195 protein-coding genes and 2 pseudogenes (2 of these 197 running past the window's edge) are annotated in these 230,686 nt (G+C 42.5%); 108 read left to right on the top strand and 89 right to left on the bottom strand.

Features of this window, described 5'->3' with window-relative positions:
- Together L1271_RS06620 and L1271_RS06615 are read right to left on the bottom strand one after the other, a co-directional pair.
- Positions 1–872, bottom strand: the beginning of a protein-coding gene (locus tag L1271_RS06620) for a TonB-dependent receptor domain-containing protein (protein ID WP_235367422.1). Its footprint begins 1,519 nt before the window's first position; only the first 872 of its 2,391 coding nucleotides appear in the window; the start codon lies at positions 870–872; its stop codon lies off the left edge, out of view.
- Positions 873–1,055: 183 nt separating this feature from the next.
- Positions 1,056–2,282, bottom strand: coding sequence for an MFS transporter (locus tag L1271_RS06615; protein WP_235367402.1), 1,227 nt, complete (start codon positions 2,280–2,282; stop codon positions 1,056–1,058).
- A gap of 186 nt (positions 2,283–2,468) precedes the next feature.
- Here L1271_RS06615 and gtfA point away from each other — a divergent pair, with 186 nt between their 5' ends.
- The 4 genes from gtfA to arsJ all read left to right on the top strand — a co-directional run bounded on the left by gtfA (position 2,469) and on the right by arsJ (position 7,126).
- Positions 2,469–3,938, top strand: a complete 1,470-nt coding sequence (gene gtfA, locus L1271_RS06610) for a sucrose phosphorylase (protein ID WP_235367401.1) — start codon at positions 2,469–2,471, stop codon at positions 3,936–3,938.
- A gap of 182 nt (positions 3,939–4,120) precedes the next feature.
- On the top strand, positions 4,121–4,882 hold the full coding sequence (locus L1271_RS06605; protein ID WP_235367400.1) for a metalloregulator ArsR/SmtB family transcription factor: 762 nt from the start codon (positions 4,121–4,123) through the stop codon (positions 4,880–4,882).
- A gap of 21 nt (positions 4,883–4,903) precedes the next feature.
- Positions 4,904–5,914: an ArsJ-associated glyceraldehyde-3-phosphate dehydrogenase gene (locus tag L1271_RS06600; protein WP_069019406.1), complete on the top strand. Its 1,011-nt coding sequence runs from the start codon at positions 4,904–4,906 to the stop codon at positions 5,912–5,914.
- Between the two features lie 6 nt (positions 5,915–5,920).
- On the top strand, positions 5,921–7,126 hold the full coding sequence (gene arsJ / locus L1271_RS06595; protein ID WP_235367399.1) for an organoarsenical effux MFS transporter ArsJ: 1,206 nt from the start codon (positions 5,921–5,923) through the stop codon (positions 7,124–7,126).
- Between the two features lie 14 nt (positions 7,127–7,140).
- Here the strand turns inward: arsJ and L1271_RS06590 are convergent, their stop codons facing one another.
- Positions 7,141–8,172, bottom strand: coding sequence for a LacI family DNA-binding transcriptional regulator (locus tag L1271_RS06590; RefSeq protein WP_235367398.1), 1,032 nt, complete (start codon positions 8,170–8,172; stop codon positions 7,141–7,143).
- Between the two features lie 170 nt (positions 8,173–8,342).
- Between L1271_RS06590 and L1271_RS06585 the strand changes: the two genes are divergently transcribed.
- The 7 genes from L1271_RS06585 (at position 8,343) to L1271_RS06555 (ending at position 15,808) form a co-directional block, all read left to right on the top strand.
- Positions 8,343–8,570 (top strand): FeoA family protein, encoded by a 228-nt coding sequence (locus L1271_RS06585; protein ID WP_010605304.1) that lies wholly within the window; start codon positions 8,343–8,345, stop codon positions 8,568–8,570.
- A gap of 18 nt (positions 8,571–8,588) precedes the next feature.
- On the top strand, positions 8,589–10,673 hold the full coding sequence (gene feoB, locus L1271_RS06580; RefSeq protein WP_235367397.1) for a ferrous iron transport protein B: 2,085 nt from the start codon (positions 8,589–8,591) through the stop codon (positions 10,671–10,673).
- A gap of 265 nt (positions 10,674–10,938) precedes the next feature.
- A complete protein-coding gene (locus tag L1271_RS06575; protein WP_235367396.1) occupies positions 10,939–11,367 on the top strand; it encodes a GNAT family N-acetyltransferase in 429 nt (142 codons plus the stop codon).
- A 105-nt stretch (positions 11,368–11,472) separates the two neighbouring features.
- Entirely contained in the window at positions 11,473–13,326 is a 1,854-nt protein-coding gene (locus L1271_RS06570) for a monovalent cation:proton antiporter-2 (CPA2) family protein (RefSeq protein WP_102057975.1), read from the top strand.
- Positions 13,327–13,351: 25 nt separating this feature from the next.
- The gene (locus L1271_RS06565) at positions 13,352–14,251 is read left to right on the top strand and encodes a LysR family transcriptional regulator (protein WP_235367395.1); all 900 of its coding nucleotides are present in this window, start codon (positions 13,352–13,354) and stop codon (positions 14,249–14,251) included.
- Between the two features lie 83 nt (positions 14,252–14,334).
- Positions 14,335–15,024 (top strand): pirin family protein, encoded by a 690-nt coding sequence (locus tag L1271_RS06560; protein ID WP_235367394.1) that lies wholly within the window; start codon positions 14,335–14,337, stop codon positions 15,022–15,024.
- A 46-nt stretch (positions 15,025–15,070) separates the two neighbouring features.
- Positions 15,071–15,808, top strand: a complete 738-nt coding sequence (locus L1271_RS06555; protein ID WP_235367393.1) for a sulfite exporter TauE/SafE family protein — start codon at positions 15,071–15,073, stop codon at positions 15,806–15,808.
- A gap of 62 nt (positions 15,809–15,870) precedes the next feature.
- On the opposite strand, the gene L1271_RS06550 is transcribed toward L1271_RS06555, so the two are convergent.
- A complete protein-coding gene (locus L1271_RS06550) occupies positions 15,871–16,305 on the bottom strand; it encodes a hemerythrin domain-containing protein (RefSeq protein WP_045990043.1) in 435 nt (144 codons plus the stop codon).
- Positions 16,306–16,587: 282 nt separating this feature from the next.
- Entirely contained in the window at positions 16,588–17,115 is a 528-nt protein-coding gene (locus L1271_RS06545; protein ID WP_102057981.1) for a hypothetical protein, read from the bottom strand.
- 537 nt (positions 17,116–17,652) lie between these two features.
- Between L1271_RS06545 and L1271_RS06540 the strand changes: the two genes are divergently transcribed.
- From L1271_RS06540 to L1271_RS06505, 8 genes are all read left to right on the top strand, one after another.
- Positions 17,653–19,836 carry a M4 family metallopeptidase gene (locus tag L1271_RS06540; protein ID WP_235367392.1) on the top strand — a complete coding sequence of 728 codons (2,184 nt, stop codon included), beginning with the start codon at positions 17,653–17,655 and terminating at the stop codon, positions 19,834–19,836.
- A gap of 137 nt (positions 19,837–19,973) precedes the next feature.
- Positions 19,974–21,803 (top strand): M28 family metallopeptidase, encoded by a 1,830-nt coding sequence (locus L1271_RS06535; protein WP_235367391.1) that lies wholly within the window; start codon positions 19,974–19,976, stop codon positions 21,801–21,803.
- 140 nt (positions 21,804–21,943) lie between these two features.
- Positions 21,944–23,665: a sensor histidine kinase gene (locus L1271_RS06530; protein WP_235367390.1), complete on the top strand. Its 1,722-nt coding sequence runs from the start codon at positions 21,944–21,946 to the stop codon at positions 23,663–23,665.
- The gene (locus tag L1271_RS06525; RefSeq protein WP_235367389.1) at positions 23,658–25,013 is read left to right on the top strand and encodes a sigma-54-dependent transcriptional regulator; all 1,356 of its coding nucleotides are present in this window, start codon (positions 23,658–23,660) and stop codon (positions 25,011–25,013) included. The genes L1271_RS06530 and L1271_RS06525 overlap by 8 nt, the downstream gene beginning before the upstream one ends.
- Before the next feature lie 161 nt (positions 25,014–25,174).
- Positions 25,175–26,125: a porin gene (locus tag L1271_RS06520; RefSeq protein ID WP_235367388.1), complete on the top strand. Its 951-nt coding sequence runs from the start codon at positions 25,175–25,177 to the stop codon at positions 26,123–26,125.
- A 12-nt stretch (positions 26,126–26,137) separates the two neighbouring features.
- Complete coding sequence (locus L1271_RS06515) at positions 26,138–27,586, top strand: SLC13 family permease (RefSeq protein WP_010605318.1); 1,449 nt, start codon at positions 26,138–26,140, stop codon at positions 27,584–27,586.
- A gap of 307 nt (positions 27,587–27,893) precedes the next feature.
- Positions 27,894–29,297 carry a coniferyl aldehyde dehydrogenase gene (locus L1271_RS06510; RefSeq protein WP_235367387.1) on the top strand — a complete coding sequence of 468 codons (1,404 nt, stop codon included), beginning with the start codon at positions 27,894–27,896 and terminating at the stop codon, positions 29,295–29,297.
- Positions 29,298–29,500: 203 nt separating this feature from the next.
- Positions 29,501–29,875 (top strand): glyoxalase/bleomycin resistance/dioxygenase family protein, encoded by a 375-nt coding sequence (locus L1271_RS06505; RefSeq protein ID WP_010605320.1) that lies wholly within the window; start codon positions 29,501–29,503, stop codon positions 29,873–29,875.
- Between the two features lie 178 nt (positions 29,876–30,053).
- Here L1271_RS06505 and L1271_RS06500 read toward each other — a convergent pair whose 3' ends face one another.
- Both L1271_RS06500 and L1271_RS06495 read right to left on the bottom strand, forming a co-directional pair.
- Entirely contained in the window at positions 30,054–30,224 is a 171-nt protein-coding gene (locus tag L1271_RS06500) for a DUF2986 domain-containing protein (RefSeq protein WP_010605321.1), read from the bottom strand.
- A 186-nt stretch (positions 30,225–30,410) separates the two neighbouring features.
- Positions 30,411–31,136, bottom strand: a complete 726-nt coding sequence (locus tag L1271_RS06495; protein WP_102057990.1) for a tetratricopeptide repeat protein — start codon at positions 31,134–31,136, stop codon at positions 30,411–30,413.
- A gap of 140 nt (positions 31,137–31,276) precedes the next feature.
- Between L1271_RS06495 and L1271_RS06490 the strand changes: the two genes are divergently transcribed.
- Positions 31,277–32,062: a DUF6279 family lipoprotein gene (locus L1271_RS06490; RefSeq protein WP_174169281.1), complete on the top strand. Its 786-nt coding sequence runs from the start codon at positions 31,277–31,279 to the stop codon at positions 32,060–32,062.
- Positions 32,063–32,068: 6 nt separating this feature from the next.
- Here L1271_RS06490 and L1271_RS06485 read toward each other — a convergent pair whose 3' ends face one another.
- The 3 genes from L1271_RS06485 to L1271_RS06475 are packed head-to-tail and all read right to left on the bottom strand — an operon-like array spanning position 32,069 to position 33,825.
- Complete coding sequence (locus tag L1271_RS06485) at positions 32,069–32,710, bottom strand: flavin reductase family protein (protein ID WP_235367386.1); 642 nt, start codon at positions 32,708–32,710, stop codon at positions 32,069–32,071.
- Between the two features lie 7 nt (positions 32,711–32,717).
- Positions 32,718–33,443, bottom strand: a complete 726-nt coding sequence (locus L1271_RS06480; RefSeq protein ID WP_010605325.1) for an SDR family NAD(P)-dependent oxidoreductase — start codon at positions 33,441–33,443, stop codon at positions 32,718–32,720.
- Positions 33,436–33,825, bottom strand: coding sequence for a thiol-disulfide oxidoreductase DCC family protein (locus tag L1271_RS06475; RefSeq protein WP_268831027.1), 390 nt, complete (start codon positions 33,823–33,825; stop codon positions 33,436–33,438). The genes L1271_RS06480 and L1271_RS06475 overlap by 8 nt, the downstream gene beginning before the upstream one ends.
- A 125-nt stretch (positions 33,826–33,950) precedes the next feature.
- On the opposite strand from L1271_RS06475, the gene ppc reads away from it, so the two are divergent.
- The 3 genes from ppc (at position 33,951) to cdd (ending at position 38,078) form a co-directional block, all read left to right on the top strand.
- On the top strand, positions 33,951–36,584 hold the full coding sequence (gene ppc, locus L1271_RS06470; RefSeq protein ID WP_206471938.1) for a phosphoenolpyruvate carboxylase: 2,634 nt from the start codon (positions 33,951–33,953) through the stop codon (positions 36,582–36,584).
- 215 nt (positions 36,585–36,799) lie between these two features.
- Positions 36,800–37,168 (top strand): hypothetical protein, encoded by a 369-nt coding sequence (locus tag L1271_RS06465; protein ID WP_010605328.1) that lies wholly within the window; start codon positions 36,800–36,802, stop codon positions 37,166–37,168.
- A gap of 43 nt (positions 37,169–37,211) precedes the next feature.
- Positions 37,212–38,078 carry a cytidine deaminase gene (gene cdd / locus L1271_RS06460; RefSeq protein WP_235367384.1) on the top strand — a complete coding sequence of 289 codons (867 nt, stop codon included), beginning with the start codon at positions 37,212–37,214 and terminating at the stop codon, positions 38,076–38,078.
- A gap of 26 nt (positions 38,079–38,104) precedes the next feature.
- Here cdd and udp read toward each other — a convergent pair whose 3' ends face one another.
- On the bottom strand, positions 38,105–38,863 hold the full coding sequence (gene udp / locus L1271_RS06455) for a uridine phosphorylase (RefSeq protein ID WP_010605330.1): 759 nt from the start codon (positions 38,861–38,863) through the stop codon (positions 38,105–38,107).
- A gap of 378 nt (positions 38,864–39,241) precedes the next feature.
- Between udp and L1271_RS06450 the strand changes: the two genes are divergently transcribed.
- The 3 genes from L1271_RS06450 (at position 39,242) to L1271_RS06440 (ending at position 42,326) form a co-directional block, all read left to right on the top strand.
- Positions 39,242–40,021, top strand: a complete 780-nt coding sequence (locus L1271_RS06450; RefSeq protein ID WP_010605331.1) for a DUF2189 domain-containing protein — start codon at positions 39,242–39,244, stop codon at positions 40,019–40,021.
- 296 nt (positions 40,022–40,317) lie between these two features.
- Positions 40,318–41,430, top strand: coding sequence for an arginase family protein (locus L1271_RS06445; protein ID WP_235367383.1), 1,113 nt, complete (start codon positions 40,318–40,320; stop codon positions 41,428–41,430).
- Between the two features lie 185 nt (positions 41,431–41,615).
- On the top strand, positions 41,616–42,326 hold the full coding sequence (locus L1271_RS06440) for a transporter substrate-binding domain-containing protein (RefSeq protein ID WP_235367382.1): 711 nt from the start codon (positions 41,616–41,618) through the stop codon (positions 42,324–42,326).
- Positions 42,327–42,342: 16 nt separating this feature from the next.
- On the opposite strand, the gene L1271_RS06435 is transcribed toward L1271_RS06440, so the two are convergent.
- Both L1271_RS06435 and L1271_RS06430 read right to left on the bottom strand, forming a co-directional pair.
- The gene (locus L1271_RS06435) at positions 42,343–42,585 is read right to left on the bottom strand and encodes a VF530 family DNA-binding protein (RefSeq protein WP_235367381.1); all 243 of its coding nucleotides are present in this window, start codon (positions 42,583–42,585) and stop codon (positions 42,343–42,345) included.
- Positions 42,586–42,617: 32 nt separating this feature from the next.
- Positions 42,618–42,899, bottom strand: coding sequence for a DUF1496 domain-containing protein (locus L1271_RS06430; protein WP_010605335.1), 282 nt, complete (start codon positions 42,897–42,899; stop codon positions 42,618–42,620).
- 60 nt (positions 42,900–42,959) lie between these two features.
- Between L1271_RS06430 and L1271_RS06425 the strand changes: the two genes are divergently transcribed.
- Positions 42,960–43,190, top strand: a complete 231-nt coding sequence (locus L1271_RS06425) for a TIGR02647 family protein (protein WP_235367380.1) — start codon at positions 42,960–42,962, stop codon at positions 43,188–43,190.
- Positions 43,191–43,264: 74 nt separating this feature from the next.
- Here L1271_RS06425 and maiA read toward each other — a convergent pair whose 3' ends face one another.
- Positions 43,265–43,891, bottom strand: a complete 627-nt coding sequence (gene maiA, locus L1271_RS06420; RefSeq protein WP_235367421.1) for a maleylacetoacetate isomerase — start codon at positions 43,889–43,891, stop codon at positions 43,265–43,267.
- An 8-nt stretch (positions 43,892–43,899) separates the two neighbouring features.
- Positions 43,900–45,195, bottom strand: a complete 1,296-nt coding sequence (gene hmgA, locus L1271_RS06415) for a homogentisate 1,2-dioxygenase (protein ID WP_235367379.1) — start codon at positions 45,193–45,195, stop codon at positions 43,900–43,902.
- A gap of 112 nt (positions 45,196–45,307) precedes the next feature.
- Between hmgA and L1271_RS06410 the strand changes: the two genes are divergently transcribed.
- Entirely contained in the window at positions 45,308–45,778 is a 471-nt protein-coding gene (locus L1271_RS06410; protein ID WP_235367378.1) for a MarR family winged helix-turn-helix transcriptional regulator, read from the top strand.
- Between the two features lie 57 nt (positions 45,779–45,835).
- On the opposite strand, the gene L1271_RS06405 is transcribed toward L1271_RS06410, so the two are convergent.
- The 3 genes from L1271_RS06405 to L1271_RS06395 all read right to left on the bottom strand — a co-directional run bounded on the left by L1271_RS06405 (position 45,836) and on the right by L1271_RS06395 (position 53,331).
- On the bottom strand, positions 45,836–49,114 hold the full coding sequence (locus L1271_RS06405; RefSeq protein ID WP_010605339.1) for a TonB-dependent receptor: 3,279 nt from the start codon (positions 49,112–49,114) through the stop codon (positions 45,836–45,838).
- 197 nt (positions 49,115–49,311) lie between these two features.
- Positions 49,312–52,434 (bottom strand): TonB-dependent receptor, encoded by a 3,123-nt coding sequence (locus L1271_RS06400; RefSeq protein ID WP_206471941.1) that lies wholly within the window; start codon positions 52,432–52,434, stop codon positions 49,312–49,314.
- A 36-nt stretch (positions 52,435–52,470) separates the two neighbouring features.
- Positions 52,471–53,331 carry a S1/P1 nuclease gene (locus L1271_RS06395; RefSeq protein WP_010605341.1) on the bottom strand — a complete coding sequence of 287 codons (861 nt, stop codon included), beginning with the start codon at positions 53,329–53,331 and terminating at the stop codon, positions 52,471–52,473.
- 378 nt (positions 53,332–53,709) lie between these two features.
- On the opposite strand from L1271_RS06395, the gene L1271_RS06390 reads away from it, so the two are divergent.
- Complete coding sequence (locus L1271_RS06390; protein ID WP_010605342.1) at positions 53,710–54,447, top strand: PhnD/SsuA/transferrin family substrate-binding protein; 738 nt, start codon at positions 53,710–53,712, stop codon at positions 54,445–54,447.
- Positions 54,437–55,363 (top strand): hypothetical protein, encoded by a 927-nt coding sequence (locus L1271_RS06385; protein ID WP_102058000.1) that lies wholly within the window; start codon positions 54,437–54,439, stop codon positions 55,361–55,363. The genes L1271_RS06390 and L1271_RS06385 overlap by 11 nt, the downstream gene beginning before the upstream one ends.
- Before the next feature lie 50 nt (positions 55,364–55,413).
- On the opposite strand, the gene ushA is transcribed toward L1271_RS06385, so the two are convergent.
- The 3 genes from ushA to L1271_RS06370 all read right to left on the bottom strand — a co-directional run bounded on the left by ushA (position 55,414) and on the right by L1271_RS06370 (position 57,783).
- A complete protein-coding gene (gene ushA, locus L1271_RS06380; protein ID WP_235367377.1) occupies positions 55,414–57,003 on the bottom strand; it encodes a bifunctional UDP-sugar hydrolase/5'-nucleotidase UshA in 1,590 nt (529 codons plus the stop codon).
- Between the two features lie 63 nt (positions 57,004–57,066).
- Positions 57,067–57,258, bottom strand: coding sequence for a hypothetical protein (locus tag L1271_RS06375; protein WP_010605345.1), 192 nt, complete (start codon positions 57,256–57,258; stop codon positions 57,067–57,069).
- A 102-nt stretch (positions 57,259–57,360) separates the two neighbouring features.
- On the bottom strand, positions 57,361–57,783 hold the full coding sequence (locus L1271_RS06370; RefSeq protein WP_211865679.1) for an MAPEG family protein: 423 nt from the start codon (positions 57,781–57,783) through the stop codon (positions 57,361–57,363).
- Positions 57,784–57,900: 117 nt separating this feature from the next.
- Between L1271_RS06370 and L1271_RS06365 the strand changes: the two genes are divergently transcribed.
- Together L1271_RS06365 and L1271_RS06360 are read left to right on the top strand one after the other, a co-directional pair.
- Complete coding sequence (locus tag L1271_RS06365; RefSeq protein ID WP_235367376.1) at positions 57,901–60,786, top strand: insulinase family protein; 2,886 nt, start codon at positions 57,901–57,903, stop codon at positions 60,784–60,786.
- A 118-nt stretch (positions 60,787–60,904) separates the two neighbouring features.
- Entirely contained in the window at positions 60,905–61,414 is a 510-nt protein-coding gene (locus L1271_RS06360; RefSeq protein ID WP_102058002.1) for a GNAT family N-acetyltransferase, read from the top strand.
- On the opposite strand, the gene L1271_RS06355 is transcribed toward L1271_RS06360, so the two are convergent.
- From L1271_RS06355 to L1271_RS06340, 4 genes are read right to left on the bottom strand one after another with little or no spacing between them, the layout of a single operon-like run.
- The gene (locus L1271_RS06355; RefSeq protein WP_102058003.1) at positions 61,409–61,987 is read right to left on the bottom strand and encodes a PqiC family protein; all 579 of its coding nucleotides are present in this window, start codon (positions 61,985–61,987) and stop codon (positions 61,409–61,411) included. The two genes, L1271_RS06360 and L1271_RS06355, sit on opposite strands and share 6 nt — an antisense overlap.
- Positions 61,988–63,643, bottom strand: coding sequence for an intermembrane transport protein PqiB (gene pqiB, locus L1271_RS06350; RefSeq protein ID WP_102058004.1), 1,656 nt, complete (start codon positions 63,641–63,643; stop codon positions 61,988–61,990). It lies immediately after the preceding gene.
- Positions 63,640–64,833: a PqiA/YebS family transporter subunit gene (locus L1271_RS06345; protein WP_010605351.1), complete on the bottom strand. Its 1,194-nt coding sequence runs from the start codon at positions 64,831–64,833 to the stop codon at positions 63,640–63,642. Before L1271_RS06345 ends, pqiB begins: the two co-directional genes overlap by 4 nt.
- Positions 64,834–64,893: 60 nt before the next feature.
- On the bottom strand, positions 64,894–65,688 hold the full coding sequence (locus L1271_RS06340) for an acyl-CoA thioesterase (RefSeq protein ID WP_010605352.1): 795 nt from the start codon (positions 65,686–65,688) through the stop codon (positions 64,894–64,896).
- Positions 65,689–65,950: 262 nt separating this feature from the next.
- On the opposite strand from L1271_RS06340, the gene dnaK reads away from it, so the two are divergent.
- From dnaK to L1271_RS06310, 6 genes are all read left to right on the top strand, one after another.
- Positions 65,951–67,873, top strand: coding sequence for a molecular chaperone DnaK (gene dnaK / locus L1271_RS06335; RefSeq protein WP_102058005.1), 1,923 nt, complete (start codon positions 65,951–65,953; stop codon positions 67,871–67,873).
- Between the two features lie 153 nt (positions 67,874–68,026).
- Positions 68,027–69,163: a molecular chaperone DnaJ gene (gene dnaJ / locus L1271_RS06330; RefSeq protein WP_102058006.1), complete on the top strand. Its 1,137-nt coding sequence runs from the start codon at positions 68,027–68,029 to the stop codon at positions 69,161–69,163.
- A 138-nt stretch (positions 69,164–69,301) separates the two neighbouring features.
- The gene (ybaK, locus tag L1271_RS06325) at positions 69,302–69,760 is read left to right on the top strand and encodes a Cys-tRNA(Pro) deacylase (protein WP_102058007.1); all 459 of its coding nucleotides are present in this window, start codon (positions 69,302–69,304) and stop codon (positions 69,758–69,760) included.
- Between the two features lie 277 nt (positions 69,761–70,037).
- On the top strand, positions 70,038–72,293 hold the full coding sequence (locus L1271_RS06320; RefSeq protein ID WP_138521350.1) for an acyl-CoA dehydrogenase: 2,256 nt from the start codon (positions 70,038–70,040) through the stop codon (positions 72,291–72,293).
- A 449-nt stretch (positions 72,294–72,742) separates the two neighbouring features.
- A complete protein-coding gene (locus tag L1271_RS06315; protein ID WP_235367375.1) occupies positions 72,743–73,681 on the top strand; it encodes a phosphotransferase in 939 nt (312 codons plus the stop codon).
- Positions 73,682–73,684: 3 nt separating this feature from the next.
- Positions 73,685–74,515, top strand: a complete 831-nt coding sequence (locus L1271_RS06310; protein WP_235367374.1) for an EamA family transporter — start codon at positions 73,685–73,687, stop codon at positions 74,513–74,515.
- Between the two features lie 26 nt (positions 74,516–74,541).
- Here L1271_RS06310 and L1271_RS06305 read toward each other — a convergent pair whose 3' ends face one another.
- Both L1271_RS06305 and L1271_RS06300 read right to left on the bottom strand, forming a co-directional pair.
- Positions 74,542–76,185, bottom strand: a complete 1,644-nt coding sequence (locus tag L1271_RS06305; protein ID WP_235367373.1) for a S8 family serine peptidase — start codon at positions 76,183–76,185, stop codon at positions 74,542–74,544.
- Between the two features lie 142 nt (positions 76,186–76,327).
- On the bottom strand, positions 76,328–77,389 hold the full coding sequence (locus L1271_RS06300) for an ABC transporter substrate-binding protein (protein ID WP_235367372.1): 1,062 nt from the start codon (positions 77,387–77,389) through the stop codon (positions 76,328–76,330).
- Between the two features lie 189 nt (positions 77,390–77,578).
- On the opposite strand from L1271_RS06300, the gene L1271_RS06295 reads away from it, so the two are divergent.
- From L1271_RS06295 to L1271_RS06280, 4 genes are all read left to right on the top strand, one after another.
- A complete protein-coding gene (locus L1271_RS06295; RefSeq protein ID WP_235367371.1) occupies positions 77,579–77,971 on the top strand; it encodes a cytochrome b562 in 393 nt (130 codons plus the stop codon).
- Positions 77,972–78,252: 281 nt separating this feature from the next.
- The gene (locus L1271_RS06290; protein ID WP_235367370.1) at positions 78,253–79,701 is read left to right on the top strand and encodes a basic secretory protein-like protein; all 1,449 of its coding nucleotides are present in this window, start codon (positions 78,253–78,255) and stop codon (positions 79,699–79,701) included.
- A 195-nt stretch (positions 79,702–79,896) separates the two neighbouring features.
- Positions 79,897–82,725, top strand: a complete 2,829-nt coding sequence (locus tag L1271_RS06285; protein ID WP_235367369.1) for a TonB-dependent receptor domain-containing protein — start codon at positions 79,897–79,899, stop codon at positions 82,723–82,725.
- 17 nt (positions 82,726–82,742) lie between these two features.
- A complete protein-coding gene (locus L1271_RS06280; RefSeq protein ID WP_235367368.1) occupies positions 82,743–84,818 on the top strand; it encodes a basic secretory protein-like protein in 2,076 nt (691 codons plus the stop codon).
- A 55-nt stretch (positions 84,819–84,873) separates the two neighbouring features.
- On the opposite strand, the gene ykgO is transcribed toward L1271_RS06280, so the two are convergent.
- Positions 84,874–85,014 carry a type B 50S ribosomal protein L36 gene (gene ykgO, locus L1271_RS06275; RefSeq protein ID WP_010373066.1) on the bottom strand — a complete coding sequence of 47 codons (141 nt, stop codon included), beginning with the start codon at positions 85,012–85,014 and terminating at the stop codon, positions 84,874–84,876.
- 5 nt (positions 85,015–85,019) lie between these two features.
- Entirely contained in the window at positions 85,020–85,277 is a 258-nt protein-coding gene (locus L1271_RS06270) for a type B 50S ribosomal protein L31 (RefSeq protein ID WP_010373063.1), read from the bottom strand.
- Between the two features lie 457 nt (positions 85,278–85,734).
- On the opposite strand from L1271_RS06270, the gene L1271_RS06265 reads away from it, so the two are divergent.
- Positions 85,735–85,989: a hypothetical protein gene (locus tag L1271_RS06265; protein WP_010373062.1), complete on the top strand. Its 255-nt coding sequence runs from the start codon at positions 85,735–85,737 to the stop codon at positions 85,987–85,989.
- Between the two features lie 46 nt (positions 85,990–86,035).
- Here the strand turns inward: L1271_RS06265 and L1271_RS06260 are convergent, their stop codons facing one another.
- Positions 86,036–86,689 carry a DUF6058 family natural product biosynthesis protein gene (locus L1271_RS06260; protein ID WP_029215798.1) on the bottom strand — a complete coding sequence of 218 codons (654 nt, stop codon included), beginning with the start codon at positions 86,687–86,689 and terminating at the stop codon, positions 86,036–86,038.
- Positions 86,690–86,863: 174 nt separating this feature from the next.
- Between L1271_RS06260 and L1271_RS06255 the strand changes: the two genes are divergently transcribed.
- The 5 genes from L1271_RS06255 to L1271_RS06235 all read left to right on the top strand — a co-directional run bounded on the left by L1271_RS06255 (position 86,864) and on the right by L1271_RS06235 (position 93,613).
- On the top strand, positions 86,864–87,778 hold the full coding sequence (locus L1271_RS06255) for a dihydrodipicolinate synthase family protein (RefSeq protein ID WP_235367367.1): 915 nt from the start codon (positions 86,864–86,866) through the stop codon (positions 87,776–87,778).
- A gap of 55 nt (positions 87,779–87,833) precedes the next feature.
- Positions 87,834–89,117, top strand: a complete 1,284-nt coding sequence (locus L1271_RS06250; RefSeq protein ID WP_235367366.1) for a DEAD/DEAH box helicase — start codon at positions 87,834–87,836, stop codon at positions 89,115–89,117.
- Positions 89,118–89,362: 245 nt separating this feature from the next.
- Positions 89,363–90,259: a helix-turn-helix domain-containing protein gene (locus tag L1271_RS06245; protein ID WP_235367365.1), complete on the top strand. Its 897-nt coding sequence runs from the start codon at positions 89,363–89,365 to the stop codon at positions 90,257–90,259.
- Positions 90,260–90,390: 131 nt separating this feature from the next.
- Positions 90,391–92,178 carry a TPR end-of-group domain-containing protein gene (locus tag L1271_RS06240; RefSeq protein WP_235367364.1) on the top strand — a complete coding sequence of 596 codons (1,788 nt, stop codon included), beginning with the start codon at positions 90,391–90,393 and terminating at the stop codon, positions 92,176–92,178.
- Positions 92,179–92,416: 238 nt separating this feature from the next.
- Positions 92,417–93,613: an alpha/beta hydrolase-fold protein gene (locus L1271_RS06235; protein ID WP_235367363.1), complete on the top strand. Its 1,197-nt coding sequence runs from the start codon at positions 92,417–92,419 to the stop codon at positions 93,611–93,613.
- Positions 93,614–93,681: 68 nt separating this feature from the next.
- On the opposite strand, the gene L1271_RS06230 is transcribed toward L1271_RS06235, so the two are convergent.
- The 3 genes from L1271_RS06230 to zapE all read right to left on the bottom strand — a co-directional run bounded on the left by L1271_RS06230 (position 93,682) and on the right by zapE (position 95,824).
- Positions 93,682–94,113 (bottom strand): nuclear transport factor 2 family protein, encoded by a 432-nt coding sequence (locus tag L1271_RS06230; protein WP_235367362.1) that lies wholly within the window; start codon positions 94,111–94,113, stop codon positions 93,682–93,684.
- Between the two features lie 26 nt (positions 94,114–94,139).
- A complete protein-coding gene (locus L1271_RS06225; RefSeq protein ID WP_235367361.1) occupies positions 94,140–94,634 on the bottom strand; it encodes a hypothetical protein in 495 nt (164 codons plus the stop codon).
- Positions 94,635–94,741: 107 nt separating this feature from the next.
- Positions 94,742–95,824, bottom strand: coding sequence for a cell division protein ZapE (gene zapE, locus L1271_RS06220; RefSeq protein ID WP_235367360.1), 1,083 nt, complete (start codon positions 95,822–95,824; stop codon positions 94,742–94,744).
- Positions 95,825–95,877: 53 nt separating this feature from the next.
- Between zapE and L1271_RS06215 the strand changes: the two genes are divergently transcribed.
- The 3 genes from L1271_RS06215 to L1271_RS06205 all read left to right on the top strand — a co-directional run bounded on the left by L1271_RS06215 (position 95,878) and on the right by L1271_RS06205 (position 97,620).
- The gene (locus L1271_RS06215; RefSeq protein ID WP_235367359.1) at positions 95,878–96,477 is read left to right on the top strand and encodes a Crp/Fnr family transcriptional regulator; all 600 of its coding nucleotides are present in this window, start codon (positions 95,878–95,880) and stop codon (positions 96,475–96,477) included.
- A gap of 61 nt (positions 96,478–96,538) precedes the next feature.
- Positions 96,539–97,174: a nitroreductase family protein gene (locus tag L1271_RS06210; protein WP_102058611.1), complete on the top strand. Its 636-nt coding sequence runs from the start codon at positions 96,539–96,541 to the stop codon at positions 97,172–97,174.
- 2 nt (positions 97,175–97,176) lie between these two features.
- Positions 97,177–97,620: a DMT family transporter gene (locus L1271_RS06205; protein ID WP_010605376.1), complete on the top strand. Its 444-nt coding sequence runs from the start codon at positions 97,177–97,179 to the stop codon at positions 97,618–97,620.
- 2 nt (positions 97,621–97,622) lie between these two features.
- Here L1271_RS06205 and L1271_RS06200 read toward each other — a convergent pair whose 3' ends face one another.
- The 6 genes from L1271_RS06200 to L1271_RS06175 all read right to left on the bottom strand — a co-directional run bounded on the left by L1271_RS06200 (position 97,623) and on the right by L1271_RS06175 (position 102,833).
- Entirely contained in the window at positions 97,623–98,240 is a 618-nt protein-coding gene (locus L1271_RS06200; RefSeq protein ID WP_206471958.1) for a glutathione S-transferase family protein, read from the bottom strand.
- A 222-nt stretch (positions 98,241–98,462) separates the two neighbouring features.
- A complete protein-coding gene (locus tag L1271_RS06195) occupies positions 98,463–100,067 on the bottom strand; it encodes an AbgT family transporter (protein ID WP_235367358.1) in 1,605 nt (534 codons plus the stop codon).
- 125 nt (positions 100,068–100,192) lie between these two features.
- Complete coding sequence (locus L1271_RS06190) at positions 100,193–101,671, bottom strand: FAD-binding domain-containing protein (RefSeq protein ID WP_235367357.1); 1,479 nt, start codon at positions 101,669–101,671, stop codon at positions 100,193–100,195.
- Positions 101,664–101,993, bottom strand: a complete 330-nt coding sequence (locus L1271_RS06185; RefSeq protein WP_010605380.1) for a hypothetical protein — start codon at positions 101,991–101,993, stop codon at positions 101,664–101,666. The genes L1271_RS06190 and L1271_RS06185 overlap by 8 nt, the downstream gene beginning before the upstream one ends.
- Positions 101,986–102,249 (bottom strand): DUF3081 family protein, encoded by a 264-nt coding sequence (locus tag L1271_RS06180; RefSeq protein WP_010373027.1) that lies wholly within the window; start codon positions 102,247–102,249, stop codon positions 101,986–101,988. The genes L1271_RS06185 and L1271_RS06180 overlap by 8 nt, the downstream gene beginning before the upstream one ends.
- A gap of 44 nt (positions 102,250–102,293) precedes the next feature.
- Entirely contained in the window at positions 102,294–102,833 is a 540-nt protein-coding gene (locus L1271_RS06175) for an isochorismatase family protein (RefSeq protein WP_235367356.1), read from the bottom strand.
- A 103-nt stretch (positions 102,834–102,936) separates the two neighbouring features.
- On the opposite strand from L1271_RS06175, the gene L1271_RS06170 reads away from it, so the two are divergent.
- Entirely contained in the window at positions 102,937–103,890 is a 954-nt protein-coding gene (locus L1271_RS06170; RefSeq protein WP_235367355.1) for a ribonuclease Z, read from the top strand.
- On the opposite strand, the gene L1271_RS06165 is transcribed toward L1271_RS06170, so the two are convergent.
- The 3 genes from L1271_RS06165 to L1271_RS06155 all read right to left on the bottom strand — a co-directional run bounded on the left by L1271_RS06165 (position 103,887) and on the right by L1271_RS06155 (position 106,951).
- Positions 103,887–105,200, bottom strand: a complete 1,314-nt coding sequence (locus L1271_RS06165; RefSeq protein ID WP_235367354.1) for a DUF2252 family protein — start codon at positions 105,198–105,200, stop codon at positions 103,887–103,889. The genes L1271_RS06170 and L1271_RS06165 overlap by 4 nt on opposite strands.
- A 3-nt stretch (positions 105,201–105,203) precedes the next feature.
- Positions 105,204–106,034, bottom strand: a complete 831-nt coding sequence (locus L1271_RS06160) for a polyphosphate kinase 2 family protein (RefSeq protein ID WP_174169242.1) — start codon at positions 106,032–106,034, stop codon at positions 105,204–105,206.
- Between the two features lie 452 nt (positions 106,035–106,486).
- Complete coding sequence (locus L1271_RS06155; protein ID WP_235367353.1) at positions 106,487–106,951, bottom strand: SUMF1/EgtB/PvdO family nonheme iron enzyme; 465 nt, start codon at positions 106,949–106,951, stop codon at positions 106,487–106,489.
- A 228-nt stretch (positions 106,952–107,179) separates the two neighbouring features.
- Here L1271_RS06155 and L1271_RS06150 point away from each other — a divergent pair, with 228 nt between their 5' ends.
- Positions 107,180–107,722 carry a cysteine hydrolase family protein gene (locus L1271_RS06150; RefSeq protein WP_235367352.1) on the top strand — a complete coding sequence of 181 codons (543 nt, stop codon included), beginning with the start codon at positions 107,180–107,182 and terminating at the stop codon, positions 107,720–107,722.
- A 161-nt stretch (positions 107,723–107,883) separates the two neighbouring features.
- Here L1271_RS06150 and L1271_RS06145 read toward each other — a convergent pair whose 3' ends face one another.
- Positions 107,884–108,243: a hypothetical protein gene (locus L1271_RS06145; RefSeq protein WP_235367351.1), complete on the bottom strand. Its 360-nt coding sequence runs from the start codon at positions 108,241–108,243 to the stop codon at positions 107,884–107,886.
- A gap of 226 nt (positions 108,244–108,469) precedes the next feature.
- Between L1271_RS06145 and L1271_RS06140 the strand changes: the two genes are divergently transcribed.
- A complete protein-coding gene (locus L1271_RS06140) occupies positions 108,470–109,360 on the top strand; it encodes a hypothetical protein (RefSeq protein ID WP_235367350.1) in 891 nt (296 codons plus the stop codon).
- 242 nt (positions 109,361–109,602) lie between these two features.
- On the opposite strand, the gene L1271_RS06135 is transcribed toward L1271_RS06140, so the two are convergent.
- The 3 genes from L1271_RS06135 to L1271_RS06125 all read right to left on the bottom strand — a co-directional run bounded on the left by L1271_RS06135 (position 109,603) and on the right by L1271_RS06125 (position 112,744).
- Entirely contained in the window at positions 109,603–110,406 is an 804-nt protein-coding gene (locus L1271_RS06135; protein WP_010373001.1) for a DUF1338 domain-containing protein, read from the bottom strand.
- 76 nt (positions 110,407–110,482) lie between these two features.
- Entirely contained in the window at positions 110,483–111,508 is a 1,026-nt protein-coding gene (astA, locus tag L1271_RS06130; RefSeq protein WP_010605388.1) for an arginine N-succinyltransferase, read from the bottom strand.
- Between the two features lie 30 nt (positions 111,509–111,538).
- Positions 111,539–112,744 (bottom strand): aspartate aminotransferase family protein, encoded by a 1,206-nt coding sequence (locus L1271_RS06125; protein WP_039495146.1) that lies wholly within the window; start codon positions 112,742–112,744, stop codon positions 111,539–111,541.
- 184 nt (positions 112,745–112,928) lie between these two features.
- On the opposite strand from L1271_RS06125, the gene L1271_RS06120 reads away from it, so the two are divergent.
- Positions 112,929–113,357, top strand: coding sequence for an Lrp/AsnC family transcriptional regulator (locus L1271_RS06120; RefSeq protein WP_010372995.1), 429 nt, complete (start codon positions 112,929–112,931; stop codon positions 113,355–113,357).
- Positions 113,358–113,493: 136 nt separating this feature from the next.
- Here the strand turns inward: L1271_RS06120 and L1271_RS06115 are convergent, their stop codons facing one another.
- Positions 113,494–115,395, bottom strand: a complete 1,902-nt coding sequence (locus L1271_RS06115; RefSeq protein ID WP_235367349.1) for a putative bifunctional diguanylate cyclase/phosphodiesterase — start codon at positions 115,393–115,395, stop codon at positions 113,494–113,496.
- 556 nt (positions 115,396–115,951) lie between these two features.
- Here L1271_RS06115 and L1271_RS06110 point away from each other — a divergent pair.
- The 11 genes from L1271_RS06110 to rluF all read left to right on the top strand — a co-directional run bounded on the left by L1271_RS06110 (position 115,952) and on the right by rluF (position 132,542).
- On the top strand, positions 115,952–116,251 hold the full coding sequence (locus tag L1271_RS06110) for an isoamylase early set domain-containing protein (RefSeq protein WP_010372991.1): 300 nt from the start codon (positions 115,952–115,954) through the stop codon (positions 116,249–116,251).
- A gap of 8 nt (positions 116,252–116,259) precedes the next feature.
- Positions 116,260–118,239: a 4-alpha-glucanotransferase gene (malQ, locus tag L1271_RS06105; protein ID WP_235367348.1), complete on the top strand. Its 1,980-nt coding sequence runs from the start codon at positions 116,260–116,262 to the stop codon at positions 118,237–118,239.
- Positions 118,240–120,480, top strand: a complete 2,241-nt coding sequence (glgB, locus tag L1271_RS06100) for a 1,4-alpha-glucan branching protein GlgB (RefSeq protein WP_235367347.1) — start codon at positions 118,240–118,242, stop codon at positions 120,478–120,480.
- Positions 120,474–122,525 (top strand): glycogen debranching protein GlgX, encoded by a 2,052-nt coding sequence (glgX, locus tag L1271_RS06095; protein ID WP_235367346.1) that lies wholly within the window; start codon positions 120,474–120,476, stop codon positions 122,523–122,525. Before glgB ends, glgX begins: the two co-directional genes overlap by 7 nt.
- The gene (locus L1271_RS06090; RefSeq protein ID WP_102058041.1) at positions 122,518–125,001 is read left to right on the top strand and encodes a glycogen/starch/alpha-glucan phosphorylase; all 2,484 of its coding nucleotides are present in this window, start codon (positions 122,518–122,520) and stop codon (positions 124,999–125,001) included. Before glgX ends, L1271_RS06090 begins: the two co-directional genes overlap by 8 nt.
- A gap of 32 nt (positions 125,002–125,033) precedes the next feature.
- Entirely contained in the window at positions 125,034–126,308 is a 1,275-nt protein-coding gene (gene glgC, locus L1271_RS06085; RefSeq protein ID WP_010372983.1) for a glucose-1-phosphate adenylyltransferase, read from the top strand.
- 16 nt (positions 126,309–126,324) lie between these two features.
- Complete coding sequence (locus L1271_RS06080) at positions 126,325–127,860, top strand: glycogen synthase (RefSeq protein WP_235367345.1); 1,536 nt, start codon at positions 126,325–126,327, stop codon at positions 127,858–127,860.
- A gap of 258 nt (positions 127,861–128,118) precedes the next feature.
- Positions 128,119–129,336 carry an EAL and HDOD domain-containing protein gene (locus tag L1271_RS06075; RefSeq protein ID WP_010605397.1) on the top strand — a complete coding sequence of 406 codons (1,218 nt, stop codon included), beginning with the start codon at positions 128,119–128,121 and terminating at the stop codon, positions 129,334–129,336.
- Positions 129,336–130,433 carry a DUF418 domain-containing protein gene (locus tag L1271_RS06070; RefSeq protein WP_235367344.1) on the top strand — a complete coding sequence of 366 codons (1,098 nt, stop codon included), beginning with the start codon at positions 129,336–129,338 and terminating at the stop codon, positions 130,431–130,433. The genes L1271_RS06075 and L1271_RS06070 overlap by 1 nt, the downstream gene beginning before the upstream one ends.
- Positions 130,426–131,499 carry an ABC transporter substrate-binding protein gene (locus L1271_RS06065; protein ID WP_102058044.1) on the top strand — a complete coding sequence of 358 codons (1,074 nt, stop codon included), beginning with the start codon at positions 130,426–130,428 and terminating at the stop codon, positions 131,497–131,499. The genes L1271_RS06070 and L1271_RS06065 overlap by 8 nt, the downstream gene beginning before the upstream one ends.
- 65 nt (positions 131,500–131,564) lie before the next feature.
- On the top strand, positions 131,565–132,542 hold the full coding sequence (gene rluF, locus L1271_RS06060) for a 23S rRNA pseudouridine(2604) synthase RluF (protein WP_235367343.1): 978 nt from the start codon (positions 131,565–131,567) through the stop codon (positions 132,540–132,542).
- Between the two features lie 125 nt (positions 132,543–132,667).
- On the opposite strand, the gene minE is transcribed toward rluF, so the two are convergent.
- Genes minE through minC form a run of 3 tightly spaced genes read right to left on the bottom strand, consistent with a single transcriptional unit; the run spans position 132,668 to position 134,449 of the window.
- Complete coding sequence (gene minE / locus L1271_RS06055) at positions 132,668–132,928, bottom strand: cell division topological specificity factor MinE (protein ID WP_010372964.1); 261 nt, start codon at positions 132,926–132,928, stop codon at positions 132,668–132,670.
- A 1-nt stretch (position 132,929) separates the two neighbouring features.
- Positions 132,930–133,739, bottom strand: a complete 810-nt coding sequence (minD, locus tag L1271_RS06050; RefSeq protein WP_010372960.1) for a septum site-determining protein MinD — start codon at positions 133,737–133,739, stop codon at positions 132,930–132,932.
- 5 nt (positions 133,740–133,744) lie between these two features.
- Complete coding sequence (gene minC, locus L1271_RS06045) at positions 133,745–134,449, bottom strand: septum site-determining protein MinC (protein WP_010372958.1); 705 nt, start codon at positions 134,447–134,449, stop codon at positions 133,745–133,747.
- Positions 134,450–134,584: 135 nt separating this feature from the next.
- On the opposite strand from minC, the gene L1271_RS06040 reads away from it, so the two are divergent.
- Positions 134,585–134,866: a YcgL domain-containing protein gene (locus L1271_RS06040; RefSeq protein WP_010605401.1), complete on the top strand. Its 282-nt coding sequence runs from the start codon at positions 134,585–134,587 to the stop codon at positions 134,864–134,866.
- Positions 134,863–135,879, top strand: a complete 1,017-nt coding sequence (locus L1271_RS06035) for a lytic murein transglycosylase (protein WP_010605402.1) — start codon at positions 134,863–134,865, stop codon at positions 135,877–135,879. The genes L1271_RS06040 and L1271_RS06035 overlap by 4 nt, the downstream gene beginning before the upstream one ends.
- A 195-nt stretch (positions 135,880–136,074) precedes the next feature.
- On the opposite strand, the gene L1271_RS06030 is transcribed toward L1271_RS06035, so the two are convergent.
- Genes L1271_RS06030 through L1271_RS06020 form a run of 3 tightly spaced genes read right to left on the bottom strand, consistent with a single transcriptional unit; the run spans position 136,075 to position 138,973 of the window.
- The gene (locus L1271_RS06030; RefSeq protein ID WP_010372949.1) at positions 136,075–137,073 is read right to left on the bottom strand and encodes a cytochrome d ubiquinol oxidase subunit II; all 999 of its coding nucleotides are present in this window, start codon (positions 137,071–137,073) and stop codon (positions 136,075–136,077) included.
- On the bottom strand, positions 137,066–138,412 hold the full coding sequence (locus L1271_RS06025; protein ID WP_039495168.1) for a cytochrome ubiquinol oxidase subunit I: 1,347 nt from the start codon (positions 138,410–138,412) through the stop codon (positions 137,066–137,068). Before L1271_RS06025 ends, L1271_RS06030 begins: the two co-directional genes overlap by 8 nt.
- A 15-nt stretch (positions 138,413–138,427) precedes the next feature.
- A complete protein-coding gene (locus L1271_RS06020; protein ID WP_010605404.1) occupies positions 138,428–138,973 on the bottom strand; it encodes a GbsR/MarR family transcriptional regulator in 546 nt (181 codons plus the stop codon).
- Positions 138,974–139,222: 249 nt separating this feature from the next.
- Between L1271_RS06020 and L1271_RS06015 the strand changes: the two genes are divergently transcribed.
- The 4 genes from L1271_RS06015 (at position 139,223) to L1271_RS06000 (ending at position 146,690) form a co-directional block, all read left to right on the top strand.
- A complete protein-coding gene (locus L1271_RS06015; RefSeq protein WP_010605405.1) occupies positions 139,223–140,407 on the top strand; it encodes an alkaline phosphatase family protein in 1,185 nt (394 codons plus the stop codon).
- Between the two features lie 475 nt (positions 140,408–140,882).
- Positions 140,883–142,472, top strand: a complete 1,590-nt coding sequence (locus tag L1271_RS06010; protein ID WP_102058046.1) for a sensor domain-containing diguanylate cyclase — start codon at positions 140,883–140,885, stop codon at positions 142,470–142,472.
- Positions 142,473–142,565: 93 nt separating this feature from the next.
- Entirely contained in the window at positions 142,566–143,969 is a 1,404-nt protein-coding gene (locus L1271_RS06005) for a YfcC family protein (protein ID WP_235367342.1), read from the top strand.
- 174 nt (positions 143,970–144,143) lie between these two features.
- Positions 144,144–146,690 (top strand): putative bifunctional diguanylate cyclase/phosphodiesterase, encoded by a 2,547-nt coding sequence (locus tag L1271_RS06000; protein ID WP_235367341.1) that lies wholly within the window; start codon positions 144,144–144,146, stop codon positions 146,688–146,690.
- A 55-nt stretch (positions 146,691–146,745) separates the two neighbouring features.
- Here L1271_RS06000 and hemH read toward each other — a convergent pair whose 3' ends face one another.
- Positions 146,746–147,765 (bottom strand): ferrochelatase, encoded by a 1,020-nt coding sequence (hemH, locus tag L1271_RS05995; protein ID WP_235367340.1) that lies wholly within the window; start codon positions 147,763–147,765, stop codon positions 146,746–146,748.
- A 236-nt stretch (positions 147,766–148,001) separates the two neighbouring features.
- Here hemH and L1271_RS05990 point away from each other — a divergent pair, with 236 nt between their 5' ends.
- A complete protein-coding gene (locus L1271_RS05990; protein ID WP_174169224.1) occupies positions 148,002–149,555 on the top strand; it encodes a methyl-accepting chemotaxis protein in 1,554 nt (517 codons plus the stop codon).
- An 871-nt stretch (positions 149,556–150,426) separates the two neighbouring features.
- The gene (locus tag L1271_RS05985) at positions 150,427–150,627 is read left to right on the top strand and encodes a hypothetical protein (RefSeq protein WP_102058051.1); all 201 of its coding nucleotides are present in this window, start codon (positions 150,427–150,429) and stop codon (positions 150,625–150,627) included.
- A gap of 310 nt (positions 150,628–150,937) precedes the next feature.
- Here L1271_RS05985 and L1271_RS05980 read toward each other — a convergent pair whose 3' ends face one another.
- The 4 genes from L1271_RS05980 to L1271_RS05965 all read right to left on the bottom strand — a co-directional run bounded on the left by L1271_RS05980 (position 150,938) and on the right by L1271_RS05965 (position 155,827).
- Positions 150,938–152,146, bottom strand: coding sequence for a tyrosine-type recombinase/integrase (locus L1271_RS05980; protein WP_102058052.1), 1,209 nt, complete (start codon positions 152,144–152,146; stop codon positions 150,938–150,940).
- A gap of 194 nt (positions 152,147–152,340) precedes the next feature.
- Entirely contained in the window at positions 152,341–153,573 is a 1,233-nt protein-coding gene (locus L1271_RS05975) for a DUF642 domain-containing protein (RefSeq protein ID WP_102058054.1), read from the bottom strand.
- A 253-nt stretch (positions 153,574–153,826) separates the two neighbouring features.
- Positions 153,827–154,849: a substrate-binding domain-containing protein gene (locus L1271_RS05970; protein ID WP_235367339.1), complete on the bottom strand. Its 1,023-nt coding sequence runs from the start codon at positions 154,847–154,849 to the stop codon at positions 153,827–153,829.
- 90 nt (positions 154,850–154,939) lie between these two features.
- Positions 154,940–155,827: a LysR family transcriptional regulator gene (locus L1271_RS05965; RefSeq protein WP_235367338.1), complete on the bottom strand. Its 888-nt coding sequence runs from the start codon at positions 155,825–155,827 to the stop codon at positions 154,940–154,942.
- A 758-nt stretch (positions 155,828–156,585) separates the two neighbouring features.
- Between L1271_RS05965 and L1271_RS05960 the strand changes: the two genes are divergently transcribed.
- Both L1271_RS05960 and L1271_RS05955 read left to right on the top strand, forming a co-directional pair.
- Positions 156,586–157,809 (top strand): alpha-xenorhabdolysin family binary toxin subunit A, encoded by a 1,224-nt coding sequence (locus L1271_RS05960; RefSeq protein WP_235367337.1) that lies wholly within the window; start codon positions 156,586–156,588, stop codon positions 157,807–157,809.
- Positions 157,810–157,898: 89 nt separating this feature from the next.
- Positions 157,899–160,247, top strand: a complete 2,349-nt coding sequence (locus L1271_RS05955; protein ID WP_235367336.1) for a hypothetical protein — start codon at positions 157,899–157,901, stop codon at positions 160,245–160,247.
- Positions 160,248–160,734: 487 nt separating this feature from the next.
- On the opposite strand, the gene L1271_RS05950 is transcribed toward L1271_RS05955, so the two are convergent.
- Positions 160,735–161,919, bottom strand: coding sequence for an MFS transporter (locus L1271_RS05950; RefSeq protein ID WP_235367335.1), 1,185 nt, complete (start codon positions 161,917–161,919; stop codon positions 160,735–160,737).
- Between the two features lie 114 nt (positions 161,920–162,033).
- Between L1271_RS05950 and L1271_RS05945 the strand changes: the two genes are divergently transcribed.
- The 4 genes and pseudogenes from L1271_RS05945 (at position 162,034) to L1271_RS05930 (ending at position 167,315) form a co-directional block, all read left to right on the top strand.
- Positions 162,034–162,921 carry a LysR substrate-binding domain-containing protein gene (locus tag L1271_RS05945; protein WP_235367334.1) on the top strand — a complete coding sequence of 296 codons (888 nt, stop codon included), beginning with the start codon at positions 162,034–162,036 and terminating at the stop codon, positions 162,919–162,921.
- Positions 162,922–163,023: 102 nt separating this feature from the next.
- A pseudogene (locus tag L1271_RS05940) lies at positions 163,024–164,169 on the top strand (alkene reductase).
- A 209-nt stretch (positions 164,170–164,378) separates the two neighbouring features.
- The gene (locus L1271_RS05935) at positions 164,379–166,274 is read left to right on the top strand and encodes an alpha/beta hydrolase family protein (protein ID WP_235367333.1); all 1,896 of its coding nucleotides are present in this window, start codon (positions 164,379–164,381) and stop codon (positions 166,272–166,274) included.
- Between the two features lie 96 nt (positions 166,275–166,370).
- Positions 166,371–167,315, top strand: coding sequence for a hypothetical protein (locus tag L1271_RS05930; RefSeq protein ID WP_235367332.1), 945 nt, complete (start codon positions 166,371–166,373; stop codon positions 167,313–167,315).
- A gap of 62 nt (positions 167,316–167,377) precedes the next feature.
- Here L1271_RS05930 and L1271_RS05925 read toward each other — a convergent pair.
- Positions 167,378–167,965 (bottom strand): annotated as a pseudogene (locus L1271_RS05925) (alkaline phosphatase D family protein); the annotation flags it as partial.
- 119 nt (positions 167,966–168,084) lie between these two features.
- A complete protein-coding gene (locus tag L1271_RS05920) occupies positions 168,085–169,008 on the bottom strand; it encodes a sensor domain-containing diguanylate cyclase (protein WP_235367331.1) in 924 nt (307 codons plus the stop codon).
- Positions 169,009–169,211: 203 nt separating this feature from the next.
- On the opposite strand from L1271_RS05920, the gene L1271_RS05915 reads away from it, so the two are divergent.
- From L1271_RS05915 to L1271_RS05905, 3 genes are all read left to right on the top strand, one after another.
- Complete coding sequence (locus L1271_RS05915; RefSeq protein WP_235367330.1) at positions 169,212–170,387, top strand: efflux RND transporter periplasmic adaptor subunit; 1,176 nt, start codon at positions 169,212–169,214, stop codon at positions 170,385–170,387.
- 2 nt (positions 170,388–170,389) lie between these two features.
- Positions 170,390–173,572: an efflux RND transporter permease subunit gene (locus tag L1271_RS05910; protein ID WP_235367325.1), complete on the top strand. Its 3,183-nt coding sequence runs from the start codon at positions 170,390–170,392 to the stop codon at positions 173,570–173,572.
- 139 nt (positions 173,573–173,711) lie between these two features.
- A complete protein-coding gene (locus tag L1271_RS05905; protein ID WP_235367323.1) occupies positions 173,712–174,080 on the top strand; it encodes an MliC family protein in 369 nt (122 codons plus the stop codon).
- Positions 174,081–174,132: 52 nt separating this feature from the next.
- On the opposite strand, the gene L1271_RS05900 is transcribed toward L1271_RS05905, so the two are convergent.
- The 18 genes from L1271_RS05900 to L1271_RS05815 form a co-directional block, all read right to left on the bottom strand.
- The gene (locus tag L1271_RS05900; RefSeq protein WP_235367320.1) at positions 174,133–174,561 is read right to left on the bottom strand and encodes a hypothetical protein; all 429 of its coding nucleotides are present in this window, start codon (positions 174,559–174,561) and stop codon (positions 174,133–174,135) included.
- A gap of 101 nt (positions 174,562–174,662) precedes the next feature.
- On the bottom strand, positions 174,663–175,574 hold the full coding sequence (gene secF, locus L1271_RS05895) for a protein translocase subunit SecF (protein WP_235367318.1): 912 nt from the start codon (positions 175,572–175,574) through the stop codon (positions 174,663–174,665).
- 1 nt (position 175,575) lies between these two features.
- Complete coding sequence (gene secD, locus L1271_RS05890) at positions 175,576–177,408, bottom strand: protein translocase subunit SecD (protein ID WP_174169206.1); 1,833 nt, start codon at positions 177,406–177,408, stop codon at positions 175,576–175,578.
- 117 nt (positions 177,409–177,525) lie between these two features.
- Entirely contained in the window at positions 177,526–178,002 is a 477-nt protein-coding gene (locus L1271_RS05885) for a hypothetical protein (RefSeq protein WP_235367316.1), read from the bottom strand.
- A gap of 144 nt (positions 178,003–178,146) precedes the next feature.
- Positions 178,147–178,422, bottom strand: coding sequence for an HU family DNA-binding protein (locus L1271_RS05880; RefSeq protein WP_010377204.1), 276 nt, complete (start codon positions 178,420–178,422; stop codon positions 178,147–178,149).
- Positions 178,423–178,576: 154 nt separating this feature from the next.
- A complete protein-coding gene (locus L1271_RS05875; protein ID WP_235367314.1) occupies positions 178,577–179,101 on the bottom strand; it encodes a DUF2878 domain-containing protein in 525 nt (174 codons plus the stop codon).
- Positions 179,073–180,335 carry an SAM-dependent methyltransferase gene (locus tag L1271_RS05870; protein WP_235367312.1) on the bottom strand — a complete coding sequence of 421 codons (1,263 nt, stop codon included), beginning with the start codon at positions 180,333–180,335 and terminating at the stop codon, positions 179,073–179,075. Before L1271_RS05870 ends, L1271_RS05875 begins: the two co-directional genes overlap by 29 nt.
- 1 nt (position 180,336) lies before the next feature.
- Positions 180,337–181,068 carry a DUF1365 domain-containing protein gene (locus L1271_RS05865; protein ID WP_235367309.1) on the bottom strand — a complete coding sequence of 244 codons (732 nt, stop codon included), beginning with the start codon at positions 181,066–181,068 and terminating at the stop codon, positions 180,337–180,339.
- Positions 181,065–182,318: an NAD(P)/FAD-dependent oxidoreductase gene (locus L1271_RS05860; RefSeq protein ID WP_235367307.1), complete on the bottom strand. Its 1,254-nt coding sequence runs from the start codon at positions 182,316–182,318 to the stop codon at positions 181,065–181,067. Before L1271_RS05860 ends, L1271_RS05865 begins: the two co-directional genes overlap by 4 nt.
- The gene (locus tag L1271_RS05855; RefSeq protein ID WP_235367305.1) at positions 182,311–183,027 is read right to left on the bottom strand and encodes an SDR family NAD(P)-dependent oxidoreductase; all 717 of its coding nucleotides are present in this window, start codon (positions 183,025–183,027) and stop codon (positions 182,311–182,313) included. The genes L1271_RS05860 and L1271_RS05855 overlap by 8 nt, the downstream gene beginning before the upstream one ends.
- Positions 183,024–183,449: a nuclear transport factor 2 family protein gene (locus L1271_RS05850; RefSeq protein ID WP_235367300.1), complete on the bottom strand. Its 426-nt coding sequence runs from the start codon at positions 183,447–183,449 to the stop codon at positions 183,024–183,026. The genes L1271_RS05855 and L1271_RS05850 overlap by 4 nt, the downstream gene beginning before the upstream one ends.
- A gap of 6 nt (positions 183,450–183,455) precedes the next feature.
- Positions 183,456–184,835 carry a deoxyribodipyrimidine photo-lyase gene (phrB, locus tag L1271_RS05845; RefSeq protein ID WP_235367297.1) on the bottom strand — a complete coding sequence of 460 codons (1,380 nt, stop codon included), beginning with the start codon at positions 184,833–184,835 and terminating at the stop codon, positions 183,456–183,458.
- 2 nt (positions 184,836–184,837) lie between these two features.
- Positions 184,838–185,797 (bottom strand): YbgA family protein, encoded by a 960-nt coding sequence (locus tag L1271_RS05840; RefSeq protein ID WP_235367289.1) that lies wholly within the window; start codon positions 185,795–185,797, stop codon positions 184,838–184,840.
- 15 nt (positions 185,798–185,812) lie between these two features.
- On the bottom strand, positions 185,813–186,463 hold the full coding sequence (locus tag L1271_RS05835) for a ChrR family anti-sigma-E factor (RefSeq protein ID WP_174169198.1): 651 nt from the start codon (positions 186,461–186,463) through the stop codon (positions 185,813–185,815).
- On the bottom strand, positions 186,460–187,080 hold the full coding sequence (locus tag L1271_RS05830; RefSeq protein ID WP_039495233.1) for a sigma-70 family RNA polymerase sigma factor: 621 nt from the start codon (positions 187,078–187,080) through the stop codon (positions 186,460–186,462). The genes L1271_RS05835 and L1271_RS05830 overlap by 4 nt, the downstream gene beginning before the upstream one ends.
- Positions 187,081–187,140: 60 nt before the next feature.
- Positions 187,141–187,713 carry an LON peptidase substrate-binding domain-containing protein gene (locus L1271_RS05825; protein ID WP_235367286.1) on the bottom strand — a complete coding sequence of 191 codons (573 nt, stop codon included), beginning with the start codon at positions 187,711–187,713 and terminating at the stop codon, positions 187,141–187,143.
- 80 nt (positions 187,714–187,793) lie between these two features.
- Complete coding sequence (locus L1271_RS05820) at positions 187,794–188,114, bottom strand: MGMT family protein (protein WP_102058080.1); 321 nt, start codon at positions 188,112–188,114, stop codon at positions 187,794–187,796.
- Complete coding sequence (locus tag L1271_RS05815; protein ID WP_010605459.1) at positions 188,080–188,994, bottom strand: LysR family transcriptional regulator; 915 nt, start codon at positions 188,992–188,994, stop codon at positions 188,080–188,082. Before L1271_RS05815 ends, L1271_RS05820 begins: the two co-directional genes overlap by 35 nt.
- Before the next feature lie 100 nt (positions 188,995–189,094).
- On the opposite strand from L1271_RS05815, the gene L1271_RS05810 reads away from it, so the two are divergent.
- On the top strand, positions 189,095–190,174 hold the full coding sequence (locus tag L1271_RS05810; RefSeq protein ID WP_010605460.1) for an efflux RND transporter periplasmic adaptor subunit: 1,080 nt from the start codon (positions 189,095–189,097) through the stop codon (positions 190,172–190,174).
- Between the two features lies 1 nt (position 190,175).
- Positions 190,176–193,241: an efflux RND transporter permease subunit gene (locus tag L1271_RS05805; RefSeq protein ID WP_235367277.1), complete on the top strand. Its 3,066-nt coding sequence runs from the start codon at positions 190,176–190,178 to the stop codon at positions 193,239–193,241.
- An 83-nt stretch (positions 193,242–193,324) separates the two neighbouring features.
- Here the strand turns inward: L1271_RS05805 and rnd are convergent, their stop codons facing one another.
- The 3 genes from rnd to L1271_RS05790 form a co-directional block, all read right to left on the bottom strand.
- Positions 193,325–194,455 (bottom strand): ribonuclease D, encoded by a 1,131-nt coding sequence (rnd, locus tag L1271_RS05800; RefSeq protein WP_102058084.1) that lies wholly within the window; start codon positions 194,453–194,455, stop codon positions 193,325–193,327.
- 77 nt (positions 194,456–194,532) lie between these two features.
- The gene (gene fadD / locus L1271_RS05795; protein ID WP_010605463.1) at positions 194,533–196,185 is read right to left on the bottom strand and encodes a long-chain-fatty-acid--CoA ligase FadD; all 1,653 of its coding nucleotides are present in this window, start codon (positions 196,183–196,185) and stop codon (positions 194,533–194,535) included.
- Positions 196,186–196,377: 192 nt separating this feature from the next.
- Complete coding sequence (locus tag L1271_RS05790; RefSeq protein ID WP_102058085.1) at positions 196,378–197,250, bottom strand: alpha/beta fold hydrolase; 873 nt, start codon at positions 197,248–197,250, stop codon at positions 196,378–196,380.
- Between the two features lie 187 nt (positions 197,251–197,437).
- Between L1271_RS05790 and L1271_RS05785 the strand changes: the two genes are divergently transcribed.
- Positions 197,438–198,730: an alkaline phosphatase gene (locus L1271_RS05785; RefSeq protein ID WP_235367259.1), complete on the top strand. Its 1,293-nt coding sequence runs from the start codon at positions 197,438–197,440 to the stop codon at positions 198,728–198,730.
- A gap of 240 nt (positions 198,731–198,970) precedes the next feature.
- On the opposite strand, the gene L1271_RS05780 is transcribed toward L1271_RS05785, so the two are convergent.
- The 5 genes from L1271_RS05780 to L1271_RS05760 form a co-directional block, all read right to left on the bottom strand.
- Complete coding sequence (locus L1271_RS05780; protein ID WP_235367258.1) at positions 198,971–199,267, bottom strand: hypothetical protein; 297 nt, start codon at positions 199,265–199,267, stop codon at positions 198,971–198,973.
- A gap of 44 nt (positions 199,268–199,311) precedes the next feature.
- Complete coding sequence (gene tsaB / locus L1271_RS05775; RefSeq protein ID WP_102058088.1) at positions 199,312–199,998, bottom strand: tRNA (adenosine(37)-N6)-threonylcarbamoyltransferase complex dimerization subunit type 1 TsaB; 687 nt, start codon at positions 199,996–199,998, stop codon at positions 199,312–199,314.
- On the bottom strand, positions 199,988–201,826 hold the full coding sequence (locus L1271_RS05770) for an ATP-dependent DNA helicase (RefSeq protein ID WP_235367256.1): 1,839 nt from the start codon (positions 201,824–201,826) through the stop codon (positions 199,988–199,990). Before L1271_RS05770 ends, tsaB begins: the two co-directional genes overlap by 11 nt.
- A gap of 547 nt (positions 201,827–202,373) precedes the next feature.
- Positions 202,374–202,925, bottom strand: a complete 552-nt coding sequence (locus tag L1271_RS05765) for an inclusion body family protein (RefSeq protein WP_102058090.1) — start codon at positions 202,923–202,925, stop codon at positions 202,374–202,376.
- Between the two features lie 387 nt (positions 202,926–203,312).
- On the bottom strand, positions 203,313–203,558 hold the full coding sequence (locus tag L1271_RS05760) for a hypothetical protein (protein WP_010605471.1): 246 nt from the start codon (positions 203,556–203,558) through the stop codon (positions 203,313–203,315).
- A gap of 336 nt (positions 203,559–203,894) precedes the next feature.
- Here L1271_RS05760 and hisG point away from each other — a divergent pair, with 336 nt between their 5' ends.
- The 12 genes from hisG (at position 203,895) to L1271_RS05700 (ending at position 214,435) form a co-directional block, all read left to right on the top strand.
- Entirely contained in the window at positions 203,895–204,794 is a 900-nt protein-coding gene (gene hisG, locus L1271_RS05755) for an ATP phosphoribosyltransferase (protein WP_102058091.1), read from the top strand.
- Between the two features lie 4 nt (positions 204,795–204,798).
- On the top strand, positions 204,799–206,094 hold the full coding sequence (gene hisD, locus L1271_RS05750) for a histidinol dehydrogenase (protein WP_235367254.1): 1,296 nt from the start codon (positions 204,799–204,801) through the stop codon (positions 206,092–206,094).
- Positions 206,087–207,154 carry a histidinol-phosphate transaminase gene (gene hisC / locus L1271_RS05745; protein WP_102058093.1) on the top strand — a complete coding sequence of 356 codons (1,068 nt, stop codon included), beginning with the start codon at positions 206,087–206,089 and terminating at the stop codon, positions 207,152–207,154. The genes hisD and hisC overlap by 8 nt, the downstream gene beginning before the upstream one ends.
- A complete protein-coding gene (hisB, locus tag L1271_RS05740; RefSeq protein WP_235367252.1) occupies positions 207,151–208,212 on the top strand; it encodes a bifunctional histidinol-phosphatase/imidazoleglycerol-phosphate dehydratase HisB in 1,062 nt (353 codons plus the stop codon). The genes hisC and hisB overlap by 4 nt, the downstream gene beginning before the upstream one ends.
- On the top strand, positions 208,209–208,799 hold the full coding sequence (gene hisH, locus L1271_RS05735; RefSeq protein WP_235367251.1) for an imidazole glycerol phosphate synthase subunit HisH: 591 nt from the start codon (positions 208,209–208,211) through the stop codon (positions 208,797–208,799). Before hisB ends, hisH begins: the two co-directional genes overlap by 4 nt.
- 11 nt (positions 208,800–208,810) lie before the next feature.
- A complete protein-coding gene (locus L1271_RS05730) occupies positions 208,811–209,545 on the top strand; it encodes a 1-(5-phosphoribosyl)-5-[(5-phosphoribosylamino)methylideneamino] imidazole-4-carboxamide isomerase (RefSeq protein WP_211865532.1) in 735 nt (244 codons plus the stop codon).
- Positions 209,527–210,300: an imidazole glycerol phosphate synthase subunit HisF gene (gene hisF, locus L1271_RS05725; RefSeq protein ID WP_235367249.1), complete on the top strand. Its 774-nt coding sequence runs from the start codon at positions 209,527–209,529 to the stop codon at positions 210,298–210,300. Before L1271_RS05730 ends, hisF begins: the two co-directional genes overlap by 19 nt.
- Positions 210,297–210,908: a bifunctional phosphoribosyl-AMP cyclohydrolase/phosphoribosyl-ATP diphosphatase HisIE gene (gene hisIE, locus L1271_RS05720; RefSeq protein WP_174169182.1), complete on the top strand. Its 612-nt coding sequence runs from the start codon at positions 210,297–210,299 to the stop codon at positions 210,906–210,908. Before hisF ends, hisIE begins: the two co-directional genes overlap by 4 nt.
- A gap of 219 nt (positions 210,909–211,127) precedes the next feature.
- A complete protein-coding gene (locus tag L1271_RS05715) occupies positions 211,128–211,628 on the top strand; it encodes a hypothetical protein (RefSeq protein ID WP_235367247.1) in 501 nt (166 codons plus the stop codon).
- 393 nt (positions 211,629–212,021) lie between these two features.
- Positions 212,022–212,813 carry a dermatopontin-like protein gene (locus L1271_RS05710; protein WP_010605481.1) on the top strand — a complete coding sequence of 264 codons (792 nt, stop codon included), beginning with the start codon at positions 212,022–212,024 and terminating at the stop codon, positions 212,811–212,813.
- A gap of 116 nt (positions 212,814–212,929) precedes the next feature.
- On the top strand, positions 212,930–213,691 hold the full coding sequence (locus L1271_RS05705) for a glycosyltransferase family 25 protein (RefSeq protein ID WP_235367245.1): 762 nt from the start codon (positions 212,930–212,932) through the stop codon (positions 213,689–213,691).
- Positions 213,692–213,886: 195 nt separating this feature from the next.
- Positions 213,887–214,435, top strand: coding sequence for a YkvA family protein (locus tag L1271_RS05700; protein WP_010605483.1), 549 nt, complete (start codon positions 213,887–213,889; stop codon positions 214,433–214,435).
- Between the two features lie 87 nt (positions 214,436–214,522).
- On the opposite strand, the gene L1271_RS05695 is transcribed toward L1271_RS05700, so the two are convergent.
- Positions 214,523–216,301, bottom strand: a complete 1,779-nt coding sequence (locus L1271_RS05695; protein ID WP_235367243.1) for a M61 family metallopeptidase — start codon at positions 216,299–216,301, stop codon at positions 214,523–214,525.
- 178 nt (positions 216,302–216,479) lie between these two features.
- Between L1271_RS05695 and L1271_RS05690 the strand changes: the two genes are divergently transcribed.
- The 6 genes from L1271_RS05690 to L1271_RS05665 all read left to right on the top strand — a co-directional run bounded on the left by L1271_RS05690 (position 216,480) and on the right by L1271_RS05665 (position 223,821).
- Positions 216,480–218,012, top strand: coding sequence for a GGDEF domain-containing protein (locus L1271_RS05690; RefSeq protein WP_235367241.1), 1,533 nt, complete (start codon positions 216,480–216,482; stop codon positions 218,010–218,012).
- 103 nt (positions 218,013–218,115) lie between these two features.
- Positions 218,116–219,459, top strand: coding sequence for a nucleotide 5'-monophosphate nucleosidase PpnN (ppnN, locus tag L1271_RS05685; RefSeq protein ID WP_010605486.1), 1,344 nt, complete (start codon positions 218,116–218,118; stop codon positions 219,457–219,459).
- A gap of 5 nt (positions 219,460–219,464) precedes the next feature.
- Complete coding sequence (xni, locus tag L1271_RS05680; protein ID WP_211865513.1) at positions 219,465–220,235, top strand: flap endonuclease Xni; 771 nt, start codon at positions 219,465–219,467, stop codon at positions 220,233–220,235.
- Positions 220,236–220,374: 139 nt separating this feature from the next.
- The gene (locus L1271_RS05675; protein ID WP_010605488.1) at positions 220,375–220,758 is read left to right on the top strand and encodes a DUF3192 domain-containing protein; all 384 of its coding nucleotides are present in this window, start codon (positions 220,375–220,377) and stop codon (positions 220,756–220,758) included.
- A 167-nt stretch (positions 220,759–220,925) separates the two neighbouring features.
- The gene (locus tag L1271_RS05670; protein WP_235367234.1) at positions 220,926–222,617 is read left to right on the top strand and encodes a hypothetical protein; all 1,692 of its coding nucleotides are present in this window, start codon (positions 220,926–220,928) and stop codon (positions 222,615–222,617) included.
- Positions 222,618–222,813: 196 nt separating this feature from the next.
- A complete protein-coding gene (locus L1271_RS05665) occupies positions 222,814–223,821 on the top strand; it encodes an isocitrate dehydrogenase (RefSeq protein WP_010377116.1) in 1,008 nt (335 codons plus the stop codon).
- 34 nt (positions 223,822–223,855) lie between these two features.
- On the opposite strand, the gene L1271_RS05660 is transcribed toward L1271_RS05665, so the two are convergent.
- A complete protein-coding gene (locus L1271_RS05660; RefSeq protein WP_235367232.1) occupies positions 223,856–226,828 on the bottom strand; it encodes an immune inhibitor A domain-containing protein in 2,973 nt (990 codons plus the stop codon).
- Between the two features lie 366 nt (positions 226,829–227,194).
- Here L1271_RS05660 and L1271_RS05655 point away from each other — a divergent pair, with 366 nt between their 5' ends.
- The 4 genes from L1271_RS05655 to L1271_RS05640 all read left to right on the top strand — a co-directional run.
- Positions 227,195–228,916 carry an acetolactate synthase 3 large subunit gene (locus L1271_RS05655; RefSeq protein ID WP_010605491.1) on the top strand — a complete coding sequence of 574 codons (1,722 nt, stop codon included), beginning with the start codon at positions 227,195–227,197 and terminating at the stop codon, positions 228,914–228,916.
- Positions 228,916–229,413, top strand: coding sequence for an acetolactate synthase small subunit (ilvN, locus tag L1271_RS05650; RefSeq protein ID WP_235367224.1), 498 nt, complete (start codon positions 228,916–228,918; stop codon positions 229,411–229,413). The genes L1271_RS05655 and ilvN overlap by 1 nt, the downstream gene beginning before the upstream one ends.
- A 155-nt stretch (positions 229,414–229,568) precedes the next feature.
- Positions 229,569–230,069 (top strand): DUF4240 domain-containing protein, encoded by a 501-nt coding sequence (locus L1271_RS05645; protein WP_010605492.1) that lies wholly within the window; start codon positions 229,569–229,571, stop codon positions 230,067–230,069.
- Positions 230,070–230,275: 206 nt separating this feature from the next.
- Positions 230,276–230,686, top strand: the start of a protein-coding gene (locus L1271_RS05640; RefSeq protein ID WP_235367214.1) for an FG-GAP repeat protein. The gene runs 813 nt beyond the window's last position; the window shows 411 of its 1,224 coding nt (coding positions 1–411); the start codon lies at positions 230,276–230,278; its stop codon lies beyond the right edge, outside the window.

Here is a 230,686-nt window from a genome sequence, read left to right as displayed (position 1 = left end):
CCTAAGCCTTGCGTGGCGGTGAAATAAACAGAGTGAGGTGTATCTGACAGTACATCAAAGCCGCTGATGGAGTCGCCATTAGAATACATTGGCATAGGAAGGTAGCCTGCTGTTTTATCATCAAGGTGTTTTATATACAAACGAACGTAGCCACTTTCAAATTCCTTGGTGATATTGGCTTTGAGTTGGCCGCCTTTATTTGCGGTATAGCCGGTGTCACGTGGGCCTTCACCTTGACGCACAAAGCCACCAATATGAAATTTTATGTCGTCACTTAAATAACTCCCATACTCAAAATCAGTTCTAAACTCGTCATAATCTAAACCAAACGTGGTGGCAACACTGCCTGACTCATTTTCACCCGTTTTTGAAATCAAGTTGATAATGCCTCCGGGAGCGTCGCTGGCGGCAGTCGAAGCCGAGCCACCACGAATAGACTCGATTGACTCCACGGTATTATCAAGGCGCATAAAAATATCGGCGTTACCAAAAGCAATGTCACCAAACTGCAAAATAGGCAAGCCATCTTCTTGTAACTGCAAAAATTTAGCGCCACCGGATGCGACAGGAAGACCACGTACAGCGATATTTGCATTACCTTCACCACCGGTTGATTCAGACCTTACACCAGGAATTAGTTTGAATGCTTCAGCGGTAGTTCTGGGGGTTGCAACAGAGATTTGTTCCAGTCCTATGCTGCTAACAGAAACACTCGATGCCATAATGGTTGTTCGCTTTGGTACACCCGTTACGACTATTTTCTCGAAGCCATCGGCAGGCGTAGTGTGTGCTTTTTCTTCAGCGGCCGCCGAGTGAGAGATTGCAAGCGTGAGTGCGCTGAGTGTAAATAGGGTGGTTTTGATTGTTGTCATCATTTGCCTCTTGTTATCGTTGTCAAACTCGTGCGGTCTATTAAAAATAAACTTAATCGATTAAGTTTATTTTTAGCACAATTTAATTTGGTTGCAATTAAAAATTAATCAATAATTCAAACAAAATTTTAATGCTTTGGTTTTTATGAATTTTAACCCGCGAAAAATTTGTGGTTGGAGGGGTTACACTCGCTGCAACTTAGCGTTTTTGCTCAATAGTAAGCGGGCAGGGTCCTTTAACCAGTTGTACAGCATGGCCGCAAAGAGTAAAAATGCAAACCCGTTCGCAAGTACAAAGCCATAGCTAACATGGCCAAAGTAATCGCTCACCATACCCATCAGAAGTGGTGCTAGCGCAGCAGAAAGTGCGGTGAAGAACAACATCACACCAGCAACAGAGCCATGCTGAGCTTTGTCAAAACAAGAGATCCCTTTTGAGTTTAATGTTGGGTAAATCATAGACATAAATAAACCACTTAGCGGGAGCGTATAGATAGCGGCATTAACACCATAAAGATAAGTCAAAAAATAGCATACAAATATAGCAAAGCTCAGCGCTAGCATTACGCTTTGCCAACGGTACTTAGCGAGTAACCATACAGCCATAAAGCGACCTACTGCACGTAAAATAAAAAAGATGGTGAGGGCATAAGTTGCAAGCCAAGTTAAATCACCTTGGTAATCCTGTAATAAAGTGGGCATCCAGACATAAATTGCGACTTCAGTTGCAACGTAGAGTGCTATGGCGAGGGAAAAGCCAAGTGCATATTTGTTCTTGAGCATCGCTGCTGTGTGTGAGAGGCCCGCATTGTTTTGTGCATGAGCGGTATTAAACTTGGGAAACTCAGTGCTTAAAGTCACGATACTGAGTATTAAGCACAGCCCACCAGCAAGCACATAAAGATAGGTCCAACTCACCCCCTGTATCAATAGATAACTGACAATTGCAGGGCCAATTATCGCGCCGATGGCAAAGAAGCCTTCGACTTTATTCATGGTTTGAGTATGTTCTTGTGCGCCGTCAGAAATGTCGCCTAGAAGAGCGAGGGCCCCTGTTTTAAATAGGCCAATGGCTAATCCAATCACACATAAAAGCATTAAAAACATGGTGAAAGTTTCACCCAGTGCGAACAAGAAACATGCGGATGAAAATAGCATGAGGCCAATTAACACCGTGAGCTTACGACCTATTTTATCTGCCAAAAATCCTAAACATAAGCCGCTAAAGGCAATTAAAATCATTGGCGCATAGTGAAAGGCGCTGGCTTGGGTCATGCTAAGTTGATATTCGCTGATCAGTGTTGGAATGATCACGCCAACGGCGTCTGATGTCATCGCAAACATCAAAAACATCATATAAGTTAACCAGCGCAATGTGTTGAGCTGAGTGTGATTCGACTTGCTGCTCATTGTTCACCTCTTGAAGGGCTTTGTTATGTAGCTGGTCTACTTCTTTACATAAGACTGAGTGTAATACTAATCTGCATTAAGCGAATTATTTTTAGTAGAACGCTACGATAAAACTTGATTATTGTTTGTTCATGATTAAAGATATAACTTAATCGATTAAGTCTCAACTTTTTTAATGAGTAAATTATGAAAAACCAAGTTCAGTTGATCACGTATGCTGACCGCCTGTCTGGCGGCGGCCTTGCACAATTAAATACGTTACTAACGGGCCCGTTAGCTGGACTATTTGGTGGTGTCCACATTTTGCCTTTTTACTATCCAATTGATGGTAGTGACGCAGGTTTCGACCCGATTGACCATGCCAAAGTCGACGAGCGATTGGGCGATTGGCAACATATTAAGTTGATTGCCGAGCACTATGAGGTAATGGCAGATCTTATCGTTAACCATGTGTCAGGAGAGTCAGCAGAATTTGCAGATGTGTTGGCTCATGGCCAAGAGTCACAGTTTTGGTCGATGTTTTTAAAAGAAGAAGATGTCTTTCCTGATGGCATCACGCAAGTGCAAGCGCAAGCAATTTATCGTCCGAGGCCTGGAAGTTGCTTTTCTAAAAAGGTGTTAGCGAGTGGCGAAGTTGTAGATTTTTGGACCACTTTTACTGATAACCAAATTGATATTAATGTTGAGTCAGAAGCGGGGCGCGCTTATTTAGAAAAAGTCTTAACATTGTTTGCAGACAGTGGAGTGAAAATTATTCGACTAGATGCCGCAGGATATGCAATCAAACGCGCAAATACCAGCTGTTTTATGACTGATGAGGCCTTTGCTTTTATCAATCAATTATCTAAGCGCGCCAATGAACTTGGCATGGAAACCATTGCCGAAATTCACAGTTATTACAAAACTCAAGTAGAGGTTGCCAGCAAAGTCGACCGTGTTTATGATTTTGCGCTCCCTCCGCTTATTTTACACAGTTTATTCAATAAAGATTTTTCGGCTTTAGCCAAGTGGTTGGACATTGCGCCGCGTAATTGTCTAACGGTGCTGGATACTCATGACGGAATTGGCATTATTGACGCAGGGCCTGAAGGGGATAAACCAGGGTTACTCGATGCCAATCAAATTGATGCTTTGGTTGAGCAGATCCATAGCAACAGTAATGGTCAAAGCCGCAAGGCAACCGGCGCTGCAGCGAGCAATGTCGACTTGTATCAAGTCAATTGCAGTTATTATGAAGCCTTAGGGAAGCATGATTTTTATTATTTAGTAGCAAGAGCAGTTCAGTTCTTTTGCCCTGGAGTACCACAAGTTTATTACGGTGGTCTATTGGCGATGGAAAATGACATGGCGCTCCTTGAAAAAAGTAATGTTGGGCGCGATATCAACCGCCCTTATTTGGATGTAGTGATGGTGGAAGCTGCACTCGATAAACCTGTCGTGAAGGGTCTGCAAACTCTAATTAAACTGCGTAATACTTGCTGCGCATTTGATGGCAATTTTGCAGTAACATGCCAAGGCTCAAATCTGGTTATAACTTGGGAGGGCAATAATGCCAAAGCGGAGTTGCGAGTTGATCTCGCAAAAGATGAAGCCATGATTAAAACTTCTGAAAACGCAACAGAGCAGAGCTATAACATTCAATCGCTGCTTTTCTAACCATAGCGAGGAGCCAAAGTTGCGCGTAGAAAGCTGGCTTTAAGTTCCTCAACATCGATTATCCTTGGTAGCGGCTCGCAATCTTAGTTGAGCTGCTATGTATAGATAAATATCAACAAAGCGTAATTGACATAGCGGATTATCTATATAACAATAAAGTTATATAATTAATTTGTTATGTAATGATGAAGATACTTTTTCTTTGTTCTGGAAACTCAACGCGGTCAATTTTAGCGCAGGCGCTAACTAACTTTCATGGCGGTTCGGATGTTCATGCCTATAGTGCAGGCACTAAGCCGAGCACCGTGAATGCGACTACGCTTTCAATGCTACGCCGTTTAGGGATTAATACGGACAATCTGTACAGTAAACACCTCAATGAGTATAAGGACGAACACTTTGATGTGGTGGTAACCTTATGCTCTGAAGTGCAATCTGAATGCGAAGGTAAACTGCAAGGAGAACATGTCCTTGCGTGGGATATTGCGAGTCCAGCTGAGCGAAATCGCAATAATGCTTATGAGCAAACCTTGTTCGACATCAATGAACAAGTTATTTCCCTACTACGCGAAGGTAAGCCACAACATACGCTACTTACACCCTTGCAATTTTATAAATCCTTAGCGGATGAGATCCGCTTAAAAACGCTTGCCATGTTGATGGTGGAAGGTGAGCTATGTGTTTGCGAGCTAATGGCTGCGCTTGAACAAGATAGCCAACCCAAGGTGTCACGGCATTTGGCGCAGCTAAAGAAGGCTGGAATTCTATGTGATCGCAAGCAAAAACAATGGGTATTTTATTCTATAAACCCAACGCTACCGCTATGGATGAAGGCGGTGATAAACGCCACGGTTATGCATCAACCAGATTATATAAAAGCTGAGTTAGAGAGGCTAAATGCGATGGGCGAACGGCCAACACGCATGGCAACTTGCTGTAACTAATAATTAGATTTTGGAGTTCTTATGACAATTAAAGTAGGGATCAATGGTTTTGGTCGAATGGGGCGTTTGGCGCTTCGCGCTAGCTTTGACTGGCCTGAAATCGAGTTTGTACAAATTAACGATCCTGCGGGCAATGCAGAAACCCTAGCACACTTGCTAGAGTTTGATTCTGTCCATGGTAAATGGCATCACAGTGTGTCTTTTCAAGATGAACAGATCCAAATAGGTGAAACAGTGTTGTCGGTGACTCAAAACAAAGAGATTGCGCAAACCGACTGGTCTCAATGTGACGTCGTGATCGAAGCATCCGGCAAAATGAAAACCAAAGCTTTGCTGCAACAGTATTTAGATCAAGGCGTTAAGCGTGTTGTTGTTACGGCACCGGTAAAAGAAGAAGGAGTATTGAATATTGTGATGGGAGTGAATGACCATCTATACGACGATATGCCCCACCAAATCGTTACGGCCGCTTCTTGTACCACAAATTGCTTAGCGCCCGTGGTAAAAGTCCTGCAACAAAATATCGGCATAAAGCACGGTTCGATGACGACTATTCATGACATAACCAATACGCAAACCATTTTGGATGCGCCACATAAGGATTTACGCCGCGCGCGGGCCTGTGGCATGAGTTTAATTCCGACAACAACAGGTTCAGCGACTGCTATTACCCATATCTTTCCAGAATTAAAAGGTAAGCTAAATGGTCACGCTGTTCGTGTTCCGTTGGCGAATGCTTCATTAACAGACTGCGTGTTCGAGGTCGAGCGGCCAACTACAGTGGAAGAGATTAACCACTGGATGGCGCAAGCTGCTGCTACTGAGCTTAACGGAATTTTAGGTTATGAATCAAGACCACTAGTTTCTATTGACTATAAAACGGATCCTCGCTCTAGTATCGTCGATGCGCTATCTACAATGGTAGTTAATGGTACTCAGGTTAAGTTGTACGTGTGGTATGACAACGAGTGGGGCTATGCAAATCGTACCGCGGAATTAGTACGTAAAGTCGGATTGTCGTTAGGCGAATAAGATATCATGCAGCTGCGCAATATACCTCAAGATATCAAGCAGTACCTCATTGTGACAGGCAACTATTGGGCGTTTACCTTAACGGATGGTGCGCTCAGAATGTTGGTGGTGCTTTACTTTCATCAATTGGGTTATAACCCGCTTGAAATTGCCATGCTATTTCTCTTCTATGAAATTTTTGGTGTTGTCACCAATTTAATTGGAGGATGGCTTGGCGCACGCATTGGCTTAAACCGCACCATGAATATTGGGTTAGGCATACAAATAGTGGCATTATTGATGTTGGTTGTACCAGCGCACTTGCTCACCGTGCCTTATGTTATGGCAGCACAGGCGCTCTCAGGTATTGCCAAAGATCTCAATAAAATGAGTGCCAAAAGTGCGATAAAGGCCATCGTAAAATCGGGTGAAGAAGGGACCTTGTTTAAGTGGGTGGCAATACTTACCGGCTCAAAGAATGCGCTAAAAGGCGTCGGATTTTTTCTTGGTGGGTTGTTGCTTACCTTACTTGGCTTTACTGGTGCGATGTGGTTGATGGCAATCATGTTGCTATTAGTGTGGTTGTTTAGCCTTATTAGCTTAAAAAGCGATTTAGGCAAGGCTAAAAGCAAACCCAAATTTAGCGATGTATTTTCAAAAAGCCGAGCAATTAATATGCTGTCAGCCGCGCGATTGTTTTTATTTGCCGCACGGGATGTTTGGTTTGTGGTTGCGCTTCCTGTCTTTTTATCGCAGCAGTTCGGTTGGGATCATTGGTGGGTTGGTGGTTTTATGGCTACTTGGGTTATCGGTTATGGCATCGTGCAATCAACAACACCTAGATTTATTCGTCGTGATACGTTTGCATCAACACCAAGTAAAGTCAGCGGATGGGCGTTGTATTTAGCGGTTATTCCGCTGTTGATTGCAATCTCACTTCAAGCGCAGCTCTGGACAAGCTTAGCTGTAGTAGGTGGGCTTTTACTCTTTGGTATTGTGTTTGCTATCAATTCATCCCTTCACAGCTATCTTATTGTGAGTTTGGCCGATAGTGATGGAGTGTCACTTGATGTGGGCTTCTATTATATGGCGAACGCTATCGGGCGATTACTCGGTACTGTGCTATCAGGTTGGATCTTTTTGGAGTATGGTTTGGTGGCTTGTTTAGTGGTATCAAGTGTGATGTTGTTGTTGGCAGGGATCATTTCCTGCAGATTACCCAGGCGAGTCTAATTGATAGGGGGCAATTAACAGCTCTGCCCCATTTTTAAGGTATAGCCAAGCATTACTTTATCATCGCTTTTATTTAAGAAGAGTTTGGCTGCTTCTCGGCCTTTTTCTTCACTATTTTGATGAATGGTAGTTAAGCTGGGACTAAAGCGTAGTGCTTCATCAACGCCATCAAAACCAACGACTTTAAGATCCTGCGGTATCTTTACACCAAGTTTTTTGGCTTCTCTTAACAGCGGTAGTGCAATTAAGTCACTCATACACAGCACGGTATTAGGCCTTGGTGAGAGGTTAAGTAGTTCTTTTGCGGCGATATTTGCAAACCTTTCGCTGCTTTCAGGAATATTCCACACTCTGTCTTCGCCAAGTGTTAACCCACGCTCTTCAATGGCTTTGAGATATCCGCTATAACGCTGATGCGCAATAGAGGTCTCTATGTCTGTTAGGTTCTGCTCGTATACGCGGCATAGCAAATCAGTGTCTAATAATCTCAAACCAAAAATAGCAACATCACTATTGTCGTTTAATGCTTTACTCGCTACATCAAAGGCGGCTTGTCGGTTGTCGATATTAATACTGGCATGTGCGGGCAAATCAAAGTCAACCGTCACAACCTGTTTGCTAACATTCGCAAGATGCTCAATTAACTTGGGATTGCGCGGGCGGCCATAACAAATTAAGCCGTCGACGAAATCGACAATGTCTCCGACATTATCTGCGGTGCCTGAGAACAAGAGTAGGTTAATATGCTGAGCTTCTAAAACGCTTGCAACTCCTCGCATAAAGCTACTTGCAACGGGATCTGATACCATATATTCAACGCTATCGGGTAGTACCAGCGCGACAATGTTAAACGAGCCCTTACGCAGCGATTGGGCTGCCTTGTTAGGTCCAAAATAACCCAATTCTTTACAGGCTTTTAGGATTTCTTCTCGTTTGGATTTAGAGAGTTGATCTGGTCTGTTAAAAGCATTCGATACAGTTGCATTTGACACACCTAATTCCGCCGCAATGCTTTTGAGCGTCCATTTTTTTTTGTCGTTACTCATTGGCAGGACCCCTTAATACAGTCAGGCATATGGCAATGGTTTAGTTCATCTTAACTAGTAAACACCTTAAATAACAAGCAATAATAGATTATTGTCGCAATCTAGTTTAAAGAAAATAGTCAATGAGGTATGATGCGCCATACTTTTATTGCAAATTGTTCTCATAATCAATGACATTAGATAAACTTTCCAAAAATAGCGCAGCGACCATCACTTCTCTTACCCATCCAGATACTGCGTTACTGAGTCGAATAATGGCACTTGGAATTATTCCTGGTGAGCAAATAGAAGTCATTAACGTCGCCCCACTTGGATGCCCGATGCAAGTGAAAATTGGTGACACCTTTGTGAGTGTGCGTAAGGCCGACGCACAGTTCGTTGAAATTGAAGTTTTATAAGTTATTAAGGGCTCACGTATGAAAATTGCGTTAGTGGGCAACCCGAACTGCGGGAAAACCACATTATTTAACCGCCTGACCGGCTCTAAACAAAAAGTAGGGAATTGGCCAGGGGTAACTGTCGAGAAAAAATTCGGCTATTTTGCTTTAGAAAACACAAACGTAGAATTGGTAGATTTGCCCGGCTTATATAGCATGGAGCAAATTGAGCCAAGCCAAGATGAGCAAATCGCGTGTGACTTCCTAAAGCAAAATGAAGCTGACGTCATCATTAACATCGTGGATGCCGCAAACTTACAGCGAAATCTAGTATTAACTTCCCAGCTGAAAGAATTAGGCAAACCTATTCTCGTTGTTGCAAATATGGTTGATGTCGCAACACAGCGTGGGAGAACGTTAGATTTAAAAAGACTCTCTGAACAGTTAGGGTTACCTGTAGTGCCATTCCACGGTGCTAAAGGTACAGGGCAAGAAGCGTTGTTGGAACAACTCGCACAGATCACTCGTTTTCCAAAAGCACCTGAGACGGCAAACACCGAGAGTGCCAGCAGCGATCCCCTCGAAAAAGCGGTTGCTCGTCACCAAGCAGTGAAAAAATTGGCTGATGGCGTAAGTATCATTACGCCAAAACGTGCAGATACGACAGAAACGCTTGATAAAATCGTGCTCAACCGCTGGCTTGGTGTACCTATTTTCTTAGCCATGATGTATTTAATGTTTACCATTGCGGTTAATGTTGGTGCTGTATTTATCGACTTTTTTGACATCGCCGTGGGCGCCTTACTTATCGATGGTGTAAAAATCTTGCTGGCAGATATTGGCGCACCTCAATGGCTAGGTGTGTTATTGGCTGATGGTTTTGGTGCGGGTATTCAATTAGTGGCGACCTTCATCCCTGTTATTGCGGTGCTGTATCTGTGCTTATCTATTTTGGAAGACAGTGGTTATCTTTCTCGGGCCGCGTTTGTTATTGACCGTTTGATGTCATCCATTGGTCTACCGGGCAATGCTTTTGTACCTTTGATCGTTGGATTCGGCTGTAATGTGCCTGCGGTTATGGCGTCAAGAACGATGGGTCGAGAGTCCGATAGATTACTGACGATTATTATGGCGCCATTTATGTCCTGCGGCGCACGTTTGACGGTATATGCGTTATTTGCAGCGGCTTTCTTTCCAACGAACGGAGCCAATGTTGTTTTTGGTCTGTATTTGCTTGGCATATTGGTTGCGGTAGGTTCTGGCTTTTTATTTAGAAAGCAAGTATTCAAAACGCAAAAATTACCCTCATTTACCGAGATGCCAGCGTATCATATGCCAATTTGGCGCAATATATTCATTACCACTTGGCAGCGTCTGAGCGGCTTTATCAAACGTGCTGGCAAAACAATTGTTATGGTAGTTATTTTACTCAGTGCATTAAACTCGATTGGTACCGACGGTTCGTTTGGCAATGAGAATACAGATAAGTCACTTTTGGCGAAGGCTGCACAAGTGGTCACGCCAATCTTTGAGCCAATAGGGTTAAAAGAGGAAAACTGGCCTGCTACGGTTGGTGTTGTGACTGGTATGTTTGCCAAAGAAGCCATCGTCGGTACTTTAGATGCGCTTTATACCGGTGCCGAAGAAGAAGGTGGAGAGTTTTCATTATTGGCTTCGTTAAAAGAAGCGTTGATGACCATAGTAGACAATAGTAAAGATCTTATCGCAAACCTTGGTGATCCACTAGGACTTAACGAATTAGAGTCAGGCGCTGAAAGTGGCACTGCGCTACTTACGGCAATGGCAGCGAAATTTAATGGTCAAATCGGTGCATTTAGTTATCTTGTCTTTATCTTACTCTATACTCCTTGTGTAGCGGTATTAGGTGCAATTAAGCGTGAATCTGGCGGTAAGTGGATGTGGCTTGTTATTGGCTGGACGACCTCAATTGCTTATATCATGGCGACTTTAGTTTACCAAGCTAGTCAGTTAAGTACCTCGCCGACGAGTGCTTCACTTTGGATTGTAGCGATGTTGTTGTTTGGATTTGCGTGGTGGAAAGGGTTATCCCGACTTGGCAATAAACTTAACCAACCGCCAACCTATCAGATAAACTTAGGTTAGTTATTCAAAAGTTTGGTTAATTACGGCGCTTAGAGCGCCGTTTTTTATTTTTTGGTATCAAGCAAAAAAAAGCAGTGTTAACTGAGTCAACACTGCCAACAACTCTAAATCAATCAAGGGGAGTCTTCGAAAAGGAGATTACGCCGCTTTATTGACGGAAGGGTGACGCAATAATGAAAGATTTATGACTGTGAAAATTTCACTTTGCTTCTTGCTAAAAATCGCTTAATTTTTAGCTCTATTCTTGCTGCTAACCGGGACAATAATGATAACCACTGATACTCCTCTAATTTTGCGCCATCTTGATACTATCCATGCGCTGATCTCTAATTCTTATTGGGCAAAACAAATGCCTAAAGCATTGCTAGAAAAGGCCATTCAAAATAGTCTGAGCTTCATGTATTTGGATGATAAAGGCGAGTTTCAGGGCTTTTGTCGCGTGATAACTGACTATGCTACCTTTGCCTATCTTGCCGACGTGATAGTTGAGGATAGTGCCAGAGGTAAAGGGGTAGGCAAAGCGATTGTTCAAGCCGTGGTTGAACATCCAGAGCTACAAGGCTTAAGGCGTTTTATGCTGGCAACTTTTGATGCGCATACTCTATATGAAAAATTCGGCTTTGCAGCGGTGCCAGATCCGAGCATTTTGATGCAGATCTGCTACCCCACTATATATTCGGATTTACAAGATTAATTGCAGGATTTCGGTCATTTATATTTTGTTTTTTAGAACGAAGACTGGATAAATGCACTTACCCTGAACATAATAAAGACGATAACAATAACAGGTGTCTTTATTATGTTACTGCTCGCGACTATCTATTTGGCTGCTGCGATATTGGCGGTGCCAATCGCTAAACGGCTAGGGCTTGGCTCTGTGCTTGGATACTTATTGGCAGGGATCCTAATTGGTCCTCACCTTCTTCATCTTGTGGGGGAGCAAACGGACGTCATGCACTTTGCCGAGTTTGGTGTAGTGATGATGCTATTCTTAGTCGGGCTTGAGTTACAGCCCAAAAGGCTCTGGACGATGCGCCGCTCTATAGTTGGTCTCGGTGGCTTACAAGTGGTTATAACAACAGCTGTACTCTATTTCGCGATTGATTTAGCGCTTGGTTTTTTGTGGCAGCAATCATTAGCCATCGCGTTAATGTTGGCACTGTCTTCTACCGCCATTGCACTGCAAACCTTAAATGAAAAAGGCTTAATTAAACAATCTGGCGGTCAAAATGCGTTTTCGGTGTTGTTATTTCAAGATATAGCCGTGATCCCCATTCTCGCTATTATGCCGTTGTTAGCATTTAGTGATTTGGCTGTGAGTGATGGCCACGGCAATTTATTACACGCTTTTCCGACTTATCTCCAAGTGATTATCTCTGTTTTTGTCATTTTGGCTATTATCGCTGCTGGGCATTATGTTGCCGCGCCGTTATTTAGGTATATTGCCAGCACTCGAATGCGCGAACTATTTACCGTGGTGGCGCTATTTATCGTTATCGCAACCGCGTTATTGATGCAAAGCATCGGTTTATCCCCTGCGCTCGGAACATTTCTCGCGGGTGTTGTTCTCGCGGAAAGTGAATTTCGCCATGAATTAGAAGCCGATATCGAACCGTTTAAAGGGTTACTACTTGGCCTCTTTTTCATGACAGTAGGCGCATCAATCGACTTTTCCTTATTGGCACAAAAATGGTTATTTATTTTAGCGTCAGTGGTGCTATTAATGGGGTTAAAGGCGGTTATTTTATATTTGTTGGCAACGGCGTTTTCACTGCATAAGCGAGCGACATGGTTATTTACCGCAGCCCTGTGTCAAGGCGGTGAGTTCGCGTTTGTACTCCTTTCGGTTACTGGCAGTTTAGCAATCTTAACTCCAGATCAAGTCGCGTTAGTTACACTGGTTGTTGCGGTATCTATGCTCGGATCGCCCCTCATTTTTATTCTTTATGACAAAATAGTTGAACGCCAGGCCAATACTCCTCAAGAACAAGATAGCTTAGAGACGATGGAAGCGACACAAAACGTTATTGTGGTCGGCTACGGGCGTTTTGGCCAAGTGATAGGGCGTTTGCTTCATGCACAGGGTTATCATTTATCGATTTTGGATCACAGCCCAAGCCAAATTGAATTACTCCGTCGCTTTGGCAATCAAGTGTTTTATGGCGATGGTGCTCGATTAGATTTACTCGAAGCCGCAGGGGCTCACGAGGCGCAAATGCTGGTCGTGGCGATTGATGAGCCAGATAAAACCCTCGAAATCGTCAGGTTGGCGCAGCAACATTTCCCTAACCTAAAACTTGTAGTTCGTGCGACCGACCGTCGCCATGCCTACCAACTGATAAAATTGGGTGTCACTGCGTTTGAGCGAGAAACCTTTGTCTCTGCTGTGAAGTTAGGTGAACAGGCGCTCAAGTTATTGGGCCATAGTGAAGAAGATGTCGCACGAGCGGGTTACCTCTTTACCAAACACGATGTTGAATCTATGCATATGCTCGCCGATGTGTGGGGAGACGATGAAAGCTATGGTATTGCGATCCGTCAGCGTATGGCTGACCTCAAACAGGTGTTGCAGGCGGACGAAAAAGCGCAAGAAGATCTTAATACCTGCCATGGTGAAGATTGTGAAAATAAACCATCAACCATTGAACAATAACGCATAAATATTAGGTTAAATCAGTATGTTGAGAGTGACATTAGAACAGTGGCGAATGTTTAGAGCCGTTGTTGAATATGGTGGTTTTAATCAAGCTGCCAAAGAAGTGCATAAAAGCCAGTCAAGTATCCACACTGCGGTCCATAAAATTGAGGAATGCCTTGGTGTTAAGCTTTTTAGAGTCGAAGGGCGAAGAACCCTGTTAACCGAAGCGGGTGAAATGATGCTGCGCCGTGCCAATTATCTCTTGGAAGAAGCGGCAAAAGTGGAAGCGGTAGGGCAGACGCTGGGCGAGGGAGTTGAGAGTCAATTGCGCATTGCGGTCGATGAAATTTTCCCACAGCAGGTACTCTATAAGGTGCTAGAAAATACATCTGCACAATACCCTTTATTGCGTGTCGAGTTGGTCGAGTCAGTATTAACAGGCGCATCAGAACTTTTACAAAATACCGACGTAGATATCGCCATTTCTCCGGTTACTTTACAAGACGGGTTCAGTGAAGAGTTGTGCCAAATCGAGTTTGTTGCAGTGGCAAATCCCAATCACGCATTACATCAATTTGGTCGCGCGCTTACATTCGAAGACTTAAAATCCCATCGTCAAATCGTAGTGAGAGACTCTGCAATCTCGCGTAAAAAAGATGAAGGTTGGTTGGGGGCGCATCAACGTTGGACGGTGAGCCATATGACGACCTCGATAGATATGATAGCGCAAGGCTTAGGATTTGCTTGGTTACCTATTCCGGCTATTAAAACGCAACTAGACTCTGGCGTCTTGAAACCACTACCACTTTCGCAACATAGTCAGCGTAAAGCACAGCTTCATCTTATTTTTAAAGATGGTGACAGGCTTGGGCCCGCCGCGCGCGCTTTTATTGGTGAGTTAAGATATCAGTGCATGCAGCTAGAAGGTTCTGTTGAGTAGAATGGTTGATATTAAATTATCAAATTTTATTCGTTTCAAACAGGCAATAGACTAAGGTCATCAACATGCGTTTGGAGCGAAACATGCGATATATTCGAAAAGCACAAGATAGAGGTAAAGCAGATTTTGGCTGGTTGCAAAGCCAACATAGTTTCTCATTTGGTCGATATTATGATCCCGCCCACATGGGATTTGGTAATCTTAGGGTGATCAATGATGACACAGTACTTGGTGGTCATGGCTTTGATACTCATGGTCACCGAGATATGGAAATTATTTCCTATGTCATTGACGGTGAATTAGCACATCAAGATAGTATGGGTAATCAGTTTACTGTGGCGGCAGGTGAAGTTCAGAGAATGAGCGCCGGTGGTGGCATTCTTCATTCAGAATATAATGCTTCAAAGACAGCGCCTGCCCATTTTTTACAAATTTGGATAGAGCCAAAGCTTAAAGGCATAACGCCGAGTTATGAACAAATTCAAATTAAACAAAGTAGTGCACTTACGCCGATTGTTACGCCTACAGGCGCACAGGGCACTCTGAGTATCAATGCAGAAGCTGAAATACACCGCTTGCAGCTACATCAAGGTCAACAGATTGAGCTGAATGCGCACGCGCAAAAAGCCTATTTGCACATTGTTGGCGGCGAAGCGACGCTCGATGGTGAGGCATTTCAGCAAGGAGATGGCATCGGTCTGATTGCTGATGACAACATGCAGGTTACGGCATTAACAGATGTTGAAGCGCTGTGGTTTTTATTACTTAACTAAGCAAATTGGTATTAAATTCAGCGCCTAAAATTAAAGGAATTGAAGAATGACAGAACCAATTCAACTTGCAGTAATTGCCCTTGTCGTTCTGCTAAGTGGTATTTCAAAGTCTGGCTTTGCAGGCGCGTTAGGGGCGTTTTCTGTTCCAATTTTGATGATGGTGTTGAATCCAAGAGACGCCATTGCGTTGATGCTTCCGCTACTTATCGTCGCGGATGTTTTTAGCCTGAAGAGCTATTGGCGCTTATGGAATGTGTCAGAATTAAAGCGGTTATTGCCAGGTACGCTAGTCGGGATAGCTTTAGCAACGCTTTTTCTTCAAGGCGTCAGTGAATTTTGGCTGACGGTTGTGATTGCAGCGATGAGTATAGTATTTGCGCTTAAAAGCTTACTGATTAAAAATACACCTGAAAGTGTTGGGCACTTGAGACTACTGGCCGCGAGCACCTCTACCGCGGCAGGTATCTCCACGACCTTAATTCATGCTGGCGGCCCACCACTCATGGTGTATTTTAACGCTCGAAAATTGGAGCCAACGGCTTATATCGCGACGGTTGCAGTACTATTTGCACTGATGAATGTGATTAAGTTGGCGACCTTCTCCGCAACTGGGTTGTTACAGTGGCAACATGTGCTGCTTGCTATCTGTTTTACACCTTTAGCGTTGCTTGGTAATAGGCTCGGTGTGCACCTAGCGAAACGCTTACCTAAAAAGCAATTTTTGCTGGTGATGAATGGACTACTGCTCATGCTTGGACTGGTATTAATTGGTAAATTGTTGTGACTGTGTAGGCTTACCAACATGCAGCAAAGTAAATGCCCACAACATGTTGTGGGCATAGAAAACTATAACTGTTCTTCCATCTCTTTTTGATACTCATCTGCAAGTTGCGACTTTTCACTTTTATCAAGTACTTTACCCGCTCGCTGGAAAAACGCTTGCTCTTCGTCAGCCAAGTGGTGCTCAACTTTGTCTTTGAGTTTTTTCAATTTAGTTAGCCAACTAGGGTCGGAAAACTCCGTATTATCCAGTGCCTCAATTAACTCATCAATCTCATGATGCTCCGCGATACCGTGGCGAGAGTCTTCGATCGTCATATCGCTTTCCATTAATGGGGCGTAAAAGTATCTTTCTTCTGCGATGGCATGTGCCTCTAACGCGTCTTTCAACTCTTTATAGTACTTTTCGCGGACCTTTGAATCACCAGACGTTTCTGCCAACATGTTCAATAGGGCGCGTTGATGATCATGATCTTGCTTTATTGCATTAAAAATTTCCATGTAGATTACCTCTTATTCTAGGGCCTGTTGACCTTTCAAGTTTGTTTTTGCAGCAGTTTGATTGGTATTTATACAAGGCAGAGCCTGCGTAGCATAGTTATTCTATGTAAGTTAGGCGATAACACAGTAGAAATTCCAATCAAGCGCTGCCGTTTGGGTTCGCCTGAGTGCGCTTTGTTCATTGTTGCTCAACTTTTGCCTAGATTACTAGGCGGCAAGTCGAGCGTCGCGATCAAAACACACTCAGGAGAACAAAAATCAAACAGCAAAGGTCAACAGGCCCTAGTTTAAAACGTCTGCTTTGGTGCTGTTTTTAAAAAACGACATGAGTTTGCTACGGTGCGCCTCATTATTCGTTTTAATGATAAGCAGCCACTTGCCCTCTGCGATTTTATTCATCACCGCCTGATTAAACGCATCTTTGTCTGGACGCAAAGAAATAAGGCCCGAAGCAAATAGCCCTAAAAATAAGCCGGGGCTTAGTAAAGCGATAAACGTTAAATAAGGATTAGCTTGAGTGAAAGCCGGTCCATAACTTACCAATAGTCCCGCGATGAGAAAGCCTAATATCACCCCCATGCTGCCAAGGTACAAATGCCAATTAAGCATGTTTTTGGCAAGGCGACTTTCGCTTTTAGGCTCAAGTTTTTTGTCGGCATCTTTGTCATACGGATTAACCAGTTCTAGATGCTCATGTTGAACAAGGTGGCTGTTTAACAATTCATTTTGCAATTTTTCTGCGGCTGCTTTCCCTGTTAGAACGGCCCCAACTCTATGATCTGTGTAGGATAATATTTCAAAAGTATCCATTACTCCTCCTAATTTCGTTGCAGCTTGTAATTATTCAAACTGCAAGTGTTATACCGGGAGAGTAAGATTTCTAAGATATTGAATTTTATTAATAATTTTAGATTTCAGATGTTGTGGGGTTGAACAAATGAAGCACAAGGCAGAAAGAATTACCGAGTAGTTACTACATGTTTTGATACAACATAATGATTATAAAGTTAGTTTAGGGAAGAAACTGGCATATTTACTCATATTGTATCAAAAAATTTACAAAGGTATGTTTTGTTACTTAATTCAAGATATTAAGTGTGGGTCTATTTTTTAAACAAATGCATGAAAGCATTGCATAAATATTTAAAGTAAATTAAATATTATTAAAATGTTAACTTTGGGGTTTATTTATTTGAATTGCTGCCTAGTCTAATAAGGCGTGGCGAGTGCTAATGGGCTTGCCATGTCTTCTGCAGTTGAAGGAGAAAACAGTCACATTTCATCTAATGTTTTTTGTTAAGCAGTGATGAAAAGGACAATAAAACAACAATACTAGGAGTGTAATTCGTGAAATTATCTACAGTAACTATGGCTACGGCGTGTGCGATTGCGTTTACTTCGCTCAGTGCTCAAGCTGCAACAAAACAATACTTAAACCAGCAAGCTGACATGAATACTATGCTTAAGTCAGCTTCTCAAACAGTGTTGAGTACACAACCAGAAGTGCTGATTGGTTTGGAAAGCGCGAGCCAACTAAAGGAGCTTAAAAGCTTCAATAGTAAAAAAGGTGAAGTAACTAAGCGTTTTCAACAAATGTACCAAGGATTACCAGTGATTGGTGATTCGGTCATTTTAACGTTTGACGATGCCGGTGCGCTTAAAAAAGCTCACGGTGCGGCGGTTTATAACATCGCGGCTGACATCGGTTCGGTAAAACCCAAGCTAAATGCCAAAATGGCATTGAATCAGTTTGAAAAGCAATCGCTTAGTGCAGACAAAAAGCTTAAAAAACATAATGAAAAATCTCGCCTAGCGATCTGGCTTGATGGCAATTCAACGGCACGTTTAGTCTATGAAGTCACTTTTGTTACTTATGGTGATGAGCCTAAACGCCCATATTTGATCATTGATGCAAACACAGGCGAAGTGTTAGAAAGCTTCAATAACTTGCAGCATGCAGATGCGATAGGCCCTGGTGGTAACCAAAAGACTGGTCGTTACCAATATGGTACTGATTATGGTCATCTAGACGTTGCACAGTCAGGCAATACTTGTACCATGACGAATGCGAACGTTAAGACAATTAACTTAAATCACGGTAGCAGCGGCTCGACTGCACATAGCTTTACGTGCCCAGAAAATACAGTTAAAGAAATTAACGGTGCATACTCACCGCTGAACGACGCCCATTATTTTGGCAATGTAGTATTTAATATGTACAACGATTGGCTCGGCACTGCGCCATTGTCGTTCCAGCTTAAAATGCGCGTTCATTATAGCAGTAATTATGAAAACGCGTTCTGGGATGGCAGCGCGATGACTTTTGGCGATGGTGCGAATACATTCTATCCGTTGGTAAGCCTTGATGTATCTGCTCACGAAGTGAGTCATGGTTTCACTGAGCAAAACTCAGGTCTAGTATACCGTTATAAATCAGGTGGCTTGAACGAAGCGTTTTCTGATATGGCTGGTGAGGCTGCTGAATTTTATATGAAAGGCAGCAATGACTGGTTAGTTGGCCAAGACATCTTCAAAGGCAGTGGCGCATTGCGTTATATGAATGACCCAACGCAAGACGGCCGCTCAATCGATCACCAGTCTAACTATACGTCTAGCATGGACGTTCACCACACTTCAGGGGTGTTCAACAAAGCCTTCTACAATCTGGCAACTACAGCGGGTTGGGATACGAAAAAAGCCTTTATCGTAATGGCAAAAGCTAACCAAATGTATTGGACTGCGAACACCGATTGGGATACTGCAGGTAACGGTGTAATGGATGCGGCATGTGACCTAGGTTATGAACCTGGTGATGTACAAGCTGCGTTAGCAGCGGTTGGCGTTAATTCTAACTTAAGCACAGGTAGTAGCTGTGACACTAACCCACCACCACCTCCTGGTGGCGATGAAGAGTTAACGAACGGTCAGCCTCGTACTGGGATAAGTGGCGCGGCAAAAGAGCAAATGTTTTTTACCCTTGATGTGCCAGCTGATGCGACTAGCCTAAACTTCACCACTTCTGGTGGTAGCGGTGATGCGGACCTTTATGTCAAGTATGGTTCTCGTCCGACGTTAAACACTTATGATTGTAATAGCACAACGTCTACAAGTAACGAAAGCTGCGACATTAATAACATTCAAGCAGGTAAGTACTACGTGATGGTTGAAGCATGGAATCAGATTTCGGGCGTGACTTTGACTGGTACATACAGCTCAACGGGTGGAACTCAACCAATTGATCGCACTGAGTCTAATATCAGTGTTGCATCTGGCAGTTGGGCACGTTTCACACAAGATCTAAATGCTAGCTACAGCAATCTTGAAGTGAGTATTTCTGGTGGTTCAGGTGACGCGGATCTATACGTAAACTTTGGTTCTCAATCAACAACGTCGAGCTATCAGTGTCGCCCTTATAAAAACGGTAACAACGAGACCTGTACGATTACAAACCCACAACAAGGTACTTGGTATATTGATTTACGTGGCTATAGCGCAGCAAGCGGTGTAACACTGAATATCAAAGCGAACTAAGTAAAAGTTTAAAGGGAGCGCAAGCTCCCTTTTTATTAGGCCCCAAAAAAATCATAAATTTACCTCATTTGAATAATCCTTTTATTTTGCTCAGCGCTTAAATCATGTTGTTATTCAAATGAGTTGAGGATACAACAATGAAATTAACTACACCTATGCTACTGAGCATTGCCTGTTTGAGTGGCTTTTCTGAAGCGTCAGAAGAGGTTTGGGTGACGATGGATGCGAAGTCTAGTCAGCATTTCCAAGTCCATAATTCTATTCGCGGTACTCACTTTGAGCAGCTTTCTTTACCGAACAGTGAAGTCAAAGCGTTAAAAGTACCTGCAAACTTACATTCACACCTGAGTGCATTTATGCACGACGAATATCACCGCTGTGGTGGCTTTGTCGCCCATGACTCCTTAGAGCAGGCGCAAAGCTATCTTGCACAGTTAGAAAGCGTAAACCCAAGTGCGACGCTGGTTAACTACAGCATTGATAACCCCGCGCGGGTTAACAGCTTAATCTCAAAAGTCAGTACGGTGAACTTAGACAGCAGTGTCAATTCGCTAACCAGTTTTTATAACCGCTATTATACCTCGCAAACGGGTGTTGATGCCGCTGCATGGGTCAAGCAAACATGGAGCGATATTGCAGCAAGTCGCTCAGATATTAGTGTTGAATATTTTAGCCACTCTTGGGCTCAGTCTTCAGTGATTGTCACCATTCCAGGTAGCGAACTGAGCGATGAAATCGTTATTATCGGCGGGCACCTTGATTCAATTAACCAATCTAACTCGAGTGGGCTTGCGCCGGGTGCGGATGATAATGCCTCAGGGATCGCTGTGCTTACTGAAGCGCTAAGCGCTATTGTTGAAGATGGTTATCAGCCTCAGCGGACAATCCAAATCATGGGCTTTGCGGCAGAGGAAGTTGGGCTTCGAGGTTCTAAAGCTATCGCGCAGTCTTACAGCTCTCAGGGAAAAAACGTAGTCGGTATGACACAATTTGATATGACTGGCCGCAATGGCAGTAGTGCGGATATTGTGATGATGACAGACTATACAAACAGCGCACAGAATCAGTTCTTAGGCCAATTAATTGAAACTTATTTGCCAAACCTTAGCTATGCCTATGACCAATGTGGCTATGGCTGCTCCGACCATGCATCTTGGTATCAGCAAGGGTTCCCAGCTTCTATGCCATTTGAATCAAGAATGTCTGAGATCAACAGAAAAATTCATACCACCAACGATACTGAATTTGATTCAACACATGCACAAAAATTTGCAAAACTCGCGCTGGCGTTTGTTGCTGAGCTTGGTAAAAATGCGGGTGATACACCTCCGCCACAACCAAACAATAAGCTTGAAAACGGCGTGGCTAAAACGGGGATTTCTGGCGCTTCTAAAAGCCAGCAGTTTTTCACCATGGAAGTACCACAAGGTGCAACTAATTTAAGTTTTACCACCTCAGGTGGTACTGGTGACGCCGATCTCTACGTTCGCTATGGCTCCAAACCTACTTTGGATACTCATGACTGCAAGAGCACTAACTCGTCTAGTAACGAGCAATGCAATATTTCCGCTGTGCAAACTGGTACGTATTACGTGATGGTAGAGGCATGGAACGCGATTTCGGGGGTCAGTTTGGTAGGACAGTACGATACCTCAAGTGGCAATACGCCTATTGACGAAACTATCAATAATATTTCTGTCGCCAGCGGACAGTGGCAGTATTTTAGTCAAGCACTAACCGCGGGATACCAAACCCTGACAATTACGACGTCGGGAGGCACGGGAGATGCGGATCTTTATGTTAATTTTGGCACGCAACCAAATACCAGCACCTACCAATGTCGGCCATACAAAAATGGCAATAATGAGGTATGTACCATCTCCAATCCTCAGGCTGGCACTTGGCATATCGGCCTGCAAGGCTACCAAGCAGCGAGTAATGTAACGCTAAGTATTAGCGCGAATTAATACGTGTTTAAAATTAAGACCGGGGATATAACCTTGCTTATCTCCGGTCTTGGTGCTTAGTGATACATTGATTTAGAGAGATTTGATTTAATTGATATTCTGCTTCTGATAGACTCAATGAGTTCAATTAGGAGTTGCGTGTGTCACATAAGTTCTCAGTTAAGATATTAATTTATCTTTTATTATTATTTTGTGGGCTGTGGGCAAGTTATTTGTTCAATGTGGCACAGGATGAGGAAAATGTCCTTGGTCAGACTAAAACCAACCTAGAAAAGTTCAATAGTTATATCCAGACTGAATTTACTCGTTATCAAGCTATCCAAACGCAATTGAGCCTAAGCAATTTGGTGCAATCAGGCTTACAGCAAGCAACCGCTATTAACTCCAATGAACTGGACAGATACCTTCAGGACATTCAAATATCCAGTGGTGCGTCAGACGTTTACCTGCTAGACCTCAGTGGAACTGTGATTGCGAGCAGCAACTGGTATTTACCGCATAGCTATAAAGGCAGCAATTTTGCCTTTCGCCCCTATTTTTACGAAACAATCAAGGGCAATGAGCATGTCTCTTTTGCGCTCGGTTTACGTTCCAAAACCCGTGGTTTCTATTTTGCTAAGTCTGTCTATAAAGACGGCTCGCTTGTGGGCGTGGTGGTGATGAAGGTTAACGCCAGTAAATTTGAATCAGATAAAGCCCAGCTTGATACGGGAACTGATAGCCATTTCTTAATTGTGGATGACAATCATATTGTACTGGCATCTGATGTTGAGCAGTGGCGGTTAGCATCATTAGGGGAACTGTCCCCAGCAAAGCGCAAAGAAATTGAATCCTCAAGACAGTTTGAAAACGAATCCCTATTCCCTATCGATTGGCGTGTGCTTTCACCAACCAGAGTGAAAACGTCATCTCATGGCAGCGACGCGCTGATGCAAAAGAGGCCGCTTAACAAGCAATACACTCTTTATTTGCTACATGAAGTTGCGCCTATCAAAGCGGCACAGTGGCCGCGGCTTGGGGTAACCGCACTGGTATTGATTTTACTCTTTGTCGTTGTCGAGTACACGTTGAGTAAACTGACAGGATACAGACAACTGCTTTTCAGTCAGCGGAGTTTAGAGGCTGAGGTTGCCAGCCGCAAGCAAGCGCTTGAGCAGGCACAAGACGCACTGATTCGCGCTGCCAAGTTGGCAACCATAGGGCAGCTCAGCGCCAGCATTAACCATGAAATCAATCAACCACTTAGTGCCATGAGTGCGTATGTCGCCAGCGCCAAACGGTTGGCTCAAAAGGGAGACGTAAGCAAAGTAGTCGAAAATATGGTCCTGATCCAATCTTTGATCACTCGAGTGCATAAAATCGTGGCGCAGCTAAAATCATTTAGTCAGCATCATGATAATAAGATGCTGGTGGCCAACCTTAAACACTCTGTAGATAACGCCTTAGTTATAGTTGGGCCTGAACTCAAACGCTACGGTGTAGCAATTCAAAGTGAGGGGCTTGCGTGCAATATCTGGGTTGACCCATTTAAGTTTGAGCAAGTACTGGTGAATATTATTAGCAACGCGTGCCAAGCCATTGTTGAGCAAGATGATAAATGTATTTATATTCGCGCCGTGGAGCATGAAGGTAAGATCCAGCTGTCTATTATTGACTCGGGCGAAGGGATAAAACAGCACGCTTTATCTAACATATTTGAACCGTTTTACACCACTAAATCAGGTAATGGCTTGGGCTTGGGGTTATCCATTTCAAAGCAAATCATTGAATCGTTTCATGGCAAACTCAGCGCCCATAACCATCCGCAAGGTGGTGCCGAGTTTTTAATTAGTTTACACACAAAGAATCCGCAACATGACTGAAGAGAAAACCCTGTTAATCATCGATGATGAACAAAGTATACGAGATGCACTAAAGCAACTATTTGAAATAGAAGGGTACTCAGTGCAGTGTTTTTCCAGTGCAACGCCTGCATTAAAAAAACTTTCTCGTCAGTTTAGCGGTGTTGTGCTTTGCGATATCAATATGCCCGAGGTCAATGGTATTCAATTTTTAGAGCAGGTGATGCAGTTTGATTCTGAGTTACCTGTGGTATTTCTAACCGGCTTTGCGGATGTTGAAGTGGCGGTAAAAGCCATCCAAAAAGGGGCTTACGACTTTTTTGAAAAGCCTGTGTCAGAGCCGCTACTTGACTGCATAGAAAGGGCGCTTGATAAACGCCGGTTGGTGATGGAAAACCGAGAGCTAAAAGCGCAAGTCAAGAAAAAGTCTGCGCCGGGGGTGCGGATCTTAGGTGAGACAAAACAAATGCAGCAAATGCTGCACTTGCTTGATGCTGTGATTGATACCCCAGCTGACGTATTGATTGAAGGTGAAACCGGTACAGGAAAGGAATTGGTGGCGCGATACTTACACGACCATAGCGAGCGCTCAAACCATAACTTCGTCGCCATCAATTGCGGTGCGATTCCAGAAGAGCTGATTGAAAGTGAATTATTTGGTGCCAAAAGCGGAGCATTTACGGGTGCTAAAGAGTCTCGCGAGGGAAAATTTTCTTTTGCCCAAGGTGGCACGGTTTTTTTGGATGAAATCGAAGCCATGTCTGCGGCTTTACAAGTGAAGCTGCTGCGCGTTTTAGAAGAGAGAAGTGTGACGCCAGTTGGTAGCAACACTGCGATAGCACTGGACATTAGAGTGGTTGCGGCGACGAAAGTGGATTTACAAACCTTAGTCGCACAGGGTAAATTTCGCTCGGATTTATTTTATCGACTTAACCTCGTCAAAGTGATGATCCCGTCACTTCGTTCCAGAAAAGCTGATATTCCGCTGCTATATAAACACTTTAGCTCCATTGCCGCTGCTCGCTTTCATAAACCTATGCAACCAATTAGCCCTGAATTAGAGGCGCAGTTACTGGCACAAGACTGGCCTGGGAACGTGCGAGAGCTGAGAAACCACGCCGAGCGCCATATTTTACTCGGTGGTGCGATGACTACGAGTAACATGCAAAGCAATTTGTCTGACGAAACGTTGAGTTTGGCTGAGAAGGTGAGCTACTACGAGCAATCGCTAATTGAAGAAGCGCTGGCACAAAGCCAAGGCAGCATAAAAGATGCGATGAATTTGCTAAAAGTGCCGAGAAAAACCTTGTACGACAAGATGAACAAGTATGGTTTAAATCGCACTATGTTCACCAATGATGATGGGTGAATTTAGTGACACATTATAGATTTAAGTGTGTGGAAATCCGCACATTTTAGCTGGTGTTAATCTTAGATTTTTATTTATCCATCTGATTTATATTAAAAAATAAACTCTGGTCTCAGAATTGCGTTGTCTTAAGCGACAATAATCAAAAAATGAGACAAGTTATGACAGCAAGTAAATCTTTAGTGGCGTTGGCAGTTGCCAGTGCAACGCTATCAGCCTCTGCGTTAGCCGCAGACTACAGCATTTATGGTAAAGCAGAAGTTCAAATTGCCAACACAGACAAAGGTGTGATGCGTTATACCAAAGAGGGCACACAAATTGACGCACCATTTTCAAGAATTGGTGTAAAAGGCACTCACGGCTTATCAAGCGATCTAAAACTCGTCTACAAATATGAAGTACAAGTTAAAGGTTTTGAACACGACGATACCACTGAGCCATTTTCAGCAAGAAACACCTATGTTGGCCTTGAAGGTAAATTTGGTACGGTTTTAGTGGGCAGAAACGACACGCGTTTTAAGTTTAGTGAAGGGAAAATCGATCAATTTAACGAAACCCAAAGTGATATTGCCCAAGTGCTAGCAGGCCAAGACAGAGTTGGTGATTCAATTACCTATTCTTCACCTAAATGGAACGACTTTTCTTTTTCTCTGACCTACACACCTAAAGACGACGCGAGCAACGACGAAACCGGGTTTGCAGCTACCGCAATTTATGGTGACCGAGCATTAAAAAATAAAGATTACTATGTTGCTCTGAGTCATACCGACAGTATTGGTAATTTGGTAGCTACGCGTATCGCGTTGGCTTACAAATGGCAAAAGCTACAACTTGGTGCCATCATCCAAGACAGCGAAAATCTAGCGAAAGACAAATCAGGTAATGGCTATGTGCTAAGCGCAAGTTACCAACTCGACGATAATTGGCGTCCGAAGCTACAGTTTGCCAAAGACTCAAGCGGATTACGCCACAATGAAGATGCGACTCAGTGGACGCTAGGTACAGACTATATTTTTGATAAACAAACTAACTTGTATGTGATGGCAACGCAGCTCGACCTTGAAACACAAGACGATTCTAGCATCGCTGTTGGCTTAAAATATAAGTTTTAAAGGTTCAAGATAATGACAGAAGAGAATAAAAAAACGATAAAAACGCAGCTGTTTCTGTGGCTTGGTCCCTTGGTAATGTTACTGATTTGTTTGGTTGAACCACCATCGGGCATGTCGGTTGAGGCTTGGAGAACCGCAGGCTTAGCGTTTTGGCTAGCTTCTTGGTGGATAACCGAAGCTGTGCCTATTCCGGCAGCTTCGTTATTACCCTTGGTTATTTCGCCTTTGGTCGGGATTGCATCTATTAAAGCTGTTGCTGCACCGTTTGCGCATCCTTTGATTTATCTATTTCTGGGTGGGTTTTTGCTCTCAATCGCCATGGAAAGGTGGGGGTTGCATAAACGCATCGCGCTGAATACCATGTTGTTCGCTGGCACTAAACCGAGCATACAGATCTTAGCGATGATGGGCGTGACAGCATTTTTATCTATGTGGATGTCAAACACGGCAACGGCTGTCATGATGTTACCGATTGCACTTTCGGTTATTCACTTGGTAAAAGAGCAGGGTGGAGATAGCCAAAGCTTTGCTAAAGCGCTATTACTTTCTATCGCTTATGGTGCCAGTATTGGAGGTATTGCAACTTTAATTGGTACGCCACCAAATGCGTTAATGGCTGCTTACTTATCCGACAGTTATCAAATTGAGATTGGTTTTGCCACTTGGATGATGATTGGTGTGCCTTTGTCTTTGGTGATGCTGGCATTTGCTTGGTTCTGGTTGACCAAAGTGACTTACAAGGTTGATAAAGAAGAAATCAATGTTGATACTAAGTCGTTATTTACTTCCCAATTAAAAGCACTCGGTGAAATGTCTCGTGCGGAGAAAGGGGTTTTTGCGGTATTTATTTTAGCGGCAGTATGTTGGATCTTTAGACCGCTAATTGGTGATGTTACGGGTCTTAAATTGTCAGATACTGGCATTGCAATTGCCGCTGCACTGTTACTATTTGTTCTTCCTGCTAAGTCGGGAAGTGACGAACGTATTTTAGATTGGGAAAGCGCTGCTAAGGTGCCTTGGGGGATTTTGCTATTATTTGGCGGTGGTTTATCGCTCGCGGCACAGATCAAATCTTCAGGACTTGCCGATTACATCGCTAACTTACTTGCGGGCGCGGATGCCATGGGCTTAGTGCTTGGCGTGCTAGTTGTTGCAGCGCTTATTACGTTCTTAACGGAAATTACCAGCAATACCGCAACGGCTGCAGGCTTTTTACCTTTACTTGGACCTGTCGCTGAATCAATCACGGGCTCTCCTTTAGCTTGGGTTATCCCTGCAGCAATCGCGGCCAGTTGCGCCTTTATGATGCCTGTCGCAACACCACCAAATGCCATCGTATTTGGCTCGGGTGAGATTAAAATTAAAGACATGATCCGAGCAGGGTTTGTTTTGAACTTAGTCGCAATTGGGTTAATTACAATCGTTACCTTGACTTTGGCAAGGAGCATACTAGGGTTTTAAAGTTGCCATTCTCCACAGGCTGTGTCCATCGAAAGGCAACTCGGTCATACGCAGCCTGCCTCTATAGTAATACCAATTGTGTTAACTCTCCAACCTATTTGAAGGGCAAAATACCATATTAGCGTCGTTAAAAATTTCTCATTTAGAACAACTAAATAGCAAAATTTTTGCCTAGCTACTAAAGCTATTTTTCCGCTTCAAAATAGTTCATTTACTTAATACAATTGGTATAATACCTAGCTTTTTGAAGATAGACCCGTTGTTTTTTCCTTGCTATATTCGAATTAGACATTAGCAGGACCTGATAATGATTGAAGATAATACCAGCACTCTAATAGCCACATATACTCAGTTAAAAAGTCGCTTTAACCAAGAACCTTACCCAGCGCTTGAAAAGCGCTTACGTTTACTAGCGGAAATAAAAGCACGTATATTGCAACGGCAAGATCAATTAGTCGAGGCGGCGGATCAGGACTTTGGTACTCGGAGTCGATTCGATACTGTGATTGCAGACATCATGCCTTGCATTAATTCGATTGATTATATCGCTAAGCACCTGCGCAAATGGAGCAAAGTGCAGCATCGTTCACCCGGTGCGCAGTGGCTACCATCTAAGGCGAAAATTGAGATTGTGCCAAAAGGAGTCGTGGGCGTGATAGCCCCGTGGAATTATCCAATTCAGTTGGCGATTGTCCCCGTGATTACCGCCCTCGCCGCTGGAAACAAAGTCATGCTCAAGTTGAGCGAGTTCACTCCCAATGTGAATGCGGTGATAAGAGCCATTTTTAAAGGATTGGATAATGAAGTGTGCGTCATTGAAGGTGGACCTGATATTGCCACGACTTTTACTGAGCAGCCATTTGATCACTTGCTATTTACAGGTTCAACAGCAGTTGGCAAAAAGGTGATGGCGGCGGCGGCTAAAAATCTCACGCCGGTCACCCTAGAGTTAGGGGGGAAATCACCTGTTATTGTGCTTGATGACGCTGATATCAGCGCCGCTGCGATGAGCGTGTTAATGGGTAAGCTCTCTAATTCAGGTCAAATCTGTGTTGCACCAGATTATGTGTTAGTGCACGAAGAAAAATACGACGCATTTATTGCTGAGCTGGAACAGCACTACGAAAAAACATATAAAACAAAAGTAGGTGTAAAAAACCAAACTTCAATTATTAACGACAGACAATTTCAGCGCTTAAATGACATTATTATTGATGCCAAAAGTAAAGGCGCAAATGTATGGCAAGCTGAGCCGGCATGCGACAATCGTCAGCTCCCTCTGCATATCATTACCCAGGTCAACAAAAGCATGAGGGTGATGCAAGAGGAGTTATTTGGAACGATTTTGCCGATACTAAAAATATCCGACTTAAATGATGCGATTAACTACATTAGAGAAGACACCACACCGCTTGCGAGTTATTTGTTTACGCAATCTCAGGTTGCTATGAATAAAGTGTCAAAGGAGCTCGCAACGGGGACTCTAGCGATCAACGAAACCATAGTGCACGTGGTTGTTGAGTCTTTACCCTTTGGTGGCCTAGGTCACTCTGGTATGGGTCAATATCATGGCGAAGAAGGCTTTTATACCTTTAGCCACAAAAAGCCCATTCTCCAATCCAATAATACTAAATGGCGCAACAAGATGTTGCTTAGCCATTCGAAGCTGCTTACAAAGCCTTTAGAGTGGCTATTTTTGAGGAGAAAGTAGCGTTAATGTGTTGAGCGAAGCGCCATTACATATTGAGATCCAATGTACTTGAAATAAGACTTAGCCTGAAATATCACTGGTTATTTTTATGGGACTTCACAATATCGACAGATAAAAAGCTGATGCTAGAGAGAGTGCTGGCTCAGCCCAATATTCAGGCTAACACGATACAGGATGACAGTTTCAGTCAGGAAGGAGTTCACATGAATACTAAGGTTAAGTTCACAGCTGGTCGTAATATCGCCATGAAGCTGCCGCCTCATCAGTACGAGGCAACGCTTCAGTTCTACCGCGATGTCATTGGCCTCAAAGAAATAACAGAGCATGCTCCATCGGTTGGTTTTGAGTTTGGCTCCAATAATCTCTGGCTCGACAGCGTACCTGGTATCAGCCAAGCCGAAACATGGCTCGAGATTGTTACCAATGATATTGCAGCAGCGTCAGAGCACCTCAAAGCTGCTGGCGTCGTACGCTGTGATGAAATCGAGCCGTTACCTGAAGGATTTCAGGCATTCTGGGTGTCCAGCCCTGCATCGATTATCCACCTTGTTTGCAAAGACTCAGAGTCATGGAAATAGTAACACCTAACACGTGTGAATTTTCACTGTTCAAACCAGCAAATCAATTTTAATTTGAGAGCAGAGATCCTCACCTAACGTTGGAGGATTGATTGAGGTAGGCAACAATGCAGAATCATAGTTAAAAAGTGCTTGAAATTAAAATAGTTAATGACGAGCTGACACAAAACTGGGGCTATTAATGCTCGTTGTTTTCGCTATCTAATTCCTCACTTTCTTGCTGTTGGGCTGCGATTTTCTCACGCTCAGCTTTTGAAATATAACGAGGTTTGTTGCTTTTGTGGAGTTTAGCATTAGCACGTTTGTCTTTTTTCTTTAAGGTTTCGTAAATTTTCTTTTTGCGATTCATTTTCACAGCTCATTATGAATGAAGTGCTAGTTTACCTTAGTGTTAGCGGGTTCAACAATGATAAAAAGATTGCCGTGGTTAATAATGAGCATGACTTTTACCTAGGTGTGATGGTACTAGCTCAATCTCTTAGTAAGGAAAAATAATAAGGGCCTCACATGAGACCTTTATTATTTACCACTTTACTTACTTTGTACGTGTTTCTGCCACGTATTTACCGGCTTGAATTCGCTCGTAAATACTATTTGCGAGCTCTTTCGCTTGCTCGATTTGTGAAGGGGAAAGCTGTTTTTCGTCGAGTACTCGGCTCTTTGTGGCTTCAGCATAACCATTAAATTCGGCTAACGTGTTCCATACGTACGAGCGTTCAATATTTTTCTCGACTCCTAAGCCCTGAAAATACATGAGTGCTAAATTAAACATGGCTAAGGTGTAGTTGTTTGCGGCGGCTTTTTCATACCAGTTAAGTGCGTGGCGGTAACTTTGTGGTACACCGTCACCGTTTGCATACATTAGCGCTACGTTAAATTGCGCGGCTGGCATGTTTTTGTTTGCCGCTCTGGTCATTAGCTCAACGTATTTTGAGCGGTCCTTTTTAACGCCGCGACCTTCGTCATACATGACTGCTAGCGCAAACATTGCGTCGGCTTCACCAAGTTTTACGGCCTGTTGAAATAACTCTGCAGCTTTGCGTTGATTTTTAACGACACCATAGCCGCCTTCATACATTACACCGAGTTGATAAATGCCTGGGGCGTAGTTCATTTCAGCTAAATAATTGAATTCTTGTAGTGCTTCTTCGAACCTGCCAGCATTGAGTGCATCTATGCCTTCTTCCAATCCAGCTGTTGCCAAAGGTGCTTGGCTTAAAAGTGCAATGGCGATACATGTTTTTGAAATCCTGCCTAACATCATAGACCTCCTTAAGGTAGCTATGCTAACTATGTTGTTAGTTATTCTAATGCCAGAAACACAGATTTACAAAATACAAATCTAAAATGGCAGATACTGCGTTAATATAAGGTAATAAAAACAAAAATTGAGGCTATGGGATGAAGAAATTAATAGCACTGGCGCTATGTTTACTGTGTTTGGCTGGATGTAGTCAAAGATTGGCCTATAACAACTTAGGATGGTTAGCGAGTTATTATATTTCCGATTATGTTGAGCTGACGGATGAGCAAGAGGAAAAGCTTGAGGCTGATGTAGAATCTTTGGTTGCGTGGCATCGACAGTCAGAGCTACCAAAATACAAATCTCATATCCAATCACTGTTGAAGCACTGGCAAACCATGACAGAGAGTGACATGGTGCATATGGTGTATACCACAAGGAACTATTGGTATTCCGTCGTTGAAGCCGTATATCCCAAGTTAGAAACACACCTAAATTCGCTTAACCGTGAACAGCGAGAAATGCTGATAGCCAACATAGAAAAAGAAATGTTGGACGATGACTGGGAGGAAGGAGACCAATTTAACCGCTACGAGCGTTGGCTTGGTGATTTGAGTGATAAACAAAAGGAGCTTATTAACGAATATTACGAGCAAGGCGAGTTTGCGCGTCAGGTTTGGCGTGCACATGAACAAAGACGATTTAGCCAGTTTAAACAAGCCATGATACTGAGCGGAGTCGAGCAGGTTTCACCTGAGCTGTTGCAGCAAGCGATAGTTACTACACCCACAGCGCTGCCTGAGCGCATCCTAGATATTCAAGCAAGGCGAATAAAAGAGTATGCAAATCTCGCTGTGAAACTAAAAGGCACCATGAGCGACAAACAAAAGAAGCACTTTAAGGAAGAGCTCGAAGAATTACTTGAGCTCTTGGAATCATTGTAGAGATACCTAGCCAAGTAATTTAATTCTGGTTGGCTTGTTTGGTTTAGCATACTCCAAGCGATTAATACGCTTGGTACTGTGATAGCCGTCTAAACTGGAAATCGCGACACAGTCGAGCGCCTCTATATCGATATAGCCGTCCTCGAGTAGAGCGTTTTCTTCAATGTGAAGAGACTCAATTTCGCCTATTACCAGCTCGGTATCGTTGAGCTTGATGATTTGGTGATCTTTGAGGCTAAGCCCGTATTTTAGTCTGCTTTCCTTGACGAATGGAGCAGGAAAAGCATTTAAATACTCGGCGGTTAAACCTGTTTCCTCAAATTCAGATTGATTCTTTTCATATCTGGCTGAGGTTTGATGGGCTGTCATATAAATTTGAACATTAACTTGATTAATGGTGTATTTTTCAGTCGCTAAGATATTTTCCAATGTGTGCCTAGGTACGCTATGAGGCCTAAAAATCACACCCACGAGCGCCGGGCTGGCACCGAGGTGGAAAACGGAGCTGACGATAGACAAGTTTTCTTGACCTGTCTCATCAACTGTTCCAATTAAGTTAGCGCTTTTGAAACCCGACAGTGAATTTATCATCAATGCGCGATAACGCTCGTCTAAGGTTTTAATATCGTTACTTGAGAAGTGTTTCATGATGTGTTCACCATTCAATTAATTTATTTTGCCAGTCAACATAGCTCACCGTACCATCAGGATGGCTGTTTGCGATGATACCGCTAAGTTGATGTGCTACAAATTCCGGCGTAAAGAGTTTTTCGTCCGGGACATTGGCTTGAAAAGGTTTTGAAAGTGGCGTGTCGGTAGTACCTGGATGGAACAAAATGAGCTTAATGTTTTTTGCTCGACGCGCAAGCTCGACTGCTGCGGTTTTAAACATCATATTAAGCGCAGCCTTTGAGCTGCGGTAGCTGTACCAGCCGCCCATCTGGTTGTCACTGATGCTTCCAATACGGGCAGAGAGTGCTGTAACTACGCATGACTGCTTACCTTTTAAGACTGGCAATAAAGCTTGTAACCAAAGCATGGGGATCATGGTATTGATATTAAACAGCGCCATGCTGTATTCAAGATCAATGTCCTCAAGCTTTTTCTCTGGGAATGTATCAAACTCGTCATGGAGTAAGCCATTAAAAATGGTGACGCTTTTAATCGTTAACTCTTGCTCGAGAATACGGCTCGCAACTTGTTGAATTTGTGCTTTAGAATAATCACACTGAAAATGCAGGTTATTGGCATGTGAAGCCGCTTTAGCTTGCCTAGACACCGTGATCATTTTTACGTCGGGATTTTGTTCGGTTTGCGCTTGTATAAAGGCATCAGCGATCGCTGAACTTGCACCAATCACTATGATGGCGAAGTTAGTCACGATTGCAATCTCCACTATTTTGTATACTGCATTGATTTGGGACCAGAAGTTTAGAAATTTTCATTCTGTGCCTTGCAAAAAACAGGTAAACGCCGTCTGCAATTGTTCGGATGATGGGTAATCTTAATAATTTGATCCAGCGATGTTTGCCAACTTGACTCCAAGCCGCTGCGGTAACATCTAGTCCTAAAATAAGCTTACCTTGGTTATCATAACCATGGAGCTTTGCCATAGCCGCTTCATGCTCTATCTCAGGAAACTCGCTCGAGAAGCGATCATCATGAATATTCACAAAATCAATTTTATTGTGTTGATCGAAACGTTTAAGTTCATTCATTTCCCCTACACATAGCGGACAGTTACCATCGTAAAATACAATCATTCGCTCACTCGAATAATACTTATCTTTGTCATGTTATTACGTTAACGTCTTGAAAATAGATCGTTCGCAAATCAATTTATTCTCGGTATAGTGGAGTTAGAGTATCTTTTCATCAAGGAGATTGTATGACTGAGCAATACGCAAGCCTACGTAGTAATGTGAGCCTTTTGGGGCAGATGTTAGGGCAAATTATTCAACAAGCGCAGGGTCAAGAAACATTAGACAAAGTTGAAGAAATTAGACACCTAGCAAAATCCTCTAGAAGCGGTAATGATTCAGATAGGCAAGCGCTGATTGACACCTTACGTAGCCTAAGCGATGAAGCGCTACTTCCCGTTGCTCGCTCATTTAATCATTTCTTAAACCTGGCGAATGTCGCAGAACAATTCCACACCATTTCAAAATCAGGCTCTCCAGACGGCGTGATGATCGAAGTCGATAAGGCGCTTGATGAATTGCAAAGTAAAGTTGATGCTGGTGCGCTGACACTAAACGAAGTTGCAGATGTAATAAGCAAACTAAAAATCGATTTGGTGCTAACCGCTCACCCGACGGAAGTAACACGCAGAACCATCATCAATAAACACGTTGAGCTGAGCGAATGTTTAAAAGTGCTTGAGGTGACCTCAGGTGAGGACCCTGTCTACGATGAGGTCATTGACCGCATTGAGCAGTTGATCTCACAAGCGTGGCACACAAGCGATATTAGAGAAAAGCGACCTACGCCGCTGGATGAAGCAAAGTGGGGATTCGCGGTTATTGAAAATAGTCTTTGGGAAGCCGTGCCTAAGTTTGTTCGGTATTTCAACGCCCAAGTGAAAACGCGATTAAACTTACAACTACCAGCCAATTTTAGTCCGATTCAACTCACTTCTTGGATGGGGGGCGATAGAGACGGCAACCCGTTTGTTACTTCTCATGTGACGCAATCTGTGCTTGATCACGGCCGCTGGATGGCGCTTGATTTATATCGTCGAGATCTAGAAATTTTGGGCGCAGAACTCTCTATGAGTAATGCATCCGAAAGCTTTATAGCGCGAGCGGACGGCAGTAATGAACCTTATCGTTATGTACTAAAGCAAGTACGCGCTGAGGTAGAAGAAACCATTGCAGCATTGGAATATAAAATCAAAGGCACGCCCTCTCATTATCAGGACAAGATTAAACAGGTATCACAGATAAGAGAGCCACTAGAGGCGTGTTATCGCTCGCTGGTTGATTGTCGCATGGCTAATATTGCCGACGGTTTGTTGTTAGATGTATTAAGGCGAATTGACTGTTTTGGCGTGTCTTTATGTAAGTTAGATATTCGCCAAGATTCCGCCAGACATACCGAAGTGTTTTCTGAATTAACACGCTATTTGGGTCTTGGTGATTATGCTCAGTGGCAAGAAGCAGACAAGCAAGCTTTCTTATTAACCGAGCTAAGCTCGAGACGACCGTTACTGCCACGTCATTGGCAACCTTCTTCCAATGTCCAAGAGGTGCTAGAGACATTTGCAACGATTGCGGATCAAGACCAAAACGCACTCGGCATTTACATTATCTCGATGGCGCAAAGTGCCTCTGATATTCTTGCTGTGCATTTATTACTCCAAGAAAGCGGGTGTAAATTCAACTTACCGGTAGCCCCGCTATTTGAAACACTGGATGATTTAAACAATGCGCAATCAGTGATCAGCGGGTTATTTGAGAACACTTGGTATAAAGGCACGATTGGTGCCAAGCAATATGTCATGATCGGCTATTCCGACTCTGCAAAAGACGCAGGGATGATGGCGGCAGGATGGGCGCAGTATGATGCAATGGAAAAGCTGGTTAACCTTGCTGATGCGAAGGGCGTTGAGCTGGTCCTTTTCCATGGCCGTGGAGGTACGATTGGTCGAGGGGGGGCGCCTGCTGCACAAGCGCTGAGATCTCAGCCTCCTGGTTCGCTAAAAAGTGGCTTGCGAGTGACCGAGCAAGGCGAAATGATCCGCTTTAAATTTGGTTTACCTAAAGTCGCGATGCAAAGTCTATCTATTTATACCAGTGCGATTTTACAAAGTAATTTGTTGCCGCCCCCTCGACCCGAACCTAAATGGGTAGAGGTTATGGAGACGATTAGTGAAGCTTCCTGCAAAAAGTATCGCAGTATTGTTCGAGAGAACCCTGAGTTTGTGCCTTACTTTAGAATGGCAACGCCAGAACAAGAGCTGTCTAAATTACCGCTAGGCTCGAGGCCTTCTAAACGAAATCCAAACGGCGGAGTAGAGAGTTTGAGGGCTATTCCATGGATTTTCGCATGGAGTCAAAACCGCTTGATGTTGCCTGCTTGGCTAGGGGCGAAAGAAGGTCTTGAAGCTGCCGTAGAAACGTTTGGTAAAGATATGCTGCAAGAAATGAGCGCAAAGTGGCCATTTTTTAGAACCCGTTTAGAAATGCTCGAAATGGTATTCTGTAAAGCCGACCTTTGGCTCAGCGAGATGTATGATGCAAGTTTAGTTAGTGACGAGTATATAGGCCTAGGGGATGAGTTAAGAGACAACTTACAACAGGCCATCGAGCTTATTCGCGGCCTTGCGCCAGAGTCGTCGCTGTTGTCACAGCAACCTTGGATCAAAGAATCGATCGGGCTGAGAAATCCGTATACTGATCCTCTAAACTTGTTACAAATAGAACTGTTAAAGCGTGTGCGTGAAGAAACCAATCACGATTTGGAACTGGCACTTATGATCACGATGACAGGGATTGCGGCGGGGATGCGCAACACGGGTTAGTGCAACAATTTGAATAATCTATTTTTGTAAAATTTTACATTTACAAGCATAATAGCTACAAAACCAATTCCAATGGATTGGTTTTTTTATTTTGATTGGTTTTTTATTAGTATATTTATTGACAGTAATTCTCATTGATTTAAAATGCGCGGCTGGTTTTACCAGTCGTTTTATTTGTTTTATTCAAGAATTGTCGGTTGATAGGTCTACGATACATGCACAAAATATCTACTAGCGTCACATTTGATGAGTGTAATGATCTGATTATGATGAAGATCAGAGGAATTGCGAATGCAAACGATGTGGTCTCGGCATACGAGAAAGCCAATCTATACGCAAAAAAGCATAATAGTAGCAAAGTATTAGTAGATGTGAGTGAACTTGAACACCGCTTCGCCGCAATTGATATTGTGAACATAATGCCAAAAGTTGCGCACAATATTGGCAATTTACATATTGCACGCGTCGTTGGTTTTGAAGGTTATATGCATGATCTTTTTCTACAGAAAATTAAGCGTTTTAATATCAGCGCTGAAAACTTTGAGTGTTTTAAATCTGCAAGAGAATGGTTGAGTCGGCTGTAACTCTTGCGTAAACTATCCTGCCATAGATAAACATGACAACAATATGGCAAAGATAGAACCATCAATAAAAAGTGCGTTAACGCAATACGCCATCGCCCATCGTGGAATATTTAGTTATTCCCAATTAGTACAATATCAAAACCGCTTTCACTTATCTCGCTCTGAGCTTGAGGCAGCATTACTTGAAGTTGCAGCTGAGTTTGCTACGCCTCCTATTTCACAATTTTATGTTGGTGCCATTGCTTGGGATGATAAATCGCAACAAGCGTTTTTAGGCGCGAATTTAGAATTTTCGCATCAAGCGCTTTCTTTGGTTGTTCATGCCGAGCAAGCGGCAATTAACAATGCGTGGTTAAATGGTGCCACGGAAATCTCTAAAATGACGATCAATGCCGCGCCTTGCGGATTTTGTCGTCAATTTATGAATGAGCTAAGCACCGCTAAGGAGCTTGAAATTTTATTGCCGACAGGCAGAACCTCGTTGTGTGATTTGCTGCCGACTTCGTTTGGTCCGGACGATCTGGGCAACAGTGAAAAACTCTTTTCTCAAGTGCAACATCTTGCTGCGAATGAAACATCGCCTGCATCAATCAGTGCGGCGCTTTATCAGCATTATCTGCGCGCTTATTGCCCCTACACACACAACCAAAGTGCGGTGGAAATTAAACTAGACACTGGTGAGTGCTTTTATGGGCGTTATGCTGAAAATGCGGCTTATAACCCAAGCTTATCGCCATTACAAAGTGCACTAAGTCAATTAGCTATGTCGGGTAAAGTATTATCTGAGGTAAATGTCGTAGAGATCACTTTGCTAGAAAAGCAGGGCAGTGCTAATCAGCTGCAAGTAAGCTTAGCGGTTTTAAAGGCATACAATGCCGAGCATTTGCTTACACATATAGAGATTGAGTAACCGCTCAATCTCTACGTTTACTGCTACTACTTCGAAAGTAACAGTTCAGCTGCTTTTAAAACTGCAGTGACAGCTTTCTTTTCAACAGCTTGATGGTCGACATTAGGAATTTCTTGGCGTGTTCTGTTTACCAATACGCCTGCAAGACAAGCTGCCTTCAATCCAAGTGCTGCACACATGGTAAATAACGTCGCAGATTCCATCTCATAGTTCATCACATTAAGCTTTTGCCATTCTGCACACGAACCTTGATACGCTTTTCTGACGTAGCCTGAGTATGTGTCGTAACGTTCTTGCCCTGGGTAGAAAGTATCGCTAGACGCAGTGATCCCAACATGGTGAGTAATACCCAACGATTCACAGGCTTGTACCATTGCTGAAGTGGTATGAAAATCAGACACAGCAGGAAACTCGATAGGCGCAAAATGCTGGCTAGCGCCATCTAAACGCACTGATGCCGTGCTCACCAAAATATCACCTTCATCGATATGTGGTTGAATGGCACCAGTCGTACCTATGCGTAAAAAGGTAGTGATACCAAGCTGTGCTAATTCTTCAACGGCGATTGACGTAGATGGGCCGCCTATACCAGTTGAGCAAATTACCACAGGACTTTCATTTAAAAAGCCAAGGTAAATATGAAATTCGCGAGTTTGTGCTAAGCAGACTGGAGAGTCGAGATATTCAGAAATGCGTTTTGAGCGCTCGGGATCACCCGGAACAATTGCTAGTGAAGCGCCTTGTAGGTCGGCTTTCGTAAGACCTAAGTGAAATACCTTTTCCATAGTAAACCTTAGTTATAATTAAAGCGTAATGTTTATAGTTAACGCCTATCAAGTACAGGACAGATGTCCTATTTAAGTGTGGCGTGTTTAAATTATACCAATCGTATTAAGTAAATGAGCTATTTTGAAGCGGGAAATAATATTAGTAGCACCGCTCTCGCGTCCTGCTACCGCTTTGGCAACTAAATCCATATAGGCAAGGCAAAAATTTTGCTATTTAGTTGTTCTAAATAAGAAATTTTTAACGAAGCTTGTATGATATTTTACCCGTTAAATTGGTTAGAGAATTAACGCAGTTGGTATTATAGCTCAGGATAGCTTGCGGGATTGTCGATGTTCCACTAAACCTTAACATGAGAGCAACAATGAGGAATGGTTATGCCTGCTACACATTCTATAAATAAAGATAACGAATTTGCGCGTTGCTTTGAATGCAACAAAGTTCCAACCTTGGCACCGTTTCACTGGCTTGCATTAGCATTTAAAGATATTGCGAATGCACCATTACTTAGCCTAGTGTATGGACTTATTTTTACCCTAATACCTGCGTTTATCATGTGGTTAGTGTACCAATCGGGTACCCACTTGGTAATTCTGCCTGCCGCTGTCGCCTTTGCGCTTATTGGACCTGCTTTCGCAGCTGGCTTGTATGATGTTGCGTGGGAGTTGGAAAAGGGCCATAAACCAACGTTAACGCATAGTCTTAAATCAATGTTTCGTAATCCCGCTGGCGAGTGGGGTTTTGCGGTGTTACTGATGGTCATTATGATTGTTTGGATGCGCTTAGCGGCGCTTATCCATGCATTATATCCAAATGTTCCGAATCCTACGTTTGAACAGCTTTCGGCATTTTTAGCACTCGGCTCGATAGTGGGAGGCATTTTATTGGTGTGTGTATTTGCAATCTCAGCGTTTACGCCACAAATAATGATGGAGCGCCGAGTGGATATTATGACTGCGGTAATAAGCTCAATGCATGCTGTGAAAGAAAATGTCGGCGCTATGGTGGTATGGTGTGGGATCTTAGTGTTCTTGGTGATGCTTGGGTTTGCAACTGGAACGGCTGGGTTTATCGTTATTATGCCGCTGCTAGCGTACGCAAGTTGGCATGGCTATATCGCTGTAATTAAAACAAAAGTGCCACGCCACTACGAATAACTAAACACCCTCTATGAATAAACAACCGTAGCATCAATGAGCATTGTTGGTACTGCGGTTGACTTCTTATTTGAACCTGTTATATGTGCTGCAACAACGACCTAATGAACAGTCAATGTCTTTCGAAAACGAAGTTAGAGATCAAGAAAGTCTTTTGATTTATAAGGATTTTTATTTTTAATTTGTCGTTTTTACTCATTTTAAGCCAATCGTATTTTGAGTGTTTCGCAATATATAAAGCGCAATAGGGAAGATTTTTCTGGGTCGCATGATTATGCATATAAGAGGGGATAGCGATGTCTGAGAGCAAAAAACAATTCCATAAAAAACTTGAGCACTGTTTATGCCCACCGGGAGATGGTGTGTTTACAGTAAACACAGCGAAAGAAAGAAAAGACGCGCTAAGACAAAAGCTATATGGACAAACAGAAGGAGTCGATACTTTATGGAAAGCGTCACTGGAGAAATTGGGCGAAAGTGAACATAAAGCGGCAATTCTTGGGATCAGTTCAGATTGTGGCGGTGGTATTTTACGCGGCGCCAACTGGGGCCCGTTATTTTTGCGTTCGACATTAATAGAGCAACAGCCGCAAACGAGCGCGTTTGACCTTGGCGATGTGCGTGTTATTCCACATTTACTACACGACAAATATTTAAACGAGAGCACGATCAGTAACTGTCAAAAGGCACTTTATGCTGACCCTGAGAGCGAATATTACGTGTCACCATTATCTATTACAGAAGATGTGTGCGATGGCTTTTACGAAAATTACCCAAATAAAGGTGTGTTCGGTATTGGTGGTGACCACTCAATCAGCTACCCGTTAACAAAAGCGTATCTTAAAGCAAAGCGTGCTCGTGGTGTAAAAACAGCGATTATCCATTTTGATGCTCACACGGATTTACTTGTTGAGCGCTTAGGTATCGATTTATGCTTCGGCTCTTGGTGTACGCATATCCTAGAGTTTTTACCTGCACCCCATCACTTAGTGCAATTTGGGATCCGCTCTAGTGGCAAACCCAAACCTCATTGGGAGTCTACATTCGGCGTTAAGCAGCATTGGGCTCATGAGATCAGAGAACGTGGTGCACAAGTGATAGTTGATGAGGTTATTGCGCAGTTAAAGGCTGATGATGTTGAAGAGCTTTATGTCAGCTTCGATATTGACGCACTTGATGAAGAGTTTGCTTCTGCAACGGGCACTCCAGAGGCAGGCGGTATGACTCCAGACGAAGCGATGTTAATTCTACAAGCTCTGCGTGGTGAGTTTAAAATCACAGGTGCAGACATGATGGAAATAGCCCCATTTACCGACAGCTCTCTTGTTGGACAAACGAGCTCAGAAACCACGCTTAAAGAAGGCGCTAAGCTGAGTGCGTTTTTAATTGATGCTATCAACAATAGCTAAAGCAACTAAATAACTAAACAGCACTGTGATAGGCGGAGGCATCTTTGTCTATCACTCATTCACTTCAATAAGTTACCCATCTGTTGTGGTTCACCCGCATTCACAAGCAGCTATTCTATCTCTTTAAAAATTGCTCAACCTTTAAGTTAAGACTATATTATTCAAGTAGCTATGGGGAGAGTTTCATGAAGGGTGCATACTCTTTTGGTCTTTGTATTTTACTGATGAGTTTCAGTGCGCTTGCCTATACGCTAAATATTGTCACTGAGAACTTTCCTGACTTCCAATACCTTAATGAAAAAGGGGAGCTAATTGGGCGTTCAGCGGATAAAGTTAGGGCAGTGCTTGATGACTCTGGCGTTGATTACACCATCAACGTACTTTCATGGCCTGCAGCCTATAATGCCGCATTAAGAAAAGAAGATACCTGTGTGTTTTCAACAGCCAGAAATACCATTCGCGAAAATGAGTTTACTTGGGTATTTCCCATTGATACGTTTACCACCTCTTTTTATGCGCTACGTGAAAGCAAAATCAAGCTGAATAAATTAGAAGATGCGCAAGCCTATCGAACAGCGGTGATCCGAGACAATTTTAGCCACCAATTTTTAATGGAACATGGTTTTCAAGAAGGAAAGCAGCTAATCCTGATTAATTCTTTTGATAAGGTTTTTGAGCTACTCAAGACGCGCAAAGACTTTGTTGATTTGGTGATATTAAGCGATGCCCAGTTTAGGTTTCGAAGTGCAAAAGAGCAAACGGCTCAATTACTTGAGCCGGTATATACATTAGATCAGTTTAATACGTCTCTTTATCTAGCCTGTAATAAAAATGTTCCCAAGCATATTCTTGATAAGCTTCAGGAGACTTACAACGTGCTTTATGTAGCCAAATAAACTTAGAGAAAACGGGTTATTTTTTTATATCAGGCCACTGAAAGCCGTGGAAGGTATCTAGATACAGTTGCTCCACTTTGCTTCTTGCCCAAGGTGTGCGACGCAAAAACTTGAGACTAGATTTAACGCTTGGATTATCTTTGAAGCAGTTGATATCTACGGCGGCTGCCATTTCTTTCCAGCCTAGCTGCTGTTCAAGTTTTACAATAATTTCTTCTAACTTGATACCGTGAAGGGGGTTATTTGCTTGGGTTGTCATCTTCTACTTCTATATAACTTTAGATATTACGCCTAGTTTACCCTAATTTTATCCGAAATTTCAGGTCTAATTGGTGCCCCAGACGCGTCAGCCTTTACCCACACAAGTTTGCCATTGTCTTCGTTGTACTTTTTCGTTGCACAGACAAACAGCATGTCAAACTGTAGCAATAGTGCGCCTTCGCTATATGACTTTCCTTCATACCAACAGACTTGCTTTGGTATTTCTCCATATAACCTCAAATCAGCGGGCGTTGTAGCCAAAACAGGCAGTGAGATCAAATTAACAGTGATTAAACAAATTAAAAACTTCATCAAATTTGGTTTTTTGAACTAGAGTGTTAAATGACTATAGAAGAATAAGGAAAAATGACAATGGCATTAGACCAAAAAATGTTGGATGAGTTGACCTTACTAGCTAGATTTCCAAGACATAGTTTGCATCAGGGGATAAAAATTCATAGCAGTGCGCCTGAAGGTATACAAGGTGCCGCGATGCGGCTATTTGAAAAAGGGGTCATTGACAGCCCCGATGGGGGTTATTTGACTGATCTTGGTCACGACCTTATTGGCCATTTTGATCATGTCTATAGCGCGTTGAAATAACAAACGTTCGTTTGATTGAAAGAGTGATATGCTTAGCATGTCACTCTTTTTAATTGGCCTATTGTTTACTAGCCTTATTGTGCGTCTAATTGATTTTCAGGCGCCGCATCAGAAAACGCATCAAGCGTATTACAATATTCGTACACTCGACTGATCTTAGGAAATTCAGTCATATCTACTTTAAAGCGCAGGGCATTAAACACTTGTGGTACTAAACAAACATCCGCAAGTGTGGGCTCCGTGCCAAAGCAAAATTGACCGTCGCCTATCATAGGCTCGAGCTTTTTAAAGCCTTCGATAACCCAATGGCGATACCACTCATTTTTTTGCTCATCAGATGCACCTAGCTCACTTGAGAGATATTTAAGTACACGCAAGTTATCGATAGGGTGGATATCACAGGCGATGGCGTAGCAAAAGTTTCTTACCTGCGCTTTTTGCCAAGGATCTTGTGGTAGCAATGCTTGGCCTGTTTGGGTTTCTTCTAGCCACTCTAATATCGCTAAAGATTGTGCAAGAACGCCATGCTCAGTTTCAAGCGCCGGTAGCAATCCTTGACCATTTTTACTTAAATATGCCTCGCCGTTTTGCTCCGATTTAAGCAAGTTTACAGGGACTAATTCATGCTCTAATCCTTTAAGATTTAAAGCAATACGCACACGGTAGGCTGCAGATGAGCGAAAATAAGTATAGAGTTTCAACATAATCTTTATGCTCCTTTAAAGTACTTTTTAATGCCTTTCCAGCAATCAGCATAGTTAGGCTGACGTGCTTTGCCTTCTAAAGCATACTTAGTTGGAGAGATAATGTAACGTGACTCAAACATAAACGCGAGTGTGTTTTCATAGCGCTGTGGTGCAAGCTCTGCGTTGCTCGCCTTTTCAAATACATCAGCTTCTGGCCCATGAGGAGACATACAGTTGTGTAGACTCATGCCGCCTGGCACAAAACCATGTTCTTTGGCGTCGTATACCCCTTCAATTAAGCCCATAAACTCACTCATGATATTACGGTGATAATAAGGCGGACGGAATGTATTTTCTGCCACCATCCAGCGCGGTGGGAAGATCACAAAGTCTACGTTTGCAACACCAGGTGTGCCTGATGGAGAAGTCAGTACAGTAAAGATTGACGGATCTGGATGATCAAAGCTTACGGTGTTCATTACGTTAAATCGTGCTAAATCATATTTGTATGGGGCGCTATTACCTGTCCATGCAACCACATCAAGTGGTGAGTGGCCAATCTCACAGCGGAACAAATTACCATTAAACTTTGCAACGAGTTCAAAATCGCCTTCTTTGTCCTCAAAGGCGGCAACCGGGTATTGAAAGTCACGTTCGTTGGTATAGCCATTTGCACCAACAGGGCCTCGCTCAGGCAATATATAAGGGTGTCCGTAGTTTTCACAAATATAACCACGCACCGTATCGCTTAAAAGCTCTACACTGAATTTGATACCTCGAGGGATAACGGCAATCTCACCTGGTTTAATTGCGAGTTTTCCGCACTCTGTGTGTAAAATGAGTTCGCCTTGCTGTGGGACGAATAACAGCTCGCCATCCGCATTATAGAAGTAGCGACCTTCCATTGATGCGTTAGCAACATACACATGAATACCAATCCCGCTTTGGCCATTGGCACTGCCGTTAGCTGCCATCGTTACTAAGCCATCGATAAAGTCTGTTTTTTCGTGTGGTATATCGATAGGGTTCCAGCGCAACATGGAAGGGGGGGTAACGGCTTCAGTTATTGGTGCCGTGCGTAATAGGCCATTATCCATCGCTTCATATTCACCTTGTAAAACAGAAGGGCGAATACGGTAGAACCAATTTCTACGATTATCAGCACGAGGCGCTGTAAAAGCGGTGGTGTTATATTGCTCCGCATAAAGGTCGTATTTTACTTTTTGCGGTGAAAACTGACCAATAGGCAAAGCGCCCGGCAGTGCTTCACTTTCAAATTGATTACCAAATCCAGTTAAATATTGAAGTTCTTGGCTCATGTGTCTCGACTCCTTTGTGTTTTATAGTAAGATACTCTCATGTGAGAGTATTTTCAATGTTTGTCATCTAGTCGCTCTGTAAAGTAATAGTGACAGTTGGGAGTGTGAAATAATGTCTAAAAATAATGGAAAGCTGCTGAATATAAACGATTTTTTGCCGTATCAGCTCGTTTCACTGTCAACAAAAGTGAGCAATGACTTTGCGCACGTCTACGAACAAAAGGGGGAATTAACGCAGCCACAATGGCGAGTATTATCTCACGCAATACAGACGGAGGGGCTTACTGCAAAGCACATATGCGAATTGGCAAGCATGGATAAATCAACCGTCTCAAGAGCAATTAAGCAGTTACAAGACAGAGAGTTGATCGAGATGTTAGTGAGTCCAAGTGATAAACGTGCAAAAACTATTGCGGTGACAGAGCAAGGAAGAGTGCTTTATCAAGCATTAACGCCGCTTGCATTGGCATGGGAAGCTGAGTTACTTAGTTGTTTTAGCGATGAGCAGAAAGAAAATTTTATTGGGCTGTTAATGACGCTTCAAAATAGACTAGCAAACTGTGATACCAGCAATGCTGATTAATGAAAAAAGACCAACGATCGTTGGCCTTTGGGAGATTATCTAATTACGTGTTAGATATTAGAATGTGTAACGAATACCAATTTTAGCTTGCCATGCTGACGCGCCTTTATCGATAGTCGAGTAATTGCGAACATCAGCACCGTTGTAGCGTGGCTCGATGATTAGCTTGCCATCGTCATCTAAACCGCCGAAGTCATAAACGGCTTGGTCAGAGTAACTTAGCTTCTTCTCTACACCCCAGTCACTATTAAGTAGGTTAGCGAAGTTTTCGATCATAAAGTAAAGTTCGCCTTTATGCTCTTTATAGAAACCTGGGATTTCTTGTTTAAAGCTAACATCCATAGTGGTAACCCAAGGCTGAGTTCCCGTATTGCGGTCTAATAGTTGTCCACGCTCAGTTATGCCTGCACGGTTAAGCAAGGCTTCTAGCTGATTCCAAGATAAATCTGACTGTTCCCAGTTTACATTCGCATCATCAGGACCTGATGGGATGTACGCTAGGTATGCAGATGTACCTGCAAAGTCACGGGTATCTCCCAAGTCATAATCATTGTATGAACCCATTGTGTAGCTAAATGGACGGCCAGATCTACGTTCAAAGAACACGTTAAACTTCGACGCATAACCGTCAAAGAATTCAGTAGTGTAGCGCAAGTTAATCTTGAAGCTATGTTCTACTTCGTAGTGACCACGACCTACTAGGTCAACATTACGGCTGTGCGTAGTTGCGTGTTTGTAGTTACCATCTGCTTGAGAAGCACTACCAGGTGATACATCTTCAACATCTTGATTCGTGTAACTTGCAGAAACGTAAAGACCGTTATCCCACTCTTTAGCAATTGCGGTGCTTAAAATAATAGAACGTGCGTCTTCATCAGCATTGGTCATCATGATGTCATAGTTATCTCTAAGCTCACCAGAGTACTTGTTATCATAGATGATTCGACCAGTTGCAGAGCGCACGATGTTACCGTTTTCATCAAGCTTTGGCGTAATAGAAGTGTTATGCCATACCGCTTCGTCTTGCTTGTTGTGGTAAGCAAGTTCAGCTGTCCACTTGAAGCCGTCACCTAGCAGTTCAGAATCAAATTCGTATTCAAACCCAACCTGTGCACGAATGCTTGATGGTAGCTTGAAGTTAGGATCCGTATAAGCTGTGCTGCCAGCACCTTGCTGTAAAGAATCTTGAATTTGCTGAGGCACGCGAGTGAAATCAACTTGATCTACGCCTGCAAAGTAATTATTGATAGCGTCTTGTGTCGCATCAACTTGCGTTAAGCCGTCTTTTTGGAATGGGTTGTTAAACCAAACATTTGGAATACCGCCGTGGAAGCGACCAACACCACCATTAATTGTTAATGACTCAGTAGCATAGTATTTAAAGCCAATACGAGGTAGAACGATATCAGCACCATCCAAGTTTTCCTGGTTCGTATAACCATAAGTTTCTTGGAAAGCAGTATTTAATGTAGGCTTGTCACTTGAAGATAAACGCTCATAACGAAGGCCCGCCGTCACTTCAAGGTCATCTGTTAGATAAAACTTATCTTCAACGTAAAGCGCAAGTTGCTCACGCGTTGCATCATAAGCTAAGTCATTGACATCATTAGTATAAGCATTGGCGTAAGAAAATTGGTAGTCATCGTATCTATTTAAAAATAATTTCTTATTTTCAAAGTCTTCAATGCTACCAAACGTCCAACTACCCATCGAACCTTCGCCAAATAGGTTGTAAAGACGTTTGCTCTCATATTGACCACCAAAGTTAATCTCATGGTCGCCCATTAGATAAGTTGCATCAAGTGTAAACGCAAATGTTTCGGTTTCTGATTCATTGGCATGACGATAGATGTTACGGCCAAATTGGAAACCAGCACCACGACCATCGTTTAAGTAAACTTCAATAGTACCTAAATCTGAGTTGGTTACACTGTCATTGGTTACATTTTTATACGCAAGGCCTATCTCTGTAGAGAATTCATCTGACCAGTCTGAGTATAACTTGGCGGCAAAGTTATCGAACTTAGTCGTATAAGTATAACGACTTGAAGCCATAGATATAGTTTCACCACCTGTAGCGAATTCTTTCTCATCCTCTTCATCCTGCCATTGGTAAGTAAAGTCAGCACGATGTAGATCGGAAATGTTCCAGCTAAGCTTAATTAGGACACTATCACTAGTATCTTCAGGGTCACCACCGAATTCATCTTCGATACCATATACATTATTTAGTACAGAAATAAAGCGGTTATAGTCAGATTCACTAACGTCAAACTCATTTGCGGTGCCAGAACCATCAAAACCGTAGTCCAAGTCCATCTCTTGTTTCCAAGAGTTATAGTTAACAAAGTAGAATAACTTGTCTTTGATAATCGCGCCACCGGTACTAAAGCCTAAACGCTTTTCGGTAATGATAGGATCTGTGCTTGCCACTTCGAAAGTCTTGTGACCATCTTCATCAAGAATATTTGAGCCAGCACGGTGGATTACATTACCATCAGCGTCTTTAACATCTTCTTTATATTTGGCGTCGGAAATATTATCTAACTTACCTGCAAGGCTTGGTGTACTTGTCTCATAGAAGCCTGTGAAAGTATATTCATTAGAGCCGGACTTAGTAACCGCATTGATTGTACCACCACCAAAGTTACCTTTTTTAGCAGAAAAAGGTGATGTATCAACTGAGATCTGCTCAATTGCATCAAGTGCCACAGGTGGTTGTGCTGTTGGGTAACCGCCAAAGTTGAGGCCAAAGTCATCATTTTGGCCGATACCGTCAACGGTTAAGCCATTCGTTCTCGGGTTATTACCCGCAATCGTGAGTTCACCATTTCCATTGATGCTGGCAAGCGGATTTAAGCGCGCAATGTCTTTGATGTCATTATTGAAACTAGGTGCATTTTCAATGGTATCAGCACCAAATACGCTGCTTGAACCACCAGCTTGTTGTACCAGTTTATAGCCTGTAACTTCAATTTTTTCGATTTGCTGTAATGGTTGAAGTTGATTATTGATACGGTGAGTGTCGCCTAACTCAAGATAGATATTGTCAAGTTGGGCATCTGAATATTTGTCAGAGTCAAGTACTACTCTGTAAGGTCCGCCAACGCGAAGACCTTTTGCGATGAAAGCACCAGATTCATTAGTAGTGAATGTGCTTATAGTACCAGTTGGTTCGTGAATAACTGTAACTTTAACATTTGCAGCTGCTTCACCGGTTGGGGTGGTGATCTTACCGCGCATTGCAGACGATGTATCTGCAGCGTATGCGCTGACTGATACCCCAAGAGCTAATGCAAGTGCGCCGGCCACTCTAGTTAAGCGAACGTTTTTCATTGTTTCATTTCCCGTGTAAGTAGATTATGAGAGTCAGATTTTTAGATGTGTTTAAACAGCATCTAGTACTCCTGTTCTCTAACTATGTTGATTAATTTATAAAGCACAATCATCTGCTGGTTTACGACGTAGCACGGCTAGCTTCTATAGAAGGTAGCCGTGTCGTAAAAGTGATAAATTCAACCAAGACTTATCATCTAGAAGTTATATTTAACGCCAAAACGGATTTCATATAACGATGGTTTAATTTCAAAGTCAGTGCCTGAAGGGTTGTTGAACTTCTCAAACACATATTGACCGTTGTCATTAATAGATGCTGTCACTGCGTTTTGCATTGAGGTACCACGCTCTAAAGTGCCCCAGTCATCGTTAAGTAGATTGCCAACATTCTTTATTACGAAGAATGCAGAACCTTTATGTCCATCAGCAAAGCCGCCAAACTCTTGTTCAACTTTTAAATCGAAAGTAACAAACCATTCGCCGTCTTGCGAATTACGGTCTTGGATCTGCCCACGTGTTAGGCCTTCCTGAGCGACCCATTTGTCGAATGCCTTTTTATCAAATGGAATTACTTCGCCAGTTACTTTGTCTTCAAATGAGCCATATTCAACACGAGCGTCATCAGCTGTTGGTACATAAAGCAAATCACGCTTCTCATCAGCGTAACCAAACATACCCGTGTTATCAAACGTGTATGAATAAGGGTTTGTCATACTTGCCTGTCCGAATAGGCTAAAGCGAGTTTCTAAGCCATCAAATAGTTCAGTTTTATACGATAGAGACATTGTTGCGCGATGTGGTACTTCGTAATCTGAAGTCGCGACTTCTGGGTTTTGCGGATCCGCAGTTGCTATTCTGTGATAGTTCGAAAACGCGACAGAGCTACCCATTGGATGCACATCTTTTGCAACAGTGTATGCATAAGAAAGTGCTAAATCTATACCATTATCAAATGACTTGTTCATGCCGAAAGATAGAACATGGCTATAACCATCATCACCGGACACATTGGTTAGCATTAAGTCTGATTCGCGAGAATGAAGATTATCGTTGTAAATTGGACGGCCATCGGGTGCAGTTTCATCAGATGCCAATGTGATATTCTTGATAACTGCTGAATCTTGTTTATCTGTGTATAAGTAGTCAACACTGAATACATAATCAGATTCAGTAACATAAGTTGCACCTAGTGAAAGCTTCCACTCTGAAGGAATTTCAAAATCAGGGTCAGTTACGTTAGTACTATCATCAGCTCCACCCGCAGAGATAGTATCGTATAATTCTTTAGGAATATCGAAACCAGCTTTACCGTCGCCAACGAACGCAATTGCATTTGGGCCTAGCAACTGGAGGTTTTTCTTGTCTGTTTGGATGTTACGAATACCATCGTTTGAATAGCTGTTTGAGATCCATACATTTGGGTTACCACCAGAGTAAAGGCCTATACCACCACGCAATTCTAGCTGGTCATTGTAAGTCCAGTTAACACCTAAACGCGGTTGTAATAGGTCAACGCCATCCAGATTTTGTTGGTTTGAAAAACCAAAGCGCTGTTCAAAGTTTGGATTATAAGCTGGTACGTCATCACTGGTATACCAGTCATAACGAACGCCTGCCGTGATTGTCATATCGTAATCGATAAAGTCGAACTTATCTTGGAAGTACAACGTATTTAGTGCGTACTTAAATTCACCAGCTGCATCTTCAGGATTATGTGATGAAGCATTGCCATAGTAAACGCGCGCAATGCCATTACTGAGATCTTCAATGCTGCTAAAGCGATATTCACCTTCGTTGTGTTGCACGAACATATTGAATACGTCGAGTTCTTCACGTTCATATCCAAAATATAGCTCATGCTCATCAAGGTAATAGGTACCTGCAAGTTTCAGAGAAAGGTTATCGTACTTTAATTTGTTTGCTTGACGAGAGTCGTCCGGACCTAAGTAAACAGTGACATCATCAACATTTACTTGAAACTCGCCAAAACCAGATGCTTGATCTAGTGATAATTGACTGTTATCAAGCTCTGAATAACCAATACGGACTTCGGTCGAAAACACATCGCTCCAATCCGAATAGATTGAAGTAACAAAAGAGTTGAGCTCTGCGCCACGTTCATAGAAGTGGTTCGATAAAGATAGCCTGTCAGAACCAGAATCAGATTGAGACAAAGAAAAGCCATCGTTATAGTTATATACGAAGCTTGCACGATGATCGTCGTTGATGTTCCAGTCTAGTTTTACTAATAGTTTTTCATCTTCTACAGGCATACTTGGGATCATACCGCCTGCATCATAACCATATTTTTCTTGCGTTATTGCAGTAATACGGTCAATGCTCGCCTGACTGATTTTTCCATTTGCAAATGGTGTGTATTCGAAGATCTCTGATCCTTCCAACTTTTCATAGCTGGTAAATAGGAACAGAGAGTCTTTAATCAGCGGTAGGCCAACGTTAAAACCGTAGCGTTTCTCGTCATAATCGCCGATATTTTGCTTTTGACCATCAATTTTATCACCAGATAGCGAATCACTGGTATAGTCAAAAAATAGACCGCCCGTTAATGTATTTGTACCTGATTTTGTTACGGCATTGATGTTACACGAAGTAAAGCCACCGTATTGAACATCGAATGGGGCAAGTTCTACAGCAACTTGATCAATAGAATCAAAAGAAAAAGGCATCCGCTCAGTTGGGTAACCATTGCTATTTAAGCCAAAGTTATCGTTCATTCGCATACCATCAACAGTTAAGCTGTTGAACCGAGGGTTACCTCCCGCACATAAAATAGCGCCTGAACTGCTTTCGTCTACGTAGATTCGAGGGTCAGTACGTACAATATCTTTCAAATCGCGGTTAATTGCAGGCTTATTTTGTAATTCAGCCAGAGAAAAGTGAGATGCGGGGCCTGTTCCACCAGACTGTGCAGTTAAAGGACGGCCAGTTACCACTATTTGCTCAATGTCTTGTAGTGATTGCAGTTGAACTGAAACTGGGTATGTTTTACCTAAAGATAAATAAACATCATCAACTCTAGTATCTTCAAATTTATCAGAGTCAATTATAATTTGGTATGGGCCACCAACGCGAAGGCCTTTTGCAGAGAATACACCGCTTTCATTCACTGTGGCTGTTTTTACGGAGCCTGAAGGGGTATGAATAATTGTTATTTTTGTACCAGCAGCAGGATTACCCATAGGACCTACTACTTGACCTTTTAAGCTAGAAGCTGTGTCGTTTGCGTGTGCAAAGCCGCTTGCAGCTAAACTTGCTGCAATAGCAAGAGACAGCGAAGTTTTGCGTAAAAGAGTATTCATTTTGTTGTTTCCCGTATATTTCAGAACTTACTAAAGTTATTTTATATTCGCAGTATTAGAAGTCTTTTTTAATGCTTCTTTTAATGGCTGCGAGTCCTTATCGAAAATTTGGTTTAATAGGCCGGCTAATCTAATGCCACCTTGTTGCAGCCTAAATTTAACTGTTGGCATATATTTATAAATGTAACCGTAACTTATTTCAGTTTCATTGCTGTTATAAACTTTTTCAGCAATATTATTTGACTCAAGCAACCAATCTGCTGGCGAGCTATCTAAGTATTCAGCAATTATTTCATTATTTGTGGTTTGAATAAAACGTGTAAATTCTGTAAATGAAAGATTTTCATTTTCGATTAATTTGGTGTCCCAAGTGCTGTGTAAGTTTGAATCACTGCCAAAAAACTTTACTTTAATCATGTTACCACCACGGTCTTTACCGCGACCTGCGTGAAATGGTTGGTGGCTGTCACCTACAAGGTGAACTAGGAAACGAAATGCAAAACGCTTTTCATCGATTGACTTAGATTCTGACTTCAGTGTATTGATGGAGTAGTAGATACCGTCTAGGATGTGTTTTACTTTTTCTTTGTCATTCAAATCGGCATGAACATGCTCGTGCATTGCCTTTGGGTTGTCGATATTGATGTAATGCCACTTTGAAGATTGTTTACGCCAAAATGTGCTTGGATCCGAACGCATTTCATCTGCCCAAGTTGAAATCTCAGCCAGAGAATCACCTTCTAATAACGGTTGAATCGCAACGCGAGTCTGATCGGTTAAATGCGCCTCCGCCAATTCGCCAATGATCCTATGACCATTTTGACCCCAGGCATGTGCACTTGACGTCGTTATAGTCATCCCTACAGCGAAAAGTAATGACAAGCTTTTACGTAACATTTGTATCTCTTGTAGAAAAGGGAACAATCTTCCCAACCGAAAAGTGAGGCCAATTGTCCGTATTTTTCAACAAAATAAAAGGACTCAATAAGATTCATAATTTCCTGTCAATAAAGTAATAAATTCATGGTGTTATGATTTATTAGTAAAATTACCTATTGCAATGAGTAAAGAAAATTGATCTAATAGCGGTCAAGAAAGGATAGGTTATTCCAATTAGTGATACATAGTAACATTTTGACTAGTAAATCAACAATTGTATCTTTGTTGTTTATAAGCGCATTATTGTGCTGGATTTTAGGGGCTCGATTAATATCGGCAAAGCCTCTTATTCTTGATCCCGTTGTCCAGTACTCAAATACTTGCAAAACGCGTTCAGTGTCCAATATCAACACTTTAAAAATACATGTTCCGATTAAAAGTCTCGCGTTAGACGTTTTAGTTAGAGCGTGTGAAGATGAAGTGGTCACTAGACAATATGGGCAGGTGAAAGTGTATTGGGGAGGAAGCCTCGCTGAGCAAATAGAGTTTTTAGCTAAGGGAATTGCCGATCTTATTTTAACAAAAGACAATATCATGTCGGCTTTGATGGCTGAATCAACGCATAGTTATAAGCCTGTTATAGGGTACCCGGCTTATTCCGCCTTTTTTATCTCAAACACAGAAAAACCCAAATTATCTAAATCTTATTTCTTAGATAAAAAAATAGGCTTACTAGACTATCCAACAAGTCGCTCTGGTCACATATTACCAAAAAGTGCGTTTAAAGAGTTAGATATCGATATTAATGCGCTCGATATTACCTATTTAAGCTCGCATCAAGCGCTCCGCGATCGTCTAGCTGCTGGTGAAGTTGATATTATTGCCTCCTATTGGTCCGAAGAAGACGAGTTGCGGTTTTCGAAGAATTACATTACGCCAATTGCAAATAATGTTAGCGGCAGTAAATGGTATTTAAAGATGAACAACAATAACACTGATCTTGCTTGTGCAATGCAGGGAATTATTAACCAAGTCGCTCAATTAAGAACATCGAGTTACTTTGATAAGGTAGATCGATACTGGCAATGTGAAGCCTCACCTTATGGCTTTATCGGAGAAGCAGATGGACGTTAGCCAGCGCAATATATCCGTTTTTATTGCTTTGGCGTTATTGTTTAGCGGCATTTTCTACATTTCTCAAAGTATTGAAACTAAGCGGGTTTTGAAGCAACAAAAAGAAGCGGTTGCGCTTCGCGTTGCTATTGATATGAATCGTTTACCTGTCGCAGATCCTTTTCTACATTATGCAGGTAATGAAACTGAGTTAAGAGAATATATAAACTCACTCAATGCTGCGTTAGGCGCTCAAGGTGCCCGTTTAACTGTTCTTGACATTAATACGTCTGGGGCAGGTGAAGGTGAAAAAAGTGAAGTGCTAACATTGTCTGCGCCACACAGAAATTTCTATGTAGCGGTGTCATTAGACGACTCCAAACCGAAATTTACCTATATTTTCCCTCTGATTATGGCGCTTATCGGCGTTGCGGTGTTCAACTGGGTGAGAAGAAAAGGTATTGATGCAAAAGTAAGTTCAAATCAAACACTAGAGAAGTTGCCGGAATTTAAGCTTGTTATTGATTTGTACTCAAAAACAGTAACAACGAATAGAAACAAATTAGTCAGTGTTCAATTAGCCAATAAACCATTATGCTTTTATTTGGCACTTGTTGAGTTTTGCGAGGTAAACCCTGACACTATTCTCAACCAAAACAAAGAGATGCCAAAAGAGTTATTGGATCTCGCGGATAAATACTTTTATCGTTTAGTTGAGCTTGGTCATACTATAAGAAAACGGCCAAACTTCACCAATAGTTTAGAAAAAACACTAAGTGAAATTAGAGCTGCACTAGACGAAGTATTAGACGCATTCCCAGAAAAAAAGGTGTTGTTTTATCCGCCAAAAGCACACGGAGAAGGGTCTCGTTCCAAATTACATAGTTATGGACTGAGCGGAGTGAAAAAGTCTGATGTTGATATTATTGGTAAATAGAGCAGGTGTCAGTAAAGCGGTGAGTCACACCGCTTTACTGGATTGTCTTTCTATAAATCGATAGCTTTTATTGGACTATTCTTTTGGAAGTAATCTTTTAGAACCTGTGCATCAGTTAGATCTGTAGCAGTATATTCAGGAAGATGATTAATCTTTGGATAGCCATCACCACCAGATGCATTATAGCTATTCACACTCATACGATAGGTCTTATCGTTAGTTAATGGCTCGCCCGCAATGCTAATATTGGTTACCTTATCATTCTTGATATCAAACTTAATATGGTGGAACTGTAAGTAAGCACCAGAGTCAGGCGGGAATTTAGCAACAATGTTTAAGTAATTAATAAGATCTCTGGCCTTCCAGTCTATGTAAGTAATACGATTTTTAAAAGGGTGAACTTTCAGTACATCTTTGTAGCTGACATCACCTTGTTCTATGCTATCTCGGATCCCGCCGCCGCTGATAATGCCAAAGTCAGCTTCGACAGCTGCCATTTGCGCATTAATGATAAGATCTGCGAGGTTGCTTTGCTTAAATCTCACTGTACTGCGACGACCGTCTAAAAAACTATCAACGTATCCTACTGCACCAGCAATTTGCGCTTGTCCTTTTTCTTGAAAAGGCTTCAAAAAAGCAAGCATTTGCGGATCTTCTTGAATCGTTTCACCAATCACAGAGCCAGCTTTATCTTTTAAGTTTACAGGGATTAAGTTATAGCTAATCAAGGTTTTTGTATCACCATCAATCCTAAATACGGCTTTACCCACATACTTACCCCACTCATGTGCTTGCATAATCCAAACACCATTTTGATTATCTGGTTTACATGTTTTGCCAGGAGCGAATGACGTATCCTCGTTACCATTGTCGTCGACACAGACAGGTTCTTGAGAATGTCCACCGACTATCAAATCAAGCATACCTTTAGGAAGTCGGCGCGCAAGTGTTACATCACCGGGCGCATTGATACCATGATTAGCACCGTGATAATGGCCCATATGTGTGACAGCAATCATAACATCTGGGTGATATTTGGCTTTGATCTTAGGAACCCAGTTTTCTGTGGCTGTTAAAGGCTCAATAAAAGTAAGGCCATGAACATGTTTTGGATTGGCAATTTTAACAGTATCAATTGTCGTAAGCCCAAGGACAGCAATGGTCAATCCTGCACGTTCAATAATTGTGTAAGGCTCGTATGCTGGCATTTGATTTGTATTATCAAGAATATTTGATGACAGTACTGGGAAGCTTGCCCACTCAATTTGTTTGGCTAGTACATCTCGAGTGTTATCAAATTCATGGTTACCAATTGCCATGGCATCGTAACCGAGTTTACTCATTCCCCTAAAATCAGGTTCGGCAAACTGTAAATCAGATTCTGGTACACCGGTGTTTATATCGCCTCCAGAAAGCAATATAACGGCATGTCCTGCTTTTTCGGCATCGCTCTTTAATTGGTCAATTAAGGTTTTTCTGGCAGCCATACCATATTCACCTTTTTCATTTTGCCAAAAACGACCATGATTATCGTTGGTGTGTAATACGGTTAGGTATTCTGCTTGTTGCGACTGCTTAGGAGAGGAAAAATGGCATGCTGATAATAGCAAAGCGGTTGAAAGAATAAGTAAGTTGCGCATAATTTAGAAGCTATTTGATAAATTATGCGCGTATTCTAGATCATTATAATTATTTTAATAGTGCTAACACTCAAAATTGCTATATTTTCTGGCGTTTTGTGCCACCGCAGATACTCTTCTGTCCAGTTCAAACTTTGCTAACTCACATTTTGCATGGTCTGTTTCTATCATCCAGTTTAAAAAGCTAGCTGGCAGCGTGGAGTACGGTTCTCCAGCATGAAGTCCAAAATCGCAGATATCATTATCCTGTTTCATCTATGTGCCCCTGTTGTTCTTTTTACCATCGCCATGCTAACAAATTGACTCAGAGATTAAAGAACAATTAGTTAAAACGGATGGCATTTTTATCGTTTTTAGTTATATAAGTGTTAAAAGTAATATGATCCACTGCAACACAATGAACGCACATCCAGCAAGGTAGAGGCGAAAACGCGTTCTAATATGATTACTGCCGATATGAACATAGGCATGTGCAATACGGCTAATTACAAACAGTAAGGCGAAAATGCTGAACCACAAGGTGACAAGTTTCATTGCGAGTGCGGCGAGAGAAACAACAAAAAACAACATGGGAATTTCGAACTGATTGGTAAAGTTTCGGGAAGCCAGAATGACTTTTTCAGGCGCATTGTCGAGCGCCATGGTTTTGAACTGATCAAACTGGATCTGTTTTTCTCGTGCCGCTTTAAATCGACGTTTACCCATAATGACCATGATGACTAAGGTCAGCAGAGTTTGTAAAAATAGTGCGGCGAGCAGTAAATAAGTGGATGTTGGCATAGGCTCCTCAGTTTACGAAGTGTTACAAAACAAAAAATTTCTATATTGCAAAAGCTTAGTTGAATGACGATGATAGTCTGGTTCCAAAAAGTAATTATCACAATAATGGATTGTTTTATGAAAAAGCTATTCGCAATTAGCACACTTACCTTAGCAGTTTTGACTGGATGTGGTACAACTTCTTCACTTAATCATTCAGGCACGACTGAGAATCTTCTTTCAGAGCAACTGGTTGTAAGTCCTAATGATGATAGGCAATATCAAACGTTAACCTTAGAAAATGGCATTGAAGTTATTTTGGTATCAGATCCATCTGTATCGAAATCAGCGGCCGCGCTGAGTGTTGGCGTTGGTCTACTACACGATCCGATGTCACAGCAGGGCATGGCGCATTATCTTGAACATATGTTGTTCCTTGGCACAGAAAAGTATCCAGACAGCAAAGGTTATTCTGAGTTCATGACCAAAAACGGTGGGGCACACAATGCTTACACTTGGTTGGATATTACCAATTATATGTTCAAAGTGAACAACGATGCCTATGACGAGGCGTTAGACAGGTTCTCCGATTTCTTTAAATCTCCAAAGCTCTACCCTGAGTACACGGAAAAAGAAAAAAATGCAGTGAATGCTGAGTGGTCTATGCGTCGTGAAATGGACTTTTTTGGTCAATTTAAACTTGCACGAAACATGATGGGAGAACATCCTGCTAACCGTTTCCTTATAGGTAATCTAGAAACGTTAGGGGATAAAGAAGGAAGCAAGCTACATCACGAGACTGTTGCTTTCTATGATAAGTACTACTCTGCGAATATCATGAAGTTAGCCATGATTTCTAATGAGCCGATTGAGCAGATGGTGGTAAAAGCGAAAAAGCACTTTACGACAATTAAGAATAAGAACATCGAGAAGCCACAGGTCAAGCAATCGCTTAACTTCGATAATGTTGGACAAAAGTTGGTCCATTATAAACCGAATGAAGACGTAAAGACTCTACAGCTTGATTTTACTATCAAGAACAACGCCAATGCGTTTGCGGTTAAGCCGAACTATTTCATTACTTATCTGCTAAGTAATGAAATGGCGGGTAGCCCCGCTCAAGTTCTAAAAGATAAAGGTTTAATCTCATCGTTAAGTGCATTCGCGACTCCAAATAGTTATGGCAACTACGGGACGTTGCAGATTGATATTCAGCTAACCGATGAAGGCCTAAAGCAACGTGAGTTAATCACAGGTACAGTACTGGATTATATCGATATGATCCGTGATAAAGGAGTCGATAGCCGTTACTTCAAGGAAATCCAAACGTCGCTAAATAATCAATTTAGGTTTTTAGAAAAAGGCGATGAGTTTGGTTACGTTAGTAACCTTGCAGATAGCATGCAGCATTACCCAATGAACCATGCTATCAATGCAAGCTACTACTACGCGCAGTTTGATGCTGATGCAGTAAAGGCTGTCTTGAAGCAACTTACACCTGAGCAAATGCGGGTATGGTATATCAGTAAAGGTGAGCCTACCGACGCAAAACTGCACTTCTATGATGGTGAATATCAGATCGTAGACTTAAAGCGTAGCGATTTTGATAAATGGAAAGAAGAGGCAAATTTCGATTTAGCACTTCCTAGTGTAAATACCTTGCTACCTGAAAACTTCGCACTGAAAACATCTGCGGATGATGCGAAAAAGGGCGTTCAGAAGGTTATTGATGCTGATGGGGTAACGATTTGGCATGCCGCGAGTGAGCGCTTCTACCAGCAGCCTAAAGGCAGTCTGAAAATCTACTTGAATAACCCAAGTGCATTAAAAGACATCAAAACTGAGGTTGCACTGTCGATTTGGGCCGATCTATACCGGCTGGATAAAGCAAAACTGATGACGGAAGCGAGTATCGCTGGTATGCACCTTGGCTTGACCCCAGCAAATGGGGTAATGCTAGATATTTCAGGTTTTACTGATAAACAAGCATTATTACTAAAAGATGCGCTCTCAGGTGTTCGTGTAGAAACGAATAAACGCGCATTTGACCAGGCTGTTGATCGTTACGTGCGTGGCATTAAAAACCAAGAAAAAGAATTCCCATTCAGACAAGCTTTTGGTGTATATCAAAAACTTATCCGTTCAGGAAGCTATGATGATTCTGCATTGATATCAGCAGCTAAGTCTTTGACTTTGGCCGATCTAGATAAAGTGCAAAATCAAATTTTAACGAATAACCAAGTTCGCGTTTTTGCTTATGGCAACTACGATAAAACGGACTTGCAAACAGTAAAAGAGACGCTTGATAATGCGTTGCCTAAACGCCAAAAAGTGACCAAGTACGCGCGAGCTAAATATTGGCAGCCAGAGCAAAAGCAGACAATCGTATGGCAGCAAGACATTGACGTTGCTGATGTTGCCGTAATCGATTTTGCAGTGCACCCAGTCAAAGGTTATGCACAAAAGGCGGCGGCGATGGTGCTTCAAGGGCACTTAAGAACAGCGGCATTTGAACGTCTGAGAACCGAAGAGCAGTTAGCGTATGCGGTTGGTGCAACCAGCGTTGCTATTGACGAATATTCAGCGCTAGGCTTCTATATTCAAACACCGGTAAAAGATGCTAAGAGTATGCAAGCTCGCTTTGACGCGTATAAAGATGAATATGCTAAAGACTTAGCAGCGTTAGATCAGGCAACGTTCGAGCAGTTAAAAAATGCAGTGTTAGTCTCATTAACCGAAGAGCCAAAAAATCTTTCTGAAGAACTACAACCGTTATTGGGCGATTGGTTCAAAGAAAATATGGCGTTTGACTCCGAAGCTAAGCTAATTGCTGCAGTTGAAGCGGTCACATTAGAAGATATTAAAGCGTACTATCAGCAAACTGTAATGAACACCGATGCTGCTAGATTAAATATTCAATTACGTGGCGCCAAGTTCCAAGCTGAACCGTTTGCAGATCTACCGAAGCAAACTAAGCTGGATTCAGTTGAACAGATGTATAAAAACGTGAAATTCCAACAATAATCAGTCGGTATTTCAGTGATGATTAAAAGCTGGGAAAATTCGTTTCCCAGCTTTTTTATTAGCTTTTGCAAATGCTAAAGTATAAACGGAAATTAATTACAGTATTTTCGGAGACTAGATGGTGATTGTGACGGGAGAAAAGATCTTTTTAAGAAAGGCAAATTTAAATGATGCGGGGTTTTTACTCAGGCTTTTGAATCAAAAAAGTTTTATCGATAACATTCGGGATAGAGGCATAAAAACACAAAAGCAAGCTGAGGAGCATATCGAGCAAGCTTACCTAATTCCTTATCAAATCGGTACGCCAGCGCCTTACGTTGTTGTTGAACTTAGTAGCAATACGAGCATCGGAGTATGTGGCTTATATCAAAGACCTTTTTTTAATATTCCAGACTTAGGTTACGCGTTTTTAGATGATTTTACAGGGAAGGGTTATGCTTCCGAGGCTGCCAAATTGCTAATGCAATATGTTAAATCAGAAGGGAACCACCCTAAGCTGAGCGCTATCACGCTAGAAAGTAATGCAGCTAGCATAAGCCTGCTTAACAAAGTGGGATTTAGTCGTATTGGTAAAATAATAATTGATAACGATTTAACACCTGTGGTGGTGTTTGATTGTCAATTATAATTGTTGACTTATTTGTGTCGTTAGTTGAATAAAGTTTCTCTGATGTGCCGCAACCAGAGCGCTAAAGCCATCCTGATCAAGAGCTGTTTCAAATTGGAATGGTTGCACTTGAGTTAGTTGATAGCTCCCTTTTGTGTATTGATAAAGATACCAAGTCCCGCTCATCACAGCACCTTTTTCAAAGTGCCCTGCAAACTCATTAATTTCTACAACGAGGCGTTGGTGCTCTTGCGCATTGCGATAAAATTTATCGCTTTTAATTGCAGTAGCTTTGTTGGTTCCATTTAGTGCGTTTACTAAGTTCCATGTCAACATATCGGCGGGGGGTTGGGCCCAAAAATGGAAATTAGCGATGTTTACTCTATTGTCTCGCTGAAATTGCACCAAGGCTTGTTGATCAAACAGTTCGATTAACTGCACTTTATCAATCAGTAGTACACGATTGAGCTCAACTTGCTTTTCGCCTGCGACATTATTTGCTTCTAACTGATAATAACTAACCGGTTGGGATGGATTAGTTATACATCCTGTTAAACAAAATAGAAGCAAAAATATCACAGAGCCAGTCTTCATTTATTTTTTCCTTGGGAGCGGATCCGCGCCACTTTCTTTATTAAAAATAAGCATATTCGGCTGCTCATTCAGCCCTTTAGAAATAGGCTTTAAGCGATTGGACAGGCTTTCAAGCTCCTCAAGGGTATTACTAAGTTGATCCATGACACCTGAGCCTTTTTGGTACTGCGTCATAGTTTGTTCAAATTGCTTTAAGCTTGATGTGAGCTGGCTTAATGTATCTTTTAAGTTCGTTAAATTGCCGCCAACCTTGTCTGTTATCTTGTTGTTATTGATAGACTCTACGAGTTGATTCATTTCCATTGCTAGTAACCTGTGTTGCTGAAGGGCGCCTTCTAGTTCCTTAACAGTTGTTTCAAGAGGTAACCCATTTAACTTGTTCAGTAAGCTTGTGACCTGTTCAGAAAGTGCTGTAATACCGCTCGGAACGCTGGGTAATACCGGGTAAATAGTCGTTTTGTTTGAACTAACGACTTCTGCACTTGGATAAAAGTCTAACTCTATATATACCGCACCTGTTAATAAATTGCCACTTTTTAGTGACGCCCTAAGGCCGTTACTAATCCATTTGTCTATGTTTTCTGACCAATATGTTTGAGCAAGTTGCGCATCTTCGTAAATGCGTCCGTACTCAATTTTAACCAATACAGGCACAGAGGTGTTATTTTGTTGAAAGTATAAAGGTCTATCATCGCTAACACCAGTCGCTGGTACCTGCTCTATTGTGCCAATCCGCATCCCGCGGTATTCGATTGGTGCACCAGCTCGAAGTCCTCGAATTGATTGCTCAAACTCAATAAGATAATAATCGAAGTGATCAAAGCGTTGCTCTAAGGCCATTGCGAAATTTTTGTGCAAGGCGAAGGTTTTATTTTCGAGTGCTTCTTTGCCACTTGGCATGGTTGGTGGATAGTCTACAGAAATTCCGCCTTTAACCATTTTGGCAAGAGATCCTGTCGACACTTCAACACCTTCGGTTGACAGCTTAAAATCAATGCCGGAACTAATCCAAAAAATAGCGTTGTCTGTGATAAGCGTATCGTATGGAGAATAGATAAAAATACCGTACTCCATTTTTAAGCTTTCGACGCTAAAATGTGCAGACTCAACTTGACCCACTTTATAGTTGCGGAAAAATATACTGGAGCCAACGTCTAACACTTCAGCATCTGAAGCCACGAGTTGATAGCGTTTTCCTTGCACTTCTGAGCCGATTAATGCAGGTTCATCCATTAAGGTGAATATGCTCGAACGTGCTTTCGCTTCACCGGGGGATAGCTCTATATACACTCCAGAGAGTAGTGTATTCATGCCTGATATTCCGGATTCGTCAATTCGAGGTTTAACTACCCAAAACGATGAATCTTCAGCTAATAAATCACGATAGGGCTGTAAAATCCTAACTTTCGCAACCACTGCATTTTGCGCTAATTCAAGCTTTAATGACTCGACTAACCCGACCTTAACGCTTTTTACTCTCACCTCAGTTTTGCCTGCAATTATGCCATCTGCGTCAGTCATTTTTATAAAAATAGTGTGGCCTTTATTTGCCTGATGTTGATATAACATCCAGCCTGTGATGAGCAACGCGATAATTGGAATAATCCAAATCACTGAAAATTTTGGTTTGTCTTCTATATCGGCTTGAGTAGTCATTGACTATTTTTATCCCACAATAATCTCGGATCAAAACTATTAACGGCTGCAATTTGGCAAAGCACCATCAAAGTAAAAAACACGATACCAATTTCCGGCTCGACATTTAGCACCGTACCAAGTTGTACCAAAGACACTAAGATTATCACCACAAACACATCTATCATCGACCAGCGACCAATAAATTCGAGCAAGCGGTACACTTTTGTTGCTGTGATTGGGTCTTTGGGCTTCTTAACTCGTATTAGTAAGTAACTCAATAGTAACGCTTTTGCGATAGGAATACATATACTTGCGAGAAAAATAAGTGTTGCTACGGGATAAGAGCCGGCTTCCCAAAGCACTTGAACGCCGGAAAAAATCGTTGCAGGAGTATGAAGCCCAAGACTGATGGTATCCATGATGGGCAGAAAATTAGCAGGTACAAGTAGCACGACGCTGGTGAGCATCCAAGCTAAGCTTTTTTGCGTTGATTGAGATTTGCGGTATTTTAGTTTGGCGTAGCAACGCTGGCACTTTTCGCCTTCACCTAAAAAGCCACAAACCTTGCAACGTTTTAGCGTGGTAGATAAATTCTTTGGTTCGGCCAAGTGACGATTACATTGAGTCTGATTACGCCACATATACTCGTGATCAAAAAGTGAGAGGGCTTCAATAAAACACAAAACGAACAAAATATAGGCCCAAAATCCAAGGCCCATTTCCAATTCAGCGAAAGACATTAATTTAAAAGCGCTTACGAGCACGGCTACTAAAAATATATCGGTGAGATTAAGTGGTTTTAGTGCTGAGAGTAATTTTGCTAAATGCCGAGCATTGTGCGCATTGATGATTTGCCAATACTCGGTGTGTGCAAGCAGTAGCAATGAGCATACGGCAACAGGCATGACTAAAATAGTGAAGGCAAATAATCCAGCGAGAAAATAGCTGTAATGCTCAGCTAACAATATGAGTGCTTGCCAGAGGCTTACAACTTGAGTGATACCGTGTTGTGTGTAGGAGATAAAGTCTGGAAATAAGCTTGCGAATAAAAATAGTAACGCAGAAAAGCTGAAGGCTTGTACTAATTGGTTTTGGTGTCCTTGTACATGACACAACACGCACCGACAGTTTGGGCACACCGCACGCTTTTGGGACTCGATAGCGTCTATTTCAACAAGCGTATCGCATTCAGGGCAAGCTGTAATCACATAAAAATCCGTTGATTTCCTTTTATGCTAGTTTGCTTGATGCGCCCAAATTTATCAATGTTAATCAAATACCGCGACGGTTTGGCGACTTAGGGCGAGCAGCTTGCCATTTTGTGACCAAATTTTTGCATCTTCAATACCATAACCATTTTGGCTATGGTGAGTCACGGCTTCAAAGCCAAGCCAAGACTCTGAGTCGAGTGAAATATCACACAAAAATTCTATGTACCAAGACATACTGCTAGCGGGGCTTGGTGCTTTACACATCTGGAGTAACGTTGGCGGCCATGAGTCAGCAAGTGCCAGTGTATGTAGTTCGTTTACCGATGTAGTTTGTGCTTTAAATCGCATCCAACCACCCAGATTTGAAGATGGTGCGCCGGAAAATGGCAAAGCACCTTGCTGAGCATTGAGCGCGACATGTTGGAAAAATGCAGGCATCACACCTTCTTGATATGGAAGAACAGCCTTTGGATTGACATCTGAAAGAGTAGGGCTATCCGCATTTGCAACTTGGATAGCAGATTCTCTATCCTTGCCAAAGCACCCGATAGCAATAAGACAAACTTCGCCTGACTGGATCAGTTGAGTTTGCATTTGGGTTGCATTTTTGCCGCTACGCAAAATGGTTGTTGCAACGGTAAATGGTGCGCCTTCTAGCAGTGGTCCGACAAAATTTACGCTCACAGAGAGCAGTCGACGAGGCTCTGTCAGTTGATGCTTCATGCTTTGCACCGCGATTGCCGCAGACAATCCGCCAAACGCAGTGCGGCCTTGACACCAACTTGCAGGAAACGTCATTTGTGTTTGCGCTTGCTGTAAATGCTCCGACTGAATAATTTCATCAAATGTCATGTTGTCATTTCTCATTATTTATTATGTTGCATTTAGCATAACTGGTCTAACCAGGTAATCAAGCGTCAAATACATCGTATTTTATTCTTCACTTGTTTCAAAATAAGCAATTAAGGGTGATTTTTTGACCGAAACGTTCGAAAAGCAAAAAAATTTCAAATTTTTTCATTTTTTTTTAGTTGTGACGCTTGAATTACAAATCGGTGACCTTATTTATCAAATCAACTAACTGAACAACGAATTTTGAAGTCGGAGATGATTCATGGGTAAAATTATTGGAATCGATTTAGGTACTACTAACTCTTGCGTAGCGGTACTTGATGGTGACAAGCCGCGCGTTATTGAAAATGCTGAGGGCGACCGCACAACTCCTTCTGTTATTGCATTTACAGATGATGGTGAAACACTAGTAGGTCAGCCAGCAAAACGCCAGGCCGTGACTAACCCTAAAAACACACTTTATGCTATCAAGCGTCTAATTGGTCGTCGTTTTGAAGATGAAGAAGTACAGCGTGACCTTAGCATCATGCCTTTCAACATCGTAAAAGCGGACAACGGCGACGCTTGGGTTGAAGTACGTGGGGAGAAAAGAGCTGCACCTCAGATCTCAGCTGAAGTTCTTAAGAAAATGAAGAAAACAGCTGAAGACTTCCTTGGTGAGCCAGTAACTGAAGCAGTTATTACAGTTCCTGCATATTTCAACGATTCACAGCGTCAAGCAACAAAAGATGCTGGTCGTATCGCAGGTCTTGAAGTTAAGCGCATTATCAATGAGCCGACAGCAGCAGCACTTGCCTACGGCATGGATAAGAAGCAAGGCGACAACGTTGTTGCAGTATACGACTTAGGTGGTGGTACATTCGATATCTCAATCATCGAGATTGATGAAGTTGAAGGCGAGCACACCTTTGAAGTACTAGCAACTAACGGTGACACTCACCTAGGTGGTGAAGACTTTGATAACCGCGTTATCAACTACCTAGTTGCAGAATTTAAGAAAGACCAAGGCATCGACCTAAAAACCGACCCGCTAGCGATGCAGCGTGTTAAGGAAGCGGCTGAGAAAGCGAAGATCGAGTTGTCTTCAGCACAGCAAACTGAGGTAAATCTACCTTACGTTACTGCTGATGCAACAGGTCCTAAGCACATGAACGTTAAGCTAACTCGTGCAAAACTTGAGTCACTAGTTGAAGACTTAGTTGCGCAATCAATCGAGCCACTAAAACGTGCACTTGCTGATGCAGACCTTTCTGTAAACGACGTAAATGACATCATCCTAGTTGGTGGTCAAACACGTATGCCACTGGTACAGAAAACAGTAGCTGAATTCTTTGGCAAAGAGCCACGTAAAGACGTTAACCCTGATGAAGCGGTAGCAGTTGGTGCGGCGGTTCAAGGTGGTGTACTTGCGGGTGACGTGAAAGACGTACTACTACTTGACGTTTGTCCTCTGTCTCTAGGTATTGAGACTATGGGTCAGGTAATGACTGCGTTAATTGAGAAAAACACGACTATTCCAACCAAAAAGTCGCAAACTTTCTCGACAGCAGAAGACAATCAGTCTGCAGTAACAATTCACGTACTACAGGGTGAGCGTAAGCGTTCAAGCGATAACAAGTCTCTAGGTCAATTCAACCTAGAAGGTATTCGCCCAGCGCAGCGCGGTGTGCCACAAATCGAAGTTACTTTTGATGTGGATGCTGATGGTATCTTACATGTGTCTGCGAAAGACAAGGACACAGGTAAAGAGCAGAAGATCACAATCCAAGCTTCTTCAGGTCTAAGCGACGATGAAGTTGAAAAAATGGTACGTGATGCAGAAGCAAACGCAGAAGAAGATAAAAAGTTTGAAGAACTAGTTGGCGCTCGTAACCAAGCTGATGCACTTGTTCATGCTACACGCAAGCAAGTTGAAGAAGCGGGTGACGACCTTCCAGCTGATGACAAGACAGCAATTGAAGCTGCACTTGGCGAGCTAGAAGCAGCAATCAAGAGTGATAGCAAAGACGAAATTGATGCTAAGACACAAGCACTAGCAGAGAAATCGCAAAAGCTTATGGAAATCGCTCAAGCAAAAGCGCAAGCTCAACAAGCTGGCGGTGACGCAGGTGCCCAACAAGGTTCAGCGAAAAAAGACGACGACGTAGTTGACGCTGAATTTGAAGAAGTTAAAGACGACAAGTAATTGTAGTTCTTGAAGGAGGGCGCGCTGGCTGTATGGCTTGTCGCGCCCTACGTGTTTATAAATTAGACTGTTGTCTGGCATTAATTTGCAAGCGACAGAGCTCGGCAGAGTTTGCAACGATGTAAGTTGCCAAGAAAGAGTAGTGTGATAAAAATGTCTAAACCTGACTATTATGAAGTATTAGGTGTTGCGAGAGACGCCAGTGAACGTGACATTAAAAAGGCGTATAAACGCCTTGCAATGAAATATCACCCTGATCGTACTGCTGGTAACGCTGAACTCGAAGCGAAATTCAAAGAAGTAAAAGAAGCTTACGAGGTATTGACTGATAGTCAAAAACGCCAGATGTATGATCAATACGGCCATGCAGCTTTCGAACAAGGTGGTGGTGCTGGTCATGGTGGATTTGGCGGCGCTGGCGACTTCGGCGATATTTTTGGGGACGTATTTGGTGATATTTTTGGTGGTGGCGGTGGTCGTCGTCAATCAAGACAACAGCGTGGTGCAGATTTAAGATATAACTTAGAGTTAAGTCTTGAAGAGGCAGTACGTGGGAAGGAAGTGGATATCCAAGTACCAACTTGGGTGAGTTGTAAACCATGTGACGGCAGTGGTGCAAAAGCAGGTTCTAAGCCTAAAACTTGTACAACCTGTCATGGTGCAGGTCAAGTACAAATGCGCCAAGGCTTCTTTGCAGTACAGCAAACTTGTCCAACTTGCCAGGGCACAGGTCAGATCATTTCAGACCCATGTAACAGCTGTCACGGACAAGGCCGTGTAGAGAAAACGAAGACACTTAACGTTAAGATCCCAGCAGGGGTTGATACGGGTGATAGAGTACGTTTGTCTGGCGAAGGTGAAGCGGGTGCGCATGGTGCTCCAGCTGGCGACCTGTACGTACAAGTGAGTGTAAAAGAGCATCCAATCTTCGTACGTGACGGCAACAATTTGTACTGTGAAGTGCCAATTAGCTTCACAACGGCAGCACTCGGTGGTGAGATTGAAGTGCCGACCCTAGATGGCCGCGCAAAACTGAAGATTCCATCGGAAAGTCAAACTGGCAAAATGTTCCGTATGCGTGGTAAAGGCGTGAAATCTGTGCGTAGCGGTGCAGTAGGCGACTTAATTTGTAAAGTTGTCCTTGAGACGCCAGTAAACTTAAACGAGCGCCAAAAAGAGCTTCTGCAAGAGTTTGAAGAGTCTATGGGTGAAAACAACGGTAAGAACCGTCCTAAGGCACAAGGCTTTTTTGACGGCGTTAAGAAGTTCTTTGATGACTTAACTAAGTAACTTAAGCTTATTGAAAATGCCCGCTGCGATAGCGGGCATTTTTGTTTTGACGGATGATGGGTCTCATCGTAAGGCGATAGCATAAGCGTTTGTTTCTTGGTATAACAGAAATCAACATCTGCTTAAAAGGAGTTTGTAATGACACCGGCAATTAACCTACTTAAAAAGGCGAAAGTGGCGTTCCAAGTGCTGCAATTTGAGCACGACCCTAACGATCACGACTTTGCTAATGAAGCAGCGAAAAAGCTCAACCTAGACCGAGAAAAAGTATTTAAAACCCTGCTGATTGACGTTGATGGTAAATTGTATGTAGCCGTTTCTCCCGCCACGCAACAAGTGGATTTAAAAGCCTTTGCTAAAGCGTGTATGGGGAAAAAAGCACAGCTTGCAGATCAACAAAACGCGCAAAAGGTAACTGGTTATTTAATTGGCGGTATAAGCCCGTTTGCGCAGAAAAAGCAGCTGCCCACGTTACTTCACGAGAGTGCTTTAGCATTTGAGCAAATTTATGTTAGTGCGGGCAAGCGGGGAGTTGAAGTCGTTGTTTCACCTGCTACGGTAGAGCAGCTATGCAAAGCAAAAATCGCACTGTTTTAATGGCAGTGCTGGTTTTAAAAACCATCTTTATTATAGATAAAATGTCAGTCTAGAACTGCTAAGGGTGTCAAAGTCCCTCTTTTACTCCTATTTCCCCCCTAAGAACAGTAATTTACTTTTTTCGACTTACAGCTGTAAGCCATTAATTTAGCAGTCATTTATATTAATCACTCGATAACTCAGTAAAAAAGCCGTTAAAAAATTAAGTAGAGTAATTGATCTAAACGAATTTTTATGCCGTAATGTAGATATATCTATCTGGTCGGATGAGTTAATTATGAGCCTAAGAACGAATTTAAGAAAGATCCTCCCAAGCATTTCAATTACAGAACAAGAAGCATTAGATGCAGGTGATGTTTGGTTAGAAGGGTCAATTTATCAAGGTAAGCCTGACTTTTCGGCGCTTCGTGCTGTACCTGAAGCTAAGCTAAGTGCAGAAGAGCAAGCTTTTTTAGAAGGTCCAGTTAAAGAATTAATGGGTATGATCGATGACTCGGAAATTCAAAATGGCAAACACTTGCCAGAGCATGTGCTTGAATTTTTGAAAAAAGAGAGATTCTTCTCTTTGATCATTCCAAAAGAATACGGCGGTCTAGAGTTTAGCCCTTACGCAAACTCAACGATAGTGGGTACAATTGCGACTAAATCCTCTGCGGTAGCGGTAACGGTGATGGTTCCTAATTCACTAGGTCCGGGTGAGTTATTGCTTCATTACGGCACTAAAGAGCAGCAAGCGCACTACCTTCCTCGCTTAGCAAACGGTCGTGATATTCCATGTTTCGCGCTAACAAGCCCTGAAGCCGGTTCAGATGCCGGTGGCATTCCGGACCAAGGTATTGTTAAAAAGGGCATGCACAACGGCGAAGAAGTACTTGGTCTTGAAATAACATGGGACAAACGCTACATCACACTTGCGCCGATTGCGACAGTACTCGGTTTAGCATTTAAAGTATTGGATCCTGAGGGATTACTAGGCGGTAAGAAAGAACTAGGGATCACCTGTGCGTTAATTCCACATGACCATCCGGGTGTGCAACTTGGTAATCGTCATGACCCTATGGGAATACGCTTCTATAACGGCACAACGCGTGGTGAAAAAGTTTTTATCCCAATGGACTTTATTATCGGTGGCCAGCAGAATATCGGTCGCGGCTGGCAGATGTTGGTTAGCTGCTTAGGTGCTGGACGTGGTATTTCATTACCAGCGCTAGGCGTATCAACTAGCCAAGTCGCACTGAAATCTGCATCTGAATATGCTGCGGTACGTGAGCAATTTGGTCTCTCGATCGGTCAATTTGAAGGTATTCAAGAAAAGCTTGCGGACATTGCAGGCAAAGCATACATGCAAGAGGCAATGCGAGTGTTAACAACAGAAGGCTTAGGCATGGGCCTTAAGCCATCTGTAGTAACAGCAATCGCAAAATACCACATGACTGAAACCGGTCGCGATGTGTTGGACTCTGCAATGGATATCCTAGCGGGTAAGGCCATTCAAAACGGTCCTCAGAACACCCTTGCAAGCGGTTATGTTGCCCAACCAATAGCGATTACCGTAGAAGGTGCAAACATCCTAACGCGTAATTTGATGATCTTTGGTCAAGGTGTAATGCGTTGTCACCCATATCTACAGTCGATGGTTGAATCTATTCACAGCGAAGAGAAAGATGCTGACAGTAAATTCCGTGGTATTTTGACAAAAACAGTGAGCTATAGCGTTGCCAACAGCTTACGCGCTTTCAAATACGGCCTTATGCCTTTCACTGCTGATGCAAAGTCACCATTACCAGAAGTGCGTGCTTATGAAAAAGCCGCGCATAGATTAGCAGCGAAGCTTGCGGTATATGCAGACTTCTCACTACTTGTGCTAGGCGGAAAACTGAAGCAAGCAGAAATGCTGTCAGCACGCCTTGGTGATGTAATGAGTCACTTATATGCAGCGATGGCTTCAATCAAATATTATGAGCAGAAAGTAGCGGTAGCAGAGCGTGAGCAAGCAGCACCTTATTTCCATTATGCGACAAGGCATGCACTTATGAGTGCTGAAGAAGCGCTGCATAAGTTCTTAGACAACTTCCCGGCAAGTGGTACTCGTAAATTTATGCGTGTGATCACGATGCAGTTTAGTGGTAAACAAATGCCTAAGATTAATGATGATATGATCAGAGAGTTAGCCGCTGCAGCGCAAATGGACACACCGTTTAAAGCGCAGCTTACTCATCTTGTGAAACCTACAGCGGGTGATGGTCATGATATCAATGAGCAAGCATATAAAGCTAAGATGGGTTGTCTTGACCTGCTTGCCAAAGTTAAAAAGGCAGTTCGCAAGCGTGAGATCCAACCAGGTGTTCGTTTCGAACAAACCTTAGATAATGCACTCGTTGGTAACCTTATCAACGAGGAGGAGTACGCAAAACTGGTTGATTACAACCGCAAGCGTGAAAAAGCAATTCGAGTGGATGAGTTCGACTTCGATTTAAACTTGTTAGATGAACAAAGCGCGAAAGAAACAGTCAAGCAAGCGGTGAATGAGTAAGTTAAACAAATAACTTTTCTGTAAAAGTAAAAGCCCTTAACCAATTGGTTAAGGGCTTTTTCATGTTGGGTAAAGATAATAACACCAGCTATAATTATCAAGCACTGTAAAACGGTTTGCTTATTATACCAATTTTTTGTTAATACTTGCTCAATTTGAAGGAGCATATCTGACGTTAACAGCGTTAAAATTTTTTATTTAGAACAACTAAATAGCAAAATTTTTGCCTTGTCTATATGGATGTAGATACCTTGGCGGTAACAGGATGCGGTAGCGGAGTTATCGACAAGATTATCTCGTCTCAAAATAGATCACTTAATTAAGCAAATTGGTATTCGTAATAGTAAGTAAGGGGTTGTACTGTGTTTAAGTAACCTGAGTTATACAATAAAGAAGTTTGGCTATTTATTGAACGGCTCTCAGGTTAAATAACAAAAGGGTGTAACACAGTGAAAATAAGTATTCCGAACGATGTAATTTCTGCGCCTATGTCAACACAGCAAGAGCAACAATTATGGAGCGGTTGTGGTGATATGTTATTTATCAATCATGATGCTGGGAAGCTTGCAATTAAGCGCACTAAAGTGCCTAGTGACATTGCACATCGGCGAATTGAACAATCTTCAGTAGCGCTTGCGCGTAAAGCTAAGTCTTATCAAGTAGAACGTCACTTTTACAAGCATCATGCATGCGAGTTACTCTCACCTTGCAATACGCCTAGTTATTTAGGTGAAGGGGTAAGTGAAGGGATGGACTACATCATCTTTAGAGACTTCTCAACTCAAGGTTTTTCGCAAACTACTAAGCCGTCCGAGTCACAAATATTAGCGGTGATAGGGTGGTTAGCTAAATTCCATGCTCACTTTTTACAAAGCCCCGCAGAGCATGTGTGGGAACAAGGAAACTATTGGCACTTGGATACACGGCCAGATGAGCTTGAGCGAATGCAGCACAGTAGTATTAAACAAGCGGCACCTCGATTACGAGATCGTATCAAAAATAGCCATTGGCATACTTGGATCCATGGCGACGCTAAACTTGCTAACTTTGCCTTCAACGGTGACCAAGCGCTAGGATTCGATTTTCAGTACGTGGGAAAGGGTATTGGTGTGTCAGATTTAATGCTGTTTATTACGTCTGTACTGGACGAAAAAGCGCAGCTCCTCCATGCCGATGAGTATCTCAAGTTGTATTTGGATATGTTGAGAATAGAATTATTGGGCAAAGCCGCCTCTATTGATATTGCTCAGATCCTTTCCGAGTGGGAATTGTTGTGGCCGGTAGTGTGGGCTGACTTTTATCGTTTTCTGCTGGGTTGGAAACCGGACCATGTAAAAATCAATGATTACATGAAATTTCAAACGGAAATTGCACTACAACAGGGATAATCAATGGCTATTGCCTTATTCAGTGCGTTAAATTGGGCTGCATTTGATTTTTTACGAAAAAGGCTAGCAAGCCATTATTCAGCCGCGCAAATGTCGGTGATATTTAGTCTCTTAGTCTTACCTGCATACATTGGTTATTGGTTGGTTGTTGACAAACAGCTCCCAAGTTCCGCTTATCTAGCGCCTGCGATAGCGAGCGGAGTTTTGGCTGCAATTGGTAGCGTAAACTTTATTCAGGCACTTGCGCTTGGGCGCATGGCGGTTATCCTGCCTCTTTTATCCATCACTCCAGCACTTGCTGGCGTGTTTGCTTGGCTGCTGCTCGGGGAACCTTTAACCCTACTTCAGTCAGTGCTAATTGCTGCGATTGTCCTCGCTTCATTTTTATTGCAAGGAGGCAGATTCTCTTTTCAAGAGCCAGGTGCAAAACAAGTTGCAATCACCTCTTTTTGCTGGGGGCTTTGCATCGTGTTCGATAAACAGGCTTTGCAATACAGCTCGCTCTCTTTTCATGCTGGGTTTCTAACCTTTATGGTATTTTTTGTTAATCTAATCTTGTTACGACCACAGTTTAAAAATCAAAATTTCCGCGCACATTGGTTGCTCTGGACTATTTCTGCAGTGGTATTCGCTGTCGCTGTTATCTTCCAAATGCAGGCGTTAACCGAAATTCAGCCGGGGCTTGTTGAAGGATTGAAAAGAGCCATTGGCATAATCAGCGCGAGTATGCTTGGGATGTGGTTTTTTAAAGAGACAATTTCAACAAAAGAATGGCTTATGATCTCTGTTATTCTGTGTTGTAGTGCAATGTTAGCATTAAACAGTGGCGCTTAAGCGCCACTTAAAATGACTAATTGGTATTACTTACATTGCGCGACTTTAGTCCAAACGTTTGAATAGATCTCTGGGCTTGCGCCTTGTGACCAGTACGTAGCACGGTATTCAAAGCCTTTGAATGAAACCCGGTCGCCCGTATTGTAGAACTTAGTTGCATTCCATTCTTGGATACCATTGCAGCCAGCTGGTGCATCACTAACGGTAACTGCTAGAGTCTTAGAAGCAGTTCTGTTATTTGAAGCTGTCACAGTGAGTGTCACTTGGTATGTACCAGCACTTGCGTAGGTGTGTGATGGGTTAGTTTGTGAGCTTGTTGCACCGTCACCAAATTCCCACTGATAACTACCTGCTGTTGATTGGTTGTTAAATGTCGCAGTGAGGCCGGACACGCTGAAGTTAAAGTTTGCATTGACTGCACCTGAAGTATCACAACCATTATTTGTTAGATAATCAACCGCCGCTTTTGCTTGCACAATACCATAGCCGTAAGAAGTATCACGACCTGCTTGGCCTTTGTCTTTTGCTGTTGTATTCAACACTTGGCGAATTTGCTGAGCTGTACATTGCGGGAAGTGGCTCCACACTAGTGCTGCGACACCAGAGACATGCGGTGTTGCCATTGAAGTCCCACTAATACTGCGATACGCGCCATTATTCCAGGTTGAGTTTACACCAACACCCGGGCCTGCAATTTCTACTTGGCTGTTGTATTGAGAGAAAGAGGCTTTTGACTCAGAACTGTCTACTGCTGCCACGGATACAACTGCATTATACGATGCTGGGTAGCTCAACGAGCTATTACCCGCGTTGCCTGCGGCTGCGATATGTAGCATGCCACGCTGATAACTCTGCTCAAATGCGCTTCGTTCTGCCGTAGAGCTGCCGCTGCCACCTAAACTCATGCTGGTTACATTGGCGCCAGCCTGCTCACACTGCTCAATTGCTTTAATGAGGTCGGAACCGTATGCCCAGCGGCCTTGGTCATTAAACACTTTAACAATATGAAGACCTAGTTGCCCTGATGGATTCACCCCGACCACACCTGTGCCATTACCACCTAAAGCGGCGATTGTGCCGGCAACGTGTGTTCCGTGGCCGTTACCATCGTTACTCCACACACCTGTATCGTAGTTACCGTAGCCATCATTACCTGTAATGCCTGTGCTAGGTAAATCTTGGTGACCTAGCGTATAACCTGTATCCATAATACAGACTTTACGGTTGCCGCTGTAGCCGTCAGATACTTGGTTAGCCTGCACCATATTAATGCCATAAGGTGTGGTTTCAGCGAGTAAATCAATTGCCGAAGTTTTTACACTTGGCAAATAGCGTTTAGGGTCAACTTCTACGTGTGCAATATTACCGCTTGCTTGTAGTTGTTGCATTTGCGTAGAAGAAACTTCGGCGACATATGCATTAATGCTTGGCAATGTGTTGACTGCAGCAGTACCCAAGGTGGAGTAGGCAGCTTCAGACAAAGCCTGCGCTTTAAACTGCGCCGTTTCCGCTTGATTTAAGCGCACTGGCAGAACATTTGGTGTTGCGCTGTCTTTTAACGTGACAATAACGCGCTGTGTATCTGCGTGAGCAACTGAAAGGCTTGCACAAACGCAAGCGCTAAGGGTCGAAAGCTTAAGAAGTTTTACTACTGTATTACTGTTTTTCATATTTCACCTGTTTTACATGTTGTTTACGTTTGTTACTAAAACAGGTGTTGACATCGCTGTCAATGCGTAAAGATTAGACAGGTGTAAATTGCATTATCTTTCTGGGTTTTGTTTATTGCATTAATTAATCGTTCTTAAATTCTCAATTCTTCACATTATTATTGTGGTTATTTTTATTAAGTGAGTGAGTTAGTTCTGTAATGGTAAATTGCGCTGGATCGTTAATGTAACGTAAAAAGTCCAGGTGTTCAGGAAAGTTTCCATGTATGGCATGATACAAAGGTAAGTGAGCGTCATCCAGCGATTCGAAAATAGACAAGGTCACGCTGTCTATTGGTGTAAAGTCTCTATGATATTGTGCTAGTCGAGCTAAAGTATAGGCCCCAAGCAACACATGCCCTCCGATCGAAACATCTAACTTTGGCGCAATACCTTCATCCCAATTAATCCCACCTATGACGATCTTACGGCTTAACTCTTTAGCAGCGAGTAACGCGCCATAAGCAATAGGATCATTAGCAGCCCAAACGGTTGTGATTGCGGGATCTCGCTGTAACCACGCTTTAGTGAGACGATAAGCTTCATTCTGAGACCATTGACAATTTGCCTCTGCGATTAATTCTAGCTTTGTATGGTGCTCAAGATAAGCGCGCATGCCTTTTTGTCTGTCTAATGCCGCAGTCGTCGCCACGTCTCCTAGCAAAGCTAATACATGTTGCGATGGATTGGAGGACCTAAGTGCTTTTCGCGCAAGTTGATGCATTAATTTAAAACCGGCTTGGAAATTGTCTGGCTCAATGGTGCCAATAATTTGGTGTCCTGACTTTAACAGAGCTACTTCCTCTGTTTTAGTCGGTCCGTTGAGCAAGAAAATAATCTTGATTTTGGTGGCTTTGGTGTTTAACAAATAGGGAACGACACTCGACTTTTCGTTAACCAGCAAAAGGTAATCAGCATCACTTTTCAAGGCTTGCTCTACGAGCGATTTCATCAAAATATGGTTGCGCTGCGCATAACTGATTTTGAGGGAAATATTCATGTTATTAGCTGCCGCAGTCATCACGTTGCTGACGTTATACCAAAAGTCTCCAGTAGGGTTTTTTGTTGCAAAACCGGGGTTTACAAATTGAACGTTGAATCGTTGTGCAGATAGCACGGCCATCGGCGATAAAAATAAAAAGATGAACAACAATTTTCGGATCATAAGTCTCTACATTTTTGATATTCAAAAAGTGTGCTGCTAAATACGCTACAAGTATAGTTTACGCTAGAATCGTTGCGCTATCTGCCTGTTTTTTGAATGCTATTCGGAACCTGCATATTTTTCATAGCATTGAATTTAGCTCATGCGTTAATTGCTTTATACTAGCGCGCAAAGAGTAAGGGGACTTTGATGAGAAAAATCGTATTTATATTCGTGTTGTTGTTTTCGATGTCTGGGGTTGCGCATGAGTCAAGCGAATTGAATAAAACTATGAAGGAAATGGGTCATATCTATAAGCAGGCTATGAAAGCGCAATCTGCTCAAGAAATGCAGGCGCACTTAACCGAGCTGACTACACTCGTTAATGAAAGTAAGCAATTTCAGTTTAAGCAAGAGGTGTCTGCCGAGTCAGTTGAGGGCTTGAATAAAGTACTCGAAACCATTACTAAGGCGAGCCATGAAATTGACTCGGGAAGAGTCGAGAAAGCCCGTGAAATGCTATTAAAAATTGATGAGCTGAGAAAGCAATACCACAAACTACACGAGCCACCGGGCTTTTGGGAGTTACTATTTGGTAGTTAAGCTGAGATTCGAATAGTTAACTTATCCTATCGCTGTGGTTATTCCTTGTTCTATCACAGCTGCTTTGCTTATCGGTCTTGGCTTTAGTTGAATATGGCAAAAAGACTAGCGAGTCGTGGCTTGACCTTTCAAGCTTGCTAGTTCTTTATAAGATCTAAAAGCGGTGAAATAGCGATATTCTTTTCTGCACTTATTAGAAATTACATAAAAGTCTGCTCAAAAGAAGTTGCATTATTAATTGGAACGATCCAGTATATTTGTTTTTAATCTGGGAAATTTCAATGAAAACCTCCTCATTAGCCAGTCTAATTTTACTTTCATTTTGTGGCTCCTCACTAGCGAATGCCAATGCGCTCTACGATATCACCGAACGCGATGTATTCTCTGTAACGAGTGACGTAAAGGAGCAAATCCAAGGTGAGGGGATAGAGCAATTAGTTGATAGGTCGCTAAAAAGCAAATTCTTATCTAAGCAATCCAGCGCTGAGATTGTATTTGATCTGAAAGACGTAAAAGCGCTCAGACAATATAGTCTCACCTCAGCCCAAGATGCCCCGGCGCGAGATCCAAAGCATTGGACTGTAGCCGTATCTACAGATGGCAAGGCTTGGCAAGAGGCTGATAAACGCAATAATATCGTATTTTCAAGGCGAGGTGAAACACTCGCTTTTGACCTACCCAAAACAACGGATGCGAGGTACGTGCGCTTTACTGTAGCACAGGAAGGTAAAACGCAGTGGGGCGACCGCTTTTTGCAAATCGCTGATCTGGCGCTCTATGCACAAACAAGTTTACCACTGGCGAACTTTACTGCAGATAAAACCGTTGCCAAGCTTAATGAGCCAATTTCTCTGCAGTCGATATCTGCAAACTCACCTACAGAACTGAGTTGGAAGGCTGAGGGCAAAACGAAGCTGCCAACCACAAAAAGTGTTGAAGTAGTTTATGACAAGCCTGGTAACTACGATGTTACTCTAATGACTAAAAATGCGCATGGCTCCGACCTTAAAACCCGTGCGAGCTATTTAAAAATATACGATCCAAATCAACCATGGAAAGGCTTTGAGCCGCCAAAGGTCAAAGTGGTTATCGAAGATACTGAGTCGGCAGGGTCGAAACGCCTGCAAGCACTATTTCCTGATATAGCCAGTACGGTGGATGACGTAACTCGCCAACTGGCCCCTAGGTTGTACAAACACTTTGCAGAGCTGCCAGAGTTTGAGCAAGTCACATTTAGGCTAAAGTGGATGGACACAATAGCCTATCGCTCTGGAGACGAAACGAATATGGAAATCGTGTTTAGTTCAAAGTACATCACCGAAAAACTCGCCGCACAGCCAGATGAGCAAGTGGAATACGAGCTCCTTGGTGTGCTCTGGCACGAACTTACCCATGGATATCAGCTATTTCCAAAAGAGAGAAGTTATTCTGAGCCCGATGTACATGCATTTATTGAAGGAATGGCGGATCTCATTCGCATTCAAGCGGGATACCATAAAACCCGTTCGCCTAAGCCGTCAGATTCTTGGGTTGGTGGATACACAAACACTGGGTTCTTTCTCGCATGGCTCGCTGCGTCTTATCCAGATTTTGCCTATCGTTTTAATCAAACTGCGGTAGAAATAGAAGATTGGTCATTTGAAGATGCAATAAAATCAGTTACTGGAGAGTCCCTTGATAAGCTTTGGTCTCGTTATCAAAGTGGGCTAAATACCAAGAAATTGCAATGAACTAGCAAGAACTAGGTGATTACAATTTGTCGGTGTTGTGCTGTAAATGTACATAATTTGTTGACAGGTTTGTTTTATTGCTCATAATTGGAACGTTCCCTTTTTGATTTCTGCCTGATGCTTTGTTGGTTTTGCTAATGGTGAAATAAAATTTTTATAAGAAATTGGAACGTTCCTTTAAATTGTGGGGGTCTTATGACAACAATAATGTATAAACATAGCCTGATCGCCGCTGCTGTTCTTGCAGCGGTAGCAACTAACTCAGTAACAGCCGCAACAGATGAACAAGCAGAAGAAATAGAACGTGTTGAGGTGACAGGATCTCGTATTAAACGTATCGCCATTGAGGGTGTGACAAATGTCCAAAGTCTCTCTTCCGCTGATATGGTCAGAAGTGGTTTTAACACAGTTTATGACGCACTGAGTAGTATTTCCGCTGCTAGTGGTGCCGTTCTCGGTGAAGTAGAAACTGGCTCCTATACGCCTGGTGCCAAGGAGTTAAACCTGTTAGGCGTTGGACCTGAGTACACACTTATTCTAGTTAATGGCAAGCGCTTGGCCTATTACCCAATGCCTTACGGTGGCCAAACCAATTTTGTTAATCTCGATATGTTGCCAACGGCGATGGTTGAGCGCATCGATATTCAATCCGGCGGTGGCTCTGCAATCTATGGTTCAGACGCAATGGCTGGAGTAGTCAATATTATTACCAAAAAAGGTATGGACGAGCATGTCGTTGAAGCATTCTACGGCCAGGATACCTATGGTACGGGTGATAAAAAAGGCTTGTCGTTTGTTGGTGGTTTTGAGCAAGACGACTTTACGTTTGACTACTCGCTAGAATATAAAACGGAAGAGGCGCTGACTGGTGCCGACAGACCTTTTCATGACAGTGTTTGGGATAATCCAGACCCAACAAACAAACGAGAACTCAATCGTTCCATTACCGTATGGGCTGAGAACACTGAGTTCAAAAATCAATATTCAGCGCAGTACTGCAACACAGATGACAATCCACACCCGACTGCAGTTCAGCACTTTATTAGCCGCAATGATTATGGCCTAAGCTGCGGGTGGGATGAAACCGGCAACAATTTGCTCCGTAACCAAGTTGAAACCATGAGTTTGTATATCAACTCGGTGTACAGCATCAACGACGAACACAGTTTTTTTGTTAACGGATTTTATATCGATCAAGAAAAGAAAGGGGCACGAAATCCATTCTTCTTTGCTCATGCAGAGTCAATTCACGGATCCATGTTTTGGGACCCTGATATCAAAAATAAAGCTGGTGGCTACGGCGCTCCAGTTAAGTATATGTGGCGGATAGTGAATGATTCAGAATACACAAATGATGGCTTAGGTCGGGTATACGATGATAAATCTTATTCATTTAGTTTTGGTCTTGAAGGGGAGATAGCGGATTACTATTACTCCGTTGGCTTCAGCCGTTCACAATACGACTTCTCTGATAGGTACTTGCATCACACGGTTGAAGGAAATAACTGGCTAAAAGGCCCTAAGTTGGGAGAGGTTGATGGCATGCCAATCTACCGTCCAAATTACCAAGCTTTTTTTGCGCCTCTGACCCAAGACAATATGTATAACATGGCTGATTGGGCAACCTACGATGGCTTGTCGTTTAATGAAACCCTAACTGCAGATCTGTCCGGGGATTTATTTGAATTGCCAGCAGGGTTTGTGTCTTTTGCCGCATATATTGAGCTGATGAAAGAAGGGACGAGAGCGACGCCCGATAGCAGAATACTAAATAAAGAGTTTGTTGGTCTAACTGGCGTTATCACCGATGGTGAGCGTAACCGTTATGCTGCGGCGACAGAATTTATGATCCCAATTACTGAACAGATCTCTAGTGAAATTGCGCTGCGTTATGACCACTATGATGATATTTCTGATGTTGGTGGAGCATTCACTTATCAAGTTGGTTTTAAATACTCTCCCACTGACGCGCTGATGCTAAGAAGTGCATATGGAACAACGTTCCGTGGTCCCAGCATGAGCTCGGTATATCAAGGGTTTGCTGGTAACTTTGGACGAGGCTCGGACAGAGTGATTGCAGATGCTTGCCTACGTTTTCAAACCACAGGGGATCCCGCTCAATATAATGCTGATGCATTAACTATCAGCTGTGCAGACTTAGACACAACAAATAGCAATGAGCCAAAGCTAGATGCTGACTTTGAGACAATCTCAGCAGGGGATCCAACTTTAAAAGAAGAATCTGGTCATTCATTAACCTTTGGTCTGGTGTATGAGTATTCCCCTGAGCTGTCATTCAATGTTGATGTTTATGACATTGTCTTAAAAGACAAAATTACTCGACTTGGGTCTGGCGAAATTCTTGATAATGTCTGGAAGTGTGAAAACGGCCTAATCGATTCGTCTTCTGCTAAATGCGCCAATATGCAAGACAGAGTACAGCGTTTTGACCAAGATGGTTTGGCAACCGACTGGTTAGGGAACACGAAAAAAGGATTACCGTACACCGCAGCTATTATCAGAGAAGGTTATATAAACGCCGCAGAAAGACAACATGGCGGCGTCAATTTTGGTGTGAAAGGTACGTTTGAGTCAGAACTTGGCGAGTTTATTTATAAGCTTGATTACAGCCATGTTCTAAAGAAAAAAGAAAAGCTTCGTCCCGAAGATCCGCTTGAAGATGTGTTAGACAGTCAAGATAACTATAACTTCAAAGATATGGCATCGTTTAACCTGACTTGGCAGTTGGAAAAGACCGCAATTTCATGGCAGGTAAATTATAAAGGAAAAAATTGGAACGGTGCTGATTTTGGTCAAAGAGAAAAGTTACCTGCATGGATAAAGCATAACCTAACCATTGGCCATTACATCAATGACAATACGCGAGTGATGTTTACGGTTCAAAACTTATTAAATGCGATGCCGCCTCAAGATGACTCGTTTAGAGGTTACCCATTTTATAAAGCGGGTAATTATGACACGAACGGGCGTGAGTTCTTACTAAAAGTTAACTACCAATTTTAATAATAAAGGGTAACGAAATGAGAAAATTAATGCTATCAACGGTGGCAATGGCCGTCGCTGCGACACTAATAGGCTGTAATGATGGGTCTGAATTTGTTGAACGTGATAAGCCAGAGCAAACTCAATCATCCGGGCAGCCAGACTCTGGCGCACTGCGTAATATCACCTCAGATACTGGGGTTGAGATTGAGGCTATTTTAGCGGATGGTGTACAAGCCTCGCCCGCAGGTGAAAGTGTCGACAAACTTATCGACGCTAACACGAGTACAAAATTCCTGGCTTTTGCGTCAAACGTCACTGTAGTGTTTAAAGCCGCTACAGAGATTGAACTTAGAGAATATAGCTTTACGTCAGCAAACGATGAAGCGAACCGAGATCCAAAACAGTGGGTAGTATATGGCTCAAATGATAAATCAGATTGGATTGAGCTGGACTCAAGAGCGGGAGAAATATTCTCTGCTCGAGGACTGACTCGCAATTTTGAATTGGCCGAAAGCGGCGAAAAGTATCGCTACTTCAAATTTGATTTAGTACATGGTGGTACAGATAGCTATGGTGCTGATATTACGCAACTAGCGGAACTCGAAATCAAAACGGTATCGGATATTCCTATCGTCGCATTTAATGCGACAAACACGACTCCAGAAGTCTCTGAGTATATTGTTTTTAGAGATGAGTCGTTAGTTAACCCGACTAGCTGGCAGTGGACGTTTGAAGGTGGTATTCCTGCGACAAGTACAGAGCAAAGCCCATTGGTTAAGTTTGAAGCTTTAGGGCCAAAAACCATTACACTGGTTGCGAGTAACGACAAAGGGGAAGCGACATTAGTTCAGCAAGACTTTATCCGTGTGTGGGATCCAGTCTCGCCATGGGCAGGGTTTCCAGAGCCTGTGATTGAAGTGAAAAAGGAACTACCAGAGCACCCTGGACAGCTGGCGCTTGAACGTGCGGTACCAGATCTAAATGCCCTTATTCATGAGATTTCTTTGAAGATTGCCAAGCGCTTATTTAATAATGTAACCGAAATCAACGTTTTTGAGCACGTTACTTTTATTACCGGAGACTTTGATGCGCCGGCTTCAAAGGCCGGTGAAGGCAAATTTATGGAGCTTAGGTTTGATGTTAAGCACATCGCCAACCTAGAGGGTCTTGGAGATGAGGCTATCCGTAACGAAGTTATTGGCGTGCTGTGGCATGAGCTGACCCATGGTTACAACAACGTTCCGGCTGAAGGAGAATATCGTCCGGGCACGGATTATCACACCTATCTTGAAGCGCTAGCTAACTTTATCCGAATAGATGCTGGTTACTTAGAGCATAGACGCGGTGGAGTTCGCTGGATGGAACACTACAATGTTGATGCTTACGATCAAACAGCATTCTTCTTTGAGTGGGTAGAAAAAAGTCACCGTAACACGGATTTTATTCGTAAGTTTAATGCGGCAGCAAAAACGCTTGATGCGTGGAGTTTAGACACCGCTTTTAAATCTATATTTGGTGAACAACGTGGGATTGATACGGTATTTGAAGAGTATCAAGTCTACCTTGCAAGCGTCGGTAAGTTACCACCAGTACCACTTGGCTATCAGAACTTTGCACCCACTAGCACTCAGGTAACAACAAACGGTACTGCACTTGTGCCTTTTAATGAGGGAGCAGATAAGCTTAATGATAGAAATATTATCTCTAAATTTAATGTGGTGTTGGAAGCCCCCGCTTGGCTTGCACAATATGCGCCTGACTTGTTGCCGATAAAACAGGTTGATAAGGCCCAGGTTAACTATGTGTTTGACAGCGCTAAAACAGCAAAATACTACTCATTAGCGACAGCGGGAGACAACCCTCATCGCTTTCCTAATGCGTGGCAGCTACAGGGCTCAAATGACGGTACGAATTGGATTACGCTAGATACTCAACAGTTCAACGAACTACCTAATACGATGGAATACTATAGCTTTGCTATCGAGAGTCCAAATGCGTATACCCAGTATCGTTTGGAACTTGAGCATACCCGTGAAGGCGGTGGAATTGGCGGCGCTAGCGGAAGGCTAATTCAACTAGGCGAATTCTCATTGTGGGAAGCAAAAGACTAGCCTTTTAGTTTAAAGGTGGGCAATGCCCACCTTTAAAACGTACTTATTTTGACCTTTAACGTTTCTTCTTCTTTTTACCTTGAACCGCTTTAAATCGCGGATTAGATTTACAAATTACGTAAACCCGACCGCGTCTTTTTACGACTTGGCACCCCGGTCTATTTTTAGCGCTTTTGAGTGAGCTCAGTACTTTCATCTGGTTTATCCTTTTTTAGTCGCAAGGTTTTTAAAGCGACGGTTAAATTGTGCAACTCGACCATCACTTGCCACCAACTTCTGTTTACCAGTGTAGAAAGGGTGAGACGCACTAGAGACGTCAATTGGGAAGTAAGGGTAAGTCTTACCATCTAGTTCAACGGTTCTGTCTGATTTAATGGTTGAACCAACAATAAAGTACTTATCAACCGATGTATCATGGAAGGCAACAAGTTGATAATCAGGGTGGATATTGGGTTTCACGACAACGACTCCTAAATAATGTGTTGTTATATTGTATCAATATAAATCAAATAAAAACTATTCTCAACAACTAATTTGTCGTTGCCGCTATTTAGTGCGATACGCCTAATTTGTCGACGCATGCGGAACTAAACTGAATGCATCTTGAGCAGTTGATTAAAAGGGGCTTACTTTCCTTAAAATTGCCTGATATAACTAGTTCTAGATAGTTTCTCAAGTAGTCATATTGGTGTTGACACCTAACCGGAATAGTAGCGAATAGACTTTTTTGGAATATAGCTATCGATGTAAGCCTGTTGGTTTGATAGATATGAGATAAAAGAGTGAGATCCAATTGAGGCTGGCTTAACGGTTAATAACCTTCACTAAATGAGAGAGGTCTAGCAAATAATTAAAACCTAGTACGTTCGCGAAAGTACTTTGTTCGCTAACGCAATACAGATATAGAGCATTTATTATGGATAAACATGCTGAGTTAGATAACTCAATTTTGGCTAAGCTTCACAGCAGCGATGACAGCGCGTTACAGCAAGAATTAGACACACTCTCTTGCACACATAGTGACATAGTGACACTACTGGCACAGTATCAAACGCTCAGTGAGCAAGATGATGAACTGTTCGATGCTTGGTACGACAGCTTATGTAAAGATCAGTTAAAGGTCTTAAAAGCATTTGAGATAATTCGTGCGCACATAGAACAGCAAATATAAATACGCATAGATTGTCTGGCGAAACGGTTGTGCGCCAGACTGCAGATTATTTGATTGATAAGTCGTACTTACTAATCAATTGGTCAATGTATCGAGTGCGTAGCGATTCTGTTTGCTCAGCTTGAGTATTGGCTGCCAATGCTTTGTTTAGTAGCTTCATGGCGCTGTGTACTTGAATACGTTGCTCTGGGGCAATGCTGCTGGCGGTTCTTGCTTCTGTAATGTCGTCGATAATCGCGCGGCCTAGGTCAATATAAAGTGCTTCCTCTACGAGACCATTTTGGCTGATCACCCCATACTTGCCACATAAAAACTGTTGCCAAACTTGCTGTACATGCTCTGTAAGGTCATCACTAAAGCTTGGATCTTCGGTGTAAAAGCCTTTTTCGATACATTTCGTAAGTGCTTCACAGTAACGCTGTTGAAATAACTCAAATGCACTACTTGATTGATCTACTTTATGTTTAAGTAAAAGTTGCCCCCAATTGAGTAGGCCTCGGGCATAAAAATCAGTATATTCTTCACATTCGTACAGGCCAAAGTACGAACTACACTTAATTTGATTTTGAATACTATAACTCGGATTTGGGAATAGGCTCATTTGTTGCCATTCTAAGAGCTGTTCTTCAGGTATCTTTAAGCTGCTGCTCAGCTCCAAAGTGGTATAAAAGTGCGTATTTAGAAAATGTGTCAGTCCCATAAAATTAAACTGGATAAATATACAGTGCTTTTGATTTTGCTGGATCTTTACGCAAATAACAAGCACTAAAGTTAAATTTCGTTAGATTTAACCGATTTACTCAGGTTTATGGGTCGGATCTCAGTCAGATTTATGGTAAAAATGGCTGTCAACTGGAAGAGTAATAGAAAGACCATGCATCAGATCCAATCAATAAAAAAAGCAAGCTTAATTACCGCTATTAAAACCCCTTACACAATGGCGGGTGAAATTGACTTAGATACTTACGACAAGCTAGTCGAAGCGCAAATCGCCGGCGGTGTCGATGGTATTGTTGTCGGTGGCACCACAGGTGAAGGCCAACTGATGAATTGGGAAGAGCACTTAATGCTCATTGCCCATTCTGCGAATAAATTTGACGATAAACTGCTGATTGTTGGTAACACTGGCAGCAATAACACCAGAGAAGCAAAAAAAGCGACTGAATATGGATTTGCATCAGGTATGCACTGTGCACTACAAATAAATCCGTATTATGGCAAAACCTCAATTACGGGTGTGAAGGCTCACCTGAAAGAAGTCTTGGAAATCGGTCCTGGCTTTATTTACAACGTGCCTGGCAGAACGGGACAAGACATTACGCCTGATATCATTGAGCCGCTGGCCAGCCACAAGCATTTTGTTGGTATGAAAGAATGTGCGGGTGATGAGCGTATCGCACACTATGAAGCGAAAGGCATTGCGTGTTGGTCAGGTAACGATGATCAAGCCCACGATAGCCGTCATAACAGCCAATCTCATGGCGTTATTTCTGTTGCTTCAAACATCATTCCGGGCTTATTCAGGCAATTGATGGACACGCCTAACCAAGCGCTTAACCAGTCTTTGCAACCGTTAATGAACTGGCTCTTTTGCGAACCAAATCCAATTGCTATCAATTCAGCTTTGATTATGACTGGCGCAGTCAAACCGGTATTTAGATTGCCTTATGTGCCACTGTCGCCAGCACAGCAAAAAGAGGGGATTGAACTCCTTTCTCAGTTAAAAGAAAGTGACTTTGTTGGCTCGACACCAAAATTAATTGACGAAACCTTGCTTAAGTTTTGTTAAAAGTCGGTTTGTCATTTATAATCTGCGACCGTTTTTGACTCGGTCGTAGGTTATTATGGCAACGTTTTCTTCATTTAGTTTCGCACAGCCTCTTTTAGATGCGCTGCAAGACATCAATTTTCATACATTAACGCCAATTCAACAGGCGGCTATCCCAGCTGTCCGTCAAGGTAGTGATGTGCTCGCAACAGCGCAAACTGGAACAGGGAAAACCGCAGCTTTTGCATTACCTATCATCCAAAAATTGCTTGAGGCTGAAGCACAGTCGACGCCAAGAGCGTTGATTTTGGCGCCAACGCGTGAGCTTGCCGAGCAAATTGCCAACAACTGTGCGACATTTGCTAAGTACACAGACTTAAAAGTGCAGGCACTGTTTGGCGGAGTTAACGCCAATGGCCAGGCTGAGCGCTTAAAGCAGGGCGTGGATATTTTAGTGGCAACCCCTGGACGCTTGTTAGATCATATCCGCCTAGGTAATGTCACGTTAAGTAACATTAAACACTTAGTGTTAGATGAAGCTGACCGCATGTTAGATATGGGCTTTATCACCGACATGCAAAAAATCATTGAGCTGGTGGATAAGCAAAAGCAGCTATTGTTGTTTTCTGCAACTTTCCCGTCGGCAATGAAGCAGTTCGCGAAACAAGTGTTGGAACACCCTAAGTTAATCCAAGCGACGCCAGAAAATAGTACAGCCGACACGGTTCGCCACGTTGTTTATCCAGTTAAAGAAGAACGTAAGCGCGAGTTACTATCTGAGCTGATCGGGACCAAAAACTGGCAACAAGTGCTGGTGTTCGTCAATATGAAAGAAACCGCGGACAAGCTAGTTGAAGAGTTAAAGCTTGATGGCATAGATGCAAATGTATGTCATGGCGACAAAACTCAAGGCGCTCGTCGTCGCGCTTTAAGAGAGTTCACCGAAGGCAAAGTACGCGTTATGGTTGCAACCGAAGTCGCAGCTCGCGGATTGGATATCGTTGGCCTGCCACGTGTGGTTAACTACGATGTGCCTTATCTTGCCGAAGATTATGTTCACCGCATCGGAAGAACTGGTCGTGCAGGTCAGTTTGGTTATGCGATCACCTTTGTAAGCCGCGAAGAAGAATCTGATCTTATTCATATTGAGCAGTTAATCGAGCAGCAAATTTCACGCTATTATCTGCCGGGCTACGAAGTAGCAAACCGTGAAAGACTGGTTGAGACTATCCAGAAGAAACCAGCGCATCAACGTCGTAAGGCGCGGGTGAATAAGCCTTCGAATCAAGCAAGTGCAGAAGCGAGATTAAAAAACCGCTCTCGTATTGCAAATGTACGTAAGCAGCAAAAGAAGAAGTAAAATTGTTTTTTTGCTTTATTTACAACGCCAGCTAGCACGCTGGCGTTGTTGTTTTTAGCCAATGTGGCGTACAATAGCGAAAAATAATTATAAAAATACGGCTTGTGCTTCAGTCATTTCACATTGTTCCAGTTAATGTAATCCAACTCGTCTCTCTTGGGGCTTATCTCCTCGCAATGTTAATTTTTGCCAATCAACCACGCGCAAGAATGCTCGTCATCTATTTGTTATGTCAATGTGTGCTGATGACAACCAATTTTGCTGAAGAAGCGTTAGGGGCTAGAAGCTATTTACTTATCACGCCTGTATTTACCCTAGCTACTGGGCCTTTAGTCTATTTTCTGTTTAAAAATCTACTGCATGCTAATCGGGATAAGCAAGAGCGAAGATTAGTACATTTCTTACCTGTTTTGCTGGTGCTTCCATTTACTGAATACACCCAGCTTGTGATTGCGTTTGGCACTGTCAGTCAGTTGATTTATTTTGCTTTTACGGTGCAACTTGTTGGCTTTTACCAGCAAGCATCCGCGGAGATCAGAGCGGACGTCAACACGTGCGATTTACAATGGATAAGAACAACGGTTGTCTTGTTTGTGATCTTTGCTCTGGTGGATTTGGTTAGACTCAATATGCAAACATACAACGACACCAGCACTAAAGCACTCTGGTATTTTATTGACTTAGTTTGGTTACTTGCAATTAATCTTTACCTAGTTGTCAAAGTACACAATCAACCACACCTCGAAGATTCTATAACGCAAGCCCAAGAAATAACGTTCAATGAGGTGGACAAACAGTCAGAAGATCCAACCGAGATATTCAATGCAATTCATAACACGATTATGCAGCACTATTTATATCGACAGCCACGCCTGACTATTCACGACGTTGCTGAGGTTATTGGACTTGGGGTAAAGGATATATCTTGGGCCATCAATACTTGTGGTGGTTACAACTTTAATGAGTATATCAATAGCCTGCGGGTCGATGAGGTAAAACAGCAACTACAGTGCGAAAAGCAAACAACGCCCAACTTGTTAGCGCTCGCAATGAATGCTGGGTTTAACTCAAAATCCTCGTTTAACAGTGTTTTTAAAAAGCAAACGGGTTACACTCCAAGTCAATTTTCAAAATTAATATAAGTATATTAAACAATTGCTTATACTTAATTCTGAGTGTTTTTTAAAAGTCCTAGAAGTACAAAATCCTGATATTGCACGCCATATAAAGTCGTTATAGGTAATCTGGAGTTAAATCGATAACAAGGATAAAGATGATGTATTCAAGTTTTCTCACTCATGTGGCCACTTGCCTGACTTTTAGTAGTTTGTTTATCGCGCAGCCTGCAAAGGCTGAACCTATTCGGGTGCTGACATCAACAAGCGAACAAGCGCATGTTTCACAGCAACTAAATGTTAAATCCCCAGTGGATTACCTAAATATACGGATCAACGCACTAGCGCTGGTACGTAGCAAAAATTGGCAACAGGCGTTACCACAACTGCAAAAGCTTACTAAGTCGTATCAAGATGACGGAGACACTTGGTATCTATTGGGATTAACGCAAATACAATTAGCGCATTATGAGCAAGCTATCATTGCGCTGAAAAAGGCGTTGTCACTGGGTGTAAACCTAACCAATGTACCTACCGGTTCGCGCCCCTCAAATGACATTATGATAAAGATTGCAGGCGCGTATGCAGCGCTAAGTAAAGTGGATGAAGCTAATGAGTGGCTGAGTAAGTCTTTGTCAGCGCGGTACGACGAACGCAGTAGCTTAGCAAATAAAAGTGTTTTCGACTCCATCAAAGATAACCAGCAATTTCAGCGTCTTACAGGTAACTATAAAGACACTTCGCTCACTCGGGATCAGCAGTGGAATGCGGATTTAGATTTCTTACTCTCAGAAATTAAGCGATTGCATGTTAACGAACAGGCAAGTAACAACCCGGATTTAATTACGTTGGCAAATAATTTGCGCTCAGATATACCCAAGTTAACTGATCAGCAAATTGTCTTCGGTATAATGCAAATGATAGGCAGGCTTGGTAACGGGCATAACTTTATCGTACCGACCTTCGGAGAAAAAGGGAATTTCACTCGTTTGCCAGTGCAGTTTTATGCCTTTATCGATGGCCTTTACATTGTTGATGCTGAAGCTGAGTTTAGTGATTTAATCGGCTATAAAGTCACAGCCTTTGGACAAACACCAACCGCAGAAGCAATGGCGAAAGTTGCTGAGATTAATCCGCGAGATAATGAAATGCAGCAGCTTTGGCTTGCGCCTTATTATCTCGCCATGCCCGAAGTACTCGCAGGACTAGAGTTAAGCGATGCGTCAAATGAGGCGTCTATCACGGTAGAAAATGCACAGAATATGCAAAAGACCATTCGCCTTAGAGGTCGAACATTTGAATTTCGCGGTTTTCCGACTTTGCCAGATAATCATCAAAAAAGCCCACAATATCTGCAAAACGTCACTAAACCTTATTGGTACGAAGTGGATAAAAGCAATGGGGTTTTGTACGTACAGTTTAATGCCGTTGCACAGATCAAAACGCAGTCGCTAGCGCAATTTAGTGCGGAGTTGATAGAGACAATAAAAGACGGTGAAGTAAATCACTTGGTGCTGGATTTACGACACAATAGTGGTGGCAATGGCTCCATCTTACCACCATTACTAAAGGCACTTATTTATTTTGAAGCGGCAAAGCCAGAAGGCAAGTTATTTGTAGTGATGGGACGTAATACCTTTTCTGCAGCGCAAAACCTCTTGACCAATATTGATAGCTTTACCAATGCCATATTGGTTGGAGAGCCAAGTGGTTCTCGGCCAAATCATATTGGTGAAGCTGGAAGGTTCCGTTTACCGTTCAGTGGGGTGTTTGGACTCGTTTCGTCGCAGTTTCACCAAACTTCTCGCGCAGAAGACCACCGTATTTGGATTGCTCCACATATGCCGGTATTGCCGGACTCTGCAAGCTACTTCAATGGTGTCGATCCCGCCATGAAAGCCATTTATAGTGTATTGGATAAAAACGTCGATGGTTTAGTTAAGTAACCATCGCGTAAGTGAACGCTTTTTAGGCCAAATCATAAAAGGAAGTGGCAGAAATGATAACTGCAGCAGCGTTATTGTTGTTTTCTTTGTGATTGCCGCCTTGCTGTATTTCTCGGTTTAAGTGTATGCGCTGACTATCTAAAAAGTAAGCTAGCAACAAGAGGGACATGGGGTGCTATCAATTCCTGAACCATTATGCTAGCTTTGTTAGTGAAATCAACTAAATGGAATAATAATAATGAGAATTGGTAAGGCAGTTCAGTGCTTGTTTGCTGTGACTTTAGCGGCTTTCTTTTCGGTAGCTGCGATGGCAGAGTCCGAAGAAAAGACAAAACAAGAATATGAGCAACAAACAAAAACCTTGATGTCAAAAGTGCTTGATGAAAAGAGAACTTTTACAATTCAACTACCCAAAAATTATCACACCAACTCCAATAAAAAATACCCTGTGATTTATCGCCTTGATGGTAAAGGCAACCTTCCGTTGATGACCGCTGTACTTGAGCGTTTGCAAGGAGCAAACGTTTCTGCCGCACCTGAAGTTATTATTGTTGCAATCGAAAATACAGACAGGTTAAGAGATCTTTATCCAACTAAGAATAAAGAGCCTGCAGGACCTATGGATATTGGCGGCGGGGCACCTAAGTTTTTAGAGTTTATCGAGACTGAACTTATTCCTTATGTCAACCAGACCTATCGCACTCATGATTTTAAAGTCATTGCAGGTGCATCTGCAGCGGGTACTTTTGCGCTTTATGCTTTGCAGGCAAAGCCTGAGCTATTTCAAGCGCATATTGCTTATAGCCCAGCGGTATGGTGGAACTTTGGCGCGACAGCAAAGAGTACCAAAGCATTTATTTCCAAAACGAAGCAGTTAGATAACTTTCTATATATCACAATTGGTGAGGAAGGCGGCGTGATGCGCGAAAGATACGACGATATGGCGAGCTTTCTAGCAGCAAATCAACCACATGATTTGCGCTTTTTCAGTGAGGCCTACAACAATGTTCCTCATGGACTTGTGTCTGCAGCTGGTATTTTTAGCGCGTATCAAAAGCTGTTTTTGCCAACCCGAATGCCTGCGCGTGCTTATACTGGTGAATTGAGCTCTATTACTAAGTATTATCAACAACTGTCTGCTCAATATGGCGAGGCTTTTGAGCCACAGGAAGCCGTGATCAGAGAGCTTGGCTATTACCACGTAAGCATGGGTAATGTGAAAGAAGCAATTAAGTTGTTTAAGTTTGGCGTTTCACGCTATCCAAATAATGCAGATGCCTACAACGGCTTAGCATATGGCTATGAAACCGACAAACAATACCAAGCATCTTTAGAGCAAGTAAACAAAGCGCTGGCATTGTCATCAAAGGGTGATGGTGGCTACGATGTCTTTGTTGCTCGTAAAGAGCGGCTAACTAAATTACTTGGTGAGTGATAATCAAAATGCGTAAATAGGCCACTTAGGTAATCCATGTGGTCTATTTTTTGAGTATTTATTGCCACTTAAAAATAGTGGCGAATACGCTTTATTTTTTCGCCGCTAAACTCAAACAGTGTCATAAGCTTTTGCTTATTTTCTTTTTCATCCGTGTTACCTTGCTGATCAACGCAAGGATGCAAATACTCAACGGTCACCGCATTAAGTCCTTCAATGATGTTTGTGACTTCGATATCGCATTTTCCGTATTGGCCTAGATAGCTGAGTAAGCCTTTTTTGTATTCTTCTTTTGATAATACGGCATTAAAGCGAGGGTGCTCGAATGAGGCGTCTGGCGTCAAAAGCGTAAGTAGGTGGGTAACATCAGACTCTTTTGAATATTGGTGTTCAACGGCTTTTTGTGCCTCGAAGTAAGCGCTAACCTTGTTGCTCAGTGCTTCTGCGGAGCAAAGACTTGAAACCAGCATGAGTGGCAGCAGTGCATATCGAACTTTCATTATGATTTTCCTTAATTTATTGTTTTTTACTCTGTATTAAATGCAACGTTTCTACCGGGAAATGCAAGTTTAGAAAATGGCCATACCGTTTTTAACCAATGAGTAATTGTTTGATAGAGTAGGTTATCCAATGTGATATCTTCTGCTCCTATCCAAAGATAGACATCACAATCAAAATCTGAAGATTGCGGCGGATCGATATAGACACAACCAATATACTTTTCACTGTGTCTGGTGTAAACCGCATAAGCAAATGCCGTTCGCGACATAAATTCTTCCTTGTGGGTGGCTAAACTCGCAATGTTTTCCTCAACAGTCATAGAAGCTTTCGGCCAGTCTGAATTCGGACCAAATATGCCTTGCAAACGTGCTTGATTAGCCATCACCAGCTCATAATCTACTATCGCAATTTGCTCATTGAGCACGGTAAAAGAAAAATGCGATGTGCTAACCCTTGTTGGTGGCATAAAAGAGTCAGGAATAAAGGGCTGAGCTTGTTTTTGTTGATTGGTCACTGTCACCAGTACTCTCTGACAAGGGAAACTTTTTCATAGAAACATACATTTTATTATTGTTTGCAATAGGTTAGCACTCGGTTGTAATTTATACAATGACAAAAATTGTAAGCTCAGCAGGCGCTAAGAGCCCAGCTTTGCATTTCTGTCACTCGACTAATACAGCGAGCGAAAGCAAATGCCAGTTGCTCACCTTGGTAGATTTGCTCAATCGGCGCATCTGCCAAAAAAATAACCAGTACTTTGGCTTCGTAACATTCATCGATAAGCGCAATCAGGCGTCTGGCCTCATCATCACCAATTCTAGTTTGTGTTGTATCACTTGGGCGGATATAGCCTTCCTCTGTCCCTTGTGCTACATCTTTGTTTTCAGGGGTGACACCCAGTAGCGGTAACTCTGAGATGAAAATACAGCTAAATTGCTCTGCAAGCTCAATATAGTCATTGATTGCGCGAGGGCTTGAGCAGATCTCCATAAAATCAAAACATGCTACACTTTCATTTGCGCCAAGCACGTTAATTAGACGATGATTAATTTCAAGGATGCCCGGTTTGAATATGCCACCTACATTAGTAAAGGCGTTCCAAAACGCTTGTTTATCGTTGACGAAGTAGTGGTTTGCCGTTGTACCTTTGCTAAATCGATGGTCCGTCTCACCACATACAGATATGACATCGCAGTGACTTATAAGCAGCGCAATTGTTGGCTCAAAACGGTCTCTATGTAGTCCATCTTTGTATAACTCGGTTGGGTGGCAATTGGAGGTTGCAACTAAGGTCACGCCATCTTCAAAAAGGGCTTCAAACAATCTCGCCATAATAATGGCATCGCCAATATCGGTGACAAAAAATTCATCAAAACACAATAACGATGTTTGCTCTGCCCAATTTTGGGCGATGCGCTTTAAAGGATCTCTCACACCTTGAATTTGATTGAGCTCTTTATGCACCTGTTGCATAAAGTGATGAAAGTGTAGGCGAGTTTTGTCTGTGACGTCAGTGAATTCATAAAACCAATCCATCAGCATTGTCTTGCCACGCCCGACAGGGCCATAGAAATAGATGCCTTTATTCGAGTGACCACTAGCGAGTGAACGAGAAAGGGCATCTAAAGCTGAAATTGCAGCTTGCTGCGCTGCATCAGGAGTAAGATTTCCACATTCAATTTGTGCTTGGTAATGGCTAGAGATTGACATAGACACCGCAAATAGGAATAGTTAATCCGAATAATATCATAAAGCTATAACTCATGGATGCACTAACAAGATTAAAACAAGCAGTAGACGCCTATTACCCGCTTTCTCAAGACACCTGGTCCGCTATTGCTGCGATCACCAGCATCAAACTACTTGCGAAAGATGAGTGGCTTTACAAAGAAGGAGAGTATCTGACTACTTTTGCATTTTTACATCAAGGGTTAGTTAGATTAGTAAACACCAATGCTGCTGGGCAGGAATACAATAAGCGTTTTTTTGTGGCGGGGGAATTTCCTGGTGTAATGCATGCTTTGCACCGTGCTGAACCCGCTAATCAGGGGATCCAAGCCTTAGAACCGACTGAGGTTGTGCTAATTAATTTTAAGAAATTTAGAGCACTGCTGATGGATAATCCGGAATTAATGCGATTTCAAATACTGTATCTTGAAAAGAATTGGTTGTTAGAAAAGGATAAGCGAGAGCTTTATATGGTGCAGTTAGATGCCACGGAGCGCTATCTCGCATTTTTAAAAGAACAGCCAGAACTTGCTGAGCGTGTACCGCAATACCATTTGGCGTCACACCTTGGGGTCACTCCTACACAGTTAAGCCGAATAAGAAAATCGTTAAAAAATTCAGGTTCGTTTACATAGGTAAATGAGCCAAGCTCTTCACCTTGTTAAAGTTGTCTCAACACATAATGGAGAGCAACTTATGCACACTACGCAACTAGAATCGTTATTGAATTGGCGTTACGCCGTCCGCAAATTTTCTGAGCAAACCATTGCTCAGGACAAAGTAGATAAGTTAATCGAACTGACGGGGTTGAGTGCTTCAGCATTTGGCTTACAACCTTATAAGATTATTCAAATATCCAAGCTATCGATGAAAAAAGCATTGCTACCGCATTCGTATGGGCAACAAAAAGTGCTTGATAATAGCCATCTATTAGTTTTTGCTGCGGATATGTCACCTTTAGATAGCCAAGTAGAGCGCTACATTCAAGACTTTAAGGCGAATCGAAACCTTGATGAGCTTGTCTATGCGCAGATGGAATTGGGTATGAAAGACGCGCTACACACCATGGACTTTGAGTCTCAATATAGCTGGTGTTCTGAGCAGGCTCACTTGGCCCTCGGTACATTACTACTGGTAGCCGCCAGTATGGAAATTGATGTTTGCCCAATGACCGGTATCGATAAGGTTGCCTACGATGACATCTTGGGTCTGTCATCCTTAAATTTACGCACGGTATTAATTGCGCCAATTGGCATTCGTGACAGCACGGATGTGAACGCGAATACAAGCAAAGTAAGGAAATCGAGAGACTTGCTGCATATTGAGGTGTGACGATGATTTTTGCCATATTAGCCGTTTTTGCAGGTGGTGCAATTGCGGTGCAGGCAAGCATGAATGCACAACTTGGCGGTTTATTAAAAAGTCCGATATTGGCTGCTGGAGTAGCGTTTACCGTTAGCGCATTCTATGCCTTTATTGCCTTTCGGGTATCTGATAACGTGCTGCCAGCAACCTCAGAGCTAAAAGCCGTGCCTTGGTACTTGTGGTGTTTAGGTGGGGTGCTAAGTGCAACTGGGGTGGGATTATGTTATTTCTTAATTCCTAAAATGGGTATAGGTAATCTAATGGCTTATTACTTGTGTGGTCAAATGGTGGTAGCTATGGTGATCGGTCAGCTTGGTCTCTTTGGCGTACCTTATACGCCTATTAACCTGCAAAAAGTCGTGGGCGTGATTGCTGTGCTGACCGGTATTGTACTTATTAACGTTAATCGTTGAGGCTAAAGCTCAGCCATTTCTAAGGCTTTGCTAATAGCTGGTGTTGCCGCAATTTGGCGATAATAACGGCGTAAATTCTTAAGCGAAGGCGTTTTTTCTAAAAATGTCTTCGCACGCTCACAAAGCATAAATAAATAGCTGTCGCACAGCGTAAATTGATTTGCAAACAGGTAATGATTGTCTGCAAGTAAGGTATCAATAATTCCAAATCCTTCTTCTAGTCGACCTTGCTGCGAGCGAATAAGGTCGTCATACATCAAAGCACTTTGGGTGTGTCGTTCGGGGTAGGTGTACATCAATAAGTCGCTGTGAATAGAAGCGCTCATAAAATGCATCCATTGCAGGCACTGTGATTTTAGTTTTAGCTCAGTTGGGATAAGCTGCTTGTCGATGTGCTTTTCAGCAAGGTACTGAGAAATTGCAGCGCTTTCAAATAAGGTAAAGTCGTCGTCAACGAGGGCTGGTACTTGTCCGGCAGGGCTTAGTTTTAAGTATTGTGCACTACGGTTGGCGTTTTTTTTGATATCCACCAGTTCAAGTTGATAAGGCTCACCAATGAGTTCTAATAAAATGTGAGGCGCAAGGCTCGCACTTTGTGGATAGTAAAAGAGTGTATACATAATTCACCTAATGTTAGGTCACGTGTATCACTCAGGAACAGGGCATAAAATAACAGTGATCACGTGAAGTTAGTTTAATACCAATGTAATAATTGCAATGCTATTGGTATCCAAAATCGGCTCCTTCTTCGCTGTCTCCTATTCAACCTTAGGTGAGGGTTGAGGTTTTCACAAATAAAAATGCCAGCAAATGCTGGCATTTAGATAATTTTAAAGTATTAGCTACGGATTGTAGTAGATAGGAGAGTTAGGTCCAACTGGTAGACCAAAGCCAAATACCCACACGTAGAATAGTGCTACCCAGCCGATAAAGAAGAACATGCTGTACGGCAACATTGTGGCCACTAGTGTACCTATACCCATGTCTTTTTTGTATTTCGTCGCAACCGCTAATATCAAACCAAAGTAGCTCATCATGGGAGTGATAAGGTTAGTAACTGAATCTCCAATACGGTACGCTGCTTGAATGGTTTCTGGCGCATAGCCGATAAGCATTAGCATTGGAACAAATATCGGTGCCGTGACAGCCCATTGAGCGGATGATGAACCAAGGCTTAGGTTCACGAGTGCACACATGAATATAAACAGTACGAATACTTCAGGGCCTGTTAGGTTTAACGCCTGTAACAGTGCTGCGCCATTTATCGCAAGGATTGTACCTAGGTTTGTCCACTTAAAGAATGCAACAAACTGAGCGGCAAAGAATACCAACACGATATACATGCCCATAGAGCTCATGCTTTTACTCATTGCATCAATAATGTCGCGGTCATTTTTCATGGTGCCAACCACACGGCCGTACACAAAACCCGGAATAGCAAAAGTAACAAAGATAAATACCACGATCCCTTTTAAAAATGGTGAGCCTGCTACTTCGCCTGTTACCGGATGACGTAAAATGCCATCTTCTGGCACTATGGTTAAGGCAAGTAAAATGCTTACTACGAGTAGTGATACGCCCGCCCATTTGAGACCTGATTTTTCTTTTACTGAAAGCTTCTCAATATTGTTTTCGCTTAAATCAACACTTGCTTCTTTCGGGTCGTATTTTCCTAAGCGCGGCTCTACGATTTTCTCGGTGACTAAGGTTCCCACGATAGCAATTAGGAATACTGAAATCATCATGAAGTACCAGTTCGCTTCAGGACCCACCTGATAATTAGGGTCAATCATCTGCGCCGCGGGAGTCGTAATACCCGCTAGTAGTGGATCGATTGTGCCAAGCAATAGGTTTGCGCTGTAGCCACCAGATACGCCAGCAAATGCGGCGGCTAAACCGGCGAGTGGATGTCTACCAAGGCTATGGAAAATCATTGCGGCAAGTGGAATCAACACAACATAGCCAAGTTCTGATGCGGTGTTAGACAAGATAGCAGCAAACACAACCATGAACGTAACCAAACGTTTTGATGCACCCATTACCATGCCGCGCATTGCAGCTGATAGCATGCCAGAGTGCTCTGCAACACTAACCCCTAGTAATGCAACAAGTACAGTGCCAAGTGGTGCAAAACCAGTAAAGTTAGTTACAAGACCTGTCACAATGCGTTGCAGACCCTCAGCACTCATTAAGCTTATGACTTCAATGACACCGTCGGGATCGCGACCCGCGGAGCCTTCTGGGCGAGGATCGATGGCAGATAGACCCATCCAATCGGCAATACCACTAAATAACACGATGGCGATACAAAACATTGCAAACAAAGTAATAGGGTGGGGAAGCATATTCCCTAAGAACTCAACAGTTGCCAAGAAGCGATTAAATAATCCCCCTTTTTGTCCCTGTTGGTCTTGACTATCAGCTTGCGTCTCTACAGCATTTGACATAGCTAAATTCTCAGTTCCAAAAAAATGGCGCAACCTTAGCATTTTTTTTACATGAGGTCATGCTTAAGCGGCTATTTGTCCTCTTTCTGGGTTGAAAGGCGGAACATTGTGCAAAAACGGATCAGTTAGAATAGCTTAAGCTGATCTTTATCAGGACTTGCTTGTTTTTTGCGTTCACGACTTGAGCGACGCCTTGAAACGTGAGTGTGAAGCACTCTGCCTGTTTCATCTTTATCTAGATGTTGCTTATAAAATGCGGAGATTTTTTCACGGGCAATTTTTGCTGCGTCATCGGGTAATATGGCTGGGCGTTGATATTGGTCTTCTTTTAAGCCGGTATAAAACCAAGGTGTATGTAAGTAATGCGTTGGAATGTGATTAAGCTCAGGAATGTAGCGGCGAATAAATTGGCCTTCTGGATCATATTTTAGCCCCTGCGTTATGGGGTTATAGATGCGAAACGGATTTATCCCAGTAGTGCCTGACTGCATTTGTACCTGAGGATAGTGGATCCCAGGTTCATAATCTATAAATAGAGTGGCAAGTCTTGATGCTGGTTGTTTCCAATCAAGCCATAGATGATAGCTTGAAAACGCCATCAACATTGCGCGCATGCGAAAGTTTATCCAGCCTGTGGCGATCAGCATTCGCATACAGGCATCAATAAAGGGGACGCCCGTGTTGCCGTGAGCCCAAAGTTCATAACGTTGCGTATTAAATTCACTCGCACGCATATCAATTAAGGATGCATGCACAGCGCGCTCAGCATAAAGCGGTTCTGATTCGAGCGTTTGCACAAAGTGGCTATGCCAGTAAAGCCGTGATAAAAAACCGCTCTTATTGCGTTTTGAGTCAACATTTAATTCAAGAGTTTGTTGTAACACATCCCTGAGGCTTAGCACGCCATAGGCCAAATACGGACTGAGTCTGGAGCTACTGGTTACGGCTTTTACCGGGCTTGAGATACCAAATAAATAGTTGTCTATCCTATGATTAAAAAAGCTATTCAAGGTTTGCTGCGCGGCTTTGAGTCCACCTAATTGTGGCTTTGGGGCTGAGTTGCTGTCATTCCCAGGGTAGTCATTTAAAAGTGCAATACCACTATGCTGTTGCAGCAGTGGATTGATTTTTGAAGGCGTTGGTAGGCAGTCGCTTTGCAGCCAGTCTTCGGCTTGCTGTTGCCACTTATCACGATTAATTTTTCCCCTAAATACGGCTTGTTGGCGATATTCTTCATACGATACGTGTCGTTCTTTGCACCAGGCAATAACACGCAAATCGCGCTCAAATGTCCATGTATTCCCCGTTTCTTGATGGCAATAAAGGGTTGCGATCGCGATGTGTTGATGGATCTTTTCAAGTATTTCAATGATATCGCCCTGGCGAATCGTCAGCGTGCCACCTAAAAGCTGTAGCTGCTCTGCAAGGCTTAGCAGCGACTCTTTTACAAATTGAAATTGTCTTTCGCTGGTATCGGGGAGCTGCCAGTATTCAGGTTCGATAACATACAATATCAGGGTTGGTCTGCCATTATTACACGCTTCGTAAAGTGGTCTATGGTCGGACACTCTTAAGTCACGTTTGAGCCAAACGAGGTTAATCATCTAACACACCCTTAAACAATAAAGGGTAGCGGCGTAGGCGTTTGCCGATGTAGTCGTCGGCGAGGATCTGCTGGCAAATTCGCTCTACATCATCGTCCACCGCAAACACCCAATCAAAGCGCTCAATGGCGAGCAAAAAGCCACGTTTTAAAAAGCGTTGCTGGCGAAATTCATCGCAGTTCTGTTTGATTCTATCGAGTTTATTTGGATTTTCCCTGAGCGCTTCGACTACCTTATTTACATATGCGCGAGTTTGTTTGCTTTCAGGGTGGGGACGTCTAACGCGACGTCCTCGGTTGGTATTTGGATATAAGCTACTCATTCGCCTCTTTAAAAATGTAATCTAGCTTCTTAATAAAATCGTCTTTGTGCTTATCTTGTTCATAATCCAAGTGATAAGTATTATGAAACCCAGAGCGCAGTAACACGCCACTGCCTTGCAGGTATATGGTGTAACCATCTGGATCTGAATAGGCCACTATGCCCTCATAGCGTTTACCTTCTTCGGTTACTTCACCGTGCTTTTGAATATGCTCGAACACCGTTAATAAGAACTTGCTATCTAATTCATTTTTCATTGTTCACCTCGATACTTGGAATACGCTTTCACTGTGATAGCCGATCACTTAACTAACGCTGAAATTGCCTTAAATTGCTCATTCTTGGCCGATTTTAGCCACTGAAATAAAATAGACTCTAAAGTCAAAAAGCGTGCGCCATCTGCCTGCATCTGCATTAGCGCCCAATCTGTGTGTTTTGGATTACGTGAGCAAATACCATCGGCAACTATCACAACGTTGAAATTGTCCGCAAGTAGGTCATTGACGGTTTGTTGTACACAGATATGACTTTCGAGGCCAACCACGACGATGGTGTCGCGTTTATATTCTTGAATAGCTTGCTTGCAAGATTCAACGTGGTAGGCACTAAACGCGGTTTTTTCGATAACCGGGAGATTAAATTCAAGTAAACTCGGTGCTGTATGGCCAAGCCCTTTGGGATATTGCTCAAAAATCAGTGCAGGAACAGACAAATGTTCTGCAGCTTGTAGCAGGGTGGTTACTTGGCGCTCGATATCGCCAAATACCTCAATATGAGGACGAAATTTTTCTTGAATATCGATCACCAAGATCATGCTGTCCGAAGGTATCAAATTCATCATCTTCTCCTTAGAGATTACGTTGCAAGGGAAGCTCGCGTGCTTCGCTATTACGTTATTTATTCGTTACAATGGTATACCCACTTAAAAAGTAAACGGTTTTGGCGTGAAAGTACATTTTCTTGGCACTTCTTCAGGTAGCCCATCTAAGCAACGTAATATGTCGGCAGCGGCAGTAAGCTTTGAAAATACCAAAGCCTGGGTACTAATTGACTGCGCCGAAGCGACCCAGCATGCGCTGCTGCACAGTGAGTTAACCCTATATCATCTCGAAGCGATTTGTATTACCCACCTTCATGGGGATCATTGCTATGGATTACCCGGACTCATTTCATCCATGGCGTTAAACTCTCGCAAAGCGCCGCTAAAATTAATTGCGCCGAGGGCCGTTATTCAGTTTGTGCAAAGCTGTTTTACACTGACAGAGGTGAGGCTAAGTTTTGACTTAATCACCATCGCCCTTGAAGAAATAAACGATAAGCTACAGCTTGAATGTTGCGATATCGAAACCATAGCGCTACAACACAGAGTGCCCAGTGTTGGCTATAAGCTCACGGAAAAATGTATTCCTCGCAAGTTAAAAATAGATAAACTTCAGCAAGATGGCATTGCGTCTGGCGGCCACTACAACCTGTTGCAAAAGGGCCAAGATGTGGAATACCAAGGCCGACTTTTAACCTCGGATGACTACAGTTTTTATAGTTGGCAACCTCGAGTTGCAATAATTTGTGGTGATAACGAAAAGCCCGGCTTGCTATCGCAGATGATAAAAGGGGTCGATTTGCTTGTTCATGAAGCTACCTTTACCGCTGCAGATCTTCATAAAGTGGGCTTTCATACAGGGCATAGCGATGCTAAGCGCATCGCTCAATTTGCACAATTACATCAAGTGCCCATGCTCGCGCTCACTCATTTTAGCGTGCGCTATCATGGCGAGGGCATGCTGCAGCCTCTTATTGAAGAGGCCAAGTTGCACTTTAGCAATGCACTCATCATCGCAGAGGATGGTCTGATTGTAGACATTCCAAAGCAAAAGCAAGTTGAGTGCGCAACCGCTTAGCTCTGGGATTGCTCGCAAAACCAACGCCAATCGGCTACGACTTGCTCGCCGTAATGACTGGCCGATTTGACCAATTCATCGATGAGACTAGGCAAAATGGCTACGGCATCCTCTTGAAATTGTAAGGATCGTCTATCTGCTCGCATATGTGAAAGGGCAAGGGCTTCACCGCATGCTTCTGCATATTGGCTAAAGCCCGACTTAGTCGCTGCACGCTTACCAATGGTGATGTCTTCTGGGTCTATACCAACGCGAGCATGATGGCGCGAACGCACCAGCCAATGGCTGCCTTGCCACAGTGCATTATCTAAAATGAGATCGGTACGGCGCTGCATTTTTCTTTGACTGTTGACGGTTAAGTGTGCGGGATCTAAGCGATTTACTGGGCTTAAATTTGCAAAGTAAGCAAGAGGCGAAGCGAGTTGCTGTTGTTTTACCTCCACAATGTGACATAGCGGCAAAATATCTTTAGTGGGCTTTTGTACGTTTGGGCCAACCAACAAATAATATCTACTCAGATGCAATGAGCCTGTGCCTTGGTCGATACGCTCAACACAATCTAAAATTTCGTCATCAACATAGGGTGCGAAGTGATGAATAAGATTTTCTTTTAAATCGGGATCAAGTTGCTTAAACTTCAGTTTGTCTTCGCGAAAACGTAGCGGTTTAATGCTGAGGTCGATTTCCTTTGCGAGCGTGCTTTTTATCGTAAATGCGGCGCCACCCGCCATTCTTTGCAACCCTTTTTGCCATCGTTTATGCAATATATGGTTATTATCAAACTCGGTTAAGCCTGTGTTGCTATCGACCTTATGTTCCAGCGACAACTGACAGGCTTTTAGGTAGCTGTGTAAAAAATCCAATTGTGCTTGGGCAACCAGCTCTTTACTGACCAAAGGTTTACTTCGGTCTTTAATATCCTGTGCTTGCTCTTGAATACGCCCACCTTCTAGTTGGGTAAGCGGTAAACTCACTAAAAAGCGAAACAGGTCCCATACAGCGTGTCCGACGCAGGCATCATCGAAGTCATTAGGTTCAAAAATTAAGGTGTCGCCGTGGCTGCCTTCTTCACTATGAAAGCCAAAATTGCCCGTATGACAATCGCCCATTACGTAGGTGAGTGGCAGGCTGGTGGCCGCTTCAGGTAACTGCAGTTGTTGCTCCAGTAAGTCCTTATACATAAGCGCGGCACTACCACGGAAGAACCGAAATGGACTGAGTCTCATTTTGTCGAATTTACTGCACTCATTGCTTACGTGAATGCCTTCACGCTCATTAAAGTAAGATGCAAGATAGTCGTGACGATTCATGGATTAGTCCTCCCTTTGAACAATACCCAATTGAGATTTTGCCAGTTTTACAACGGCTTTATCGATAGGTGGGGGACTAATATCAACCCCCTTGCTTAACGCTTCGACAATGGTTTTCATCACTTGTACGCGGGCATACCATTTATGTTCCGCGAGGATCAAATGCCAATCCGCTAAATTTGTATCGGTTTTAGCAAACATATCATCAATTGCTTGCTCATAATCTTGTCGCTTTTGGCGGTTGCGAATATCTTCTTCCGTTAGTTTCCAGCGCTTATACGGATTATTTAAACGCTCTGTAAAGCGCTTGAGCTGTTCGTCTTCGCTAATGTGTAAAAATAGCTTAACAATGCGGACGTTATCATCTGTTAGCAGACGCTCAAATTCGTTGATTTCTTGATAGGCACGACGCCACTCGTGCTCACTAGCAAACGCTTCAACCCGTTCTACCAACACTCGGCCGTAATATGAACGGTCAAAAATAGTCATAGTACCCCGAGGAGGTAGCTTAGTTTGAAACCGATACAGGTAATGCCGGCCTTGTTCCTCAGGCGTTGGTTTTGCGATTGGGTAGACCTTAACGCCGCGCGGATCGAGCTTTTCTGTCATGCGGCGAATCGCGCCTCCTTTACCAGCCGCATCCCAGCCTTCAAACACTAAAATAGCGCGCTTCCCTTGATGAAAATAGGCTTGTTGCACATGTAATAGTTGGGTTTGCCAGTACTTTAACTCGCTTTTGTAGTGTTTTTTTGAATCAATAGCGGGGTGTGTCATGGGAGGCTTTACACTTAGCCCACGATTCAGCGCCTTTATTTCTGATACATAACTGGTCATGCTAACTCCTTTAATCGCCTTTGGTTAAGTTGGCCCTGTTGCCATCAAAGTGCTTTTCAACGCGAAAATATTACCGCACCAACTAACTTTTGAGCGTGTTAGAGTAACCTAGAGTAAACTCTACAGGGACTTTTTGACAATGATATGTCATACCATTTTGTCTTACACTTCCTTAATTTGAGGGAGCTAATCAGGCGCTAACGGCGTTAAAAATTTCTCATCATTTAGAACAGGTAAATAGCAAAATTTTTCCTTGATTGAATAACTGACTCCATCAGTATAAAATCTAGTCCAGATTATATCTCGCGCTCATTGATGAGTAGCAAATTGCATTGATGAGGAACAACCGGAATAAACAAGGAAGGATTGGCATGAAGCCTTTTGACAAGTGGCCTGCGCTTGTGCAAGACGCACAGCAAGGTACATTCGATGATTCACTTTTTCAGTCAGATTCAGACGTAAAAAATTCGGCACAACCAACCAGATTGCCGATGGCTAAAGTGCCCAACATCATTCTTAAAGCACTTAACCCCCATCACACTGACTATATTCGTATTGACCCAAAAGAAGCTCGTTACTGGCATGGTGGACTTTACTGCGGTATATAAATCAAAATCGCCATAGCTTACCTCATAAGCGCCCATTGAATAGCTGGTAAGGGTCACCTTATGAGCGGGTTTATTATCGCGGGCTATGGTCCAAGGCAAGTTATTAGGACCTCCACCATCACCCATCATAAAGCTGCCGCCTTCAACAAACACCATTTGGGCTTTAGTGCGCTCAATAAGTGCTTGCACTTGTTTGTCTTGCTCGCCAGTAAGCGCGCCTATTTGTTGGCCAAGTTCGTCACACCCGCTTATGACCAAGCATAGTAATGTCGCTAAAGGGGTTAATATCTGGTGATCAATCTTGTCCATAAGTGTGCTATCCACAAGGTCTTTGCATACACATTTATCATAACTTGTTTAGCTGTATTGAAACATAGCCAATGTGGCAGTAAGACCAATGTATAAATATTAAAATGACAATATAACGCTTGTGATTTATATTGCTTGGGCACTACAACCCTTGAAAGAATGAATGCTGTTCAAGATGTTGGCGGCTTTTGAATTTATAAGCAAGATTATGCCCAAAAAGAGTATGCTATGAAATCTGCAGTATTGGTAATTGATGTACAGAGTCTTTTATTCGACCCAGAGCCCAAACCGTATGCAAGTGAAGAGGTGTTAAGCCAAATTAACTTAGTGACAGATTGGGCTCGAAAGCAAGGCATGCCAGTTATCTATATTCAACATGAGCAAAACGGTACTGCGATTGAGTATGGTAGTGAAGGTTGGCAATTACAATCAGTACTTCAAGTTGACGCCAATGATCAGTTCGTGCGTAAAACCACCCCAGATTCATTTTTAAACACAAATCTGTCTAACATACTTGAAGAACATGGAGCTCAACATATTTATGTTTGTGGTTATGCTACAGAGTTTTGTGTTGATACAACGAGTCGGCGAGCCGCGGGTTTGGGTTATGCAGTTACAATAGTGGCGGATGCCCATACCACACATTGCAAAAAGCACATGTCAGGTGAACAAATAAGAATACATCATAATGCCACATTGCCAAGTATCTCCAGTTTTGGAGTGAAAATATCCGCGGTGTCTACTGCCAAAATTATTGCTTTAGGTGACTGATACAGTCTAATTTTGTTGAGGGATTACCATTTCCTGTCACTGTTTTCACTTACTCGTCCTAATAACCGGCTGTTAAGGGTTATACATGTTATTACACAAGTGTGAAGCAAACCGGAAACGGTCCTCCTATAAGTTTTAATCTAAGCCTTTGAACCAAAGGACTATTCAATCCACATCCATGCAATTAAAGGCGGGGTAGTCGCGTTTTTAAATGTGATATTAATTACGATATCGTCTTGTGTGTTCTCGTATTTCGCTGCAAATATCAGCATTGGATCCTGACCTCTTCGAAGAGACGCTAACAAGGTTTTGGATTTTAGGCGGCCAAGCTGCGGCGCGATTTCATGGTATGCCCTTAAAAATCCCTCCTCAGAAACCTTTTTGGCTAAGTCGGCGGTTATTACAGATAAATATGCTTGATAGTTTCCTCTCTCATGCGCTTTCAAAGCGCCGTCGACAACAGGCATGAGAAGGTTAAGCGCCTCTTCTTCCGTTGAACCAAACGTTCCAAAATAATTCATAACTATTATCCTTGTCTAATCCTACTGATTTTTCACCTACAGGTAATGAATATAAACGATAGTTTTAAGTGTCTCAAACACTGTAAAAGTCTAAGTACCTATTTCAATTGTGGGGTTAATACTTTTATACTAGGGTCTGTTGTTCTTTGCTGCTGCAAAAACAAACTTGGAAGATAAACAGGCCCTAACTTACGAGAAAGCAACGTTATTTAATAAGGAGATAGTAATGAATGCTTATAATATCGAGATATTGAAACAATCCATTGATGATAAAGCGCGCTTTGATGGTTGGGTATTTGGTTTGCCCCCCGGAATTAAAGCCAATCAATGGCCGCTTGACCCACATACCGGCTACCCGCTAAAACACAGCTTTACACTAAGATTGCCAGAGGGCTATCGCACTGATGAGAATGCATTTGCGGTTAGCTTTTTTGCAATCGCGGTTGATCACAATGATGGCGGGCCCGAATATATTGAAGGGTTAGAAGAGGCGTTATTTGCTGAGCAGTCGCCAGATGAACCGCTATTCAAACCCTTTTGGCAGGCGATGCAAACGGTTCATCCTAGCTGTAAGTTTGCAGCGGATACGCTAGATTGTTATTACGCAACGCTCCTGCTTAGTGAAGCTGAGTTTTACGGCGAGCTCTGTTCACCGCCAGCTATTATTGAACGACATTTTGAAGATGATGTTTGCGTCCCTGAATGGCTAGTCGAGGGTGGGGCGAGTTGCTTTTGGAAAATGAACTATTCCCAGTACCTCAGTTTGCCAGCTGAAGAGTACCAAATATATCGCGAGCTTGGTGGAATTCCCCCAGAAGCAGTGAGTTTTAACCGTGCAATTGCGCTTGTTGCCAACCCTAGTGATCCTAATGCGGGTAAGACGCCCAGCGAATATGAAGATACAGGTTATATTGACCCGTATGAAGGCGACCCTGAGTGGTTAGAGAGTGTTTCGCCAAACCATTTAGGCGGGACGAGTTTAAACGGTCAAGGGATCCCAGATTTTCTTACACCTTACTACATCGAATTCGAAGAGATCTTAGGTGGGCATAACTTTGGCGGAGGGATAGGTATGCTTGATTTGGTAACTCGCGAGTTTGATTGGAGTTGTGGCTAATATTAACTAATACCAATTTATCTTAATACTTGCTCAATTTGAAGGAGTAAATCTGACGCTAACGGCGTTAAAAATTTCTTATTTAGAACAACTAAATAGCAAAAGTTTTGCCTAGTTATCGACAAGATTTTCTCGCCTCAAAATAGCTCACTTAATTAAGCAAATTGGCATAAAAAAGCAGCCATAAAGGCTGCTTTACAATTTGGGCAGAGTGCTTAGGCAAGCACTGATTTTAAACGCGATTATCTTGCGTTAGTACTTTCAAAGATTTTGTCAGCAGAAGCTGCAACAAAACCAGTATAGATCTCGCCGTCAGGCTTGGCATAACGCAGAGCAAACTCATAGAAGCAGCTTGGAATGCTAAATTCACCGTCATTAAACTGCACGTTTTGGTGATCAGCAAGCGTTGAAGATTGTTCTAGTAACACTTCTGGAGAGCCTTTGATCTCGCCACCAGAGGTGTTTAGCTCAAAACCATTGTCTTTGAGTGCTTGATTTACAGCTTCAATTGTAGTGAAGTTCTTCAGGTAATTGATGCTTACCGTAAAGTGGTTAGCGCGGTAACCCCATGCAGACATCCATGCGGCATACTCGCTCTCAGCCAGTAGTTTTTTGTATGTCTCGTGAGAAACGCGCCAGTGGGTGCCAGAATACAGGAAGTTTTCAGCTGTTACTGCAGACTCGTCGATTTGCTCAACCATGTCTTTAACGATAGCTTGTAGTTCTTCTGAACATTTTTCAACGAGCAGCTCAGAGATAAACACCTTTGGTTTAGTTGGATCTTGGTGTTCATAGTGTTTAGCATATAGCTTTTTCGCTTCAAAGTGGTATTCGCCACACTCTGTATAACCCACAGCTTTAAAATGTGCAGCGAGCTTTTCTAGGCCTACTTTTTCAATATTAAAGGTACGCAATGCGATGTGGTCATTGATCACGTCGTCTTTTTGCGTTGAGCCGAGTAGTTCATGAACTTTAACTGCAGAAGGTGTTACTTCTAGGTAGTTGTCCCACAGGTGTTCAAATAGTGTATCTACGTTGTTGTGCATAATGGTTTCCTAATTTTTTGTCTTGGTGACAGCTTGTTAAACTTTATACCAATTGGTATCAGCACGACATTGAAATCTATAGTTTAAATGCGTTTATCAGTTCACCTTGAGTGACATCAAGCGCATTGGCTACCTCTACGGTCAGCTGAATTTTTTCTTCTGCTTCGCACAGATAAGCCTGATCGGTAAACGTGGCTTTAAACGCGTCTAATCGACCATTTGAAATAGCAAGATTAGGGAGCTTGTCAGGTAGTGAAGCGACTATTTCAACCTCACCTTTAAACGACTCTCTAACCGTTCTAATGTTGTCTAGTTTGGCTTCTACCGTTGGACCTGCGTCGAACAAGTCAACATAGCCACGGTGTTCAAACCCTTCTTTTTGTAATAAACGCAAAGCAGGCTTGGTTTTCTCGTGCACTTTACCTATCACAGCTTGTGCTTCTGGACTTAGTAGGTTTGCATAGATGGGATACTTGGGCATAAGTTCACAAATAAAAACTTTGTCCCCGAGACCGACCAAGTGATCTGCTTGCGGAAATTCAATGCTAAAAAAGTGTTCTTGCAGCCACTGCCAAAATGGCGAATGGCCATGTTCGTCACTTACACCACGCATTTCCGCAATAACGGTGTCGCTAAAGCGTTCTGCATGTTCTGCCATAAATAAGAAACGACTTCTTGAAAGAAAGCGACCAGCGAAGCCTTGACGATGACCTTCACGTAAAAATAGCGTGCAGATCTCAGAACTTCCAGTGTAGTCGTTACACATCGACAGAATATCGACGGTATTATAGACACCCAAAGTTCTTGAGTGATGTACTGTTTTACCAAGATGATAGTGATATAAAGGCACAGACATACCTACCGCGGCTTCAATCGCAGTGGTACCTATAATTTCGCCCGTTTGTGTGTCTTCAAGAACGAATAAATAGCCTTCGTCGTATGGTTTTGATACTGACTTTGCAAAGCTTTCAACCGAGCGGTTAATTTTATTAGACAACAATTCGTCATCTACTGGCAGTGAGGTAAACCCATGGCCAGATTCAACCGCAATGGTTTTTAGCGCGTCGAAGTCAGTTTTTTGTATTGGTCTTAATACTAACATGAGAAAGAGGAGACCGAGGTCCCCAGCTCCTTAGCCGTTTACTACTGCAGCAACCGCTTGTTCAAAGCGTGCTAGGCCTTCTTGGATCTCTTCATCAGTGATCACAAGGGAAGGCGTAAAACGAACTACGTTAGTACCAGCAACTAATGACATTAAACCGTGCTCTGCACTTGCTACTAGGAAGTCGCGTGCACGGCCTTCAAATTTATCATTGAGCACTGCACCAAGAAGAAGACCTTTACCGCGTACTTCAGAAAATACATTGTATTTGTCGTTAATAGCATTTAGGCCATCTCTGAATAGTTGTTCTTTGGCTTTTACGCCAGCTAACACCGATTCTGTATTTACTGTGTCAAATGCAGCTTCCGCTACTGCGCAGGCCAGTGGATTACCACCATAAGTTGAGCCATGGGTGCCGACTTTAAGGTGAGCTGCAATTTCAGTGGTGGTAAGCATAGCGCCAATTGGGAAACCGCCACCTAGTGCTTTTGCGCTAGTTAGGATATCAGGTGTTACCCCCAGTCCTTGATAAGCATATAGATCACCAGTTCGGCCAACACCCGTTTGTACTTCATCAAAAATAAGTAGCGCGTTGTGTTTATCACATAGTTCGCGCACAGCTTGGACAAACTCAGCATTTGGAGAAATGATCCCGCCTTCACCTTGAAGCGGTTCCATCATGACTGCGCAAGTATTGTCTGAGATTGTTTTTTCAAATGCAGCTAAATCGTTATAGTCGATATGAGTGATATCAGCAGGTTTTGGACCAAAGCCATCTGAATAGGCTGCTTGACCACCAACCGTTACCGTGAAGAAAGTACGACCATGAAAGCCTTTGTTGAATGCGATAATTTGCGTTTTTTCTGCACCAAATTTATCCAGTGCCCAACGACGCGCAAGTTTAAGTGCCGCCTCGTTTGCTTCGGCGCCTGAGTTTGCGAAATAGACTTTTTCTGCGAATGTTGCATCAGTTAACTTTTTGGCAAGGCGAAGCGCCGGCTCGTTGGTCATCACATTTGATAAGTGCCAAATCTTTTCGCCTTGCTCTTTAAGTGCTGAGACTAGTGCTGGATGACAATGGCCTAGACAGTTTACGGCGATACCGCCTGCAAAATCGATGAACTCTTTACCTGTCTGATCCCATACGCGAGAGCCTTGGCCTTTAACTGGAATAACGGCTGACGGGTTGTAGTTTGGAACCATGACTTCATCGAATAATTCGCGATTTGCTTGCATGACGCTTTCTCCTAAATTGTTATCATTGTGCGGTATTACTGTCGAGCAGAAGCTGATTACTTGTTGTTCTGCTCACTGCCAACTTGCTATTTCTTCATTATTACGCGCTTTTGTAATAATTTGCAGTGCAATAATTCACATATTTGCTATCATTTATGTCAAATTAACATGATTAAATTGCAAAATGATTAGTTCACAAGACGAAAAGCTCATTGCACTGTTGCGTAATAACGCACGAGAGAGCATCTCTGAGTTGGCACGTAAGTTAGACCTTTCCAGAACCACAGTACAAAATCGTATCGCAAAATTAGAGCAAAATGGCGTAATTAAAGGCTATCGCGTAGAGTTCGCGGAGCAGTATATGGACGATTTAGTATCTGCACACGTTTCTATTAAGGTAAAACAAAAACTCACTACAAAGGCGAATTTAGCATTGCAGCAGTTGCCAAATGTTTCTGCGCTTTATGCCATTAGTGGGGAATATGACTTGATTGCCATTGTTGAAGCACAGAGTTTGGAGCAGTTGAGCCATCTGCTAGATGAAATCGGTAATTTAGAGGGGATTGAGCGTACCAACTCGTCGGTTATCCTAGAAACCAAATTTAAGCGATAAATAACCTTACCTAGTCTGGATAAATACTGTGGGCGTTCATCACGAACCGCCAAGCACCCACTTTTAGCATAATAGGTTGCCTAGCGTGGAAGGTGCAGTATATAGCTCTCTTTTTTCGCTTAACTATTAACAGCAGCTACCCAACTTGCTCTGGTAACCAAATGCTGGTGCCGGTGGCTGCGATGTGATTCACATTGCCATTTAACACTTTGCTACCCACATTATTTGAGCTTTCAGGCCGGCTAACTAAATACCCCTGTACACAGCTAATTCCTAAGTTTTTAACTAGCTCAAATTGTTCGGTTTGTTCAACCCCCTCGGCAACAATCTTTAATTCTAACTGCTGTCCAAGTTCGCTGATGGAATTGAGGATCTTACGGTACTTGGGGTTGCTATTGGCTTGAGTGATAAACAGTTTATCGATTTTTATCACATCAATGGGTAAATCGGCGAGGGTGCTTAGTGAGCTAAAACCTGTTCCAAAGTCGTCAATCGCGACACTTATTCCTGCATCTCGGCATTGTTGCAATTGTGAAATCGTTTCATTGCTGGCCTTGATAAGAGTGGACTCTGTGATTTCCAACATCAAAGCAGTAGCTGGTAAACCGGTTTTTTCTAGGGCAGCATTTACCCATTCAAAGACTTTTCTGTGCTTTAATTGTATTCCAGAAACATTGACCGAGATTTTTACCTTTTTCATCCCTGCATTATGCCATGCACACATTTGCCTACACGACTCAAGTAGGATCCAATCACCAAGCTCTAAAATTAAATTTGACTCTTCTGCAATTGGAATAAATTCGGCCGGTGGAATCTGCCCTTCTATCGGGTGGTTCCAACGAATAAGCGCCTCAAAATAGTCGATAGCACAATCTTCAACATGCACTATCGGTTGGAATGACAGATAAAAGCTTTGCGCAGAGATAGCGAGTCGTAACTCTTCTAAGAGGTAGTGATAACGTCGCATTTTCGACCCCATTTCGGGGGAATAAACTTTAAAAATTCCACGACCATCCGTTTTTGCTCTATACATGGCAACATCAGCCATCTGCAGTAATGAGTTTGGTGTTGCTGCACTATCTGGGTATACCGCGATGCCGATACTTGCTCCAATTTTGACAAGCTTATTGCCAAGCAAGAAATCACGCTCTATATCACTAAGAATGGACTGCGCGATTTCTGTGCACAAACTTGGATTGTTTAATTTGGGAATAAATAGCGAAAATTCATCGCCGCCGAGTCTTGAAAGGTTTTGTTCAAGGCCATGAATAGGGTGGCAATCTTCTAAACCATATTGGCGAACCACTTTTGAGAGCCGAGCAGCAACTTGGATCAGAATTTCGTCGCCAAAACTGTGGCCAAAGGAATCGTTGACCTGCTTAAAGCCGTCCAAATCAATAAATAGCAGGCCACATTTTTGTTGCGCCAACTCAGCTTGCTTTAACTTTGCCTCAATATGGTCAATATATGCATGTCTATCTATAAGCTTTGTGAGCTTGTCTTGAAAAATTTGAGACTCTGAATGGCGTTTTACGCGTGCAAGATGGCTAGACAAGTCGTGGATCGCATGGCTGAGCTTGGCAAGAGAGGACTTATGGTGCAGTGGCGCACTATCAACCTCTAAACGCATCAATATTCCTCCAACGTCCTTATTCACCTCGCTTATATCTTCATCTTGATTACGGTAGCGGCGCTCTGATTTAAAAAGATACGCAACAATCGCGAGTAAAGTTGCAATTGAAATGAGAGTGATTGGAGAAGTAAATACGGCATACCAAACTGTACTTACATCCAGATATTTGGGTATTCCGAGTGTTGACTCTACCGCAACATAAGTGTGGTTTCCGCTTGCTGCAAAGTTCAAACCGTGCAGTAGTGGGGAATACCAAGGTGATATCATTGATACTGTAAGGTGCTCATTTACCGGGGTTGTAGCGATCAGCTCAAGCACGTGAGCCTTAAAAGACAGATGCAGCAATATGACAACAAATAATGTGCCCAAAAGTAGGGTACTTGTTAGTCTTATCGCGTTTGGCATGGATAGGCTTTCCTTAGTAATTCAGACTCTTGCATATTATGGAGTAATCGTACTTAGATAACACCATCATCGCAAAAAATGTAATCTGAAATTATAGTTACTAACCTAGTTTTTTACACACTTTAGCATTCAGTTGCAAACTTCATCGTGTGAAAGTACCAAATATTTCACTTTGCAGACTGCTTTATATGAGCGGGATCAATTATTAGTTAAATTCACTTTACATGATAACCATTCTTAACTAGCTTTCTTGTTGACTCTTAATGTGATTGGCTCAGTGATTGCAAGGAACTCATAGCAAACTGAAATCACTGCTTATCTGATTTAGATTGCGCCAAAGCGGTGCAAAATTGCACCAAATTTGTACTGTCATACAAACTCAATATTTGTTTGCTGTACTTAGGGTTGTTGATTTTTAAAGCGAACGGTGAGTTGTCATCTAGTTTCACTTAAATTTCAATATGCTCGACATAAATCGTACACAGTTACCAGTCGTTTGCAGTATTAGCGTACGTCGCTGTGAAATAAGGACTCACAAAAGGTAAACGGGGGTTATATGCTCACTAAACGGTTTTTCAAAACAAAAGACGAAGCAGAAATTACATTTTCATTTTCACACCCAGAAGCGAAAACGGTGGAACTTGCTGGTGATTTTAATGATTGGCAACCCGAGCCGATGAAATTCATCAAAAAAGACAGTGCGTTCAAGCTCAAACACCGTTTACCAACCGACAAAGATTACCACTTCAGATATTTGATTGATGGTGAAGTCTGGGACAATGATCATCAAGCAGATGATTATGTGCCCAACGGCTTTGGAGAAGACAACAGTGTTGTGTCCACAGCGAGAGCGTAACATTATAAATGGACAACATTGCTCAGCTTCTTTATCTCTATGGTATTGGTTATGAGTACCATAAATACACGGGTGATCATGTGGTATTTGATCACCAAACTCGTCTACAGGCATTGCAGGAGTGCGGTGTTGATGTCAGCAATCTAGATGAAATAAATACACTCAATTTTGAGCTGGATATTGCTAAGTGGTTAACGCCAGTTGAAGCCATTTCTTTGGTTTGCAAAGAGATGCCAACTATTACGATAAGAGTGGATGCCGGCCTGCAAATTAACGAATTAACTGTGTCGATCCCCGCATTGGGTTATTGCTGTGTTTGCGATCCAAACAAGCAAGTAGTGATTGGGGATTACCGCTATCAAGATACACGCTATGTTCAACTTGAAGTGCCAATAAACGCGATTGAAGTCGGTTATCATAGCGCTGAGGTAATGTTAAATGGTGCGCGGTTCGAGACAGAACTTTGGGTGACGCCTAGACAGTGTTATGACCCGATTGAACAACATAAGAAGCTCCTTGGATTGTCTATTCAGCTATATTCGTTAAAGCCTGCTGGCAACAAGCTAAGTGCGGATTTTTATGAGCTAAAGCAATTAGTTGAGGCTAGCGCAGCTGAAGGGGTTGACTACATTTTGTTAAACCCACTGCATTTGCTGTTTGTTGATGAACCAGAAAAAGCGAGCCCGTACAGCCCAAATGACCGCCGCCTACTGCACCCTTTTTACATTTCTATAGAGCTTTTGTGTGAACAATTTGGCTTAGATGTGAGTGTATTCGCCAGCTATTTAAACGTCTCAAAGAGTAACTTGAACGCGACATATCTTGATATGACTCACTGTATGGAAACTAAGCTTAACGCGTTACGTTTTGCGTGGCAGTTATTGTGTGAACAAACTGGAACGTGGTGTGCAGACTTTAATCGATTTTGCCAGGCTAAGCAGCAAGAGCTTAAGGCATTTGAGGACGATGACTTCGCTAAATTTTTACAATGGCTTGCGTTTGAACAATTAACGCAATGCCAGTCTTCGGCACTGAATGCTGGTATGGCTGTAGGTTTAATCAATGATTTAGCCGTTGGTTGTGCTGACGGCTCAAGTGAATACAACAGCAATAAAAATTTGTATGCCGAACATGCTCGCGTGGGCGCGCCTCCAGACCCTTGGGCAGAGCTCGGTCAAAACTGGGGGTTACCAGCGTTAAACCCCGTTAAGTTAAAAGCGCAGCGCTTTGCATTTTTTAAACAGCTGATCCAAGCGAACATCACCGGTGTTGGGGCATTAAGAATTGACCATGTGATGGGCCTAAGAAGGTTGTGGTGGTGCTTTTATCAAGATCAGCAGCAAACAGGTTGCTATGTATATTATCCATTTGAGTACCTTTTAGCGATCCTCAAAATTGAGTCTGTCAAACATCAAGTGATGATCATTGGTGAAGATTTAGGGGTTGTTCCAATCGAAATCAAAGAAGCAATGTCTGAGTCTCATATATACAGCAATATTCTTTTTTACTTCGAGAAGGATTATCACGGTCAGTTTTTAGCACCTACGCACTATAAGCACAATGCGTTACTCATGGTTGCTAACCATGACGTCCCGCCATTTTTTGGCTGGTGGAGCCATGATGACCTTAGGTTGAAACGCGAATATCAGTTATTGAGCGAACCCCAACTAACAAAAGCGGATGAAGAGCGAACATCCGAGCGAGAGAAGCTTTGTCATTGGCTTAGTCGCTATGGTGAGGTAAGTGTCAGCCTTGCGAGCGAAGCCCGTGATGTGTATCAGTCGCTTATCAATGTGCTCGCCAAGTCGCCTGCAAAAATGCTGACAATTCAGTTTGATGACCTCGACGAACAGAAGTTACCAGTGAACATTCCTGGTACTGACCAAGAGTATCCAAACTGGAGAAGGCGACTTAATCAGACATCAGCGGAAATTATTGCAAGTTCTCGGCCGCTGATCCGAGATGCGGTAACCAGCAGGAAAGAATAGATGAATACAAGAGCAAAAATAGAAGACGCCCAAGTAGATGACTACATCAGTCAATTAGCCGCTTTGGAAGCCGGTAAGTGTCGCGACCCATTTGCCTTTTTAGGGCTACACCAGCTAGATGCGAAGCGCTCAGTCGTGCGCTGTTTTATTCCTGGTGCGACAGAAGTTAAGGTGCTTACCAACAATAGCAGTTATGCGCTTGAACGGTTTCGCAAAAGTGCGCTATTCACATTAGATTTTAAAGCGGATGACATCAGCAAAGATTACCTGCTTGAAGTGCACTACCCAGAGCAAACTGTCACTGGGAGGGATGTATATAGTTTTGAAAGTTGCTTGGCTGATGATGCTTTGTACTTATTCAATGAAGGAACACAAGCCCAAGCTTATTTGCATTTAGGATCACATCAAGTAGAAATAGAGGGTGTAATTGGGTTTCGATTTGGTGTTTGGGCGCCAAATGCGTTGTCTGTTTCTGTGATAGGTGAGTTTAATCATTGGCAGGCCGTGCAGCATCCAATGCGATTACATCCAGCCAGTGGTGTATGGGAGCTTTTTATTCCGGCACTGGAGGTTGACTGCTGCTATAAATTTGCAATCACCACATTTGAGGGGGAGCGCATAGAAAAGGCTGACCCTTTTGCATTTAAAATGGAACAAGCACCGGGTACGGCGAGTATAACTCAGGCTCGACCTGCGGCTTTCACATTGAGCCAAGCTGATCATGATAAAAAGGCGCTGCGTAATAAAATCAATGCACCCATTAGTATTTATGAAGTGCATTTGGGCTCTTGGAAGCGCCGAGAGAAAGACGGTAATCGCTATCTTACGTATCGAGAATTAGCGGATGACCTTATCCCTTATGTAAAGGCACTAGGATTTACCCATTTGCAACTGATGCCTATCAGTGAATATCCTTTTGATGGCTCCTGGGGTTATCAACCAGTGGGGTTATTCTCGCCAACCAGTCGCTTTGGTGGCGTGGAGGATTTTGCTTACTTCGTTGAGTGCTGTCATCGTGAAGAGCTCGGATTACTTATCGACTGGGTACCGGGACATTTCCCATCAGATCCCCATGGTTTACATAAATTTGATGGTACGCATTTATTTGAACATGCTGATAAGCGGCAAGGATTTCACCCAGATTGGAATACCTATATTTTTAACTACGACCGCGCTGAAGTAAAAAGCTTTTTGCTGTCGAATGCGATGTATTGGATAAAAGAATACGCCATCGATGGTTTACGAGTTGATGCCGTGGCATCGATGCTTTACCTGGATTACAGCCGAAAACATGGGGAATGGGTGCCAAATCAATACGGCGGCCGTGAAAACCTAGGTGCAATTGAGTGCCTCAAATCAGTCAATACCAAATGCTATGGCGTTGATGAAGGTATTATGATGGTCGCTGAAGAATCCACAGCTTGGCCCGGTGTTACTCGCAGTGTTGAACACGATGGTTTGGGTTTTGGTTATAAGTGGAATATGGGGTGGATGAATGACACGCTAAACTATATGTCCAAAGACCCAATTCATCGCAAGTACCATCACCATGAAATGACCTTTTCGATGGTGTATGCCTATTCTGAAAATTACATCTTGCCATTAAGTCACGATGAAGTGGTACATGGCAAAGGTGCGCTACTGAGCAAAATGCCAGGAGACGATTGGCAGCAATTCGCTAATTTACGTGCCTACTATGGCTTTATGTTTGCCCACCCAGGTAAAAAGTTGCTGTTCATGGGCGCTGAACTTGCCCCCCGAGAGGAGTGGGATCATAACCAACAACTCAACTGGAAGTTGCTTGAAAGTGAAGCACATCAAGGCGTCTACAAGTGTGTCAAAGCGCTCAATACGACCTATAAATCAACGCCGCAATTATTTGAGTGTGATAGCAAATCAACAGGATTTAATTGGATTGATGGGGGGAACGCTGAGCAAAGCATATTTAGTTTTGTACGCTACGGACAAGATGGTGTTACACCGCTGGTGGTGATCGCAAACTTTACGCCACAAACTCATTTTCAATTCCGCTTAGGCGTGCCGTCAGCGGGTGTGTATCAAGTTATCTTAAACACGGATGACAAAGCGTTTTGGGGGAGCGGCGTTGGAGTCGTTGCACATAAACAACAACTCATTGAATCGAAAAGCATAGCAAGCCATGGCCTTGAGCAAAGTATCGATATAACTGTTCCGCCTCTGGCAACCGTGTATTTGCAGCTGATATCTGGTGGCACATGCTAACCAGTTATCGCGGCGATCATCAATTATTGGGTGCAACAGCCAGTAATAAAGGCGTTAACTTTTGTGTTTATGCACCGAAAGCAAAACGCGTAACCCTGTGTCTGTTTGACAAAAGCGGCCATAGCGAAGTGAATCGGATAGGGATGTTCAGGCATGAAGGCGGAAATTGGTCACTGTTTATCGAGGGAGCACAAGTCGGAGACTTATATGGCTATCGTGTAGACGGAGAGTATTGCGCGGAAAAAGGCCTGCTTTTCAATGCCAATAAGTTACTCTTAGACCCATATTGCCGCGACTTTTTTGGTGAGTTTACTTGGAGTGAACGGCATTTTTGCCATTTGCCAGTGGGCCATTTAAACCCATCTGATAACGCCTGTGATATGCCAAAGAGTAAAGTGACGGCGATTGAGAAGTATCAAGGGAAGCGACCCAAGACTCCGTGGAGTAAAACGGTGATCTATGAATGTCATGTTAAAGGGGCAACTGTTAGGCACCCAGATATTCCAACTAAACACCAAGGAAAATACTTAGGGATTGCAGAACAAACTTTTATCGATCACCTCAAGCATATTGGTGTTACTGCGATTGAGCTGCTACCTGTGCATGCGTTTATCAACGAGCAATTTCTTACGACCAAAGGACTAAAAAATTATTGGGGATATAACAGCCTCAACTTTTTTACGCCACACAAAAGTTATCTCGTTAACGACGACATCAACGAATTTAAGGTAATGGTAGAGCGACTCCATCAAGCCGGCATTGAGGTTATTTTGGATGTGGTGTTTAACCATACTGCGGAAGGTGGTTTGGATGGCCCGACAATAAGCTTTAAAGGGTTTGATAACCTGACTTATTACAGTACCTTGCCGAGTAAGCCCAATGTCTACATTAATGACACGGGCTGTGGAAACACAATGAATATCTCGAATCCAGTGGTATTAAGACTTGTCTTGGACAGCTTGCGCTATTGGGTGGAATACATGGGGGTGGATGGTTTTCGCTTTGATTTGGCGACGATCCTTGCTCGTCAAGCCTCGGGATTTTCAAATCAACATGCATTTTTGCAAGCGATCCATCAAGACCCAGTACTTAGCAAAGTAAAACTGATTGCCGAGCCTTGGGATATTGGTCCTGGTGGGTATCAACTTGGGCAATTTCCTTCTCCTTGGCGTGAGTGGAATGATAAATATCGAGATACCGTTAGGCGCTTTTGGCGTGGCGATGAGGGAGTATTGCCAGAGCTTGCGATGCGTATTCATGGCTCCAGTGATCTGTTTGAACATAACTTACGGGGCCCTTTGAACTCCATAAACTTTCTTACCAGTCATGACGGCTTCTCATTGTTTGATTGGACGGCTTACGAGCATAAACACAATGAAGCAAACGGCGAGGCAAATAGAGACGGCCACAGTGAAAACTTTTCATTTAATTGTGGGGTAGAAGGATTCAGTGCCGATCCTCAAATCAATGAATTGCGTCTCAGTATGCAGAAAAATGCATTACTCACTTTGTTTTTATCCAAAGGGATCCCGATGATTTGTGCGGGAACCGAAATGGCACATACGCAAAGTGGCAACAATAATGCTTACTGCCAAGACAACTGCACTAGCTGGCTGGCATGGAAAAACCACCAGCAACACCATACTTTAACTTTTTTTATCCAAGATTTACTTGCCCTTCGAAGGCAATTTGCCGCGTTTTCTCACTCATTTTATGTCCATGACAGTGACAGTCGTTTTGCGGTGAATTGGTTTAATGAACAAGCAAAGCCGTTATCGCCTGAACAATGGCGAGAGCCGAGCCGCAAATGGTTGAGTTACACCATTACTGATCAGCAGTTAGGGCAAAGCTTATTGATAATATTGAACGCCAGTGAAAGTGCATTGCAAATAAAGCTGCCATTTAGTGCATTTTCATCTCATTGGCAGCAAGCAATCACCACCGCGGTTGAGCCGCAAAGACCAGAGTTAGATTCTTATTTACAGGTTCCAGCTAAGTCAGCATGGATATTTACATCAATCAAAGGGGATGAAAAGCATGGCTAATAAAAGTGCGCCAGTATGCGTGGTAAAACATTGGCAGGATGCACCAAAGATAGATGAAAACACCTTGAGTGATGATTTGACTCGTCACTTTTACTACACCTTAGGTCGAGACAAAGTAGGAGAGTCGCGACTGTATTTGTACCATGCATTAGCCTTGACCATTCGTGACCGATTAGTCGCCCGTTGCCGAGCAACCAAAGAGCACATAAAGAGTAAAAAGACGCGTAAAGCAGCTTATCTCTCGCTGGAATTTTTAATGGGTAGAGCACTGTCTAATGCGGTGTTAAATCTAGACTTAGAAGAACAAGTTCAAGCGGCATTACAAGAATACTGTACTGAGCTTGAAGAGGTCGCGCAGGCTGAACATGATGCAGGTCTTGGTAATGGTGGTTTAGGCCGCCTTGCAGCTTGTTTTTTGGATAGCTGTGCTTCATTAGCCCTTCCTGTTGTTGGTTACGGTTTACGTTACGAATTTGGGATGTTTAACCAAACCTGTGAACAGGGTCACCAAGTAGAGCAGCCTGATAACTGGCTCCGTGAAGGCCATCCATGGGAGCTTGCCGCACCAGAACAAGCCCGCAGAGTTAAGTTTTTTGGTCATGTTGAAGTACATACCGACAAAAATGGTAGGCAGCATCATGAATGGCTTGATACGCAAGATATTCTCGCGGTGCCTTACGACGTTCCTGTGCCTGGATATCGTAATGAGGTGGTAAACACATTAAGACTATGGAAATCAGAGGCGACCGATGAGTTTGACCTCAACGAATTTAACGCCGGTAGTTATTCAGAAGCGGTGGCGAAAAAGAATCTCGCTGAGCAGATAACGATGGTGCTATACCCCAATGATGCCAGTGAAAATGGCAAAGAACTGAGATTAAGGCAGCAGTACTTTTTATCCAGCGCGAGCTTGCAAGACGTGATTGCAACTTGGGTTGAGCAATATGGCGATGATTTCAGTGATTTTGCGGATTATCACGTATTCCAACTCAATGATACCCATCCCAGTATTGCCGTAGCAGAGTTAATGCGCATTCTATTAGATGATTACGAGCTGGAATGGGATGCCGCATGGAAGATAACGACATCAACCATGGCATATACCAATCATACTTTATTGCCTGAAGCATTAGAGCGCTGGTCTGTGAGTTTATTTGAGCGCTTGTTACCAAGGTTGCTAGAAATTATCTATGAGATCAATGCCCGCTTTTTGTCGGAAGTTGCACTTAAATGGCCCGGCGATATCGAAAAGCAGCGCGCGCTGTCACTCATTGAGGAGTCCAGTCATCCTCAAATTCGCATGGCGTACCTTGCGATTGTAGGTAGTTATTCTGTCAATGGTGTTGCTGCACTTCATACCGAGTTATTAAAAGCTGGCTTGTTTAACGATTTCTATCAACTGTGCCCAGAGAAGTTTAATAATAAAACCAACGGTGTGACGCCAAGGCGTTGGTTATCGCATTGTAATCCAGAACTGGCGCAATTGATTAGCGGAAAAATTGGCGACGGATGGCAAGCTGATTTTTCTAAAATTAGTGAACTACGTCGTTTTTATGATAATCACGCCTTCCAAAAGCAGTGGCTAACAGTCAAACAAAACAACAAACAACGTCTTGCTGAGCTAATTGCTCATGAATGTCAGGTAGAGTTTGACCCAACTATGATGTTTGATGTTCAAGTCAAGCGAATTCATGAATACAAACGTCAGTTACTTAACGTATTGCACGTTATCCATCTTTACGATCGGATCTGTCGTGGCGATGTGGCAGAGCTTGTTCCTCGTTGTGTACTGTTTGGAGGTAAGGCTGCACCCGGTTATTACATGGCGAAGAAGATCATTAAATTAATCAATAATGTTGCCAATGTTATCAACAATGACCCCACGGCGAGGCCCTATCTTCGAGTGGCTTTCATGCCCAATTACAATGTCTCAAAAATGGAAGTGATTTGTCCTGCAACAGACTTATCAGAGCAGATATCAACTGCTGGAAAAGAAGCCTCTGGCACAGGCAATATGAAGTTTATGATGAACGGCGCGATCACCATAGGTACCTTAGATGGTGCAAATATTGAAATACGAGAATGCGTTGGTGCAGACAATTTTTACTTATTTGGTGTAACTGCTGAACAAGCACAGCAAGTGCGTCAAAATTATCAGCCCCTTAAGATAATAGAAAGCAACAATGACCTTAAACGTGTTATGGCTTTGCTCGAAAGTGGGCACTTTAACCTATTTGAGCCTAATATCTTTGATGACGTAATCAACTCAATTAAGAGTAGTACCGATCCTTGGTTAGTGGCACAAGATTTTCCTTCCTATGTTGAGAGCCAGGAGCATGCGGCTCAAGCATATAAAGACAAGGAACATTGGCTGCGCATGAGTATTCTCAATACCGCAGCAAGTGGAAAATTTTCTAGCGATAGAACAATTCAAGATTACAGCGATGATATTTGGCGCTTGAGCCCAATGCAGTAGTCACCGCAAAAAAGTTATGGAGAGAAGAAATAATGCCTAATTATGCGAATCGTTATATTAGTACCCTCACTCGAGAAACATATGCTTTGATACTTGCGGGTGGAAGAGGTTCGCGCCTTCACGAACTCACCAATTGGCGAGCGAAACCCGCTGTTTATTTTGGCGGTAAACATCGAATTATCGATTTTCCACTGTCTAACTGCATTAACTCAGGGATCCGTCGGGTTGGCATTGCTACGCAGTATAAGTCGCACTCGCTTATTCGCCATGTTAATCGCGCATGGGGACACTTTAAAAAGGAGCTGGGAGAATCTGTAGAAATATTGCCAGCATCACAGCGATATGGTGATGAGTGGTACTGCGGCACAGCCGATGCAGTTTTCCAGAATATGGATATTATTCGTCATGAGCTTCCCAAGTACGTTATGATCTTATCGGGTGATCATGTTTACAGAATGGATTACGGTGGCTTACTTGCAAAGCACGTTGAGACAGGTGCAGATATGACCGTATGTTGTATTGAAGTGCCTTGTGAAGAAGCAGCGAAAACGTTTGGTGTAATGACTGTGGATGAAAGCAACCGTGTGCGTCGCTTTGATGAAAAGCCGGTAGATCCGACGTCAATCCCTGGAAAGCCAGGTGTATGTTTGGCGTCTATGGGGAACTATGTGTTTAACACTGAGTTTTTATTCGAGCAGTTAAAAAAGGATGCGGAACGAGAAGGGTCTGGTCGTGACTTTGGTCATGATATTATCCCATCCATCATAGAAGAGCATAATGTATATGCGTATCCATTTTGCGACCCATCACATGAAGGGCAGCCATATTGGCGAGATGTAGGGACGCTTGATTCATTCTGGGAAGCAAATATGGAGCTGGTTTCTCCTGAACCACAACTTGATCTCTATGATCCTCATTGGCCAATTTGGACTTATCAGGAACAGCTACCACCAGCTAAATTTATATTTGATGATGATGATAGACGCGGTATGGCCGTAGACTCGACGGTTTCTGGTGGCTGTATTATTTCTGGTTCTAAAGTTAAGCGTTCATTGCTGTTTTCCAATGTGCATGTTCACTCGTATTGTGAAATTGAAGGAGCCGTTGTGTTGCCTGGTGCCAAAATCGGGCGTAACTGCAAAATCAAAAACGCAATCATTGACCGCAGTTGTCAAATACCAGAGGGGATGACAATTGGTTACGATACTGACCTAGACAAAGAGAATGGCTTTAGAGTGTCGAATAAGGGGATCGTATTGGTGACCCGAGATATGCTCGCAGAGCTTGCGGAAAAAAATAATAAATGATCCATGTAGAGGTACTATGCATGTAATTTTAGTGGCAGCCGAAAACGATCGGTTGCCAAATTGTAAGGTGGGGGGCGTCGCAGATGTAATACGCGACGTACCTTATGCATTGGCGCAGCTTGGCATTAAAGTATCGGTGGTCACACCCGATTATGGCCAAGCTGCTTTAAATCGAAACTTAGTCGCTGATATTGCCGTCCCTTTTCGTCAACACCTAGAAACGGCGACTCTTTGGTCTGTTGAAGAAAGTGACAATGTCACTCAGTATGTCATTTCACACTCATTGTTTAGTGAGCATCACGGCGCTATTTACTGTAATGATCCTCACCAGCCCTTTGCGACAGATGCAAATCGATTTGCGTTTTTTAGTGCGGCAGTTGCTGAACTTATTGAACATGAGTTGATAGCTGAGATAGATGTTGTACACCTACATGACTGGCACGCTTCTGTCGTTGCTGTACTTCGTCAGTTTAGTCCAAGATTCAAACGCTTAAAGGCGCTAAGGACAGTCTATACGGTGCATAACCTTGCGCTTCAAGGGACCCGGCCTTTTAATCATGACTTTTCCAGCCTTGAGTCTTGGTTTCCGACACTCACCTATGATGGGCTCAGTATTTGCGATCCTAAATATCCTCACTGCTTTAATCCGATGCGAGCGGCTATTAATCTTTCAGACAAAGTGCATGTTGTTTCTCCTAATTATGCCAAAGAAGTGATGATCCCGAGTCATCCTGAGCTTGGTTTTTTTGGTGGCGAAGGGTTAGAAAGCGACATGCAGCATGCGTCTCATGAAGGACGGTTAGCAGGTATTTTAAACGGTTGTGTGTATGATGAGTCAGGTGACGAAGAGAATCTAATTTTTGCTGACTATTTGGCGCTTGCTGAGCAGCATGTGTTTCAATGGATGGCAAAATCTAGCCAAGTATTATCTCGGTTTTACATTGCTCATCAGCGCATACTCGCTTGGCGTGACGAAGCCTTTAGCGGCAAGCTAATTACAAGTGTTGGTCGTCTCACCGATCAAAAAGCACTTATTTTAAGACAGCCTACCCAATCAGGCATTGTGCTCGATGACATTGCAAAAATAGCCAAGCACCAAGGAGCACGTATTGTGATTGTAGGCTCTGGTGACCCAAGTCTTGAGCAGCTATTTACCGAAGTAATGGCACGCCATAACAATGTCTTGTTTTTAAATGGTTATGGTAAAGCACTCGGCGAGCAACTGTACCCATTAGGTGATTTGTTTTTAATGCCAAGCTCCTTTGAGCCTTGTGGTATCAGCCAAATGCTTGCGATGCGCGCTGGACAACCTTGTATCGTACATAAAGTGGGGGGATTATCTGATACGGTAAAACACAATGAAACCGGCTATTGCTTTGAAGGAGAAACGCTTGCTGAGCAAGGTAGTCAGTTTATTGCGATTTTTGAACTAGCACTCGCTGATCTGGTAGGGGATTGCGAAAAATATCAACAACTCAGGCTGCAAGCTCGTATGCAGCGCTTTGACTGGTCTGATGTTGCACAAAAATACTGCGAACAATTATATAGATAGAAAAAACGTAGTTAAAAAAATTTTCGCTTCTGTGTTAAGTATTTAGCAATTGGCTCAGTTGCTAAACAAAAAACTAGGTCAAAGGTATCAAAAGATAGCTTTGGCCTTTCTTTTTTGTCATTTTGCATTATCTTTTAAGCTATTATTTTGATTCTTAATAGCTTAGGTTGATTTTCTTTATCATCATAAAGGGTTAAAATCTAAAAATTGCTAAACCAAAAGTGCGATTGTTCACTTTAGGTACGAAGGAGTTTTTGTTTGAAGGTTTTTGTGGCCCGCCAAGCCATATTTAATCGTAAAAAACAAGTTGTTGCATACGAATTGTTGTTTCGCGATGGTGTAAAAAATAGCTTTCCAAATATTGCAGATGATGCAGCGACAGCCAAGCTGATAATGAATAATCAACTTAACCTCGGCATGCGATATCTCACTTCGGGAAAGAAAGCGCTAATTAATATTGGTCCAGACTCGTTACGTCAGGAGCTGTGTGAGTTTCTCCCAGCAAATGATGTGATCTTAGAACTATTGGAGACTATTCCGCCAACAAAACAAAATTATGAGCGGATAAGAGGCTTATTTCACAGCAACTTTAGACTCGCGTTAGACGATTTTGAATACTCAAAAGAATGGGAACCTTTCTTAAAGCTCGTAAGGTTGATTAAGTTCGACGTCATGGAAAACCCGCTGGACACTATAGTGCCAGTGATTGACATGATTAAAGAGCGAAAGAACATTAAACTACTTGCGGAAAAAGTCGAAACCGAAGAAGAATTCGAGCAAGCTAAAAAGATGGGATTTCAGTTCTTTCAAGGCTACTTCTTTGCAAAACCAAAAATGATTGAGCAAAAAGACATTACTATCAATTATGTGATAGTCATGCTCATTTATGAAGAAGCACTCAAACCGAATATGAGTATTACGCGATTAGCGGAGTTGTTTGCTCAGGACACTGCGCTTGCGTATAAACTGCTAAGGCTTATTAATTCCGGCGTATTTCCGATCAAAAGTCGTATCGAATCTTTAAAGCAAGCCCTGGTATATTTAGGAAACGAGCGTGTAAAAAAGTTTGTAAATTTAATTATGACAGCCCACGTAGCCGAGGGAAAACCGACAGAATTAACACGCCTTTCTATCGTTCGTTCACGGTTTTGTGAACTTATCGCACAGCAAATATCGCCAGGGCTTGCCAATATGAGCTTTATGACAGGGTTATTTTCTCTGCTTGATGCCATTCTTGACAGGCCAATGGAGCAGGTTGTAAACAAGCTACCTTTTCCTGAGCAACTCCATGATGCTTTGATAGGCAAACCCAACACACTATATTATATTTTAAATATCGTTAGAGCCTATGAGTCTGGAAGCTGGTGGACTCTGCAGGATGCGTGCAGTTATTTAAACTATAAAGACGAAAACCTTCCTGATTTTCATGCCGCTGCGATAAACTGGGCTGATATGTATAAAAACCGTGTGTATTGATGAATAGAATTATTGCGATGGATGCGATCCGCGGGTTCGCGCTGCTTGGCTTGCTTTCCATGAATATGGTACATATGGCCAATTTTGAGTTGGGTTATGTACCAGCTCAAACTGCCCACTATCTTGATCCGTTCTTCGCAATGGTTAACAATATTTTCTTTGATGGTCGATTCAGAACCTTATTTGCCATGTTATTTGGGGCGGCATTGTGCATTCAGGTAGCAAAGACGGATGATCAGAGGCTTGCAAGACATCGACTAACATGGTTAATGGTTTTCGGTGTGTTACACGGCGTGTTGGTTTGGCCTGGAGATATTTTATTTAATTATGCGTTGAGTGGATTTGTAGCACTACGATTTATAGATGCGAGCGACAAAAAGCTAAACCGCTATGCGATAGGATTCATTTTAGTCCCTTCTATTGCTATCAGCTTATTGCTATTAATTGATCCAGAACCACAAATAAATAGAACTTCAGAAGTCTACCTCGAGTTTTTGCAGCAAATTCCAGCAAACTACTTAGAACTACTCACCCTTAATGGCCTGTACTTTATCATTATTAGTTTGCTTATCCCGGTTATTACTTTGTGGTATACCGCCGGGTTAATGCTACTTGGTATGCGTTTATATCGAAGTGGAATGTTTGATTTAGAGCGTACTGAACCTGTTCATAAAATTAATTTGTTTGCCGTTGTAGCCATTATTTTGTCATTTGTAGGCTTTGTTCTTGAGCGTAAGCTAGGCGTCGAGTTTTTTGAAGGAATAGATTGGATCCTTGCGATACCCGTTGCGTTGTTTTATGTCGTTGTAATTAAGGCGGCAATGCGAGGTGCAAAACGTCAACTTTGGAGTTTACAATGTGTTGGGCGCCTAGCGCTGTCGTTTTATCTTCTCCAGTCAATTGTGTTTGTAAGCTATTTTTACTTTATAAACCCGAACGCTATCAGCACTTGGGAGCGGGTGGATTATTTCTCGGCATTTGTAATTGCGTCTATAATTCAATTAGCCCTTGCGTCTATTTATTTTAAGTTGTTTAAGCAAGGCCCATTTGAGAAGTTATTGAAGTTGCTAGTAATACGAAGAGCCCGCTATGATTAAAAAAGTACTAATTGGGGTAGTGCTATGGATGGTGTGTTTTAGTGTTGATGCTAAACAGTCTTTAAATGTCTTGTTTGTTAATCCTTCTGTGCCTGGTGAACCATTTTGGCAGCGCGTCCAAGGCATTACAGAAGCGGCAGCGGATCAATTCGATATTAGATTAGATGTGATCTATGGAGAAGGAAACCGAATTATACAGCTCGCTGAGCTTAAAAAATATTTGAGTTATCGTGCTACTCCCGACTATGTCATCCTCATTAATTATCCTGGTGGTGCCGAAGAAAGCCTAAAGCTTTTAGAAAAATATGGGATCAATCATATTACTTTAGAAGAAACGATTTCGGGCCCTGAAAGGCAGGCGATAGGTAATCCAAAAGAACACTATAAGTATTGGCTTGGGGAAGTACATCATGATAATGACCAAGCCGGTTACGATCTGGCAAAGAAACTATACCAACAGGCTAAAACTAACGGTCATGAGACAATTTATCCTATTGCTATCAATGGTCACTATGGCACAGAGTCAGATATTAGAAGCAACGGTGCAAAGCGCTTTTTTGATGAAGTTGGCGTGGTGGTTCAGCAAACTGTCTACGCCGGGTGGTCAAAAGAACAAGCGCTTGATAAGACTAAGAAATTGTTGCACCGCTATCCAAAAACAAACCTTATTTGGTGTGCGTCAGATTTGATGGCGATGGGAGCTATCACCGCAGCTGCATCAAGCGCTTCACAAATAGTGTTTGGTGGGTTTGATTGGTTGTCGGATACTTTTGAGCTTATTGAACATAATGAGATGCAAGCATCCGTTGGCGGGCACTTTATGATGGGGGCTTGGGCGTTGATTTCGGTGTACGATCATTATTATGGGCACCCTTTTTGGAAGGATAACACTGAACTTGCGTTTGATTTAACTGTGATCACCAAGGAAAATCTAGCTGACTATTACTGGATAAAGTCAGCGAAAAACTGGCAATCTATTGATTACAAGGCAATGAGTCTTAGAGGAAAGCCTAAAGAGCAGTATCATTTTTCTCCTGAGCTATTAAGAAAAAGTTTGCAAAAGTAGAAATGCAGTAGTGTAAAGCGGTTGAAGCGATTACAATACGGGTTTTTACTCAAAGTGGTTGTATCGTGACAGAGCAAAAGCGCCTCAATAAATACATCAGTGAAACAGGATTCTGCAGTCGTCGAGAAGCTGATGACTTAATCGCCTCAGGTCGTGTCAAAGTAAATGGAATTCTACCAGAAATGGGCACCAAAGTGTCTGATGCTGACACTATCATCATTGATGGTAAGCCTCTGAAAGCAAAGCCAAAGGCTGTATTTATTGCTTATAATAAACCTGTAGGTGTAACTTGTACCACCGAGCGTAAAATCAGAAGTAATATTGTCAGTGCAATTAACTATCCTGAGCGTATTTTCCCTATTGGTCGCTTAGACCGTCCATCCGAAGGATTAATTTTCTTGACCAACCAAGGCGATATGGTCAATAAAATCCTTCGCGCCGGCAATAACCATGAAAAAGAGTATGAGGTTGTGGTCGATAGGCCTATTGATGAGCGCTTTGTAAAACGTATGTCCTCTGGTGTTCCAATCCTTGGCACCGTCACAAAGCCTTGTAAAGTACGTAAAACCGGGGCTAAGTCTTTTACCATTGTATTGACCCAAGGCTTAAATCGCCAAATTCGCAGAATGTGTGAATATCTAGGATTTGAAGTAACACACCTTAAACGTATTCGGATAATGAATATCGATCTAACAGGCCTTAGCTCTGGTAAGTGGCGCCACCTTAACGAAAACGAAATGCGAGCGATTAATCACGCCACAGAGTCATCGAGTAAAACGCAAGAGGCATCAGCGGGTGCTGGTGCGGGAAAACAGCATGATAAGCCTAGCAGTGAAGTTGGTCGTCCAAAGCAAGATAGGCGAGCGCATAACAGCAAAGATCGAACAACTGAACTCGACAAACAAAATAGCGTTAAGTCTAAGCCAAAAACGCGAAATGGTGAACAAAATCACAGTCACAACAAACGTAAGTCAAGCCCAAAGCACAATACTAAGCCTGCAAAAAGGGTCAAAGGTACTTTGTCCTTAAATAAGAGTAAGTAATCTGAAGTTCGGACAATTAAGCAAAGAGTAGGGCAATGTAAAGCCCCTTGACAGCTTAATTAGAATGGGCAAAACGAAATAAATAAGGGCTATAGAAATAGCCCTTATTACATTTACTCAAACTGTTACTTTTCATCATCAGGTAGAGTAACGTTCAATTCTAATACTGCTAAGTCATCCTCGTTTTGTTCAAACTGGACGTTGACAGCATCCGAATCTACTTTCACATATTTACGAATAACATCGAGGATATCTTGCTTAAGTTGTGGTAAGTAGTCAGGTGTACCACGCTTTGAGCGTTCGTGCGCAACGATGATTTGCAGTCGCTCTTTCGCTAATGATGCGCTATTTTTTTTCTCAGAACGAAAATAATCTAGTAATGACACCTTACCCTCCAAAGATCCGTTTGAAGATACCTTTCTTCTCAACTTGTAAGAAGCGGAAATCAACGACTTCACCTAATAAGCGGTTAATTGCATCGCTGTATGCTTGGCCTGCATCAGACTCTTGGTCTAAGATAACCGGTTGACCTGAGTTCGACGCATTAAGTACTGCTTTTGATTCAGGTATTACACCTAGTAAGTCAATCGCTAGAATTTCTTTTACATCGTCTACCGACAACATTTCACCGCTATCTACCCGCTCTGGGTTATAACGTGTAAGCAATAGGTGTTCCTTAACCGGCTCTAGGCCCATTTCAGCGCGCTTCGACTTGCTTTGTAGAATACCTAAAATACGGTCTGAGTCACGAACGGATGAAACTTCAGGGTTAGTTGCTACCACGGCTTCATCAGCGAAGTACAATGCCATCATTGCGCCTGCTTCAATACCCGCTGGTGAGTCGCAAATGATGAAATCAAATTCTTCTTTCATTTCATTTAGCACACGCTCAACCCCTTCTCGAGTGAGGGCGTCTTTATCACGAGTCTGAGAAGCTGGAAGAATATAAAGTTTTTCAACGCGCTTATCTTTAATCAATGCTTGATTTAGGTTTGCTTCACCGTTGATAACGTTGACAAAATCATAAACAACGCGACGCTCGCATCCCATGATTAAGTCGAGGTTTCTAAGACCAATATCAAAATCGACAATGGCTGTTTTATAACCCTTTAGCGCTAAGCCAGTACCAATTGCTGCACTTGACGTTGTCTTACCAACACCGCCTTTACCTGAAGTTACGACAATAATTTTTGCCATCTGATTTATCCTTTGACCAAAGCTGTAATTTTTAATGATTCGTCTTGTTGTGTTATTTGAGCAGCTTGACCCCAGTGTTCACCTTGCAGCGAATCACTGATCCAATAACTCCCGTTTATAGACACCAGCTCAGCTTCTAAGCGCTGACAGAATATACTCGTGTCTTCTTGGCCTTGCGCACCTGCGATTGCACGACCACGTAAAGTACCGTAAATGTGCACGTTACCATCGGCGATAACTTCTGCACCATGACTTACAGCACCTAGCACGATCAGATCACGGTCTTTAGCATAAATTTGCTGACCACTACGTACCGTTCCGTTCACAATTTGAGCAGGAAGATAAACTTGTTTTTCTACTACTTCTGCTGCTTGAGATTGTGATGGGGTACTCGGTTGCACATCCCTTGAATAGTTTAGTACAGAAAACCCGGCTTCTTTGGCTAAGTCGTGCTGACTTTGAGTACCGCTACACACACCCACTGGATTGAGCTGTAAATCGACCAGTGTTTGCTTTAACTCTTTGAATTCTACAGTTTGCTCCTGAACATCAGCTAAATTAACGACAATTGGTGCACCTTGAAAAAATTTAGGCGCTTGCGAAATTTTGCTATCAAGATCTTGCCTTAACTTGGTCAGATCTAAAGAAAACAACTGCAGTACAGAGAGTGTAAATAGATTTCCTTTTAGTTCGAATGTTTGATTTGCCATATGTACTCAAATTTCTGTTACAACCGCCGCTAAAGCCTTATCTAGCTGACTTTAGCGGTTAGTAAAACTTTCCACAACTTACTAATAGCATGGTATAGTGACCGCCCATGATTAGCAAGAATTTATAGGCTTATAATGCTCACTGCCATATACAAAAGTCCAAAAAAAGCGGATACCTATCTTTTTGTAACTAAAAGAGATGATTTTTCCAATGTCCCTGCACCGTTAATGGAAACTTTCGGCACTCCTACCTATGTCATGATTATTGACCTTGCGAGAAGAACAAAATTGGGAATTGCTGATCTTGAAACGGTTAAGCAAAAATTAACTGACGATGGGTTTTACTTGCAACTTCCACCGCATACAGAAAGCTTGCTTGATGAATTTAGAAAGCAAAACGGAGTAACAGATTCGTGATAAAAAAAATTTCCCTACTAGTAGCCTCAGTTTGCTTGTCCACATCAGTCTTTGCTAATACTCAAGCGAAGTTTGATGAATACCTCAAAAACTTAAAACAAGAAGCGATTGACAAGGGCTATACACAACAATTAGTTGATGAGGCTTTTGCAACAGCAGTATTTAAGGAAAAGGTGATTAAGGCTGATAAGTCCCAGCCAGAAATTGTCGAAACACTAGAAACTTATTTACCCAAGCGCGTCCCTGAATGGAAAATCCAACAGGCTCGCAAACTCTACAAAGAACACCAAGAATCTTTAGAAAAAATAGCAAAAGAATATGGCGTACAGGCACGGTTTATTGTTGCCCTGTGGGGCCTTGAAAGCAACTTTGGTCGTATTCAAGGCGGCTATCCAGTCATTAGTGCGTTAGTGACGCTTGCTTTTGATGGTCGTCGAGAAGCTTTGTATAAAAGACAGTTGTGGGCTGCGCTAGATATTTTAAGAGATGGTCACATCGGTCTGGATGATTTCAAAGGATCGTGGGCAGGAGCAATGGGTCAAACTCAGTTTATGCCAACTTCATTTACGTCTTATGCTGTCGATTATAATAAAGATGGTCGTAAGGACATTTGGACGACACAAGAAGATGCTTTTGCGTCAATAGCCAATTACCTGAAAAGTGTGGGCTGGAACGACGATCTCACTTGGGGTCGCCAAGTTAAGCTACCTGAAGGTTTTGACAATAGCTACATTTTAAAGCGTGGTACTAAAACGCACAGCGAATGGTTAAAAGAGTGGAGTAAATCAGAGCGTTCATTGCAGGAGTGGCAAGCGCTTGGTCTTCGTAGGATGGATGGCACTGACTTGCCAAAAGTGAATATCACAGCCGCTTTAGTGATGCCAGATGACGCCAATGGCCGGATGTACTTGGCTTATGACAATTACAAGGCTTTAATGAATTGGAATAGATCTTATTACTTTGCCTCAAGCGTTGGATATTTATCTGACAGAATAGGTTACCCAAAGATTTAGCTACAAAGTCAGACTTAGCCCGCTCGAATAGCGGGCTTTTTTATGCCTATTTATTGGATGATAAAGCTTGCTTCGCAGGCATTAGATTTGCAGTAAACAAAAAAGACATATAGCAAAGACGAGTAGTATTCATAAAGCAATAAAAAAGGCAGCGTCCAACTCGCTGCCTTTTGGTTGGGCTAATGTATGCAAGTGTCAATAGTAGGACAAAGGTTGAACCTTGCCCCAAAAGACTCGGTACGAAAATAGCGTATATGCAATTAAGGTCGGCACCACAATGACTACGCCATATAATAAGAAAGTAAGAGCCGATGCGTCAGCGACCGCTTCGAAGATGGTTAGCTTGCCTGGCACTACGAATGGGTAAAAGCTATAAACTAAGCCGAAGAAGCAAAGCACAAAGATAAATGCTGAAATCAGGAACGGTAACCAAGCACCATTATCCGGCGACTTTGGTAGTTTCTGTAACACAAGTTCTAAAATTACAAAGAGCGACAAGCAAATAATCGGGGCTGGTAATACGACTAAGGCCATCGGGAGGTCAAACCAACGCTCATAGATCCACTCATTAATCGCTGGGTTGATGATAGAAACGAGCAACACCCCAACAAAGGCTACTCTCGCAAATTTTTTGCACCAGCTAATCGCATCTTGCTGCAATTGCCCTTCACACTTCATAATTAGCCATGCTGAACCAATCAAGCCATACGCGCAGACAACGCCAATTCCACTAAAGACCGCAAATGCATGGGCAAGAGGGGTATTTTCAAAGCCTATGACATAAAGCCCCAGCATATACCCTTGCGCAAACGAGGTGAGTAGCGACCCAAATTTAAATACTTTGTCCCACCGCCTTTGGCGTTTAACTCTCGCTTTTGCTCTGAAATCAAAAGCGACACCACGCATAATTAAGCCAAAGAGTAAAAACACAACAGGAATGTAGAGCGCCTGCAAGATCATACTATGGGCTTGAGGAAATGCGATAAATGCGAGGCCTACAGCTAAAACTAACCACGTTTCATTAGCATCCCAAAATGGACCGATAGAGGCTATCATAGTGTCTGCGGTTTCTTTATCGTCCAGCGGGATCATCATGCCAACGCCAAGGTCGTAACCATCTAATATTGCATAAACAAGCACAGCGAGTGCCATCAAACCGGCATAGATGAGAGATAGATATTCCGGATTAAACACGAGTCACCTCCTCAGCAAATTCCTTCATGTCGTACTCTTCCACTTCTACAGACTTGCTAGCAGTGTGGAACAAAGTGCGAATATAAGCGTACAGTAAGATTGCATATATCGTCAGATAGCCAATGAGTGTAAATAAGACGTTTTCTGAGGCAATTGTTGTGACTGCATCTTCAACTCTTAAGATACCACTGACGATATAAGGTTGGCGGCCAATTTCTGTGACATACCAGCCTGCGAGGGTAGCGACCCAGCCTGAGAAAGTCATCGCAACAAGCGTTTTCAGTTGCCACTTCGGTAACTCGCCCTTTTTCCATAATGTAAAACGAGTGACAAACGCAACTAAGATCATCAGCATGCCCATCCCAACCATGATTCTAAAACCGAAAAAGACGGGCTTAACAGGTGGGTGTTCACCTTTAAATTCATTAAGCCCTTTAATTTCACCGTTAACGTCGTGGGTAAGAATAAAACTTGCCATGTTAGGAATACCGAGCGCAAAGTCGTTGCGTCTTTCTTCCTCATTCGGAATTGCGAATAATAGTAGTGGTGCACCTTTCTCTGTTTCCCAAACCCCTTCCATTGCTGCAATTTTTTGTGGTTGATGTTTTAGCGTATTTAGGCCATGCAAATCGCCAACGAAAGCCTGCAATGGAGTAAGCAGCGCCGCAACTGTTAACGCAACGGTTAGCGCTTTCTTGGGGGCATGTTTTTCATCGTTTTTCAGCATCCGATACGCACTGACACCAGCTATCAAAAATGAAGCCGTCAGCGCACTAGCTAATAACATATGGAAGAAGCGATAACCGAATGAAGGATTGAAAATAACTTCGAACCAGTCCGTGGGATATACGATACCGTCTCTAAGTTCAAAGCCTGTCGGGGTTTGCATCCAACTATTCAAAGACAGGATCCAAAATGCGGAAAGCGTTGTACCTATGGCGACGATAAAAGTGGCTAAAGTATGTATTTTAGGTGGTACGCGCTTCATGCCAAACAACATGATCCCTAAAAATGTTGCTTCCATAAAAAATGCGGTCAATACTTCATAACCGAGCAAGGGACCTGCAATATTGCCGACTTTCTCCATAAAGCCGGGCCAGTTTGTACCAAACTGGAACGACATGGTAATGCCGCTTACGACACCGAGTGCAAAGGTTAATGCAAAAATTTTGACCCAAAAGCGATAAGCTCTTAACCAAACCGGGTGTTCGGTTAGGTCATACTTGAGTTTAAAAAACGCCAGAAACCAAGCTAACGCGATGGTTATCGTGGGAAAGAGAATATGAAAACTAATATTTGCTGCGAATTGTATTCGCGACAACAACAACGTATCAAGCATGACGCACCTCGCACTTTAAGACTTACGTAATAATTTATCCTTTAAATCTATTACTTTACTCACAGAAGAACCGAGCTTCATCAACGATTGCAATTGCTCTGGTGATAGGCGTTGAAGTTCCGCTGACCACTTAGTGACGGTTTCAAGTAGGTCATGAATGGATTGCATTTGCTGCTGTGCATACACTTCTTCAGGTGAGTTGGCGCTATCTAGGATTTGGTCACGAAGTAGAGTTAGTGTTGGGTCGATTTCCCTTTTTCTTCTCTCTTCAAATACGCGGTTAGCGAGATCCCAAATAGAGCCGTTTGGAGAGTAGTATTCTTTACGGTCGCCGGGAATATGATGCACCTTAACTAGTTGCCAAGATTGCAATTCTTTTATTCCCATACTCACGTTACCGCGTGAAATTTTTAACGCATCGGCGATTTCGTTCGCTGTTAATGGTTTTTCATTAATAACCAACAAACCAACCATTTGTCCTATAGTTCTGTTGAAACCCCAACGGCTTCCCATTTCGCCGCAATGAAGTACAAAATTTTCTATTTTTGGTGATAAGTTCATTGTTCTAAACTTTCAGTAATTATTGAAACTTTAATATAAAGGTCACTTTGACTTAGATCAAGCATTAATTAAGCTCAACTACAACATAGTGAAAGTTAACCTTCCCCGAATATCTATAATTGCCATCCACTGACCGCAAATCAATATAAATTTCAAATCATTGTGATTTAATGCGGCCACAATCACACGGATTATGCTGCACAGCCTCCTACTTTTGCAGCGGTACTCACATGACACGGGAATTTATACATGTTAAGAATCCTCCTTTTCACCTTATCTATCTTTAGTTGCACTGCTTTTGCTGAGCGCGCGACAACCATATTGATCTCCATTGATGGGTTTAGATGGGATTACATTGAAAAACACGATGCAAAGAATATTGCAAATCTTGCGAAGCAGGGCGTCCGCGCGACTAAGCTATGGCCTCAATATCCGACTAAGACATTTCCGAATCACTTATCTATTGTTACGGGTTTAAAACCAATCAATCATGGCATTGTCGATAATTACTTTTGTGATAAGAAGCGTGAAGAGTGTTATAAGATGGGAATGGGTAAAGTGGATAGCTCGTGGATAAGTGGTATTCCGTTATGGAATCTTGTAAAAATGCACGGGTATAAGTCTGCCGCGTATTTCTGGCCTGAATCAGACGCTAGAATCAATGGTATGACGCCTGACTATTACTATCACTATTCAAAACAAGCTGATTACAAGAACCGTCTAAATGAAATACACAACTGGCTAAAATTACCAAAAAGCGAAAAACCATTGTTTGTCGCCAGCTACTTTTCTCTAGTGGATACCATGGGTCATGAATACGGACCAGATCATGAAAAAACGAGAGAAGCGGTACAATTTGTTGATGGCTTAATTGGAGATTTTGTCGCTGTTTTGAAAAGGGACAAAATTAAAGTGAACTTAGTACTCGTTTCTGACCACGGTATGGCAAGCGTAGAGCCAAGCAAAGCCGTGATCCTCGAAGAGCTAGATATACCTGAAGATTGGACGATAAAAAATAGCGGAACGAGGGTGTCACTTTATGCGTTAGGTGATAAAGTCCTTGAAACAGAGACGCTTATACAGCAGTTACGTAAAAAAGCGAATGGTCGTTATAAAGTATTAAATCGTGAGCGAAAACTGCAATTAAATGGCGGTGAGTCTTCTCGTATCGGTGACATTATCCTGCAAGCAAAAGCGCCTATTGTCTTTATGCAAAAAGGCAAACAAGGCTATTATGGTACGCATGGGTATGAGGTGACACCTGATATGGCCGCATTTTTTGTCGCAAGTGGCCCTGCCTTTAAATCGGGTGTAACGATAGAACAAGCTAGCAATTTAGAAGTTTACCCAACACTTACACACATTATGGGGCTTAAGCCACTTAATGAGCTTGATAGTAGGGGGGAAAACCTATTAAAGCTGGTTAGGCAGTAAAACAGGCCATTTATTGTGTTCAGAGCCGATAAATAACGAGGCTCTGAACAAAAGCAGTAAAGCGCGCTACTTTTTATTGGAAGCCTTCATTAATCGTTTTGCTAAAGCAAAGACAATATAGACAAGAACCAAGGAATTAAGGACAAGCAATGCATCTTTATCAGATACGAACATCCATATCGCCGCGAGCGCAAGGCAAGCAAGTGTAAAGTGGCCAACTAGTGGATTGGTAGTCTTTTTCTTCATTAGAACTTCGCTGTATTTATGTTCAGATTATTTTACACCTGATAGCTGAGACAATACCAATAATCCGTTCAAAAAACTAAATATTTTTGGCTATGTGGTTATAATACCGGCACACAGAATGTGCACGTTCTTATTCGTTATTGGTCTGACCAGAAGTTTGATATAGATTAACTGTTTCATTCAAACGAATAGCTAAAATGTCATGGAAGTACATTAAAGAGAATTCTTAGTGGTACAAATAAATAAAGCAAAACATTGGTTAGACCTCAAAAAGCTCATACTCATTCTTGCCACATTATGCGTATTTACTTCGTTGCTAAACGCTCTGTTCTCAAGCTACCAAGTTCAAAAGCAAGTGATGGTAAAAGATACCTTGGAGGCAAATCGCGCTTATGCAACTAAGCTCGCGGATGTTACTGATCTCTTTTTACAATCAGTTTTGATGCAATTAAAAGCGTCGAGCGAAACTATCGCCTCGGAGCTAGATAACCCAGAGTTGGTCGATAACGAACTTAAGCAAATGCTTACTCGAACTCATAGTTTTGATTCAATCGTGCTAGTCAACGCCGATGGAGAAATTATCGGTGCTCAACCCAGTTCACTCGGTGTTGTTGGGACTACGCTTATAAATGAAGCCGAAACATCGCCACTTCGTAAACAGGCACCTTTCATCGTAGGGCCATTTATCTCTCCCGCCGGAAATTTGATGGTGAGCCCAACACACCCAATGTTTGATAGAGAAGGTAAATTTGTCGGCTTTATCGCAGCTGGGATTTATCTAAAAGGAGATAATATCTTAGGGCGGCTTCTTGCTAACCACCATCATAAGGACAAAACCTATATTTTTGTTACTGGGCCAAATGGTAAACTTATTTATCATCATGACGATCATCGAATAGGACAAGATGTCACTGAAAATGAAGTTGTTGGGTCTCTGCTTAATAAAGTTTCAGGGTCAGCACAAGTGATAAATACCCAAGGCGTTGCGATGCTTGCGGGCTATGCTCTGGTTCCCACAAGTGGTTGGGGCGTAGTAGCACAACGTCCGTTAGAAGTTACCATGTCGCACCTTTCTAATACTATGCGGCACGTACTCAAAACTACCATTCCATTTACTGTACTTTTGTTAATTTGTGTACTTGGACTCGGAACCTTAATAGCAAAGCCCCTATGGCGATTAGCTAAGTTATCAGAGCAAGTGCAAGATGGTAGAAACATAGATTTTCCACATGTATCTACATGGTATTATGAAGCCGCATGGCTTTATCAGGCAATGCACAGCAGTGTTAAGAACTTAGGAGCACAGATCCAACGCTTTGACGATGAAAGAAAGCAAGATCAGCTTACTCATTTATTCAATAGACGAGGAATGGAAAAGTGGCTGGAGACTGCCTATGAGCAGCAAACTCCGTTTAGCATTATTGCGCTCGATATCGATCACTTCAAACATGTGAATGATACTTACGGCCACGATGTTGGTGATGTAGTAATCAGAAAACTCGCCGAGCTGATGCGCACTAATGCACGTGAACAAGATCACTTATGTCGTAGCGGTGGAGAAGAGTTTTTAATGTTTTTGCCATATGTAGACATTGATAAAGCAGACATAATTGCAGAACGCTTGCGTGCATGTACCGCTGAAACTGAGTTTGGTGAAGCTGGGCATATTACGATTTCACTTGGTATCTCTCACTGGCCGCTGTGCTCTGAGGATTTGCATCATGCACTTAAACTTGCAGACAGAAGTCTATATCAGGCGAAAGCAAACGGCAGGAACCGTGTTGAACATGCCGTTTTAGCCAATCACAATGTAGCATAATTGGAAATTTGATATTAAAAAGTGAAATTTGCTCCGAATATCGGTAAGATGCGTTGCAATTTTACCGTTACCAAATTTGGAGCTGTACTTTCCATGGCAAAAACATTGAAAGTTCCTCATACACTAGTCCTGCTACTAGGTATGATGCTAATTGCATTACTGTCGACTTGGATTATTCCACAAGGCTTTTTTGATACTGCAACTACTGACTCTGGCAGGCAGGTTGTGCTTGCTGGTACCTACCATATTGCAGAAGAGTCTGTTCATCTTACACCTTGGGATCTGCTAAAAGCTATTCCTCGTGCGTTTGCTGCTGCGCAAGACGTAATCTTTTTCGTTATGATTGTTGGTGGTGTACTCGCAATCGCACGTGCAACAGGCACCGTTGATGCGTTGATCGGTCGTTTACTTGAGAAAAATGGCGATAAACCACAAAAACTCATTTTTATGGTAGTGTTCTGTTTTGCAATCGCGTCAAGCGCTATTGGTACAGCAGGCGAATACATCCCGTTTGTGCTGATTTTAGTTGCACTCTGTAAAGCAATGAAGCTAGATGCCATGACCGCTGTTGGTATGATCATTGCCGGCTATGGTATTGGTTACGGTGTCTCGGCATTCAACCCATTTACGGTATTAATTGCTCAGCAAATTGCTGAAGTACCTGTCTATTCGGGCATATGGTTGAGATTTGCTATTTTTGTTCCATTTGTACTGATTGGCTTTCATCATGTATGGAGCTATACAAAAAAGGTACGGCAAAACCCTGAGCACTCTATGATGAAAGACGTGCCTTGCCCACTGGCAGGTCAGGCTGCGCCAAGCTATCCGCAGCTTAATGGTCGTCATAGAACTATTCTACTTACCTTCATTGTTACGCTTGTCTGTGCGGTTTGGGGTATTGCGACTCAAGGATGGTATCTCTACGAACTAGGTGGCTTATTTATCGCCTGGGGTATCGTTATTTCAATTCTTGGTAAACTTTCAGCTGATGAAGCCGCAAACCGATTTATCGAAGGAGTCTCAGATCTTGTTACTACTGCAGTGCTTATTGGTGTAGCTCGTGGTATTGCACTAATTCTAGAGGATGGTCAAATTCTTCATACGATTGTACATGGTCTTTCAACACCACTTTCTTATGTCGCTGCGGAAGTTTCAGCTGTTGGTATGTTACTTATCCAAACGCTTTTAAATATGTTCATACCTTCGGGCTCTGGTCAGGCTTATGTTACCATGCCATTGATGGTTCCAGTAGGTGACCTAGTTGGTGTACCAAGGCAAGTTGCAGTACTTGCGTATCAGTTTGGTGATGGTTTCTCAAACATGATAGTACCGACCAATGCAGTATTAATGGGGATACTCGGCATGGCTGGCGTCCCATATACCCATTGGTTTAGATTCTGTATGCCGTTAATGGCTAAACTCATGGTAGCAGCGGCAACTGTGTTGGTACTCGCTGTGATGTTTGGTTATGGCTTGGACGTGCAACCACAACTGTAGATAAACAAATTTTCTTCTTAGATAGCGCCAATGGGCGCTATCTTGCTTTTACTAGACTCAATTTCTTTTCAAAAAGCAAATTTATTGATCTGTATTTATATTCTATGTAGTTTAATAAGCTATTATTATTTATTAAACAAAAATCTTGGTCGAGAATTAGCCATACAGACTTCTATGAATTTAACGTTTAGCCATTTTTACAATTTAACATCCACTAATCAGCGATATCAATTTGCATTGAAACAGCTGTTTGAACGGTTTGATGCGGATCATTGTTTTGTGGGTAAGTTTATCGATAACGATAAGCGCGTAAAGACCGTTATGTACCTGGCGGATGGTAAAGAAGTCGATAATATTATTTATGACCTAGAAGGGACGCCGTGTTTTGATGCTAAAGCAAGTAACGAAGTGTGCAGTGTTACCAGTGGCTTGCAACAACTTTATGAAGAAGATGAAATTCTTCGTGTTCTTAGTATAGAGGGGTATTTAGGGGTAACGCTAAGGGCCTTAGATCACAAACCAATAGGAATAATGGTCTGTTTGTTTAATAAAGAAAAACAAGTCAGCTTTGAAGAAAAATTGTGGTTTCAAGAGTTAGGACACCTGATCTCAACGGAGCTTAACCACAATTTAGAATTGACTAAACAAGGTATTTTACTAAAGCAACTTGCAAAAGGTGAGCAAATAGCGGACCTATGCACATGGACATGGCAACTTAAACAAAATAAGCACTACTTTTCCCCCCACCTAAATCATCTACTTAAGACAAAAGCTCATTCTCCGTCGCTGTCATTATTGCTCGATAAACTCACGATAGAAGATAGTGAAAGGCTGCGGATTGCATTAGAAAAAGTGAGGTTAGGTGCCGTTCGCAATACTGATTTGCAACTTTCATTGGCCGCTCGCACGGAAAATCATGGGTTATTAAGAATTATTGGGCAAGTAGAGTCTGATGAGCAGCATAGCGATGAGTTTGTATTCACTGCGACTATTCAAGATATTAGCTATATTTCATCGCTAAATAAACAGCTCGAACTCACTAATGTTGTGTTTGAGCATGCTACAGAAGCCATTATGATCACCAATAATGAAAATAAAATCATTATGGTGAATCGTGCTTTTGAGCGGCTAACGGGTTATACCGGCTACGAATTATTGGGCCAAGACCCCGCGGTGTTATCATCTGGTAAGCAAGATAAATCATTCTATGAAGCCATGTGGGCATCATTGAGCACGGTTGGCCATTGGAAAGGAGAGATCCACAACCGTCGCAAGAACGGTCAGATTTATCCTGAGGAATTAACACTGAGTGTGGTGAAGGATGAGCAAGGTCGAGTTGCTAACTACGTCGGCATTTTTAGAGATATTACCGAATGGAAGCGGAACGAGTCTCAACTTACCTTCTACGCCAACCATGAACCATTAACAGCATTATTAAATCGCCGCAGTTTTATGCAGCGATTGGAAGAACAAATATCGGGCTCTAGAAGTAACAATACCAGTTGTTCACTGCTTTTCATTGGCTTAGACAGGTTTAAAGAAGTGAACGATGTTTTTGGTCCGGAGATTGGCGATAAGGTACTTATTTCTGTAGCTAAACGATTAAAAAATGCAGTTCGCCAAAATGACATTATCGCAAGATATGGTGGTGATGAATTTGCGCTATTGCTCACTCATAGCGATGTAGAAAGCGCGCTTAAAATTGCTCAAAAGCTTTCACTGAAACTTTCTCAGCCCTATGTATTTAATGAAATTACTATAGAAGTCACTTGTTCTACAGGTATTGCACAGCTCGAGGCAGGCTCTCGGATCACCGCGGCTAACTTACTCAGAAACGCAGCGCATGCACTCAATAGCGTGAAAAAGACCGAGCGCGGACAGGTAGCCTTACACAATGCGGCAATTCAAAATGCCTATTTAAATAAAATAAAGCTTAAAGACAAGTTAAAGCAGGCACTGAAAGAAGGAGCGCTTACTGTTTATTATCAACCGATCGTTAATGCTGATACCAACCACATCACAAAGTTTGAAGCCCTAGTACGTTGGTTTGATGATGAATACGGAATGGTATCACCAGGTACTTTCATTCCTATTGCTGAAGAATTTGGTCTTATTCATTTAGTTGGACAGTTTGTACTTGAGCGTAGTTGCCAAGACTTAGCAAAGATCCACCAAGCTGGTTTTACAGAGGTTGGGATCTCTATTAACCGTTCTGTTAGTGAGTTTAAAGCCAGTATTAATCAGGTGAAGTTAATTACCAGCGCCATCGAAAAAGCAAAGATCCCGTATGAAGCAATTACCATTGAAGTTACCGAATCGCTTGCTACAAATCGCTATACTTGGAAAACGCTTAATCAACTGAGGGAACATGGGATCAAGGTTTCGCTTGATGATTTTTGTACTGGCTATTCATCATTAAGTAACTTGATAGAAAATCAGGTGGATTACCTAAAAATAGACAAAAGCTTTGTCGACAGCCTGATGTCTGATTACAACAAACAAGTAATGATTGACTGCCTCATTAAGCTCAGTGATAAGTTGGGAATTGGTGTGATAGCCGAAGGGGTAGAGCAGTTTACTCAACTCGAAAAATTACGAGAGCTCGGTTGTCATCACATTCAAGGATTCTTTTACAGTCCCGCAAAACCAATAGATGCCTGTCTTGAGCTACTCACAACAGACGCTTTTGCTGAACAAACACAAAGTGCGTTAGAAAAATAAAGGTGTGATATTTTGATATCACACCTAAAAATAGCAGATTGCTTCTGCGTCTTTATTACAGCAGTGGTTTTATCAGCGCTGTGATCGCTTTAATGTGATCATCACGGTCGTTTAGTGCGGGAATATAGCGATACTTTTCGCCGCCAGCAGACTCAAATACCTCTCGGTTTTCAACTTCTAACTCTTCGAGTGTTTCTAAGCAGTCTGCACTAAAAGCCGGACTTAAAATAGCGACGTTTTTAATACCTTGACTGGGAAAACTCTCAAGTGTTTTGTCCGTATAAGGTTGTAACCATTCTGCTTTACCAAAACGACTTTGAAAGGTAGTTATTACTTTTTCTTTATCAAGATTAAGTTTTTCAACGACTAAGCGAGTCGTTTGCTGACAAAAACAGTGATACGGGTCGCCTCTATCTAAAAATAGCTTTGGTGTACCATGATATGAAAATACCAATTTATCCGGCTCCCCATTCGCCTCAAGATCTTCGCTAATGGAATTAGCTAAAGATTCGATATAGAGCGGATGTTTGTGATAGCCATTAATAAAATGTAGCTCTGGTACCCAGCGCCAACCTCTTAGCACCTTTGAGATCTGATCAAAGGTTGAGCCTGTCGTTGCACTGGAATATTGAGGATATAGTGGCACGATGATAATTCTTGTGATGCCTTTTTCTCTTAATTTCTCAAGCCCTGATTCAATTGACGGGTTGCCATAGCGCATGGCGAGTTCAACTTCGATGTTTTCAAAACCTTCACTGCGTAACTGCTTCTTTATTTTATCAGTTTGCGCTCGACTAATGGTTATCAACGGGGAGCCCTCATCGGTCCAAATTGATTGATAGGCATGTGCTGACTTTTTAGGGCGAACACGTAAAATTATGCCATGTAAAATCATTAACCAAATTAGCCTTGGAATTTCGACTATACGGGGATCGGAGAGAAACTCCGCAAGATAAACTCTAAGTGCCTTAGCCGTCGGTGCATCCGGGCTACCTAAATTCGTAATAAGAACGCCCGTTTTGGAATTAAATCGGCCTTCATGGGGATTATCTGTAATGGCTGAAAAGCGAGACACTTAACGCTCCTTAGATTATCATTTTATTAGGATTATTTTACAAGAAAGGCTATACGGGAGTAAGCCTAATTTCGATCTAAACTGGCATAAATCAATTTGCGCCTAAAATTAACTCACACTATAGTTGTAATTATCGTTAATTAATCCCTTCTCTATTGCTATTCATGGATTGAGGGCGTATTTTTCTGCAAATATTTAAGGGAAAATCAATTTTTTGTTAGTTTTGGACTTGTCTAATGAGAACCAACCACCCAGTAACCCAAAGAGAAAAAACCTTTCCTCGCGATGTAAAACTCATCTCCGTCACTGATCTGAAAGGAAATATTATTGACTGCAATCAAGCGTTTGTTGATGTTAGTGGATTTTCTCGTGATGAGTTAGTTGGTCAACCTCATAATATAGTACGACATCCAGATATGCCACCTGTGGCGTTTCAAACAATGTGGACGCAGCTTAAAACAGGCAAGCCATGGATGGGGATCGTAAAAAACCGCTGTAAAAATGGTGATCACTACTGGGTAGATGCCTATGTAACGCCAATAACAGAAAATGGCAAAATCATTGGCTATGAGTCGGTTAGAAGCTGCCCAGATAGGGCTACGGTTGAACGGGCAAGTCAACTTTATACAAACGTAAATACTAATAAAGGAAGCAGTTTCGGTCTTCCCAAATTACGCGTGGTTTGGCCAGTCTTTAACATCATCTCATCACTGGCACTTTGGTATTTTGCTTCTGAGTCTGCAGGATTTTTTTGGTTGATGGCAAATATGCTGGCATATTCAGCCTATGCAACTTGGCGCGATAAAGAACAGCTGAGAAGACTAGAATCTGAGTTGGCGCACAGTTTTTGCGATGAGATATCTGAGCAAGTTTATTCGACTTGGGATGGTACTATGGCATCAATCCAAGTCCGCTTAAAGAGCGAAAGGGCACACCTAGATACAATTCTTACGCGTGTTGAACATGCGGCGCAAAACGTATCTAAAGGAGCGCATACGGCGAGTAAAGAAGCGCGAGCCACCTATGCTGATTTACAAAAGCAGCAAACTGAGACTGAGCTTGTTGCCACAGCAATGAATGAAATGACAACAACCATCAACGATGTCTCTAACAGCGTGCAACTGAGTGCTAAAGATGCTCAGAACTCCCTTGATTTGACTTCTCAAACAGAACAGATCGCTAATAAAACCAAAATTGCTTTTGGTGATTTAAGTAATACCATTGCTGACATCCGCAATTCTGTTGAAGGTGTCTCTAAACAAACTGATAAAATTGCAGCAGCCGCACAAATTATCGAACAAATCGCTGAGCAAACTAATTTGCTAGCACTAAATGCAGCAATAGAAGCTGCGCGAGCTGGTGAGCAAGGTAGGGGCTTTGCAGTAGTTGCTGATGAAGTTAGACATCTAGCACAGCGCACACAAGAGTCGACGAAAGAGATCCATGCAATTATTGAAGAACTAACCAGCAGCACACAAGCGTCAGTAGATATTGCTCAGCAAGGCCAAGAAGAATCGCTTCACGGTATTGAACAGCTGAATCAAAGCACCGATATGCTACAACAAATCACCCAAGCGGTTATCCAAATTAGTGATATGTCGATGCAAATTGCAACTTCGGTTGAGCAACAAGCAGCCGTGTCTGATGACATTAATCAGCAAGTCGTAAACATTGCACAGCTTGCAAACAACAGCCTAGATAGCGCGGACAAAGTGCATCAAGAGAGTAAAGACCTAGAATCGACTGCTAAAGAAATGCACGAGTTGATTGTTCGTTTTAAGCGTAAGTGAGTTTTAGTATAGCGCACTGATTTACTGAAGACTTAAAAGGGCATTCTCGAATGCCCTTTTAAGTCTTAATCTGATCTGTAATTTTTCCTTTTAAGCAACTTGTTATACATGTATCAATTATTAGACTATAGAGTCGTCAACGTTCGTTTAAAAACATCAAAAGCGTCGTAACCTTTCTTGGGAAAAGTCTTTACTAACTAAAGAAGGTGAAGATGCTTTAAGTCGGCAGGCTGGTTCTGAATTAAATAAGTAGTATAATTCTTTACACTTTTTACTTAGAACCATGATTATATATAGGATGAAGATCGATCTGATGACGAAACAAGTAAAGTAGGCGCTGTTATCCAAATGCTTAATAATTCACAAATATCAGCACGGCAACCGACGTAGTTGCTTAATCTACAACAAATCTGGCTCTGAAATAAATGGGCAAGGGTCGGTGTTTTTACTCGAAGTGGTGAGTCATGCATGTAGGGTGACACCCTTGGCTATGTTTACAAAATTTTGGCGAAGTATGACGCTAGTCAGTTTTCACCGTTTAGCACGGCGCGTTTTGTTCCCAGTGTTCAGTTGCACCACTACCGATATTCCGCCTGATATCACTTGGTAGTACATGCGCATTTTTAACTTTTCCTTATTAAGTTGTAACTTAATTAATATCTTCCTTATTTCCAGTTAGTGAATGTATGTTTGAAAACACGCAATAAAATTATTGACTCAATAATGGTAAGTAAACGCATATTTATAGTGTAGTTGAATGGTGATAGAATAAAGTACTTTTTGATTAAAAAATTGACTGGTGTTTTTTATTTTGCTAGGTTATTTCTGCGGTCGATTTGGTCGTAAAAATGGATTAAAAAAGGAAAATAAAATGAATTTAAAATTAAATAAAAAGAAACTCAAACATTTATCAAAAAATCTTGGAGCGTTGCCATCAGAGATGACAAATAATGTCGCCGGTGGCCGATCAAAAGATAACGATGACTTACATACTATCGAAGTATCAGGCTGCGGCCCATGTCTTACAGATGGTACCTGCAACACAGGTGCTTGTGATAGGTATACAAACTAGGAACTAGTATAAGAAAGTTATAAATTTTGGCGTGCTTAACGAGCATTATTCGCGCCAATCTGTAGCCAAAGTTTACTAATCCCTGGACCTTACAGTTGTAAGTTTACCTATATTCCTACTCATAGTAGTGATTCATCTCAGTGTTGTAGCCGATGCTTTTCTCAGAAAAATAGTGGACTATCTTATCTTCGTAAATGAGTTATCGTTTACAGTAGGGCAAATGATGTTGTTAGTCCTTTAAACAAAATTTTTTAGTTTGTTTTTGGTGAAAAGTGAGTTAGCTGGGCGCCTGCTTTATCTTTTCTTATATCTATATCTTGCGTTTTAACCCCGATTTGGCACGCTCTTTAATATTGGTTTGAATATAAATTTGATCTGTTGTTGCGATTTTAGCGTGACCTAAATCTTCAGATAGATGTTTTAGCGGGCGGTGTTGCGCATCATGCGTTGCACCTGTATGTCTTAGCCAGTGTGAAGTTGCGGCTTCGAGTTGCTCTGACTCTTCTGTAAAGCCATCTTCCTTTAGTTTAGCCACTGCTAAGTCAAAACTTTGCTGAACAATACGGCGTAATTGACGAACGTTCATACCGCCTTGGCCCCTTAGTTTATGAACAATTGGGTAGGGCTCATCAACGCGAGGTAGGGCGCTTAACCCCCGGTACTGCCGGTAACGCTTTAAATAACTGATAAAGTCTTCGCTAAGCGTTACATCCCTTAGCTTATTGCCTTTACCCATAATTCTTAGGTACCAAAAGTCATCTTGATCTTGCCAAAAGTGGCTCATTACTGGTGACCAATGAGGGCGGTCAGATAGCTCTGAAATGCGTAAATACAAGCCTTTTAAGCAAGCTAATACGAAAAGATTTCGTTCTAGGTCCGGCTGCTGTTCACTTAAATCACGTGTTACACCAAAAACATATTCCCATTGCAAATCACTCAGCGTATCAGGAAGGTTGATTTGCGATTGAACCACTAAATACGGGCTATTTTTCTTAACCACTGGAACAAAGTTAGCAAATGATTTTTCTTCTAAAATGGCAAACTTGTAAAACACATTGAGCGCGGTAAACATTGCTGCCAACGTTTGCTGGCTAGCGCCGTTTTCTTTGAGAACAAATGGTCGCCAATTTTCGTTAACCTGACGGATACCTTGGTTTTGCTTATAACGCCACTGCACAGAAGTTTGTGTCCATGCGTTATCTGGCTCTACCACAAAATCCACATATGCCTCGATGTCTTCGCGTTTTAGCTCAAACACTGACTTCTCAGCAACCAGCCACGACCATAAATAAAAGCGCTCAAGCTCATTACGAAAGCGGTTAAAAGTAGCTTCAGACTTACGACCGTAAACATACAAAAACTGAAATAGGAACTGTAGCTCGCTATGTACCGGTATTGATTTACCTTGACGAGCCAAGAATTTTTCCAGCTCTGGATATTCATGCCCAAGCGTATCATCTTCAAGATGGGCGATTTGATACCTAAGCTGCTTTAAGGTGTCGACCAATGGTAAAATCATGATAAGTCCGATATTGGTTAGTATTGGACATATTATAGTGACATCTACACATATTATGCAATACTGTGTAGATAAGCCTATAATTTATATTATGTTAAATAAAAGGGTCGCGTCATTTATTTGCAATAAGGGCGCCAAAACGAAAAAAGCGAGGGTTTCCCCTCGCCTTGTCTACAGTCTACTTGTTTCTTAATTTATTCGCAGTAGTTGGCTACGTACGTTAAGTCGTTGATGTGCTCAGGGCCATCCATTACAAAGGTTGCTTCTGCAGTGTTTGGATCTAGTGTGTAGATCTTCGCGTCTTCACCTGAGTTACGGCCAGATACGTATAACGTGCCGTCTGAGCTTACTGCTAAACCCGATGCCCAATTTACACCATGCTCGCCAACGAGATCTAAAGACATGTCGCCTTTATCTAGTGTGTAAAGTGCTTTACCTGTTAGTACGTAAATCACGTTAGTATCTGCTGAATAAGCGATATCACCGTGTGAGAAGTCGTCACCTGCATAGCTTAGCTTTCCAAGCACTGTTTTTGCGCCTGTTTGCATGTCAAACTCATAAAGATAAGTTTTGCTGCTTGCAAGTAATTTAGTACCGTCTGGCGTTACTGCTGAACGGTATAATGGCCATGAAACTGCACTAGCAGCTAAAGTCTGCTCTGCACTATCTAGTGAAACCTTCCAAAGTGATGAAGCTTTAGATGCACTGTCGTTTTGTTCCATAAAGTAAAGTGCACCATTGTGCGCAGCAATGTTTGAAGCTGTATTAGCGACGCCATCAACGTATGCATAGGTACCATTAACCATGTCGAATTTATAAACATAGCTATTGCTGTCTTCACCAAAGTTATTGATGCCATACACGCCTACTTTACAAGTTACTGGAGGCTCTGGAGGTGTAACGTCTTCCTCTTCTGTTACGACTACGTTGTCTAGTAACGCACCATATGAGTCAGAAGTGCCTAACCCCTGAAAGCGTAATTGTGTCGAACTACCAGTTGCTTCAACCGTATACTCGTACTTTGTCCAGCCTCGGGTCGTTGCATTCATCGTCACTAGTGTGTTGTCACCAAACCATGCACGTGCACGATTAGTTGAGTTATTGTTTACCACTCGAGGCGAGTAATAAAAACTCACTTTATACTTTTTTCCAGCAGTTGTTGGGATATTCTGGTAGATTGTATAATTTGCAGTTGAGTCAAGCTCTAGGTATTGATTGCCGTTTTGAGGCACGATAATACCAAGGCTTTGCTTTTGAATTTCGAATCTGGCACCCTCTCTATTCCAACCTTGGAGGTTGTCAAATAACGCCCAATCACCAGAAATATTGCCTGATGTTTCAAACGAGCCGTTAACGACTAAATTGTCGGCAGCACTTGCTGTACCAACAACTGATATTAACGCTAAGGTTGTAAAGTTAAGTTTCATAGCCACTCCAATAAAATAGAGTTAATGTAAATTTTTTGTTTACAATAACATCACTTAATATACTACCATTGTCGTATTTTTTGAGTCAGCGGTCAATGAATAACCGAAAAACCAGATTTTATGGTGTTTTACGTCTTTAAATAGACTTTTTAATTGGTACTTTAGTATTGTTTTCTTGGCGTGGAAAATAGATGTCGAAACCTATCCGTCATTTTGACCGAGACTAGGGTTTCGTATAGCGAGGTCATTAAAGCTAATGGTTAACGGTACATCTAAGAGCGTTTGTTTGGTTGCAGTAATGAAAGTCTAAGTAGTAGTTGTCCTTGGAAGGTGACTGGCCAAGCGCTATCGTATTGTAAAGTAATTCCGCTCCTTTTCGGCCCATTTCGAAGGGGTTTTGGCCAATATTGATTGTTGAAAGTCCCTTTTCCAAAGCTTTAAGTTGCATCTCTTCTGTATCTGCGGAAATGATCACAGCATTGTTATTTTTGATCTTCTCTTTGTATGGTAATACGCGTTCAATATAATTAGAGTGAAATTGAGCGAAGCCAGCGACAGCAATAAAAATCGGGGGATTTTCATAACTTAGCAAGGTCAATAGTTGGCTTATCGCATCTTCGCGTTTACCCATTGTGTAAAGTGTGCATCGTTCGTACTCTTGCCACCCTTGCTTGAGATCATTCTCTGTTTTTGTAAGGTTGTCTATTGTATGTGTAGAGAGTGCATATCTAACGCCATTGATCCTTTTATCCAAATTAGGTGTTGAGTGATGACCTGTTTGAATACAAAACGATTGAAGCGCGGCCTTTTTATAAGGTTTAGCGGCTTCTCCAAGTGCAACACCAAATGCAAAGTTATCGGTTCCTACATAGGCGAGACGGTAATCTTTATGCTCTGTTAAAAGGTCAGAGTCAAAAGTGATCACTGGTATCTTCAATTGCTTTGCCTTTTTGAGTGAACGTGACACGAGATAGTTTGAATCGGTAGTTGATATTAATAACCCGTCTACCTTTTTACTCAATAGTTCATTAATGATTAGGCTTTGCGTTCTAAAATCTTGATAGTCGTCTGCACCATCGTAGATACACTCTACATTTGGATGTTGTTTCGCAAAGTCTACACACCCTTTATACGATTGTTCATAAAAGGTGTCATTTTTAGTTTTGCCTACAACCGCGATGGTTATTTCCGCTTGAGTACTTTGGCTCAGTATCGCAAACAATATTAGCCCAAATACCAAGGTACAACGGGAGAATAGATTTTCCTTTAACTTCATGTTTAGAATGAAATAATTTTCTTAAACTACTGCAAGCATAACGTAGATTTTTAGTAACGCAAATGAGGACAGCATTCCATCTGGCGCTCACTAGTGCATCGCAGCATTTTTCAATACAAATTGATGAGCATCCATATAGCTTTTAATAGCACTTTGCGCAATTCGTATCGTCGCGGGTACATCAGTACTACCTTTATGAATGCAAAATACCTCCACTTTTTCCAGCTCGAATTCGGGATCTACTCGCTCCAGGTTATGATTATTAAATGCGATGATTTCTGGCACTAATCCAATACCCAAACCGCTTTCAATGAGCCCTATTGTATCGCTAACGGAATTGGTTTTGTGATGTGCTTTGAATGAAAGCTGTTTAACGATATTTTGTGTTGTATGTATAAATTCATAATTTGTGACTTTGCTTTCCCAAGAGTTTGCAATGTAAGGAGCGGTTGTGTCGTTAAATTCACTGTCCTTTGCTTTATATAGCACGTCTCTAAATGAACCAATATATTGTTGTGATTGCTCCACATCTGTGCTTTTACCCACTCTAACAGCAAGATCTATCCCCCGCTCCACTAGATTGAGATGGCGATCTTCATTAATTAAATTCAGGCGGATTTTAGGGTGCGTTTTAATCAGCTTACATAGTGCAGGTGCAACGATGGTTTGCATCAAAGCATAGGATGTTGTCACTGTTAACTGCCCTGCCAGTACTGATTGCTTAGATCTTGCTTTCTCCCAAGCTAACTCTGATAAATGGCTGATTTCAAGGCAGTACGCATAGAAGTCTTTACCAACGTTGGTCAATGATTGGCTTCGTGTGTTTCTATATAGTAGTGGTGTTCCTATCTCTTCTTCTAGTTTCTTGAGATGTTGGCTGATCACTGATTTAGACAAAGATAACTTCTCCGCGGCTTTGGTCAGTGATCCTGACTTTACCACCCCCTTAAATATCATCATTCTTCTTAGTTTGTTCATTTAACTTCTCTTTTCACATTACTTTATAAGATAAAGACCGCCGCACTCAAATAAAATTACATAAATATTACATAAATTAAACATTTATTTTTAACAGTTATAAATGAAATATGTGTTTTGGTCTATACCAAATTCAGTGTTATTTCCCCTGCCTAGCTAAAAGTGGTTATTGATTATTTCCTTAATCGTTTTAGGTTTAACCTTGTTTGAATTTTTAAGTCATTTATATAACTTAAAGTGGCTGTACTAACGGGTAGTTACTTTGATTTTTCTGGCCAAGATCAGATAGCTGTCAATAGATTGAATTTATTTCTTCAACAAAGAACACGCGTCTCATTTATAGCGGCAGAAACATTGAGTTCGATTTTATGAAACAGTTTAATTAAGGTTGAATTTTGAGCGAAAGTGGCTATAAAAATAAGCTGTTAACTATCTGTTTGTAACAAAACTCCCTACATCTATAGCTATGGATGGCCAGGTTATAGCTCGTTTTTGTTAACTTTCATTTACTTAATTTGTTGTTTTGTAGATTGTATATCGTGATGTTTGGTGTTATCGAAAATGCAACTAATTTCCTCAATTTGTTAGAAAGTGTAGAAGTTCTTCCATTCTCATTGTCCCTATATAAATAATATTAAAAGTACATTTGGTTAACATTTTAACTACATGCACTTTTATCTTCAGTTGCACCTTTTAAACCAGAATAGGTCTAGTGCAACTTAACAGTTAGAACACCGATTGATTAAGGAATATGAAAGATGAAATCAATTAAGTTAAAGAAAAGCGCAATTGCTATCGTAACGTCACTCCAATTATTTGGGCTTAGTCAGCTCGCAACTGCGAATACCGACGTCCCAGAAATCTCACCAATTATGTACGATACACTTCAAGGTGATATTGAAGGTGCACCTTTGTTTGTAGATGTTGGTTCAGATGATTTTCTATTAACACAGGAGCAATGGCACACAATTCAAGTGTTCGCTCAAGCTGCTGTTGGGTTACCAAACAACGAGTCTGCATTTAGAAGTTCAACGCGCTACCCTGACAACACGCCTTTGAATAAACACTATAAAGCGTTAATGGAAACGTTTGGAGAAATCAACGCATCTGGTCAAAACTGGAATCACAATATCTACCCTAGCGTTATTGATTTAGCGACAAAACTTGCTAACTACTCAGACACTCATGCACTGTTAATTAACCCGTTTATCAGCCAATTAACCAACTTACATAACGCTTCACTTACGGGGGATATGCAAGCTGCTGAGCAGAGTCGCCAAGCCGCAATTTCATTTCTCAATACTTTTATGAGTTTTATTGACTCAAACCTGAATAAAACAGAAGAAGTGGTGAATGAACTTATTAGTTTTCAGGGGGGATTGACTACGCATACAGGGGAATTGGAAACGCTTGAGAGTACATTTGCTGATATCTTGAATAAAGATCAGCCTGCGAATATTCGCGAAAAAATTAGTACCTTGCAAAATCGCCTAAACAGTCTTAACAACGAAAAAGACACTAAGTTGAAGATAGTTGCAGGCCTCTCTGCTGGAGGACCTTTAGTGTTGTTAATCGGCGGTTCAGTACTTGGCAGCCAAGTCGAAGAGCTCAAAGACGAAATAGATAAGGTTCAAGAAAAAATTGATAGTTCAAACAAAGACCTAGCACATTCAGTGAGCCTGGCCGCATCTTACGAGATTGCAAAAGGTCAAGTAGATGGCATGAATGATAAGATCCTCAAAGCAATCGATAATGTGCGCTTAGTGCAAGTGCATTGGCAGTCTCTACTAGGAGATATGCGGTCACTTAAAGAAGTCTTAGAGCAACTAGACAGTGAAAATGCACTTCGAAATGCTAATGTTGTGGTAGCTGGTATTGTTTCATCTCCGCTTGCTAGCAGCGCAACAAACTCGTGGAAAGACATTTCAGACAAAGCGAGAGCATTTTTGCAAAATGCTTATCTACCTATCTCTGAGCAGTAATCAAATACAACATGCATTCCTTCCTTATTGCTATAAGGAATATATCACCGTACCTGAGCTAAATATGCTCAGGTACATAAGGAGTTACTATGAAACCAACTTTACTCAGCCTGTTGATTGGCTGCACTTTTTCGAGCCAAGCTGCGACTTGGAATGAGCTATATAATCTTGAGCTAAGTCAAAACCTACCGAGCGTTACGACTTCAAATCAACAACAGATAGACACACAAAATTATTTGGTCTCGGCCTTACATGTCAATTTGAATGACGTGCTTACTAGTGCAAGAGATCATAATACTATCGTCATTGCTGCTGACACGGTAGAAATCGACCGAAACATGATTTTCGATGCGCCAAACAAACGAATTTTTATCGTCGCACGTAAAATAATGGGTAATGGTACGGTGAGTATCAATTTAGATACCCAAAATGCTCAAGCATCAACATTGGTATTTATGGCTGATAAAGTTGAGGCTAATATCAATATAATCACAGCTCATTCGCCAAGCGATGGTGAAATTGAACGCTTTAGTATTGCTCCAGACTCATTTGGTACGCTATATCAAGTTATACAAGGCAATAAGTTCGCAACGCCTATTTCGCCAGCGTTAACGTCGCTCATCTCTGTGCATAAAGAGTACTTTTTAGATGCATTTGAAAAGTCATTCGATATGGCGGCTTCTATCTATGATCAAAATCCAGCGTTAAGTATTGAGATGTTGAGCTGGCCTGAAGCTATTTTAAACGCAGCTCATGATGTTAGAGAATCTTCCGTTCAAGCAAAGAATTTTTACTTGCAGCTTGCTAACTTTAAACAGTTTTTGTCGTACGCAACACTTAACAAAAACTATGTGCCTAGCCTATCCCGCGACTTTTATGAGTTAACGATTAAAGCATATATTGACGCGATGGAAGCATATCAGGATAGCTACGATAATTTTCAGCAACAAGGCCGAAGTTTAGAAAACAAGCGCCAAGATCTCACTTTGATGCAGGATAACCTATTCGACGTTGCATCTGCTGAGCAACGAATTATCTCTCGCTCTGTAGAGCAACTGACGAGCTTGGTAAAAACACTTGATCAACAAAAAGCATCATTCAGCGGACAAGAAAATAATGTCTTCTATTCAGGGGTCGAGTTTCAACAAGGAATTTTGGACTACAAACTAGATAAAATCACTGAAATTGGGCTTAAAGTACTTGAAACCGTAATTAGTGCGGGCACTGCATTTGCCGGTGCTGCGGGGGGAGATACCAGTGGCTTGAAAGACTTAGTTGCGAGCTTGCCCGCCACAATCCAAGAGATCAATGAGTTAAAAACCAAAATTGATGATATCGCGTCATTAATGGATAAAGTACAAACGGTTAGCGGCCAGTTAAACGTGTTATCACAAAAAACCGCTGATCCGTTTTCTAGTAGTGAGCTTGCACAAGAGTTCAATCGCCTTAATTCACTCATTCCGACCAAAGAAGAGGCAAATCGAATTTGGGACGAATTTTTAATAACTGCTAAGGCACAAATGAAAAAGGCCATAGATGAAGACATTGATGGTGCAAGTGACTACCTTGTTGCTATCGAAAAGTTGATTAATCATGGTAAGGCAATAGTTGCTGTAGAGATTGATATTGCCCAGGAGCAATCTAGACAGATAGATTTGCGCATCACCGCTGATGCAAAACTTAAACAGATCAATCGTATAGATGCATTTTTACAAAATAATCAAAACAGTCTAGATGAAATTCAGGACATGGAGGAACAGCTATTCCGGACTTTGAATAATCTAAAACGGCCGATATTTGTTGCACTAACAAACTATCAGGCGGCATTTAGCTACTGGTCTCTTGATGACACCATAGTGACACCAAGCCTTAATCAAAGTTATCAAGAATACCGTCACGACTTAGCTTTACTACGTGAACAAGAGGCCGCGTCATTATTGCGTTTTAACCCTCGACCTCAAGATTTTATGCTCACCATAGAAGAGTTAGATGCGCCGCAGCAATTGCTGGATTTTGCGCAAGACGGTGAAATGAGTTTTACGCTGTCGTTGGAAGATATTGATTTTTCCCAGTTTGATCGAGTTAGATTAGACGAGGTCAATGTTGTACTAGAAGGTTCGGGGTTAAATGAGAACCAGCGCTATGATATCGAAGTAAGATCTAGTGGTTCATATCAAGATAGGTTTAAAGGGCAATCCTATCAATTTAGTGCAGGGTCGTTATACCGATTGGTAAGTTACGAGCTGTTAGATAGTGAAACGACGCGCATAGATCCAATCACCAGTGGTGCAATCGCAAACGATTATGCGATTAATTACTTTAAACCAACTCCGTTTACCACTTGGTCAATTAAGCTGAAAAATCCACAGCTTTATGACTTAAGTAAAGTGACGAATATCAAAGTGTCGTTTAAAGGAAATGCGATCCCCAAACAATAGTGTAGCACTTGCACTTTAGCTTAGTAGGAGCCACTTCAGGTGGCGATCTTTAATAAAAGCTCGCAGGATTAACCTGCTCCTATTTTAGTGTGGCTTGAATATTTGCTAAACAAGATTGCCTTTCGTAGGAGTCACTTCACGTGGCGATCTTTTAACAAAAGCTCGCAGGATTAACCTGCTCCTACTCTGGTGAGGCTTGAATATTTGCTAAATAAGATTGCCTTTCGTAGGAGCCACTTCAGGTGGCGATCTTTAACAAAAGCTCGCAGGATTAACCTGCTCCTATTTTAGTGTGGCTTGAATATTTGCTAAATAAGATTGCCTTTCGTAGGAGCCACTTCAGGTGGCGATCTTTAACAAAAGCTCGCAGGATTAACCTGCTCCTATTTTAGTGTGGCTTGAATATTCGCTAAACCAGATTGCTTTTTTCGTAGGAGCCACTTCACGTGGCGATCTTTTAGCAAAATTCCTCCGGATGAGCCGCCACCTACTCTACAACTTGAGCCTTCAATAAAGATCTGTTATCTAGATAGCCACTAAAACGGGTTGCTAATAAGGCTGCAGCGCTGATAAGTGCCCCTATCCAAGCGGTGTCCTGCAGCGACATATTTTCAACAATTTGGCCACCTAAGACAGAACCGAGCGCAATTCCAACGTTGAAGGCAGCGATATTCAACCCCGATGCAACATCCACCGTTTTTGGACTAAACTTTTCGGCTAGCTGTACAACATAGACCTGAAGACCAGGTACATTTCCAAAAGCAAATGCTCCCCACACTAGTACTGTGATCACCACGCCGATTTTCGACTGCATGGTAAATGTCAACACAGCCAAAATGACCGAGAGTAACGCGAAGATGATGGTCAGAGCGCTTATCGGCCCTTTTTTATCTGCTAATTTGCCGCCATAGATATTGCCAACTGCAACAGATACACCATAAACCAGCATAATAATACTGACTGTAGCGGCGTTAAAACCAGCTTCCTGTTGTAAAATTGGCGCAAGATAGGTGAATGCTGTAAAGGTTCCACCGTAGCCGAGTATGGTCATAAGATAGACGAGCAGTAATCTGGGTTGCAATAATACTTTTGCCTGCTCAGATAGACTGGCAGATGCGCTTTGCTTTAGGTTCTTTGGAATTAATAATGCACTTCCCAAGAGAGCGATAACACCTAAAGCAGAAACTACTAGAAAAGTGGCTTGCCAGCCAAACTGTTGGCCAATCCAAGTACCCAAGGGGACACCTGTTACGAGCGCAACGGTCAGTCCCGTGAACATAATGGCGATGGCACTTGCCTCTTTGTCTTTTGAGACCAAGTTAGTTGCAATCGTAGAGCCAATCGAGAAGAACACACCATGAGCGAGCCCTGTCATGATCCTCGCTAAAATGAGGCTTTCATAACTTGGCGCTTGCCACGCAAGCAGATTGCCAAAGACAAATAGTGCCATCAAACTAAGTAATACAGATTTCCTATTCCATCGCCCTGTCAGTGCGGTTAAAACGGGCGCACCAACAGCAACGCCAATGGCATATAAACTCACCAGTAAACCTGCACTTGGCAGCGAAACTGATAAATCGGAAGCAATGGTCGGTACTAAACCAACAATGACAAATTCGGTGGTACCAATGGCAAATGCGCTTAATGTCAGCGCCAGTAATGCAAGCGGCATAAATAACCCTTTTAACGTGATAAGCAATAAGTTGGTGTAGTGTGAAAGCTTTTTTATTTGCAAAAAATAGCGAAAATGACAAAATACTTTTGTAGAAAATGAAAAGGAATACACATGACCGTTAGCTCAAAAACCGAAGATCTAGAAGCTTTTATCTGTGTTGTCGATACTGGCAGTTTTTCCGCTGCAGCAAATCTGATGGACGACCAAGTTGCAAAGGTTTCAAGAGCAGTAACTCGACTGGAAAAGTCCCTGTGTGTAACCCTATTCAATCGAACGACTCGACGGATAGAGTTAACCGAAGAAGGAGAGCTATTTTTACGCTATGCGCGGCAGGCACTCAATACCATTGAGCAAGGTGAAGAGGCGTTAAAGCTGTTACGATTTTCGCCAGCTGGTAAATTAAGAGTGGATGCTGCAAGTCCTTTCGTTTTTCACCAGCTTACGCCTATATTAAAAGGTTTTAATGAGACCTTTCCCGATATTACTTTGGAAATAACAAGTCATGACAGCATCATCGATTTGCTGGAGCATAAAACCGATATCGCAATACGAATTGGTGACTTGGCTGACTCTAATCTTCATGCGCGTTTGTTAGGTCGCAGTAAACTTCATCTTGTAGCAAGCCCTGACTATTTAAGTAAATTTGTAGGTAATGAACCACTGATTGATCTTCCACATCATAACTTGATAGGTTTTACCGATGCCCCACATCTCAACGTCTGGCCTTTACAAAACCCGCAACAGCTCAAGTTTTCTATTAGCGCATCCAGTGGCGAGACCGTGAGGCAATTATGTATTGCTGGCCATGGCATTGCACTGCTATCTAACTTTATGGTGAGGCAAGATATAACAGCCGGAAGACTTGTTGAAGTTTTTACCGAGCAAATTATTTCGCCAAATCGCAGAGAAGCAGTACAAGCCGTGTATTATCAAAATAGTGGTGTATCCTCTCGGATTTCGGCATTTCTAGACTACATTGCGCCTAGGCTCACGCTATAGCTTTTTCATTTTTTACAAATATGTTTTGTATTTATTGCGGTTAATGAAAATATTTTAAACCGTTAAGCTTCTCATAGTGAAAATAAACGTTGAGGAGGCCAAATGGCTGATTTATTTGAGTCGATTAACTTAGCTGGTAAAACATTGAGCAATCGCATAGTGATGCCGCCTATGACCCGCTCGCGGGCAAGTCAACCCGGGGATATCCCTAACAATTTGATGGCAACCTATTACGCACAGCGTGCAACGGCTGGTTTAATTATTAGTGAAGGGACACAAATATCGTAACTCGGTAAGGGGTATGCTTGGACACCGGGGATCTATTCAGACGCCCAAGTTGCTGGCTGGAAACAAGTCACAAAACAAGTGCATGATGCAGGCGGTGTTATGTTTGCGCAGCTTTGGCATGTTGGGCGAGTATCGCACCAAAGTAATACCGCTGGGCTTCAGCCGATTTCAGCTTCAGCAATTCAAGCTCAGGGTGTGAAAGTTTTCATCGATGAAAATGACTCCCCTGATTTTATTCAAGCTCAAACACCTAGAGCAATGACCCAAGCAGACATCAATAATGTTATTAACGAATATCGACACGCTGCACGTAACGCGATGCAAGCAGGATTTGATGGAATTGAACTGCATGCAGCGAATGGTTATTTGATTAATCAATTTTTAGACTCTCACTCAAATCAAAGGACTGATGGCTATGGTGGCTCTGTTGATAACCGCATTCGCTTTTTGCGTGAGGTCGTGACGGCGGTGAGTGAAGAAATTGGCAGTGACAAAGTGGGTGTTAGACTTGCGCCGCTTACTACCTTAAATGGTACAGTAGATGAAAACCCTGAGCAGACATACCTCGCGGCAATTAAACAGCTAACTGCGCTCAACGTATGCTATGTGCACATCGCAGAAGCGGATTGGGAAGACGCGCCAGATATGCCTCTGAATTTTAAATACGCAATTAGAGAGGCATTTAATGGCGTATTAATCTATGCCGGAAAGTATACGAAAGGGCGCGCCCAACAAGCTCTTAATGAAGGTTGGGTTGATATGATTGGATTTGGTCGTCCTTTTGTCTCTAATCCTGATTTGCCCTACAGACTGGCAAATGATTTGCCCTACAGACTGGCAAATGATTTGTACTTAAACGAACATCAGTCTGAGACATTATTTGGTGGAGGTGAACAAGGTTATACTGATTATCAAATTCACGCCTCAAATCCAATTAACGTAAAAGAGGCTAAACGTTAGCTTTCAATCTGCGTATGAATTACTTAATGAGTACGCAGCCCCAATAATGACCATTTTAAGGTGAGTACAATGTAGCTAACTTTTGTGCTTGTTTCTCCTGAATTACCGCTAATGATAGTTTATGTAAATGTATATAGATTGGAGTTTGGTCTAAAAATAGATAATAATGTTGGCAAATTAAAGGAACTTAATACACTATACTTCAGAAAATGAAAAATATAATTCTATTTGCCACTGCACTGCTCTGCACCATCTCTGCTAACGCCCAGTTACCCGTAGAGAGTTACGCACAACTACCTAATATGAGTAAAGTTTCACTCTCACCCAGTGGTAAGGCCGTTGCGTATTTACAAAATTATGAAGGAAACCTTGTTCTTACCGTTCATGACCTAAAAACGCATAAAAAAAACTATATCCTGCAAACTGATAATAAAACGATAGCACTTGGTTGGTACGATTGGGCCAGTGATGACATGCTCTTATTTGGTGCGAATTACACCAAAGTGCAGCGAGGTGTAAAATACACCTCATCTCGTTTATTTAAATTTGATTTAAAAAATCCTACGGATGAATTAGTTCAAATCAACCGTGCTTATCGCTATGAAATTTCGGCACAATTTCAAGATGACGTGATTAGCATACTGCCAGAACAACCAAACAAGATATTGGTTCAAACTGACTTTGATATGGCAAACAAGCCGAGCGTTTATATCTTAGATATAGCTAAAGATAGACGCGAGAAAGTTGTTCGAGCAAGAAGAAAAATATCTAGCTGGATAGCCGATCAACAAGGCAATGTAAGAATGGGTTATGGGTTTGAAGGGATCACTGCCTATTATATGCTCTATGATATTGAGACGAAGGATTTAACCGATTTCTATACCTTTCAGGCTCGTGGCCCGGAAGCTATCCATATTCTTGGATTTGATAAAGACCCAAATATTATTTACCTCACCGCACTTCATAATGGTAAAAATGCGCTGTTTAAAGCAGACATTACTAAACGCCCGCTTTTACCTCAGCTTATTTTCTCCGATCCAGACTATGATTTTGATGGCAGTATCATTTATTCACACGACGGCAGAGCCATAGGCTTCAGCCATTCCAACCTTGATAACTCGAGAATTTACTGGGACGAAGACCGCAAACGCCTTCAACGCTCACTTAAAGCGGCATTACCAAACTACGACACCGTTGTTATAAGTATGAGCACGGATAATAAAAAATACATAGCGTACGGCGATTCAGACCAAGACTCCGGTACATATCTGATTGGTGACAGAGAAACCAGCTCTTTGGCAGGGTTAGGACGTTTATATCCGGATATTACCGGTGACAATTATTTGGGCAAACAAAGGGTATCGTTTAAAGCGCGTGACGGCCTAGAAATTGAGGGTTACTTAACCCTACCTAAAGCATTCGATGCGGCTGCTCCAACAATCATCTTTCCACACGGTGGACCATACTCTCGCGACTACGCTGGCTTTGATTACTGGTCTGAACTATTGGCAAGCAGAGGCTTTGTGGTTTTCCAACCTAACTTTAGAGGCTCTTTTGGTTATGGTTTTGACTTCTTTAATGAAGCAAATCAAGGTTGGGGAGGAAAGATGCAAGATGACTTACAAGATGCGGCAAACTGGTTGATTGCAGAAAAGTATGCACTCAAAAATAAAATTTGTATAGGTGGTGCAAGTTACGGCGGCTATGCGGCACTAATGGCTGTGGTAAAACATCCTGAAACGTTTCAATGTGCAGCAAGTTTTGCCGGTGTTACAGACTTAGAATCGATAGTCAGTCGTGCGCGCTTTTTCACAAACAAAGAGCTTGTTCGTGACCAATTCGGACAAGATATTGATAAACTTAAAGCACAATCTCCTGTTAACTACGCTAAGCAGATTAGCCGCCCCGTGTTACTTATTCATGGTGATGACGATAAAGTCGTGCCTGTGAATCATAGTCGTGACATGGCAGATGAACTTGAAGATCATGACAAGAAGTTCAAATACATAGAGCTCGAGGATGGCAACCACCATCTGAGTTATCAAGCACATAGAGTGAAGACGCTTACTGAGTTTTTAGCTTTTTTCGAAAGACATCTTAAGTAGCAAAGCGCCGCAATTAGCGGCGCTTTTTATTGAGAGAGCGACTTCTTCTGTCACAGAGTTGATGTATGATAGGGGCTAATATAAAGGAGAATTATTGTGCAGCTCGTTAAATTATTCGCCATGGCGTTGATGCCTATGCTCAGTGTATCTCAGGCCTCGGCAACGTCATTTTTAGTCTTTGGTGATATGCCCTATACGGAGATAGACAGAGGCATGTTGATGCCAAATGGTGCTCTGCACGAAAAGGTAAATGATATACAGCATGATTTTATGGTGCACGTAGGTGATATGAAATCCGGTGCTGAGCCCTGTACAGACCAGCTGCTTAAAGATAATTATGCCCTGATCTCAAATGTAAGTAGTCAACCTTTTGTATTCACGCCCGGAGACAATGATTGGACTGACTGTGACCGTGAAACCCTGAACCCTAGGTTTGATGAATTAGAGAGATTGGATTTCATCCGTAAACACTTTGCGGTGCAAACACCTGAGCTACCGGCCTTTAAACGCCAGTCAACAGTACCAGAAAATCAATCTTGGATAGTGGATGATGTGCAGTTTTTAACTTTGCATGTGCCTGGTACCAACAACGGTCGCAGACAAATCTTATTATCCGATAAAAAAGTAGTGCACGAAGAATCTCATCGTCGTGATGTAGAGAATATTAAGTGGTTGGACAGCTTGTTGACGTCAAACCATAAAGCCGCGGTGATATTTCTACAAGCCGACCTATATCAAAAAGAGAAGCATTCAGGACGTTGTGATAAACACTCGAAAGCTCAGTGCGATGGCTATCAATTATATCGAGAGACACTTGCAGAGTATGCAGCTCAACTCAGTTATCCGTTGCTGTTGATACATGGAGATACGGGAGAGTTTTGCTTTTCTGAACAGTCAAAAAATTTATGGCGTCTTAACGCCCCTGGCGACTTTCAATATTTAGATATTGCAAAGGTTAAAGTTAAGGGAGGTAAAAAGAAGCCGTTTAAGGCAACACGGCTTCTTTCGCAAGATAAAATAGCTAAATGCAAGGGGCTGTAAAGCCCCTTTACACACTTTTTACGTAGCTGTACATGAAGCGTAGCGCGAATAGCTTGCCGTAACTACAGTAAAAGCTCGCGCTGTTTATTGTGGCTTTCAAACTGCTCTTGCTTGACTGTATTGACAAAATGCCACTCACTTTCTACCTTCTCTTTTGTGAAATTAAGCGTTAGATAACCACGCTGATGAATATTGGCATATTCAAGGTCATCGACTAGTAATTGCAATACCTCAGCGAATTGTAGCGCCTGCTCATCGCCTAATTGCAAGTAATACTCAAGCCCTGGAGAGCTGACTGACGCTGTCGCATATTCTTGACCACAAACGGCTCCGCTTGCATCGCAGAGCTTACCTGACCAGGCGTTGTGCGTATCTCCAGCAACGACTACTAAGTTTTTATTGGCCGCTTTTGCTGTTTGTAAAATTACTTCACGTTCAATCGGGTAGCCGTCCCATGAATCCAAATTATATGGTACGGTATACGTGACTCGCGCTTTTTCTTGTGCAGACAATGTTGAGTCACCAGCAAGCAGCCTGCCCTTTATTTGAGCAAGCTCTGTTAGTTGCGTCGGCATTTGTGCGGAAGGGTTTGCAAGAGACATGAGCAGCTCGACTGGGATCATCATTTTAGTCATCAATACTTGTTGCCCTAAAACTTGCCATTATTATTGTTCCTTAACTGCAAAATGCGCCATATAGGGCGCACTTATCTACTACTTGAAGGAACTAGCTTAGTTAAGCATTATTACAATTTAACGATTGGTCTTAATTAGTGCGGGTTTGGAACAACGCGATTTCTGCCACTGCTTTTGGCCTCTAGTAACATCGTATCTGCACGACGAATAATGCTTTCAACGCCAGACTCACCTGCGCCAAATTCAGCAACCCCAAATGAACTGGTAATATCGACCTCTTCACCGACCGCAATTTGAAATGATGCCTGCTCTATCATAATACGTGCCCGCTCGGCGACTAAGATTGCCCCCTCTAAGCCAGTATTAGGGAGTACCAGAGCAAATTCCTCTCCACCTAGCCGAGCTATTAAATCCGTGTCTCGTAACATGTCAGAGAGTCGCGAGCTCACGTGAACCAGCACTAGGTCTCCCGCTTCATGGCCAAATTGCTCGTTAATTGCACGGAAATTATCGAGGTCGGTCAGTATCACACTAAATGGTGTTCTGTAACGTTCATATAACCTAATTTGACTGTCAACTTTATCGCTTAACTGCCTACGACTGGCGACGCCCGTTAATGGGTCAGTTTTAGTAATAAAATCGAGCTCTTTACGTAAGTGATCGAGTTCGCTATGCATCGCTTTTGTTGTGGTAATGTTATCTCCGTAGATAACGAAGGCATCATTCTGCAGCGAAAAACATCGTAATCTGAAGAACTCACCACTTAAGGTATCAATTTCAATTTCTGGATAGTCTAATTCACAGCCGTTGCTTAAGCCTAAAAACCATTCCGTGAGTTCATCTCCGTCGATTCTATCATCAAACGTATCGTCTGTTTGTGGGTCGAAGATATTACTCAGTGTGCGTCCTGTTATGTGAGACGAGGGTTGTTCAATTAGCTTCGCCATTGCTTTATTGCAAAATTCAAGAACCGACTTGTTGCTAACAATAGCAACGGCATCGTCACTTTTATTGAGCACTTCACTCAGTAGGGATTGTAAATGGTTAGCGTTAGACATAATTCAATTCCGTTAGGCTTTTTGTTATTTTAAATCAATCGGGAAGATTTATCTTAGATCTCGCGCAAATCACACAAAAAAGACATTTTGATTTCGTTATCTACATCAATTGATTCTAATTTAGCACCAATCATATTCCATTTCACTTATGTTTAATGCAACAAATGAAACGTATAGTTACCTCCATACACAAAGGAGGAACTATGTTAAAACCAACGCAACTCGCAACGATTATTTCTGCTTTGCTATTGCTAAGTGCATGTGGCGAAGCTGAGCAGGCAAGCAGTCAAACTCCGCCTCTTCAACCAATTGATGTAGCACCAACACCGCAAATTAGCATTGCTGATTGGCACACCTATACAACACGCCTTTCTTCTCCAAACGAAGTCGCACTTCGCGCTCGGGTCACAGGAGTTATCGGCTCGGTAAACTTCAAAGAAGGAGATACGGTGCACCAAGGCGATGTTTTATTTGAGCTGGACGATAGAACTTTCTTGGCTGAGGTTGCCAGTCTTGCCGCACAAGTGAAACGTGCCGAAGCGGCCCTTTCGCAAGCAAAAAGTGAGTCAGCGCGTGCGCTTCGATTAAGCAAGCAAAAAGCGATTTCAACCGAAGAAGTCGATGCCCGTGTTTCGCTTACCGCACAGCGTGAAGCCGAACTAGATGCGCTTCGCGCTTCATTTAAAGCAGCTCAACTAAACTTAGAGTTTAGCAAGATCACAGCACCAATCAGCGGCAAAATTTCATTTGCTGAGGTCACTCAAGGTAACACCATTAGAGCAAACGACACCTTGCTTACGACGATAGTCGCAACCGATAAGATGTATGCGTATTTTGATATCGACGAGCGAACTTGGAATAGCCAGTTTGCATCAGTGACGGAAGGTGAGCCGCTTCCTGTGAAATTACAGTTATTGGGCCGTGAGTCACAGCCAGTCATGGGTGAGCTAGACTTTATTGACAACGCCATCGATGACCACTCCGGAACCCTAAAAGTACGCGCTTCTTTTGATAACCATAGTGGACAATTACGACCTGGCTCGTTTGCGCGAGTGAGTCTTTCATCCGGTGAGCAAAACGACCGAGTATTAATTCCAGACCGCGCAGTGGGTACGGATCTTAAAAATCGCTTTGTTCTTGTCGTCAACGACGCGAATACACTTGAATATCGTCTGATCACACTCGGTAATCGCTATGGCGAATTTCGTGCAGTTGAATCGGGTTTAGCCGCAGGAGAGCGTATCGCGGTGAATGGCCCAGCGCGTGTAGGCCCTGGCATGCCGATAAGCCCAAACTCAGTGACGCTTACCTTGCCAGATAACATCGCCACAGAAGTGGTTGCGATGACGCCAAACGATTCTTCACAAGGATTAAACTAATAATGAAATTTTCCCATTTTTTCATTAAACGGCCTATTTTTGCGGCGATGATGTCGCTTGTGATATTAATCGCAGGAGCCATTTCCCTTTTTCAGCTTCCCGTTAGTGAGTATCCAGAGGTGGTACCGCCGACGGTTGTGGTATCTGCAACTTACCCCGGTGCAAACCCAAAAGTCATTGCTGAAACCGTTGCAACGCCACTTGAGCAAGAGATCAATGGTGTTGAGAACATGCTGTATATGTTTTCTCAAGCAACCAGTGATGGTCGTTTAACGCTTACCGTGACTTTTGCACTTGGTACTGACTTGGACCGCGCCCAAGTTCAAGTACAAAACCGTGTAAATAGCGCTATTCCAAGATTACCGCAAGAAGTACAACGTTTAGGGGTTGTTGCTGAGAAGGCGTCACCAGATCTCACTATGGTGGTGCACTTGGTATCGCCAAGCGGCTCGCATGATACAAGCTACCTCTCTAACTATGCCGATATTTATGTCAAAGATCAGATAGCGCGCTTGCCGGGAGTTGGTGATGTGAAGCTATTCGGCGGCGGTAAATACGCCTTGCGGATATGGCTAAACCCCGAGCAATTGGCTGAAAGAAACTTAACCGCAAGCGATGTGGTTCGAGCAATCCAACAACAAAACCGCCAAGTAGCAGCTGGCTCTTTGGGTGCTCAACCCACAACGAATGAAAATCAATTCCAAATTCTGTTAAACGTTAAAGGGCGTTTGGTAGATACCAGTGAATTTGACAATATTATTGTTAGCGTATCGAGCGATGGCGCGATCACTAGACTCAAAGACATTGGCCGAGTTGAGCTTGGACAAGATAACTACGCGTTAAGAGCTTTGCTAGATGGAAACGAAGCGGTGGCAATGCCGATTTTCCAGCGTCCTGGTTCTAATGCGATAGAGCTGTCGGATCAGGTGCGTGAAACCATGAAAGAGTTATCGACACGTTTTCCTGAAGGGGTTGAGTACGATATTGTTTATGATCCGACAATTTTTGTTCGTGGCTCAATCGATGCGGTAATTTCAACATTATTAGAAGCCATCGTACTTGTGGTATTAGTCGTTATCTTATTCTTGCAAACATGGCGCGCTTCGATTATTCCGCTGGTAGCGGTGCCTGTATCGTTAGTTGGTACCTTTGCTGCAATGCAGTGGCTTGGTGTTTCTATCAATACTTTGTCGTTGTTTGGTTTGGTACTAGCAATCGGTATCGTGGTTGATGATGCCATTGTCGTGGTTGAAAACGTTGAGCGTAATATTGAAAACGGCCTCGCGCCCTTCGAGGCCACTAAACAAGCGATGTCAGAGGTGACAGGCCCTATTATAGCGATTGCATTGGTGCTTTGTGCGGTGTTTATTCCAACTGCTTTTATTACCGGCTTGTCAGGCCAGTTTTACAAACAGTTTGCCCTCACGATCACAATTTCGACGCTGATCTCGGCATTTAACTCATTAACATTATCACCAGCGCTAGCTGCACTACTATTAAAGCCGCACGGTGCTAAACCAGACAAACTCACAGTGGTGTTAGATAAATTGTTTGGTCAGTGGCTATTCAAACCGTTTAATCGCTTTTTTGATAAGGCAGCTCACGGCTATGTTGGACTAGTAAAAAAACTTATTAGACTGAGCACCATTGTGTTGGTGGTTTATTTAGGGTTAATTTTTGCTACTACTAAGTTGTTTAGCACCATCCCTGGTGGCTTTATTCCACAACAGGACAAACAGTATCTTGTTGCGATTGCCCAACTGCCAGACGCTGCGAGTTTGGATAGAACAGAAGCCGTTGTACGTGAGATGGAACAAATTGCATTACAGACTCCAGGCGTTTTACATTCCGTGTCTTTCCCTGGGCTTTCAGTAAATGGTTTTACAAACAGCCCAAATAGCGGGATTGTATTTGTTGCCCTAGATAAATTTGAAAGTCGCACATCGCCAGAGTTGTATGCGTCTTCAATCGCTGCGCAGCTTAATCAGAAGTTTGCCATCATAGATGAAGCGTTTGTCGCGGTTTTCCCACCGCCACCAATACAAGGGTTAGGCACCACAGGTGGATTTAAACTGCAAATTGAAGATAGAGCAAACCTTGGCTTTGAGAAGCTATTTTCTGACTTACAAGCAGTGATCGCAAAAGCGCAGCAGCAACCGGAGCTAATGGGACTGTACTCAAGCTTTAGGATCCAAGTACCACAAATGGACATTGATATCGACCGTGAGCAAGCAATGGTACAAGGCGTACCGCTCGAGGAAGTGTTTAATGCATTACAGATCTATTTAGGTTCAATGTACGTCAATGACTTTAACTTATTTGGTCGCACTTATCAGGTTACCGCTCAGGCTGACGCTAATTTTCGGGCAGATCCTGCACAGATTCTGTCTTACAAAGTAAGAAACAACTACGGTCAAATGGTGCCACTTGGCGCGGTACTCAAAGTCACGCCGACAACGGGGCCTGATCGTGTTATGCACTATAACGGGTATCCTACCGCCGAGTTAAATGGCAGCCCTGCGCCCGGATATTCTTCGGATCAAGCGCAAATGGCAATTGAAGCGGTGCTAAACGAAACGCTTAGCGAAGGCATGGCATTTGAGTGGACTGAAGTCACCTATCAGCAGATCCTCGCGGGTAATGTGATGGTGTATATCTTCCCACTGGTTGTACTCTTGGTGTTTATGGTTTTGGCATCGCAATACGAAAGCCTAAAGCTACCATTTGCAATCATCCTCATTGTGCCAATGACCATACTGTCAGCATTAGTAGGGGTGTGGCTAACAGGCGGCGATAATAATATCTTTACCCAGATTGCTCTTATCGTTTTGGTTGCTTTGGCGTGTAAAAATGCAATCCTAATGGTGGAATTTGCCAAAGAAGAGTATGAGCAAGGCAAGACTAATTTGGAGTCAATTGTTGAGGCATGTAAACTACGTTTACGTCCTATTCTGATGACGTCGATTGCCTTTACCGCGGGGGTTGTACCTCTGGTACTTGCAACTGGTGCGGGTGCTGAAATGCGCGAAACCATGGGGATTGCAGTATTCTCAGGAATGATAGGGGTTACCTTATTTGGTCTATTGTTTACGCCTATTTTCTTTATGGCGATGACGAAGCGATTATACATGCCAAGAATACGTGAAGCGCAGAGTGCCCCCAATACCATTCCAGTAAAGGATTAATAACTTGTAATCATGTTTAAAGGCCCATTGGGCCTTTTTTATGCTGCTTTTTATTGCCTTGTAACCGCACTATTCACCTTAACTTCATCCGTTTACGCTAAATTATCAGATACCGTCTTTTTCTCGCCGGAGTCTGTTTATGAAATCTCAAATTGCCTTTGCTGTTTTAATTAGCGCTGTTCTCAGTGCATGTGGCGAGGACATCTCAAATTGTAAAATTGAGCTTAGTGAAACACTTAGTCGCTATCAATGTGATAATGATTCGGTGATAAAAGTTGACTACAACGACAGTGATAAGGCAACTGTCCATTTTGACGAACAGGTGGTTAAGATGAAGATTGCGCGCTCAGCCAGCGGTGCAAAATATCAAGGTGATGGGTTTGTGTGGTGGACAAAAAATGATGAAGGTATGTTGCTTAGACAGGAAAAAGATAAAAACAACCGCATCATCGCACGTTGCGAGATGCGGCCCAACGAAGCCTTAACAGTGAAGGCGCAATCAAACTGATTATAAATGCTCGTCCCAATAGGCAACGTCACTTATATAGAATTAGGATGTCTTATACCGACAACTTTTCAGGTGTAGCTAAAGTACTTTTTACAAACTCAATGGCAGCGCTTACATTAGCAAATAAAACTTGATCTAATGGCTCTGGCATGCCAATTTCTTTGCGCATTTTTTCAATCTGGCTTTTCGCAATTGCCGACTTCAACACATACGCAGCACTAACACAGCCTAACTGCAAACAGCGCTTTGCTGTATTTACCAGTAACTTGTAGGCTTCTGGTGTCGCAGCTATGGCCTTTTCGGAATAACTCACGTAACCCCATGTCGAAGAATGGATCTCGGCTCGACATTGCTCTAATGCCCTAGAAAAATAATGGATCATAGACTCATTAATATTTCCTTCGAAACAGGCAAAGAGGATATTTTGCTCGGTCCAGAGGGTTACTTTCCCGCACCGAGTTTGATAACTATATTTTGACATTAATCCTTATCCGGCTCCTTTCGAAGTGCGGATTATACATCAGCACGACAAGGTTAAAAAAGAGTAATTGCTACTTTTTTAACCTAAATCGCATATTATGCTTATGGCTCAGCGAGTTGCTGTTTCGCTGCCTCAGATTCTTCTTTTAGGTAGTTATTAAATGACAAGCCTAAAAACTGCGGTAAAGTAGCGCTAATTGCCAAGGAAGACAAAGTACCAATGAGAATGCCACAACACAACGCCATGGCAAAACTATTAAGTCCCGCGCCGCCTAACCACCATATCGCTAACACTGTTGTGAGCGTCGTTAATGAGGTGATAAGCGTGCGGCTCATTGAATCCTTTATCGCTTGGTCTATGGTATTGCCCACGGGACTGTTTTTCCACTGCTCTTCGAACAAAAGCTCTCTAACTCTGTCACCAATCACAATCGAATCGTTGAGTGAGTAACCAATAATCGCCAGCAGCGCTGCAAGCACGGTTAAGTCAAATTCTACTTGCGTTATTGCAAACAAACCTAGCGTCACAATCACATCATGAAAAAGCGCGATACTTGCGGAGACCGCTAAGCGCCACTCAAATCTAAACGCCAAGTAAATCAATACACTAAGTAATGCGAATATACCAGCAAGGCCACCTTGCTCAATTAACTCATTACCCACCTGCGCACCAAGATAACTGGCGTCTAATACGCTTGCTTGCCATTGTGTTTCAATTCCTTCTATCCACTGTTTGACGTGTGTTTCATCGGTGGACTGAGGGGTTTGGAAAACTCGCCAGCTACCATCGTTTTGTAGAGAGATTCGCGCATCTTGAACACCAAGCTCAGCTAGCTTGTTTTGCATTTCTGTTTGGCTCGTTTGCTTGGGTAAATCGATAACCGTAACGTAACCGCCGGTAAAGTCTTGGCCTAATACAATGCCTTTTTGAGTGTTGGCTATGAGACTTGCAAGGACAAGTAACAATCCAGAAATTAGCCCGACGAATCTTGCCTTTTGCGTTTTACTTGTCATTTTACTTTGCGCCTTTACGTGATTTTGAATAAAGAGATTCTGATAACATACCGGAGACGACCACACCGGCGAAAATACTGGTTACTATGCCCAGCGCCAAAGTGATCGCGAACCCTTTCACTGGTCCATAACCGATACCAAGTAGGATAAGAGCAGTTATCATCGTGGTTAAGTTGGCATCGATAATACTCGACATGGCTTGTTGATAACCTTGCTTTAATGCAGTAACCATCCCAATGCCTTTACGCCTTAATTCGCGAACGCGCTCAAAAATAATAACATTGGTGTCGACGGCCATACCGATAGTCAAAACTAGGCCCGCAATGCCGGGTAAGGTAAGCACAACACCAGGAAGCAGCGACATTAATCCAATCAGGCAAACTAAGTTTACCAGTAATGAGGTAATGGCCACTGCGCCTAGCTTGCGATACCATACTGCCATAAACAGCAAAGTTAGGCTTAGCCCTAACGCCAAAGCTTTAAAGCCGCTTTCAATATTCTTTTCGCCCAATGAAGGACCAATGGTTTGCTCTTTCACAATGGTGATTGGTGCGTCAAGAGAACCCGCCCGCAACAATAATGCTAACTCTTGCGCGCGTTCCATTGACTGCATATTGGTAATACTGAATCGGGTATTTAATACTTGTTGAATAGTGGCTACTGAAATTACCTCCGTTTTGCGCTTAATCTCTCCTTTTGGATCCGCGTAATATTCGCTGAATACGGTAGCCATTGGTTTACCAACATTGTTTCTAGAAAATCGGTTTATCTTTTCACCGCCTTGAGAAGATAAGAATAGTTGCACTAAAGGCTTGCCGTATTCATCTCTTCCTGCTGTTGCGGACTCTATTTCATCCCCGCCAAAAATGGCAACTGGGTCGACTGAAACCAAAGCGCCAGATTTATCCTTTAATTTTTGACCTCCCATTTCTTGTAATGCATGAAATGAAAGCTTTGCTGTGGCGCCGATAATACGCTTGGCTTGTTCTGGGTCTTGCACGCCAGGTAATTCGATTCGTATATAGTTAGTGCCTTGACGTTGCGTAACTGCTTCTGTGATCCCGAGTTCCTCAATACGCGAACGTAAAGTAGATAGCGCTTGGGTCATTAACTGCTTATCGAACTCTGCTTTTTTCGCTTCGGCAAAACGGAAATTAACTCTCGTTAAACTGCCTTGTTTATGAGTTGTACTGGTAAATTGTGGATAGAGTTCGCGCAGTGTCGCAGTAAGTGCTACGAGTTCATTTTGCCCTTGCGCTTTCGCTATGACCTCAACCTGCTCGCCACTGATAACTTGAGGAATAGATAGGTTACGATAACGATTTTTGATCCGTAGGCTATTGGCTTCGTCTGCGAGTGACTGCAGTTTATTTTGCGCCGCTTGCTCTGTGTCAACCTTGAGTACGAACAACACACCGCCGTCCAAGTCTAGTCCGAGCTTGATAGGTTTGAGTCCAGTGCTTTCTAACCACTGTGGCATCGTTGAAGCACTAACAACCTTAACACTTAGCTTGGAGTGAGACTCAGCCATATAAGCACGCGCTTCGGCGGTTAGCGTGCGGTTTTCAAGTTCAACTAAGTAGCCACCTTGATGAGACTCGATTTGCTTGACTTTGAATCCCTCTCCTTCTAGCTGAGATTTAAGCTCAGGTAGCGACAGAGACACTACCTCGTTACTACTTGCTTGAATTTGAATCAAATTCTTATTGGGATACAAGTTTGGTAGTGCACAAAGGATCAACAAGAACACAATAAGCGCAGTAAAAAAGCGTTTTGCACGCGCGGTTGCTCCACGAGAGGTTGATGGCCTCGTTGGCGAATTTATATCTTTCATATTTTTCTCATTATCTATCTGAGCGATACCGATTTGCTAACGAATACTGGTCATACAGACGTTAGGGTGCTGGTATCAAAACTACTATTTGGGTACTTTATTGGTAGTAGATAATGATTAAGAGGCGAAGTTGAGACTGCCTTTGAAGGTTAAGTTTGCCGGCTTACAGTTGTCGATAAAGCCATTGTTTGGCCGAGTATCACACATATACCAAGGTACAGGCTTAGGTCTATTGATGTCATAGACTGAGGCCGGTATATATTTTTCTGCTGCAAGCTCAAATACAAGCGCATATTCGGCTTGTTGTTTAGGATGTAGAAAATAACTAGGGTGGCTAGTACGCTCGCGTTCCGGTAATAAGCCCTTTTCGTGATGCGTGGTTTCACCACTGAGCTTTATTGGACTTGTAGGGCTTGGCTTACTGGGTAACTGATTGGCGTCAGCGAGGCCCTTTTGGGTGATGTTTACGAAGCTCGTGCTGTGCGTATCAGAAGTATGGGATAAGTGATTATCAGGCGTTCCTGTCGCGCACGCAGCAGCTACCCATAACAACATGAGTAATGACATAACGGCGAAAAGGTTAAAACGCTTCATGAAAACTGATTAAACAACTTATTAGATAAAATTACGAGATTGGGGCGATAGTAGCAAATTCAAGATAGTGGTATCAATTATAATGAATGTGAGAGGCATAAAAAAACCTCCAACTTGGGAGGTTTTTCTTGTCCAGCGAGTGGATTAAGGATTTACTTGGTCTTTTAGGCCTTTACCTGCTTTGAACGAAGGAATGTTCGCAGCTGGGATTTGGATTTCAGCGCCAGTTTGTGGGTTACGACCAGTACGCGCAGCGCGCTCTTTTACTGAGAATGTGCCAAAACCAACTAAAGCAACAGAACCGCCATCTTTTAGTGTGTTAGTTACTGCGCCAGTAAACGCTTCTAAAGCACGGGTTGCCGCTGCTTTTGAAATCTCTGCGTCTGCCGCCATCTTTTCAACTAGTTGAGCTTTATTCATTATTAGATTCCTATAACTTTATAATTTGCCTAAGCAAAACCTATGTTTATGCATTTTGCGTTTATGTGCAACCCCAAAATTGCGAAATTCGACGAAATATTTATTATTTTATTGCGTTTCGCCCCGGATCCTGTGGGTTTGTAATCAAACGCTATCAATTTGCTGGCAACTGCGCAAGCTTTGTACCCCATAAAATGCGATTAAAACTCACTATCAGGTAGAACCCCACACTCCACAGTGCGCCAAATACTGGCCAAAAAATGTACCAAGGTGTTGAGATAGAAACTACATCAAAGTTAGCTGCACCGAGATAGCTAGGTGGCGCGCAGACCAAAAATACCACTAATAATATCGGCGCTTTGAGCGTTAATAGTTTGGAAAGTGCATTATTTATTGTCAGCACCAATGCTATCCACAAAACCCAAAGCCAAACCGGAAGTAATTCACTACCTTGGTAATTGATGAGCTGAGCTTTGACCGCAATCAATTCAATGCTCATTCCTATGGCGGAACCTACGAGTGCAAGCACCAAATTGAGGCGCTTATTTTGGTGTCCTGCGAGCATAACGAGACAGCCTAGCAACATCAACCAAAGCGCGTCTGCTTGGAAAAATAATGCAGCAAACCACATACTTTGGAAGAGTAGCGCGTTAGTAATCCAATGTTTGAGTACAGACATTTGACTGGTATCTTGGTTTTCTGGCGACTAAATGCACGGCACTAGTTGCTCTTTGTTTAAACGCCCCTTCGCAGTAGCATAAATAAAATTGCCAAAGGCGATAAAAGCGTTCATCGAAACGTTTACCATCAAGCGAAGGCCATGCTTTTTCAAACCGAACACGCCAATCGTATAGCGTTCTGGCATAGTGCAGACCGATATCATGGAGTTCGTGGACAACCATATCGGTGGAATTTACGATTTGCTTGCTCATTTCACTCACGGAAGGAAGACAACCGCCAGGAAAAATGTACTGCTGAATGAAATCCGATTGCTTGAGGTAATGTTGATAACGTTGGCAGGCGATGGTAATGGCCTGAATCAGCATCGCGCCAGTCGGTTTCAGCAAGTCGTTGCATTTGGCAAAAAAGCCCGATAAATAAGCATGTCCAACTGCCTCAATCATTTCGATAGACACTAGCTTGTCGTACTGGCCGTCCAATTCGCGGTAATCTTGTTTTAGTAATGTGATGTGCTGCTGCAACCCTTCTTTTTCAATCAGTGCTTTTACGTAGGCATGCTGCTCTTCTGAAATAGTTGTTGTGGTTATATGGCAGCCGTAGTTTTTTGCAGCATAAACCGCAAATGCGCCCCACCCGGTGCCAATCTCAACAACTTTGTCAGCTGCCTGAAGATCCAAACGCTCACAGATTGCGGCTAACTTATGTTGCTGCGCTTCTTCAAGCGATGCTTCCTTTGAGGGATACACTGCACTAGAGTACAGCATTTCTTCACTTAAAAATGATTCATAAAGGTCGTTACCAAGGTCGTAGTGGGCGACAATGTTACGCTTTGAGCCTTGTTTCGAGTTTTTATTTTTAAGATGCTTTATCTTATTCACAATGCCGGAGAAAAATGCAAACTTATTTTCAAATGCATCTAGCTGAGCTTGGTTTAGGACGAAGATCTCAATCAGTTTGGTTAAATCCGAACAACTCCAGTGACCAAGAATGTAAGATTCACCTGCGCCGACACTGCCGCCAAGTGCAAATAGCTTATACATTTGCGCTGAATGAACATGAATATCAACGCTTAGGCTTGTTTCTGACTCACCAAAACAGTATTTTTGGTCGCCTTCGACAAGTACCACTTTTCCGGTTTCTAAGGTATTCAACGCGCCAAAGACGAGCTTTTTGTACACTCTATCGAATGTAGAAAGCGAAATTGATGAGGATATTGTCGTGGTATTTTCCATCTTATACTCTTCCGGGGTGCCCAACAAAAGGCACTTTTTTTAAAAATAACTTCAACGCTTGCCAGTAGATGCCTTTAGCTATGCTCCATGTCATTGCTGGAAACCACTTAAGCAATTGATTAATATTTGCTTCATTGAGCTCCTGCTTTTTGAGCGTCATCGTGGCATCAAATAGCAATTCGTCACCTTTTCTGTTTTCAATATGGATTAGCGTATTGCTACCGGGTGGCTTCACTTTCCAGTGGTAGTGCATATCCAAATTCATAAAAGGTGATACGTGAAATTGCTTTTTAAAGTTCACTTCTTTACTTAATTCAACTAAATAAAAATGACGCTCATTCCAAGGCGTATTACTGACCTCAGCGAGCATATGGCTAAAACCAGCCCCCTTCTCGTCTTCAAAAAAGTAGAAATTAACCGGACTGAAGTAAAAGCCTAAACAGCGTATTTGCGCCATTAAATATACTTTTGTTTGTGATGAAACGGGTTTGCCTAGCGAATTTGACTTAGCACGTGCGCGCTCAACTAAGCTTTCGCCTTCTGTGAGGATATAGTCAGCTTGATTGAATTTAAGCAGTTTTAAGCCGGATGTACCAAACTTTGACGAAATACTATTGAGTGCGTCGAGCTCACTTAAATCTAGCCACATCATATACATGGGGTAAGAAAAAGCATGCTTGGCATGAGCGAATCGCCGATGCCGAACTTTTCCCACCAGTATTGCACTGTTCAAAATGAGATACCCAATTGCTCGGCCACATCTACCGCACTTCTCACCCCATCTTCATGAAAGCCGTTGAACCAGTACGCACCACAAAAATAACTATGGTGTTTACCATCGATGTCGGCTTTACGTTTTTGGGCCGCAATGCTGGTGGTATTGAAAACGGGATGATGATAGACAAAGCGACGGATCACTTTGTCTTCAGCTATCCCTTCATCATGATTTAACGTGACACAGTATTGATGTTTAGCGTCAAACCCTTGCAGTATGTTCATTTGGTAGGTGACAACAGCGGCTTTGTCCGTCGCTTCGTTTAATAAATAGTTCCAACTGGCCCACGCCAGCGGACGTTTTGGCAATAAACGGGTGTCAGTGTGCAGCACCACTGAGTTTGCAGTATAAGGAATTGCACCAAGTATCGCTTGTTCATCACTCGATGGGGTATTTAGTAACGCTAAAGCCTGATCGCTATGACATGCAAAGACGACTTTATCGAAGTACTCATTACTACCATCTTTGAAGATGATGGTCACACCAGAGTCATCACGAACTACTGTCTTGATGTCGGCATTAAGCACAATATTGTCTTTAAATTCTGCCACCAATGGTTGAATGTATTCCCTCGAACCACCTGGGATAACATACCATTGAGGGCGATTTGTGATGTCCAAGAGCCCATGGTTGAAGAAAAACTGGACAAAGAATTTAGCTTCAAAGTCGAGCATTTCTTTGATACTGGTTGACCAGATAGCTGCGCCCATCGGCAAGATGTAGTGCAGCTTAAAAAACTCATTAAATTGGTGTTGCTGTAGCAGTTTACCAAGCGTTTCAACACCTCGATAGTCGTCTTTTTCGTATAATGATTTACAAAGATCATTAAAACGCACAATATCCTTTAGCAATCGCCAGAAGGTCGGCCTCAGTAGGTTACGTTTTTGTGCGAATAGCGTGCGGAGTGAATGGCCATTGTACTCAAACTTCGATTGACTGTTGTGAACACTAAAGCTCATTTCGGTTTCTTGGCGACTAACACCAATTTCAGCCAGCAATTTTTCAAACTTTGGATAGGTTCTGTCGTTAAATACGATAAAGCCGGTATCAACCGCGAGCTTTTCACCTTGGTATTCAACATCAATAGTTGCTGTATGCCCGCCAATATAATCATTTTTTTCAAAGACTTTCACGTCATGTTGACGACTTAACAGGTATGCTGCGGTCATACCTGAAATACCGCTTCCAATTATTGCAATCTTAGCCACGGGCTATCCTTTTTGCGAGAGGTAACCACAACGAAAACGGCAGTAACCTGAGAAGTTTTAAAAATAGAGTAAATCTTTTTGGGAAATGTATTTCCTTGCTGCGCTTTTCTATTCCTTTGCTAATGTAACTCACGGCCTCATCGACACTTACAATAAATGGCATCGGAAAGTCGTTTTTATCTGTCAACGGCGTTTCTACAAATCCTGGGTGAACTAAGGTCACATCAATGTCTTTTAATGTTGCTGTCAGGGTGCGCGCTAAATAGCTGACAGCCGCTTTCGACGCACCGTACGCTTCGGCGCGAGGCAAAGGTAAAAATGCACTGCTGGAACTTACGATGCAAAGTTGCCCGCCTGATTTAATTTTTGGCAGTAAAACGTCTAGGCAGTGGCCGATTGAGATGACGTTGATATGCATTACTCGCTCAAACAAATAGCCGTCAAATTGGTTGGGATTATCGATATACTCACAACCACCTGCGTTGAGGATCACAAGATCCAAGCCGTCAATATCTTTGAAGTTATCTTCTATCTCTTCGCGGTTTGTTAAATCAAATGCTTTGCTCTTTGCACCTACGCTGCTTTCTAATTCGTCTAACACTTTTTGGTTTCGGCCACAAGCAGTTACTTGATGTGACTGTTTTGCATAAAATTCCGTAAGACCTTTACCTATCCCTGATGTTGCGCCAGTAATTAAGATGTTGCTCATGCCGTGATCCTTTTATCCAATAGACGAATCACACCACCGAGTAGTGGAACTTGGCGATACAGCATTTGCGCACTGTCAAAGTAATCCCGATGTTGCGCCACTTTTTCGCCAATAAAACTTAAACGACTATGACCATCGACTTCTATGACCTTACCGCCATTTAGCTTGGGGTGTTGATAGGACATAGTCCAGTAGATAAAGCTGACGTCATCAACTTGATAGGCGTTCGTAACAAGAAATTCGATTTCAGAGACATTTTCATATAACACCTGAAAATAACTCGTTAGCGCATCAAGTCCTTGAATTTTATGTAAAGGGTCTACGAAACTGATGTCCTCAGTGTAAATTGAAGCCAATTTACCGAGACAGTATTTGTCTATTTCATTATAAATTGCCACGAATCGCTGCGTTCTGTGATCCATACCTATTTAAACCTTAAATGCGTCAAGTGCTCTTGCTCTTGCTTCTTTATGATCAACCAGCGGCTCTACATAGTCATCCTTTCCGCCAAATGCCGCTAAATAGTCATGAGGAAAATGAATATGCTTTGCTGGAACATTTTTCAATTCAGGCACATATGTACGAATAAAGGAACCATCGGGATCAAACTTTTCGCTCTGCGTGATGGGATTAAAAATACGAAAATAAGGCTGCGCGTCACACCCCGTACTTGCAGCCCACTGCCAGCCGCCATTATTACTGGCAAGGTCGCCATCTATTAACTTTGACATAAAATAGGCTTCGCCTTTACGCCAGTCGATGAGCAAGTGTTTGGTTAAGAAGCTGGCAACAATCATGCGTAGCCGATTGTGCATCCAGCCAGTTTTATTGAGCTGACGCATTGCCGCATCGACAATCGGATAGCCAGTTTGACCATTACACCAAAGCTCAAAAGCTTGGCTGTCGTCACGCCACCTAACCGCGTTATATTTATCATTAAAATTAAAACCTTTACATAAACGCGGGAAAGCGACGATAAGATGGCGATAAAACTCACGCCAAATGAGCTCGTTTACCCAACAAAACTCTGGTTTACTTGGGTTTTCAAGCACTTCAGGGTAATGAAGTTGGATCTCTGCGATGAGCTGCTTGGGCGACACAATGCCTAATGCCAAATATGGGCTGAGCCCCGAAGTTCCTTTGATTGCAGGGAAATCACGGTCATCTTGGTAGTCTGCTAGTTTGTCCTTAATAAAACGATTTACAATCGCGACAATGGCATTATCATCGGCTGGCCACTTTTCAGATTCATTGGTCAACTCGAAGAAAGTTGGCTTTTTGAAGTTTGCTTCATGTTGCTTATCCAATGGCCAACTAGTGAAGTGAAATTGCTGCCCCACAAAACGTTTTAACCATGCTTTTTTAAAGGGGGTAAACACCTTGAACATCTCACTGGAGCCCGTAAGCACAGAGCCCGGTTTGGCAACGAGATCGCCATCGAATAATTTTAACGTGATCACAGTTTCACACGCTTCATCGCGCGCCACTTCATTTACTTCATACTCTTTATTTGCATATAAGCAATCAATGCCTTTATCGTCACAAACAACTTGAAGCTGCGCCGGCAGCTCAGCGAATGTGCTCGCTTCAATGATATGTAGCCTAATGCCAAATTCACTAAGCTGGCTGCCAAGCTCAAGTAATCTGCGCTCAAGTAGGTCGAGCTGAATACTGGCTACGTTGTGTGACTGCCACTGTGGCTTGCAATAAAAAAAGAGCGCATCGCGTACGCCCTCATTCACGGCTTCAATCAAAGCCTCGTTGCCGTAAACCCTGAGATCACGGCGAAACCAAAAAGCTGTTTTCATTATTAAATTCCGAATCTTAAACGCAGTTCGTTGGGGTATGGGTCAAAGTACACTTGGCTTTGCAAATACGTTTTAGGATGTACGGTAAGGTGATGCTTGAGCAGTGTCAGCGGTACATATAAAGGTACGATACCTTTGCGATATTGCTCTATTGCGCTGCACATCTCTTGCTTCTCGATGCTCGAAAGCTCATTCTTAAAATACCCCTGTAGATGCGTTAACGTGTTTGCTTGATTTTTGCGATTGGCAGGCTTGCTCAGTGCCGACATCAAACCACTGATGTATTTATGTTTCAGCGTCTCTCTATCAAATTTTTTGCCATCACCAAGTAGACGCCCTAAATCTTTATAGGCTTGGTAATTATGGCTCATCAACAGATATTTGTGCTTGGCGTGGAAATTCGTCAGCTCGTGTAGACCGATGTTTTCCGATTGCGTTAGTTCCTGCCAGCTTTTATAGACAAATACCCGCATTACGAAGTTTTCTCTAAGATGCATGTCATTCAATCTGCCATTTTCCTCGCAAGGCAAAAGCGGATTGTGTTTTATAATTTGCTCAGCAAAAATGCCAATACCCTCAGATGTATTACCTGTTCCTGCTTCGTTATAAACCTTAACACGCTCCATTCCGCAGCTTGGGCTTTTGGCGCAAAACACAAAGCCGGAGAGGCTTTGTGTTTGTGAGGTTGCAACCTTTTCACCAAACTCCTTAAGCTTTGGTGCGACATCTTCTTTACCGTCGGGGCGACTAACTTTGATAATGTCGCCTACGCGGATCTGTCTGATAGTTGGTCTTGGAATTGGCATGCCTATCGCAACTTCCGGGCAAAAGCGCACATACTCAACATGTTCGGCGAATTCATCCATACAAAAGTTTGAACGCTTGTGGCCTGAGTCAAATCGCACTTTATCTCCAGCCAAACACGCGCTAATGCCTATTTTTATTGGTGATGAAAATTTCATTTCGCAACTATTCCTTTAATAAATCAACTTACCAATTGGGTTTAACAGCTTACTTAAGCCTTTATTAAAGTGTAGTGCACTGCTTACCACGGTAAAGCACAGGCAGCCTTCTTTTGTGCGCGGAGAATGATTATGTTTGCCGTCTTGCCAAATAAAGTCGCCCGGTACGTATTCACCAGCCTCATCTGCAAAATCGCCGTCAAGCAACAAGGTTATCTCAAAGCCAGTGTGGGTGTGCTCTGGAATTTCGCCTTCCGCACCAATTTGTAAAAGACTTGAGCGTAAGTCGCCGTCTTCTAGCAATAACCGAGAGCGGGCGATTTTGCCTACACCTGAAAACTTGGTGCGATCGATATTCGCAATAGCCCGAGGTAACTGAACATCCCTGCCCTGATAGTTAAATGAGGGTTGGATATATTCTTTAACTTCGTCTATTTCGTCGTCCAGTGTTATCGCTTGCATCATCGCCTCGAAATCGCTGCTTAGTGAAGAGTCGCTGCCTCCTCCAAGCTGAACATTCGCTTCTTGCGCTTCAAGCTGTTGAGTCTTTTTCTGACAACATGGACACATTTCGACATGTGCTGCAATTGCGACACTGATACTTGCAGGCAAATTACCTTCAACAAATTGGCTTAATAATGAATCATTAGGGTGATGCTTTATCATGCTTGATCTCCCATTTCTGCGCGAAGTTTTTGTAAAGCAAGCCGTAAACGTGACTTAACTGTCCCGACAGGTATATTAAGATGCTCTGCCAATTGTTCTTGAGACATTTCTTGAAAGTACACGCCTTTGACTATGTCTCGTTGTGCTGGCGGCAACTTATTGATGTATTTTTGAATTTGCGCCGTTTGCAAGTGATCTTGAAAACCGTCGTCGTCAGCCTGCGAGTCTTGAATTATCGGCCAGATGTCTTCACTGATATGTTCTTCTTTATTACTCTTCATTTTACGCAATGCGTCGAACGACGCGTTACGCATCACGGTATAGATCCACGTTGTGGCTGCGCCTTTATCATGATGATAGAGGTGGGCTTTACGCCACACTGACGTCATCGTGTCTTGTACGAGCTCCATCGCTTGGGCGTCATTACCAAATTGTTTCACACCAAAGCGCCTGATTTTTGGCGCAAAGTACTCAAACAAGAAGGCAAAAGCTTTGCGATCTCGTTTTTCTGCAACCTTAACTAAAGCGTCCGATAACGCTTGAGAGGGAGTTTCTTGCACTGCTTTGCGAGTTCCTGACTGAACGTTGCAATCAATAGATTGCTGTTGGCCTAACATAGCTCACCTTCCAATTTATAATTATAAGCTGTAATACGCTGTAAAACTTGGCATGGATCACTATTTTTCATCTAATACAGTATGTAAGAACTCTGCCACCTGTTCAAATGTTTGTGCTTGTTTTATTTTTAGTTTTTGGGTCATCGAGATGGGTAAGATTTCTAGCCAACGATAAGCAACCCAAAGAGGCTGAGTAAAATGCTTGTCGCGGTACAAATCATCAAGGATTGGGTTGGCGATAAAAACGCTCTGAAGTTTATGAGCAAGGGTTTCGTCAACTAGACTAAATGCTTCTTCACTACATTGCCATGGCGGCCCATCAATAATGTCACAATCGCCATAACGTAAAGATTGTGAGTCTACTTCCACATTACTGATCGCGACGCGCGATAGTGCCTCAACATCAATGAGCAGCTGACCATCATCATCTTGTGAAAAGTCAACAATTTTAACGTGCACGCCTTCTTTTGACACATTGTTCGGCGTATCCGCGAGGTATGGGCATAACACAAAACCTTGCTCTGTTTTCGCGGCCTCTTTTACCATTAATAGATAGCGCTGCTCAAAGATCCGCAAGCGGGTGAACCCGCCTGGAAGCAAGAATATTGGCAATGGAAATAAAGCGAGTTTCATAATTCCCGTTCAAATATACAAAAACTAACGATAATTACGACGGCCCTATTTATCTGGATCAGTTAACGCTAAATTTATGACTATTCCCAAACGCAGTGTTTAGCTATCACGTTACTATTTGAGAATGTGACGCCCTCAGCTTGCAAGCGTGACTTTTGCTCTTGAAATTTACTACTGTCTTCAGGAAAAGAAATGCGCCGTTGGCTATTTACTACTCTGTACCAAGGTAATGTTGAACCTTGTGGTAGGTTCTTCAGCAATTGACCAACCTTTCGGGCATGTTTTGGATAACCAGCTAAGCTCGCTATTTGCCCATAGGAGGCTACCTTCCCAAACGGGATACCGCCAATTACGGTGAAAACCTTTTCAGCGAGTTCTTGCTGAGGATTGCTGCTTTTCATATTGAATATTTAACTCTTTTAATTTGTCCCAAAAATATCTTGCTACCGGTCCATGGTGTGAAATATGCAAACGATACGCGTGGATTTCAGCTTCAAACTCGTCTTTTCTATCAAACACCCTCACTTGTTGCAAAACACCAGACTCTAATTCTTCTCTACAAAGGTCAAGGCCGATTAAGGCATAGCCCATACCTTGTAATAAGTATCTTTTTATTGCCAGTGCGTCATCGAGTTTCATGACATTGTTACTATTTCTGTATGCCAAGCGCTCACTATCAAACTTGAATTTACTTTCTTTCATTGCAAGAGATGGGTATTGCGCAAGCTCCGAAAAACTAAGCTCTGGTGGCATATAGCCCGTTAATGAGACTAAGCCTAATTTTACGTGTCCAATCGGCATTGATTCTAAATCGCCAGTTGAATGAAAAAGATCAAACCAAGGGCCAATGCCAAGGTTTGCAATCCCCTGTGTGACTTGCTCAAGCGCAAAAAAACGTTTACCACTTGAGATGTTCATTTCAGTTGCGGGAAACTTAATGAAGGCATTGCCTAATACTTGATCAATCTGGTTTTGATATACGATCGGTTCGTAACAGATGTTAAAGCTTGGTTCATTACCCGCCGCGAATTCAGTCGCGAGTAATGACAAATCTCTATGATGATTAAGTAATTTTTCGGCTTCAAAATAAAACCGACGACCTTGCTCTGTTAACACATTGCGATATTTCTCACGCTCAAAAAGGGCAAATCCCAAAGATTGTTCTAATCTTTTAATTGATTGAGAGACCGCAGGCTGTGTCTTATGAAGCTTATTTGCCGCTTCGGTTAGGCTAGGCGCTTCAACAACGGTGCAAAACGCTGCTAAGTCCGAAATCTTCATAAATAAATCTTATGCAGTATAGAATGTTTTATAATTTTTATTTTATATGTAATTCCATTATTCTGCACGCATTAAAATTGACGTTGTCATGGAGAACAAAATGTTAAGAGTGTTTTCTGGAATTGTGCTGGCTACCCTATTAGTGGGTTGCCAAGAGCAAGCAGAACAAGCCCCAACAGAAGCCCCTAACCGACCAGTTAAAATTCACACGGTTTCGGACCCCAATAGCAGCACGCTTCGTAGTTTCCCTGCTGAAGTGGTGGCAAATCAAGGCTCCTATCTTGCCTTTCGTGTGAATGGTGAACTTATCGAGTTTCCAGTTCTCGCAGGCCAAGACGTACAAAAGGGGCAATTGCTAGCTAAGCTTGATCCTGAAGATTTCAATCTGCAATATGAACAACGTAAAGCCCAATTTGAACTCGCTAAATCGCAGTTATCGAGAATTGAGCCGTTATTTGAAAAAGGCATAGCGACTAAAGCTGAGTTTGATAAAGCAAACGCAGACAAGCAAGTTGCGGAATCTGCATTTAAAATTGCTAAAACAAACCTTGAATATAGTGAGTTAAGAGCACCATTTAGCGGCACGGTTGCTAAGGTATTTGTCAAAAATTACGAAAACGTGGTAGCAAAGCAAAATATCCTTCGCCTTGAAACACGCGATATGATGGATGTAGTTATTCAAGTACCTGAGCGCATCGTTGCACGTGTTGATAAAGATTCGGATTACAAACCGACCGTTGTTTTTGATGGCTACCCTAGTAAGTCTTACCCGCTTACGATTAAGGAATGGGATACGCAGGCAGACCCTGCAACCTTGACCTACAAAGTCGTATTTAGTCTTCCAATCCCTGAGGACTTTAATTTGTTCGCAGGTATGACAGGCCATGTTTACGTCGACCCAAGCAAAATTACGAACCGTGAAAATACAGCAATCATCGTACCTAACCAAGCAGTATTCTCAGATAAAAAGCAAGGCACAGAGGGGAATAGTTACGTATGGGTATATCAAAGTGATAATCAGACGGTAACAAAACGCGAAGTCACCGTTGGCCAACTTAATCATACCGGTATTGAGGTAATGTCGGGTCTTGAACCTGGTGAAGAAATTGTTGCTGCGGGCGTGCATTACTTGCAAGAAGGCGCAAAAGTGAGACCTTGGACTAAAGAAAGAGGTCTGTAATATGAGTTTAGCCAAGTGGTCAATTGAGAATAAGGTTATCAGTTGGATGTTTGCCTTGCTCCTGCTTATTGCTGGGGCGGTATCCTATTTGGGCTTAGGCCAGCTAGAAGATCCTGAATTCACACTAAAAAAAGCCATGGTCGTGACCATGTATCCTGGTGCATCGCCACAACAAGTGGAAGAGGAAGTCACCTTCCCGATTGAAAATGCGATTCAATCTCTGCCGTATGTTGATTATGTTACTTCAATTTCTTCTCCCGGTAAGTCGCAGATCACTGTTGAGATGAAGAGTAAGTACCGTAAGAAAGACTTACAACAGATCTGGGATGAGCTGCGCCGTAAAGTAAATGATCTCTCGCCGAAGCTACCGCCAGGTGTTATGACGCCAAGCGTTATCGACGATTTTGCTGATGTTTACGGTGAACTTTACGCGATCACCGGTGAAGGCTATTCGTATGATGAGCTAAAAGACTACGTTGACTTTTTAAAGCGCGAATTAGTGCTAGTAGAAGGTGTGAGTAAAGTCACTGTTGCGGGTGAGCAGCAAGCACAAGTGATCGTCGAAATATCAACACAAAAACTGTCACAACTCGGCATTGCGCCTAGTTACATTTTCTCGTTGTTACAAGCTCAAAATACGGTATCTAATGCGGGTAAAATACGCGTTGGAGACGAGTCTATTCGCCTGCACCCTACTGGTGAGTTTACAGACGTTGCAGAGCTAGAGGGTTTACTTATCTCAAAGCCCGGCGCCAAAGAGCTTATTTATTTGGGTGACGTGGCAAAAGTAACACGCGAATATGCGGAGGTGCCGAATCATATTACACGTTTTGATCAAAAGCGTGCACTGCTGGTTGGGGTTTCTTTTACTTCTGGTGTAAATGTTGTTGAGGTGGGTAAAGAAATCGAACATCACTTACAGCAATTAGAATATCAGCGCCCTTACGGTATTACGATCAACACAGTTTACAATCAACCAACAGAAGTAGAAACCTCGGTTGATGGTTTCATCGTTAGCCTTTTAGAGGCCGTTGCCATTGTAATTATCGTTTTGCTTATTTTTATGGGTGTAAAGAGTGGTATTTTAATCGGCGGTATTTTGCTTATTACCGTGCTGGGTACCTTTATCTTTATGAAGATATTCGCCATTGATTTACAACGTATTTCATTAGGTGCTTTGATCATTGCACTGGGGATGCTAGTCGATAATGCCATTGTAGTGACTGAAGGCATTTTGATTAATATTAAACGGGGTCAATCTAAAGTAAAAGCTGCTGTGAACATTGTTGAACAGACAAAATGGCCACTTCTTGGCGCAACCGTTATCGGGATCACCGCATTCGCTCCGATTGGCTTAAGCTCCGACGCCAGTGGTGAGTTTGCAGGCTCGCTATTTTGGGTGTTGTTAATTTCACTACTGCTAAGTTGGGTAACGGCTATTACACTGACGCCATTTTTTGCCAATATGATGTTTAAAGGGCCTAAAGAAAAGTCATCAGATACTAGCGAAGAAGACGACCCTTATAAAGGTGTGATCTTCACCGTGTATAAATCCATGCTGACCTTCTGCCTTAAAAATCGTGCTATTACTATTATTTCTATGGTACTGCTATTAGTCGCTGCAGTTGTTGGCTTTAAATCGGTTAAGCAATCTTTCTTCCCAGCTTCAAATACACCGATGTTCTATGTGGATTACTGGCATTATCAAGGTGCAGATATACGCAGCACGGCGCAGAATGTTGAGAAAATTGAATCCTTTTTACTGGCCGATCCGATGGTTAATGAAGTAACTGCAACGATTGGGCAAGGCGCGCCTCGTTTTATGTTGACCTATTCGCCTGAAAAACAATACGACGCTTATGGCCAGTTAATTGTACGTGTAAAAGACCGAGAAGCAGTAGTGGCTATGATTGCCAAGCTTCGCGATTATGAGCTTGAAAATGAGCTAGACGGACGTCTCAAAATAAAGCGTATGGAAATTGGTCCTTCAACTGATGCAAAAATCGAGGCTAGGTTCTCGGGACCAGACCCTGTTGTGTTACGCCAACTAGCTGAAGAAGCCAAAGGTATTATCAGCCAAGACGAGAAAGCGTTTAATATTCGTGACAACTGGCGACAAAGAACCAAGCTGGTACGCCCACAGTTTAATGAATTGAAGGCGCGTCGATTGGGGATCAGTAAATCAGACTTAGATCAGTTGCTACTGACTTCGGTGTCAGGTAACAAGGTAGGGTTATATCGAGATGGTACACAACTGTTGCCTATCATTGCGCGCTCTCCTGAGGAAGAGAGGCTCAATGTTGAAAATCTTGGTGACTTACAAATATTCAGCCCTGTCCTTAGCGTCTACGTACCAGTTTCACAAATCGTGGATGATTTTAGTGTCACTTGGGAAGATAGCCTGATCATGCGCCGCGACCGTAAACGTACCATCACGGTAATGGCTGATCACGACGTGATAGGTGATGAAACCCCAGCTAAGTTATTTGCAAGAGTGAAGGCGGATATCGAAGCCATTGAGCTACCCCAAGGGTACGAGATGCAATGGGGCGGCGAGTATGAGTCGTCAAGCAAAGCGAAGAAAGCCATTTTTGGCTCATTACCAATCGGTTATTTAGCGATGTTTATGGTCACTGTATTGCTCTTTAACTCGGTGAAAAAGCCATTAGTGATCTGGTCAACCGTGCCGCTTGCTATTATTGGGGTAACGGCAGGCCTTGTTTTACTACAAGCACCATTTAGCTTTATGGCGCTGCTAGGCTTGCTAAGTTTATCCGGCATGTTGATTAAAAATGGTATTGTACTGATGGATCAAATAAATATCGAAATAGACTCTGGTAAGTCCCCTTACCAAGCGGTATTTGATTCTGGTGTGAGTCGTGTAAGGCCGGTGTCTATGGCTGCTATCACAACCATACTGGGTATGATCCCGCTATTATTTGACGTGTTCTTCCAGTCCATGGCGGTCACCATTATGTTCGGTCTTGGTTTTGCGACCATACTGACGTTAATTGTATTACCTGTGTTACATTGCGTGTACTTTGGTATCGAACAACCAAAAGACTAGTTGAGCGACATCCACCTTCTTCGGAAGGTGGATGTTATTATCGCTTTCGCTGTTTATCTTTCACCTTTAAATCGACAGGAGTGCTACAGCCACCAACTGTCTAACTTATCTGCAACAAGCTCAGCCCTCCAGCCTAACGCAAGATCGGGTTTCATCAGCAATTGCTTTTCTTCCGGTGACTTTTTCCACGACCAGCTGATCACCTGATTGATTTGTTTTTTCGAAGCAAACACATCAACAGGAATATCGTTAGTTTTGGCGACTTCGGCGATAACCTGTTTGATATCCTTGCACGCTGCTTTGTAACCTTTGAAGTCGATAAGTCTTCTCACGCGTTGTGGACAATCTTGTTCACTTACTTCTTTTGCTTTTTCTATACAGGCGAGAATTTCTTTGCCAGAGCGATTAACTTCCATTGGCTCAACACCTGGAACATTACGTAAACTGCCCAGTGAGCTTGGACGACGTTTAGCAATTTCGACCATGTTATGTTCTTTAAGCACGAAATTTAGCGCTAAGTTCTTTTTCTCTGCCTTCGCTCTGCGCCACGCTGCAAGTTCTTTTAGAGTAGCAAGATCTCTAGGCTTAAGTTGCCACACGTTTTTGACATCAAGATAAAGTACTTCATCAGGTTGGCGGAAGCTCCTCTTTTGGGCAAGCAACTCACTCTCTTGAAGCACTATGTTAAATAGCTGCTTTTCATTTACTCGCGCTTGAATAGTCTCAAAACATGGCAGTAAATGATATACATCGGAGGCGGCGTAATCTAATTGGCTTTGAGTTAAAGGGCGGCGTAACCAATCTGTTCTGGATTCACTTTTGTCAATGTCTACGTCTCTAAGTTGCTTCACCATATTAGCAAAACCAATACAACTCCCCTCACCTAACAACTGTAAAGCAAACTGGGTATCGAAAATTGGTGATGGGATAAAACCTGCAAACTTTAGAAATACTTCGATATCTTCTGACGGAGAATGAAGTACTTTTAAAACACTAGTATCTGAAAACAACGTCCACAGCCTACTAAAATCCATATCGGCTAGTGGATCGATAAGGGCAAGGTGGTTACCATCAAAGATCTGTAACAGAGCAATTTCTGGGTATAGGGTGCGGCGACGCATGAACTCGGTGTCGACGGCGAGCACTTTGGCTTTCGAAATAGACAAGACAAATTCATCTAGTGCTGTTTGGCTTTCAATAACTTGATACTGCACTGTTACTCCCATGCAATTTACATAACTAGCCATATCACGCTAGTTATAAAAAAGCCGGCTAGTGCCGGCTTTATTTGTTATTCTTTTAACGCTCTACGCAGTATTTTACCAACGTTAGTCTTTGGTAGTTCATCTCTAAACTCAACTAGTTTTGGTACTTTATAGTTCGTTAGATTATCTCGGCAATGTGCAATTATATCTTTTTCTGTTAAAGATGGGTCTTTTTTAACAATAAAAACTTTAACTTGCTCACCACTAACCTCATGAGGCACGCCAACCGCTGCAACTTCCAACACGCCTTCGTGCATGGCAACGACTTCTTCGATTTCATTAGGGAAAACGTTAAAGCCAGACACTAAGATCATGTCTTTTTTACGATCAACGATGTAGAAGAAACCGTCATCATCATAAGTAGCGATATCACCCGTTGCAAACCAGCCGTCTTTTAAACATTCGGCGGTTGCGTCTGGACGGTTGTAGTAACCAGCCATCACCTGTGGTCCTTTAACACACAGCTCACCGGGCTCACCTTTAGGTGTTTCATTGCCGTTGTCATCAACTATCTTAATGTCAGTGCTTGGTGCAGGTAAGCCAATAGACCCGTTGTAGGCTTCAAGATCGTGTGGGCAGATAGTAACTAGCGGCGCACATTCTGTAAGGCCATAACCTTCCATCAGCTTCGACTTTGTCACCTTCTGCCAGCGTTCAGCGACAGGGCGTTGTACAGCCATACCACCACCTAAAGACATTTTCAGGGTTGAAAAGTCGAGGTCGGCAAACCCTGGTGTGTTTAACAGGCCATTAAATAGCGTGTTTACACCGGTGATAGCGGTAAATGGAACTTTTGCCAACTCTTTTACAAACGCAGGCATGTCACGCGGGTTGGTGATCAAGATATTGTGACCACCGTACTTCATAAAGGTCAAACAATTCGCTGTTAATGCAAAGATATGGTATAGCGGTAGTGCCGTGATAACGACTTCTTTTCCTTTAACTAATACTGTATCTAAACAGCCTGAGACTTGCTCTAGGTTTGCTACCATGTTGCCATGAGTCAGCATCGCGCCTTTAGATACGCCAGTTGTACCGCCAGTGTATTGCAAGAAGGCAAGGTCACTTAGCGTCACGTCTGGTTTACTGTATTTTGCAGGATCTGCTGCAATTACTTGTTTGAAAGGAATGGTATTTGGCAGGCTAAAGTCAGGCACCATTTTTTTGAAGTGCTTAACAACAAAGTTCACCAGATGCTTTTTGAAGCCACCTAACATGTCACCAATTTCTGTCAGCACTACATGCTTCACACTGGTTTTTGGTAAGGCTTGCTCCAGTGTATGGGCAAAGTTTGCAAGAATAAAGATAGCTTTTGACTCGGAGTCATTTAGCTGATGCTCTAATTCGCGCACGGTGTAAAGCGGATTGACGTTTACAACGGTACAACCAGCACGTAGTACACCTAAAATAGTAACTGGGGTTTGCAACAAGTTTGGCATCATGACAGCAACTTTATCGCCACGGCCAAGTTTCAATTCATTTTGTATATAACTAGCAACTGCTTTGGTCTTTTCATCAACTTGCTGATAAGTCAGTGTCTTACCCATATTGGTGTAGGCTGGATACTGAGCATAATCTGCAAAACTTTTTTCAAATAATTCAAGCAATGAGTTGTAATGCTCTGGGTCGATAGTTTCAGGCATACCTTCTGGGTAGCGCTTAAGCCAGATTTTTTCCACTCTTAGCTCCTGTGTTCTCGTTATTTTTATATTCACCCTAAACCATAAACGATGTAAGGCACTTTAACAATTGAGCAAATACTCTAAAAACGCCATATTCCCACAATATCTGAGGATTTACAATCTAGATGCTGTTGAAACGTAGGCTTTAGCGCTCTTTGTGAACTTTTCTTTCCATGATTAGTTTATTCTTTACGCTCCTTCAGTTGTGAACGATGTTTTGTCGCAGTTTTGGTGTGCTTCAATTAGCTTATAGCAAATTTCCGGGTTTTCCATATGGCAATGGTGGCCGCCAGGTATTTTCTCAAGCTTGAGTGAGTCGAAACAGCCTTTAAATTGACTATATTGTCTGACAATCATGTTATAGCCTTGTTCCGCTAACACCAGTAAGGTTGGAATGGTAATCCCATTGAGCGCGGATTTTGCCTGCGAGATGGAATACCTAAATCCAGAGTGGTGCTTTAGCCTAGGGTCTAATGCCAGTTGCACGCCTTCACTGTGCGGCAGGGTATTTCTTGCCATAAGCAGCGCTGCTATTTCTACGGAAACATCACTGATTTTACTGCGCAGTTGCGTAAGTGTATTTATATCAGGATAAACCCGTGGTTCAGATTGTTTTAATTTATCTCGGGAATTAAACGCATTAATGAGCTGGGTTTTGGTGTCACTCTCTGAGGTACTCACAATTCCTATTCCCTCGATTAATACCAAAGATAAACAGCGTGTTGGATAGCAGCTTGCAAACAAGTTAGCTATCATCGCCCCCATAGAATGACCAACAATATGGCACGTTTTGATTTGTGCTAAATCTAAAAAGTACTTTAAGTCATAGACATAGTCGATAAAGTAATAAAAGGCGTCGGCACTTTTCCAATCTGAGTGTCCATGACCTGGTAAGTCAAGCGCTATATGCGTGTATTGTGTATTGCAAAATGGCGCAAACGGCACAAAACTGTTGCTATTATCTTGCCAACCGTGAAGGTAGATAACGGTTTGCTCTCCTTCTCCCCAGTGTTGGTAGGAGAATGGCCCGATTTTTTGTTCTTTTATCGCATATAGAGACATCGACGAATTCTTTTAGTGTTCATTGTACCATCATTGATTTATCATCTTACCGTGACATATTTGAACTTACTACTTTGATTTGTTGAAAATATTTTTATCGAACATCCATTTTATTACGAATGCGTTTAAATTGATCAAATAGTAGAGAATCACAAACCTTCATCACGATAAGTACACGGGAATAACAATGAATTTCAAAACTAGCCTTTTGGCCTCATTTGTTGGATTAGTATTTGCGGCTCCGACACTGGCTGCTCCAAAAAACATTATTTACATGATTGGCGACGGTATGGGGCCGGCTTACACAACGGGCTACCGTTATTTTAAAGATGACCCTTCCACGAAAGTGGTTGACCCAACGGTTTTTGACTCTATTTTGGTTGGTATGGCGCATACCTACCCAGACGACGACACGGTTGTAACAGACAGTGCTGCGGGCGCAACCGCCTTAAGTACAGGAACGAAAAGCTATAATGGCGCAATTGCGGTAGATACCCATAAAGACCATTTGGAAACGATGCTCGAAGTGGCGAAAAGAAAAGGTAAAACAACCGCGCTTGTTGCAACATCGCAAATCAACCACGCAACACCTGCAAGTTTCGCGTCTCATAATGAATCACGTCGTAACTATGACGACATTGCCAATGATTACATAGACAATAAAATCGCAGGAAAATTACCTGTAGATCTTATGCTTGGTGGTGGCACTAAATACTTCATTCGTGAAGATAGAAACCTAGTTAATGAATTTAAAGACGCAGGTTATCAATACGTCGATGCTTTATCTAAGCTTGATACGCTAAATAAAATTCCTGCGATGGGTCTGTTCGCAGAAGTAGGTCTGCCATTCGCAATTGATGAAGAGCCTCAGCGCCTAACTAAAATGACTAAAACGGCATTATCATTATTGGAAAACCAGAATGATAAAGGCTTCTTCTTAATGATTGAAGGTAGTCAGATTGACTGGTGTGGACATGCTAATGATATCGCTTGTGCTATGCATGAAATGGACGACTTTGCAGAGTCAATTAAGCTGGCAAAGGCTTTTGTTGATAACAACCCAGACACTATCTTGGTGATCACAGCAGATCACTCTACCGGTGGATTAACGCTTGGTGCGAATGGTCAGTATCGCTGGGAGCGTGATGTGGTAGCTAAAGTGAAAGGTTCAGCGGGCGAGATAGCAAAAGCACTCACAAAGACAAAAGACGTTAAAGCAACATGGCAAGATCTCACAGGTCTTGAGTATGACAGTGCGACTGAGCTAAAAGTAAAAGAAGCTCTTTCACAAGGTCCGAAGGCGCTTAGTGTTGTCGTAAAAGAGGCAATTAGTGATGCATCTTTCACTGGTTGGACAACGGGTGGTCACACCGCTATCGATGTACAAGTGTTTGCCCATGGTAAAGGTAAAGAAGCGTTTATCGGCTCGCAAAACAATACCGCAATTGCTGATAAACTGATTGGATTTATTAAAAAGTAAAAATCTTCATCTATTATTTCAAACAAAGAAGGTCAGCATTTGCTGACCTTCTTTGTTATCGAGTCTTGGAAGAGATAATATACCAATTAGCTTTAATACTTGCTCAATTTGAAGGAGCAAATCTGACGCTAACGGCGTTAAAAATTTCTCATTTAGAACAACTAAATAGCAAAATTTTCGTCTTGTTATCGACAAGATTTTCTCGCCTCAAAATAGACCACTTAATTAAGCGAATTGGTATTACGCGTAAACAGAAACGCCAATCATACCTTTGATCTCATCTCGTCTTGCTTCCGTTGCAATTGCTTTGTATTCACTAATTGCCTGTCCAGTACGAAAGTTAGGGCGGTCGTAGATAGTCGAACGTTGCTGCGATTGGAACTGCTCCACCAACGCAATGCCCCTTTCACTGGTTTTGATCTGAGCGGTATTGAGCTTAGCCGTACTCACTTCTTCAATAGCAGGGCTCACCGCCTTTTTAGGCTGTGGCTTTACTTGATATGTACCTGCTTGTTGAATGATTGAATTTAGTTTCACAGTTTAGCTCAATAAATACGAAGTGCTTGTATAAAAATACGCCTTTATTCTCGACCTGGCAACTTTTTCCACGTCACAGTATCCCTTACATATTGCGGCTGGGCGTCAGCTGCATCCACAGATAAGCCTTGTGTGAAACTATCGTCGGCTATAAACAGCATGTAATAAGCATCCGGTAACGTGATATTGTCAATGATTTCGCAGTCAAGCTGTGTGGCAAGCTCTGAGAATGTTTGCCACCCTGTACCAACACCGGCCGCGCCAGTTGATGTAAAATCGATATTTTCAGGTTTAATAACTGTTTCTTCGGTGCTCGGTTGAATAACACCACGAGTTTCGCCGTTGTATTGGCATAAGTAGATCTCACCCATACGTGCATCTATTGCTGACACTACACTGGATTTACCTGTTTCCATGTATGCTTGTTGCGCCATCGCCTGCAAAGTTGAAACGCCAACCAACTTAAGACCTGAAGAATAAGCTAAGCCTTGCGCAACCGCTGTACTTATTCTAACCCCAGTAAAACTGCCCGGCCCACGTCCAAACACAATGCCATCAAGTTCACTAAGCGTGATATCGGCTTCGCGTAAAATACGTTCAACTAAGGGAAGTATCTTTTGGCTATGCTGCTGTGGGCAAACCTCGAAGTGGCGAATAAACTTGCCTTCATAGTGCAATGCAATACTGAGTGCTTCGGTGGAGGCGTCTATGGCCAACAGGTTATTTTTCATTTTTATCAATATTCTCTAAAAATCGGATTGCCTTGTTTAAGTCTCTCGTGCGAGACATATCGGGCAAACTACTTAAAAACGTCTGGCCGTATTTTCTCGTAACTAAGCGATTATCGCAAATAATCAGTACACCTTTATCGTTAGCATCACGAATTAATCGCCCAACCCCCTGTTTCAACGCGATAACAGCTTGGGGGAGTTGTATTGCATCAAAGGGTTCTAATCCACGCATTTCAGCGTCTCGCATGCGCGCTTGCAACAAAGGATCATCTGGTGAAGCAAATGGTAGTTTATCAATGACAACACAACTCAAAGTGTTACCTCTCACATCCACGCCTTCCCAAAAAGAAGCTGTGCCAAGTAGTACGGCGTTACCGTGCCGAATAAATTGCTCTAAAATTATCCGTTTCGATGCTTGACCCTGCATAAAAATGGGATATTGCAGTGCCGTATTCAGTCCTTCGTAGACTAAATGCATCGCGCGATAACTGGTAAAGAGTAAAAATGTACGCCCTTTTGCCGCTTCAATCACCTGTTTTGCAAGCTTTACCAGCGCATGTGGCATTAAGTCGTCACGGGTTTCTGGCAAATAGCGTGGCAGGCAAAGCAAGGCTTGCTGCTTATAGTTAAATGGGCTATCAACAATAAATTGTGAGGTCGGTTTGAGTCCTAAGCTACGACTAAAGTGCTCAAGGGAATTATCAACGGATAAGGTAGCGGAGGTAAATACAAAGCTTGCCTCAGTGGTTTTGACAATTTGTGCAAACTTACTTGATACATCAAGCGGCGTGATATGAATAGATAAAAAGCGCCTTGTGGTTTCGAACCAGTAACTAAATCCAGTTTGACTGGTATCAAAGGCACGTTCAAACTGATTTTTAAAGGTCATGACCTTTTCAAATGGGTGTTCTATTTTTTCACTTCTATCCAGACAAAGTTTGAGCACTTTATAGAGAAAGTCTAAGTTAGCTATCACTCGATGCATGGCATCGCAAATTGGTTTATTCGCCAGCGCCTCACGCCAATCACCACGGGCACCATCGCCACCAAATACCAAACGCAAATCGGCGACACTGGTTTCCAATTTATTGAGTGTTTTGCCAAGTTGCAACATATCTGGAATATCAGAACGGTAGATCACCCTTAAATCGTTAATAAGCGCCTGCAAAGCTTTAGTGCTGATAGTCTCACCAAAGTAGTCACTGGCTATTTCTGGTAATTGATGTGCTTCATCGAAGATATAGCTATCCGCGGTTGGCATTAGCTCCGCAAAGCCTAAATCTTTTACGGCCATATCGGCAAAAAATAAATGATGGTTGATCACCACAACATCGGCATCGACTGCCTTTAATCTTGCCTTTCGGATATAACAGTCTTCGTAGTCTGGGCACTCTTTCCCTAAACAGTTATCTGCAGTTGAGGTAACGTAGGGTAATACCTTTGCGTCTTCTTCGATACCCACACAGTCGGCTAAGTCTCCACTGTGTGTTTCAGAAGCGAACTTTGCAACCATGGCAAGTTGGTGCATAACATCTGGGTCGTCGGTTGGCACATGGCTCAAATGCTGTGATAAACGATAAGGGCAAAGGTAATTGGCCCTACCCTTTAGCAAAGTGACTTTTTTCCCACTGCCAAGCACCTTTTTTAGGGTTGGCACGTCACGATGGAATAATTGCTCTTGCAAGGCCTTAGAGCCGGTTGAGACGATGACTTTACCTTTAGACTGAAAGGCAGGAATGAGATAAGCAAACGTTTTACCAGTCCCTGTTCCAGCTTCGGCGATGCATTGTCCACCATTTTGTATGGTTTCTTCTACTGCAATAGCCATATCAATTTGGGGCTGCCTTGGTTGATAGCCTGGGAAGTGCTGGGCTAAAGGCCCCGTAGAAGAGAAAGTCGTAGATACAGCCAAAGTAATGTAGTTTACAAACAGACAGGTCGCGAAATTGTATGTGGCTAAGCACCAAATCGCAAGTAATCATTCAAAACCAGCATACCGACACCAACAATGATTGCCTTCAATTAAAAGTTGCGGTGATTAGCTGAAGAAATGGTAAACAAGCAAATGAGGAGAAGCGCAGTGCTTAAATAAAATACTAAAACAGCTATACTATCAGGAAAACACAGGGGCTAACGCGAGCACAGACAGACCTACAACGAATCAAGCTATAAGGTTCTTTACTGATTTATACGGCATGTTATTTCTCCAGTGTAAAATGGTGAACGGTCAGGTTAAATTAGCTTTGGCTTGACGTGGTGGCTACTGGCCCTAGTGAAATTTGTTGAGCATAAAGATTGAGGGAAAAGCCGTGCGGTATAGCTACACGGCTTAAATATGTACAAAATAAGTCTATTTTGGTCAACAGTTACTTTGTTCAGCTAACAGTGATGGTTGGATCCCATTGATAATATCCTAAAAGCGACTGGCTTTGACCATCTGAACTAAGCGTATATAACGCAAACTGAACTTGAAAGTTTTCAGTGCCTGAGTTTCGCACCTTAGAATCCAGCGTCATAAAGTTTGTGCTTACATGCGCCGCTGGTAAACCATTATTGTTGCCGGAATTAACATTTGGAACTGCTGCTTCAGTGCGATTTACGCTGTTAGTCACAAACGTGTTAAATACCTGAGTACCACCAAATTGTTTGATCCCGTAGATAATCACTGCATCATCGGCGTTGCCGTAAATCGACGTGCCGCTAAAGGAAACATTGTCCCCAGCGTTTGCTCTAAAGTTTAGTACCGCAGTACCTTGTCCACTAACAATGCCTCTGGGATCTGAAGCAATCATAAACTCACTGTTATGATCTATAGGTGTGGGATTATTTTGGTCTTGGCTTGGGTGGGGGTAATGCGCTTTCACGTACTCTGTATCAATGACAATGAGCACATTAATGCTTTCTGAAGATGCTTCTAATGTTGACATGACATTCCTCTCCTATCGGATGAAATTTACAAGAAATTAGTGATCCCTCTCTTGTGGCGTCCTGCACATTCACCATATCATCGAATCACTTTCTTTCACTTAACTTAAAATGGATTTACGGCCTAGAATTTTTATCCTAGCCACCATTTCGTTTATAAACATAGGTGTGAAAATGCTAGATTTGAATTACACGGCATTACACCTTTATAAAAAAAATATCTTATTTTTTAATATGGTTGGGGGTAGCGGTTACTAACTTTTTGAAAGGCGGCAGTTTTTCTGGTCTAAGTATTGCGAAGACGAAAAATATCTTTACCAGTTCTGGAAATGTATTGGCACCGAGGTGAAGTGAGTTTAAACTAACAGACGCAACAAAACATTTTACGATCACGCCCATGTATCTAGATTCTCACCTTTATGTTCTTCGTGAGATTTTTCCTCCTCATCCTCTTCATCTTCGCTTTCTTTAATTTTTTCATGCTCAGCAGCTTGGCGTTTAAGTTCGATCTCGGTTTTTAAATCTTTCTTAACTTTTTCAATCTTATAGTGCTGCACACCAGCTACATGAAATGCAGACTTATGAGTTACATCTAGCCGTACGATTGGGCCTAAAAACGGTTTAAACGCATCCATATATTTCTCCACTAACCTATTGTTGATCTTACTTATTATCGGCTGTTATAAGCTATTCTTTAATTTGCGTTAAAAAATGATTGCCAAATAGAACAATAATGTGTTTATCTATAAATGAACTTTTTGAACAGCAGATATATTACAAAGGTAACATCATGCTAATGACACTGACAGCAATTCATCATCACCATCATCATACGGGATAACCTGTCAGGTATTTCGCTGGTGGGTTATTCCTTAAAGGAACCTCCGGCGAAGCAAAAAGTATAGTCAAAGTTTATTTCGCCCCGAGGTTCCGCCTCGGGGTTTTTCGTTTAAAGAATTAGGAAATAAATAATGAGCAACAGCAACCGTTTAAGAATCGCAATCCAAAAATCAGGCCGTCTTTCAAAGGATTGTCAAGCCCTACTCAAACAACTTGGTGTAAAACTAAACCTACGTGAACAGCGTTTGATCGCCCACTCTACCAACATGCCTATTGATGTACTTAGAGTACGTGATGACGATATTCCCGGCCTTGTAATGGACGGCGTTTGTGATTTAGGCATTGTCGGCGAAAACGTGTTAGAAGAAGCTCAAGCTGAGCGTGTTCGCAACGAGCAGTTTGCTGAAGTCACTAAACTTTCAAGACTGGACTTTGGCTTTTGCCGTTTAGCACTGGCGTGGCCACAAGAGCTAGGTCAACAGGATAAAGCGTGGTTTAACGGCAAACGCATCGCAACCACCTACCCTGAGATTTTAAAGCAATATCTAAAGCGTGAGAACATTGATGCTAGCGTGGTCATGTTAACGGGCTCGGTAGAAGTAGCACCTCGAGCAGGCCTTGCTGACGCCATTTGTGACTTAGTATCAACCGGTGCAACGCTTGAGGCTAATGGCCTTATGCAAGGCGATACCATCTTAGAATCTAATGCTTGCCTCATTCAAAATTCAGCATTGACTGACCAAAGTAAGCTTGCGCTTATCGATAAGTTAATGCCACGCCTTAAAGGGGTGAAACAAGCAAAAGAAAGCAAGTACATCATGATGCATGCACCAAAGAATAAGTTAGATGAAGTATGTGCATTACTTCCAGGTACAGGCCAACCAACTTTACTTGCACTTGCTGGCAGTGATGAATATGTTGCACTTCATATGGTTAGCTCTGAAACCCTATTTTGGGAGACAATGGAAGAGTTAAAGGCGCTCGGTGCTAACTCTATTCTCGTCATGCCAATTGAAAAGATGATGGAGTAACAGCATGTTTGATTGGCAGCAAGCCACCAGCGAGCAACGCAGCGAATGCTTGAGCCGTCCTGCGGTCAAAGTGGGCGATAAAGTAAAAGCAGCAGTTGAAAAGATAATTGATAACGTCGCTCGCAACGGCGACAACGCATTACTTGGTTATGCCGAGCAGTTCGACGCACGTATTAATCCAAGAATACGGGTAACAGGATCAGAGCTTATTGAAAGCGAATTTGCGTTAGCACCTGAACTTAAAAGTGCTATTGACCAAGCGTATAGCAACATTAAGAAGTTTCACCAGTTGCAGTTACCACAAAGCAAGAAAATTGAGACTCAGCCAGGTGTGACCTGCGAGCTCAGATATCAAGCGATAGAAGCCGTGGGTTTATATGTGCCAGGTGGTAGCGCGCCACTGCCTTCTTCTGTCTTGATGCAAGGCGTGTGTGCGCAGCTAAGTGGTGCAAAAACAATCGTGTTGGCGACGCCGGTTAAAGGCGGTAGCCAAATACATCCTGCGATTTTGTATGCGGCTAAACTGTGTGGCGTTACGGATGTGATTGAATGTGGTGGTGCAGGTGCAATCGCTGCCATGGCGCTAGGTACTAACAGCGTACCAAAAGTGAACAAAATTTTTGGTCCAGGCAATAGCTTTGTCACAATGGCAAAACAGCTGCTTTCTCAGTCAGTGCCGGGACTTGCGATTGATATGCCGGCAGGCCCTTCGGAGGTGTTAGTGATTGCAGATAAGGGCGCTAATCCAGAATTTATCGCCGCCGATCTACTTTCTCAAGCGGAGCATGGGGAAGACTCGCAAGTCATATTATTGGCGTCTGACAGTCAACTTATCGAAGAAACTGAAGCTGCAATCGAGCGTCAACTAAGCAAGCTTAGTCGCGCTGATATTGCCAGAGCTGCGCTTAAAAACAGCACGCTGATTTTAGTTGAGAGCATAGAGCAAGCATTTGAAATCTCAGCAGAGTATGGGCCAGAACACCTAATCTTACAGATAAGAGATGCAGAGCGTTTCCTGCCGCTAGTAAAAAACGCAGGCTCAGTGTTTGTTGGTGACTATACGCCAGAATCAGCAGGTGACTATGCGTCTGGCACCAACCATGTATTGCCAACCTATGGTTATTCAAAAACCTACTCAAGTTTAAATCTGATGGATTTCTATAAGGCTTACACAGTACAAACCATCACAAAAGAAGGCCTTCGTGGTTTGCGCTCTGCCATTTTACCTTTGGCACAAGCTGAGGGCCTAGATGCACATGCGAACGCCGTTAAAGTGAGGTTGGAGAATAATAATGACTAATATTGCGTTACCAAATAATATTGAAAAGCTTAAGGCTTACAGCTCTGCAAAGAGTGCAAAGTTGACCGGCACCACGTGGCTCAATGCCAATGAAAGTCCATACGCTCGTGTGCTTGAAATGTGCTTTGATAACTTAAACCGTTATCCAGATCCGCAACCTCAAGCGGTAATTGATGCCTATGCAGGCTACGCTAAGGTCGAGCAAACAAATGTACTGATGACGCGTGGAGCCGATGAAGGCATTGAGTTATTAGTACGCACATATTGTGAACCGGCCAAAGATAGCATTGCAATCTTTACCCCTACCTATGGTATGTACAAAGTAACGGCAGACACCCACAACATCGCTATTAATGAATTAAGCCAAGCGCAGCTTGCTAATAACGATGTGGGTTCACTCATCAGTGCAATTGGTGACGCTAAATTGGTATTTGTGTGTAATCCAAATAACCCAACTGGCGCAATACAACCTGCCAGCAAAGTCGCTGCACTTGCTGATAAGCTTAAAGGCCGAGCAATCGTGGTCGTTGATGAAGCTTATATTGAGTTCTGTGAAGAACAAACCTGTGTCGAGCTTATCAAAGAGTTCTCAAACGTTGTTGTGCTGCGTACGCTATCTAAAGCGTTTGCACTGGCAGGACTGCGCGTTGGCTTTATGTTAGCGAGTGAAGCGCTATTGGCACCGGTGAGAAAAGTGATTGCGCCCTACCCTGTTTCTACAGTCGTGGCACAAATAGCAGCAACAGCGTTAACGTCAGATGCGATAACGCAGATGCGCCGGCAAGTCTCTATTTTGAACCTAGCAAAAAAGAAGCTTATACAATGGCTACAAGACAGCGAGTTCGTAAGCGCAATATTATGCGGCGAAGGCAACTTTGTTACTTTACAGCTAACCGACAAACAGTTTGTGGAGCAAGCGATGCGCCAGGGGTTAATCATGCGGCCATTTGTGCTGTTTGGCGAGGACAACTGGCTGCGGATCTCTATCGGCAATGAGCAGGAATTAAAACAAGTAGAAAACTGGCTGAAACAATGCCAAGTGACTGAGGAAGTATCATGAGCGCCCCCTATTTATTCATCGACCGCGATGGCACTATTATCGAAGAGCCAATAACCGATAAGCAAGTGGATAGCCTAGAGAAATTGGCACTATTACCCAATGTGATCCCAGCGTTATTACAACTGCAGTCGTTTGGTTATAAGCTAGTGATGGTATCTAACCAAGATGGTCTCGGTACAGATAGCTTCCCTAAAGCTGATTTTGATGCGCCTCAAGATAAAATGATGCAAATCTTAACAAGCCAAGGGATCCGTTTTGAAGAAGTACTGATCTGTCCTCACTTTGACGAAGACAACTGCCAATGTCGCAAACCTAAAATAGGATTACTCACTGAATTAATGCGCTCTGGTAAAGTGAACCTTAGCAAATCATTTGTTATTGGCGATAGGCAAACCGATATTCAGCTTGCAGAAAACCTTTGCATTGAAGGTATTCTCTACAAAGATAACTGGCCTGCTATTGTGACGCAGTTAACCACCTTAAATCGAAGAGCACAAATTGCCAGAAATACCAAAGAAACGCAGATTTCGGTAGCGATAAATCTGGATCAACAAGCAAATGGAGAGATTTCAACGGGGCTTGGTTTTTTCGACCACATGCTAGATCAGATCAGAACTCACGCTAACCTTGGCCTGAATATTCAGGCGAAAGGTGACTTACATATAGACGAGCACCACCTCGTAGAAGACATCGGTATTGCCCTTGGTCAGGCTTTTAAGACTGCGCTTGGCACAAAATCACAAATCGCACGTTATGGCTTTGCGCTGCCTATGGACGAATGTAAAGCAGAATGTCAGTTGGATTTATCTGGACGCGCGTCTTTTGTACTTAACGCTGACTTTACAAGAGATAAAGTGGGCGACTTGGATGTACAAATGGTTGAGCATTTCTTTAAATCCTTCGCGGATAATGCGGCAGTGAGTTTAATTTTGAGCGTAAGCGAAGGTAATGCCCACCACCAAGTTGAGGGTTTATTCAAAGCATTTTCTCGTGCTATTCGTATGGCAATTGCAACAGACGCGTCACAGCAAATGGCAAGTTCTAAGGGGTGTTTATGATTGCAATTATTAATACTGGTTGTGCCAATATTAACTCAGTGCGTTTTGCATTTGAGCGCCTTGGTGTCACGCCTGAAGTGATCACTGCACCGGAGAAGCTAGCCCGCTTTGAGCGAGCCATTTTACCCGGCGTCGGCCACGCTAATGTGGCAATGAAGCGGTTAAATGAGCAAGGCTGGGCAGACGCAGTAGCTGACTATCAACGGCCTTTGATGGGGATTTGTTTAGGGATGCAGCTGCTTTGTCAATCGACTGAAGAAGGGGATATTCCGTGCTTAGGTCGCATTCCGGGTAAGGTTGAGTTATTAGAGACTAACGAGTTAACTGCACCGCATATGGGCTGGAATAATCTTCGTGTGGTGAAGCCCCATGCGCTCACTACAGGGCTTAGTGAACAAGACCAAGTGTACTTTGTACACAGTTTTGCGCATACCATCAATCAATCGACACTGGTTTCGGGTGAGTACGGTCAAGCGTTTTCTGCGATTGTTGCAAACGACAATTATGCCGGCATGCAATTTCACCCAGAGCGTAGCGGCAAAGTTGGCGCGCAGCTTTTACAAAACTTTATTAATTGGCAGCTATAAAAGGACGAACAATGATTATTCCGGCTTTAGATGTATTAGAGAACAATATTGTTCGTTTGTATCAAGGCAAGTACGAAACCGCACAGTTTTACCCATTTAATTTAGCTGAGCGTTTACTTGAATACCAAAATGCAGGCGCAGCCAAGCTCCATTTGGTGGATTTAGAAGGCGCTCGTGACCCGAGCAAAAAGCAATGGCGCACTATCCAAGCGGCGACTAAGGCTTTATCTGTTCCCTTTCAGGTAGGCGGAGGTATTCGCAGTATAGACGACGTAAAGCAATGGTTAGATGCCGGAGCTGCCCAAGTGGTGATTGGCTCAATGGCGGTAGATAAACAGCAAGAAGTTGCTGCGTGGATTAAAGCATGTGGCGCCGACAAATTCGTGATAGCACTTGATGTGAACAAAACCGAAAGCGGCTGGTCTCCAGCCACTCACGGCTGGCTAAATGATGCGAAAAGCGATCTATTCGAGCTGTTAGATTTTTATGTTGAGCAAGGTGTGAGTGATTTCTTATGTACGGATATCAGTAAGGATGGCACGATGACAGGTCCATCGTTTTCCTTATATGAAGACATAACCAAACATAACGGTGCAATTAAAGTACAAGCATCAGGGGGCGTGAGCTCTCTTGACGATATTGCACAGCTTGCAAAGCAACAAGTAGGTGGAGTAATACTTGGCAAATCGCTACTTGAAGGTGTATTTAGCGTTGAGGAGGCTCTAACATGCTATCAAAACGCATAATTCCTTGTTTAGACGTAAAAGACGGTCAGGTGGTCAAAGGCGTTAAATTCCAAGGCCATGAAGTCGTCGGTGATATTCTTGATCTCGCCCAGCGTTATAGTGAGGCAGGTGCTGATGAACTGGTGTTTTATGAGATCAGTGCTAGCGTAGAAAAGCGTTTACTCGATGTGAATTGGGTAGCTGAAATTGCCAGACATATCGATATACCATTTTGTGTAGCTGGTGGGATTAAATCAGTGGCTGATGCGGCTCGAGTGCTTGAGCAAGGCGCAGATAAGATCTCGATTAACAGCCCTGCCATTGCAAGGCCTGAACTCATTAAAGAGTTACATGACGAATTTGGTAAGCAATGTGTGGTTGTCGGCGTAGACAGCTTCTATGATAAGCAAACTCAGGAATATTTAGTATACCAGTTAACTGGCGATCCGAATGCGGCAAGTCGTACTCGATACAAAACGCACGAATGGGTCAAACGAGTTCAAGATCTTGGCGCTGGAGAGATTGTACTTAATTGTATGAATCAAGATGGCGTGCGCAATGGCTATGATATAGGGCAGCTCAGCGCGATTAGGGCGCTGTGTAAAGTGCCACTTATCGCTTCTGGCGGCGCGGGTCGTATGCAAGACTTTGTTGATGTATTTAAACAAACTAATGTCGATGGCGCCTTGGCTGCAAGTGTGTTCCATAAAGGCGTGATTGACATTCCAAAGCTCAAGCAGTTCTTAATAAATAATGATGTGGCGGCACGACAATGATTATTAATAAACAAAACATAGCAAAAGTAGATTTTGATAAATCAGCACTCATTCCCGCTATCGTACAAGATGTGTTAACTGGGGTAGTATTGATGCAAGGCTTTATGAACAGAGAAGCCCTTGAAGTGACATTAGAAAAGCAACTCGTTACTTTTTATTCGCGTTCAAAATCGCGCCTTTGGACCAAAGGTGAAACCTCAAACAATGTATTGACCTTAGTGGAAGTGCATACCGATTGTGATAAAGACAGCCTGCTGATTTACGCAAAGCCACAAGGTCCAACTTGCCACCTTGGAACCGAAAGCTGCTTTGCGGAAACCATGCCAGAGCTTGCATTTTTAGGAAAGCTTGAGCGAGTGATTGCCCAGAGGAAAAATGCATCACCTGAAAGCAGCTATACCGCCTCTTTATTTGCTAAAGACTTAAGCCGTAGTTGTCAAAAAGTGGGAGAAGAAGGGGTTGAAGTGGCGCTCGCGGCGATGAAAAACGACAACGAAGAGTTGCTCAATGAGTCCGCAGACTTACTGTATCACCTCATTGTCTTACTTCAGAGGCAGGGCCTTACACTCAGTGAGGTGGTCAGTACGCTCAAAGATAGGCATAAGTAATTTGCGCTTTGGGTAAGTAATCATTTCGTCTATCCCTTCGTTGGCTTGTTCCAGACATCGTGCCGAAACAAGCCAGCTTAGTAAAATTGGGATAAACCTGTAATTAGATCAACTCCTGTTCATATAAATAAGGTAAACTTCTCATAGTCTTACAACTATGCAGTGGCAAAATATTAGTCTAACTTTAATGGTGCTACTACGAACAGTATGGAACGGTTTATGAATACAAGATTACTTGGTCTAATGCTGGCAGGATTGACAGCTGCCGGATGTTCAACATTAACCCCAGAGCAACAAGAAAAGCTCGATGATATGTCTAATTGCGAGAAACTTAATACGCTTCTAAGTACATCATCCACAGGGTTTTCAGCGCTTAAAGGTGCTGAAGTCGGCGCAAAGTTAATTAACTCTTGGCAGGCTAAGGCACATTTAGTTGGCAATAAATGCCAAATTATAGAAAGCGCTAGTGGAAAATCAAAATATACCTGTTCTGAGCAGTTCAAAGAGTACGAAAACGCAGTAAAAATCCATAACTATGCACAGAGTGTAGCAAGGCAATGTTTAGATCACTCTTGGGCTGGTGATAGCCAAAAGAGTGGCCAGCTAATGCGTACGGACATTACTTCGCCGAGCTCCACTAGCAAAATTGCAATTGAACTGGGCAAAGGCCTCGATAAAGTCTCGCCATGGATAGTTTCGTTTAATGTGACTGAAAGATAAATGCAAAATACGGAGAAGTGTTGTGCTTCTTCTGCCCTATCCCACCCTAGCATTCTTCGTTTGCAATCCCCTTGACTTTGTCTGTTTAAGCGTTAATAAATTTTTCATTGTTGCTTTACTCAATTCTAATGTCGCTTCGCGTGGCGTCTTTTATATAAAAATAGTGAATAGTAATTGTGGTGTAACGCGATACAAATTTAGAAAAAATAAGCTGTATGTATTTTGAGCGGAGTTGGGATCTGCAACAGTCTGTATTTAATTGATGCTGATTATGCATTTCTTTGGTTTTTTGTGTTAATAAAAAAGCTTGTTTATTAATAAAAGGTGGCGTTTAATTCAGGTGCTATTTTTGTTGTTGGCGCTAAATTAACTACTATTTTTAAAGGAATTAAGATGAACACATTAATAAAGCTTTCAGCTCTATCCTTCTCTGTTGCTATGCTTAGCACTCCTGCTTCTGCTAATGAACAAGCTAAGCCATTCGAGTATACAGTAAATGGCAGTGTATATGAGATCCCCGCTTCTCAAGCTAAGAATTTAGATGAGATAATTGCGCTAATAGAAACTAATAACGATGTTTCAGGTTATGACGTTACTGAGACTAAATTAGCGAAAACTGAGAGCACTGAAATTGCCAGTGATTTTTCAACGCTAGCTGGTGGTAACTTACGTGTTTATAGTGAACTCAATACGGGGTATTTAAATGATTTTGACCAAGCATTTACTTACACTTGTCCAAGTAATATGTTTATTAAATCAATTTCAAGCTACCACCAAGATAAGCAAGAAGACAGACGTTTTAGCTTAGTCTGTGCAAAATTTACAACGGATAGTGGTAGTCGCATTTATCGTAAAACGACTAAGTGGAGCGGTTACGTAAATTCATACGATCAAGCGTTTAACTTTGTTTGTCCTAATGGTCAATTCTTTGTCGGAATGTCAAGTCGTCACGATAATGGTACAGAAGACCGCTTGTTTAACTTTAATTGCGCATCTATGGCAACCTCTAGCGCAGGCGCTGCACTATTCGCTGAATCATGTATTACAACACAATACACAGGCTACGACCAACCTTGGACATTAGGTGGTAATGGTGCAATCATCGGCATGTCAAGTCGCCATGATAACAGAACGGAAGACCGTCAAACTGCAGTGAGTTACTGCTCAGCTGCGAGTGATTGGTAATAATTTCCTTTAGAGTAGGGTTGATACCCTACTCTCATGTCAGAATTTGGTCATTTCATTGTCATACAAAAGTCGCACACTCATAATGTAATTAGTTAGCGGATTTAAGAGTTATCGTGACCAAACCGAATATTTTTCTTATCAATTTAGATTCTTGCACTGATAGACTCAAGGAGTCTACTTTCCAGTTTGATAAGTTCTCTCTACCCTTTGAAAGGATTAGCGCTGTAAAAGGCGCAGAGCTGAGCGCAGACGTTATAGATACGAGCTATTGTAAGTTAAAAAACGCTAAGCAATATTTTCGCCCTTTAACCTTGGGTGAAATAGGTTGTTATCTAAGTCATATCAAAGCACTTGAAAAAATTGTTGAGTTAGAATTGCCCTATGCTTTTATTTTTGAAGATGATTTTCAACTCCACCACGACTTAGCACAGATAGACCAACTGATTACTTCATTGCCATTTGGTTGGGATATGATCAAGCTATTTCAATCTCAAAAGAACAAACGCACTCCGATTGCAAGCTTTCCGCTAAATAAATCGTTATCACTATTTATGCAAAATAAAGTGCCCGCGGGAACCGTCGCTCAGCTTGTAAGTTTTGAGGGGGCGAAGAAAATATTATCTAAGTCAACTCCTTTCGGTAGGCCTATAGATATTGATTATCAACATTTTTGGGAAAAACAGCTCAGTGTATTTGTAATGAGTCCTTGTCCTGTTAGTCATGGTGAAAAGTTTGCGAGTACCATAGATAGAGCTCCAAGTGTTACAGGAGCAAAGCGGTATTTTTGGCGTAAACAATTGCTTCAGATAAATAAGTTTATAAAAAACAAGTTTTATCGCGGACTGGTTCTCAAACGCTATCAGCAACACTTCTAGTTATATGATGCGAAAGCCGCTGTACGCCTTTTGAACAATGGGTTTTATACTTGTACGGAATAGAGAAAAATTCGTGTTAAAAGTGTAATTTATGGGAAGACTTCTGAAAAAGATGTGCTAGTATCTAAGATTATTGCAATAAGTTTAACTTTTTGCTTAAACCATTAATAATAACAACGTTGAGGGAGCACAGACGTGTCTATAGAAATCAACTTTGAACTCTCTGATTCAGATCTTGAACACTTCCGTGGAATGATGAAAGCTGCTATTGAGAAAAGTGGCGATGTGAGTGATGCCGAAATTATAGCTAAAGCGCGTAATTTAGTGGCAACGATGGAAAAATCCAACCTTCCTGAATTTGTTAGCACTCGTCTGATTTCGTTACAAACGCTAATTGACGCAGTGTTAGACGAAGAATGGCAAATGCCAGAAGATGAAAAGCGTGAAATCATGGCGTCTCTTGCTTATTTCAGTGAACCAGAAGATATCGTTCCAGATCATATCCCAGTATTAGGCTATGTCGATGATGCGATTATGATTGAACTTGTGTTACAAGAACTGTCGCTAGACTTAAAAGCATACAGAGAATTCTGTGGCTTTAGAGCAACTGAAGAAGCAAGACGTGGTGATAACGCTAAGGTAGATCGTGAAAGCTGGCTCGCGGGCACGCGCTCTCAGATCCGCTCTTCTATGCGTAGAAGTCGCTCTAAAAACCGTTCACGTTTCTTCTCTCGTATTATGTAGGTTAAGTTGCCCTAAGTTTAGCTAATTGCTTTTTAGCTTAGGGCTGTGGACTAAAAAGGGCTGATAATCATCAGCCCTTTTTGATGGTTATTTTACTTCATTTGGGTGAGACACACCCATCCAAGCTTTATAAAGTAACGCTTGCTCGTTTGATGGGTTAGGCGTAAATGTTATCTTTTTAGGCTTATCGTGGTCGCGGTCAAGCTTGATTTTCGTATTCATCAACATATCACGACGGATAAAATCTACCGTGATTGTTTGACTTGGCTCGAAGTTTTCTAAGCTCGCTTTTAAATCTTTACGAACATGGTGTTTATCAAATGCAACGATAAGGTCGCCTGCTGTTAGCCCCGCTTGCCATGCATTTCCATCTCGAGCTACATGGGTCAGCTCCAGTAATTCACCCTTTTGTCTTGCCATACCATCTAAGCCTGCAATCACTTTTGCTGACTTAGGATAATCATAAACAAGTCCTACTTTGTCGAGTAATGTGTCAAAATCTATGTTCGCTGGTGTATCAACATATTCATTCCACCAAGTATTGTAGTCTTGACCGGTAAGCACTTTTAGGATGTTTTTAACATCTTCACTGGTGAAGCTATTTGGCAATTTATGCTGTTGGTAAAGTGCTTTATGAACGTCACGGTAGCTAATTTTTCCGTTTGATTTTTCGAGTAAGTCGATATCAAGTGCCATGGACACCAACGCACCTTCTGAATAGATATTGGTGCTGTAATTTATCCCATGATCGCCACCTTGATTGATCCATTTATCAAAGCTCGTTGCAGCAACCGACTGAACATGACGACCAGGAGTTTTCAAATGACGATTAACACGCTTAGTCAGCATTTTAAGATATTCGTCATTGGTGGTGATCCCTGCACTTAGCAGCAAATAATCCTCAAAGTAGCTGGTTGAGCCTTCTGCTAGCCACAACAAATCCGTGTAATTTGGTGCTACGTAATCATAAGGAACCATGCCTGCTGGACGATAGTTTTTGACATTCCACGTGTGGATGAATTCATGTGCGGCTGTAGAGATAAAACCAATGTAGTCATCTCTTTCTTTAAAACTGTCTCTATGTCTTTGAATAATCGTCGAGTTTAAGTGCTCTGTTGCCCCTCGTGCACCGCTGGTTGCATGCACCATAAAGACATAACGGTCATAAGGATAATCGTGCCAAATGAGCGTGCCGGTTTGAACGAGTTTTTTAAGATCGGCTAGCATTTGGTCAACGTCATAGTTGCCCTCGCCCCAAATAACTAGTTCATATCTACGGCCATCCACTTCAAATTTGTGCAGCTGATTAATACCAGTCTCAATAGGAGAATCTAACAATATGTCATAGTTATCGGCTTTGAAACTGTTTTTTGAATCGGCAAACTCCATACCGGAGACTGAGCGCCAGCCTTTAGGTACATTGAGTTCAACAGAAACAGGCTCTGATCTGAAAGATTCACTAAACATCAAAAAGCCAGATGCATCGATAAACGCGTGGGTGTCATCTATGTGTCTAGCTCGAAGACCTAACTCATTGGCATAAACCTGATATTTAACCGTCAGCTCGGTAGGCTCGCTAAGGTGTACACGCCATGTGTTTTTATCAATTTTTTCCCATTTTTGTGATTGCCCGCTTTGAGATTTTGCGTCAAAAAAGCGTACGCCGTTGGCTAAATCCAATATCTCGTAGCGACCTGTACGCCAATCTGGAAGTTGCACATCGATGCTTGATTGAGAAGATTTTGGAAACTGAACTTCTACTTCTGCAAGGTGATGCTGCGGTTGTGTAATTGAAATACGGTAGTCGACGTCAGCATAAACACTAAATGTTGCTGCACATGCCAAGGCAATAAGGCTTTTCTTCATTATTTTTGTATCGGTAATTCGAGATAAAATCAATTTACCAAATCAGCGACTTACACGCTAAGTAATATCGATGAGTAAACAGCAAACTCCGATACATTACCACGTTAAATTTCCGCGCATAACAGCGTAATTTGTTGTAGACTTGGTAACTAAGAGATTATTTTATGATTGGAAATCTGTGACTGACAATGCCTTAATGCTCGAGCAGAAATTAAAGCAAGCCATAGAGGCTAGAAAAACGCTTGAGGATGCAAGAAAACAACAAGTAGAACTCCTTACTCAGTTTGCTGCAAAGTTATCCCTGGCCTGCAAAGGGCAAGATGTTTCACTTGATAATCAGTTAGCTAAATTTCGTATTGCACTTAATAAAGGCGTCGATTTTGAGCTGCTTGTGCCTTTTATCGATGGAATTTCCGAGCCGCTAAAGTCACAAGAAGTGACCAATTCAAATAATCAAAAAGCATTGCAAACGGCAATTCAGCAAAGCGGAAAGTTACTGCAGAAGCTCAAGGGATTACCAGATGAGTCGCGCAGAAAGTTGCGTCATTTATTGGATGTAGAACTTGAAGATATCAACTCTACTAATGCTTACATCCCCGCGTTAGAGTCTTTGGTTTCTATCTACCATACGGTTTTACAATCCAAAGTAGAAATTACAGAAGAGGCATCAGCCAGCCACCACCCAGAACTAGCTGCTGAACTTCAAGCTTTGATCAACGAATTAATTTTCGAAGATGAAGTAATAGAAAAGGTTAAAGAGATCCGCGCAAGCGTTGCGGAAAACAACAGTTTAGATAATCTATATTCAGCAGCGACAGAAATCATTAAAATTATTGCGCAAACGATTGCCAAAGAGCGCCAATCCGCACAAGGTTTTTTGGTTTCACTGAATCAAACACTGGAAGAGCTACATCGCTCTATTGTTGAAACAACGGCGCGTTCAAAATCAACATCTAAAGAACTACAGTCGTTAAACAATAAAATAGAACTAAAAATTCAAAACTTAAATCAGCAAACCCAAAACGCCAGCTCAATAACTGAGCTTAAAGCCTTGGTCGACAACGAGTTGAAACTACTGAGTGCTGATTTGATAGAGCGTGAAAAGCTCGAAAAAAATGAGCGTGAGGCGCTGCTTGACTCATTTGATGCAATTAATAATCGTATCAACACCTTAGAGTCCAAAGTTTCAAATTATAAAAAGCGACTCAGCGAACAAAAGTTCAAAAGCCTATTGGATAGCTTAACTAAGTTACCAAATAGAGCAGCTTTCGATGAGCGTCTAACCCATGAAATGCACCTATTTGAGATAAACGACTCAGATGTGACGCTGGTTGTTATCGACGTTGATCACTTTAAATCTATCAACGACCGTTATGGTCATAGTGCGGGCGACAAAACATTGCAAGTGATCGCACGAGCCCTTAAAAAGTCTATTAGGAAAAGCGATTTTATCGCACGCTACGGCGGTGAGGAATTTGTTTTGCTAATGCCAGGTATGCCGCTGACTCATGCGCAAAAACCGCTTGAAAAAGTAAGGCAAGTCATTAAATCTATACCATTCAAATTTAAAGAAAAAGAAGTCGAAATTACGATTTCTCTCGGTGCTACTCAGTTTGTCAAAGGGGACACTGCGTTGAGTGCTTTTGACCGAGCTGATGCAGCGCTTTATGAAGCGAAGAATAGCGGGCGAGATAGATTGTGTTTTAAGTAAATAGAGTTAACTTGGGTAAAGGCTGAGTTTCGAGACATTATACTCGTCCCCGCTTTGTTCAGTTATACCAATTCGCTGCGCATTACAAACAAGGAGTAAGCCTATGCAAGTAGAGCTAAACCCAACTGGGGTTCTTAACTTATTATCAAGATTGGAAGTCGATTTACTTCAGCAGTCAACCACAAGTGAGAGATATAGGCTTTTTAGAAATTGTGCATTGGCGGTATTGAATGTAGGTAGTCATACCGATTCCAGCTCTGAAATCTACGATAAATACGAAGATTTTGATATTCAGCTACTCGCACGCGAGCGAGGAATAAAAATTGCGTTAAGCAATCCTCCCGAGTCTGCTTTTGTTGATGGTCAAATAATTACCGGTATCCATGAGCACATATTTTCCGTGATCCGCGACATACTTTTTATTTGTCAAAAATATCACGGTGAAAATAAATCGCCGGTAGAAATTACCCATATGGTTTTTGACATGCTGCGTAACGCTGATGCGCTTGAAGTGAATAAAGACCCTAACATGATTGTCTGTTGGGGCGGCCATTCAATTAATGAAGTTGAATACAAATACACCAAGGAAGTGGGTTATCAACTCGGTCTTCGCGGCCTAAACATTTGTACTGGTTGTGGACCGGGTGCAATGAAAGGCCCGATGAAGGGGGCAACAATTGGCCATGCTAAGCAACGGATCTCGAATAACCGTTATTTAGGCCTTACCGAACCCAGTATTATAGCCGCTGAACCGCCTAACCCAATTGTTAATGAATTAGTGATTTTGCCTGATATTGAAAAGCGTCTTGAAGCTTTTATCCGTATTGCGCATGGCATCATTATTTTCCCAGGTGGTGCTGGAACAGCTGAAGAGCTGCTCTATTTACTGGGTATTTTGTTACATCCAGAAAATGAAAAGCAATGCTTACCTGTGATCTTAACTGGCCCTAAAGAGTCAGCGGCATATTTTGAAGAACTCAGTGCTTTCATTGAAAAAACACTTGGGAAAGAAGCTCTGTCTAAGTTTGAAATTATCGTAGACAATCCAGAGCTGGTAGCCAAAAAGCTCAAACAGTCGATGGCAACGGTGCGCGAGTATCGTAAGTCTGAAGGTGATGCCTATTACTTTAATTGGACATTAAAGATTGAAAATGATTTTCAGCACCCATTTGCACCAACGCATGAAAATATGTCGAGCTTAGACTTACACCTAGAGCAACCAAAACAATTACTGGCTGCTAACTTAAGACGTGCTTTTTCTGGTATTGTTGCCGGTAACGTGAAGGATGAAGGTATTACAGCAATTAAACAGCATGGTCCGTATGAATTAAGTGGTGATAAATCACTGATGGCCGATATGGATAAGCTGTTGGGTGCATTTGTAGCTCAGGGGCGAATGAAGCTACCTGGGAGCAAATATATACCGTGTTATAAAATTAAAGCTTAGAGTGAATGAATAATTTGTTGTTAATAGATGCGCTTAACCTTATCAGGCGCATCTATGCTGTTAATGAACCAAAAGGTATTAAAGAACAAGAGGCCCATATAAAGGCCTCTTGTCTTCGTGTAGAGCAAGCTACTCGTAGCTTGTTACGCAAAACGGGGGCGACACACGCAGTTGCTGTCTTTGATGGTGATAAAAGTTGGCGTTATCACTTTTACCCAAAATATAAAATAAGCCGTCAACCTATGCCCGAATTTCTAAATCAGAACCTCGACAAGTTTTCACAAGCGTTCGCAAGTGTTGGTGTTAAATCATTTAATCCCGAACATGATGAAGCTGACGATGTGATAGCGACGCTTGCCTGTAAAGCCGCAGCTGCCAATGTTAACTGCACGATAGTATCGACTGATAAAGGCTTCTTACCCCTGATCAATGATGCAATCTCTGTGTACGACTATTTTAAAAAGTCAATAATTTCGCTCGAAGATATCAAAAGTCGATTTTCTGTCACCCAAAGCAAGCTCGAAATGTTTTGGGCGTTAAGTGGCGACAAGACGAACGATATTCCAGGTGTTGTTGGGGTTGGTATCAAGACGGCGCAAGAGCTACTCGCAAAACATGACGACTTTGAAAGTATGCTAAAAGATGAGACAGTAAAGCCTGCTGCAAAAGCAAAATTAGAGGCTGGAGCAAGCGACTATGTTACCAGCCTAGCGCTAGTGACTCTAAGAAGAGATATTGCAATTGGCTTTAGTTTGAAGGATATACGAGTGGTTTGAAGGGACTTTTGATTGGCAATGTATTACATCGTCGCTAAGCGCTAGGCGAAAGTAGATGACTTTGATATATTGCATACAAGCGTATCTCAGTTTTTGCAGATACAAGGTTCGTTTTACCCATTCTTTATTGAGCAGTTAGATGATTAGGAAAATATTACAGTATATATTTCTTGGCCTTGCGGTTTACGTTACTGTGGTGTTTCTCGTGATCAATTATTATAAAGATGACCCGCAAGCGATGATTTGGCAGGACCGAGAAGCGTTTAACAATCGTTTCATTCGTAATCTTAGCCTTGAAAAGCCGACTGAGTTAGACACAGTATTGGATACCTTGGGCAGCCCGGATCTAACGTATGTAAAGAAAAAACAAGACAATACGGTTGTACAAATTGTGTTTTATCGCACTCAGCTTGTAAAACCAGATGGTATTACTACGGAAGATGAATGCACCGGATTATTGTTTGAAAATGGCATATTAAAGCTTTGGGGGCCAGGTGCTCGGGTCACATTTGATAAAGTGTGATGCCAATTAGATTAATCTTCCAACCAATTTGAAGGGTAAAATACCATATTAGCTTCGTTAACAACGCCTCATTTAGAACAACTAAATAGCAATGTTTTTGCCTTGCTAAGAAAGCTATTTTACCGTTTTAAAATAGACCGTTTACTTAATAAAATTGGTAAAGATAGATGGATGCAAGGATAGTTACTAGTAAAACGCTGTTCGCGATAGCCCAAGGTACACACAAAGTATTACGTCTTTATTATCACAAAGAGAAGTGGTCCTCTATTTACCCTACCCTAGTTAAACTTGCACAGCTTTACATGGACTGTTATGAGTCCTCGCCAAGTAGCATGCATGGGCAGCTTGGGCTGTATTCACAAAACTTGGGTTACAACACTAATCTGGTCATGAATCAAAATGTGTTGGTTTGTATGGCTTGTCATCACTTAAAGTTTTCTCGTGCAGTAACCGAAGAGCTATTGCTTGCAAGCTTTGCGGACTATTTATGCGTAGCGAGAGAAAGCGATCAACTCGCAGCAGGTAAAAAGTTAGACGCACAGCAAGATAAGCTTTGGAAAGTTCGCCATCAATTGGCTGTACAAATACTGAGTGATGGGCAAACACCTAACTTGCAATGTTTGCGAATTTTATCTCGCCTTTCAAACTATGACAGCAAGCTAGTGGCTCCTACCCCTCAGCGCTTCAATGACCATGCTTCTTTGATTGTTGCAATTGCTCACCGAGTAGCAAGCTTAATAACGCCAACACACAAGCAAAATTGCGTGGCTTTAGACAGAGCGATTAAGCTTCTTTATTGCAAACTCAGTTATGCTTTTGCATTAAAAGTGCTGAGTGCAATTGCAGGGGCATTTGTTAATCATCCTGCGGGGTTGCTGTGCGAGATTAAAGGCGAAGAGGGCTTTTTGGTGATACAAAGCAACAGTGAAAAAATAATTGCTGTTGTTGAACATGGGCAAACCAAAAAGCTGGCGAAGGCCAACCGTAAATTCCAGTTTCACTGTGGTTTGACTGCAACCACAGATGCAAAGTTACTTTACAATATTTGGGACCGAGCTGCTGAACCAGCAGTACTTCCTTTTGGTTCTGAACATTTACATCTACTAGAAACAGTAAAAGCCTTATCTCACAGTCAATTTCAAAGTATTCGTGCACTTGAAAAGCTGATTTGCGAGTTCGATTCAGTGTCAAGTGCATTGCAGATCGCAGCAAAGCAGTATAACCGTGAAAATCTAAAAGCCGCATCGGTTAGGCACTCTCTCGCCATGGTAGGACTTGATGCTGCTGGATTACTGGCGCAGCGAGTGTTGCTTGAGCAGATCATAGCCAATCATAAGCTTCCTTTCACAGAAGATATCGTGCACAAATATGGCGTAATTAGTCAAATTATCGCCTTATATGTTGGTGAAAGTTATGGTGAGCAATTTGAGCGTTTATTGTCGCCATTTGCAGCGGTTATTGTATTTTTAGTGACTAAACAAGGGGTAGAGATCCAACATGCCACTGCACTCCACTCTCGTGAGTATTCGGAAGAACTAGTATCAATTGCCAACCTATTTGGGATCCGAGCGATAGCAAAAGATAAATACCTAGACTTTAATCTGCAGTACTTTGAAAAAAGTATTCTTCATAAGGCAATGCTAGATAGCGAAACGTTAAAAAAGTCTAAGACCAATGCGCAGTGTAAACTGTTCATTTTTATTAAACTTATTGCACTTAAAGTGATATCACCCACCTTCGTGTTAACTGCATGGCAAAAACAATTAGTCGATGACGTATTAGCTGAAAGTCGTTTTGTTACCGCACAAAAGTTTGATGTAGCGCTACTAGAGGCCGGATTTTACTCATCTATTGCCTGATATTTATTCTATAAATACTATCAATAACAAGCATAAATCATATGTATGTCATTTTTTCATTCCATACTGGAATAAGACCAAATTAATTGCTATAAAACGCGGCTTAAACAAGCGAACGTACACCTTTGTTAATTTCTACTAAACTTAGTCTGCAATTCTTCTTGGGTGTATTCCAACTTTTGATAAAGGAAAAAACATGGCACAGCAAACCATCACAGTTATCCGTGGCGACGGCATTGGCCCTAGCATCATCGATTCAGCAATCGAGATCTTAAAAGCCGTAGGTTGCGACTATGAATACGAGTACGTAGACGCAGGTTTGGCTGCTTTAGAAAAAACAGGTGAATTACTTCCAGCAGCAACGCTAGAAGCAATTGAGCGTAACAAAATCACGCTAAAGGGCCCACTAACTACACCTGTTGGCGAAGGTTTCACTTCAATCAACGTGACATTGCGTAAGCATTTTGGCCTTTACGCAAACGTTCGTCCAGTTAAGTCATTTGAAGGTACTAAAGCACGTTACGATGATATTGATATCATTACCGTACGTGAAAACACGCAAGGTATGTACTCAGGTCTTGGTCAAGTTGTTTCTGAAGATGGTAATGAAGCGGAAGCAATGTCAAAGATCACTCGCGAAGGTGCTGAAAAGATCGTAACTTTCGCATATGAGTTAGCACAGCGTGAAGGTCGTAAGAAAGTAACTGCGGTTCACAAAGCGAACATCCTAAAATCAACTTCAGGTCTATTCCTTAAAGTTGCTCGTGAAGTTGGTGAGCGTTACCCTGAAATTGAATCAGCAGAAATGATCGTTGATGCGACTTGTATGAAACTAGTAATGACACCTGAAGAGTTTGATGTGATCGTCACAACAAACCTATTCGGTGACATCCTTTCTGATCTTTGTGCAGGTCTTGTCGGTGGTCTTGGTATGGCACCAGGTGCAAACATTGGTACTGATGCTGCAATCTTTGAAGCAGTTCACGGTAGCGCACCAGATATCGCAGGCAAAAACCTTGCAAACCCAACTTCTGTTATTTTAGCTTCAATTCAAATGCTTGAGTATTTAGGCGAAGCTGATAAAGCGGAAAAAATCCGCAGTGCAGTAGCTGACGTTATCAAGAGCGGTGACCGTACTACGCGCGATCTTGGTGGTAGCCACGGCACTACCGATTTCACACAGGCGGTAATTGAGCGTCTTTAATTCTTAACGCTCAATTTAATCCTTGGGTGGTGCGTTAGCACCACCTTCTTCTTAATCCCACTAGCATTCCACCGATTAACGCAAACCATCCGATACTGCCGCCAGACGATCCGCTATCACCAGAGTCCGTCGGCGTTGTTGTTGGGGTCGTCACTGTGATCTCAACAGTGCCTTTCGCGCTTTGATCTGCACCATCCGATAGCGTTAACACGACATTATATGTACCCGCTTGAGCGTAACTATGCGTTGTAGTCAAACCAGAACCTTGCGTACCATCACCGAAATCCCAACTAGCTTGATAGTTACCATCACCACCAGCAGCAGTTGCGACAAAGCTTGCCTGTAAGTTAGATGTGGTCGCTGTGGCTTCAATGCTTAGTGGTACTACGACAGTCACTGAGGTTGATTTAGTTACCGCCTCACCTTCGGCATCTTTCACATTAAGCGTTACCGTGTACGTGCCGCTTAGCTCATAGATATGTTCAACTGAGTTAGATGATGCTGTTGCTCCATCACCAAAGTTCCAGTCAAGTTCATAAGGCGCTTTGCCACCAATGATTTCAGCATTGAAGACAAAGCCTTGCCCTAGTGAGGTCGCTTTGATATCACCGACTGTAAGCGGGATTGGCTCGACGTTGCCTACGCTGACATTTGAACTCAACGCTGAACTGCTCCCGTCAGCTTTGGTTCGTGTGAACATTACCGTATAGTTGCCAATATCTTGATAGCTATGAGCAGGTGAAAGCGCGTTACTTGTTTGACCATCGCCAAAGTTCCACAAAAAGCTATCTGATTCGTTTAATGCTAAGCCTTTGACATTAAACTTAACGGTGTTTTGCGATTGTACTTGAGTGATTTTAGGGTCGCTGAGGTAAATTATACCGACTTGCGCACTACTTGCATCTTCCTCTATGGTATTCAATCTAAGTTGAACACCAAAACCCGGCAAACTAACACCTGACTCCTTTTGGATTGGGAAGGTGTAATCCTGAGTATCATCAAACGTACTGATTGGCGTGAGATGTTGATCGCCAAGACCTGCTTTCTGCGTATCCAAACGAAGCGTCGCATCTTTGACCTGAATAATACTCGTTGCGGGTGTGGTGTCGTCGGCTTTGAAAATAGGGTTTTGATCTTGGTCGATGACTAACATATCTCCAGAGCCGGGGTGTAGCGAAGTCGAGTTATTACTCTCTTCATTGTTGCTGTACCACATCAGCACACCAGAATTATAACCAGACAAAGACAAACCAGCATCTAACCCTCTAAATGAGCGTAAATGGGCGTAGTAAGCGTTACCTGATTTAGCTCTATAGCCAGAAATCTTACGAAATCCACTGTAGACTAAGTCGTTAGTTGGCTCTGCGGTATTTGTATAAATTTGCGAACCATCCGCTGTCACCTTAATGTTGTCTAGTAATACACCTTTAAGCGTTTCAAAATCGTCAGTTTGATAAACGAATGTCACGGTGACAGTTTGTCCTCGGTACGCTGAGATATCAAAATCTAGCGTAATTGGGTTAGCCCCAAAAGAAGAGGACTCGCCATCCATGTAGTGAGTGACATTGGCATAATTTGGATGGTTTGATTTTGTTGTATTTCCTGCTATTGGCTGCCCATTTACCGCCACTTGGAAAATATCGTAGTTAAGCTCGATACTATAATTTGCAAGCATGGATAATGAAATTTGGCTTGCGTTAGGTAAGCTTAAGGTAAAACTTGCTTGGTTATTGAGTTTGTCGTCTTGTCCGGAGTAATAGTGGTAATTCCCATCCAGAGGCGTAATGAATTCCTCTAGTTGTGCAGGCAAATTGATCTTTATTTGATTCGTAGTACCATTGTTTACGCCAATATCCGTGAGCGTTACCGTTTGTTCTGTACTCAAATCATCAAATGTGTACTCTGTTTGGTTTAACCAATTTCCTGCATAATTTTGTTGTAAAAACTCAAGGCTTTTAGGGGAGAACTGGGTGGGCTGCGAGCCACTTAATTGGCCTAAGTAACTGCCTGAAGACATGACTGACCACAGCGCAACGGGTTCGCCTATGTCATTGGAATTTAAATCATATTCGTCGGGTAACCCAAGGTCATGACCAAACTCATGAACAACCACACCGATTGCAGCATCAATAGGATTAATGGTGTAGTTATAAATCTTGTAGTTGGTATCTGGAATTGCCTTAGGTTGGTTGTTTTCATCAAATACGAAGAAGCGATGTGACCAAATTGCGTCAGTATCTAATACGCCGCCACCTGCTTCTTGACCAATACTTGAATGAAATAACATGACATGGTCAATAATGCCGTCAGGTTCAAGGCGGTTGCCATCACCATCTATGTCGTTCAAATCTGTTTTATCGTACTCAGATAAGTCGATATTAAATTGGGTCACAGCTTTGCTTACTGCTTCGAACACCAACTCTTCCGGTCTTAAGTCTCGGGTATCGCCTTCTTGTTCGCCATAGTAGGCTGCATTTTGAGCGGCTCTTACCCAACCAAATGCATTGCCAGATACCTTGAAGCTGCCGCCTGAGGCCGCTTGATAAAACTGGGTAGCGGATTGCAACGATTCATTGTTAGGGCCGTTATAGCCGCTATCTGAGTACAGTAGTGATTGGTAGTGAGACGCGGGATAGCTTGAGTAGTACATATCTGTATCACCCGGGTTTAGTCGGTTCTGGTCGTTAGGTAAGTCGGGAAAATCGACCAGAATAGCAAGGATTTTAGCTTCATTAAGTGTTTGCGCCGTGCTCACCGCAAATTGTTTACCTAACTTAGTATTGCCAAGGTGCACATTTTTAATTGCATAAGGTGTTTTTATTTGGCTGGCAATAGGCTTTGTTTTGGTGAATTGCTCAAGCGCAATTTTCCGCTCGTATTCACTCAGCGTGCGGCCGAGCTTTTTCTCCTGCCAATAGATAACCTGATCTTTATAGAGCACCTGCGCTGACGCTGCATTTGATAGCAGTGTGGCCGATACCAATATGCTTAGTTTAAAAATATTCATCTAAGATTCCCTAGTACAATTGAGCTTTAAGTTTAGCATTTTTATCGTTTTGTTCCCGTATAAGTTCTACTAAATAAAAAATCCAATTGGTGGTGAATTTTAAATTGAAATGTAATATTTCAACAATTGAAAGGTGGAAAGGTGGAATTTATATCTAATACTGTGTAGGCTAACTTTGACATCAACTTAAAGGCAAAATAATGACAAATTTCTTTCAACTAATCGTTCTCGTGGTGGTACTGGTCTCTTCATAGAGTTCAGCGGGGAGCTATTACTTGAAAGAAATACTCAAACCCCGCAACCTGCGGGGTTTTTTTTTGATTTTATAAATATAACAGGCACGCACAGTCAACGAGGAATGAGGTAATGGCAGAGCAATACAACGGCTCCGAGCTAGTAGTAAAAGCATTGAGCGCATTAAAAGTAAAATACATATTTGGCTATCCCGGCGGATCGGTTCTTGATCTATATGATGCGTTGTTTCAGCAATCAGATATTGAGCATATCTTGGTTAGACATGAGCAAGCAGCAACCCACATGGCAGACGGTTATGCCAGAGCAACGGGAGATGTCGGTGTTGTTCTTGCGACCAGTGGCCCAGGCGCTACAAACTGCATTACAGGGATCGCGACGGCTTATATGGACTCAATCCCCATGGTTGTACTGTCAGGGCAAGTACCTTCAAACCTAATCGGCGATGATGCGTTTCAAGAGACGGATATTGTTGGTTGTTCTCGCCCTATCGTTAAACACAGTTTTAACTGCCGCGACGCGACAAAAATCCCAGAAGTATTAGCTAAGGCATTTTATCTAGCCAACTCTGGTAGACCGGGACCGGTTGTGGTTGAGCTGCCAAAAGATATTTTGAATCCTGCGCTTAAATTCGATTATCAGATGCCTGAACAAATTGATATGCGTACTTACAACCCGAGTGTAAAGGGGCATTCCAAGCAGATCCGCAAAGCGGTTGAAGCCATTATTGAAGCGAAGCGTTTGGTTATCTATTCTGGCGGCGGCATTATTCTTTCGAATACCTCAGAAAAACTGACTGAGTTGGTTGAGAAACTAAACGCGCCTATCACCAATACCTTAATGGGTCTTGGCGGGATCAGTGGCACACATCCTAACTTTATTGGCATGTTAGGTATGCACGGTAGTCTTGAAGCGAATAAGGCGATGGCGAATGCCGATGTTATCTTAGCGTTAGGTGCGCGTTTTGATGACCGTGTAACCAATAACGTTAAGAAGTTTTGTCCGGATGCCAAAATTGTTCACGTTGATGTGGATCCAACTTCAATTTCTAAGACCATTCAAGCGCATATCCCAGTTGTGGGCTGCTTAGATACGGTAATGGAGCAATTGCTACGCGGTATCGAAAAAAGCGAGAAGCGCATTGACCGAGCCGCACAAGAAGATTGGTGGCAAGCAATTACCACATGGCGTGCTCAGAAATGCTTGTCGTTTACTGCGGGTGTAGAAAAAATCAAACCACAAACGGTTATCGAAAAGCTATACCAAATGACCAGTGGTGACGCGTATGTTTGCTCGGATGTAGGACAACACCAGATGTTTGCAGCGCAGTACTATCCGTTCAAATCACCTCGTCAATGGATTAATTCAGGCGGCCTTGGCACCATGGGATTTGGTTTACCCGCTGCGATGGGCGTAAAAATGGCATTTCCGCAAAGTGAAGTATTGTGCGTAACTGGGGATGGCTCTATCCAAATGAATATTCAGGAACTTTCAACCTGTTTGCAATACGGCCTTGCTGTCAAGGTCATCTCGTTAAACAACCGCTCGCTTGGTATGGTACGCCAATGGCAAGACATGATGTATGAGGGACGTCACGCAAGCTCTTATATGGAATCACTACCTGATTTTGTTGCGCTTGCCGAGAGTTATGGTCATATCGGTATTCGGGTTGATAAGCCTGAGCAACTTGATGCGGCGCTGGAAAAAGCAATGTCGATTAAAGACCGACTTGTATTTTTAGATATTTTGGTCGATGAGTCTGAACATGTGTATCCAATGCAAATTAAGCAAGGTGCGATAGACGAGATGTGGTTGAAAAAAGGAGTAAAAGCATAATGAGAAGAATACTATCGATTTTATTAGAGAATGAACCTGGCTCTCTTTCTCGTATTGTGGGTTTATTTTCTCAACGTGCGTACAACATTGATAGCTTAACAGTGGGTACAACCGCAGACAAAACGCTATCTCGTATTACCATCACGACCCAAGGCGATGACCGCATTGTTGAACAAATCACCAAGCAAGTTAATAAGTTGGTGGATGTGCTTAAGGTTATTGAGCTAACCGATATGCAGCACATTGAAAGAGAGCTGCTACTGGTAAAAGTCTATGCCAGAGACGAAGTAACACGAGCAGCTATCAATCGTGTTGCCGAGGTGTTCCAAGCCAGCATTATAGATATGGGCAAACAAAGCTATATATTACAGATGGTAAGCTCAGCCGACCGTCTTGAGTCTTTCTTGGATCTATTACGTCACGAAAGCGACATTATTGAACTTGTGCGCTCTGGCGCGGTAGGTATTGGCCGTGGTGACAAAGCGCTGAAAGGTTAAAACTACTTATCTTTTAGCTGTCACTGTTATCTTTTTGCGCGGGTGTGCACGTTGTATTACGTACAACCCGCTGCAGTTATTTTGCATGGCAGCTTCGATTTACTCTCATTAGGTTACTGGCTATAATCTCGGTTTTATCAAGTTAGATTATGCACATGGAACTCGAACGCTTCTGGCAGCTTGTCACCGCCCCCGATCATTCAAACGATAATGACTATTTAAAAACGCGTTTATCACCGCTAAGTTCAGAAGAAATTGCTCAGTTCGATGCATTATACACCAAAGAACTAAGAGCACTGTGGCATTGGGATAACTGGAAAGTGGCCTACGTGATTGCAGGCTGTAATAGCGAATATGACTTCTTAGATTTTTGTAATTGGATCATCAGTCGCGGCCCTGAAGCGGTAAGCGTACTCACTGCGGAACCAGACGAATTAGCTAATAAGTTTGCTATTCCGAATAAAGATGACCTGCCCTACCCGTTTATTGACGAATTAGATTTAGTTGCAGGGTTGCTTTTTGAAGAAAAAAATCAAGACGAACTCCCGTATCACAGTGTTGTGAACTTTCCGCCACAAGGTAAAAAGTTTAAAAATAAACCAAAACAGTTAAAGGCTGAATTACCTCAACTTTTTGGCCAATATTGGCTTGGATAAGGTTTAGTTTATTGTTTTATATGGTGGGTTTTGGTTGTTCTAGAATTAGATGCTGAAACTCATTATTACCATCGCAAAATGTCACTGCTCCAGACGCTTATCAATCCTTCTCGCCAACAAAAAAACTTAAGAACACGACCTCTTGTTAAGTCGTAAGCAGTGGAATACTATGTTTATTCCCTATATCGAAAACAAAAAGAATAATGATGAAAGCCCCCTCTATTTTAAAATACTTCCCTAGTTTGGCGTTAGTGATAGCTTGTCAAAGTATGGCTGTGCAGCAAAAGTTATTGGCCGATGATGGTAAAGCAGAAGATCAGTTTGGTTATAGCGTAGCGATAGACGGCACAACTGCATTAGTTGGTGCCCACAAAGTTGATACTAATACGAGTCAGGATACTGGTGCAGCTTACCTATACACGCTAGGTGCGTTTGGCTGGCAGCAACAAGCAAAGCTCATCGCACAGCCTACCAAAGCGGGCGACACGCTTGGCGGCAAAGTTGCGCTCAAGAATAATATTGCCATGCTTGGTGCGATAAATCGGGACGATAAAGGAGAAAATGCCGGTGCGGTGTTTGCTTTTGAGCGCACAGAAAATAGCTGGTTACAAAAACAA

The organism is Pseudoalteromonas sp. OF5H-5 (assembly GCF_021530695.1).
Lineage (GTDB): Bacteria > Pseudomonadota > Gammaproteobacteria > Enterobacterales > Alteromonadaceae > Pseudoalteromonas.
Note: the sequence above shows the minus strand (reverse complement) of the source record. Positions and strands in the feature narration are given on the sequence as shown.

Bases quoted from the DNA above. Each gene is read 5' to 3' on its own strand.
- L1271_RS06615 (WP_235367402.1), bottom strand. From the start codon at position 2,282: ATGAGCAGCAAGTCGAATCACACTCAGCTCAACACATTGCGCTGGTTA.
- gtfA (WP_235367401.1), top strand. From the start codon at position 2,469: ATGAAAAACCAAGTTCAGTTGATCACGTATGCTGACCGCCTGTCTGGC.
- L1271_RS06605 (WP_235367400.1), top strand. From the start codon at position 4,121: ATGATGAAGATACTTTTTCTTTGTTCTGGAAACTCAACGCGGTCAATT.
- L1271_RS06600 (WP_069019406.1), top strand. From the start codon at position 4,904: ATGACAATTAAAGTAGGGATCAATGGTTTTGGTCGAATGGGGCGTTTG.
- arsJ (WP_235367399.1), top strand. From the start codon at position 5,921: ATGCAGCTGCGCAATATACCTCAAGATATCAAGCAGTACCTCATTGTG.
- L1271_RS06590 (WP_235367398.1), bottom strand. From the start codon at position 8,172: ATGAGTAACGACAAAAAAAAATGGACGCTCAAAAGCATTGCGGCGGAA.
- L1271_RS06585 (WP_010605304.1), top strand. From the start codon at position 8,343: ATGACATTAGATAAACTTTCCAAAAATAGCGCAGCGACCATCACTTCT.
- feoB (WP_235367397.1), top strand. From the start codon at position 8,589: ATGAAAATTGCGTTAGTGGGCAACCCGAACTGCGGGAAAACCACATTA.
- L1271_RS06575 (WP_235367396.1), top strand. From the start codon at position 10,939: ATGATAACCACTGATACTCCTCTAATTTTGCGCCATCTTGATACTATC.
- L1271_RS06570 (WP_102057975.1), top strand. From the start codon at position 11,473: ATGTTACTGCTCGCGACTATCTATTTGGCTGCTGCGATATTGGCGGTG.
- L1271_RS06565 (WP_235367395.1), top strand. From the start codon at position 13,352: ATGTTGAGAGTGACATTAGAACAGTGGCGAATGTTTAGAGCCGTTGTT.
- L1271_RS06560 (WP_235367394.1), top strand. From the start codon at position 14,335: ATGCGATATATTCGAAAAGCACAAGATAGAGGTAAAGCAGATTTTGGC.
- L1271_RS06555 (WP_235367393.1), top strand. From the start codon at position 15,071: ATGACAGAACCAATTCAACTTGCAGTAATTGCCCTTGTCGTTCTGCTA.
- L1271_RS06550 (WP_045990043.1), bottom strand. From the start codon at position 16,305: ATGGAAATTTTTAATGCAATAAAGCAAGATCATGATCATCAACGCGCC.
- L1271_RS06545 (WP_102057981.1), bottom strand. From the start codon at position 17,115: ATGGATACTTTTGAAATATTATCCTACACAGATCATAGAGTTGGGGCC.
- L1271_RS06535 (WP_235367391.1), top strand. From the start codon at position 19,974: ATGAAATTAACTACACCTATGCTACTGAGCATTGCCTGTTTGAGTGGC.
- L1271_RS06525 (WP_235367389.1), top strand. From the start codon at position 23,658: ATGACTGAAGAGAAAACCCTGTTAATCATCGATGATGAACAAAGTATA.
- L1271_RS06520 (WP_235367388.1), top strand. From the start codon at position 25,175: ATGACAGCAAGTAAATCTTTAGTGGCGTTGGCAGTTGCCAGTGCAACG.
- L1271_RS06515 (WP_010605318.1), top strand. From the start codon at position 26,138: ATGACAGAAGAGAATAAAAAAACGATAAAAACGCAGCTGTTTCTGTGG.
- L1271_RS06510 (WP_235367387.1), top strand. From the start codon at position 27,894: ATGATTGAAGATAATACCAGCACTCTAATAGCCACATATACTCAGTTA.
- L1271_RS06505 (WP_010605320.1), top strand. From the start codon at position 29,501: ATGAATACTAAGGTTAAGTTCACAGCTGGTCGTAATATCGCCATGAAG.
- L1271_RS06500 (WP_010605321.1), bottom strand. From the start codon at position 30,224: ATGAATCGCAAAAAGAAAATTTACGAAACCTTAAAGAAAAAAGACAAA.
- L1271_RS06495 (WP_102057990.1), bottom strand. From the start codon at position 31,136: ATGTTAGGCAGGATTTCAAAAACATGTATCGCCATTGCACTTTTAAGC.
- L1271_RS06490 (WP_174169281.1), top strand. From the start codon at position 31,277: ATGAAGAAATTAATAGCACTGGCGCTATGTTTACTGTGTTTGGCTGGA.
- L1271_RS06485 (WP_235367386.1), bottom strand. From the start codon at position 32,710: ATGAAACACTTCTCAAGTAACGATATTAAAACCTTAGACGAGCGTTAT.
- L1271_RS06475 (WP_268831027.1), bottom strand. From the start codon at position 33,825: ATGATTGTATTTTACGATGGTAACTGTCCGCTATGTGTAGGGGAAATG.
- ppc (WP_206471938.1), top strand. From the start codon at position 33,951: ATGACTGAGCAATACGCAAGCCTACGTAGTAATGTGAGCCTTTTGGGG.
- L1271_RS06465 (WP_010605328.1), top strand. From the start codon at position 36,800: ATGCACAAAATATCTACTAGCGTCACATTTGATGAGTGTAATGATCTG.
- cdd (WP_235367384.1), top strand. From the start codon at position 37,212: ATGGCAAAGATAGAACCATCAATAAAAAGTGCGTTAACGCAATACGCC.
- udp (WP_010605330.1), bottom strand. From the start codon at position 38,863: ATGGAAAAGGTATTTCACTTAGGTCTTACGAAAGCCGACCTACAAGGC.
- L1271_RS06450 (WP_010605331.1), top strand. From the start codon at position 39,242: ATGCCTGCTACACATTCTATAAATAAAGATAACGAATTTGCGCGTTGC.
- L1271_RS06445 (WP_235367383.1), top strand. From the start codon at position 40,318: ATGTCTGAGAGCAAAAAACAATTCCATAAAAAACTTGAGCACTGTTTA.
- L1271_RS06440 (WP_235367382.1), top strand. From the start codon at position 41,616: ATGAAGGGTGCATACTCTTTTGGTCTTTGTATTTTACTGATGAGTTTC.
- L1271_RS06435 (WP_235367381.1), bottom strand. From the start codon at position 42,585: ATGACAACCCAAGCAAATAACCCCCTTCACGGTATCAAGTTAGAAGAA.
- L1271_RS06430 (WP_010605335.1), bottom strand. From the start codon at position 42,899: ATGAAGTTTTTAATTTGTTTAATCACTGTTAATTTGATCTCACTGCCT.
- L1271_RS06425 (WP_235367380.1), top strand. From the start codon at position 42,960: ATGGCATTAGACCAAAAAATGTTGGATGAGTTGACCTTACTAGCTAGA.
- hmgA (WP_235367379.1), bottom strand. From the start codon at position 45,195: ATGAGCCAAGAACTTCAATATTTAACTGGATTTGGTAATCAATTTGAA.
- L1271_RS06410 (WP_235367378.1), top strand. From the start codon at position 45,308: ATGTCTAAAAATAATGGAAAGCTGCTGAATATAAACGATTTTTTGCCG.
- L1271_RS06405 (WP_010605339.1), bottom strand. From the start codon at position 49,114: ATGAAAAACGTTCGCTTAACTAGAGTGGCCGGCGCACTTGCATTAGCT.
- L1271_RS06400 (WP_206471941.1), bottom strand. From the start codon at position 52,434: ATGAATACTCTTTTACGCAAAACTTCGCTGTCTCTTGCTATTGCAGCA.
- L1271_RS06395 (WP_010605341.1), bottom strand. From the start codon at position 53,331: ATGTTACGTAAAAGCTTGTCATTACTTTTCGCTGTAGGGATGACTATA.
- L1271_RS06385 (WP_102058000.1), top strand. From the start codon at position 54,437: ATGGACGTTAGCCAGCGCAATATATCCGTTTTTATTGCTTTGGCGTTA.
- ushA (WP_235367377.1), bottom strand. From the start codon at position 57,003: ATGCGCAACTTACTTATTCTTTCAACCGCTTTGCTATTATCAGCATGC.
- L1271_RS06375 (WP_010605345.1), bottom strand. From the start codon at position 57,258: ATGAAACAGGATAATGATATCTGCGATTTTGGACTTCATGCTGGAGAA.
- L1271_RS06370 (WP_211865679.1), bottom strand. From the start codon at position 57,783: ATGCCAACATCCACTTATTTACTGCTCGCCGCACTATTTTTACAAACT.
- L1271_RS06365 (WP_235367376.1), top strand. From the start codon at position 57,901: ATGAAAAAGCTATTCGCAATTAGCACACTTACCTTAGCAGTTTTGACT.
- L1271_RS06360 (WP_102058002.1), top strand. From the start codon at position 60,905: ATGGTGATTGTGACGGGAGAAAAGATCTTTTTAAGAAAGGCAAATTTA.
- L1271_RS06355 (WP_102058003.1), bottom strand. From the start codon at position 61,987: ATGAAGACTGGCTCTGTGATATTTTTGCTTCTATTTTGTTTAACAGGA.
- pqiB (WP_102058004.1), bottom strand. From the start codon at position 63,643: ATGACTACTCAAGCCGATATAGAAGACAAACCAAAATTTTCAGTGATT.
- L1271_RS06340 (WP_010605352.1), bottom strand. From the start codon at position 65,688: ATGACATTTGATGAAATTATTCAGTCGGAGCATTTACAGCAAGCGCAA.
- dnaK (WP_102058005.1), top strand. From the start codon at position 65,951: ATGGGTAAAATTATTGGAATCGATTTAGGTACTACTAACTCTTGCGTA.
- dnaJ (WP_102058006.1), top strand. From the start codon at position 68,027: ATGTCTAAACCTGACTATTATGAAGTATTAGGTGTTGCGAGAGACGCC.
- ybaK (WP_102058007.1), top strand. From the start codon at position 69,302: ATGACACCGGCAATTAACCTACTTAAAAAGGCGAAAGTGGCGTTCCAA.
- L1271_RS06320 (WP_138521350.1), top strand. From the start codon at position 70,038: ATGAGCCTAAGAACGAATTTAAGAAAGATCCTCCCAAGCATTTCAATT.
- L1271_RS06310 (WP_235367374.1), top strand. From the start codon at position 73,685: ATGGCTATTGCCTTATTCAGTGCGTTAAATTGGGCTGCATTTGATTTT.
- L1271_RS06305 (WP_235367373.1), bottom strand. From the start codon at position 76,185: ATGAAAAACAGTAATACAGTAGTAAAACTTCTTAAGCTTTCGACCCTT.
- L1271_RS06300 (WP_235367372.1), bottom strand. From the start codon at position 77,389: ATGATCCGAAAATTGTTGTTCATCTTTTTATTTTTATCGCCGATGGCC.
- L1271_RS06295 (WP_235367371.1), top strand. From the start codon at position 77,579: ATGAGAAAAATCGTATTTATATTCGTGTTGTTGTTTTCGATGTCTGGG.
- L1271_RS06290 (WP_235367370.1), top strand. From the start codon at position 78,253: ATGAAAACCTCCTCATTAGCCAGTCTAATTTTACTTTCATTTTGTGGC.
- L1271_RS06285 (WP_235367369.1), top strand. From the start codon at position 79,897: ATGACAACAATAATGTATAAACATAGCCTGATCGCCGCTGCTGTTCTT.
- L1271_RS06280 (WP_235367368.1), top strand. From the start codon at position 82,743: ATGAGAAAATTAATGCTATCAACGGTGGCAATGGCCGTCGCTGCGACA.
- ykgO (WP_010373066.1), bottom strand. From the start codon at position 85,014: ATGAAAGTACTGAGCTCACTCAAAAGCGCTAAAAATAGACCGGGGTGC.
- L1271_RS06265 (WP_010373062.1), top strand. From the start codon at position 85,735: ATGGATAAACATGCTGAGTTAGATAACTCAATTTTGGCTAAGCTTCAC.
- L1271_RS06260 (WP_029215798.1), bottom strand. From the start codon at position 86,689: ATGGGACTGACACATTTTCTAAATACGCACTTTTATACCACTTTGGAG.
- L1271_RS06255 (WP_235367367.1), top strand. From the start codon at position 86,864: ATGCATCAGATCCAATCAATAAAAAAAGCAAGCTTAATTACCGCTATT.
- L1271_RS06250 (WP_235367366.1), top strand. From the start codon at position 87,834: ATGGCAACGTTTTCTTCATTTAGTTTCGCACAGCCTCTTTTAGATGCG.
- L1271_RS06245 (WP_235367365.1), top strand. From the start codon at position 89,363: ATGACAACCAATTTTGCTGAAGAAGCGTTAGGGGCTAGAAGCTATTTA.
- L1271_RS06240 (WP_235367364.1), top strand. From the start codon at position 90,391: ATGATGTATTCAAGTTTTCTCACTCATGTGGCCACTTGCCTGACTTTT.
- L1271_RS06235 (WP_235367363.1), top strand. From the start codon at position 92,417: ATGAGAATTGGTAAGGCAGTTCAGTGCTTGTTTGCTGTGACTTTAGCG.
- L1271_RS06230 (WP_235367362.1), bottom strand. From the start codon at position 94,113: ATGAAAGTTCGATATGCACTGCTGCCACTCATGCTGGTTTCAAGTCTT.
- zapE (WP_235367360.1), bottom strand. From the start codon at position 95,824: ATGTCAATCTCTAGCCATTACCAAGCACAAATTGAATGTGGAAATCTT.
- L1271_RS06215 (WP_235367359.1), top strand. From the start codon at position 95,878: ATGGATGCACTAACAAGATTAAAACAAGCAGTAGACGCCTATTACCCG.
- L1271_RS06210 (WP_102058611.1), top strand. From the start codon at position 96,539: ATGCACACTACGCAACTAGAATCGTTATTGAATTGGCGTTACGCCGTC.
- L1271_RS06205 (WP_010605376.1), top strand. From the start codon at position 97,177: ATGATTTTTGCCATATTAGCCGTTTTTGCAGGTGGTGCAATTGCGGTG.
- L1271_RS06200 (WP_206471958.1), bottom strand. From the start codon at position 98,240: ATGTATACACTCTTTTACTATCCACAAAGTGCGAGCCTTGCGCCTCAC.
- L1271_RS06195 (WP_235367358.1), bottom strand. From the start codon at position 100,067: ATGTCAAATGCTGTAGAGACGCAAGCTGATAGTCAAGACCAACAGGGA.
- L1271_RS06190 (WP_235367357.1), bottom strand. From the start codon at position 101,671: ATGATTAACCTCGTTTGGCTCAAACGTGACTTAAGAGTGTCCGACCAT.
- L1271_RS06185 (WP_010605380.1), bottom strand. From the start codon at position 101,993: ATGAGTAGCTTATATCCAAATACCAACCGAGGACGTCGCGTTAGACGT.
- L1271_RS06180 (WP_010373027.1), bottom strand. From the start codon at position 102,249: ATGAAAAATGAATTAGATAGCAAGTTCTTATTAACGGTGTTCGAGCAT.
- L1271_RS06175 (WP_235367356.1), bottom strand. From the start codon at position 102,833: ATGATGAATTTGATACCTTCGGACAGCATGATCTTGGTGATCGATATT.
- L1271_RS06165 (WP_235367354.1), bottom strand. From the start codon at position 105,200: ATGAATCGTCACGACTATCTTGCATCTTACTTTAATGAGCGTGAAGGC.
- L1271_RS06160 (WP_174169242.1), bottom strand. From the start codon at position 106,034: ATGACCAGTTATGTATCAGAAATAAAGGCGCTGAATCGTGGGCTAAGT.
- L1271_RS06155 (WP_235367353.1), bottom strand. From the start codon at position 106,951: ATGGACAAGATTGATCACCAGATATTAACCCCTTTAGCGACATTACTA.
- L1271_RS06150 (WP_235367352.1), top strand. From the start codon at position 107,180: ATGAAATCTGCAGTATTGGTAATTGATGTACAGAGTCTTTTATTCGAC.
- L1271_RS06145 (WP_235367351.1), bottom strand. From the start codon at position 108,243: ATGAATTATTTTGGAACGTTTGGTTCAACGGAAGAAGAGGCGCTTAAC.
- L1271_RS06140 (WP_235367350.1), top strand. From the start codon at position 108,470: ATGAATGCTTATAATATCGAGATATTGAAACAATCCATTGATGATAAA.
- L1271_RS06135 (WP_010373001.1), bottom strand. From the start codon at position 110,406: ATGCACAACAACGTAGATACACTATTTGAACACCTGTGGGACAACTAC.
- astA (WP_010605388.1), bottom strand. From the start codon at position 111,508: ATGTTAGTATTAAGACCAATACAAAAAACTGACTTCGACGCGCTAAAA.
- L1271_RS06125 (WP_039495146.1), bottom strand. From the start codon at position 112,744: ATGCAAGCAAATCGCGAATTATTCGATGAAGTCATGGTTCCAAACTAC.
- L1271_RS06120 (WP_010372995.1), top strand. From the start codon at position 112,929: ATGATTAGTTCACAAGACGAAAAGCTCATTGCACTGTTGCGTAATAAC.
- L1271_RS06115 (WP_235367349.1), bottom strand. From the start codon at position 115,395: ATGCCAAACGCGATAAGACTAACAAGTACCCTACTTTTGGGCACATTA.
- L1271_RS06110 (WP_010372991.1), top strand. From the start codon at position 115,952: ATGCTCACTAAACGGTTTTTCAAAACAAAAGACGAAGCAGAAATTACA.
- malQ (WP_235367348.1), top strand. From the start codon at position 116,260: ATGGACAACATTGCTCAGCTTCTTTATCTCTATGGTATTGGTTATGAG.
- glgB (WP_235367347.1), top strand. From the start codon at position 118,240: ATGAATACAAGAGCAAAAATAGAAGACGCCCAAGTAGATGACTACATC.
- glgX (WP_235367346.1), top strand. From the start codon at position 120,474: ATGCTAACCAGTTATCGCGGCGATCATCAATTATTGGGTGCAACAGCC.
- L1271_RS06090 (WP_102058041.1), top strand. From the start codon at position 122,518: ATGGCTAATAAAAGTGCGCCAGTATGCGTGGTAAAACATTGGCAGGAT.
- glgC (WP_010372983.1), top strand. From the start codon at position 125,034: ATGCCTAATTATGCGAATCGTTATATTAGTACCCTCACTCGAGAAACA.
- L1271_RS06080 (WP_235367345.1), top strand. From the start codon at position 126,325: ATGCATGTAATTTTAGTGGCAGCCGAAAACGATCGGTTGCCAAATTGT.
- L1271_RS06070 (WP_235367344.1), top strand. From the start codon at position 129,336: ATGAATAGAATTATTGCGATGGATGCGATCCGCGGGTTCGCGCTGCTT.
- L1271_RS06065 (WP_102058044.1), top strand. From the start codon at position 130,426: ATGATTAAAAAAGTACTAATTGGGGTAGTGCTATGGATGGTGTGTTTT.
- minD (WP_010372960.1), bottom strand. From the start codon at position 133,739: ATGGCAAAAATTATTGTCGTAACTTCAGGTAAAGGCGGTGTTGGTAAG.
- minC (WP_010372958.1), bottom strand. From the start codon at position 134,449: ATGGCAAATCAAACATTCGAACTAAAAGGAAATCTATTTACACTCTCT.
- L1271_RS06040 (WP_010605401.1), top strand. From the start codon at position 134,585: ATGCTCACTGCCATATACAAAAGTCCAAAAAAAGCGGATACCTATCTT.
- L1271_RS06025 (WP_039495168.1), bottom strand. From the start codon at position 138,412: ATGCTTGATACGTTGTTGTTGTCGCGAATACAATTCGCAGCAAATATT.
- L1271_RS06020 (WP_010605404.1), bottom strand. From the start codon at position 138,973: ATGAACTTATCACCAAAAATAGAAAATTTTGTACTTCATTGCGGCGAA.
- L1271_RS06015 (WP_010605405.1), top strand. From the start codon at position 139,223: ATGTTAAGAATCCTCCTTTTCACCTTATCTATCTTTAGTTGCACTGCT.
- L1271_RS06005 (WP_235367342.1), top strand. From the start codon at position 142,566: ATGGCAAAAACATTGAAAGTTCCTCATACACTAGTCCTGCTACTAGGT.
- L1271_RS06000 (WP_235367341.1), top strand. From the start codon at position 144,144: ATGAATTTAACGTTTAGCCATTTTTACAATTTAACATCCACTAATCAG.
- L1271_RS05990 (WP_174169224.1), top strand. From the start codon at position 148,002: ATGAGAACCAACCACCCAGTAACCCAAAGAGAAAAAACCTTTCCTCGC.
- L1271_RS05985 (WP_102058051.1), top strand. From the start codon at position 150,427: ATGAATTTAAAATTAAATAAAAAGAAACTCAAACATTTATCAAAAAAT.
- L1271_RS05980 (WP_102058052.1), bottom strand. From the start codon at position 152,146: ATGATTTTACCATTGGTCGACACCTTAAAGCAGCTTAGGTATCAAATC.
- L1271_RS05975 (WP_102058054.1), bottom strand. From the start codon at position 153,573: ATGAAACTTAACTTTACAACCTTAGCGTTAATATCAGTTGTTGGTACA.
- L1271_RS05970 (WP_235367339.1), bottom strand. From the start codon at position 154,849: ATGAAGTTAAAGGAAAATCTATTCTCCCGTTGTACCTTGGTATTTGGG.
- L1271_RS05965 (WP_235367338.1), bottom strand. From the start codon at position 155,827: ATGAACAAACTAAGAAGAATGATGATATTTAAGGGGGTGGTAAAGTCA.
- L1271_RS05960 (WP_235367337.1), top strand. From the start codon at position 156,586: ATGAAATCAATTAAGTTAAAGAAAAGCGCAATTGCTATCGTAACGTCA.
- L1271_RS05955 (WP_235367336.1), top strand. From the start codon at position 157,899: ATGAAACCAACTTTACTCAGCCTGTTGATTGGCTGCACTTTTTCGAGC.
- L1271_RS05950 (WP_235367335.1), bottom strand. From the start codon at position 161,919: ATGCCGCTTGCATTACTGGCGCTGACATTAAGCGCATTTGCCATTGGT.
- L1271_RS05945 (WP_235367334.1), top strand. From the start codon at position 162,034: ATGACCGTTAGCTCAAAAACCGAAGATCTAGAAGCTTTTATCTGTGTT.
- L1271_RS05935 (WP_235367333.1), top strand. From the start codon at position 164,379: ATGAAAAATATAATTCTATTTGCCACTGCACTGCTCTGCACCATCTCT.
- L1271_RS05920 (WP_235367331.1), bottom strand. From the start codon at position 169,008: ATGTCTAACGCTAACCATTTACAATCCCTACTGAGTGAAGTGCTCAAT.
- L1271_RS05915 (WP_235367330.1), top strand. From the start codon at position 169,212: ATGTTAAAACCAACGCAACTCGCAACGATTATTTCTGCTTTGCTATTG.
- L1271_RS05910 (WP_235367325.1), top strand. From the start codon at position 170,390: ATGAAATTTTCCCATTTTTTCATTAAACGGCCTATTTTTGCGGCGATG.
- L1271_RS05905 (WP_235367323.1), top strand. From the start codon at position 173,712: ATGAAATCTCAAATTGCCTTTGCTGTTTTAATTAGCGCTGTTCTCAGT.
- L1271_RS05900 (WP_235367320.1), bottom strand. From the start codon at position 174,561: ATGTCAAAATATAGTTATCAAACTCGGTGCGGGAAAGTAACCCTCTGG.
- secF (WP_235367318.1), bottom strand. From the start codon at position 175,574: ATGACAAGTAAAACGCAAAAGGCAAGATTCGTCGGGCTAATTTCTGGA.
- secD (WP_174169206.1), bottom strand. From the start codon at position 177,408: ATGAAAGATATAAATTCGCCAACGAGGCCATCAACCTCTCGTGGAGCA.
- L1271_RS05885 (WP_235367316.1), bottom strand. From the start codon at position 178,002: ATGAAGCGTTTTAACCTTTTCGCCGTTATGTCATTACTCATGTTGTTA.
- L1271_RS05880 (WP_010377204.1), bottom strand. From the start codon at position 178,422: ATGAATAAAGCTCAACTAGTTGAAAAGATGGCGGCAGACGCAGAGATT.
- L1271_RS05875 (WP_235367314.1), bottom strand. From the start codon at position 179,101: ATGTCTGTACTCAAACATTGGATTACTAACGCGCTACTCTTCCAAAGT.
- L1271_RS05870 (WP_235367312.1), bottom strand. From the start codon at position 180,335: ATGGAAAATACCACGACAATATCCTCATCAATTTCGCTTTCTACATTC.
- L1271_RS05855 (WP_235367305.1), bottom strand. From the start codon at position 183,027: ATGAGCAACATCTTAATTACTGGCGCAACATCAGGGATAGGTAAAGGT.
- L1271_RS05850 (WP_235367300.1), bottom strand. From the start codon at position 183,449: ATGGATCACAGAACGCAGCGATTCGTGGCAATTTATAATGAAATAGAC.
- phrB (WP_235367297.1), bottom strand. From the start codon at position 184,835: ATGAAAACAGCTTTTTGGTTTCGCCGTGATCTCAGGGTTTACGGCAAC.
- L1271_RS05840 (WP_235367289.1), bottom strand. From the start codon at position 185,797: ATGAAATTTTCATCACCAATAAAAATAGGCATTAGCGCGTGTTTGGCT.
- L1271_RS05835 (WP_174169198.1), bottom strand. From the start codon at position 186,463: ATGATAAAGCATCACCCTAATGATTCATTATTAAGCCAATTTGTTGAA.
- L1271_RS05830 (WP_039495233.1), bottom strand. From the start codon at position 187,080: ATGTTAGGCCAACAGCAATCTATTGATTGCAACGTTCAGTCAGGAACT.
- L1271_RS05825 (WP_235367286.1), bottom strand. From the start codon at position 187,713: ATGAAACTCGCTTTATTTCCATTGCCAATATTCTTGCTTCCAGGCGGG.
- L1271_RS05820 (WP_102058080.1), bottom strand. From the start codon at position 188,114: ATGAAAAGCAGCAATCCTCAGCAAGAACTCGCTGAAAAGGTTTTCACC.
- L1271_RS05815 (WP_010605459.1), bottom strand. From the start codon at position 188,994: ATGAAGATTTCGGACTTAGCAGCGTTTTGCACCGTTGTTGAAGCGCCT.
- L1271_RS05810 (WP_010605460.1), top strand. From the start codon at position 189,095: ATGTTAAGAGTGTTTTCTGGAATTGTGCTGGCTACCCTATTAGTGGGT.
- L1271_RS05805 (WP_235367277.1), top strand. From the start codon at position 190,176: ATGAGTTTAGCCAAGTGGTCAATTGAGAATAAGGTTATCAGTTGGATG.
- L1271_RS05790 (WP_102058085.1), bottom strand. From the start codon at position 197,250: ATGTCTCTATATGCGATAAAAGAACAAAAAATCGGGCCATTCTCCTAC.
- L1271_RS05785 (WP_235367259.1), top strand. From the start codon at position 197,438: ATGAATTTCAAAACTAGCCTTTTGGCCTCATTTGTTGGATTAGTATTT.
- tsaB (WP_102058088.1), bottom strand. From the start codon at position 199,998: ATGAAAAATAACCTGTTGGCCATAGACGCCTCCACCGAAGCACTCAGT.
- L1271_RS05770 (WP_235367256.1), bottom strand. From the start codon at position 201,826: ATGGCTATTGCAGTAGAAGAAACCATACAAAATGGTGGACAATGCATC.
- L1271_RS05765 (WP_102058090.1), bottom strand. From the start codon at position 202,925: ATGTCAACATTAGAAGCATCTTCAGAAAGCATTAATGTGCTCATTGTC.
- L1271_RS05760 (WP_010605471.1), bottom strand. From the start codon at position 203,558: ATGGATGCGTTTAAACCGTTTTTAGGCCCAATCGTACGGCTAGATGTA.
- hisG (WP_102058091.1), top strand. From the start codon at position 203,895: ATGAGCAACAGCAACCGTTTAAGAATCGCAATCCAAAAATCAGGCCGT.
- hisD (WP_235367254.1), top strand. From the start codon at position 204,799: ATGTTTGATTGGCAGCAAGCCACCAGCGAGCAACGCAGCGAATGCTTG.
- hisC (WP_102058093.1), top strand. From the start codon at position 206,087: ATGACTAATATTGCGTTACCAAATAATATTGAAAAGCTTAAGGCTTAC.
- hisB (WP_235367252.1), top strand. From the start codon at position 207,151: ATGAGCGCCCCCTATTTATTCATCGACCGCGATGGCACTATTATCGAA.
- hisH (WP_235367251.1), top strand. From the start codon at position 208,209: ATGATTGCAATTATTAATACTGGTTGTGCCAATATTAACTCAGTGCGT.
- L1271_RS05730 (WP_211865532.1), top strand. From the start codon at position 208,811: ATGATTATTCCGGCTTTAGATGTATTAGAGAACAATATTGTTCGTTTG.
- hisF (WP_235367249.1), top strand. From the start codon at position 209,527: ATGCTATCAAAACGCATAATTCCTTGTTTAGACGTAAAAGACGGTCAG.
- hisIE (WP_174169182.1), top strand. From the start codon at position 210,297: ATGATTATTAATAAACAAAACATAGCAAAAGTAGATTTTGATAAATCA.
- L1271_RS05715 (WP_235367247.1), top strand. From the start codon at position 211,128: ATGAATACAAGATTACTTGGTCTAATGCTGGCAGGATTGACAGCTGCC.
- L1271_RS05710 (WP_010605481.1), top strand. From the start codon at position 212,022: ATGAACACATTAATAAAGCTTTCAGCTCTATCCTTCTCTGTTGCTATG.
- L1271_RS05695 (WP_235367243.1), bottom strand. From the start codon at position 216,301: ATGAAGAAAAGCCTTATTGCCTTGGCATGTGCAGCAACATTTAGTGTT.
- ppnN (WP_010605486.1), top strand. From the start codon at position 218,116: ATGCAAGTAGAGCTAAACCCAACTGGGGTTCTTAACTTATTATCAAGA.
- xni (WP_211865513.1), top strand. From the start codon at position 219,465: ATGAATAATTTGTTGTTAATAGATGCGCTTAACCTTATCAGGCGCATC.
- L1271_RS05675 (WP_010605488.1), top strand. From the start codon at position 220,375: ATGATTAGGAAAATATTACAGTATATATTTCTTGGCCTTGCGGTTTAC.
- L1271_RS05670 (WP_235367234.1), top strand. From the start codon at position 220,926: ATGGATGCAAGGATAGTTACTAGTAAAACGCTGTTCGCGATAGCCCAA.
- L1271_RS05665 (WP_010377116.1), top strand. From the start codon at position 222,814: ATGGCACAGCAAACCATCACAGTTATCCGTGGCGACGGCATTGGCCCT.
- L1271_RS05660 (WP_235367232.1), bottom strand. From the start codon at position 226,828: ATGAATATTTTTAAACTAAGCATATTGGTATCGGCCACACTGCTATCA.
- L1271_RS05655 (WP_010605491.1), top strand. From the start codon at position 227,195: ATGGCAGAGCAATACAACGGCTCCGAGCTAGTAGTAAAAGCATTGAGC.
- ilvN (WP_235367224.1), top strand. From the start codon at position 228,916: ATGAGAAGAATACTATCGATTTTATTAGAGAATGAACCTGGCTCTCTT.
- L1271_RS05645 (WP_010605492.1), top strand. From the start codon at position 229,569: ATGGAACTCGAACGCTTCTGGCAGCTTGTCACCGCCCCCGATCATTCA.